Below are 230,686 nucleotides of genomic sequence, written 5' to 3'. Positions count from 1 at the left end.
GCCGTTCTTCTCCAGGATCACCTCGGTCGCACGGGCCAGCCGCACGTTGTCCTCCGCAAGCAGTACACGCATGACAATCCCTTCGTCGCGCGGGTGGCCCCGCCGCATCGCGGAGGGCAGGGCGTCCGCGTGGACGCCACCCGCATGGCTATGGTACCCATAAGCGCGTGCGGGCCGCCGCGCGCCCGCTCGCCGATGCCCACGTATGAAACGCGGACGCACATAGCTGTACGCCCGCTGAAACAGCCTGCTTGGCATGTCTTGGCGCATCCGGCCCCACGCCACCCCCGCAACGCACCCATGCCGCCGGCCGTCGCGGGCCTACTTGCCGTGCCCCTCGATCACCATGTTCTCGAAGCGGTGAGACATGAACTGGTTCGAGAAGTTCTTGTCCACCCACGCCTCGAACTGGTTCTTCGGCGGAATGCCCTGGTCCCGCTCCGCGCGCCTCGTGAAGCATGCCAGCGTCATGAACACGTCCAGCGACAGGTACGCCGCAAGTATCAGCACGAAGATCACCTGGCGGCGCGTGGTGGGCTCGCCAATGAGCCCCAGAAGCCACGGCGTGATCACGTTTGCCCAGACAAGCCCCAGCGCGCCCCAGAAGAACAGGAACGGCCACGCCACCCACTTCGTGATGCAGCCGGGGACGGTCGTGTAGTCCCACGACACCGCGCCCATGAACGTCTCCATGCCCCAGCCGGTCAGCTGCTCAAGCAGGCCGCCCACGACCATGGACACCAAAAAGATCATCCACCACTTCGCCTTCTTGCGGCGCAGCTTGAGCGATATCAGCGTCAGCAGCACGGCGCCCACGCCGTAGAGCGGCGAGAAGGGCCCCCATACCAGGCCGTAGCGCCCCTCCGTGAGCCCAAGCGTCGCGAACATCCACAGCTGCTCGAGCAAGAGCCCGCCCACGGAGCCGACGACGAACAGGATGACCACTTGGTACCAGCCAATGCGCATGTGGTCCACGCGGTCGTCGCGAACGACCCGCTCGCGCTGCGCAAGCAGGTGCAGCTGGGCCCTGGACAGCTTCAGCGGCTTGCCTATGAGCTCGCGGTAGCCCTTCAGGCGGTAGTAGTAGTCCAGCTCCCGCGCCGCGTCGCGAACCTCCCGGGGCAGCTCGCGGTCCTCCGCCGCGCGCTGGATGGGCTTGCCGCGGCCAAGCCAGGCCACAAACCACCTGACCGCGAACACGATCCCCCTCACCACGAGGGCGAGCGCCAGGAGGCTCACGAGTGACCAGAACATGCTTGCGTCTCCTATCTTCCTGCCGCGGCCGCGCCCCGCCGGGCGCCGGCGCGGGCCAGGCTAGCGAATCTCCACCGTCCGGCGGAAGCCCACCAGCGCAAGGACGATCCCCGCCAGCGCCAGCACGCCCAGCACCGCCCACACGTGCCCCAGGTACGCGGCGGTCGCCGTGTACTCGGGCAGGTTGTGGCTCACGCCAAGCACGCCGGGGTTCAGCGGGAAGTTGGTTATGTAGTCCTGCAGGCGCGCTATGAGCTTGTCGAAGAACGGTATGGGGAGCCCGCCCGCGGGAGAAGAGCTCACCTCGCCGTTCACCTGTCCCGTCACCTGCAGCGACACCTGCCGCATGATCTTCTTGACCGAGGTCTCCGCCTTCCACGGCAGCGCGTCGATGTCGAAGATCGTGCCCAGGCCGGAAAGGCCCCATCGCACGATGGTCGTCTCGCGCAGCGGTCGCACCGCATCGGGCAGGCCAAACAGCGTCTCGGACATGATGAGCTCGTATATCAGGATGAACGGCGCCACGGTCAGGGCCTGCTGCGACGTGCGCACGATGGCCGAGACCCCCAGCCCCAGCATCTGCGCCGCAAACGTGATCAGGAAGAGCGTGACCAGGTACTCCGGCATCGCGGGCGCAAGCAGCGCCTTCGTCTGCGCGGGAAACTCGATTATCGACGTCGTCATCCAATACAGGACGCACGTTTGGAGAAATGCGTGCACGGCCTGCCACACCACGTTCGCGAACACGAAGCTGAACGAGTTGAGGCCCGAGAACTTGTCGCGCTCAAGCACGTCGCGTGCGTCGCAGATGCACAGGATGGAGTCGAACAGGCCCATCCACAGGCAGCAGCACACCACTATGAAGAAGCCCACCTTCGCGTTCTCGTAGTAGTCGAACATGCGGTAGCGTATGACCCACGCCGCAAGCGAGCTGATGATGAGGGCGGACGCGCCCATCATCAGCTCGGACCTCTTGTTGAACGACTCCCTGGCAAGCATGGCGACCTGCCTAAAGAAGCTCAGGCTCATCAGCAGATGCCTCCCAGCTCGTCCGGATGGTCCCGACGCCACTCCTCGAAGCGCCTGATGAACGGGTACGGGTCCTTGTCCATGAGGGTGTATATCTCGCGCGTGGAGCGGGTGTCGAAGTACTCGAACAGCTTGTCCGGCGTGCCATAGAAGCAGACCTTGCCGTGCGCGAGGAAGCAGATCTTGTCGAACAGCTGGATGTTCTCGTAGTCGTGGTTGATCACGAGCGCCGTCATGCGCCGGTTGTGGACCAGGCTGTGCAGCACCGCAACCAGGTTGCCGGAGTCCCCGGGGTCCAGGCCGGACGTCGGCTCGTCCAGCACGAGGCCGTCCGGGAACGAGAGGAGCTCGCACGCCACGGACACGCGGCGCTTCTCGCCGCCCGAGCACTTGCGTATGAGGGTGCGGCGCACCTTCTGCAGGCCAAGCTCGCGCACGACGCGGTCCACCCGCTCGCGCGCCTTCTGCCGGGGAAGGTGCTTCACGGCGCGCGCGTAGAAGTCCAGCTGCTGGGCCACGGTCAGGTTCTCGTGCACGAGGTTGCGCTGCGGCACGAAGCCCAGGCGGCCGCCAAACACCACGCGGCCGCGCGTGGGCTTGAGCGTGCCCAGGATGATGCTGCCCAGCGTGGACTTGCCGCCGCCGGAGCTGCCCACGATGGCCACGAGCTCGCCGCCCTTGATGGTGAGGGTGATGTCGTCCAGCACCACCTTGCGCCCGAAGCTGCGGCTCACGTGGTCGAGCACGATGTTGCCGCCGCGCACGGAGCCGGCGTCCTCCGACTCCGAGCCCTCGGCGAGCGCGCGCTCGCACTCCGCCATCTCCTCGCGGGCGTCCTCGCGGCCAAGCTCCAGCGCGCGGGCGAAGAGCTTCCGGGCAAGGTCGTAGTCCTGCTCCACGAACATGCCCGTGCCGTAGTACAGCGCAAGCTGGAACGCGGCGTCCGCGTTGCCGTTCTCTATCGCGAGGCTGAACCACGCCAGGCCGCGGTCCACGTCCTGGTCCAGATACTTGCCGATGAGGTAGTAGTAGCCAAGGTCCCACATGGCCGTGGTGTTGCCCGCCTGGGCGGCGCGCTCCCACCACTCACGCATGAGGTCGTAGCTCTGCGGCACGCCGTTTCCCGCCTGGTAGCGATTGCCCAAGGAGCGCATCGCCGCGCGGTCCCCCGCCGCGGCACGTGCCTTGAGCTGGACGATCTCTCCCTCCTCAAGCTCGGTGTCGTCCTCGTCGCGTCCCGGCGCGGAAAGCGCGTCGTGGTAGCTCGGCCGCTTAGCACTGCCGGCCGCCACCGCGTCTGCCGCCGGGGCGTCTGCCGCCGGAGCGTGGCCTGCCGGCTCGTCTGCCGCCGCAGAGGCCTCGGCGCCAGACGACCGATCGACGTCGCTTGGCTCCTCGTCGCCGCGCTCGCCCTCGGAGGGCGCGTCTTCCCCCGCGTCGGTTTCGGCCGGCTGCGGCGCGTCCTTCTCGCCCTGGGCGAGAAGGACCTCGTCCCCCGGTTGGGCCTCCACCGTGACCTTTGGCTCGTCCGTGGCCGTGGCGTCCGCCGTCGCACCCGCCGCGTCCGATGCCGCGCGGGCCTTCGGGAGCGCGACCGTCACGTCGCCGGGCTCCGCGGGGACGTCCGCCTCGCGGGGCTTCGCCAGCGTGGAGTAGTCTATGTACACGCGCAGCCTCTTGCCGCGCTTGCCGGCTTTGCCCGCCTTGCCGGACCCATCGCGTCCCGCGGCGCCGCCCTCCGCGCCCTCGGGGCATGCCGCCGCGGCGGCGTCGGCCTCAGGCGTCGCGTCCCCGCCCGGGCGCGCATGCTTCTCGCCCTTGGCGGCCTTGCCCTTCTTGTCCTTCTTCTTGTGCTTCTTCCGCTTTCGCTCCGGCTCTGGCTTGCCCCAGTAGACCTCGGCGTCGCTCTCAAGCTTCTTCTTGCCCATGGCCCACCGCTAGCTTGTGATGATCGACACGATGTCGCTTGCGCCCTTGAGCAGCGTCAGCTCGTCGTGCAGGCTCTCGTACGTGTCGTTCGTGCCGGAAAGTATGCTCAGCAGCCGGTCACGCGTGCGGTTCAGGCTCGATATGTGGGCGTCGCCCGCGGCGCGCACCTGCTTTTCGCAGTCCTTCGTGATCTTCTGCGCCTTGTCCACCTTCTTGAGCAGCTTCGACAGGTCCTTCGCCGATCCTATGCCCGACCCGTCCGCGGGCACCACCTTCTGGAGCCCGTCGCACACGGGCATCAGGGCGTCGTCGCAGGAGCGCTTGCCCACGGCGGCCAGCGTGCGACCCATGCGCACGTCGTCGCCAACCACGGGAAGCCGCGCGGGTATGCCCCACACCCACAGCTGCGTCTGCTCCTGGATCTTGTCCATCGCGGCGGTCAGGCTCTTGGACGCCTTGATGGCGGCCGGGTAGTCCGCCTTGCGCGCGGCGGCCGTCAGGGCGTCGTAGCTCTGGTTCACGTCCATCATGCCGTCCTGTATGGCAAGGTAGCTGCGACCGAGCGCAAACAGGTACGCAACCAGCAGCGCAAGCACCACCAGCAGGATCGCCTGCTTGCGCCGGCGGCGCGTCTGGTCCGCGGCGGGGCGGGGCTCCTGCGGCGGAATCTCGTCGCGCCCCAGGCCCAACTTGGTGAGGTGCTTGGCCATGCTCGCCTCCACGTGACAGATGACTGTGCGGGGCGCCGCGTGCCGGCACCCGCTCGTTAGGCTATCTTATCACCCGCGCCGGACGCGGCGCGCTGCGGGGCGCGGCGGCGCCACGGCAGGCCCTATAGCATGAAGCGGGGCGTGCGGCCCTCGCGCGTGGCGCAGGCGATCTCCTCCAGGGCCGCGGCCACGCTGTCCTCGTCGCAGCGGCCAATGTGGTAGCGGGCCGCCGCGGCTGCGGCAGGCGTCGCGTTCGCCACGGCCGCGGAGTTCTTGAGCGCGCCCATCAGGGCCAGGTCGTTCTCCGCGTCGCCAAAGAACACCACCTCGTCCTGGCGGATCCCCATCGCGTCAAGCAGCATCGGCAGCGCCGTGCCCTTGTTCAGGCCGCGCGGCACCACGTCGCACCATGCGTCCACGGGCTGCACTATGTCGAACTCGGGACACGCCTCCATGCCGCCGGCCTTGATCTTCTCCAGCACGTCCTGACCCAGCGGGCACGCGATGGTCGCCGCGATCAGCTCGTCCTGCGGCACAAAGTCTGCCAGCGTGCACGTAAACTTGAAGCGCTCCGCGTACGGCGCCGCGTCCGCCTCCGTGGTCGCGACGCACCACGCCGGGTTCGTCGCGTCGTTTACCAGCGGGTACGCGGTCACGAAGCAGTGGTCGAAGCCGCGCACGTAGTCGCTCAGGCGCTGCAGCGCGGCGTTGTCTATCAGGCTCTTGCGGCGCAGCTCGCCGTCCACGTAGATCTTCTTGCCGTTCGAGAGTATGCCCGTCTGGAACGCGGAGTCGTCGCCGCCAAAGAAGCGCATCAGCTCCTGCGTGTCGCGGCCGGTCGCGGGGCCAAACTCCACGCCGGCGGAGCGCAGCTCGCGAATGGCGTCCATCGCGCGCGGGCTCACGCGCTCCGCGCCAAACGGGATGAGGGTGTTGTCCATGTCCGTCAGGACCAGCTTGATCATGCCTTGCCTTTCGCTTGGGTTGCGACGACCGCACGGGCGCCGGGCGAGAAGTGCCGCCGCCCAAGAAGATAGCATCGCCCGGGGCGCAAACATCAACACTTCCGAAAGTTTTCGCTTTGCCATGGATGCCGGCGCATAAATGGCTACCCTGTTGTGTGCAGGATTTCGCGTCATGCGACGGCGTGCGCCGCTGCCGCCATGACACCAAGCGCCGGGAGGTTCCACATGCTGATGCCGCAGGAGAGCGCGCGCAGGCTCTTCTTCCCGCAGGCGTACGCGGGCGGCGAGGGTGCGCAGTGGTCGCGCCTCTCGTACTGGTGGCAGGACGTCGAGCTTTCCGGCTGCGGGCTGTGCTCCGCGGCCATGTGCATCGACCTCGTCACAAACCGGGACCTCACGCCCCGCGACGTGCTCGCGCGCTACCGCAAGGACGGTATGGACGACGCGGGCGCGAGCAAGGTGGGCGGACGCAACATGAGCACGCTCCTGAACGAGTACAACGCGCGCACGTTTGGCATACGCTCCTTCCCCATCGAGCGCAGCGTGGGCGCGTTCAGGCAGGCGCTCGCGCAGGGTGACGTCATCTGGGCGTCGAGCTCCGACCGCCAGGGCACGCACCCGTGGCACTACGCGGACGGCTCCATGCAGCCGCTGGACCCGTGTGGCATCCAGCACCCGCACGGTCACATCGTGTGCGTCTGGGCCTACGAGGACGGCGCGTTCCTGGTGAAGGACCCCCTTGGCCCCAGCCAGCTCTGCAACAACGTGCGCTACACGGACGACCAAATGGAGCGCTGGCTCGCAGGAAACGACCACCAGCAGTACCGCGTCTCCGCGGTGCGCTAGCCTCCGCGGCGCGCGAGCGTCCGCGCCTAAAGGTCGCGCTTCGTCAGGATCTCCTGCGGAATGAGCCCGCACGACTCCACCACGGCGCGCGCGTAGTCCGCCTCCTCGGCGCTCATCCCCTCGCACACCAGCGACATGTCCGGCACGTCTATGTTCGCCTGGCCGGTCGACTCGTTGTCCGTCGGGTCCGGGAAGCGCTCCATCGCGCGCCGTACCATGAGCCCATACGCGGGCGAGAAGGACGAGAACTTGTACTTCTCGCCCAGCTCGGCGCGCAGCTTCATCATGAGGTCCACTCCCGCGCGGTCGATGTCGCCCCAGTACAGCACCTCCACGGAGTCCGCGCCCAGCGTGTCCAGCAGAAGCGACAGCCGGTTGTGCTCCAGCACGGGCGTGCCGCCGCCCAGCACCACGGCATGCACGCGCTCGCCCAGGATCTGCGTGCGGCCGTCCTCGTACATGAGGTCGTGCACGTCCAGGTAGGGGTCCAGGTTCTCCGTCACCAGCACGCGCATGTGCTTGCGGCGGCGCGGCGCGTGGTACACCAGGTCCGGCTTCGGCATGGGCCTGTGGCGCACCACGTCCTCCATGCCCATGGCGCGCAGCAGGCGAAATCCGTCGCTGCCGTACTCGAAGAACTTCTCGTCCCCGCCCATCTGGTACGCCAGCTGGCGCCGCGTGATGTCGCCGGGCAGCATGCCGTCCGTCAGCACGTCGTTTATGGCCGTGAGCTCGCGCTCGTACATCGTGAAGGCTCCGGGGTGGCTCAGCAGCCAGCCGTTCATCCAGAAGCGCGGGTCAAGCGCCACGATCCTCTGGCGCGCCTGTGCGTCGGACTCGTTGCCGCGGCGCACGTACGGTACCTTCTTCAGGTCGCGCCGCGACGCCTCGCGACGGCGTGCGCCGCCGCGCCGGGCGGCCCTGCCGGAACGCGCGCCGTCCGCGGGCTCGGGGGAAGGCGCGGCATCGGCCTCGCCTTCGGCCTCGGGCTGGACGGACGCGTCCTTCTCGCCCGCGGCGGCATCTGCCTGCGCGGCTATCGGGGAGGCAGGCTCGGCGCCTGCGTCCGGCGCATCTGGCATGGGCGCGTCCGCGGCGCAGGCGGCCTCCCCCGCGTCGCCTTCCGCCTCGCCTTCCGCGGGCCCGTCCGAAGGCGCGGCATCGGGCGCCCCGTCCTCGCGCGACCCGCTTGCGTCGCCCGCCGCCCCGGGCGCGGGGTCGTCCGCCTGCGCGGCCAAAGCGCCCGCGTCATCCGACGAGGCGTCCGACACCTCCGCGCCGGACTCGCCGGCATCCGTCTCCGCGGGCGCAGGGACGCACACGTCATACGCACCGTCCTCGTCCGCGCATGGCACCAGCACGCCGGCGCGCATCATCTTCTTCAGGGCGTTTGCGCTCACCTTGTACTTGCCCAGGATGCGCTCCACGTCCTTCGCCGTAGCCCTCCCGTCGGGAAGCCGAACGAGCGCGCTCGCGATACCGGGGGCATAGCCCCTGTCCGCAGGCTCAAGCTCCTGCACCAGGACACCGCGCAGCGCCTCCGCGTCGTCTCGTTCCTGTCCCGTCATCTTTCGAGCCATTGCCTCGTCCTTTCGATGCGCCAGGCGCGCGGCCGATGCACCTTGGCACCCTTCGCCCCGCGTGGTCACGCACCATTTTCTCCCAAAGCACACATCCGTGCACGGCGCGGCCCTGCGCATGCCGCCCAAGCAGCGACGTCCTTGCGCGCGGCGCCACCACGGCGGTGCTTCGTCATCAAAAAACATGCGACGCGACCGTCGGGACGGCGAATTAATGTCCACTGCGGTCGCTATACCTCTAATAGTGACATTCGTGCTTGCACGTTTCCAGACGAACGGAGGAAATCATGGGCTCTAACACGGAAAACGACCACACCTCTGGCAGCCGGGACGCCAAGCCAACGACCAGCGCGGGCCACGTCTTCGAGGTGGGTTACGTGCCGCACGCGCGCGACGCCGCGCAGGTAGACGCAGCGCAGGCAGGCTCCGCTGCCGCCCAGGCAGGTGCATCGTCCGGCGACGCGCGAGAAGATCCGAAGGCTTCCGCCGGCGCCCCGCCCTTCCCTGGCAGGGATGCGCCCGCGGCAGCGTCCACGGGGAGAGAGCCACTCCCCGAGGAAGAGCGGAAGCGCCGTCGCCGCACCAGGATCTCATCGCGGCCGTCGCCGTGGCCGTGGTCGCCCTGCTTGGGGCCAGGTACGCCGTCGCATCGCACAACCAGCAGGTCGCTCACGAGGAAGCCGTCGCGCGCAAGGAGGCCGCAAAGAAGAGGAGCCAAGAGGAGCAGGCGAAGGCGATACGCGTGCACGACGAGTACGTCTCGAACCTCAACAAGGTGTACGGGTACATGATGGGCGGTGCCGTGACCTCGGAGACCGCGTGTAACCTCACCTCGGGCGTGTGGCACGACGCCATCTTCGGCGGGTGGGACGACGAGACGAGCCCCTACCAGGCAAGCGACTTCAACGACGCGCTCAAGAAGCTGTACGAGAGCGAGAAGTATCAGGGGTACGTGAGCAGCATCGAGGACAGCAACGACAAGATCGACGACATCATGCGCGAACTCACCGACCCGCCGAGCGACTGCGAGAGCGCCTACGATACGCTGCAGGACCTCTACCCCGAGTACCAGTCGTTTGCCAGCCTCGCGACCGACCCTTCCGGGAGCTACACGACCTACACCCAGAAGTTCGAGGAGGCCGACTCGACCGTAAGCTCGAAGATCCAGCTCCTGAGCACTCAGATACCGGATGCCATAAAGTCCGACGACAGCTCCAGCAGCTAGGTCAGTCCACGCACAGAGCGGTGACCGACATCGCGACAAAGCCTAGAAGTGGCCGTTTCCGTTGTTGAAGACGTCGTCCGCAGAGATCGGCTGAATCACGTCCCAGTGCTCCGCGAGCATCCCGTCCTCCACACGATAGATGTCGCACACCTTCGCCGCGCCGCCGTTTGCGCGGAAGTCGCAGCGGAAGAACACGAAGACCCTGTCGCCGTCCTGTGCCACGGACATGATGGTCATGTGCGGGTCGAGTCGGAAGAAGCCCTCGGCAAACGCACGGAACCCCTCTCGTCCATCGGCGACCTCGGGGCTGTGCTGCCTGTAGTCCTCGCGCATGTAGCGTCCTAGGTCGCTCAGGTCGTGCCCGTTGAACACCTTGTCGTAAAACTCGAGCACAAGCTCCTTGTTGGTCATGGCCCATCCTCCATTCGATCGCGTCGGAGACCGACAACGTCATGTGCGGGCAGCGCCCCGCCTATCGCCCGTCCGTGCCGTCGTCCTCCTCGCCCGCTTCGTCCTTCTCGGCGTCGCCGCCGGCGTCGGCCTCGGCCTTCGCGTACTTTCTAGTCCTCACCGCATCGGGATCGACGCCCGCAGCCTCAAGAATGTGGCGAACGTTCTTCTTTCCGTTCTTTATCCCCTTGTAGAGAACGGCCGAGAAGAGCCCGCCCAGCACCATGAGCGCGACGCCGAGCACGAGCACCCACATCGCCGCGCTCTGCCAGACGTAAGCGTACACCATAAGCGCCCCCACCGCCACGACTGAGTACCCTATGCGCTTGTACACCTCTAGCCTCATGATCGCCTGCGTCTGCCTGTCCGCCTCCTGTATGAGGGCATGACGCTTCTCGTCGCTCATCGGGGGCGCGGCATAGGTTGGCTCAGGCGCGTCCGCCGACGAGGAGGGACGCTGCGTCTTCTTACCGCTCTTGCTCATATATCCTCCCTGAAGACACCGGATATGGGAAGCATAGCCCACACCCGCTTTGTCCGCCCGCGAGGGGCTTCGCCGATCTTTCGCACCACATGACAAGGCCGGCCTCCCGCAACCATGCGAGAGGCCGGCCGCCTGTGGGGGATTTCGCCCTAGGCCGCGCGCTCCATCCCAAGGCGCGCGTCCCCAGGACGGCAGGTCCTGGTTTCTAGTACTTCAGCTTCGGGTCGAAGAAGCCCACGAGCACGCCCACGAACGCGATGCCAACGAGGATGAGCATGACGACGGTCGGGCTGATCTTCTTCTTGGTCATGAGCCACCAGCACAGCCACACGAAGAAGAAGTTCAGTGCCTTCGGGAAGATGCCGTCGAGCGTGTCCTGCAGGACAAACGCGCTGTCCTTCGTGAACGTGACCTGGAGCGCGGTCGTGATGTTGATCCACGTCGCCGCGACGGCGCCGATGACCATGGTGCCGACCATGACGATGGAGCTGCGGAGCGCCGCGGACTGCGGACCGACGAGCGCCTCGACGGCGGCGCCGCCCATGGTGTAGCCCTGGTTGTACGCATACTTCATGCCAAAGTACATCGCGACGTTCCAGGCGACGATGTAGAACAGGGGGCCGAGCACGGAGCCACCGGTGGAGAGACCGAGGGCGATGCCCAGGAGGATGGGGATGAACGTACCGACGATGATGGAGTCGCCAAGGCCGGCAAGCGGTCCCATGAGGCCGGCGCGGATGCCGTTGATGGTCTCGTCGTCCAGGGGCTCGCCGTTGGCGCGCGCCTCCTCGAGGCCTGCGGTCAGACCGACGACCAGCGTGCCGATCTGGGGCTCGGTGTTGAAGAACGTGGTGTAGGTCCTGAGGGAGTTCACCTTGTCCTCGTCATTGTCATACAGCTCGTCGACCACGGGAAGCATTGCGGCGAGGTAGCCGAACGTCTGCATGTGCTCCTGCGAGAAGCAGGTAAGGTTGCCGTATGCCCAGTTGCGGAAGCTCTTCTTGAGCGTCGCTTGGGAAATCTTCTTCTTCTCAGCCATTAGATGTCCTCATCTTCCTCGTCGTCATCGGCAGCGGCAGCAGCGGAGCCCCCAGCGATCGCGGGCCTGGCGGTCTTTGCCTGCTGGATCTCATAGTTGATAAGCGCGAAGAACACCGCGATCAGCGCGGACGCGATCAGGTTGCACTTCATGACGGCAGCGAGCGTGAAGCCGAAGCCGAAGACGACCCAGTCGAGCGGCTTGTTGATGACCTGCTTGCACAGGATCGCGACACCGACGGCGGGAAGGAGCGAGCCGACGGTGAACAGCGTCTTCATCGCGATGCCGTCCATGGGCAGGAACTCCTTCATGGCCTGGACCATGGGGGCGCCGGCGAGGCAGATCACGAACGTCGGGAGGAACGAGAACAGGATGTGACCGATCCAGGGCAGGACGAAGTCGACCATCGGGATGGTCTTCTTGATCTTTTCCCAGTTGCCGGACTCCATGGCCTTCCAGCCAATGCCCTGCCAAACCAGGTTGATGGTCGCGGTGCCATAGAAGAGGACGGTTCCGAGGGTGCCGACTGCGGCACCGAGCGAAGCAGCGAGGCCTGCGGCGGCGGCGGAGTTGGGGTCGAGGCCCTGGGCCTGGATGGCGAGGATGGACAGCGGGATGCCGATGTAGGTGACGGCACGAACGTCCGCGGAGACCGTTCCGCCCGGGGTCACGAGCGCGATGTAGACGAGCTGGATCGCCGCGCCGACGATGATGCCCAGCTGGACGTTGCCGAGGATGATGCCGACGACGAGACCGCCGACGAGGGGGCGTCCGAGGGTGTAGTTACCGATCGTGGTGCCGCCCATGCCGGGAAGCGATGCCAGGCAGGCGAAGATGCCCAGCAAAGCGGCTTGGAACACGTTAATGGTCATGCGTGTCACTCTGCCCTTCGTGTCTAGGATGAACCCTTACTTAAGGTCGAACTGATCGCGGAACTTCGGCCACTCGCCGATGGACTTCTCCTTGATCAGCGCGAACTCCACGGTGTAACCAGCCTTCGTGATGTCCTCCAGGGCCTGTGCCTCCTCCTGGGTGATGGACTGGTTGTTGCCCAGCTTGACGGCGCCGGGACGGTCGTTGCACGGCCCGATGATGACGCGCTTGACGTCGGAGGGCACGAACTTGTTGTCGACGAGGATCTTCTTCATGTCGATGGGGTTCTTGGTGATGAGGAAGTACTTGGAGTCAGAATCGAGAACCTTCTGGGCCTTGGCGAGGAAGTGCTCCATCGTCCAGACGAAGATCTTCTTCTCGGGTGCGGCGCCCCTGTAGGCGGCCTTCAGCACCGGGTTGGTCGCGGCTGCATCGTTGACGGCGATGATGCCGTCGCACGGATACTCCAGGGACCACCTGGTTACCGTCTGGCCATGGATCATACGGTCATCTACGCGCACGAACGAAATCATACCTACTCTCCCCTTTCAAAACTTGCGTACAGTTCCCCCACAGGCCCCCGCAAGGGGGTCTGGTCGTGCCACTTTGGTAAGCGCAATCAGACGGTCAGGCCGTCAGCATGTCTGGCGAGAAGGACCTGCGACTATGGCAGGGGCACTTCTCCCCTAGGAAGTGGAAATTGGATTGAATGGCTAGAGGTCGTCCTCGTCGTCGTCCTCCACGGCGACCTTGAACTCCTGCAGGGCAGCCACGCCCTCGCTCACGACGTCGACGGCAAGGGAGTCGTCGTCGGCCTCGGGGCTGAGCGCCGCCGTGAGGACGGCAGGCAGGTTCACGCCGCCGAAGATGCGGGTCCTGGGCAGGAGCCCCGCCTCGGTGATGGTGTTGATGGCATTGGTGAGGGGCGACCCACCAATGATGTCGCCGAACAGGAACACGGAGTCGCCGTCGCCGATGACCGAGATGGTCTGCTTCAGCTCTGCGACGTACTCGTCCGCACCTTCACCATCCTTGAGGGAGCAGCTGAGCACTTCTTCACGATCGCCAGCGAGCATCTTGAGGACGGAGTGGAGTCCCTGTGCAAACGTACCATGGCTGACGAGAACAAGATACCTCATTGCTATCCCTCTCAACTGGGGCGATGTGCCCTCATGGCACGTTGGTCCGCCCGCTCGACACATTCGATTATCACGGTCGACCCGTTTTGTGTAATACTGTTTTTGCCATAGTTTTGTAATTTTTGGTTCATTCTCAAAATTGCACTAGACGGATAAAATATGAATATTTATGACAACGTTTCTGGTAACGTTTTCGATCCCACCCCGGACAGCCAGCAACCCGTGGCCCAGATCGCACCCTTCCTGTGCCAGCTCTTCTATGGCTCTCACGGAATTCCAATTGCCGGCTGGTACGGAGAGGAGCGCATCTGCTGCGTCGGCCTCCCCAGTGACGTGATGCCCGACGCTCACGTCCTGCCGATCGCGCGGGCACAGTCCAGGCCGTACACGACGTACTCCACCCCGGACGATGCGATGTACGGCTACGTGCACGACATACCGCTGGGAATCGAGTTCATCATCGGCCCGACGTTTCCCCTGGGTCGAAGCGGTCTCGTGCTCGACCACTTCATGAACTTGTCGGACATCCCCACCAGCCGCCGCGAGGAGGTGGCGCCCATCCTGGCCAGGATTCCGCGCTACACGTACCAGCGCTTCTGCGCGCTTTGCGGCTTCCTGTACCTCCAGGCAAACGCGACGGTACCCGGGGCGGAGGCACTCGTGGGTGCAACCGACTACGAAGCCATAAACGAGGTGCACCGCATGGCGTCACAGCAGCGCGACAGCTTCAGCATCGAGCAGAGCATGCTCATCCGCAACGACATCACGCGCCTCGTGCGCGAGGGCGCCGTGGACGAGATCTGGACGGGCCTCGGCAGCCAGTCGTACCTCGACAACCTCGTGAACGAGCTCTCAACCACCATGGGCAGCGGCAACCTGCGCATGGCGAAGGACGAGTTCATCATCGACGCGACGGAGACGTTCCTCCATGGTGCCATACCCGGCGGGATCGGCCTGAAGCTCGGCCTGCAGATGCTGTCCGCCTACGTCGCCAAGTGCGAGGACGCGCAGTCCGAGGCAGAGGTAGCCACCCTCCTGAACGCGATGCTCATGGACGTCGCGACCGTGGTGAACGACGTGCGCACGCCCACGGGCATCGGCCCCGAGGTGCGCGAATGCATCAAGATGATCGCGGACGACCTGGCAAACGTCCCCACGATAGAGCAGATGTGCCACAGGATCGGCTGCAGCACGTCCTACCTCACGAAGCACTTCAAGAGGGAGACCGGCCTCACCATCAACCAGTACGTGCGCTACCGGCGCATGGACGAGGCAAAGCGCCTGCTGCGCTACACCAAGTACTCGCTGAGCGAGATAAGCGACCTTCTGGGGTTCTCGAGCCAGCCCTACTTCGCGACCACGTTCAAGAACGAGACCGGCATCACGCCAAAGCAGTACCGGATCGCCGTAAGCAACCCGGACTACGAGGAGGACATCTAGCTAGAACAGGAGCATCCAGAGCGAGAAGAGCGCGCACACCGCGGTGACGCCCGCCCAGAACATGAGGCGCCTTCGGCAGTCCTCGCGCGCCATCACGAGAGCCTCTGGCGTGACGTACGGCTCGGCATGGCCACACTTGCGGCACTTGGCCAGCTGGTCGTAGCCCACGTTGCCGATGGCGCCGGTGATGTCCCAGAAGCCGGGCTTCGCGGCCGCGGGGTCCGCGCCCTTCTCGCACAGGTGGACGTTCTTGCTGCCGCACTCCGGACACACGCGTTCCGTGGGCTTCGCGGCGCACACCTTGCGATATCCCACGAGCGAGAGCACCGCCAGCGCGGCGGAGGCGGCCAGCCCCAGCAGGACGCCCCACACGAGCTGCGCGGACAGCACGACGAGCGTGACGATGGCAGCGATCACGATGAGGATGACGGGGAGCATGCGGCCTCCTGGGTAGTGTTGGCGATGCCGCCTATTATAGGCGACGCGCCGTGGATCATGGCATCTGTGGAGCGTCCGTGCCCATTCGTGCGGAAATATCTCTCGTATTGAATTGCGCTCGATTTAATTGTACGCTACTCATGACGCGCGGCGCATGGCCGCCGCAACGATCAGATCGAATTGGAGAGACGCATGAAGGCAGCAGTGAGGTACTTCTCGCGCACGGGCAACACGAAGGCGGTCGCGGAGCGGATCGCAAAGACGATGGGAACCCAGGCGGTGTCGGTCGACAACGCAGACGCGGCGCTTGCGGAGCCGGTGGACGTCCTGTTTGTGGGCGGCGCGCTGTACGCATACGGCATCGACTCCCACCTTAGGGAGTACATCGCGTCGCTTGACGACGCAAACGTGGGCAAGGCAGTCGTGTTCTCGACCTCGTGGGTGTCCAAACACGCCATCGAGCTCATAAAGAGGGCGCTGGGCGAGAAGGGCATCGCCGTGGACCAGAGGACCCTCTACTTCCGCGGCCGCCCCGGCGACGAGCAGCTGCAGATGGCGGACGCGTTCTCGCGGCAGTTTCTGTAGCGGAAGCGGTTTGGCAATAAACGACCTGGAACGAGGCATGCAGTGAGACTTGCATGGAAGGAACTGACATACAACTGGAAGAAGTACCTGCTGGTAGAGGTCATCGTGATCCTGATGATGTTCATGGTGCTCTTCCTGTCGGGGCTCGTGAGCGGCCTGGGAAGGGCGGTGTCCTCCGGCATCGAGACCATGGACGCCAGCGCCTTCGTGCTGGGCAAGGACTCCGAGAAGCTCATCACCGTGTCGAGCCTTACGGACGCCCAGCACAAGAAGCTGCAGGACGAGTACGGAAGTCGGCAGACGCCGCTTGACATCCAGCGCGCCTACCTGCAGAAGGCGTCCGGCGAAAAGAAGATCGACGTCACGTACTTCGGCATCGACCCCACGGGGTTCCTCGCACCAAAGACGTACGCGGGCAAGGGCCTCTCCGCGGGCAAGGGCGAGGTCATTCTTGACGACGCCTTCCAGGAGAAGGGCATCAGCCTGGGCGACACCGTCAAGGACTCGTCCTCGGGCGTGAGGCTCAAGGTCGTCGGGTTCACGAAGGACAAGATGTATGGACACGTCTCCGTGGCATACGTCTCGGTGGACACGTTCGACGCCATGGGCGAGAAGGGCAATCCCATGTACCAGAAGGCCGTGCACGCCGTCGCGATAAGCGGCGGGCTCGCGGCCCACGTAAAGGGAACCGAAAGCTACACCAAGGCGCAGATCGTGGAGGCGCTCCCCGGCTACAAGGCCGAGCAGACGACCATCACCATGGTCGAATGGCTGCTCGTGGCCATAACCGCCGTGATCATCGGCGTGTTCTTCTTCGTAATCAACATGCAGAAGGAGCAGGAGTTTGGCGTGATGAAGGCCATCGGCACCAGCACCGCCAAGATATCTGGCACCATCGTGAGCCAGGTGTTCCTGATCGCAGCGCTCGGCGCGGCCATCGCCTGCGGCCTCGCCACCGCCATGAGCGCGGCGCTGCCGGCCTCCATGCCGTTCTACCTGGTGCCCGTCCAAGTGGCCGCGGTGCTGGCGGCGTTCGTGGCGATTTCGATCCTAAGCAGCCTGGCGTCCGTCGTCCGCGTGGCGCGAATCGACCCGGCCAAGGTCATCGGGGGTGATTTCCAGTGAGCGAGACGATACTGGGCATGAGCGGCATCGTGAAGACGTATGCCGACGGAGAAGAGCGGCGCTGCGTGCTGGACCACGTTGACCTGAGCGTGGGCGCGGGCGAGCTCGTGGCCATAGTGGGGCCTTCGGGCAGCGGCAAGTCCACCCTGCTCAACATCGCGGGCATGATGCTTTCCCCGGACGAGGGTGACGTCGCCATCTGCGGACGCGCCGTCTCGCACCTGCCGCAGCGCGCGTGGACGAAGCTGCGCCGCGAGCAGATCGGCTTCATCTTCCAGAACCACCAGCTCCTACCCTACCTCACGGCAGAGGAGCAGCTCACCGTGATGCTAGGGGCAGACCGCAACGCCACACGCGAGCTCTTTGGGGAGCTGGGCATCGCAAACGTCGCCGCCAAGCACCCCGCGCAGCTATCTGGTGGAGAAAGGCAGCGCGTTGCAATCGCCCGCGCCTTCGCCACCAACGCGAGGCTCATTCTGGCAGACGAGCCCACGGCCTCCCTCGACTCCGAAAGGGGCAGGCAGGTGGTGCAGATGATCCGGCAAGAGACGCACCAGCGCAACAAGGCCGCCGTCATGGTGACGCACGACCAGCGCGTGCTCGACCTGGTGGACAGGGTCTTCCGGATGGAGGATGGCAAGCTGATCGCCGCCTAGGAAACGACAGCGGTGCAGGAGCAAAGGTCTCCGCGCACGGCAAACTACAGCTGATGCGGCGTTCGCCTCTGGCGGGTCCCAGTACGGGACCCGCCTTTCTTGCATGCGCGCGAGGGTAATGTCAGGCGGAGTTGGACCCGCCTACAGTTCGCGACGGGCGAACGCGCGACGCGCCACCACAAGCGCCAGCAGGTACGCACCAACGCTCCCCGCAAGCCACGCCAGTACAAACAGCGCCGTGGCAAATGGGCTGGGCATGGCGGGGCCACCGCTCGCATCCATCATGGCGACGCCGGATCCCGTAAGCCCCACTAGCGCGCCCACCACCATAAGCGCAGGCACAAGCCCCATAACACGGCCACGGCGCGCGCCCATGGCGAAGTAGACCGCCATCTGGAAGCCCGTTACCACAAGCATGACCATCGCATCAAGGCACACGCCCACCACAAGGTCCGAGCTCAGGCGCCACGTGCCAAACGCCTGCGGTGCAAGGCGCGTGAGGGCCGTAACCGCCACACCTACGAGTGCACCAGCAAGCGTGGCTGCCGGCACCAGTACCGCAGCCAGCAGAAAGCGCGAACCCACCAGCTGCGCCCGCGTTGCGGGCAGGCACAGCCGGGCCTCTTGCCAGCCGTCGGCCTCATCCGCGTAGAAGAGCCCCGTCATGCCGCCTACCGCCAGACTTCCCGGCGCCATGCACGCGAACGTGTTCACGAGCATGGTGGCGTCAAGGTTACGAACGCCGTCTGCGGATCCCAGGACCACCGGTACCGACACAATCAGCATCACCAGCAACATGGACTTGAGGCTGGCGCGAAGGTTTGACCTCATGTAGCACCAGTCACAGTACAGATACGCCTTGCTCATCACAGGCTCCTTCCCAGGACGACCAGCCGCATCACGTCCTCTATCGCAGCACGGTCGCACACCATGTCGGGGTACGCGCGAACGAACGCAGCACGGTCGGGCACCAGCACCTCGCTCGCACCGGCAAGCCCGTCTTCGCACACGCGCAGTTCCCCGCGCGGCACAATCCCCTCGTCCAGCACGCGCTCCAGTTGGGCGGGCAGCAGCCGCGCCACGCCCATCACGTCGGTAAGCTCGTCCTTCTCGGCCGAAAGGATTACCTGCCCCTCATCCACAATCACGATGTAATCTGCCAGGCGCTCCAAATCGCCCGTGATGTGAGACGACACCAACACGGAGCAATCCGGGTGCGTGGCCATGTGCTCGCGCAGCATCTGCAGCAGCTCGTCGCGAACGATGGGGTCAAGGCCAGCCGTGGGCTCGTCCAGTACCAGCAGGTCCGCACCCGTGGCAAGACATGCCGCAAGCTGCAGCTTCATGCCTTGCCCGCGCGAGAGGTCGCCCACGCGCAACCCCGCCGAGACCGGCCGATGCACGCCCTCGGGTTGGTGCATGATGTCCATGCGGTCGAGAAGCGCCTCGAACGCGGCGTGGTCGAACGTCGGGTACGAAAACGCGTACACGGTCGCGACTTCGCCAATCGTAAGATAGCCGGGATACGGGCATACGGACGCGACCGTTGCCGTGCGCATGCGCGCCCGAGCGTGCGCCTCCTGCCCAGCCGCGGTGACGTCTTGTCCAAACAGCGCAACAGAGCCCCTGTCAGGCCTCGCCGTGCCAAGTGCCAGGCGCATGAGCGTCGTCTTGCCGGCACCGTTTCTTCCCACGAGTCCCACGACAGAGCCGCAGGGAACCGAGAGACAGACGTCCCGCACGGCAAAGTCGTCAAAGCTCTTTGCAACGTGGCGCAGCTCCAACGCCGTGGGTTCGTCGGACGGCTCCATGGTGCGATACGGACGCGCCATGGTCGCCTCGCGTTCCTTCGTTACCGCGCTCATCGTTCCTCCTCCAGCTCGAGGTCGAGCATCTCGTGCAGCTCTTCCCTCCCGATGCCCGCCAGGCGCGCGTCCTCCACGGCCTTCGCGAGCGACGCCTCAACCTGCCGCAGGCGTTCCTCGCGCAGCAGCTCAAGGTTGTCCCCCGCCACGTAACTCCCCTTGCCAGGCACGGTGCAGATGAACCCCTGGGCCTCAAGGTCCGCGTACGCACGCTTTGTGGTGATTGCGCTTATGCGCAGCTCTGCCGCCAGCGCACGGATTGACGGCAGCTGTTGGCCGGCCACAAGCTCACCAGACATGATGAGTGCGCGAACCTGCGACGCCACCTGCTCGTAGATCGGCTTGTCCGAAGAGTTCGATATGACAATCTGCACGCGCGCCTCCCCTCCTTCACGAAGCTTCCGCCCGAGCTCCCACGCGGTCCATCAGGGCAGAGGCCGCTGTGCTCATGCGGGTATACTGTATATATCGTATATATACAGTATTGTCAATAAGGAAGCCATGACCGTAGCACGTCACACCCACCGGGCGCGAACCTTTGTCATGTCTGGAATCAGCTGTCGCCAGAAACAACCTTTGCCATGGGATCCATGCACACGTCTCGAATCCACTCGATGGCAACCACGTGTTTCATCGTGACTAAGGAAGACCGTGTAGTAGATTCCCTTGTGGTCCGCAACCGTGACCAAGGCCTCATGGTCAGGCGCTGCGAAAGGAAACTCCTAATCGAATGGACATCCCAACTCCGGGAATGTCTGCAGGATGCGGAGACGTTTCTCGACCGCCTCCGCATCTAGAAGCACCACGCTTTTGTAGCCCCGACGCGCCTGATGGATTGGCTCTTTCGTTTGCATGGCATGGTTTACAAGCTCGGCTCCATACCGCTCATGGCATGCAAATAGATACCGCTGCTGCACAAGCAAGAGAGCTAGGTGCCGGGACGGTTGCCGAGCGAGGCGAGAAACGCCACCTCCGGCACAAGCACCATGACCGCCGCGCTGCCGCCGTTGAGGTTTCCACCCATGCCAAGCGCCACGAGGGGAACCGCAAGCGTCACGAACAGCACCGCCAGAGATGTTCTTGCGCGGCCGTCGAGTCGCACGTTGTTGCCAAGGAGCGTGCGCGCGGTCATGAGCGGAAGAGCCACCATGACCGCGACGCCGCACGCGCACGCGATTGCCCGGGCAACGGGACCCATGGCTTCGCACACCTGGAACGCCACGCCGAGCACCACGGCCGCTACCAGCACGCGAAGCGCCAGTCCAACGAATACCTCCATCGGGTCTGAACCCTTCGAGCTCATGCTCCCTCCCAGCTCAATCGTCCTAGAACGAGCGCACTTAAGCACATCAAACGTTGCTAGAACTCCACGGTCACGGCGGGCTTTCCCGACATGGAGCAGAAGCGCGCCGTTGCGTTCTTGAAGTACAGGACGATGGTGTTGTCATCGTTTTCGTCATACATCTTGCGGAGCGAAGGGTAGGCGTCAAGCATGTGGCGCTTCGCCTCCATGCGGTCGTCCGGGACGAGCTCGCCCGAGACGCGCCACCAGTCCCCACCGCTCACGCCGCAGATCTCTGCCTTGGGGTTGGCAAGCAGCTGCTGATAGACATCCTTCTTCTTTCCGGTCTGGATGTACAGCCTGCCTTCGAAGAGGTCGACCGTGCCAAACGGGCGAACGCGCGGCTGCCCTCCGTCGTCCGTCGCAAGGAAGTACGTGGGGGACTCGCTCTTGAAGAACCTGAACACGTCGTTGATGTCTGCCATGGTGAACTCCAAACCTTGAGATGTTCGTACTTCTCCTCTTACCCCAAGGTCGGGCGTCGTTTCCCCAGGGGGCACGTCGACCGCGCGAGCGGCCAAGATGGGCCGCCAGCGTGCCACAGACTGCCAACGGTGTGACAAATAGGCATATCTACCTGCGTAAACGCGTTACCAAAAATACCAAATTTGCCAAAAGTTACAAAAGAAATCAAGGGAACCGGATACCATAGAGATAGACCGAAACACTATGAGATTTGCGATTGGGAGGACACATGGCCGCTCTCAATAACCCATTCACGCCCGGATTCGGACAAGTACCGCCCTTTATGGCAGGACGTCGCTACGTAATTGAGAATATCGAAGACGCGTTCGTAAACGGCCCCGGAGACCCGAACCTGACGACCATCTTCACCGGTGCCAGGGGTACGGGTAAGACTACGCTCCTTACCCTTCTTGCAGACGAGGCGGAAGAGCGTGGGTGGATTACCGCGCGCGTCTCATCGGTCCCCGGCATGCTCGAAGATATACTTCAGCAAGCCGCCAGATCAGGTTCGCACCTTCTTGCGCAGGGGCAGAAGGCACGAATCAACTCTATCGGCATCGGTGGCGTTGCGCCCCTGGGATGGGAGTACGACGATAGCAATAAAGCGGGCAAGAACTGGAGGTCTCGCCTAACCTCGCTTTTGGACGAGCTGGAGCCACACGGCGTCGGCCTTCTCATCACAATCGACGAACTTCAGCCCGAATTTGACGAGATGGTGCAGCTCGCCTCCGTCTACCAGCACCTCATTGCAGAGGGCAGAAGAATCTCACTCCTTGCAGCTGGTCTTCCCTACCAGGTGTCACGTGTGCTTAACGACAAGTCGATATCCTTCCTCAGAAGAGCGGCTCGCCATCAGCTTACGCGCATCCCCGACAGCGACATCCGCGTCGCGCTAAAAGAAACTATCGAAGCGGGAGGAAAGCAGATAACCGACGAGGCACTGCTTGCCGCAACAAGCGCAATCGACGGCTTCCCCTTCATGATGCAGCTGGTGGGATACCGCATGTGGACACAGAGCAACGGCAGCCGCATTGACCTCGACGCCGCTAAGAGCGGCATCGAGGCGGCTCAGTTTGAGATGCGGTCCAACATATTGGAGACCACCTACATGGAGCTTTCCGATGGTGACCTCGCCTTTGTGAAAGCCATGCTTCCAGACAAGAATGTAAGCTTGACCGCCGACATCGCCAATCGCATGGGCAAGAGCACGGGCTATGCGGCGCAGTACAGAAGGCGTCTCCTTGAGAAGGGGGTCATTGGGGAACGCGGACGCGGCAAGGTTGGGTTCGAGCTGCCGGGATGGCGCGACTTCGTCCTAGAGAAACTCGAAGAAGAGGACTTCTAGAAAGAAGAGAATATCTCGACACCCCATCCGCCTCGGCATGAGGCAGCATCTCAAAATGCATATAAAGAAAGGGCTTCCCACCGTCACCGCGAACACTCGCAGCAATCGGGGAAGCCCTTCTCGTCCTATGTATACGCTACGATAATCAACTAGCTAGCGACAGAGTCGACACTTCCATCCCAGGAAACCGAAGAACGCACCGACTACACCGAGCACCATGGTGCCAAGGATGAGCCACATCGGGTTGATCTTCTTGGAGAGAAGCCAGTAGTATATCCAGAAGGCGCACATGCCGACGATGCCGGGCATGATTCCGTCCAGAACGCTCTGGATGGTGGTCGGGTCCTTGCCCTTTACTGCCTCGCCGATCTGCACGGGAATGGTTGCCCAGAACATATCTTTGGTCATGCCACCGATGACCATGGCGCCAACGATGCCAATGGCAGCCATCACCTTGGTCATGAGCCCGTTCTCAGATGCTTTCTCGAGGAAGCTCACACCCATCGAATAGCCCTTCTGGACACCCCAAACGCGAAGCCAGAAGGCGGGGATGTTGTAGATGAGCAGGAAGACGATAGGGCCGGCGGCATTGCCCGCTTGACAGAGCGAGATGCCGACAGCAGCGGCGATAACGCGAATCGTGGTGAGGAAGATTGCGTCGCCGATGCCGGAGAGCGGTCCCATGAGAGCAGCCTTGACGTCGTTGACGGACTCGGGCTCAATCTCTCCGCGGGCTACACGCTCCTCCATTGCCATCGCAATGCCACCCACGAACGGCGCAAACTGTACCGTGATGTTGAAGAACGCCGCATGGCGATGCAGGGCCGCCGCATAGTCATCAGGTCTGCCGTGATAGATCTTCTTGAGCATTCCCGCCACCATCAGGCAGAATGCAAGGTTCATCTGCTTGTAGTAGGTCCAGGAGAACTCCATGCCCAGAGCACCTAAGTTAAGGGAAGACCTAATTAGGTCCTTCTTCGTAATCTTGTAGGGATTCTCCTCCTGTGATACGCCCTGTCCCGAAACCATGGCCTCATTAGAAGTCATCGTCATCATCTCCTTCCGCTGCAAGCTGTGGACTATCGGTGTTGGCCCGAGGATTCAAAAGGCCAAACTTCTCGATTCCGATGATGATCGCAATGAGAGCGACGCCGAGCGATGGCACGTTCATGTAAGAGGCAAGCAGGAAGCCGAGGAAGAAGAACGGCATGACCTCACGCTTGAGCACCAGCCGGCCGAGCATTGCGAAGCCCATTGCGGGAAGGATGTTGGCAGCGATTCCGAAGCCGTCCATGATGAAGGAGGGAATCCAGTCCAAGATGCCCTGAACCGCATTGGCGCCCAGGTAGTAGGCAAATCCGACGAGAAGGACGTCCTTTACCACCCCGACGAGTCCGATAGCCCAGTGTGCCGCATACACACCCTTCAGGTCGCCCTTCGCCGCCGCAACGTCTGCCTTGTCGACTATAACGGGCATGAGGCCATTGATGACGTTGCTGATGGCAAGAGAGATGGTTGCGATGGGCATGGCGAGCGCGAGGGCAGCCTCGGTACCCTTGCCCAACGTTATGGCAAAGGCGCACGCAAGGATACTGCCCACCTTCTCGTCAGGCGGAACGTAGGCTCCAATGGAGATGTTTCCCATGAACAGAAGCTCCAAGCTCGCGCCAATGGCGAGACCTGCCGGCAGATTACCCAGGATGAGACCTACGAGCGGGCAGGTCACAATCGGTCTGAACGCGTAGAGCGTGCCGAGCTGATAATCAAACATGGCGAATGCCGCCACGAGCGAAATCAGTATCGCCTTAACAAGCATGCTCTCCTCCTAATCAAATGTTGCTGCGAGATTCTTACGACCGCTAGAGTACGTCTTGGATTTCAACCTTCGGATCGTCCGCAAGAGGACGAATCTCCACCTCCACCCCCTTGTCCAGCAGCTCGCGAATAATCTTCTCCTCCTCTGGCTCAAGGAAGACCTGGCGCGCCACCTCACGCGTCGTAGGACTCCCTTTGGTGTTTCCGAGGTTCAGGCTCTTTATCTGAGGGCATCCGTCGATGAGCTGCTTCGCCTCCGCGATGGTCTGCACGCAGATGAGCATCCGATACTTGTCGGTGACTCCGGAATTGATGGCTTCGATTGCATGGGCCATATCCTTTATCACGAGCTTGCATCCCGCTGGCTTGCCCATCTTGAGGGTCATTTTCCAAACGGGATCGTTCGCCACGTGGTCTCCCACGCAGAAGATGCAATTTGCCTGCAAACCCTGCACCCACGAGACGGCGACCTGGCCATGTAACAGCCTGTGGTCAACCCTGGTCAGCAGAATCATGTTCGAACCCCCTTGTTTCAGTTGTGAGCCTAGAAGTCCTCGTCTTCTTCGATGGCTGAGTCGTCATTCACGAACCTCGGCCTTACCTCGTCATTCGAGACAAGCCGCCTCAGCAAGGATTCCGTGTCCTCATCTTCATCGGAGAGAAAGAGTGTGAGCAGGAGTGGCAGGTTCATGTTCGTGACGAGGTAGACATTCGGCCTCGCCAGCATGAGCTTTGTGAACTCGTTGTTCACGCTCCCTCCCATGAGATCGGTGAGCACAACGACATCCACGTCGTCGGGCATGGACTCGACAAGACTCCTCGACGCCGCCTCCACGTCGTCGTTCCCGTCGACGAACGCATTCAGCACCCTCACGTCATCCCGGTCGCCCGCCAGGAGCTTCACACTCTCAAAGATGCCCTCCGCAAAGTGCGCATGAGAAGCGATGATGTACTGCCTGCTCATGTATCAAATTCCTCCAGATTCCTCTTTAGTGCCGCCAGCGACTGTCGGTCCGCAGCGGCTGGATCCACAAAATAGCGTGGGTCAACACTTTCAAACGTCAGGCATCCCGAATAACCGGCTTCCGCAAGGGCGAGAAGATCGCCCCTCATATCCCGTACTCCGTCGCCCCACGCGAGGTGAGACGTCTCTCTCGCATCGGTAAAATGACAATGCACGACATCCTTACCGAATGCGTCCATGTAGTCTCGCACGCTCTCCCCCGCACGCCACATCGCACCCGTGTCGAGTAGCACCTTGAGGTGCGCACTCCCCACATCCTCGAGCATCGCCCGAAGGTCCCGCACGCAATTGCAAAGGTTTGACTCCTCCGGCTGAAGCGCCTCAAGCGCAAGCGTCACGCCCCTCTCGCCGGCATAAGACCCCAGTGTCGACAGCATTCGCACGCTTCGATCCCATGCCATCTCTCGAGGCTCGTCCAGGAATCCCCAGCCAGACGTAATGGAGACCATTCCAGCACCCAAGTCCGCCGCCACGTCTATTGCCCGCTTGAAATACTTCCGACTTCTCCGAATCGCATCATCTCCACGTGCGGCAACGTTCGAGGGTTTGGGGTTGTTTTGCTCGGGGCAGACGGCGCAGATGGGAAAACCGCTCTCTTTTGACAATGCGGCAATGCGACTCACGGAATCGTTTGCAGCATAGTCCATAAAGAAGTGCATGGGGCCGCACCAGAGCTCGACGGCATCGAAGCCCTCCCTTTGGGAGGAGGAGAAGAAGTACTCAAGCGAGTAGAACCTGTAGGCACAGTTCGTAGCAGCCACCCGGAACCTCTGATGCGACGCCATGCGATCAGGACCCGTCTTAGTAATCGAACTGGTGGTAGTAGCGACGGTAGTTGAGGTTGTGCTTCGTGACGAGCTCGTAGTGCCTTGACATGCGATCAGTAGTAAGCACAGAGATGATGTAGGTAGAGAGAATCATGCGGAAGTCGCTGTCGAGCCCGGGAATTGCATACTCTTTCGTGTCAATGACGGTCACGTCCGTATCCCCGGTGCGCCCGCTCTTGAGGAATGCGTCGACACGGTCGTCGAGCGCACGACACTCATCCTCGCCCTTGAAGAGGACAACGGGAATGCCGGGCTCCACGAGTTCGAGCGTTCCGTGGAAGAAGTCCGCAGAGCTGATGTAGCGGGTGTGCTTCCACTGCATTTCCTCGAGTAGGCACATGGCAAACAGGATGGTCTCTCCCCAGAGTGCGCCAGACCCGATGAACATCGTATAAGGCGCAAGTGCGTACTTCTTCGCAAACTCCTCCGCCTCGGGCTCGAACTGCTTGCGAATATCAAGAAGCGCCGGCCAGAAACCCTTGCTCTGCTCAATGAACTCGTCATACTTCGGGAAGAAGCCCTGGCGGTTGAGAATCCTCAGGCCGAAGCAATCCGCGAGATAGTAGCCCTTCTCACATCCGCCGCTACCATGATCGTTCTTCATGGCAACACAGTGATTGGCTCCCACCGCCTGTCCGATGGGACCGTCTGCCTTTGTCATCGCATAGACCCTCACGCCCATCTGCTTGAGCGTCTTTACCGCCTGCAGGACCTCTGGGGTGGTTCCCGACTCGGACGAGGTGAGCACCACGGAATTACTCGTCATGGACTTGCTGCCCATCACGTTGAACTCTGCAGCATGGAGGAGCGTTACCTGATGGTCTGCGTCGGCATACTTGTTCATGACATACTGCATGCGCAGAAACTCATCCCAAGTGCCGCCGACGCCCAACAGGAAGAGGTGGTCAAACCCCTCGTCGCAAACGTCATCCGCGAACTGCTTCGTCTGCTTTCCGATTTCGTAGAGCTCCTTGCCGTCCTCGAGATAACCCTCCTGGTCGAAGTAAACAATCTCGACCTTCTCGGTCTCCTTCATAAGCTGTCCTCCGCCCTCACTCATTCACCTTTGGTATCGATTGATTACATGTGCGCACTTTTTGTAACCATTTGATTGATAACTTAGCGAAATTTAGAACCATTTATGGGCTAACTACGCTCATTTAGGGTGAATGGTATTTAATTATTGTTAAGTGGTATAGCTAACGTGTTAATACGTTACTGAGTACCCGCCAAGGTCTCCGCGACGATACGAGGACGCGAACTCCAACGCGATGCCGTCTTCGTCATAGCTCACGCACTCGTAGGAAATGACGGCAGAGCCCTCCTCGATTCCCAGCAGGTGTGCATCACGCGTACCCAGCTCGACCATATCGAGGTGTTCAACGGCCGATGCAACAGTATGGCCGAACATGCCATAGACCTGGTAAAGAGAGAAAACGCCAACGTCGACGGACTCGATTTTCGGAAAGAGGGAAATTGGAATAAACGTCCGCTCAATCATCAGGGGCACGTCATCCACGTAATTCACGCGCTTGATCGCGAGAATGTCATCATTCTCGCCAATCTTAAAGAGATGCGAGAAGAAGCCCCCCGCAGGACGCCGAGCCTTAGAGAGAATTTTGACGGATGGCACCGCGTTCTTCTCCCTGACGCTTTCACGAAAGCCCACAAGCTCTAGCGCATCGGCCTCACCAAGTCGCTCCGACATGACGTAGACGCCCTTGCCCTGGACGCGGCGCAACAGTCCGCCGGCAACGAGTGCATCTATGGCATTTCTTACCGTCAGTCGCGTCGTCCCAAACCGCTCCGCGAGATTGTTCTCCGAGGGAATGGCGCTACCGGGCTCGTAGTGGCCATCTTCTATCTCATCACGTATGATTTCGCGAATCTGCATGTACTTTGGCTTATCCGTGTCCAAGTTTTCCATCATGTCACCAAAGTGCCTTCTGAGAGTCAACGGGCCATCCGCAGAGACTGACGAACGTATACCTATCTGGCCGAATGACGGACTTGTAATACTCGATGCATCTACCGTCACTATCTCTGCTCACACCCTGTTGAAAAAACACAGATGCACCAGGTTTTCCCCCTAGCAAGTCCGCCTCCCACTCGTCTAGCCTAGAAATCGAGAGGCTGTCCCAGCCATGGGCGATATCCAGACAATAGCCATCCCGAATCACGTCAAAGAGAGATTCCCTTGAGAAGTCATGCGAGGCAATACCAGGACAGACGTCAGTGTTAACCATCGAGGTTTCTAGCATGCATGGAAGACCATCCACACGGCGCAGACGGACGAGCTTGAAGACGGCATGGTCGACGTCGATGCCCATCTTCTTCGCAACGTGGGCGTCCGCATCGCACGTCCCCTGGCTCACCACCAGAGAGCTTGGCGTATGTCCACTGCTACGGACGTTGTCACTAAAGCCCATGACCTTCCCGACGCCCGAGTATGAAATGGGGCGCGCGGGCGCGACGTAGGTACCCGATCCCTGACGGCTCTCGAGAACGTGCATCGTCGTCAGGTGTCGTATAGCACTCCGCAACGCAGAGCGCGATATCCCCCACATCTCGCACATGTCTCGTTCCGAGGGCAGCTTTTCTCCCTCAGAGAGGCCGTTTACATTAATGTAGTTTCGAATGTTCTCGACCGCAGCATCTGCCGGCGGAATCTTCCCGCGGACCAACGTACTCTCCTACGACGAAACCTTGCTCGCATCCCTCATGCGCAGCACGTCCTCACACAGTTTATCCGCCCCTTGACGAAGAAGCACATAGGTCTTCGAACTACGCAGGACCTCTCTGCCGATAAGGGGTATGCCGATGGTGGACTCCTGTCCAGGCGTTCCCCTTACCGTCAGTGCGACGTCCATGCGCGTGCAGTACTTGCCTCCTCTGCTTGCGTTCGCCCGCGCCACCGCGGCAGGGTTTTCGAGCACGCTCTCAAAGAGGTCGCGACGGCTCATGTCCTTTCGGACGTCGACTTCCTCGTTTTCTATCACCTTGCAGTCGAGAATATCCTCGTAGTCGTGAATGGCGGGCTCCATGCCATGCAGCACTATGGCCCATTTGCGGTGATTCTCGTCCATGTACAGAGACGGCACCATGGAAAGCCGCGGTGCCTCGAAGAGAGTCTTCGTAATCGTAAAGCCTGACTGTTCCAGGCGTTGCTTGGCAGACTTCCCAAAGAGCGACATGTGTCCCTCCCATCAACCGAGACTGACATTGTAAGTCGATACATACAAGATAACTCTAATTGATACCATTTTGCCAACTTGAATATCTTCGCATGCACGGCGGCGACCACAAACGGCAAGCGATAAGGGGATGGGCGTGATGGGCCACAGCTGGTGCGTGCGATACAATCTTGCGCATGGACACGCTTACCGCATGGGGCTCGGACACCCTTCTGGCATACCTCGCCGCAATCAACGCCATCACCTTTGCGCTTTTCTGCCTGGACAAGGCAAGAGCCGTCAGAGGTGCGTGGCGCATCCCCGAGAAGGTTTTGCTTGGCTGCTCCGCAGTTGGCGGCGCTGCGGGAGGTCTTCTGGGTATGAGGGTTGCGCACCACAAGACACGCAAGCCCCTGTTCTACCTTGGGGTTCCCGCCATGCTCATTGTTCAGGCCGCGCTTCTGGCTTGGCTGACGCAGGGATAGGTCAGCACGTCACACGTACAAGAGCTTCTGGATGAGAAGGACCATCGACCACGACGTGTCGCTCTTCTCGTCTTGATATGGCCTGCCGCGCCTACACTGTAACCACGCTTGGGTTTGAGGGTTGGAGGCCGCATGGTCAGGCTCATGGTCTGCTCTGACATACACACGAAGGTCGGGCACTTTCAGGACGCGGTGGTCGCCGCGCGGGCCGGTGGCCCCGTTGACGCCATCCTGATTGCCGGCGACCTCCAGATGCCGATGGCCGCCATTGACGAGCTGAACCTTCCCGAGCCCATCTATCTTGTGCACGGCAACAACGATGCCGCGCTTGAACCCACGCATCCGGCGGACGAGCTCGTGATTGACGTTGCTGCGGACGGTATCGCAGGCGTGCGGGCGCTTGGCTACCACCAGGGAGCACCGGCGCGCGGAGGTGACGTGACGCACCGCATCATGGTGACGCACGGGCACACGTACCGCGCCCCTCGCCTGGTACGGCTGCGGCAGCGCGCGGCGGCACTCGATGCGGACGTGGTGATCTACGGGCACTCGCACCGCTGGCAGGTTGATGCGGGAGGACCCGCGGACGCGCTCGTGGTGAACTCCGGCACGCTCATGCCGAAGCCGGGATCGGGGCGCTGCACGTTCATGACGATGGTGATAGACGGTAAGGACGTGCGCGTCGAGAGGCACGAGCTGTAACCTTTCTGCAGGCAGCAGGCTTGGTCTAAGGACGCGCCCTAATACCGAACGCGAAAGTCCTTCTCGCCCTGCGCCAGCGGCACCGTGGTTTGCGACGCAAGGCGGCAGGAGATCCAGGTGTCGGGGCTGTCAGAGAGGTCCTGGATGCCGCGCCGGAACGCCTTGAGCTGGGAGGGCGTGCCCTGGACCTCGACGAGCACGTCGCCGTCGTCGAGGTTCTGGACCCAGCCGACGCAGCCCGCGCTCTTGGCAAGCATCTGCGCCTGGAAGCGGAAGCCCACGGCCTGGACCTTGCCCGCGTAGCGCAGGCGAAGCCGTTGGGGGGCACCGCCTCCCGCGCGGGCGATGTCCTGGGCGAGCGCGCCGGCATGCTTTGCGGCGGCCATCTCGTCCGGCACGGACGCTGTTGCCTTGCGCCTCCACGGCCAGCGAAAACCCATGCCTCCCCTTCCCCTTCCGGATTGCTTTGACGTCGCGCCGACGGCGCACGTTGGTCTTGGGGAAAGTATTCCCCGAGGTGTGGCAGTCGGTGCGGTGGGATGTGGGCGAATGGAGAAGCGGAGACGAATGGCAACGCGCGGCCATGCGAAAAGGCGGCGGCCACGATGGACCGCCGCCTCTTGGGGGACGCTACGTTGTGTGGAAGAGCTGGCCTCCTGGCACTAGGCCTCCTGGTACGGCTTCTTCCAGAGCGAGAGGATCAGGCACGCCACGATAGAGCCGATGGCGAGGGCCGCAAGGTAGCCGATGGGGTTGCCGATGACGGCGATTACCCAGGCGCCGCCGTGCGGGGCGGGGCTGGTGCAGCCGAAAGCCGCCGAGAGTGCGCCGGCGAGCGCGGAGCCGATGATGCAGGACGGAAGGACGTGGCCGGGGTCGGCCGCGGCGAAGGGGATGGCGCCCTCGGTGATGAACGACAGGCCCATGATGTAGTTCACGATGCCGGCGTCGCGATCTGCCTTGGACCACTTGCTCTTGAAGAGGGTCGTGGAGAGGGCGATGGCCAGGGGCGGAACCATGCCGCCGACCATGACGGATGCCATGACGAGCTGGCCGGAGGTGGTGCCCGCGGTGAGGGCGCCGGTGCCGAAGACGTAGGCCGCCTTGTTGAACGGGCCGCCCATGTCGATGGACATCATGCCGCCGACGACGGCGCCGAGCAGGATGACGTTGGTGGTGCCCATGCTGTTGAGGCCGTTGTTGAGCGCGGTGTTGATGGCGCCGAACAGCGGGTTGAGCAGGAACATGACGGCTCCGATGGCGAGGGTGCCCAGAAGCGGGTAGATGAGCATGGGCTTGATACCCTCGAGGGAATCGGGCATGTGGTCGCAGAGCTTCTCGATCCCGAGGACCATGTAGCCCGCCGCGAAGCCCGCGAACAGCGCCGCGATGAAGCCGCCCGAGACGCAGGACGCGGCTGCCGCCTTGGGGTCTGAGTTCATGAGCGTGAGGTAGGTGAGGCTGTAGCCGGTCTTGGCGAACAGGCCGCCTACGAAGCCGGGTGCGAGGCCGGGCCTGTCCGCGATGGACATGGCGATGAAGCCCGCCAGGATCGGGAGCATCATGCCAAAGGCCTCGCCGCCGATGGTCTTGAAGAAGGCCGCCGCGGGAATCGAGGAGCCGTAGGCCGCCGTGCCGAGGCCCGGCTGGTCGACGAGAAACGCGATTGCCGTGAGGATGCCGCCGCCGATCACGAAGGGCAGCATGTGGCTGACGCCGTTCATGAGGTGCTTGTATATCACGTGCCAGGCGGAGTCCTTCTCGCCCGCGGTCTCTGCTGCCGTGACCGTGGCGCCCTCCTGGACAGGCGCCTTGCCGTCGAGGATGGTCTGGATGAGCTTCTGGGGCTCGTTGATGCCCGCGGAGACGTTGGTGGAGAGCACCTGCTTGCCGCCGAAGCGCGCGCGGTCGACGTTCTTGTCGGCCGCGATGATGATGCCCTTGGCATGGGCGATCTCGTCCGCGGTCAGGACGTTCTTCGCTCCCGCGGAGCCCTGGGTCTCGGCCTTGAGCGTGACGCCCATCTCCTTGGCCTTCTTCTCCAGGTTCTCGGCCGCCATGTAGGTGTGCGCGATGCCGGTGGGGCAGGCCGTGATCGCGAGGACCTCGGGGTAGCCGGCGGCCGCGACCGCCTCGGGCGCCGCCTTCGCGGCGTCGGCGGCCTCGCGCTCCGCCTCGGCGCGGTCGATGACGGAGCAGAACTCCTCCGGCGTCTTGGCGGCGCGCAGGGCGTCCGCGAACTCCTGGTGCATGAGGAGCTTCGACAGCTGGGCGAGCATCTCGAGGTGGGTGTTGTTCTGGCCCTCAGGCGCAGCGATCATGAACATGAGGTCCGCGGGCGCGTCGTCGGGGGCGTTCCACTCCACGCCGCCCGGCACGGTCATGGCCGCGAGTCCCGGCCGCTTGACGGCCGAGGTCTTGGCGTGCGGAATCGCGATGCCGTCGCCGACGGCGGTGGAGAACTCCGTCTCTCGGGCCAGGATCGCCTTCTTGTACGCAACGGTGTCGCCGATGTTACCCGAGGCGTCCTGGAGGGCGATCAGCTGGTCGATGGCGTCGTCCTGGCTCTTGGCCGTGGCGCCCACCTTGATTCCCTCGGGTTTGAGCAGGTCCGTGATCTTCACGTCTGGCTCTCCTCTCTTACGTGCGGGCGCACCCGGTGCGCCCAACGGAGCCGGCCCCCGTGTGGAACCGGCGTGCCATGCCAATGAAAGCGGTCGAGAAACGCTAGAGGGTCTTGAGCAGCGCCTCCACCTCGGGACGCGTCGCAAGCTTTGCCGAGAAGGCGCTCGCGGAGCCAGTCGCGACGCCCATCTTGAACGCGGTGGCGCAATCGCCGTCGCTCTCCTGGTAGCCTGCCAGGAAGCCGGCGACCATGGAGTCGCCCGCGCCCACGGAGTTGACGACCGTGCCCTTGGGGGCCTCGCTCATGATGACGTCCCCGGACTCGGGCACGAGGACCGCCCCCTCCCCCGCCATGGACACGAGCACGTTGCGCGCGCCCTTCTCCTGTAGTTTGCGCGCGTAGGGCACGACCTCGTCGCGCATGGACAACTCCACGCCAAAGATGGCGCCCAGCTCGTGGTTGTTGGGCTTGATGAGGAACGGGTGGTAGCGCAGGACCTTCGCGAGCAGGTCGCGCTCCGCGTCGACCACGATGTCGATGCCGCGCCCGTCGAGCCTGTCCATGATGCGCTCGTACATGTCTGACGGGAGCATCGAGGGGACGGAGCCCGCGATCACGAGGGTGTCGCCCCGCTGCAGGGCGTCGAGCCTGGCATAGAGCGCGTCGATGTCGGACTCGAGGATCTTGGGGCCGATGCCGTTGATCTCGGTCTCCTCGGCGGCCTTGATCTTCATGTTGATGCGGGACATGCCCTCTGCGACGTGGATGAAGTCGCTCTTGGCGCCGGACGTCTGCATGAGGCGGACGATCTCTGCGCCGGTGAAGCCCGCGACGAAGCCGAGGGCGCACGACTCGTGCCCGAGGTTCGAGAGCACGATGCTCACATTGATGCCCTTGCCACCCGGCAGGATGTCCTCGTACGTCACGCGATTGATGGCGCCGGGCTCAAGCCGGGGTATCCTCACGATGTAGTCGATCGAGGGGTTGAAGGTGACGGTGTAGATCATTGGTGCTCCTCCTCTAGGTCCACGATGTTGGGGGCTTTGCCGTAGGTGCCATCTGCGTCGACGTGGTCCGTGATGACGGTCGCCTGGTCGAACTGCGCAAACGTCACGAGCGAGACCTGGCCGAACTTGCTTGCGTCTGCCAGCACGTACGCGCTTTGCGCCTGGCGCAGGCTGGCCTCCTTCACCCTTGCCTCCTCGAGCTCCGGCGTGGTGAAGCCCGCGTCGGGCGAGATGCCGTTCGTTCCCCAGAACCCCACGGTAAAGTGCATGCGCCCCAGGGTCGCGATGGCGTCCGGACCCACGACGGCCTCCGTGACCGGCTTCACCGTCCCGCCAAGCAGGTAGGTCTTCGCACCCTTTGCGAGCAGCGCCTGGGCATGCGGAAGCGAGTTGGTGACGAACGTCGCGCGCGTCTCGGTCAGGTGCTCAACAAGAAGCATCGTGGACGAGCCGGCGTCGACGTACACGAAGTCGTCCGGGCCCACGAGGGCGGCCGCGTACGCGGCGATGCGCTCCTTCGCGGGCAGGTTCTGGGCGCGCTTCTGGGCGACGGGCGAATCCTGCACCACGAGGCGCCGCTTTGGCGCGCAGGCGCCGCCGTGCACGCGGACGATCTTGCGCTGGCCGCTGAGCGCGTCCAGGTCGCGGCGGACGGTCGACTCCGACGCGTCGAGCGCCGCCATGAGCTCGGGCGTGGTGACGCTCCCCCGCTCCGCAACGAGGCGCAGTATGAGGTCGTGGCGTTCCGTGGCAAGCATCGACTGGCACCTCCCTTTCACTACCAAGCAGTATGCACCAGGTTTCCGTCATTTGCAATCATTTTCCGTCATTTACGATGATTGTTTTTGACTGAACGGTTGTCAGGCGCTCGCGAGCGGTCAGGGCGCGCATGCGAGAGGCCCGATGCCTGCGTGCAGACACCGGGCCTCGGGAGAAGCCTACCTGTTGTTGAGGCGCCTGGGGCGAACGTAGTAGAGGGCACCCGCGGCGCATGGAGGTCCTTCTTGCCCGGCGAAGCGGCGGACGCCGGACGTGCGGCGACGAAGGCGGGCGCGGCACGCCGGACGCAGCGAATGCGGCACGCCGGACGCGGCGGACGAGGGACGCGCGGCCTACCTTGCGCGAAGCCTGAGGTTGAGCACCGCAGCCACGATGCCAAACAGCGCAAGCGCGAAGAACGTTCCCCAGGTAACGAGCAGCATGAGGGCGTTTCCCGCGAAGGCAAGCGTCGTCGTGGCCATGACGGCCTGGCCGGCACCCATGACCAAGATCTTGAACGAGTACCCGCCGATTGCCGCAAGGACGTCCGTGACGCCAAACAGCGTGAGCACGCCTCCGAGCGACTGCCCCACCAGCAGCACGTTTGGCACCTGGAAGCCGCCGGCGTCGGTCACGGCCTGAAACGCGATGCAGACGAGGCCCGCCACGACAAAGCCCGCAAGCAGCGCCAGGGGCATGGCGGGCGCCTGCGGCACGGGCAGCTTCGGCAGCGTGACGAACGCGGCAAAGGCACCCGCGAGCATGTTCACCACGGAGCTGAGGACGATTACGTGAAGAAAGAGGCCGCCAACGCTCCTGATGCCACCGGCAAAGCCGCCACCGTTTGCATGGCCGGCCTGGAAGGCGTCTGCGATTCCGCAGGCAAAGCCGTTGAACGGAAGGATGGAGCCGAATCCGCTGACGGCCGCGACCCTCTGGTGGATCCCGGGGACGTACAGGATGACCGCGAGGACCCCCAGGCAGAGCAGGGTGCACGGGGCGGCGAACGCCGGGCCCACCACGGGTTCCAGCGCAATGCCTATAAGCTGGCCGATGATTCCGTACGCCCCTCCCACCAGAAAGCAGAGCGCGTACAGCCTCGCCCTCGACTGGCTCTTTTCTGCCATGATCGCCATCCCCTCCACACGCCCGCGCGCCTCACGCGAGCCACATTGATCCCATGTTGATTGACGCATCGATTTTGAGGGGACGAGGTCTCGAGGCATACGGTCATGCGTCCAGATTAAGGCGTCAAGGGAACGCGGCTTTCTGTTCGCAAGAACAAACGCCCAGGCGATAAGTACAAGAAAGGCCGGAGGATCTTCTCCCCCGGCCTTTGAATTCAATGGAGCCAGCTATCAGACTCGAACTGATGACCCCCGCTTTACGAGTGTAGTGCCCTAGCTACTACATAGGGTTGTTTAGAAATACGCAGACGAACTACGAGTAAAACGTATTACCTGTTAATGACGTACTTTTGTGTACAATGATAAACATGGAAGAACGCAGAGTGATGCGCAAGTTCGTAGACCATTCGTAGACTAACGGCGAAGCCGTAGACCGAGGGGGCACGCCATGGGGTACGCGGTTGCAGGGACCGGAAGCCTTGCCAAGAGGCCATACAAGGGTTCGTACCGCTGGATTGGGCAAATCCGCTACAGAGGAAACGGCGGCGTGTGGAAGACAAAGGCAAAGGCCCTCACGGACGCCCACGGGAACGCCATCGTGACGGCGGGCGGCAAGTCAACGAAGAACGTAAAGGCGGCGCGCGAGGCGTTGGCGGCGTGGGTGGCCTCTTGCCGTGGGGCAGTGTACACGGGCAGGGACGGCGTGGCCGAGTACGTGGCACGCGACATAGAGGCACGGCGCGGGGCCATATCCGACACGACGGCGCGCGGATACCTCGACTACATGCCGCTGTTCGAGCCGCTGAGCGGCGTGTGCATGGTTGACCTGAGGGCGAAGGATGTTCGTGCATGGGTTTCCGGGATGGTTGACGCAGGGAAGGCCCCCGCAACGGTTCGCAAGGCGTTCAACATCCTGTTTCAGGCGTGCGAGAGGGCCGTTGAGGTCGGAGACATACACGAAAACCCATGCACCAACCAGATACGGCGGCAGGATCTCCCGAGGCCCGCGCGCGACGTTCCGAACGCGCTCGACGCGGAGGGCGTGCGCAGGGTGAACACCCTCCTCGACGCGGCAAAGAACCCGAGACTGCGCGTTGGCGCGCGCCTCGCCCTGCACGCCGGACTCAGGCGCGGCGAGTGCTGCGGCCTCCGCTGGTGCGACGTTGACACGGAATCGGACGTGCTGCACGTGCGGCAGTCAATCGGAGACAGGGGGACGCTCGCAGGAGACGGCAGCGGGCACACCTACGCCAAGGCCCCCAAGAGCAAGGCGGGGACGCGCGACGTTCCAATGACCCGGGCACTGCGTGCGGACCTCGACAAATGGCGCGAGGAACAGCGCGAACAGTGGATGCGCGGCGACATGGCCGTTCTGTTCAGTCGATGCTACGTTCTGGGCTACGCGGACGGTTCGCATTTCACCCCGCACGCGCTCGGCAGGCTGTGGGCGAAGCTCGCGGCGGGCAGGCACGCCAGGAGCGAAGAGGACGGGCGCAGGAGCGGCGAGGGCTGGGAGCCGGGCAGGGAACCCATAACGGGCGCGGACGGGCGCAGGGTGACGTTCCACGACCTGCGGCACACGTTCGCCACGGTTCAGGTTGCGGCGGGGGCCGACGTTAAGAGCGTTTCGGCCCTCATGGGCCACGCCGACGCGGCAATGACGCTCAACGTGTACGCGGCGCCGGACTCGGACGCGACGCGGCGGGCCATGGCGGCAGCCGCCCCCGTCCTCGACGCAGGAAGCGAGGCCGTGTCACTCAGGGCCGTGTAGCCCAGGGCGCAACGCCCCGATGACGCCCCGATAGAATCGCACACGGACGGCAACACGAGAGACGCCCGACACAACGCCACGAGGGCGGAATTAGGGCACATTCGGGCGCAACCCTACGAGTAGACGCAACCACGCCCCGAGGGCCTTATTCGGGCTTAGAATCGTTCGAAGTTACGACACAATTAGAAGAATTTCATAATGGGGTGGTCGCGCCCCTCAGAATCGCCCGATTCAAAAAACCTCTCTTCTCGTTTGTGTATCAGTTCCACGGCGTGCGGCAGAAGTTTTTGCACAGCCTCATACCATTCAGCGGAGGTCATGTTTTTTACAGCATCCTCACCAACAGACCTTTCAAGAAGGCTGTTCGCAAGGTCGCAGGCCTCCACAGAGTCAGATCCCTCTACATCTACATCCGAATACAGTTCGACGCCCTTGCTACCATCCTCAGTTTCAAGAATGAGCCTGTAGCCGCACGCATGGGCAAGCCGCACGAACGTGTCTAGGCGCGGAACAGATTCATGGTTAAGCAGGCTGTATACATACGTTCTACCTTTACCCATAGCAGAGGCGAGTTCTCCGGGAGCTTTTCCCGACACTCTCACCATACCGTTTGTTGCAGTTTGCGCGTCCATGCCTAAAACCTGTTCTCTAGTCCGTTGTTTTCACAGACATATTATGCGCTAAATGGTATCCTCTGTGTCAGAGGATTCCACAGACAAACGAAGGGAGGGCACGCGATGACAACAGGAGTTCGCACGCGAGTCTCGGAGGTGGAGGGATTACCGGCACTCATGAGCACGGGGGAATTCGCCGCGCTCGTGGGCTATGGCCGCACCTACATTTCTCGCATGTGCGCGAAGGGCACCATACCCGCAACGAAGGTGGGCAAGGAGTGGCGCATACCCACGCGCCGCGCCCTGCAACAACTGGGCATCGAATAGAGGGGGCGGCAATGTTGGCGTTCGACGTTGAGCGCGGAATCAGTTGCGTTCTGCGCCCTATCTCGAGCTACACGGATCTAAAGACCTACGCGGAGGCATACGGGATTAGCTACTCGACGGCCAACCGAATGGCACGCGACGGAGAGATAGACGGCGCGGTAAGGATGCGCCGCACGTGGCGCGTACCCGTGGCCGCGCTCCCCGGGACGCTGGGCAGCGAGTAGCGAGGAGCGGGAAGGGTGGCACGTTCTGGGAAAGAATTTACCAAAACGACCGACGGAATTCTACGTGGTCTTTCGGCTGCCAAGGCCTCAGGTACGCAGTGCTGCGCATACCTATACCTTGCCCGTTGGCATCATACGGTGAACGGCGACCCGTTCATGTGTTGGGTGTCCGCTAAGAGCGGAGCCGACGTAACGGGAACCGATATAGGGACGTTTTCAAGAGCACTGCGTGGGCTGTGCTCAAAGACTTTCAGAACTCAGAGCGGCGAGGACGTTCCGGTTCTCTCGCGCATATCAGGCGGACACAACGGTGCTTCGGCAGTCTACCGGGACAACCTTTACGCATGTTTAGTTGATGGGCAAGTAGGTGGGCAATCCTGCACACCTACAAATATCAGTAGGTCGGCAAAACTGCCCACCTACTCGACAGATGTTGAAAACCGAGTAGGTGAGCAAATCGAACATAGTAGGTGGGCAAATATGCCCGAGTTGGTGGGCAAATCTGCCCACCCTATAGAAGTAGAGATAGAAGAAGACAAAGAGTCTTACGACTCTTTGTCTTCTTATCCCTCCCAATATATGGAGAACGGTTCGCTCGACGGAGAAGGAGCCGCGCCGCGCCCCGATGACGGGGCGGCGCGGCAGAGCGACGAACCAACGCCTGTGGGACAGGAGGCCGAGGCGCGACCCAAGGATCCGGATTTGGAGAGGGAGGCCGAGGCACACGCGGCGGAGATACGGCGCGTTCACCTCAAGTTAATGAAGCGTGCAAGACTCGTTCCACAAGACATGGAGATTCACGCGAAGTACCAAGGCACGGAAACGTTCAAGAGAATCGGCGAGGAACTAAGGAGAAACGGCAATGAAACCGGGACACGTAGGCATTGTTGACGCGGCGAACAACGCGGTAGCGACGGTGAGGGGGGCCGCAAGCACGCTCATAGCGTTCTCTTGCTCGGGGCAGGAGTTAGACGATGACGCAATCGGACTTCTTTACGACGCATTGAATAGGGCGGCGGACTCAATGGAGCGCGTGGCCGAGTCAATCAAGAGCGAGGACGAAGGCGAGGAGAAATGACGGAGCGCGTTCTCGATTTCGAGGAACTATCAACGGAAATGGACGTCCGGGCGGCGGAAGCGTTCGTTTCCGCTCAGGTCGGAAGGCAGCTGGGGACGTTGGCAGACGGCGGCGATGAAGTGGCCGCCGCGCTCGACGCCGAGGGCCTGCACGAGGCGGCGGAGGTGGTTCGCGTTGCGTGCACGAACCCGCTTGACCTCACGCTCAGGGAGCTGACAATCTGCGCGATGACGTGCGGCCGCGTTCCAGTGGTGTCGTTGCCGATGTGTGAGCACCCGGCCACGAACCCCGACATGGCGGCAGCAATGCGCAAGTACGCCCCGGACGGTTGGCGCGAGTAGCCGGGAGACGCGAAACAGGTAACAACCCGCGCGGCAGTCGCGCGGGAACAACTACGGCGGGCGCAGGTACGCCCGAGAGAGGTGGCACGAAATGAGTTTCGACCAGTCGAACGTGAACAATCTCATTGGGACAGTAGAGGGGTTCGCGAAGGACCACGACGAGTTCATGAAGAAGGTCAGGGAGGTGAACGCCCTGCGCGACATGACCGAGGAGTACAAGCGCGCGAGGGTGGAGGCCATGGCGGACGAGTTCCGCGAGGCGCACGCCGGGACCTTGCAGGCCATCACGGACGCCGAGAAGGCGTACCAGGCCGACGTGGACGCATACAGCAACGGCGTGGACCTCGACAGCGACTATATGGCCACGCTCTCGCGCACAGTTGGAACGTTCGGGGCAAAGATGCCAACGGAAGTTGTGCAGAGTCTTGTATCGAAGGCAACGCGACCGTGGGAGGCCCGCTTGGCGGCGGCGGCGTTCGAGAACGCTGGGATTAAGAGCGGCCCCGGCCTGGCAAACGCGAGGGCGCAGGCCCTCACCCCTCCACAGGCCGGGTCTTTCGCCGCACGGGCGTACATAGCCATAAAGAACCCCGTGAGGGACGGGTTTTACAGCGACTTCTACGCATGGCGGAACAACGTGCAGAACACAGCTGACATCATGCAGTGGGGGCCGGGCGGCAACCCCAACGCGGACGTCGGTCAGGGCGGAGATTCTGGCGCTGACGCCGAGTAGAGCATGGAGGCGGCGGGAATATGACGGACGATAAGCTATTCGATGCGTACAAGACGAGGCTTGGAGTAAGGGTTGAGCGTCTACGCTGAGGTCTCGAAGATGGTTCCGAGTACGCCGGATGACGGGTATAACGTCCTCCTCGACATGGAACTCGGCAAGCTTTCGACAGGTGACCGTGAACTGTTCCACCAGGAGGCCCTATACTGCGTGTCCCTCTATCGCACCTACGGAGCCAAGGCCGACGACGACGAATTCTGCGAGCAGAAGATCATGGAGCGCTTCGCCGCCGAGGAGGCCGCGCGCTCCTAGCCGGTTCCAAAACACGACCTGATTCTAGGCCCCCGCCACCACGGCGGGGGCCTTTCTCATGCCGCGTGACCGTCAGGCTACAATGGCCACGAGGTGATGCAGCATGGCGGACAGGGCAACGGGCAAGGTGAACCAGCACGGACTCGACATGGGGATGAAGGCCTACGAGACGCGCGGACTCACAGACGCGGACGTGGACAATCTCGTGGAGGTGAGGCAGGACAACACGGAGGCGGTCATAGCTGCCCTGAACGAGGCCATTGCGCGCGGCCTGGAGGAGATGGGCCTCGTGGCCGAGGGCTACGCCAAGGCGGGCTGCCCCGTGGACACCGGGCGCCTGCGCAACTCCATCACCCACGTTGTGGATCCGGACAATCAGGAAGTTTCGATAGGGACTAACGTCGAGTATGGGCGACACGTGGAGTTCCGCGAGGACGTGAGCCACGAGAACGGCCACGCGCACTTCCTGAGGGACGCGGCGTCCGAACACGCGGCGGAGTACGCGCAGATAATGCGCGCCGCCCTGGGCGGGAAGTGACGCGGGGTTTGCAAGTGACACGGGGAGGTTCCGCCAAGCGGCGGGGCCTCCCCTTTTTTTCATGCGCCCCTCACCTGCGGTTTGTAAGATTTGTAACCCCATAAAGGGCGGCGGTGCGCCAGATTTTGCAGTCCATAAAAGGCGCGGGCAATCGGAGAAACCGGAGGCCCAAAAGGCGCGGTGTGCGAGATTTGCGAGAGCCTAAAAGAGGGTCCGAAGCGCGGGCGAAGCGTAGAGAGGGGCAGGCATTGGGGCCGTTCCCCGAACGCAACGGGAGCCTACGGGGCCGAGTGATTCGGCAGTTCGTAGACCGTTCGTAGACTAAACGCCGAATATGGTAGTTAACATGCAAACAGGCCACGGGCAAACAGTACCCGTGGCCTGCGCTTTTCTATGGAGCCAGCTATCAGACTCGAACTGATGACCCCCGCTTTACGAGAGCGGTGCTCTACCAACTGAGCTAAGCTGGCAACCTCTGGCTGCCTTAGCAGCGAGTATCAATTATACGGACGCGGCCAAATGATGCAAGTGCGAGTTTTGCCAATTCTCAGGGCGCACAAAACCACCAACACCACCAATGCCTGCCTCACTAACTGACAGATCGCGCTTCTGTCAGTTAGTGATGCTTCTTTAGGCCTCACTACCTGACAGGTCCCTCTTCTGTCGGAAAGTGAGGGCTCCCATGGCCTCACTACCTGACAGATCGCACTCGTGTCAGATAGTGAGCGGGTCGGAGGGTCACAAGCACCAATTTTCACGCAAAAGTGCCTCACCACCTGACAGAACGCACTCGTGTCAGATAGTGAGGCACCCGGGCTCAGGCATCCACGCTCAGGCGGCACGGGTCCAGGCGCCTGGCCCGCGGCGCCGCCTGCCTGCGCTACAGAAGGCGCAGCACCCCGCGCACCAGGCTCTCGAAGTCTGCCGCGTGGCGCTCGGCCTCCTCGAGCACGCTCTGGTGCGTGACGGAGGAGTCGCCGCTCTCGTTCGCCGCAAGCGTCAGGCCAAGCACGTTCATGCCCAGCGCGTGTGCCATGATCACCTCGCACACGGTGGACATGCCCACGTAGCTCACGCCAAGACCCTTGAGCATCGCTATCTCGGCCGGGGTCTCGAACGTGGGGCCAAGCATGCCCGCGTAAACGCCCTCCTCCACCGTGATGCCGGCGTCGTCCGCCACGCCGCGCGCAAGCGTGCGCAGGTACGGCGTGTAGGCGTCCGTCATGCCAACGAACGGCGTGTCCAGCTCGCGCACGTGGTCCCACTCCGCAAGCGGGTTCCTGCCCGTCAGGTTGATCTGGTCCGTCAGGATGCCCAGCCCCTTGTGGGCGTTGCCGGGGATGCAGCCCGTCGCGCACGCGAAGATGATGTCGCGGCAGCCCAGGTGGTGGGCATGGCGCACGAGGGACGTGACCTCGGCCGCGCTGTAACCCTGGTACAGGTGGACGCGCCCGGGGTACACGACCACGGGAACCTCGTCGATCGTCCCGATGGTGGCCTCGAACTTGTGGCCGCTAATGGGACGGGCCTCCTGGGGGAACCCGTCGATGTCGTGGTAGTCGATGCGGCGGACGGGCTTTACCAGCTGCGCAAGGTGTCCAAGGCCCGATCCCAGCACGATGGCGACGGGATGCTCGACGGACGGCTTGCAGCTCTCGACAGTGTCTTCCGTAACCACGCAGATACCTTCTTCCTCGAGGAGGCGCGCAAACACGCCGTCGCCCTCGGTCAGACTTCCCGAATACGTACCATCGTAGATGACTCCGACCCCACACGAGGGGCTCTTTGCCTTCAGAACCGCAAGCGGCGCCCGGTTTGACTTTGCCTTCGCGAAGGATATCCGCGCGCCCCGCTCGAAGTCCTCCGTCACGTCCGTGCCGTCCCTCAGCATCACGCGGCCGTCGCGCTGCTCCGCGGGAGGGCGCGGCACCGGCAGCCGACTCGCGGTCTCGGGACAGACGCCCACGACGTCCACCTTGGAGCACAGCTCCCCCACGGCCGAGTTCGGCTTCGCTCCCCCGTCGTACCTGCATGCGGTGCCGCGCAGGCACTCGCTCACGATGACCCTCATGCAGCCTCCTCCACGCGCGTCAGACGTCCGTCACCTGATTATGCCACGCCGGCGGGCGGACGCGGCACAAGTTGGCTCCCCCGGCGCAGTCGCGCTCGAGGGAGCCATTCGTGACGCTACGTTGTCGCGCGTTGCGCGCCCCTGGCGCGGGGCGAGAAGGGCTAGGCGATCAGGCTGGAGATGCTCACCGTGGCGTTGCAGAGCAGTCCGTTCACGTACTCGGTCCACTCCTCGCTCACCTTGGTCTGCTTCTGGCTGTACTCCTGGTAGGCAACGTAGTACGCGGCCTGCGCGGCCTCGTACGTCGCGGAGTCGGCCGTGACCGTGTAGCTCTTCAGCGCGGTCTCGTACGAGCCGTCCTTGCCGCTCCACGTGCCCTTCTGGGCATCCCACTCGTCACCGGCGAGGTTGATGATGTACTTGGCGTAGTCGGCGCTCGCGGTCTGGGTGTTGCCGTCGGAGGGCTCGGTCGGCGCGGTGGGGGCAGTGCCCACCTTCGTCTTCACGACCTTGTCGCGAAGCTTCTGCATCTCGGCGGACTGCTTCACGAGGGCCTTCACGGTGGACTTGCTCATGCCGTAGCTCGAGGCGATGCTCGAGTAGTCGCTCGATCCAAGGGTGGACTGCGCGTAGGACTTCATGTCCTTATCGCTCACCTTAATGCCCTTGGCCTCGGCCTCCTTCTGGATGATGGCGGAGCGCGCGTAAGAGAGCACGCCATCGACCGACGGCAGCTTGTACGTGCCGTCGTCCTGCTTCTGGGAGCTGAGCGAGGACGTGCTGTTGATGACGTCGCGCGCCGTGACCTTGTACGTCTTGCCCTCGTAGGTATACGTGGCGATCGTGGAGTCGAGCTCGGCCTTCTTCACGGTCGTCTTGCCGGAAAGAGACCCGCTCGCGCCGCCCTGCGCGCCGCCGAACGCGAAGTAGCCCGCGCAGAGGCCCACGGCAAGCGCCACCACGGCGCACACCAGCGGCACCACGAACTTCGGGAGCTGCTTCTTGGCCTTGGGTGCCGCGTCCTTGGCGACCTTCTCGGCCTTCGTGTCCTTCTCTTGCGACTTGTCCTTGGAAGTGGACTCCGTCATTTCAACCTCCATGCTCGGCCGGCAGGGCCGGCTCCTTGCGACATACGCATCAGACTGTACCACGACCGGCCGCCCGCACGACCACGCGATGCCCTTGCGGGCACTTTGCCCATACGCCTGCGCGAAAGCTTAACGCAAGCTCCACGCAACGCGCGCCGCGCGTGGCACAAGGCGGGCCTGCCACGCGCGCGAGGCGCCGGGCGAGAAGGGCGCGGCCTCGTGAGCGCTACTCCTTCGCGGCGTCGATGATCTCCTGCGACATGGTCTTCACGTAGTCGCGGCCGTTCTTCGCGTCGAAGCTCACGCGCGCCACGAGGGCCGCCCTCACCTCGTCGGACACGTCGCCGCGCACGAACTCCGCCAGCGCCACCAGCATGTCGCGGTACTCCGGGTCGCCGTGGTAGCACTGCACCGCCTCGTCCAGAAGCGGCCAGACGGACGCGGAAAGCCTCTTGGAGCGCGCGCCGAGCGCCGCCAGGAACTTGAACGCCGCCAGTCGCACGATGGGCGAGTCCTCGTCAAACAGCGACGCCTCGGCGCCGTCGAGCGCGGCCGAGGCCGCCTGCGCGTCCACGGCAGAAAGCGCCGTGAGCGCCTCGAGCACCTGCCAGCGCGTCTGGGCCTCCGGACGGTCAAGCGCGTCCACCAGGTCATCCGCGTACGGCAGCACGGCGTCGGGGCTCGCCTTCGCGATGGCCGCCACGATGCGCGACGCCTCCTGCCTGCCACGGCGATGAGACCCGCCGAGCTGCGCAACCAGCAGCTCCAGGCTCTTCTCGTCCGCCGTCTTTGCTTCTTCTGCCATTTGGGCCGCTTCCTTCCCGTCTACTCGCGAAAACCGTCCACCATGACGGTGCCGCTCTTGCTGTCCTGGTGAATCTCGATGAAGCCCAGCTTGGACGCCTCGCGCAGCAGCGTCGAGAACGAGCGGTAGCCGTAGCTTCGCTCCGAGAACTGCGGGCGCTTGCGCTTCATGGTGTCCTTCAGGCGCGACGCCAGGATCGCGCTGTCGCTTTCCGCCTGCAGCGCGTCGATCGTCTCGAACAGCAGCTGGTAGCAGGGGTGCTTCTCCTTCGACACCTTCGCCTGGAAGTCCGGCACGCCGCTTGCGTGCACGATGTCCTCGTAAAACAGGAACTCGTCGCAGACCTCCGCCAGAAGCGGGCTCGTGGACTGCTTCATGCCCACGCCTATGACCGTCTTGCCAAACTCCTTCAGCTTCGTCACCAGGGGCGAGAAGTCCGAGTCGCCGGACAGGATGGCGAACGTGTCGATGTGGTCCTTCGTGAGGCACATCTCCATCGCGTCGACCGAGAGCCTGATGTCGGCGGAGTTCTTGCCGGTGTACGCCCGGTCCGGGATCTCTATCAGCTCTATGCCCAGCTCGTGCAGGGGCGTGATGGCGTCGTCGAAGCGCTGCCAGTCGCAGTACGCGCGCTTCGCCGTGATGCGGCCCTTGTCGACCAGGCGCTCCAGGATGCGCTTGACGTCGGGCCTTGGTCCGGGCTCCTGGTGCCCGTTCCTCTTGCGCTTGCCAGTCCCCAGCGCGAGGTTCTCGTAGTCGATGAGAACCGCCAGGGAGCTCTGGCTGGATTCGTTCATGTATCACTTGCCTTTCGAACTCTTGTGAGAAGGGTGGGGGCCCTTCGCCCCAGACGTGCCCTTGGGGTCCTTCGCGTCCTTTTGGGACACGCTGATGACCTCTGGCATGGGGGTTCCGTCGCGACGTGCGCGACGCACGGCCTCCGCGTTGCCGCCTTCCGCGCGGCGCAGCTGGTCCTTATTTACCCCAAGCACCCTGTCGTGAAACTTCCACGGGCCCACGCTCTCGCCAAAGTCCATCTTCAGCGTGGCGATGGCGCCCGCCATGGCGCCGATGGGGATGCCCGACAGCAGGATGAGCCGCGTGAACCCGATGAGCGCGGACGCGAGCACGCCCACGAGCACGATCTTGAGGTTCGCCATCCAGTACTCGCGTCTCGTGACGCAGCCGCGCGCGAGCTCGCTGCCGATGCGCGCGCCGATGACGATGCCCAGCAACATGAGCATGATGGCGACTATCGCCAGCGCGAACGCGCCCAAGCTACGCCTCCCCGTTCTGGCTCGCCCGGCGCGTGCGGCTTACCAGGCGGACCTTCGCGTCCCCGGTAACGGCGCCCTTCGCGGACGGCGCGCCCTTCTCGCCCTGCGCGTCCTGCGAGGCCGCCACGGACGCGTCCGCGTACGGGTCCGCGTCCAGAAGCGACCAGTCAAGCCCGGCCGCCGTGCCCGTGGCCTCGTCCTCGTACAGCAGCGTCAGCGCCTGCGTGCCCAGCTTGGAGCCGCCGATCTGGCACAGCACGTCGTACAGGTTGAACGCGGTGTCCGCGCCGGGCAGCGTCACGTCCACGTCCTCGGCCTGGCGCAGCGCCAGCGCGATGTCCTTGCGCATGTGCTCGCTCAGGAAGCCGGGGGCGAAGTCGCCCACCACGGACTTCGGCGCCAGGCGCTCCAGGGCCGCGGAATCCGCCATGCCGCCGCTGAGCACGTCGATCGCCTGGTCGGGGTCGAGCCCGGACTCCCGCGCCAGCGCGAGCGCGTCCGCGTAGCCCACCATGCACGAGGCGAGCGCCACCTGGTTGCACAGCTTGCACGCCTGGCCGTTGCCGGCGCGCCCCAGAAAGTGGATGCCCTTGCCAAACGCCCGCAGCACGGGGAGAAGGACCTTCGCCTCGTCCTCCGTGGCGCCCATCATGAGCGTGAGGGTGCCGTCCTCGGCACCCTGCTGCCCGCCCGTCACCGGGCAGTCCACGGCGTGCTTGTCCATCACGGCCGCCGCGTCGTGCAGCTCGCGCGCGAGCGTAGGCGAGCTCGTGGTGAGGTCGACCATCCACGAGCCCTTGCGCGCCGCGTCCAGGATGCCGTCCTTCCCCAGGTAGACGTCCTCCACGTCGCTGGGGTAGCCCACCATGGTGAACGTCACGTCGGCGTCGCGCGCGGCCGCGGCCGGGCTGTCCGCCCAATGGGCCCCCTTCTGCAGGAGGCCCTCGGCCTTCTCCCTGGTCCTGTTGTGGACCGTCACGTCGAAGCCGGCGTCCATGATCCTGGAGGCGATTGGGGCGCCCATGATTCCGCAGCCCACAAACGCCACCCTGCGTACGCGCACGAGTGCCATGCTGTTCCCTTCTTGCGTACGGTCCCGCCTACTGGGCGGAGCCGCCCCTCTTCACCTTGCGGGCGATGCGGTCCGTAAGCGACATCTTCTCCCTGCGGTCCGTGCCCCAGAACACGAGCGCAACCATGCCGGGGCCCACGTGCGAGCCCAGGATGGGCGACACGCTGCTTTGGATGATCGCTACGTCCTCGCAGCCCTTCTCCTTGCGGACCTCGCGCTCGAGCCAGTCCGCGTCCTTCTGCGCGTCCGTCGACACGATGGCCAGGGGCAGCGTGGCGTCGTGGGCATAGTTGTCGCGGAAGTCCTGCAGGATGGCGCGAAGGGCCTTCTTGCGGCCGCGGCACATGCCGCGTAGCGTGAGGGCGCCGTTCGTGTCGTACGAGAGCTCCGGCTTGATGTCGAGCTTGCCGCCCACGTTCGCCGCGGCGGGCGGGATGCGGCCGCCTGCGGCCAGCGCGTCGAAGCTGTCGAGCGTGAAGTAGCCGTGCACGAAGTAGCGCGCGTCGCTCGCCCACTCGTAGAGCTCCTTAGCGGAAAGGCCGTTGGAGGCCTGGCGCACCACCTCGATGGCCAGAAGTTCGCCGGCCGCGGAGTCGCACTTGTTGTCGAGCACGTAGATCTCGAAGTCCGGGTACTCCTTGCGCACCATCTCCGCTGCCTGGCGGGCGGAGTTGATGGAGGAGGAGAGCCCCTCCGTCAGGCCCATGTACAGCGTGGGCATGCCCTCCTGCGCGGCGCGCTTGAAGACCTCGTAGTACCTGCCGGGCGTGACGGCCGCCGTGGTGTAGTGCACGTCCGGGTGCTTGCGCATGTTCTCGTAGAACTCGTGCGGGTCGCTTTCGGCCCACATGTCGTCCACGTGCTCGCCGTCAGGCCCCACGTACGTGAACGGGATGACCTCCACGCCGAGCTGCTTCACGACGCCGGGCGCGAAGTCCGCTGTGGAGTCCACTATGATCTTGACGTTACGCCTCTGATGATAGGCGCGGCCGGTGCTCTTCACGCCGGCCGGAACATCAGGAGCGTCAGATATGGCTTGTGCCTGCTGACCCATCTGCTGCTTACCTCGCTAAGCCTGGTCGTCCTCTGGTTCGAGGCGCGGTTTGATGATTCCGTATCCACCATTATGACGGTGGTAGATGACGTTCACCAGCCCGGTCGCAGCATTTTCAAACACGTAGAAGTCGTGACCCAGCAGGTCCGTCTGCACAAGCGCCTGCTCCTCGGTCATCGGCTTCAGCTCGACGTACTTCTCGCGCACGAGCACGTCATCGTCGTCGTCCGTCGGCTCGATGAGCTCCGCGAGGTCGTCCACGTGCTCCGGGACCGCGACGGCGGCGCGCTGCTTCCTGTCGATCACGCGGGTCTTGTACTTGCGCAGCTGGCGCGTGACCTTCTCGGCCGCCTCGTCGATGGCAGCGTACATGTCAGAGCTGCTTGCCTCCACGCGCACGACGTAGTCGCGCACGAATACCGTGACCTCGCACATCTTGCGATCGGGGTTGGACGGGTTCTTGTCGACGCGCAGCACGACGTCGCAGCTCATGGGCTTGATATCGAACACCTTGAGCGCTTCGCCGACCTTGCTGTTCACGTGCTCACGCATGGAATCGGACACGGAGACCTTGCGCCCGGAAATCTTGATATCAGCCATCAGTGCCTCCCACTATCGCGTTTTCTGCCCTTTTGGAGCACTTGCGTACCCTATTAATACCCAATGGTGCCGACAAAAGCCCCTTGCATTCGACATTCGGTAGGATTGGCCGCCCCGCGCACCCGGCCCCTACACCGTGGCCGCGTTCGAGCCGGCCTCGTGGCCCGCGGACGCGCCCTCGAGCGACGCCTGGCTCGCGCCGCCGGAGTCGCCGTCCTTCGCGGTTCCCGCGCCCGACGCGGCCGCACCGGACGTGCCCGCCGGAACGTCCTGCACCTGCGACGAGGCCGAAAGCGCGTCCATGCCCGCGACCCAGCGCCTGCGCACCAGCCCCATGAGACCGTTCTTCTCGACCGCGTCGTACGCGGCCTTCACGGCGTCCGCGAGCTCGGCGTTCTGGGAGGACACCGCGATGCCCTGGGCCCTTGGCGCGTCGAGCGTGCCCGCGAGGCACACCTCGTCGTAGCGGGTGGAGAGGTATGCGCCGCTATACGCGTCGCACAGCACGTAGTCCACGCCTCCGGACTCGAGCGCGTCGAACGCGGCGTTCAGGTTGTCGTACGTCTTGACCGACATCACGAGGCCGGTCTTGGAGAGCGCGGTCTGCGACACGGAGCCCATCTGCACGCCGACGGACTTGGACGAGAGGTCGTCCACCTTCGCGACGCCCGTGTCGCCCTTGTGGAAGAACGCCGAGGCCTGCTCCGCGTAGTCGCCCACGACCGTCGCTCCGCCCACCTGGCCGTCCACGGCGCCCATCAGCACGTCGCACGTGGTGCCCAGGCCGGGGTTCGCGTCGTCCACGCTCACGAAGCGCACCTTCAGGCCAAGCTCGTCCGCAAGCGCGCCCGCGAGGTCCACGTCCATGCCGTACGCCCTGCCCGAGCTCGAGCCCACGTACAGCGGCACCATGCTGTCCTGCGTGTCGATTCCCACGGTGAGCACGCCCTTGCTTATGGTCGACGTCACCTTTGGCGAAAGCGCGGCGGTCTTGGCGGCAAGCGCCTCGCCCACGCTGGCCCTTGGCCCCGCGACGGCGGACAGGGGGCTCGAGCAGCCCGACAGCGCGACGCAGGTTGCGAGCGCCGCCGCGGCGGCTACGGTATTGCGGTGGACGGCTTTGCTCATCCCAGGACCTCTCCTCGTGCAACCTCAAACGTGTCCCACCCAGCTGACCTGGTATTTGACCCCACACTCGCGCACCGGGACCGTCGCTTCGGGGCTGCTCGGCCCCCCACTGTTGGCCCTCTCGCCCGGGAGGCCGGATGCCTCGAGGAATTACGGGCGGTGCGACTGACTTCTAGGACGAGCCATGCTCGCTCGGCCGCGCACGCCCGAGCTTACGTGGATCCCTTTGGCCTCGTCTGCCATGGACTAGGGGCTTTGCCCCGCAACCACAGACCTGGATGGAACAATCGCATAGTATACCAGCACTTTCGTCACGCCCTCACCACACGCGCGCGAGCGAGCACGCACTCACGGCCAGCGCGCCGCGCGCCAGCAGGGCACGCGCCGCCTCGCGCACCGTCGCCCCGGTCGTGATCACGTCGTCCACAAGAAGCAGCCGCAAGCCCCGCACGTCCTCCACCACGCCGACCGTCCCCGCGAGGTTCGCGGCGCGCTCGTCGCGGCCCAACTCGCGCTGGTCGCGGGCCGAGCGCCTCGCCAGCACGTCTGCAAGCGGCAGCCCCGTCCCGCGGGCGAGAAGAGCCGCCACCCGCTCCATGTGGTCAAACCCGCGCCTGGCGTATGCCTCGGCCGTCGCGGGCACGAAGCACACGCCGTCGAGGGCGCGCTCGTCGAAGCGAGGGCCTCCGTCCGCCCCCGGCCACGACGACGCCTCTTCGAGCGAGGTCAGCATGGCCGCCGCTATCACCGGCGCCATGTGCTTCTCGCCCTCGTCCTTGTAGCAGGTGATCATGCGCGCCGCGAGCCCCGCAAACGGCAGGCAGCACACGGTGCCGGCCAGCTCCCAGTCACGCGAGCACTCCGTGCACGTGAGCCAGCCAAACGGGGCTCCGCACACCGGGCACGCCCAGCGCTGGTCTATCCACGGCAGCGCGGAGCGACAGTCCGCGCACAGAAGCTCCCCCGGCATGTCGCAGCCCACGCAGCGCGTCGGCCACAAAAGCTCCGCCATGCCGCCCGCAAGGTCCCGCATCGTGCTGCCAGTCACGCCCCACATGCACACGACCCCCCAACGCTTGCGCGCGGGGGGGGTCGTCGGTTTTGTGTCATGCTACCACGCCGGCGCTACAGCGAGAAGAGCGCGCACGCGTTTCTCCAGCAGGCGTCGTACGTGGACTGCCGAGCGTACCCGCCGGCCTCGCGCACCTCCGCCAGCCTCGCGAGCGTGAACGCGACCATCGCCGGCTCGCACTCCTCGCCGCGCAGCGGCACGGGCGCCATGTACGGGGCGTCCGTCTCGCACAGGAGCTGCTCCTCCGGGCACAGCGCCGCCGCCTCGCGGATGTCGTCCGAGCGGTTGAACGTCATCGCGCCGCCAAACGCCACGTCGCAGCCCAGCTCGACGAACGGGGCCATCACGTCGGGGCCCTGCGTGAAGCAGTGCAGGTCGCACCCGCGCCCGGGCACGCCCTCCTCCCTCAGCACCCGCGCGGCAAGCACGTGAGCCTGGGCGTCGGGGTCGTCCGGGTTGTCGCGAATGTGCAGCTCTACGGGCAGGTCCCGCTCGTGCGCAATGCGCAGCTGCGCCCTGAACGCCGCCTCCTGCACGTCCGCGGGAAGCTCGTTGTACGGGCCGAAGTCGAGGCCTATCTCGCCCACGCCCACGCAGCGCGGGCTGTCGAGAAGAGCGTCGAGCCTGGCCAGGGCATCGTCCGTGAGCTCCGCCGCGCCGTAGGGGTGCGCCCCCGCGACGATGCGCACGTTGTCCACGAGGTCGGGAACATCCCACCCGGAAAAATCCGGCGGCACGAGACCGCGCTCGGCGCACTCGTCCAGGCGCTCGGCCGCACGCTCCACCTGCTCGTCCAGCCACGAGAGCAACGCCTGCGCCGTGGAGAACTTCCGCGGCACCTCGTCCACGGGGTCGACGGGCACCACCAGCAGGCGAACGCCCGCCAGCGCGGCTCGGCAGATGGCGATGGAGGCGTCGTGCTTGCGGAAGCTCGTCAGATGGCCGTGGCTGTCCGCGATGGGGGCGAGCGGCGCGGGCAGCGGCTTCGCGCGGCCCTTCCGGTCGTGGAAGAGTTCCCCGTCCTCGAGCGTGAGGGCGTCCATGCCAAGCATCTCCTGCGACACGCCTACTCCTTCCCCACCTGCGACAGCGCGTCCGCAAGACGAATGAAGTCCTCGGTCGCGAGGGTCTCCGCGCGGGCCGTCGGCTCAATGCCGGTTGCGGACAGCGCCTCGTCCAGCGCGTCCTTCGCGTAGCCCGCCGAAGACATGGAGTTTCGTATGGTCTTGCGACGCTGGGCGAACGCGGCCTCGATCACGCCTCTCGTGGCCTCGAGCATCGCCGGAGAGAGAGGCTCTCCCGTTGCGGGGTCGCGCGCGGGGTCGCGGTCGATCCTCACGACGGCGGAGTCAACGTGCGGGGGCGGCATGAAGTTACCTGGTCCCACCTCGAAGCGCCCGGTCACTGTTCCCAGGAGCGAGAGCTTCGCCGTGTAGGCGCCGTATGCCTTGCTGCCGGGCTTTGCGGAGATGCGGTCGGCGACCTCCGCCTGGACCATCACGACGGCGCGCCCGATGGTGGGCATCTGCTCGAACGTCTTCAGGATGATGGTCGCCGCCACCTGATAGGGCAGGTTCGAGACGAGCTTAGTCGGGGCGGGGTCGAGCCCCTCGATGCCAAGGTTGCGAACGGCATCCGTCAGCGCCCCCACGTCGACCCTGAGGGCGTCGCCCTCGAGCAGCGCGAAGCGCTCGGAGTCGCGCGCGCAGGTCTGTGCGAGCACGGGCGGCAGGGTCCTGTCCGCCTCGACGGAGCACACCGCCCCGGCATGCGGCAGCATGGCGACGGTAAGGGTCCCGATGCCGGGCCCGACCTCGAAGACCACGTCCTTCTCGCCCAGCTCCGCCAGGCCGAGGATGCGACCGATGACGGAGTCGTTCACCAGGAAGTTCTGCCCGAGGCGGTGCTTTGTGTAGAGGCTGAACCCGTCCAGGACCTCGCGCGTCCTGGACGGGTTGGCGAGCCATGAGTGCGGCGTCTGGGCCATGGGGCTACTTCTTGGCCAGACGGGGGAAGAGCGCGTCGCCCTTGGTCACGGGAAGGCCGCCCTTGAGCTGGCCCCACTCGCATGCGGCCGCAAGGTCGTCGGTCGCCGCCTCGTCACCGTGGCTCATGCGGCGCAGCGCCTCCGCGGAGGTCTCGGGCATGAACGGCGCGAGCAGGTGCGCGCAGATGCGGATGGTCTCGAGCAGGTTCAGGATGATGTCCTGCAGCTCGCCCGCACGGGCGGGGTCCTTCGCCACGTTCCAGGGCTCGGAGTCCTCGATGTAGTGGTTTGCCGCGTGGACCAGCTCCATCACGACGTCCTTCGCGTCGTCATACTCGATCTTGTCCATGTGCGCGGCATAGCGTCCCTCGATGCCGAGCGCCACGTCCCTGAGCGGGTTCGGGCGCGTCGCCCAGTCCTCCGGGACCTCGGGGCTCTTGCCGTCGAAGTACTTCACGCTCATGTTGAGGGCGCGGCTCACGAGGTTGCCCCAGCTGTTGGCCAGGTCGGCGTTATAGACCTGCTCCATGCGGCTGAAGCTGATGGCGCCGTCCTCGCCGGGCTTGACGTCGGTCATGAAGTAGTAGCGGTAGCCCTCGACGCCCAGAAGGTCGATGACCTCCTGCGGCGCGATGGCGTTGCCACGGGACTTGCTCATCTTCTCGCCCTGGCCGGTCTCCTCGTTCTTGACCATGAGGAAGCCGTGCGCGAAGACGTGCTCGGGCAGGGCCTCGCCGATGGCCATGAGCATGGCGGGCCAGATGACGCAGTGGAAGCGGATGATGTCCTTGCCAACGACGTGGTACTGAGCGGGCCAGCGGTACGCGAGCTCCCTCTTCGCGGCCTCGCTGGGGTCGCCGTAGCCCACGGCCGTCATGTAGTTGAGCAGGGCGTCGAACCACACGTAGGTGACGTGCTTCTCGTCGAACGGGAGCTTGATGCCCCAGTCGAAGCTCGTGCGGGACACGGAGAGGTCCTGCAGGCCGCCCTCGACGAAGGTGCGCACCTCGTTCATGCGGAAGCCGGGCTGCACGAAGTCGGGATGCTCGTCGTAGAGCGCCAGCAGCTTGTCCTGGAAGGCGGAGAGCTTGAAGAACCAGGACTCCTCCTGCACGCGCTCCAGGGGACGGCCGCAGTCGGGGCAGAGGTGCTGGCCCTCGGTGTGACGGTCCTCGTCCGCATGGGCTACCTGCGTCTCGGTGAAGTAGGTCTCCTCGGGCACGCAGTACCAGCCGTCGTAGGAGCCCTTGTAGATGTAGCCGGACTCGCGCATGCGATCCCACAGGTACTGGACGGCGCGGGTCTGGCGCGGCTCGGTCGTGCGGATGAAGTCGTCGTTGGAGATCTCGAGGGTCTTCCAGAGGTCCTTGAAGTACGGCGCCTGGCTGTCGCACCACTCCTGCGGCTCCATGCCGTGCTCGTGGGCGGCCTCCTCGACCTTCTCGCCGTGCTCGTCCATGCCGGTCAGGAACTTGACGTCGTAGCCCTTGGCGCGACGGTAGCGCGCCTGGACGTCGCACAGGACCGTGGAGTACGCGGTTCCCAGGTGCGGCTTCGCGTTGACGTAGTAGATTGGCGTGGTGATGAAGAACGAGGGCTTGTCTGCCATGGTGCTGGTCTCCTAATGACGGAATGGTTGGCTTGCCGACGGCGCATGTCGCCGCGACGTTCGCGATGGACAATTGTAACTCAGGTGCATTCGCGCGGTTCGCGCAGGCTGTGGGCGCACATCTGCTCCACCTGTACGCGGGAGCGCGCGGGCGCGTCCATGGGGACAACCCGGCGCTATCGCCCGCTCTCCCGCAGAATCGCGTCGTAGGCCTCGGCCTTCGTGAGCGAGAAGGACTTCGCAAGGCGCTTCGCGAGCCTGGTCTTGGGTTCGCCCTCCTCGAGGCCGGCGCGTATCGCCTCCTCGAGAGACTGGGTTCCCCCGCTCGCCGCGTCGCGCCTTCCCGAGAGCTCCTCCTCAGTGGGGGCGCCGATGACGACGACGCACTCGCCCCTGACCTCGTCCCTCTCAGCGACGAGCGCGGCGAGTTCGGGAGCGTGGCCCCGGAGGCACTCCTCGTGCACCTTCGTGAGCTCGCGGACGAGGGCGACGTCGCGGTCCGGAAGCACCTCCGCGATGCGTGCCAGAGTCGCCGCGACACGATGCGGCGACTCGTACACCACGAGCGCGCCGGGCACGACGGCAAGCTCCTCGAGCCTGGCCCGCATGGCGCCCGCCTTGCGCGGCAGGAACCCCTCGAAGAAGAAGTGCTCCATGGGTAGGCCGGAGGCGACGAGCGCGCAGATGGCCGCGGACGGGCCCGGTATGACCTCAACGCGCAGCCCCCTGTCGAGCGCCGCGTCCACCAGCCTCTGGCCGGGATCTGAGACGCCCGGCATGCCGGCATCCGAGACGAAGGCGACGCGGTCCCCCGCCTCAATCCGCTCGAGCGTCGGCTCCACCCTCTGGTCGAGCACGTTCTCGTCCGCTCGCTGAAGCGGGACGTGCACGTCGAAGCGTGCGAGTAGCTTGCTCGTCACGCGCGTGTCCTCACAGAGCAGGAGGTCGGCGGACTTCAGGGTCTGAATGACCCTCGGCGATGCGTCGGAGAGGTTTCCTATGGGCGTGCCCACGACGCTGAGCACGCCCGGCGACGCCGCGCTCACGCCAGCATCCTTCGCTCGAAGGATGCGAGGGATATCCTCGCGTCCCAGCTCGAGAGCTTTCCGTCGGTCTTCCACGTCTGGTAGAACCACCCGTCGCAGTCCCTGAAGGCATTGAGCTGCTCGGAGATGTAGACGCGCTCGAGGGCGATGCGCCCCTCCGGGGTGGTCATGGAGTCCGAGAACGGCAGGGCGGCGGACCACTTGCCGACCATGACGGGAAGGCCGCTCCTCCTTGCGGCGCGGAGCGACTTCTGCGACTTGTTGACGAGGCTCCTCACGCCCGACGGACCGGCCGTCTTGACGCTGTCCGTGTAGTGGTAGAGATGGCAGTCGAGCCACACGTTCTTGTAGCGGTCGTGCGCCATGAAGTGACGCCACGAGGCCGGCTCGCCGGCGTCGGGAATGATGACCCTGACGTCGTCCCCCGCCTCGCGACGGATGGCGTCGTAGGCATCGCGATAGTAGTTCCGGAGCCTGTGGATCGGGACGCCATCGGTGAGCGTGAGGCCATGTCTCACCTGCACGGCGGGATCGTCCGCCACCTCGATGCCCGCGAAGGACGCCCGCGTGGCGTAGCGCTTCGCGAGCATGCCGAGGACGGAGACCATATCGTTGCGGTAGTGGGAGAAGTCGTCGTGGTTGCGCACCAGAGACGTCTGGTCGCTCGCGGAGCCTGGCGCGATGTCCAGCACAAGCACGAGGTTGAGACTTATCTCGTCCGCCCAGTCGAACGCCTTGTCCACCTTTTCGATGCAGCCGAGGAACGGACCGGCTTCGGGGCCGTCGTCCCCGAAGACATACCAGGGAACGGGAAGGCGGACGGCGTTGAAGCCACGCGCGGCGATATGGACGAAGTCCGTCTGCTTTATGAAGTCGGCCCTGTGCTCGCTCACGAGGTCGCGATAGTGGCGCTTGCCGAGCGAGCGGACGAGGCTCTCCTCGTCCAGGGCCCCGGAGTCCGCGAACAGGACCGGAGAGACCCACGGCTCGAGCGTAAGCCAACCGGAAAGGTTAACCCCATGTAAAGCCCTGTCAGACATGAATCCCCAATCGTCGCAGCTACGACCTTTGTTTTCGAGTATAACCGCTCCACTGGACGCAAGGTGCGCAATGGCGTCTTTCGTTCGCGCCACCACGACTAGCCAAGATACGACGGCGGCACCTTCGCCTCGACGAACCATCGCGGCCCCTCGTAGTAGAGGAAGGTGTCCCTTCCCGCGACGCGCACGGTGTAGCGCATGCCCGTCCCTCCCGTGCGGAGCGAGTGCGCCTGCCGCCGATCGAGCACGCGGTCGATCTTGTAGCGCGTCCCGTCGTCCCATATGACCTCGAGGGGCTTGGCCCGCCCCTCCACGTCCGTCTCGGAAAGGACCTCAACATAGTGCTTCCTCCTGTCGATTATGCCGTCCACAAGGGCTCACCTCACGCAAAGTACGAGACGGGATGGGTAAAGTGGTCGCGCTCGGGGTCGAGACCGGAGAGCCGTGGGTCGAGCAGCTCCGACGCACGCCTGACCGCATGGTTGCCGAAGCGGTGCCTGAGCTCGTCCATCGACTCGTCGAGCGCGCGCTGTCGCAGGCGCCTCTCCTCCACCCCCTCGATGTCGAGCTGCACGGGACGCATGGCCGGAACGAGGTTCGACGCGCGCACCCCGATTGCGCGGATCTTCTCGTACCTGAAGTCCCAGTCCGATACGAGGAGGCTCGCGGCGAGGGAGCATATCTCGGTCGTGATGTTGCTGGGACGGTCGAGCCGGGCCTGCCGGCTGTGGCAGGCGAGCGTGCGGAAGTCGCGACCCGTTGCCGATACGGTGCGCGCCATGAGGCCAAGCTGCCTGAGCCGCTGGGAGACTGACTCGCCCATGAGCCAGACCACCTGCCTGGCCGTGCGCACGTCCTCCACGTCGAAAGGGCAGGTTATGCCATTGCCCACGCTCTTCACCTCCCGCTCCGTGTCCGTGATGGCAAGGTCGAGCGGTCGCACGGGACTCGCATCCCTGCCTTGGGCGAAGGCCTGGACGACGAGGCCGGGCTTGCCGAGCGTTCGCCTGACGAGCGCGGGGTCTGCGCGGGCGAGCTGGCCTATGGTCCAGATGCCGAAGTGGTTGAGCTTGTGCTCCGTGGCGGGCCCCACGTAGAGGAGGTCTCCCACCGGGGCCTTCCACACGAGGTCGCAGGCGTTGTCTGGGAGCACCTCCATGTAGCCGTCCGGCTTGTCGTGGTCGCTCCCGAACTTGGCGAAGATCTTGTTCCACGAGTACCCGATGGAGCACGTTATGCCGAGCTCGTGCTTTATGCGATTGGAGATGGAGGCCGCGACGGAGCGGACGTCGCCTCCCCACAGGTGGATGGAGCCCGTGAGGTCGAGCCACGCCTCGTCAGGGCCAAAGGGCTCCACGAGGTCCGTGTAGTCGTAGTAGATGCGGCGCGCCGCCATCGAGTAGCGACGGTAGAGCTCGTAGCGCGGTGGGACGATCACCACGTCCGGGCAGGCCTGGCGCGCCTGCCAGAGCGCCATGGCCGTCTTGACGCCGCGACGCTTGGCCTCGTAGCTCGCCGTCAGCACGATGCCGTGCCTGAGCTCCTCGTTTCCGCCCACGACAAGCGGGCGCCCCCTGAGCTCCGGCCGCTCCGCCTGCTCGACGCTCGCATAGAATGCGTTCATGTCACAGTGTAGGATCTTGCGCGACGTGTCCACCGTTCCCCCTCCGACAGCATCCATTTAAGAACATCTGTTCGTAGTTTGGAAGTGCCAGTGGACATTAATTCCGCCATCGCGCGCCGGCGGTCCGCCGGGACGAGTCGCGGGGCGGACCAGGCACAGGTAGGCGCGGCCGCGCGAACGATTAGAACACTTGTGCTGTTTTTGTCGAGAAGGACGTGACGTCCGGAACATGAAGAGCCCCGCGGGCGAAGGGGCCCGCGGGGCTTCGACTCTACTCTGAGGAGGGCTTGGGGCCGTTGCCGGAGGGCCTTGCGGAGGAGTCTCCGCCCGGCTTGCCTCCGCCGCGATGGCGACGGCGGCGCCTGGGCTTGTCAGAGCCCTCGGCCGACGGCGAGGACGCGCCCTTCGCGCGGGGCGGGCGCTGGCTGCCGGCACCGTCGGCGGGCTGCTGGCCGCCGCGGTCGCCGGGGTGGCGGCGGCGCTTGCCTCCCTCTGCCTTTGGCGCCCCTCCCCGCTGCCTCTGGGGACGAGCCTGGCCGTCCGCGCGGGACTGGCCCCTTCCGTCCTGGGACGGGGCGTCGCCCTCGGCCGCGTGGTGGTGACGGCGGCGGTGCATGCCGCCCGAGCGGGTCGGGGCCTGGGAGGCCGCGTCCTTCTCGCCCTGGCGACGCTCGCCCCGTGGAGTGCCATCCTGGGACCGCGCCTCTCCCTCCGCCGCCTTCTTGCGGCGGCGACGGCGCGACGGCTTCTCGGCGGCCGCGTCCGCGGGCGCCTCCGACGCGGGCTTCGCGTGCTTGGGACGCGGGCGCTGGGCGGCATCGGCGGCGGGGCCCTGCGCCTGCCCTCCGGAGCGGCGGCGACGGCGCGGCCGCGCCTCGACGAAGATGTCGGAGTCGTCGTACGTCTCCGCGGGGGCGACGCCGTTCTTGCGGTCGAGCTCCGCCAGGGCCATCTGCACCTCGGGGGACTGCAGCTTCTCGAGCGCGGAGCGGGTCACGGTGTCGGGGCGGCAGGCGCAGCCCAGCTCCTCGCTCTTCTTGTGCGCGGCCGGCGACGCCTCCATGTCCGCGAGGGCGACACGGACCTGCTTGCCGTTCTCGAGGCGCAGGCAGAGCTGCTCCTTCGGGGTGTCGTACTCAACGATCTTCGCCTTGCCCAGGGGCGTGTCGATCACGGCGTTGCGCTTGGGCGCGCGGCTCTTGAAGTCGCGGTACGCCTCGAACTCGTAGCGCAGGCAGCACATGAGGCGACCGCACGCGCCGGAGATCTTGGACGAGTTGAGGGGCAGGTCCTGCTCCTTTGCCATGCGGATCGATACCGGCTCGAAGCGCCTGCCAAAGCGCGTGCAGCACAGCTCCTGGCCGCAGTGGCCGAAGCCGCCCACGATGGCGGCCTCCTCGCGCACGCCGATCTGGCGCATGTCCACGCGCTCGTGCAGCTCGCGCGAGAGGTCGCGCACCAGCTGACGGAAGTCCACGCGGTCCTCCGCCGAGAAGTAGCACACGACCTTGCCGCCGCCAAACAGGTACTCGACGCCCACGGGCTTCATGTCGAGCCCGGACTCGTGCGCGAGCCTGCTGAACGTGGGGAACGCCTCGTCCCCGCGCTGCGCCAGCATGTCCGCGCGCGCGAGGTCCTGGTCGGTCGCGACGCGCACCACGGGCTGGAGCCTGCCGGCCTCGCCTATCACCTCGCGCAGGCGCTCCGGGGTGACCTCCTGCGCGTCCATGGTCGCAAGGCCGATCTCCTGGCCGCGCTCCGTGGTGCAGATGACGTGGTCGCCCTCCTGGGCGCCGGTCCTTCCCGGGTCGAACCACAGGTCGTGGGCCGCATATTTGAACTTCACCGCTAGTACGGTGGGCATGAGAGTGCCTCCTTCACGCCGAGCAGCATGACCTCGATGGCCAGCTGGGGTGTCACGTTATGGGATACGTCGTCCGCGGCACGGCTGGTTGCCGAAAGCGCGCGCACGACCCCCTCGGTGGTGGTGCCGGCGGCAAGCCGGTCCACGATGTCGGCGGCGTCCTCGTTCACGATGGGCTCGCCGACGCCCTCGCAGCGCAGCAGCACGTCCCTCAGGAGGGAGTCCGCCGCGGCGATCGTCTCCATCATACCCGAACGCTCGCGCGCGGTGAGCTCGCGCTTGTTGGAGTCCTCCACCTGGCGCATGGCCGCCTTGCCAAGGTAGTCCGCGCTCTCGCCAAGCGCCGCCTCCTGCTCGCTCTTCACGTCCGCAAGAGGCGCGCGGGCCGCCTCCACGATGCGCCGGGCGGATGTCAGCACGTCCCACGAGTCGTCGCGCGCGAGCTCGCCCAGCGTGCGCACCACCAGGCGCCGCGCCTCGCGCCGGCCCGACGACGCCAAGAACTGCGCCGCCGCCTCCGGCGTGTGGGTCACGGCCAGCGCGATGCGCGCCTCCGCCCCACCGATGCCGCTCATGAGCTCCACGGCGTGCTCCGCCGCCCCCGGGCTCACGATCTGGAACGGGATCTGCTGGCAGCGCGAAACGATGGTTGGAAGCACGGATACCGCCGAGCGCGCGATCAGGATGAACATGACGCCCTCGGGCGGCTCCTCGAGGGTCTTGAGCAGCGCGTTTGCCGCGGCGCCGCGCAGAAGCCCAGCATTGTCCAGAATGTAGACCTTGCCGGCCGCGCGGATGGGCGCCAGCGCCACGTCCGCGATGAGCTCACGGATCTGCCCCACGAGGTAGCCCGTCACGCTCTGCGGGCTCAGGTAGTGCACGTCCGGGTGCGTGCGGTGCGCCACGCGAATGCACTCGTCGCACGTGCCGTCGCCCCCGTTCGGGCAGACGCGCGCCTGGGCCACGGCGTACGCAGCCTCGAGCATGCCCGAGCCCGGCGCGCCCACAAACAGGTACGCGTGGCTCAGCCTGCCCTCGTCTATCGCCGCGGCGAGAAACTCCTGCACCCTCGGCTGCTGGGCAAGTCCCGCCAGCACCTTCGGGACGGCCGGCGCGCCCGGCCTCGCGGAACCGCTACTCATGGGCCGCCCCCGCGTCCCCGCGCCCCAGAGGCGTCGCGACAACACCCCGAAGCGCCGCATCCACGCGCGCCGCCACGTCCTCGACCGTGCCGACGGCGTCCACCACGCGCACGCGCTCGGGCTCCGCCTTCGCAAGCCGCAGGTACGCCGCCCGCACGCGCTCCTGGAAGCGCATGCCCTCCTGCTCCAGGCGGTCCGCCCCGCCGGCCGTCGCGCGCGCCAGGGCGTCCTCGCAGCAGAGGTCCAGCACCAGCGTGCGGTCCGGCACAACGCCGCACGAGCCAAGCTCGTTGCAGCGCGTGACGAGCGCCGCGTCGAGCCCGCGCCCTCCCGCCTGGTAGGCGTACGTGGAGTCCAGGTAGCGGTCGCACACCACGACGGCCCCGCGCGCGAGCGCCGGCGCGATCACCTCGCGCACCAGCTGCGCGCGGCTGGCCTCGTACAGCAGCAGCTCGCACTCGTCCGCCATCGCCCCATTCGCGGGGTCGAGCAGGATCTTTCTGATCTTCTCGCTTATGGCGGTGCCTCCCGGCTCGCGCAGGCGCACCACCTCGTGGCCGGCCGCCTCCAGGCGGTCGGCCAGAAGCGCCACCTGCGTGGACTTTCCGCAGCCGTCGATTCCCTCGAGCGAGACGAACGTGCCGCGCCGGGTCGTGGGCGCGGCGTTGGTCTGGGCGTCAGCCATGCCTTGCACCCCTAGCCCTCAAAGTCCGCGGCGGCCGTCTTCTTCGCAGGCGCCTTCTTCGTGGCAGACTTCTTCGTGGCGGACTTCCTGGCGGTCGTCTTCTTGGTGGTCGTCTTCTTGGCGGAGGACTTCTTCGCGGAGGAGCGCTTCGTGCCGCGCGCGGCCTTCACGTCCTCCTTCTTCTTCCTGCCGGGGCAGTCCATGTTCACGCAGATGCGCCACGGGCCGCGCTGCGTCACCACCTCCACGATGGGCGCGCCGCACTCCGGGCACACCTCGCCCGTCGCGTGCAGCTCGCCGCGCTGGGGCAGCGGGTAGCTCGTGCCGCACTCGTCGTAGTTCGTGCAGCGTATGAAGCGCTTGCCCGTGCGCTCGCTCTTGTGGGCCACCAGGTCGCCGTGGCGGCCGGCCGCGGCGCACGCCGCGCATTCGCCCACCACCACGTCCGGCTCGCGGTTCGTGGGGCACGCCGGGTTCACGCAGATCTCGTACGCGCGCTGGCGGAACGGCTGCACCTTCACGCGCGGGGCGTGGCACACGGGGCACACGCCCTTCTCGCCCTCTATGGCCTGCACGCGGCCCTTGGGCACCGGGTACGTCACGTCGCAGTCCGGCCAGCCCATGCAGCCTATGAAGCTGGAGTGGTTCTTCGCGGAGGTCTTCATGACCAGGTCCTTGCCGCACTTGGGGCAGACGCCCACCTTCGCGTCGGCCGTGACCGCGTCCGCGATCGCCTCGCCCAGGTCGTCCTTGTGCTCGATGAGCGGCCCCACCATGCTCGCCAGAAGCGCGCGCGAGTGGTCCACGACCTCGGTCTGGGTCTCCTCGCCGCGCGCGACCTCCGTCATGTCGCTCTCGAGCTCGGCCGTCATGTCCGGGCTCGTGATGTGCGGCGCGTACTCCGTGAGCGCCTCGATGACGGCGATGCCAAGCTGGCTGGGCTCCACGGGGTCGTTCTTCAGGTACTTCACGTCGTACAGGCGTTGGATGATGCTCGCGCGCGTGGACTTGGTGCCCAGGTTGCACTTCTCCATCTCCTGGATCAGGCGGCCCTGGCTGTAGCGCGCGGGCGGCTCCGTCTGCTTCGCCTCGAGCGCCATGTCGCTCACGTCGCACGAGTCGCCCACGGCAAGCTGCGGCAGCTGCTCGTCCTTGCGCAGGCCAAACGGGTAGGCGCGACGGAAGCCCGGCTTCACCAGCACCGTGCCGGACGCGCAGAACGGCTCGCCGTTCACGTCGAAGCTGAACTTGGTGCTCTCGCTCACGGACGGCTCCATGAGCGTCGCCAGGAAGCGCCGCGCGATGAGGTTGTACAGCTTCCACGCGGCGCCGTCCAGGCGGTCCGGGTCGGCGGCCGCCGTGGGATAGATGGGCGGGTGGTCCGTGGTCTCCTGCTTGCCGCGCGTCGCCGTGAGCTTGGGAAGGGCGAGAAGGTCGTTGCATACCGGGCGGTAGTTTGGCACCTGGGCGAGCGTCCGCACGCAATCGCGCAGGTCGAGCGACTTGGGATACACCGTGTTGTCGACGCGCGGGTACGAGATGAGGCCGTCCATGTACAGCGACTCCGCGAGGCGCATGGCGCGCGCCGGGCTGATGCCCTCCGCCGCCGCGGCGGTCTGGAGCGACGTGGTGTTGAACGGCGCGGGCGGCCTCGTGGTGCGGCTCTTGCGCTCCACGTTTGTGACCGTGGCCGTGGTGGCGTCCCGGACGTGGCTCCAGGCAAGGTCCGCCGCGGCCTTCTCCTTGAAGCGCGCCGTGGCGTGGGTCGCCTTGAACGAGTGGGCGTCGTCCGCGTCGCCCGCGGGCGCCATCCTGCCCGAGATCACCCAGTAGTCCTCCGGCACGAACGCCTGGCGCTCGCGCTCCTTCTGAACCACGAGGGCGAGCGTGGGCGTCTGGACGCGGCCGGCGGAGCGCACGTGTCCCAGCCCGCTGAAGCGCGCCATCGTGAGGTAGCGCGTGAGCACGGCGCCCCAGATGAGGTCGATGTACTGGCGCGACTCGCCGGCGTCCGCGAGGTCCTGGTCGAGGTCGACCAGGTTCGCGAACGCATGGTCGATCTCGGCCTTCGTGAACGCGGAGTAGCGGGCGCGCGACACGGGCGTGTCCGGCGCGACCTCGCGCATCTGGCGCAGCGCGTCGGAGCCTATGAGCTCGCCCTCGCGGTCGAAGTCCGTGCCGATCACGATGGAGTCCGCCTTTGCAGCGAGGTTCTTGAGCGAGCGGATGATGCCCTTCTCGGCGGGGACCTTCTCGATGGGGGCCCACACGAGGTACGGCAGGCTCGGCACCTTCCAGCCCTTGATGTCGATCCCGTCCTTCAGGAACGGCTTGCGCTTAGTATCGTACGGCGGGCGCGGGAGGTCGTCCGGGATGTGAGCGGGGATGACCTCGCCCTCGGCCGTGACGGCCCACCAGCCCTCCTTCTTGCTGTAGTGCAGCTCGTGGGCGAAGTCGGGCGCCATGATGTGGCCGCGCAGGCCTATGGTGACCCACTCCTCCCCGTCGTGCTTGAAGCGGTAGACGGGAGTGTCGTACACCTTGCCGGCCTCCGGCTTGCCAGCCGTGGAGAGGAGGCGGGCTATCTGCTGGGCGGCATCGTTCTTCTCGGTAACAACGAGCTTCAATCTATCCCCCGGTTTCGAGTTCCTTGCTTGCTGCGCGCACGACCGATTTTGCGTGCACGCGTCTTGCCGTTATACCCGAAAGGCGCCTTACGGCGCCCATCGGTCGGTCAGTAGTGGCAAAACACTAGATTATCAGCGTCTGGCTCCCCGTTGCGCGCGACGCGCTAGAGCTTCGACATCTCTTCCTCGTACTTGTGCTCCTGGTACTCCTCGCGCGTCCACTTGAGGGACTCCTTGCCGTCGCGGGCGACGAGCACGTAGCGGGCGATGGCGAGCGCGACCTCGTACAGGCCGATGAGGGCCGCGAACATGAGGATCATGGTGACGGGCGAGGCGTCGGGCGTGACGACGGCCGACAGCACCATGAGGCCGACGTAGATGTAGCGCCACTGGGCGCGGAACGTCTTGTACGCCACGAGGTGCAGCACGGAGAGGTAGAAGATCACGAGCGGCATCTGGAACGCGATGCCGAAGCCGATCTCCAGGAGCATCATGATGTTGATGTAGTCCTCCGCATTCGCGAGGATGTTCGCGAAGTCGCGCGACTGGTCGATCATCCAGCCGACGGCCGCGTTCTGGATGATGAGGTAGCAGAACGCCATGCCCAGGTAGAACAGGATGACCATGGCCGCGACGGTAGGAATGACCCACCTGCGCTCGTTCTTCTTGAGCGCGGGAAGGAAGAACGCCATGACCTCCCAGATGATGATGGGCGAGCAGACGATGGCGCCAAAGAAGAGCGCGACCTTGAAGCGAATCGTGAAGCCGCCGAGCACCGTCATGACCGTGAGCTTTGCACCGTGCGGAAGCGCCGCGCGGATGGGGTTCATGATGAACTCGATGAGGACGGGCGTCGCGTTGTAGAGCACGACCGCCGTAATGGCAAGCGAGACGACGATGATGGTGAGGCGACGCCTCAGCTCGCCGAGGTGATCCATGAGCGGCATGCGCGCTGGTCCGATGGGCATTAGTCCTCCCCTCCCTTCGCGACGGGCGTCGCGTCGGCGTCAGAGTCGACATCGGCATCGCTGTCGGCATCGGAGTCGGCATCCTCGTCCGCCGGTCTTGCGACGGGCCTCGCCTTGCGCGTGCCCTTCATGGCGTACAGCGACGCGACGCTCCTGGCGGGGGCGGCGGACTCGGAGGAAGGCTCCTCGCCCTTCTCGCCCGCGGCTGCCTGGGGTGCGTCGACGTCCGCATCGGAGTCGACGTCGGAATCGGAGTCCGCGTCCTTCTCGCCCGCGGAGTCCGCGTCCGTCGCCGCCTCCTGCTCCGCGGCGGCACGCTCGCGCGCCAGCCTCTCGCGGCGCTCGGCGAACGTCTCGCGCCTGGGGGCCACCCCGTCCGCGCCGGACTCGATGTCCGCGTCCTCGTCCATCGCGGCAGCCCGCGCGGAGCTGCGCTTCTTCTCGTCCTCCGTCTGGGGCTCGTTCATCGCGTTGTTGAGCGGGTCCATGACCTCGGTCTGGACGACCTCGGTAAATCCCTCCTGGGCCTCGCGGAACTGCCTGAGCATGCGACCGATGGTCCTGCCCATGCCAGGGAGCTTGTCGGGCCCAAAGATCAGGAACGCGAAGATCAAGATCAGGGCGAGCTCCGTCTCACCAATACCAAACACGCAAGCACACCTCCAAGTGCGTCGTCGCGGACGAGAAGAACTAGGCCTCTATCCCGAGCTCGCCGCTGACGCCCAGCATGTCGAGCACGCGGGCAACGTTGCGCTGCGGGTTCGAGACGACGAGCGAGAGGCCCGCGTCGTGGGCGCGGTGCACCGCACCCACGAGGACGCCGATGCCGGTCGAGTCGATGTAGCTGACCTGGGAGAGGTCTACGTCGACGGACGGCACCCCCTTGGCGAGGAGCTCGTCGATGGCGTCGCGGAGCTTGGAGGCGTTCGAAACGTCCACCTCGCCCGCAACCTGCACCTTGCGGCCGTTTTCGGCCTTGGTAGTCAAGATTTCCATGTGATTCGTTTCCTTCTCTTAGTTGCCCGAGCCGGAAAGCCCCAGGCCGCCGAGGGCACCGGAGAGTCCCTGGCCCGAGGTGCCGGACGTGGTGTTCGTCGTGGAGCTCGATCCGCTTGCAGAGGAGCTCGCCGCGGACTCGATGGCAGAGAGCCGCTGCTCCGCGAACGACTTGGCACCGTAGCTGTCCTTCGGGTCCGTCTTCTCGGCCTTCTTGTACGCAGCCTGCGCGTTGCCCGTCTGGCCCTTGGACTCGTACACCATGCCAAGGTTCGCCCAGCCGAGCGGGAACTTGGGCGAGTCCTCCGTCACCTTCTGCAGCGCCTGGAGCGCGGCGTCGGTGTCGCCCTGGTAGAACTGGCAGAGCGCGCGGTTCACCTTCACCGTGTCGGAGTCGTTCAGCTGAAGGTACTGGTCGAAGTAGTCGATCGCCTTGCCGAGGATGTCTTTCACATGTGCCTTCTCGGCGTCGGTCGTGGAAAGCGACGCGGCCTGGTAGCCCCAGGACATGTAGCCGTTGCCAAGGTTCAGCAGGGCGGCGAGGTCCTTGGGGTTCTTCTTGAGGCGCTTCTGGAGGGACGCGAGCGACTCCTCGTACGAGGAGTCGAGCTTCTTGAGGGAGTCCGACGTCGAGGTCGCCTTCGTGCTCGAGGAGCTGGAGTCGTCCTTTGCGGAAGAGCTTGAGGAGTCGTCCTTGGCAGATGAGGAGCTCTTCTCCTTGGCGCTCTCGCCCGCCTGGTTGTTGCCGACGATCGCCGAGCAGGACGGCATCATCATGGAGATGGCCATGATGATGGCGAAGACGACGATCGCGATGGTCGTGACACGCTTCTTGCGATCGGCCCTGGCCTGCGCCGGGGTCTTCTTCTTGGAGGAGGGACGGGGGTCCTTCTCGCCCATGGCGGAATCCTCCGTAGGCTTGACCTTTGCGCGTGCGAGACGCTTGCTGTTGTGCTTTCCCGAGCTAGACATCGAACGAACCCTTTCGACAACCACGCCTCGCGGCGCGGGCGAGACAGACCGACGCCCGTGGGCGGACGTAATTGCCCATTCTACAGAAACTAATGGTTGTTCTGTGTGCGAGAGAAGCGAGTTGCGCCGCTAGGCACGCGACTCGCGCGCAAGCCTCGCGGACACGAGCCTCACTGCGACCACGAAGACGTCCAGCGCCTTGCCGAGATCCTCGAGCGAGGGGTAGGTCGGCGCGATGCGGATGTTGGAGTCGTTCGGGTCGTCCCCGTACGGCCAGGTGGCGCCAGCCGGCGTGAGCTTGACGCCGAGCTCGGCCATGAGGGCGACGATCTTGCGCGCCGAGCCCTTGGGGCCGTCGAACGAGACGAAGTAGCCGCCGTGCGGATGGGTCCACGTGGCGACGCCGGTCTGGCCGAGGCCGTCCGTCAGCTTCTGCTCGACGAGAGCGAAGCGGGGGCCGACGATCGCGGCGTGCTTGCGCATGTGCGCCTTGACGCCGTCGAGGTCCTTCAGGAAGAGCACGTGCGCCAGCTGGGAGAACTTCTCGGAGCTCACGCGCTCGACCGCGAACGCCTTGCGGACCTCCGTGATGTCGGCCTTGCTGGCCGTGACGAACGCGATGCCCGAGCTGGGGAAGGTGACCTTCGCGGTCGAGCCGAACTCGTAGACGAGGTCGGTGTTGCCGGCCTCCTCGAGCGCGTCGAAGATGTTGAGGAGGTTGTCGTCCTTCTCGCCAAAGGCGTGCACGCAGTACGCGTTGTCCCAGTAGATGCGGAAGTCCGGCGCGGCGGGCTGGAGCTGCGCGAAGCGGCGGACGACCTCGTCGGAGTACGTGATGCCCGTGGGGTTTGCATACTTCGGGACGCACCAGATGCCCTTGACGGAGGGGTCGCCCTCCACGAGGCGCTGGACCATGTCCATGTCAGGTCCGTCCTCGAGCATGGGGATGGGCACGTTCTTGATGCCGAGGTGCGCGGTGACGCTGAAGTGGCGGTCGTAGCCGGGCGCCGGGCAGAGCCACTTGACCTCGCCCTGCTGGTAGAAGGGCTTGTTGCCCGCGACGCCGTTCGTGAAGCCGTGCGTCACGAGGTCGTGCATGAGGTTCAGGCTCGAGGATCCGTTTACGACGACGTTCTCCGCGTCGACGCCGAGGATCTCTGCGGCAAGGCGGCGGGCGGAGGGCAGGCCCTCCGGCGTGCCGTAGTTGTCCACGATCGCGTTTCCGTCGACGAGCGGCGTGGACGAGTTGAGGACGTCCAGCATCGGGCGAGCGAGCGCCGTCTGCTCCGGCGAGGGCTTGCCGCGGGCCATGTCGAGTGCCAGGTTCTGCGCCTTGAGGTTTGCCGCCTCGCGCTCGAGCTCCTCGATGGCGGCGTCTAGCTCTTCCGATTCCATCTGCTGGTAGATGTTTGCCATGGTGGCTCCTAGGTTCAGGTGTGTAACTAACAGAAGAGTATATCCCCGTGCGCGTGCGCGGTCATATACAGTAATAATATGGCAAGACACATTCACCCTATGGGCGTTGCGAAGGACGCCGACAGCCGGAGGCGCAGACCTTGGACAAGAGCGAACAGACATGGCTCGGCGGCGCCCAATCACCCGAGTTCGGCGACTTGCAGAGACTGGTCGACGAGCTCTTCGAGGACGAGCCCGCTCGCGTGGTGGGCAAGCTCGACGCCATCGAGCGCGCGCAGATAGACGACCTGAGCGGGGACCTGCTCGAGGTGATAGACCTCCTTCCCGGCGGCAGGTATGGCCGCCACGCGCTCTGCAACCAGCTGAACTCCATACTCACCGCGCATGGCTGGGGATACACCCACGGCACCGTGTCGTAAGCTCCGCTAGTGCATTGCGTCGCCCCGGGCGCGTGCGTAGCGGTGCACGCGAACCCAGGGCGACGCAATGGAGCCCCTCTGCTGCAATCGCGATCGCATATGTTAGGGCGCAATCCGAGCACCGAGCCCATCGAGGCGGTTAGTCGATGTCCTCCACCTGGTCCCGCATCTCGCCCTCGACGTCGTCCTCGTCGTCCGAGCCCAGCAGCGACCCGTTGGCGACGGCGTCGTGCACCCTCACGAAGACGATGCCCAGCACGCCGGACGTGACGGAACCGGCAAGAATCGCGCACTTGGCCGCAAGGATCTCATGCGCCTGCGGGAACGCGAGGCCCGCGATGAGGATGGACATGGTGAACCCCATGCCGCCCATGATGCCGACGGCGATTATCTGGTCCCACGTCACGTTGTGCGGAAGCCTCGCGAAGCCGATCTTCACGAGCAGGAGCGTCACCAGGATGATGCCAAGCGGCTTTCCGAGCACGGCGCCCAGGTAGACGCCCTGGGTCACGGGGTCGAGCACGATGCTGCCAAGGTCGACTCCCACGAGCCTCACCTGCGCGTTCGCAAACGCGAACAGCGGCAGGATCAGGAAGTTCACCGTGGTGGAGAGGTTGCGCTCCACGCGCTGCAGGGGTGGGGTGACGTTGTGGATGATGCGCTCGACGCGGTTCGCGGACGCCGTGAAGTCGTGCTGGCCCAGGATGTGCGTGCCGTCGTCGTAGTCGTCGTCCAGCATCGCGGCCTTCTCCTGAAGCCAGTCGCCAAGGTTCGACAGACGGATGTCGGACTTCGCGGGCAGGAAGAACGCCAGTATGACGCCGGCGAGCGTGGCGTGGATGCCGCTGTTGTACATGCACACCCACAGCAGCAGCCCCACCACCATGTACGGCTTGACCGAGTACACGCGGGCGCGGGACAGCGCCGCCAGCAGCAGCACCGCGATGAGCGAGGCGGCGATCCACGCGATGTCCGGCGTCTGCCCGTAGAACAGCGCGAGGACCACGATCGCGAGGATGTCATCCGCGATGGCGAGCGTCTGGAAGAACACCTTCGTCTCCGGGGCGACGCGATCACCCAGAAGCGACATCACGCCCAGCGCGAACGCGATGTCCGTCGCAATGGGGATCGCCCACCCATGCGGGGCGCCGGCATGGTTGAACGCCAGGTAGATGATGGCGGGAAACGCGACGCCACCCACCGCGGCCAGCATGGGAAGCATCGCCTGGCGGGGCCTGCGCAGCTGCCCCACGGTCATCTCGTACTTCAGCTCGATGCCCACGAGCAGGAAGAACAGCGCCATCAGGAAGTCGTTCACGAACCCCTCGAACGATATCCCCGCGACGACGGGGCCGATCCTGAGCTCGAGCGGCGTCTCGAGGAAGTGGTGCACCGCCTCGTACGCCCCGGAGTTCGCGACGATCACGGCAAGCAGCGCCGCGCCGACCATGACGGCGGCGGCGATCGTGCCGTTCGACGTGACCTTCTCGAGCGCGTTCCTCTGGTCGCGCCGTCGCACGACCGCGGGCTCGCGTATGATCACGCTCTTGCGGACCACGTGCCTCCTCCCCTTAGCATCGCTCGTCTTCTTGTCGGGCCTGGATGCTCTGCTCTGCACCATGTTCGCTTTCTCTTCGAGGTCGACGCCAACGGTCGCGACCCGCGCCTCGCGGGCCACATACATAAAGATACGTTACCCGCAACTACCCCCTCGCCGATCGGCCACCGATAACAAAGCTCCTCCAAGGCTTTCCGCAAGCGGCGTGCCCATGAGGCCGGGCGCAAACGCGCACGTGCACGCAGGTGCGCCTGGCGAGAAGAGCGTGGCCACATGGCGGTTCCCGGGACGTTGTTTGCGCGCGGGCGCAAACGGGAACTATAGTAGGTGCATGCACTCCGCACGTCGGAAGGCCGCGGCGCGGTGCGCGCAGAGGGCCCGCGCGAGGGGGCCAAACGGAGGCGCGGCTGCGCCGGATGTCGGAGGATACCATGAACAACCAGCGCATCGCAGTCATCACCGACTCTGGCACGGACACCCCGTCTGAGTTCTGCCGCGAGCACGACGTGAGGGTCATGCCGCTGCACATCAACTACGCGGACGGCACCACGTTCCAGAGCGGCGTGGACATCACGGCAGACGAGGTCACTCGGCGCCTCGCGACGGAGGTCCCCAAGACGTCGCTCCCCTCCCCCCACCAGATCCAGACGACGCTCGAGCAGGCACGCGCCGACGGCTACCAGAAGGCAGTCATCATCACCATCGCGAGTGCCCTCTCCGCCACGAACCAGACCGCCCACATGGTTGCGGGCCAGATGGAGGACTTCCCCATCATCGTGGTGGACACGCGCTCCATCGGCATGGTCGCGGGCATGGTCGTCGAGCGCGCCGTGCAGATGGTCGAGGCGGGCGTGCCGTTCGAACAGCTCCAGAGCAGGCTCGACTCCGTCGCGCAGCAGTCCAACGTGTTCTTCGCGGTCAAGTCGCTCGACTTCCTGTACAAGGGCGGCCGCATCAACGGCCACATCTACCGCATCGGCTCCGTGCTTAACATCAAGCCGATCCTCACCTGCGACGACGAGGGCTACTACACCATCGCCAAGAAGGCCCGCGGCTGGGACCGCGCGCTCGACACCATGGTCTCGCTCGTCGCGGAGAAGGCACGCCAGTACAAGCGGACCCGCCTCGCCGTGTGCTGCTCCTCCACCACGCGCGACCTGTACGACGCTCTCGAGCAGAAGCTGCGCGCGGCCGTCCCCAACGTGGAGAGCGTCCAGAGGCACGACCTCTCCGCAGACCTCCTGGTGCACACCGGCCCAGAGATGGCCGGCATGGGCGTGCAGAACGCCGAGCTCGACTTCTAAGCTGACGCGTGCCGACGCCCCCACACGCCGGCACGCTCGTTTTTCTCGACAGATCCCGGGAGGCTCTATGGGCAAGGACGTGCGTGCAGACATCTGCGAGGTTGGAAGGCTCCTGTACGACCGCGGCTACGTCGCGTCCAACGACGGCAACATCTCCGTGCGCGTCGGCGAGAACGAGGTCATCGTCACGCCATCGGGCGTGAGCAAGGGGCGCATGGAGCCGGGCATGCTCGTGCGCTGCGACCTGGACGGCAACGTGCTTCCGGACGACGCGTCCGGACGCTTCCCCTCGTCCGAGGTCAAGATGCACCTTGCCGTGTACCGCGCCCGCCCGGACGTGCGCGCCGTCGTCCACGCGCACCCGGTCTTCGCCACGGCGTTCGCCATCTGCCGCCACGAGCTCGCGGAGCCCTACCTGCCCGAGCTCGTGCTCAACTTCGGCAAGATACCCGTGACCGACTTCGCGATGCTCTCCACCGACGAGGTGCCGCGCAGCCTCATGCCGTTCGTCCACGATTACAACGGCGTGCTGCTTGCCAACCACGGTGCGGTCGCCTGGGGCGGCGACGTCTGGGCGGCGTTCGACCTCATGGAGACGATCGAGCACAGCGCGAAGATCTACAAGGCCGTGCACGACCTTGGCGGCGGCGTGCCGCTTGCGCCAGAGGACGTCGCGCACCTGGAGCGGCTGCGCGCATTCTATCGCCGCCGCGCGGCACGTCGCGACGACGCGGCAGCGGGCGACGCAGGCGAAGGCGCCACGGACGCGAACGCATAGCAATTCAGACCGGACAGGACGGAACCAGACGAGAAGGGCGTGACAACCATGGCAGGGGAAGATCCAGAGCCGGAGACGCCGGAGGCGGCTGCGACGCAGGCCGCCACGAGCGGCGTCACCAACGTGGACGCGGTGGAGCTGAGGGCGGACGGGGGCGCGGTCGTGATAATCGACCAGACGCTTCTGCCCAACAGGCTGGAGTACCTGGAGCTCGCGGACGCGAAGGACATGTACGACGCCATCTTCCAGCTCAAGGTGCGCGGCGCGCCGGCCATCGGCGTGTGTGCCGGCTACTGCTACTACGTGCTCGCCCGCCAGGAGGCCGCGCGCGGCGTGGGCTACGACGAGTTCGCCTCTGCCATGGAGCGCCAGCGCGCCTACCTCAACTCCTCGCGCCCCACGGCGGTGAACCTCTCGTGGGCGCTGGACCGCATGCACGGCGTGACGCTCGCGCACAGGGGCGAGGACCCAAGCGGCATCGTGGCGCTTCTCCGCAAGGAGGCCGTCGCCATCCACCGCGAGGACCTCGCGATGTCAGAGGAGATCAGCCGCCTTGGCGCGAGCCTGCTCAAGGACGGGGACGGCGTGCTCACGCACTGCAACGCCGGTCCGCTCGCGTGCCTGGGCTACGGCACGGGCCAGGGGCCGCTGTACTACGCACACGACCACGGCAAGCGCGTGCACGTGTTCGCAGACGAGACGCGGCCGCTGCTGCAGGGCGCGCGCCTCACGAGCTACGAGCTTTACCGCGCCGGGATCGACGTCACGCTCATCTGCGACAACATGGCGTCCATCGTGATGAAGAACGGCTGGGTGCAGGCGTGCATGGTCGGCTGCGACCGCGTCGCCATGAACGGCGACGCCGCGAACAAGATCGGCACCTCGGGCGTCGCGATACTGGCAAGGCACTACGGCATCCCGTTCTACGTGCTGGGACCCACGTCCACCATCGACCGCGACTGCCCCACCGGCGACGACATCAAGATAGAGCAGCGCGACCCCGACGAGATCAAGACCATGTTCTACGCGGAGCCGAAGGCGCTGCCCGAGGTCAAGTGCTACAACCCCGCGTTCGACGTGACGGACCACGACCTCATCACGGCCATCGTGACCGAGAAGGGCATCTGCCGTCCCCCGTACACCCAGAGCCTCGCGGCGCTCTTTGAGTAGCGACCGCCCGGCCAGCACGCAACCACCATCCACAAGCGAAGGGAATCCCCATGTTCGAGACCGCATCAGCCTGCATCCGCTGCAACAAGGAAGACGTCGCGAAGGTCGTCCTCATGCCCGGCGACCCGCTGCGCGCCAAGTTCATCGCGGAGCACTACCTCGAGTCGCCCGTCCTGTTCAACGACGTCCGCAACATGCTGGGCTACACCGGCACGTACAAGGGCAAGCGCGTGAGCGTCATGGGCTCCGGCATGGGCATCCCCAGCATGTGCCTGTACGCGCACGAGCTGTACACGCAGGTCGGCGTGGACGCCATCATCCGCGTGGGCACCACGGGCGGCCTGCAGGACGACCTCCACGCCGGCGACATCGTGATCGCGCAGAGCGCGGCCACGAACTCCTCCATCGCGAGCCTGTACGACTCCCCCGTCAAGCTGGCCCCCACCGCGAGCTGGGACATGCTGCGCGACGCCGTCGCGGCGTGCGAGCGCCTGGGCTTCGGCTACCAGGTGGGCCAGGTCGTAAGCTCCGACGTGTTCTACAACCCGCGCGAGGACGCGCCCGTTCGCTACCGCGACCTCGGCCTGCTCTGCGTGGAGATGGAGACGGCCGGCCTCTACATCGAGGCCCAGACCAGCCACAAGAGGGCCGTGTCCATCCTTTCCGTCTCGGACACGTTCTTCACGGGCGAGTCGCTGAGCGCGGACGAGCGCGAGAAGAGCTTCACCAACATGATGGAGGCCTCGCTGGAGACCGCGCTCAACTACGCGTAGCGGCACATAAGCGGGAATGCGGCCGGGCCGTGGCGTCGATGCTGCGGCCCGGCCGTCGCTTCATGGGCGCAGGACGCCCTGCGCCAAGCGCCTACGACAGGTGCGCCACCATGTGGCTCACGATCTTCGCGCAGTGCTCGGCAGCCTGCGCCTCGAACACGGGGTACTCCACCTCGGCAGACCCGTCCGCCTTGTCGCTTATGGCACGCACGATCACGTACGGCACGTCGTTCAGCCACGCGGTCTGCGCGATGCTCGCGCCCTCCATCTCGACGCAGCTCGCGCCAAACGCCCTGCGGATGCGGTCCTTCTCGCCCTGCGTGCGCACGAACTGGTCGCCGGATGCCACGCGCCCCTCCACGCATGCCACGTCCGGCGCCACGGCGCGCACCGCGTCGGCCGCGGCCTTGCGCAGGCGCTCGTCCGCGGGAAAGTACGTGACGCCCAGGCTCGGCACCTCTCCGGGCGCGTAGCCAAAGTTCGTCGCGTCCACGTCGTGGTGCACGGCGTCCGTGGACACCAGCACGTCGCCTATGTTAAGGCGCGCGTCCAGCGAGCCCGCGACGCCGGTGTTGATGATGGCCTGAGCGCCAAAGCGCTCGATGAGCACCTGGGCGCACACCGCGGCGTCCACCTTGCCCACGCCGCACTTCACCACGGTCACCGGCGTCCCGCCTATGGTGCCGTCGTCAAACGCCATGCCGGCAACCTTCACGTGCGTGGGGTCGACCACCTTGCCGCGCAGGTGCTCCACCTCTACGTCCATGGCGCCAATGATTCCAAGCTTCATGTTCTCTCCCCGTCTGCCGCGCGGAAGCATGTCCCGCGGCGTCGTCTCCTATTCCTGTGCGCCGGCCGCGTCCGCCAGCCACGGCCTTCCCTGCAGCACGCGCGTCACGCGGTCCTGCGCCGTGCCAAACGCCACGTCCGGCCTCACGTGCAGCCACACCGTGCCGTGGGTGCCGTACGCGTCGAAGCCCGAAAACGTCACGCCCACCTCAAACGCGTCGTCCGCAAGCTCGCCCAAGGCCTCCGTCGCCAGGCGCGCCACCTCGTCGCTCACGCGCGCGAGGTCCGCGTCGGGGCGCACCAGCACTTCCACGCCGCAGCACCCCAGCGAGGACGCCCCCTTGCGCGTGAACGCGGTCTTGTTCAGCACGCTGTTGGGAATCACCTGGTCGTTTCCCAGCCGGTCGCGCACGATGGTGCTGCGCCAGTTCACGTCCGTCACGAATCCCTCGAAGCCGCCGACGGACACGTAGTCGCCCGGCTGCACCACCTTGCCCAGCATGAGCCCCAGCCCGCTGAACACGTTCGACACCGTGTCCTGCAGGCCAAACGACAGCACGACGGACGTGACGCCCAAGGCGGCCACGAACGCCGTCGCCTTGATGCCAAACACGGGCTCCAGCACGGAGAGCAGCCCAAACGCCCAGATCACGCCGCGGATGATGTTCACGAATATCGACGCGGACGGTATGGACGAGGCGTCCAGCACGCGCCTGGTCACGCGGGTGACGCCGCGGTCCACCACAAGCGTCACCGCGGCGGCCACGGCCAGGTACACGACCTTCCACACGATCGCTGTCCAGTCCATCAAGGCCTCCCGCTAGCCGATCCTCACGATGGGCGCGAAGCCCTTCATGAGCTTCTTCGTCTTGCCGGTCCGCGTGAAGTACACGGTGATCGTGTCGCCGGACGCCTCCTTCACGACGCCGGGCCCAAACGTCTTGTGCGACACCTGGTCGCCGGGCGCAAACGTCTCCTCAGCCTTCTTGCGGTCGCGCACGGGCGCTGACGCCGCCGGGCGAGAAGAGCCCGCCCCCGCGCCCGCGGACGCGCCGCCCATCGGGCGCCCCGGCCAGCTGGGAGCCGCGGTGCCGCTTGGCCTGGCGCCGCCGGTCGAGCGCGTGTGGCTGCCGAACACGTGGCCTCCGTACACCTCGGACCCGCGACCCGATCCGTACGTGCCGTGGCGGTCGCCGCGCTTCTCCCATCCCACGCCGCTGAAGCCGGACGACCCCACGCCGATGGCGTTCACGTCCTCGGGCGGAATCTCGTTCAGGAAGCGGCTGCGCGGGTTCGTCTGCACGGAGCCAAACATGCGGCGCGTCACGGCGTACGTCAGGTACAGCCTCCGCTCCGCGCGCGTGATGGCCACGTACGCAAGGCGGCGCTCCTCCTCGATGGACTCCGCGTCGCCCTCGTGCGCGCGGTGCGGGAAGATACCCTCCTCCATGCCGGCCACGAACACCACGGGAAACTCCAGGCCCTTCGCAGAGTGGATCGTCATCATCGTGATGGCGCTCGACTGCCCCGCGAGCGAGTCGAGGTCGGACCTCAGGGCCAGCCACTCCATGAACGCGGGGAGCTTCTCGGCCGCCACCGGAGGAAGCCCGCCCGCGCCCTGCCCGTCTGTCCCGGCCGCCGGCGCAGCCGCAGCCGCGCCGCCGTCGAGCGCGCCGGCCTCGCGCAGCTGCTCCAGGCTCTCCAGCGTCGCCGCCGCGTCCTCGTGCGTCTCGTCGAACTCCTGCGCGACGCCAAAGAACTCCTTGATGTTCTCGACCCTGCCGTCGGCCTCCATGGTCTGCTCCGCCTCGAGCGCCTGGATCAGGCCGGTGCGGTCGATGATCATCTGCACCACGTCTGCCAGGTCGCCGTCGAAGTGGCGCGCCGCCTCGATCGCGTTCGTGAAGCCGGCAAGCGAGTTCCTGGCCTTCGCGCTCAGGACGCCCGGCTCCGTGACGCACGCCTCCGCGGCCGAGAAGAACGATATCCCACGCTCGGCGGCGTAGGCGCGGATGCGGTTGACGGACGTGGTCCCCAGCCCGCGGCGCGGCGTGTTGATGACGCGCAGCGCGCTGACGTCGTCGTCCGGGTTCACGACGAGCTTGAGGTAGGCCATCACGTCGCGGATCTCGGCGCGGTCGAAGAAGCGCGTGCCGCCCACGATCTTGTACGGGACGCCCGCGCGCAGGAACATGTCCTCGAGCGTGCGCGACTGCGCGTTCGTGCGATAGAACACGGCGACGTCGTCGTAGCTCGTGCCGCGGTCGTGCAGCTTCTCTATCTCGCTGCCGATCCAGCGTCCCTCGTCGCGCTCGTCCGCGGCCTGGAACACCTCGATCTTCTCGCCGTCGCCACGGTCCGTGAACAGGCGCTTCTGCTCGCGGCGCGAGTTGTTGCGCACCACGGCGTTCGCGGCGTTCAGGATGTGGCCGGTAGACCGGTAGTTCTGCTCCAGCTTCACCACCTCGGCGTCCGGGTAGTCCTTGCGGAAGCTCAGGATGTTCTTGATGTCCGCGCCGCGCCAGCTATAGATGGACTGGTCGTCGTCGCCCACGACCATGAGGTTGCGGTACTTCTTCGCAAGCAGGTTCGTGATCGCGTACTGCACGGCGTTCGTGTCCTGGTACTCGTCCACGCTGATCTGGCGGAAGCGCTCCTGGTAGCGGTCGAGCACCTCCGGCTCCTTGCTCAGGAGCTCGAACGTCTTTATCAGCAGGTCGTCGAAGTCCATAGCGTTCGCGCGGGCAAGGCGCCGGTCGAGCTCCGCGTACACGCGCGCCGCCGCGCGCTCCACGGGCGACTGCGCCTGCGAGGACATTTCCTCCGCGGAGACGAGCGCGTTCTTCGCCTGGCTGATCTTGGAGCGCACCGCCGGCAGCGGGCACTGCTTCGAGTCGAGGTCGAGGTCGCTCATGATGCTCTTGACCAGGCGCTTCGAGTCGTCGTCGTCGTAGATCGTGAAGTTTGGCTTGTAACCCAGAAGGTCGGCGTCCTCGCGCAGCATGCGCACGCACATGGCGTGGAACGTGCAGATCCACATGCCGCGCGTGCCGCCGGGCAGCACCTTGCCCAGACGCTCGCGCATCTCGGCCGCGGCCTTGTTGGTGAACGTGATGGCCAGCACCTGCCACGGGCGCACGCCCTCGTCCGCGATCATGTGGGCGATGCGGTACGTGAGCACGCGCGTCTTGCCGGAGCCGGCGCCGGCGAGCACCAGGAGCGGGCCGCGCGTGCACTCCGCCGCCTTGCGCTGCGCGGGGTTGAGGCCGTCCAGGTCGACGGTCGGGCGCGCGGGTGCCGTCGGCACGGGCGCGGGGTCGTCCGCGGGAACGTAGTCCGCGGGGGCCCAGGCGTCCGCGGGGGCGCCGTCCTGTGCGCCCACGTCGCCGTACGCGTCGAGCGGCACCTCCTCCGGCGCGAGCGCAGGCGCGGGCACGCCCTGGCCCGCAGGGCCTCCCATCAGCGAAAAGAGCGATTGTTGCACGTCTTGGGGCATGTACTTCTCCTCCAGCGTCTTGTTTGTCCTGAATGAGTCTAGCGCAGCCGGGCGACGCGAATGCCTCCCTGCGGAATACCTCCGCACGATTTGCCGGCGCGCAGCCGCGCCGCCGCGCCGCCCCTTGGGTTGCCGTGGGTTTGGCGAATGCGCGTGCGGCCGCGGCCGCGTCCGCTATCATGTCCCCAACCGCGCGCCGGACGCCACAGGCGGCCCGGCGCGACAGGCACGCGACGGACGGGAGCCCGCATGAGGATGACGAAGAAGTTCTGCAACTGCCGCGACGTGACGTACGCGGACATCATGGCGGCCATGCGCGCCGGCGCCGCCACGGCGGAGGAGGTCTCGGCCGCCACGGGCGCGGGCACGGGCTGCGGGCGGTGCCGCGAGGCGCTGGACTTCGTGGTGCGCGACTTTGCGGAGGAGCTCCGGGCCGAGAGGGACGGCTCCCTGGGGCTGTAGCGCCCGCGTTGCCGCACACCGGCAGGCCGCGCTTCTCGCCTTGCGGCGCTTGACAACCACATGAGCAGATGCAACACTTTCACCAGTAGTTATGAATGTCTGTTCATGTGTTCAAGTCTTGCGCGCACGCGTCGCGCGCAACGCGAGGAGGGATGTGCCGTGTCCTGCAAGTGCTGCTCTTCCACAGAGGACGAGTCCTGCCGCCACCACGAGGGGGACGATGCCGAGCGCGACGCGTCGTGCGGCTGCCGCCCGGCTGGCGCAGACGCGGACGCCGAGGTCGATCGCGACGACGATGACGAGGATGATGATGACGACGAGGACCCTGCCGTCCTGCGGAAGAAGATCGTCGCGTCCGCGGTGCTTCTGGTGGTGGCCGTGGCCATAAACCACGCGGCCGCGCTGCCGCTGTGGGTCCAGCTCGCCACCTACCTGCCCGCCTACCTGGTGGCGGGCCTAGGCGTCCTGCGCGAGGCCGCGGAGTCCGTCGCGGCGCGCCGGCCGTTTGACGAGGACTTCCTCATGTCCGTCGCGACGCTGGGCGCGCTGCTCATAGGCTTTGTGCCGGGCGGCGAGCCGCAGTTTGCCGAGGCCGTGTTCGTGATGCTCTTCTTCCAGGTGGGAGAGCTGTTCGAGGGCATGGCGGAGGAGAGCTCGCGCCGCTCCATCCGCGAGCTGATGCAGATTCGCCCCGACGTGGCGTACGTGGAGCGCGACGGCGAGGTAGTTGCCGCAGACCCCAACGACGTTACGGTGGGCGACGTGATGGTGGTGCGCCCGGGCGAGAAGATCGCGCTGGACGGCGTTGTGATCGAGGGCCAGACGAGCCTTGACACCGTGGCCCTGACCGGCGAGAGCGTGCCGCGCGACGCCGGCGTGGGAGACGACGTGGCGTCCGGCTGCGTGAACCTGACGGGGCTTTTGCGCGTGCGCGTGACGAGGGGCTTTGGCGAGTCCACGGCGAGCAGGATCATCGACCTGGTGCAGAACGCGAGCCGCAGCAAGTCGCACTCCGAGAACTTCATCAAGCGCTTCGCGCGGGTGTACACCCCGGTCGTGGTGTACCTGGCCGTGGCCGTCGCGCTGGTGCCGCCGATCTTCTCGCCCGACTTCGTGGCGGCGCTTCCCACGTGGGTGCTACGCGCGCTCACGTTCTTGGTGGTGAGCTGCCCGTGCGCGCTGGTGCTCTCTGTGCCGCTGACGTTCTTTGGCGGGATCGGCGGGGCGTCGCGCCACGGCATCCTGGTGAAGGGCTCCAACTACCTGGAGGCTCTTGCGAAGGCGCAGACCGTGGTGTTTGACAAGACGGGCACGCTCACGAAGGGCACGTTCAAGGTGACGCAGGTGCACCCGTCCAACATGACGGACGAGGAGCTCCTGCACCTGGCCGCGCACGTGGAGGCGAACTCCACCCACCCGATCGCCGCGGCGCTCAGGCTGGCGTTTCCGCTGGACGATGACGACTGCGTCGTGAGCGACGTGACTGAGGAGGCCGGCCGCGGCGTCTTGGCCACCGTGAACGGGCACCGCGTGGCCGTGGGCAACGCCACCCTGATGCGCGAGGTGGGGGCCGCGCCGGAGACCTGCCACACGCTGGGCGGGTCGGTGGTGCACGTTGCCGTGGACGGCGCATACGCCGGGCACGTGCACGTTTCCGACGAGGTGAAGCCGGATGCGGGGCAGGCCATCCGCGCGCTGAGGGAGCAGGGGGTGCGCCGCACGGTCATGCTAACGGGCGACCGCGAGGTGACGGCAGAGGTGGTGGCACGCGAACTTGGGATCGACGAGTTCCACGCCGAGCTTCTGCCCCAGGACAAGCTCGACCAGGTGGAGGGGCTGATGGACTCCCGCGAGGAGGACGCGACCCTTGCGTTCGTGGGCGACGGCATAAACGACGCGCCCGTGCTCGCCCGCGCGGACGTGGGCATTGCGATGGGCGCCATGGGGTCGGACGCCGCCATCGAGGCCGCGGACGTGGTGCTTATGGACGACAAGCCGTCCGACGTGGCCGTGGCCATGCGCATCGCCCGCCACACGCTGCGGATAGCCCACCAGAACATAGTGTTCGCGGTCGCGGTGAAGGTCGCGATCCTGGCGCTGGCCGCCGTGGGCCTGGCCCCCATGTGGCTTGCGGTCTTTGGCGACGTGGGCGTGATGGTGCTGTGCGTGCTGAACGCTACGCGCGCGCTGAGGTAGCGCCGGCGCGTCGTTTGGGGTCATGCGGACTTCCTTTGGGGCGGGCCGGACGGGGACGGCACTCGCACCCCATGATACCCGCGCGGCCGTCACTCGCGCTAGAATGGCCTAACGCGCACCGCGCGACACCAGCAGCCCTTTGCAACCGCCCGCCCCGAAGGAGCGTCATGCACATTCCGGAGAACTACCTGAGCCCGTCCACCTGCGGCGTGTTTGCCGTTGCCATGGTGCCCCTGTGGATGCGCGCCGCGCGCCACGTGCGCGAGGAGGTGCCGCGGCAGAAGATGCCGCTCGTGGGGGTGGCCGCGGCGTTCTGCTTTCTGGCGATGATGTTCAACATCCCGCTACCCGGCGGCACCACCGGCCACGCCGTTGCGGGGACGCTGGTGGCAATCCTGTTTGGGCCGTGGACGGCGACCTTGGCCATAAGCATGGCGCTGGCGATACAGGCCGTCATGTTTGGCGACGGGGGCATCCTGGCGCTGCCGGCGAACTGCTTCAACATGGCGTTTGTGCTGCCGATGTGCGGGTATGCCGTGTACGTCCTTCTGCGCGGGCGAGAGGAACGGCACAGCGACGCCGCGGGCACGGGCCTTGGGCGCGAGCTCGTCGCGGCCGGCGTGGGCTCCTACGTGGGCATCAACGCCGCCGCCCTGTGCGCGGCCATCGAGTTTGGCGTGCAGCCGCTGCTGTTTTCGGACGCGGCAGGACGCGCCCTGTACTGCCCGTACCCGCTGTGGGTCTCTGTTCCGGCCATGCTCGCGGGGCACCTGACCGTGTGGGGCGCCGCGGAGGTGGTGTTCACCGTCGGCATCCTGGCGTTCGTGCGGAGGGTGGCCCCGGACTTTGGCCTGGGGAGCCTTGCGGGCGACGACGTGCGGGTTGCCCCGGCGCGCGCGACGCGTCCCGTGCTCGCCCTGGTGGCGGCGCTTGCCGTGCTGACGCCGCTTGGGCTTCTGGCGACAGGCGACGCCTGGGGCGAGTGGTCCGTGGGCGACCTTGCCGCGCAGGTGGGGTACACCCCCGCCGGCATGGCGCACGGCTGGGAGTGGGCGTCGCTCATGCCGGACTACTCGCTGGGCGCGCTGCCGGCGTGGCTGGGCTACGTGCTGAGCGCCGCGGTCGGCGTGGCCGCGCTGCTCGTTGCGTTCAGGCTGCTTGGGGCGCAGGCCCCCTCCCGCGTGGACTTTGGGCCGCGCCACGATGGCTAGCGAGGGCGACGGGCGCGGAGCGGAGCGCGCGGGTCTCCCCGCGTGGCTCATGCGCAACGAGGCGTACGAGCCCCCGCGCGAGCGGGGAAGCTTCGTGACGAAGAGCTTGCTGGGCATGACGGGGGTGCTCGCGCGCATGCGCCTGGACGACGGGCGCGAAGGGCCGCTGAGCCCCTCCGCCCCGCTGAAGCTTCTGCTGGGTCTTGCGACGATTCTACTGACCTCTCTCTGCCGCAACTACGCCTTCGTGCTGGTGGTGCTGGCGCTCGCCCTTGCGCGCGCCGCGTTGTTGCCCGCGCGGGCGCTGAGGCGCACGGCCGCCGTCGCCGGGGTCGCGTCCGCGCTCACGTTTGCGGTGATGCTGCCCGCGACGCTTTTGGGGCAGGCGCACTCCGCGGTGCTGCTGGGCACGAAGGTGCTGGTGACGACCACCGTCGCCATGGAGGTGACGCTCACCACGGCCGCGGGCGAGCTTACTCGCGCCCTGCGCACGCTGCGCGTGCCGGCCACGGCCGTGCTGACGCTCGACCTTGCGCTGCACAGCATAGTGGACCTGGGCCGCGTGGCGACCGAGGTGCTGTGCGCGCTTCGCCTGAGGAGCGTGGGGCGCGACCACGACAAGAGGTCTTCCATAGGCGGCGTGGGCGGCGTGCTCCTGCTGAAGGCAGGCAGGTCCGCGGCCGAGACGGCGGACGCGATGGCCTGCCGCGGCTTCGACGGCTCCTATGACGTGACGCCCGAGCGCCCCCGCCCGCACCAGCGCGCGGTTGACTGCGCGTGGCTGCTGGGAGCGGCCGTTCTTCTCGCCCTCTTCTTCTATCTGCAGGGACTGGTCTAGATGCATCCTGACGTTCACCCACAGAGCCTCCACCATCCGCACGCCACGGACGCGCGGCCGGCGCTCATGCACTTTGACGACTTCTGCTTTGCCTACGACGACGTGCCCGTGCTGCGCCACATCGACCTTGAGATCGACACGGGCGACTCCGTGGTGCTGATGGGCGACAACGGGTCGGGGAAGTCCACGCTGCTGCGCGCAATGAGCGGGCTGATCCACCCGCAGGTGGGGACGTACCGCTTTGACGGTCAGCTGGTGGACGCCGCCTCCATGCGCGACCCGGGGTTCAGCCGCCGGCTGCACCAGCGGGTGGGGTTCATCTTCCAGGACAGCGACAGCATGCTCTTCACGGCGAGCGTGGAGGACGAGGTGGCGTTTGGGCCGTCCCAGATGGGGCTCTCTGCGAAGGAGGTCGCCGGGCGCGTGGACGACTGCCTGGGGCTTTTGGGAATCGCCCACCTGCGCGGGCGCGCGCCGTACAACCTCTCTGGCGGAGAGAAGAAGAAGGTGGCCATAGCGAGCGTTCTGGCCATGAACCCCGAGGTGCTGTGCCTGGACGAGCCGATGGCCGCGCTGGACGCCCGCACGCAGGAGTGGCTGCTGGGATTTCTGAAGCAGCTGAAGCGCGCCGGCAAGACGCTGGTGGTGGCGACGCACGACCAGTCGCTTGCGGACGAGCTGGCGGACTACTTTGTGTACATGGGCGACTTCCACGGGTATGCCGACCGGCCCCACGTGCACGTGAACGAGTAGCGGGCGGGGGCGGGGGCGCCGCGGGTACGCACCCGGTCCCAGTTCGCACGATTCCGCAAGGTCGTGGCAGGTGCGTGCGGGGGCGCCGGGAGCGTGGGTACGCACCCGGCCCCAGTTTGCGCGAATCCGCAATCTCGCCCCCGGTGTGTTGCAGAAAGCGAGGCCCCGTGCCACGAAGTCGCGGGTGTGCTTCGCGAGATGCGAGAATCCCCCGGGTGTGCTACGCCCGCGTTTGGTTCGATTCCACATGATCGCAGGTAGGATGCACGAGCCATAACTCGTTTAACCATCACCGCGTCACACACCGCGGGGTTCCCGCCACGGCGGCCCCCGGGGCACAACGCACCCGGCCCGAGCTTGCACGATTCCGCAAGGTCGGCCCGGGTGTGTGCGGGCGGAGCCGGGCCCCGGGTACACACCCGCGCCGAGTTTGCAAGCTTCCGCAATGTCGCCCCCGGTGCGTGCGGGCGCGACCGAGGCCCCGGGTACACACCCGCGCCGAGTTTGCAGGGGGTCCGTAAACTCGGACCTCACGATTACGGACGGTGTTGTACCCCGGTACACTCCTGCCGTGAGTTTGCAGGGCCGGCGTAAACTCGCGCCCCACGAGTACGGGCGGCGCTGCGCCTCGGTACACATCGGCCGCGAGTTTGCACGCCCGCACGAAACTCGGACCCCACGAGTACGGACAATGCTTTGCGCCGATATACACCTGAGCCGAGTTTGCACGGTTGCACGAAACTCGGGGCAGGCGGGTACCGGGAGGCGCCCCCGCGGTACACGCCTGCCCCCAGTTCGCGGGCAGGCCGCAAACTCGCCCCTCATGTGTACGGGAGACGCGCCTCGCCGGTACACGTGTGGCAGAAACGTACGGGATCCCGCAAACTCGCGGCCGACGTGTGCCATAAGAATTCTTACCATGGCAGGAACCCGCCGATGTGTACCGGAAAATGCAAACTCGGGTCAGACGTGTACCATGAGTAATTAGTCTAATTCCACATAGCATGAGGTAGATGAGCTGCGCGATCAAAGTCTTAACGAACGACCCGGTACACATCTCGCAGTTCCTGACATGGTTCAACTTTCGATGGTACTCGTCTGACCCGAGTCTACGGCTTCTTGCCAAGAGCGCGCCCATGTGTACCGGCCCGGTACACATCAGCCGCGAGCTTGCATGCCCCCGCGAAACTCGGCGGCGACGTGTACGGGCACATCAACTCGGGGCTCACGTGTACTGACGACCGCCAGCACCAGCACCGACGCCGCGCCCGCACCGCCGCCCGCGCCAACACCGTCACCAGCGTCGCCCATGTGCCAACGCCGCGCACGCGCCGGGGACCACGTGGCGACGCCACCTAAATCGCGTTGCTCTCAGACGGGCGCATCGCACCCTTTCCTTCCCCGCCCCCCGCAAAATTCGCGCTTGCACCCAACGTAACGTAGGGGTTTACCATCGCATTGTGACGGCGGGACGACATGGGAGCGCAGCGCATGGAAAGCAGGGGCAGGGACGGCAAGCGCGCGGAGGCGCCCGAGCGCACGTACTCCGTGGGAGAGTTCGCCTCGCTCACGGGCGTGACGGTGCGGACGCTCTACCACTACGAGAGCCTCGGTCTCCTGCACCCGCGTCGCCTGCCAAACGGCTACCGACAATACGGCCGCGCCGACGTCGACCGCATGCAGCAGATCCTCATCCTGCGCGAGCTTGGCATGGGGCTTTCGGACATCGAGCGGAACCTGGACGTGCCGCCGGCACAGCGGCGCCAGACGCTCCGGCACCACCTTGAGCAGCTCAGGCGTCAGAGGGAGCGCCTGGACAGAATAATCACGAGCGTCGAGGCGACGCTCGCGGAGCTGGACGGAGGAAACACCATGAGCGCGGACGAGAAGTTCGAGGCATTCAAGCAGGAGCTCGTCGACGCAAACGAGCGAGAGTACGGACAGGAGGTTCGCGGGCGCTGGGGCGACGAGGCCGTGGACACGTCGAACCAACGCCTGATGGGCCTCAGCCGCGCGGACTTCGAGCGCGCCCAGAAGCTGGAGGGCGACGTCCGCAGCGAGGTGCTCGCGGGCCTCGCGGACGGCGATGCCGACGGGTCCCACGGCGCGGCCGCGGCGTCCGCGCACGCGGCATGGCTGCGCCTCTTCTGGCCCGAGGGCACGTTCAGCCCCCAGGCGCACGCCGGCCTTGCCCAGATGTACCTGGCAGACAACCGCTTCCGCGCCTACTACGACGCCTGGGCGCCCGGCGCGACGGAGTTCCTCGTGCGGGCAATAGAGCGCTCGGCCGGTCACTAGTCGCGCGCCGGTGGCGCCTACACGTCACCGGCGCGTCGCGTCACCGACGCGCGTCACCTACACGGCCCCGGCGCGCGGCGGCCCCGCCCGGGCGCCCCTCACGCGCCGTCCTACGCGTCGAGCTTCCCGTAGAACGAGGTCAGCAGCTCTGCGGACTTGTGCAGAGCCTCCAGCTCGTCCTTCTGCAGGTCAATCTCCACGATCTCCTTCACGCCGGTGTGGTCCAGGATCGCCGGGACGGATAGGTACGTGCCGCTAAGCCCGTACATGCCGTCCACGCGCACGGACACCGGCATGATGCTCTTCTCGTCCAGAAGGATGGACTTCGCTATGGCCGTCACGCTCGCGCCGATGCCGTAGCAGGTGTTACCCTTGCGGCTGAACACGTCCCAGCCGGCCTGCACCGTGCGCTTGCGCAGGTCCTCGCGGGTGGTGCCGCGCGTGCGCGGCGCGTTGTCGCGCAGGACGTCGTCCACGCGCTTGCCGCCGATGGTCGCGCTGTTCCAGCTCACGATCTCGGAGTCGCCGTGCTCGCCCAGCACGAACGCCTCCACGCTCGCGGGCGCGAGGTCGTACATCTGCGACAGCGCGCGGCACAGGCGCGCCGTGTCCAGGTTGGTGCCAGAGCCTATCACGCGCTCCGCGGGAAGTCCGCTCACGCGCCACGTGTAGTAGGTCATGATGTCCACCGGGTTCGACACCACGATGAAGATGCCGTTGAAGCCAGAGGCCATCACGCTCTGCACCACCTCGCGCACCACGTGCAGGCTGGGCTTCAGCATCTCAAGGCGGTCGTTCGAGTCCTTCGGCATGGGCGCGGCAGCCGTAATCACCACGATGTCGGCGTCGGAGCACTCCTCGTAGCCGCCCGCGTGAACCCTCATGTTGCGGTTCATGAAGTAGACGGCATCCTGCATGTCCAGCGCCTGGCCTACGGCGACCTCCTTGTTGATGTCGATGAGGCAGACGTCCTCGCAAAGCCCCTGGCTCACGATGCTGAACGCGGTGGTGGATCCCACGTTGCCCGCGCCGACGATTACGACCTTCGAGTTCCTGAAGCTCATATGCACCTCGCTTGTCTTGGTTGGTTCAGGCACCTGTCGATGCGGTCGCGAGCGCAGCCGCACGACGCCTGCCATGCTTGCACAAACGGGTGCGCACGGGTGCCTCGTACGGCAAACGTCTCAGCGACAACACAACCGATCGCACGTCTTCGTGCCGCGAGAAGGACGTTGGTACCGACCGCGGCCCATACCCAACACCAGCCTGCCCGTTCTGCGAACGTTTCGCGCGGTGGCGCAACTTGCCGTATGCTTGTGCACGATTGCAACCTGCGAAGGAAGGCCGGTCGTGGAAGACCAGATCCTGCTCATAAACGACATGTGCGGCTACGGCAAGGTGGCGCTCGCCGCCATGCTGCCCGTGCTCACCCACATGGGGTACCGCATCCACAACCTGCCGACGGCGCTGGTTTCGGACACGCTCAACTACCCCAAGTTCTACATCCAGGACTGCACGGAGTACGTCCGCAACACGCTCCCCATCTGGGACGAGCTCGGCTTCACGTTCGACGCGATCTCGACCGGCTTCATCCAGAGCGAGGAGGAGTCCCGCATCATCGCGGACTTCTGCGAGCGCCACGCCGCCAAGGGCACGAGCATCTTCGTGGACCCCATCATGGCGGACCACGGCCGCCTGTACGCCGGCATCCCCAAGACCACCATCGGCCTCATGCGCAGGCTCGTCTCGCTCGCGGACTACACCGTGCCCAACTACACCGAGGCGTGCCTGCTCACGGACACCCCCATCGACCTGGAGCGCGGCGTTTCTCGCCCAGAGGCGGAGCGCCTCGTGGACGGCATCCGCAAGATTGGCGCGCGCTCCGTCGTGATCACGAGCGCGCTCGTGGAGGGTCGCCCCATGGTCATTGGCTACGACCACCTGCTTGGCGAGCGCTTCGCCCTGCCCATCCAGATGGTGGACGTGTACTTCCCCGGCACGGGCGACATATTCTCGTCCGTCATGATCGGCCACGTGCTGCACGGCATGCCGCTGGCCCAGGCCACGTCGCGCGCGATGGAGGCGGTGCGCAAGCTCATCGTGCGCAACCAGTACCAAGAGGACAAGTCGCGCGGCATCCCCATCGAGACCTGCCTGGACGCGCTGGACTAGCCCCGCCCCGGGCGCTCGCGGGCGAGAAGGACGCGCCCCTTGGACAAGGCCCAACTGCAGATGCACACAAAAGCGGCCCCGGAGCGTGAACTCCGGGGCCGCCGTCTTACCATGTCAGGAGGCCACTCCTCCGTCTGGAGCCGCTACTCGCGGTTGCGCTTGCGCACCACGAGGGCGATTGCAACGATCGCGACGCCGGCGATGGCGATCGCGACGGGAACCATCGCGTTGTTGGTGTCGCCGGTCGAGACGAGCCTGCCGGATGCGGCCTTTGCCGGGCTCTTCTTGCTGGGCGCGGTGCTGCCGTTTGCGTTGTTGTTGCTAGCGTTAGCGTTGCCGTTACCAGCATTGGCGTTGTTGTCCTTGTTGTCCGCGCTCGGCTTGTCGTCGGGCTTCGGCTCCGGCTGCTTCTCCTTCACCTTGATCGTCGCAGCCTCGGACGTGACGGACTCGCCGTTCTGGCTGTTCGTGACGGTGCACTGGTACTCGAACGTTCCCACCTTGGAGGTGTCCACGGAGCACGTGGAGCTCTGGCTTGCAATGCCGGGGGCGGCAGCACGCGCCATCGGCTTCGCAGCCGCGGCCTTCGCGGAGGCGTCGGCGGTGTCGGACTTGACCGTCCACTTGTAGGTCAGGTACTGGTCGGAGCCGGCGACGCCGTCGGGAATGGTGGCCGTCACCTTGAGGTCAGCGGCCTTGTCACCCTTCTCGTACGTGGCGCTCTGCGGCTGCTCAGTAATCTGCGGAGCAACGGCCGCGGTTGCATAGCGAATCGGGGCCTTCAGGTCGCCCTTCGCGGCGTCGAGGTCGCTCGGCACGAAGTCGCCATTCATACCGCCGTTCACATAGGTGCGCATCTCGTCCAGCAGCGCCTTCGCCTTGGCGTAGGTCTCCTTGCTCGCCTGCTCGAAGAGCTTGTTCGCAAGTTCGGTGCGCTTATCGGACGGGGTCTTCTGCATTTCGGCATCCGCGGCATTCTGCTGCGATATGAGTTCCTTCTGCAGGGCGTCCAGGTAGGCGCGGGTGGGGACTGCGAGCTTGTCGCGGTATTTGTATGCAAGGGTGTTGATGTCCATCAGCACGTAGTCGAGCGAGCCGTTGTCGGTCGAAGCGTCGAGGGCTGCATTGACGTTGTCCCTCTCGTAGGCGTCGCCGGTGTGGTCCTCGCTGAAGCTGTGGATGTCGGGATAGATGGTCTTGTCCACCTCGGTCAGCAGCGCGGAGTACACGGGCACGGCCACGCTGAACTCGGCGCGGGACAGCGCCTCCCACTGGACGGTCGCGATGTCAGAGGTGAGGCCGCTCCTGATCTGGAACATGTGGGTCTCGACCGTGCGGTTGTTGCCGATGGCATACAGCTTGGAGTTCGTGTTCGCGTTCAGGTCGCTCGTCTGCTCGCCGCGAGCAGCGTAGGAGCGCAGCGCCTGGAACAGGCCAACCTTACCGGACGGGGCAAAGAGCAGCTCCGGGTCAGAGATCGAGGTCACGCCCTGCCAACCGGAGGCGGTGAAGTCCTTCGTGTACGTGCCGTCCGCGAGGGGGTTGCCAAAGTACGCGCGACCCTGTGCGTAGCGGGTGTTCTGCGCGATGCCCTCGTCCTGGCCGTAGGACGTGGCGACGTCCAGCTGGCCGTCGTCGAAGTACTTGGCGGTACCGGCGTCCTTTGCGACCTTCTCCAGGTTGGCGGAGTGCAGGCAGACGAGGCTGTCCCCAAGGTCCACGTCGAACTTCAGGTTGCTCATGTTCGGGTTCACGGAGACCTTGTCCGGCGCGATGGCCGTCAGGTTTACCGCGCACCACTGGTGTCCGGAAAGCTGCATGAAGACCCAGGTCTCTGCGCTGTCCGCGATGATGATCTGGTTGCAGTCGTAGCTGCCATTCTTGTCGATAATCTCGCCCAGCAGCTTCACGCCGTCACGGGCGGTAGCGGCGCAGCCCAGCACGACGTCGGGAATCGTGTACTCGCCGATGCCGGAGGGGTCGTTGCTGTCCTCGGAGCCGCAGGGGTCGACGGCCTTGACCTTGTCGTTGTAGCCGGTGGTCAGCGTGGCAGAGACGCTCACGCCCTTCGCGTTGGTGCCGGCCTCGGAGTACGCGTCGTCGCGTCCGTCCCAGCCAGAGGGGAGGTCGCGCACGTACGTGTGGCGATACGTCGTGCCGTCAAACGTCCACTCGAAGTTGGACTCGTCCGAGCTGAACTTGGGGTTCGTAACGCTCTCCTGAATGCCGAACGCCTTGGGATGGCGGTTCGCGTAGTCCTCCGAGCGGCCTACGTACGTGTCGCCGGTGTCCGTGACGCCCTTGCCCATGTAGATCTGGGTGCACGCGAGTGCGCCCGTGGGCATCGCCATCACGATGGCGGCGGCCACCGTCATCGTGCGGCCGAAGCGCCTGAAGCGACCGAGCGCCCCTGAGTGGATCTTTCTCATAAAGCCTCCCCGATTCCTTGCGACGCGGCAGAGTCCCGCGCCAAACGTTATAACCAGCAGACGTATCGTCCCACGGCACGAACATCCTGTAAAGCGGCTTAAACGCGTGTGACGCAATGCAGACGGTAAGCGGAAACATACGAAACTAAACGAGAAGGACCTGCCCACTCCGTCGTAGGACAGGTCCAAAACAACAGGTCTATGCAATACCCAGGCAGGCGCCGCCGCCGGCGCCCCCTAGTCGCGCGTCAGCTTGCGGTGCAGGCGGTGCGGCTTGGAGAGGTCCGGACCCAGGCGCTTCACGCGGTCCTTCTGGTAGTCCTCGAAGTTGCCCTCGAACCAGTGCCACGCGCCGGGGTTCTCGTCCGTTCCCTCCCACGCAAGGATGTGCGTGCAGATGCGGTCCATGAACCAGCGGTCGTGGCTCGTGATCACGCAGCAGCCGGGAAACTCCAAGAGCGCCTCCTCCAGGCTCTCCAGGGTCTCGGTGTCGAGGTCGTTCGTCGGCTCGTCCAGAAGCACCAGGTTTCCGCCCTGGCGCAGGGTCAGGGCCAGGTTCAGCCTGTTCCTCTCGCCGCCAGAAAGCACGCCGGCGCGCTTCTGCTGATCGGTTCCCTTGAAGCCGAACGCGCTCACGTACGCGCGGCTCGGGATCTCCTGCTTGCCCACGGTGATGTAGTCGTTGCCGCCGCTCACGACCTCCCACACCGTCTTCTGCGGGTCGAGCCCCTCGCGGTTCTGGTCCACGTAGGAGAGCTTCACCGTCTCGCCCAACTCGAGCGAGCCGGAGCTCACGGGCTCCTGCCCCACGATCATCTTGAACAGGGTCGACTTGCCCACGCCGTTCGGGCCGATGACGCCCACGATGCCGTTGCGCGGCAGGCTGAAGCTCAGGTCGTCAATCAGCACACGGTCGCCAAACGCCTTGTGCAGGTGGCTCGCCTCGAGCACCTTGTTGCCCAGGCGCGGGCCCACGGGAAGGTGGATGTCGGTGTAGTCGACCTTCTCGGCACGCGCCGCCGCGGCCTCCATCTCCTCGTACGCCGCGAGGCGGGCCTTGCTCTTCGCCTGGCGGGCCTTCTGCGAGCTGCGCACCCACGCGAGCTCGTCGCGCATCTTCTTCGCGCGCTTCGCGTTCTGCTTGGACTCCATCTCCAGGCGGGCGGACTTCGTCTCCAGGTACGTGGAGTAGTTGCCCTTGTACGGGTACAGCGTGCCGCGGTCGACCTCGCAGATCCACTCCGCCACGTTGTCCAGGAAGTAGCGGTCGTGCGTGACGGCCAGGACGGCGCCCTGGTAGTTCTTCAGGAACTGCTCGAGCCACAGCACGGACTCCGCGTCCAGGTGGTTGGTGGGCTCGTCCAGAAGCAGCAGGTCCGGCGCCTCCAGTAGCAGCTTGCAGAGCGCGACGCGGCGGCGCTCGCCGCCGGAGAGGTGCTCAACGGGCTCGTCGCCGTCAGGGCACTGCAGCGCGTCCATCGCCTGCGACAGCTGGCTGTCGATGTCCCAGCCGTTCGCGGCGTCGATCTCGTTCTGGAGCTCGCCCATCTCGGCCATGAGCGCGTCGAAGTCCGCGTTGGGGTCGCCCATCTCCTCGCCGATCTTGTTGAAGCGGTCCACCTTCGCGAGGATGTCGCCAAACGCCATCTCGATGTTCTGCTTCACGGTCTTCGAGTTGTCCAGCGGCGGCTCCTGCAGGAGGATGCCCACGGAGTAGCCGGGCGAGAGGCGCGTCTCGCCGTTGCTGATGTCCTCGATACCGGCCATGATCTTGAGCAGCGTGGACTTGCCCATGCCGTTGGGGCCCACGACGCCGATCTTCGCGCCAGGGAAGAAGCCCATGGTCACGTCGTCCAGGATGACCTTGCCGTCGAACGCCTTGCGGACCTTCTCCATCTGGTAGATGAACTCTGCCATCTGTCTTGCTCCTATCTGGCGCGAGAGCGCCTGCGGGGTGAGTCCTGCCAGTATCCCATACGCCCCACGCACAAGAAAGGGGTCGCGCCACGGCACCGCGGCGCGACCACCAATTCTTCTTTCCGTCGCCGCGCGGGCGCTATCCCATGACGAGGCGCAGCACGAGCAGCACGACCATGATGACGAGAAGGACGAGGGCGACGCGCATGAGGTAGCCCTTGGTGCCGAAGCGGCGCATGTTGTCCTGGACGCCGGAGAGGTCCGTCATGCCGTTCGCGACGTCGCCGAGGCCCTCCGCCACGGACTTCGGGTCCTCTTCCTCCTCCATAGGCACGTACCCTATCCGCGGGTTGCCGGTGAAGATGCGCCCGCCGCTCGTGACCACGTACTCGGTACCGTCGTCGTCCAGGCGCGTGACCTCGCCCATCAGACGCTTGCCCTGCCACACGAAGCTCCTGCCACCAGGCATGCCGACCGCCTTTCCCAGATTGCATGTTCCTAAGGAATGCTACAGCAATCCGCGGCCGGCGCGCACGGGACGCTCCGACCGCGGATGCGCGGGGCCTATGGGAGGGCGGCTACTCGCGGCGCCGGGCCTTCTCGCCCAGGACGCCGCGCGCCATGCCGTACGTGAGGAGGAAGTAGCCTCCATACAGCACGAGGACGATGGCCATGGTGATGCCAAGGGGGCGCAAAAAGTCGAGCACGCCCAGGGTCTTGATGACGCTGCCGAGGACGCCGAGCGCCACGTAGGAGTGCGCGAGCGCCACGACGAGCGGGAACAGGAAGTACGTGGCGATCTGCATGAGGATGGCGTGGTTGACCATGCCGCGCTCGGCACCGAGGTCGAAGAGCACCCGGTAGCGCGGTGCGCTTTCCGCCACGTCGCTGAGCTGCTGGATGGCGAGGATCGCCGCGCAGCTGACGAACAGGACGAAGCCGATGTAGAGCGCAAGGTAGCCGATGATGGCGGTGAGGCCGACGGCCTCCTCCTTTGCGGAGGACTTGGACTGCGCCTCGAACAGCAGCCCCGGCTGGTGCGCCCTCGCGACCTCCTTGTACAGGCGGGCCTCTGCGCGGGAGTCCCTGGCCTTCACGTTGAGGTAATTGGAGAAAGACTCGAGCTGGGCACGCTTGGACTCGAGGACGCCGTCTGGCACAACGATCGTACCGACGCTGGTGTTGACGGCGTTCGAGTACTCCATCGTGGTGCGGCGCGCACGCAGGCGCATGGTGGTGCCGAGGAAGTCGAAGCCGTCACTCTTGACGGCGACGCGCTGCCAGAAGCCGACCATGTTGGTCATGTCCGTGGTCACGAGGGCCTCGTTGGCCTTGAGGACGACCGGCTTCTCTCCGCGCAGGGCGAGGATCGCGTTGTACTGCGAGAGCGAGGTGACGTGGATGGGGACCTTGCCGAGGGAGTTTGTATACTTGGTAAAGCTGTCAGGAACCTCGACGTCGGTGTCCCCGCGCAGCGCGGCCAGGCTCAGGCGCATGCTGGAGTCCGTGTAGAGGTCGATGCGGGCGGAGTCCGCGACGAGGGAGTCCCAGTCTGGCACGGATGCTTTGAGGAGCTTTTCCATCTCGCTGCCACTGGCGCCTTGGGTTGTCTCGACCGAGGCGGAGGCGTCATCGGTGGCCTGGGGATACATGGCGACGCTCACGTCGTAGTGGGTGATGGCGCTCACGCTCTGGTTGATGGAGCTGACGAGGGCAAAGCCGCCGCACGTGGACGTGATGGCAAGGAAGAGCGCCGCGCACACGATGGAGATGGAGACCCAGACGCTATTGACGCGGCTGGAGAGCTGTCGCAGCGTGAACATGTTGAGACCGTGCAGGTAGAAGCCGCGTGCGGACTGCCCCAGGCGCAGCAGGAAGCCCGAGACACTAAAGAACAGCAGAAACGTACCCACGGTGACGAGGGCGGTCGCGAGGTTGAAACGCCAGTCGATCACGTACATTCCGTTCACGCGCAGCTCGTGGTACGCGACGCCGATGAGCACGAGCGAGACGACGAACAGCGCGACGGAAAGCGGCAGGTTGCGGACGAGGCTCTTCTCGCCCTTGCGGTCCGCGTTCATGAGGTCGATGAGCTTGAAACGCGAGACCTCGAGCACGTTGAGGACGCCGACGACGAGGAAGATGATGGCGAAGCTCACGACGGTGTAGACGCAGGCCTGGCTGCTGAACATGAGGCCGAAGCCCGTGACGTGGGTGTTGAACAGGCGCGCCGTAGCGTAGAGCAGCGCCTGTGACAGCAGCACGCCCACGGCGAGGCCGACGACGAGCGCGCCCGCGCCGACGACGAGCGACTCCATCGCGACGATGCCGGACACGTGGCGGCGGTCCATGCCGAGCGTGAGGTAGATGGCGAACTCGCGCTTGCGGCGACGGATGAGGAAGCGGTTGCCGAACAGGACGAGGAACGTAAGGAGCACGGCCACGAAGACGGAGACGGCCCTGATGATCGCGCCGAGCTCCCGCACGATGGTGCTCATGCTGCCCGAGAGGCTGAGCACCGCGCTCTGCTGCGTGACGGAGTTGAACGCGTAGTACACGGCGACGCCGAGCACGAGCGTGAGGAAGTAGATGCCGAAGTCCTTGATGGAGCGACGGACGTTGCCGAGGGCGATCCTAGCGTACATCTGCCGCCTCCCCACCCATGAAGCTCACGACGTCCATGATCTTCTGGAAGAACTGCTGGCGGGACTCGTCGCCGCGCGAGAGCTCGTTGAAGATGCGGCCGTCCTTTATGAAGAGCACGCGGCCGGACCAGCTGGCGGCGTACGAGTCGTGCGTGACCATGAGGATGGTGGCGCCCTGGCGGTTGAGGTCCGCGAGGCTGCCGAGCAGGAGGCGCGAGTTCTTGGAGTCGAGCGCGCCAGTGGGCTCGTCCGCAAGTACGATGGCCGGCCTGGTGACGATGGCACGCGCGCACGCGATGCGCTGGCGCTGGCCACCGGACATCTGGTACGGGTACTTCTTCAGCACGTCCGCCACGTCCAGCATCGCAGCGACCTGCTCCACGCGGCCGGGGATCTCCTTCGGGCTCACGCGGTTGATCGTGAGCGCGAGGGCGATGTTTTCCTCGCCCGTGAGGGTATCGAGCAGGTTGGAGTCCTGGAACACGAAGCCGAGGCGCTCGCGGCGGAAGCGCGAGAGGTCCTTCTGCCTCATGCCGGTGACGTCGCGGCCGTCGACCACGATCTGGCCGGACGTGGGGCGGTCGATGGTGGAGATGCAGTTGAGCAGCGTGGACTTGCCGGAGCCGGACGTGCCCATGATCGCGATGAACTCGCCGGTGCGCACGTCGAAGCTCACGCCGTCGAGCGCCTTCGTCATGGCGGTCCCCATGCCGCGGCCCTTCGAGCCGTAGTACTTCTGCACGTTGTGTACCTGAAGGACGGTTTCCATGTTCTTCTCCTTTTGCCGGACGGGTCCGGCGTTGCGTCTTTGGGCATGACATGCCGTCGGTTTGCATGCTCATGGTGTCATGCCGCGCGCCGGGCAGCCATAGGCCAAGGTGACGGAAACCTTACGGTCTTGTAAGGTTGGGCGAAGGCCGGGACGAAGGTTGCGGACAGGGCTGTCCGGGGCGTGCGTCACGCCCGCGTGGCGGGGTGTGCGGACGCCACCCGCCGGCGCCACTCGCGCGGGGTGCAGCCAAAGCGTCCGCGGAAGCGCAGGGAGAAGTTCGACGCGGACCGCATGCCCACGCGACCAGCCACCTGCGCAATCGGCTCGTCCGGGCTTTCCGCGAGGATGCGCGCGGCATGCTCGAGGCGCTGCCCCATGAGATATGCGGAGGGCGTGGTGGAGAGCTCCTCCCTGAAGCACCTGAGCGCCTCGCGCTCGCCGATGCTCGCCGCGCGCGCGATATCGGTCACACCGATGTCCTCGCCGAGGTGCCCGTCTATGTAGCGGCACATCTCGCGCACGCGAGCGACGGCAGCCCTCTCGTGGCCGCCGGCGGCGTCCTCCCCCGCAAGCTCCAGCACGTCGAGGACGAGGTGCGAGAGCGCGGAGCGCACGTCTATCTCGAAGCCGATGCCGCCCGCCTCGAACGCGGCGACCGCCTCCTCTATGCGGGCGCACGCACGCTGGCCGACGGGCGTCCCCACGGGAAGGACGACGGCGGGATGGGCGTCGTTTCCCACGAGCGGGGCAAGGTACCTGCGCGTTATGGCGAGCGCCTGGCCACCGCCCACGAGGTCCGCCGCGAAGGTGACCGAGCGTATGCGGCACGTGGGCGCGCCCTCGCAGGAGTGGAGCACGTTGCGGTTGACGAACGCGCCGCTGCCCGCGGGAATCACCACCGACCTGCCGGGGACGAGGAGCCGCATGGAGCCCTCGCTCACGACGATGGCCTCGAGCTCCTCGTGCCAGTGCCACGGGACGTCGCAGCCGGGGTTCTGGCTCAAGAGCTCGTCGTAGCCCTCAGCCGGGAAGTCCGGCGATGCGACCTTCACGTCCTCGTGGTCGTCGCTCCCAAGCACGAGGTTGCACCTTGTATAGATCATGGCGCCCTAAATGTCCGATTTGCGATAGTTCTTGGCGCATCCATTGTACATGGCTGTCCGTATCGCGCCTACCATGGCTATGGAAGAAATCACGTTAGAGAAAGGCCCGCACCCCATGACACCTGCACTGCTGGCCATAATCTACCTTTCGTTCGTGAGCCTTGGGCTTCCCGACGGCCTGCTGGGCGCCGCCTGGCCCGCCATGCACTCCGACCTGGGGGCCGCCGTTTCTCTTGCGGGCGCGATATCGGTCGTCATCTGCCTGGGGACCATAGTGTCGAGCCTCATGACCGACAGGCTCGTGCGGCGCCTGGGGACGGGCAGGCTCACCGCCGCGTCCGTGGCCATGACGGCCGTGGCGCTGTTTGGGTTCTCGACGTGCACGGCGCTGTGGCAGCTGGTGCTGTGGGCCATCCCGTACGGCCTGGGCGCCGGCGCCGTCGACGCGGCGCTGAACGCGTTTGTGGCGACGCACTACGCGGCGCGCCACATGAACTGGCTGCACTGCTGCTGGGGCATCGGCGCGGCCATGGGACCGACGGTGATGTCCTGGCAGATGGCGGGTCCCGCCGGCTGGCCGGGAGGCTACCGCGTGGTGGGCGTGGTGCAGGTGGCGCTTGTGGCCGCGATCGCGCTGAGCCTGCCGCTGTGGCACGACCGCGCGGCCGGCGCCGACGCGTCCGACGAGGGGCATGGCAGAGACGGCGTGCCGGCGACGCGGCGGGAGCTGCTCCGACGCCCGGGCGTGCCCCAGGCGATGGTGGGCTTCCTATGCTACTGCGCGCTCGAGTCGTCGTGCGGGCTCTGGGCCTCGACGCTCCTCGTGCTTGGGCACGGGGTTCCCGCCCAGACCGCTGCCCTTCTCGCCTCGCTCTTCTATGCGGGGATCACGGTGGGCAGGCTTCTTTCTGGCGTGCTCACGCTGAGGCTGGACGGAAGGCAGCTGCTGAGGCTGGGCGAGGTCATCATGGCGCTGGGCCTTGCGACGCTGCTGCTTGCACCAGGCGAGCTTGCGTTGGGCGCGGGGCTCGCGCTGCTGGGGCTGGGCTGCGCTCCGATCTACCCGCAGATGATCCAGCTTACGCCCGTGCGCTTTGGCACGGACGGAACGCAGTCGCTCATGGGCATGCAGATGGCGTGCGCGTACGTGGGCTCGATGGCGTTTCCGCCGCTCATGGGCCTCGTGGTAGAGAGGGTGTCCCCGCTTCTGCTGCCGGTTGTGGCCGCTGCGCTGCTTGCGGCGATGACGGTATGCCTTGAGGTCTGCGACCGCCGCGCGGGAGGTGTTGGCGCGAAGGCGGCGGTCGGCGAGCAGGCGGGCCGCTAGGGGTCTGGGCGGGCCGCTAGGGGCCATGCACTCGCCCCTCGCTTGCGTGGACCAGCAGGGTCAGGCCGGGCGCGTGCAGCGGTGCCCAGGCCAAGATGCGCTCCCGGGCACCTTCCCGCGGCTTGCCAGGATCATCTGACCCGAGTGTTCACACGTGCCTTTGAGCCTGGCGAGCTGCGCCTTCGCGTGCCGTGGGGAGGGAGCTGGCAACGTCGCGAACCTTGTCGAACGCCCCCGGTACACTTCTGCCGCGAGTTTGCAGGGCCGGCGTAAACTCGGGCCAGACGAGTACGGTCGGTGCTGCGTGCCGGTACACGTGGGGCAGAAACGTACGGGATCCCGCAAACTCGCGGCCGACGTGTACCATAAATGTTCTAACCATGGCAGGAACCAGCCGATGTGTACCGGAAAATGCAAACTCGGGTCAGACGTGTACCATGAGGAATTAGTCTAATTCCACATAGCATGAGGTAGATGACCTGCGCGATCAAAGTCTTAACGAACTACCCGGTACACGTCTCGCAGTTCCCGACATGGTTCGACTTTCGATGGTACTCGTCTGGCCCGAGTTTGCGGATTCCTGTCAAAAATGCGCCCATGTGTACCGGTCCGGTACACCTCTGCCGCGAGCTTGCAGGGCCCCTGCAAACTGGGCCGCGAAGTGTACCCGGCCCGGTACACGTCTGCCGCGAGCTTGCACGGACCCGTGAAACTCGGCCTCGACGTGTACGGGCGTGTCAACTCGGGGCTCATGTGTACCGGCGGCCGGCGGCGCCGGCATGCACCGCGGACGTCAGCCCAGCGTCAGCCCGCCGCGCTACCTGCCCGAGTCCGGAAACTCGATGCTCACGGTGGTGCCGCGGCCGACCCGCGACGCAAGCGTCACGCGAAGCCCCATCTTCTGGCACAGGCTCCGCACCAGGTAGAGGCCTATGCCGGTCGACTTTGCAAAGCGGCGGCCGTTCTGGCCGGTAAAGCCCCTGTCAAACACGCGGTCCACGTCCTCCGCGGGGATGCCGATCCCCTCGTCGGCAACGCTCAGCACCGTGACGCGCGCGTCCGCGTCGCTCAGCCTACGCTCCGCCACAATGCGCAGACGCGCCGGCTCGAGCACGCCGTCCGGCCCCGCGGGCTTGCGGTACTTCGCGGCGTTCACAAGGACCTGCCCAAGCACGAACGTCAGCCACTTCGGGTCGCAGCGGACCTCAAAGTCAAGGTCTCCCAGCTCAGGGGCCATGTGCGCGTCAATCAGCGTCCGAGCGTTCGCCCTCAGGGCGCCGCGCACCAGCTCGCCCAGGTCCACTCTGCGGATGGCGAAGTCGCGGTCGACCGAGGTGCTCCGCGCATAATACAGCGCCTGCTCCGCATATCCCTCTATGCGCACAAGCTCGCGGTCCATGGCGGCCGTCGCGTCGTCGGGATGGTTCTGCGCCACAAGGCGCGCCGCCGCTATGGGGGTCTTCACCTCGTGAATCCACGTCTCCACGTAGTCGCGGTACTCGCGCTGCGCCAAGCGCGCGGCCTCCACCTCGTCCGTCATAGCCTTCGACTCGCGTGCGAGCGCGTCATACATAAGCCGCCCCTCCAGGGTGGTCGGCCTTCCCACCAGCTCGCTGGCCAGGTACTTGCTGTCAAGCGCGTCCAGCGCCTCGCGCAGCCGGCAGAAAAACTCCCGGCGCCGCAGCCAGTCAAGCAGCAGCCCCACGAGGGCGCACGCGCCCACTATGCACGCTACCTCGCCAAACGCCCGCACGTCCACGCCGTGGGCGAGAAGGGCCAGCCCCGATAGCAGCACCCCGGCCGCCAGGCACAGCACTATCGCGAACCTGTCGACAAGATACGACCAGAAGCCCATGCGTCTTGCGCCCCCTCCTTGCCACGTCCACCGCCCACGCCAAACGTCCCGCGCCCGCAGCTCGCGGTCGCACCTCGCGCCGGCGCTACAAGACGAGGTAGCCCAGCCCGCGGCGCGTCTGCACAAAGTCGCGCGCGCCTATGGAGCCAAGCGTCTGGCGCAGGTGGCTCACGTTCACGGTCAGCGTGTTGTCATCCACGAACTCGTCCGTCTGCCACAGCTCCTCCTGGATCCGCTGGCGGCTCACCACCTTGCCGGCGTTGCGCATCAAGAGCGAGAGGATCCTGAGCTCGTTCTTCGTGAGCTCCACGGAGCGCCCGTCCCTCTCCGCCACGCAGCGGTCGCAGTCAAGGCGCACGCCGTCGCGCTCCAGCACGGCAGAGCGGTCGGCGCTCCCGTACGTGCGCTGCAGCAGCCGCGCTATGCGCGCAAGCAGCACGGGCGCGTTGTACGGCTTCGCCACGAAGTCGTCCGCGCCAAAGCTCATGCTCAGCAGCTCGTCCATCTGCCCGTCGCGGCTCGTGACCACGATGATGGGCACGTCGGACTCGCGGCGCACCTCGCGGCACACGTACTGCCCGTCCACGCCCGGCAGGTTCAGGTCCAGAAGCACCAGGTCGGCCCCGGCGGCAAGCACCTGCCCCACCACGTCGTCGAACGCCTCGACGGCGCGTGGCTGGTAGCCGTTGTTGCCCAAAAGCGCCACGAGCTCCTCCCTCAGCTTGGGGTCGTCCTCCACCACAAGCAGCCTGTTGTGCACCTGCACTGCCAGACACCCCCTCCAAGAGCGTCGCCAACGGGTCGAATCAGTGTACCATCATGGGTTGTCGCACGGCCTCGCACGGCCAACGGACGAAAGGCGGGACGCCCTTGAAGAACATACTTGTCATGGCCACGGGAGGCACCATCGCGTCGCTGCCCCAGGAAGACGGCCTCGCTCCCGGCCTCACGGGCGAGGAGCTGGTGGAGCGCGTGCCGCTCATAGACCAGCTCTGTCACATCGACGTGGTGCAACCCATGAACATAGACAGCACCAACATGCGCCCGCGCGACTGGATGCGCATCGCGGACGGCCTTGCCGAAAGCTACGACGACTACGACGGCTTCGTGGTGCTCCACGGCACGGACACCATGGCGTACACGGCGGCCGCCCTCAGCTACCTGCTGCAGGGAGGCTCCAAGCCCATCGTGCTCACGGGCTCCCAGCAGCCCATGGCCGCGCCGTTCACGGACGCGAGGCTCAACCTGTACCAGAGCCTGCTCGTCGCCACCGACGATGCCGCGTGCGACGTGTGCGTCGTGTTCGGCGGCAAGGTCATCGCGGGCACGCGCGCCCACAAGCAGCGCACCATGAGCTACAACGCGTTCGTGAGCATGAACTTCCCCACCCTGGCCTACGTCAGGGGCGACCGCGTGCTCTGGAGCGGCGGGCGCCCGCCAAGGGAAAAGAACGTCCCATGGCGTCGCTTCCGGGCCATGGACGACCGCGTCATCGTGCTGAGGCTGACCCCGGAGTTCAGGCCGCAGATCTTCTCTCTTCTGAAAGACGACTACGACGCCATCATCCTGGAGACCTTCGGCATCGGCGGCATCCCGGACTACGACGACGGGGCGTTCAGGCGCGCGATCTTCGACTGGGTGGACTCCGGCCGCACGCTGGTGCTGACGACGCAGGTGCCGGAAGAGGGGCTCGACCTGGGCGTGTACGAGGTGGGCCGCGCGTACTCCAACCACCCCGGCATCCTGAAGGGGGCGGACATGTCCACGGAGGCGCTCGTCGCCAAGACCATGTGGGCGCTGGGGCAGTCCAAGGACCCGGACCGGGTGCGCGAGCTCTTCGTGCGGCCCGTGAACCACGACCGCGCGGAGCCGTAGCTTCCCGCCCGCGCTCCGCCCGCACCGGCGGCGCCGCCCGCGCCGCCGGCCCCGCGCACGGCGCCGTCTATATGCAGTTGGTGTCCCGTGGCCGATCTTCCCGCCCACGCAGGGAACTTGTGCCATCATGATGAGTCACGCAGTAGGAAATGAACACGGTTTGATGTTCATTTGACGTTAAGGAGTCAAACAATGCCCGAGGCCATCCGCAAGGTCAACGTCATCGGTCACCTGCATCCCGACACAGACAGCATCTGCTCTGCCATCGCGTATGCGTACCTCAAGAACCAGATCAGCGACATCGAGTACGAGCCCCGTCGCGCCGGTGCCATCAACCGCGAGACCGCGTTCGCGCTCAAGACCTTCGGCTTCGAGGAGCCCGAGCTCATCACGAGCGTCGCCCCGCAGATCAAGGACACGCAGATCTCCAAGCAGCGCAGCATCGAGGCGGACACCTCGCTCTTCTCGGCATGGAACCTCATGCGCGACCTCAAGACCAGCACCCTGTGCATCACGGACGAGAAGAACGACCTCCTTGGCCTGATCGCGGTGAAGGACATCGCGAGCGCCAACATGGACATCTTCGACACCGCCATGCTGTCCAACGCCAAGACGCTGTACTCCAACGTGCTCGACACGCTGAAGGGCACCATGGTGCTGGGCGACCCCGCAGACCGCATCTGCCAGGGCAACATCCGCATCGGCACCACGCCCGAGATGATGGAGGGCAACATCGAGAAGGGCGACATCGTCCTGGTGACCAACCGCTACGAGACCCAGCGCTACGCGGTCGAGGCCGGCGCGAGCTGCCTGGTGGTCTGCAACGGCGCCTCCGTGTCCGAAGTGGTGATCGAGGCCGCGAAGGCAAACGGCTGCACCGTGCTCACCACCCCGTACGACACATACTCCGCCGCGCGCCTCATCCCGATGGCGACGCCGGTCTCCGCCGAGATGCTTCCCGAGGACAAGGTCCTGCGCTTCTCGGTCAACACCTCCGTGGATGACGCCCTGAAGGTCATGGCGAACTCGCAGCACCGCTTCTTCCCCGTGATGGACGAGGACGGCCAGTACGTGGGCGTCGTGAGCTCGCCCAACATGATCAACGTGAACAAGAAGCACGTGATCCTGGTGGACCACAACGAGCGCAGCCAGGCGGTGAGCGGCCTGGAGCGCGCCGAGATCATGGAGATCATCGACCACCACCGCATCGGCACGATCGAGACGAGCTCCCCCGCGTACTTCCGCAACGAGCCCGTTGGCTGCACCAACACCATCCTCTTCAGCATCTTCCAGGAGAAGGGCGTCGAGATCCCGCAGAACATCGCGGGCCTCATGCTTTCCGCCATCCTGTCTGACACGCTGGCGTTCCGCTCCCCCACCTGCACGGAGCGCGACAAGTACGCCGGTCGCGAGCTCGCGAAGATCGCGGGGGTCGACATCGACGAGTACGCGGACGCCATGTTCGACGCCGGCGCGGACCTGACGGGCCGCACCGCCGAGGAGGTCTTCAACTCTGACTTCAAGGTCTTCTCGCGCGGGCACGCACGCTTTGGCGTGGGCCAGGGCAGCTTCATGACGGAGTCCAGCCGCAAGGCGGCCGAGGCGCTCGTGGGCCCGTACCTGAAGGAGGGCGCAGCGGCGAACGACATCCCGATGGTGTTCTACATGTTCACGGACGTGAAGACCCAGACGACCGAGATGCTGTACTGGGGCGCCAACACCGACCAGATTGTTGCGCGCACGTTTGGCGTGACCCCGGTCGACGGCATCGCGACGCTGCCCGGCGTCGTGAGCCGCAAGAAGCAGGTCATCCCGCCCCTGATGACGACGCTCCAGGACATGGACGAGGAAGACGAGTAGCGCCCGCCAGCCCAGGCCAGACAAAGGCAGCGCGGCCCTGTAAGGTAGGCGCGACGCATCGCATGGCCACGCACCCAGCCGGCCGGATAGGTCTGATCGACCGTCCGGTCGGCTCTTTGTGTCCATGACCCGCGCTAGACTTGTGCAAGTTCGTCGGACACGACTCGCGGGAGGTCACATGGAGGCAGGCGACGCCACGCTCGAGGAGTCGAGCTTCTTCGCACTCGTATCGAGGATGAAGTACATAGAGCGCTGGGCACTCATGAGGAGCACCCGCCCGGAGAACCTCTCGGAGCACTCGCTCGAGGTCGCGGTGATCGCCCACGCGCTCGCGACCATCGCGAACGTGCGCTACGGGCGTTCGCTCGACGCGGGTAGGGCGGCTCTCATGGGGATGTTCCACGACGCGTCGGAGATCATCACCGGCGACATGCCCACACCCGTCAAGTACGCGAACGGGCAGATCCGCGACGCGTACAAGGACGTGGAGGCCAACGCGGAGCAACGCCTTCTGGACGAGCTGCCACAGGACCTCGCCCCCGCGTACCGTCAGATCCTCTGCCCCGCGGCCAGCGACGCCGCAGACGGGGACGAGGCGTACCTGCGCGGTCTCGTGAAGGCGGCAGACAAGCTGTCCGCCCTGATAAAGTGCCTGGACGAGACCCATGCGGGCAACGCCGAGTTCAGGAGCGCGCAGGCGACGACGCAGGCGTCGGTAGACGCCATGGCTGCGGACCATCCCGAGGTGGCGGACTTCGTGGAGCAGTTCCTTCCGCCTTTTGGCAAGACCCTCGACGAGCTGCTATAGGCGCCTCGGGCGAGAAGGGCCACCAAGCGGGTGCGAGCCAATTCGTGCGTTATTGTACAGATTTGCTCTAATCTGTCTTGTTTTGAACGAATGTGGCCGCGTCAGTTCAATTTTGACCCCGTTTTAAAAAAGAATGGGACTACCTTCCCCAAAAGGCTAGAATCCCACCAATGGGAAGATTGGGGCGCATACGCGCCCCGCTCGAGGCAGCCGCGGCGCCAGGACGACGTACATGCAATCTCGCCCGCGCCACGGCCAGAGAGGTTGGTGGATTCTCATGCAGAACAAGCTGGCGCACGCGGCGGAGCGCAAGGCGTTCTCCGTCGTGCTGGACAAGGCGATCGACGCCGTCCGCGGCGACCATCCCGAGGAGGCGATCGAGAAGTTCCTGGACATGGGACAGAAGATGCTCTCTGGCACCGCGCCCGACATGGCGAAGTCGCTGCGCGAGGCGTTCTACCCCGGCTCCAAGTGGGAGAACATGGTCATCGACATGGCGCGCAGGATCGACCCCAACATCCTGCACACGGCGCTTCTGAACGGCGCGTACGAGGCGGCGTTCCGCGGCCTGCGCGAGACCACGATCTCTGCCCAGAAGAACCAGTGCAACGTGCCCTGGATCATCATCTTCGACCCCACGAGCGCGTGCAACATGCACTGCGTGGGCTGCTGGGCCGCCGACTACTCGAAGTCGCTCAACCTCACGTACGACGAGATGGACTCCCTCGTGAAGCAGGCCAACGACCTTGGCTGCCACTGGTTCTTCATGACCGGCGGCGAGCCCATGGTGCGCTGGAAGGACATCGTGAAGCTGGCCGAGAAGCACAACGACTCGCTCTTCAGCCTCTACACCAACGGCACCCTCATCAACCAGCAGGTCTGCGACGACTGCAAGCGCCTGGGCAACGTGCTGTTCTCCGTGTCGCTCGAGGGCTCGAAGGAGGCGAACGACGGCCGCCGCGGCGAGGGCGACTACGACAAGGTCATGGCCGCGTTCGACCTCATGAAGGCCAACGGCATCCCGTTTGGCGTCTCCACGGCGTACACCCGCGCCAACGTCGAGGCCGTCACCTCTGACGAGTACTACGACATGCTCATCGAGAAGGGCGCGCTCTGGGCCTGGTACTTCCACTACATGCCCGTGGGCGAGGGCGCGAACGCCGACCTCATGCCCACGCTGGAGCAGCGCCAGTACATGATCAAGCGCATCCGCGACGTGCGCGCCTACGACGGCGGCAAGCCCATCATGGTGATGGACTTCCAGAACGACGGCGAGTTCGTGGGCGGCTGCATCGCCGGCGGCCGCGTGTTCTGCCACATCACGGCCCGCGGCGACGTGGAGCCGTGCGTCTTCATCCACTACTCCAACGCGAACATCAAGGAGCAGAGCCTGCTGGAGTGCCTGAAGCAGCCGCTGTTCCAGCAGTACCGCGCCAACTGGCCGTGGAACGACAACATGCTGCGCCCGTGCCCCATGCTCGAGAACCCCGAAGTGCTGCCGAAGATGGTCCACGCCGCGAACGCGAAGTCCACGGAGTACGTCACGCCGGAGAGCGTCGACCACCTGTGCGCCCGCACCGCGGAGTACGCGAAGGCCTGGGCGCCCGTGGGTGACAGGATCTGGCTGGAGGAGCACCCCACCGGCAAGAAGGTCTACGAGGACGACATCTCCATGATGCCCGTCGACCAGAAGGGCAAGATCCTCGAGGAGGAAGACGAGAAGGGCTTCACCGTCACGCTCGACGACTAAGGTCCGCGCGTCCTTCTCGCCCGCGGGCGAGGCTGGCGGCGTTGGCCGCACCGCCCCCTCCACCATGCACCAATTTCACGCACCCGGCGCCCGCAGATGCTGCGGACGCCGGGTCCCTTTTGCGCCGCGCCCTCCCGTGCGCCGCGCCCTTGTGCCCTGATGGGTTATTCGTATGCGTACCTGCGACTCCGCGGGCGTGGGCTATGATGGTTCACCGGCCGCCGCCTGGCGGCCCCACACCCGTCACACCTAGGCGGCCACGCACCGTGGCTTGGAGGAAGCATGCAGGACACCCGCACGGCCAGACAAGACGCACAAGAGCGGAAGGGCGCGGCCAGGCTCTCCACCGCCGCCCTCATGAGGCGCTTTTTGGGCTACTACCAGGGGCAGATGCACCTGTTCGTGGGCGACATCGCGTGCGCCGTCGTGGTCGCGGGCATCGACCTCGCGTTCCCGCAGATCCTGCGCACGCTCACGGGCGGCCTGTTCACCCAGGGGGCGAGCGCCATCCTCGGCGCGCTGGGGTACCTGGCGGCCGGCCTCGTGGCGCTGTACGCCGTGCGCTTTGCGTGCCGCTACTTCGTGGCGTACTGGGGACACGTGATGGGCGCCCGCATGGAGAGCCGCATGCGCGAGGACCTGTTTGACGCCTACCAGCGCATGAGCTTCTCGTTCTTCGACCGCAACAAGTCCGGCGACCTCATGAGCCGCCTGGTGAGCGACCTGTTTGACATCAGCGAGACCGCCCACCACGGCCCGGAGTTCCTGCTCATCGGCGCGGTTGAGATCGTGGGCTCGTTCGTGATCCTGGGGTTCGTGAACGTGCCGCTCACGCTGGTGCTCGCGGCGGTGCTCGCGGTGCTGACCGCGTACAACCTCCGCGCGAACCTGCGCATGAAGGCGATCTTCCGCGAGAACCGCGTGCGCATATCCGGCGTGAACTCGCGCGTGGAGGACAGCCTCGCCGGCATCCGCGTGGTGAAGGGCTTTGCCGCGGAGGACGTTGAGAAGGACAAGTTCCGCACCAGCAACGACGCGTACCTGGACTCCAAGGTGCGGATGTACCGCGCCATGGGCACGTACCAGGCCGGCATCGCCGCGCTCATGGGCGCGCTGTACACCGTGATCGTGTGCCTGGGCGGCTGGCTCATCGCAAGGGGCCAGATGCAGCCGCAGGACCTTGCGACGTTTGCGCTGTACATCACGCTGTTCACCACCCCGATCGACAACATCCTTAACTTCACGGAGACGTTCCAGAAGGCCATCGCGGGATTCCGCCGCTTCGAGGAGATGCTGGTGGCGGAGCCGGACGTCAAGGACGCGCCGGGGGCACGGCCGCTTGCCGTCACCCGTGGCGCCATCAGCTACCGGGGCGTGCACTTCTCGTACGACGAGGGCCCCGAGGTCCTGCACGGGCTCGACCTCACCGTAAGGCCCGGGAGCACGGTGGCGCTCGTGGGCCCGTCCGGCGGCGGCAAGTCCACCATCTGCGCCCTTCTCCCCCGCTTCTATGACGTGCAGGCGGGGTCCGTCTTGATCGACGGGCAGGACGTGCGCGACGTCACCGTGCGCAGCCTGCGCCAGGCCATAGGCATCGTGCAGCAGGACGTGTACCTGTTTGACGGCACGATCGCGGAGAACATCGCGTACGGCCGGCCGGACGCCACCGCGGGCGAGATCCGCGAGGCGGCGCGCAAGGCGAACATCGAGGAGTTCGTGGAGTCGCTTCCCGACGGGTTCGAGACCATGGTGGGCGAGCGCGGCGCGCGCCTTTCCGGCGGGCAGAAGCAGCGCATCGCCATCGCGCGCGTGTTCCTGAAGGACCCGCAGGTGCTCATTCTGGACGAGGCGACCTCCGCGCTTGACAACGAGAGCGAGCGGGCGGTGCAGCGCTCGCTGGCGCGGCTCTCGCACGGACGCACGACCATCGTGATCGCGCACAGGCTCTCGACCATCAAGGGCGCGGACGAGATCGTGACCATCGACCACGGTCGCGTGGCCGAGAAGGGCACGCACGACGAGCTGCTGGCACGCGGCGGGACGTACGCCCGCTACTATCGCATGCAGTTTGGCGACGGGCACGCGCAGGACTGACGGAACGACAGGAAGGCAACCCCATGCACGCCCTTCACGCAAGGCTACCGAAGAACTTCGTCCTCGAGGAGCGGCTCGAGCGCTACGCGGACTCCATAGAGGCGAGCCCCGCCTCCTACGCGGGACGCTGGGCGGAGGCCTGCCACCCGCTTGACGCGGCGACGCCGCACGCGCGCTACGACCGCGTGGTGCTGGACATGGGCTGCGGCAAGGGAGCCTCGACCGTGGAGACGGCCAAGCGCGAGCCGGGCACGCTGTTTGTGGGCGTGGACCTGGAGCCGATCTGCATTGCGTACGCGGCTCAGCGGGCGCAGGAGGCCGGGGCGGCGAACGCGGTGTTTGCGCCCGGCGTGGCCAGCAAGCTGGAGCAGTACTTCTCGCCCGGCGAGCTGAGCCAGGTGATCCTGAACTTCCCCACGCCGTTCCCGCGCAAGAAGGAGGCGTGGCAGCGCCTGACGCACGCGGACAACCTGGTGCGCTACCGGCGCCTGCTGGCCCCGGGCGGCGTGGTGACGCTGAAGACGGACAGCTCCCCGCTGTGGGAGTTCACGCGCGGGCAGCTGGCGCTTGCCGGCTTCCGCACGCTGTGGGAATCCACGGACGCGCGCTCGGAGCGGCCCGACGACCCCATGAGCTGGTACGAGCGCCGGCTGTGCGCGCAGGGGGCGAAGGTCCTGGCCATTGAGGCGACGCCGGACCCCGCGCGCGAGCCCGACCTGGACGCGGACGGCCACGTGCGCCAGACCATGCCGCTGAGCCTTGTGGACTACCTTCCGGACGACCTGGAGCACATGGACTACATTCCCCATGGCATGCAGGGCACCGTCATCAACCTGAGAAACCTTGCCCGCAAGGGGCACTTCGACCGGCATCTGTAGCGCAGGCGCCGCGGGGTTGACCGGGGCGGACGCGCGCTAGGAGCGGGCGATCACCTCCAGGAACGCATCGCCGTAGCGCTCGAGCTTCGTGGTGCCGACGCCCGGCACCTGGAGCAGCGCCTCCCGGTCGCGGGGCTTCCGCCGGACCATGGCCCTCAACGTCGCGTCGTTGAATATCAGGTACGGGGGCACGCCCCTCTCGCCCGCAAGGCGCTTGCGCAGGGCGCGCAGACGCTGGAACAGCTCCTCGTCGCCGTCCGCGGCAACGTAGTCGAGCGCCTCCTCGCGCGCGGAGGCGCGGTGGCGGGAGCGGGTGCGCGCGCCGTCGAGGGCGCCGCCCTCGCCGTCGTAGGCGGCGTGGCCAAACGCGTGCGACGTCGCGGCGGGCGCGAGGTAGCGATCTGGCGAGGCGCCCGTGCAGACGGAGCACGAGCCGCAGCTTTGCGGCAGCGCGGACACGTCCTGCCCAAAGTACGAGAGGATGCGCCGGCGCAGGCACGTGGTACTCTGGGCGTAGTCGATCATGTGGTTGAGAAGGGCGCGGCGCGAGCGCTCGAGGCGCTGCCGCTCTGCGGCGGGCGTGGAATCCGGGAGGTCGTCGCGGTCGATGAGGAATCGGCACGTGCGGATGTCGCCACGGCTCCACAGCAGGTAGCACTCCGCGGGCTCGCCGTCGCGGCCGGCGCGACCCGCCTCCTGGTAGTACTCCTCCAGCGAGAGCGGCAAGCCGCAGTTCACGACGAAGCGCACGTTGGACTTGTCGATCCCCATGCCGAAGGCGTTCGTGGCGACCATCACGCGCGCGTCGTCCATCACGAAGCGGCGCTGGGCCTCCTCGCGGGCGTCCGCCTCGTAGCCGGCGTGGTAGGACACGGCGGCCACGCCGGATTCGCGCAGCGCCTGGGCGAGCTCGTCCACCCTCTTGCGCGTGGTGGCATACACGATGCCGGACTCGTCCGGATGCGCGGCGGCGTAGGCGCACACCCAGCGCACGCGCTCCTTTGGCTTGAGCTCGAAGCTTGCAAAGCTGAGGTTGGGTCGGTCGAAGCCGGTGACCGTGACCTGCGGGTCTTCGAGGCCGATAAGCGACACCACGTCGCGACGCACGCGCTCCGTCGCCGTTGCGGTGAGCGCCACGACGGGCGGGCGCGCGGGGAGGCCCGCCACGAAGTCCGCGATGCCGGTGTATGCGAGGCGGAAGTCCTGTCCCCACTGGCTGACGCAGTGGGCCTCGTCCACGGCGAGGAGCGGCACGCGCACGCGTGCGGCAAACGCGCGGAACGAAGGGTCTGCCAGGCGCTCCGGCGCAACGTACATGAGGTCGTACCAGCCGTCGAGCGCGCGGGCCATGACGATGACCTGCTGGCGCGGCGTGAGGCTTGAGTTGAGGTAGCTGCCGCGGATGCCCGCCTCGCGCAGGCCGCGGACCTGGTCTCCCATGAGCGAGATGAGCGGGGACACCACGATGGTGAGCCCGCGCATGAGTGCGGCCGGCACCTGGTAGCAGACGCTCTTGCCCGCGCCCGTGGGCATGACGGCGAGCGCGTCCCTCCCCGCGAGCACGGCGCGGATGACCTCGGCCTGGCCCGGCCTGAAGCTGGCGTAGCCAAAGTGGCGCGCGAGCGCCGCCTCCGCGTCCGCCATGGTGGGCGCGTCGAACTTGGGAGGCGGATCCTGACGTGATGCCATGTGCTTCTCCCCCCGACCGCTTGCGGAATTTGCCGACACACCACGTTAGCACGGCAGACGCAAGGGCGTGTTGGCAATGCGCAGCTAGGCGCACGCGCGCTGGCGCGCTGGCCGCCGGATGCGCCGACTGCGGCCGCGGCGCGTGGGGTAGACTAGAGAGCATGTATAGAAGATTGGAGCCCGCATGAAGAAGACCACCAAGACCATACTCTCCGTCACCGGGGCCATCGCGGGTGCCGCTGCCGCAGCGGGCGGCTTCGAGCTGTGGTCCCGCTCGAAGTTTGGGCGCTCGGGCGTCGCGACCGCGATGGAGGGCGCGCTGCGCGCCACGGGCTTTCGCAACGTCGTGCTTGGCCAGGACCTTGGACGCTACGACGACTTCATCGAGAAGAGCCGCATTGCCAACGAGCAGGAGTACCACATTCCGTCGTGGCTGCGCCTGAGGTCGCTGGTGTTTGACGAGACGTCCCACGGCATGAAGGTCTACCACGTGGGGACGACCGGCAAGAACGAGCACGCCGTCCTGTACCTGCACGGCGGCGGGTACGTGAGCCAGATCACGCCCGCGCACTGGCGCTTTGTGGACAAGCTGTGCCAGGAGACGGGCGCGGAGATCGTGGTGCCGATCTATCCGCTGGCGCCGGAGCACGACTACGACGAGTCGTACACCCAGCTCACCACCGTGTACAAGAACCTGTGCAAGCGCTACGGCACGGACGCCATCACGCTGATGGGCGACTCCGCCGGCGGCGGCCTTGCGCTGGGCCTGGCGGAGAGCCTGCCGCAGTACAACCTTGAGCAGCCCGCGAACCTGGTGCTCATTAGCCCGGAGCTCGACCTGTCGATGCGCAATCCCAAGATCCGCGACTACTTTGACGCGGACCCGGTGCTTGCCCCGTGGGGCATGGCCCAGATGGGCGACCTGTGGGCCGACGGGGACGAGATAGAGAACTTCCGCCTGAGCCCCATAAACGGCGACGTGAGCGCCCTGCGCAACGTGCTGCTGCTTGCCGGCACGCGCGAGATCTACTATCCCGACTGCGCGGAGCTCGCCCAGAAGCTGATCACCGCGGGCGTGCGGTCCGACATGGTGATCGGCCAGGGCATGAACCACGACTGGCCGCTGCTGCCCATACCGGAGGCACGCAAGGCCCGCAGGCGCATTGCGGAGTGCGTCCTGCGCAAGGTGAACTAGGCACCGGGGCCGGCACGCGACGTGCCGGCCCGCACAATGCCGCACGCTGCCGTCGCTCGCACCGGCGGCGCGGTTTCGTGCGGCACGGGATGGCGCGCACGGCGCCGTGGCCGCCCGCCGGCCGCACGCGCCCGCATGCGACGCCCCAGCACAAACGAACCACCGCACCGCTCAAACACACCAACCGCGCCGGGACCCGCTCCCCCCGCGAAAACCATAGGAAGGTCCGCCACCATGTCCAGAATCACCGCAGGCAACCGCCTGTACCTGTACCGCCTCTTCAAGAACCAGATCGGGACCGGAAGGCAGGAGCGCATACAGCGCTTCGAGGAGGTGCTGGCAGCAGACGACATAGCCCCGGACGACCTTGACTGCAAGGACGTGACGGAGCTGCTGGGCGCCCTGGACGACATGGTGAAGCTGACCGTGTTCAAGAAGGGCCGCACGTACGCGACGCTGCTGGCGAGCCCGGAGCTGGACGCCGCGCTTGCCGCGGCCGAGGCCCCCTCCGCGCAGAAGAAGGCCGTGCAGAACGGCAAGTCCTGGAAGCGCAAGAAGTCGGCAAAGGTGGCAAAGCCCGCAAAGCCCCGCCACAAGAAGCCGAGGCAGGCGCCAAAGGCAGAGCCGGAGCCCGTGGCGAAGGCTGCCGCGCAGCACGCGGAGGAGCCGGCAAGCCCGACGGGCGAGAAGGACGAGGCGCCGCTGCCGCAGCACGCACCCGCTGCCAAGGGCGAGGCGACGCCCGCGGAGGCCTCTCCGACGGAGGCGACGCCCTCCAAGGCGACGCCCGCGACCGCCGCGCCGGACCACGAGGGCATCAGGCTCACGATCACGTACGACCCCACGACCGAGGCGGACGCAGCCGCTGCAACGCCGCAGGCGGAGCCCATGCCAGAGCCCAAGCCGGAAGCCGCGCCGCAGGCGGAGCCCGAGCCGCAGCCCGCCCCCGCCGCGCAGCCGCCCGCGGGCGAGAAGAGCCCGGACGCCGCGGCCGAGGCCGCGCCTGAGCCCAAGGCCGCGCCCGTGGTCGAGGACGCCCCGTCCATCTCGCTCACCATCACCTACGACCCGACGCAGGACGAGGAGCCCGTGCCCGAGGGGTCGCTGCCCGCGGAGGGAAGCTTCTCGTTCGAGGACCAGCGTCCCGCCGTGCCCGCGCGCCCCGTACCGCAGGCGCGCGACGTCGCGACGCAGCCGGAGGGCCCCGCCCTCAGCGCCCAGTCAGACCTGCCGCAGACCATATCGCTCGACGTCCACTGCAAGGACGAGTTCCTGCGCGCGCTGTACCAGATGCTGCCACTTGACGTGGACGTCATGGGCGTGCTGGACGAGGACTGGAGCGTCGCCCGCTCGACGGCGCTTCTGACCGGCACGCGCAGCCGCGTGACCTTCCCCCTGCGCTACCTGCACGAGGACGACGGCACGCCCGTCACCATCACGCTGAAGCGCTCCGCCAAGGCCAGCGCCGGCAAGCGCTGGAGCATCAGCTGCATCGACGGCGACGACGGCACGGGCGCCATGCACGAGCCCGTGGGAATCGAGGGCCTGCCCACGGTGGACGAGGGCGCGTGGAGCGAGCTTTCCGGCCCGGCGCGCGGCACCACCGCCACGAGCCCCATCCGCGAGCTCGCGCGCTTTGCGATGGTGGGCTCGTGGGAGTCCTACCTCGGCGCACTCGCTACCATGGCGGCGCCGGAGCACTGGGACTTCCCCGGCGAGGGCGTCGGCAGGCCCAGCCGCTACGGCATCCTGCGCGAGTACCTGTGCGTCACGTTCCACCGCGCCATGGCGCAGGGCCTGGTGGCACAGGCGGCCGACGGCTCGCTCGCCGCGTTCGACACCGGGCTCTTCACCCCGTTCGGCCAGGACATCTACGCGTGCTTCACGCCCAACAGGGGCGACATCCGCTGGAAGTCCGCCGGGTTCTGCGTCGCGGGCTCCGGCGAGCTGGGCGGCGAGCTCGTGGCGAAGCTCGACCCCCTGCCCCGACCCGTAAGCTACCTGCGCGACCTGGGCGACGTTACGCCGGATACCAGCCGCCTGGCCGTGCTGGACACGGACGCCATCCTCACGCACCGCCTGGGCGTGCTGCCCCGCGCGTTCCTGGAGGACGAGCTGCAGGCGTCGCCAACGGCGCGCGACCTGCTGGCAAAGGCCGTGGCGCAGGAGGGCACCCCCGCGGGCGAGAAGGACCTGGCCCTACTTGCGCGCGCCATCAAGTCCGATCCCGGCCTGTATCGCAGGCTTGGCCGCGCGCTGGACGAGGCGCTCGCCCTCACGCTGTGCCGCGTTCGCGCGAGCTATCGGATCGCGGCGCCCGCGTTCGACCCCACGACGGACTCCGTCAGGCTGCTGCTGCCGCTGTGCCTGGTAAGCGACTCGCAGGCGGACTGCGCGCTCGTGCTTGCGCCGCAGCCCTCTGGCAACTACCAGGGCGTCACCATCATGAGCCTGGACCGCGCCCGCGTGTGCGCCCGCATCATCAGCGCGGAGCAGCCGGCGTGGCTTGGACGCGCTGCCGCGCAACAGTAGCACGCGACGCCCGCAAGAGGCGTCGGGCAAGACAGACGCAGGGGGCCGCCCGCGATGGACGGCCCCCTGCCTTTTGGCTTTGTGATGCCCGACTACTCCGTGCAGATCGCGACGGACGCGCTCGCGCCAATGCGGTCCGCGCCGGCGGCGATCATGGCAAGGGCGTCCTCGCGCGTGTGGATGCCGCCCGCGGCCTTGATCTTCAGGCGGTCTCCCACCGTGCGCTTCATGAGCTCCACGTCGTGCACGGTAGCACCACCGGTGCTGAAGCCGGTCGAGGTCTTCACGAACGCTGCCCCGGCGGCCTCGGCGCACTTGCACGCGCGCACGATCTGGTCGTCGTCCAGCAGGCAGCACTCCAGGATCACCTTCACGGGGTGTCCCTGCGCCGCCTCCACCACGGCGGCGATGTCCTTCGTGCAGTACTCGTCGTCGCCGCTCAGCAGCCTGCCCACGTTCAGCACCATGTCAATCTCCGTGGTGCCGTCCTCCACAGCCTGCCTGGCTTCCGCCACCTTTCCGGCGGTGCTGCATGCGCCCAGCGGAAAGCTGATGCACGTGGTGATGCCCACGCCGGAGCCCTTCAGTCGCTCCGCCGCAAATGCCGTCCACGTGCCGTTGATGGACACGGTCTTGAAGTGGTACTCGCGTGCCTCGTCGCACAGCTTCCCCAGCTGCTCCTGCGTGGCGTTCTGCTTCAGCAGCGTGTGGTCCATGTACTGGTTGAGCTCCATCCTGCGCTTCCCTTCCGTCGCGTTCGCTCCTGTGGGTAATCGTTTACTCACATTTGTCGCCTGTCAGCGTAAACGTTTACTCATCCCGTGTCAACATGCCTGGCCCAAAGGCCGCGCACTTCTCGCCTAGCGCACTTCTCGCCCAGCGCGCTCCCGGTCAGCGGCCTCCCGTCCTTCCGGCACGCGCCCCGCACCATCACACGTTTCGCCCGCGCATGGTGGACTCGCGTCGCACCAGGCGCACGGGCACCAGCTCGTGGCGGCCCTGCCCAAGCTCCCCCGCTATCATCTGCAGCATGATCTGCGCGGCCAGGCTGCCTATGCGCTCCGGGTCCTGCGCGATGGTCGTCAGCGGCGGGCGGCCAAACCGCGCCAGCAGGATGTCGTCGTGACCCACCACGGCAACGTCCTGCGGCACGCGCACGCCGCGCTCGCGCAGCGCCTCCAGCGCACCCATGGCCAGACGGTCCGTCTGGGCAAACACGCCGTCGAACTCGAGCCCCGCGTCCAGGGCCGCCGCCACGGCGTCGTGGCCAGAGGGAAAGTCCGTCGCGGGCGGGTGGATCACGCGCCTTCCGTCCAGGGGCACGCCCAGGCGCGCAAGCTCCTGCGCAAAGCTGCGCGTGCGCACCTCCGTCACGGGAAAGCCGGCCGTCGCCGTAAGCACCATCGGGCGCGTACAGCCGCAGCGCGCAAGCTCCTGCGCGGCAAGCCGCCCGCTGGCCACGTTGTCGCTCATCACGGAGCTGACGTTGGGGCCAAGGTCGCCCTCGGGCACCTCGCGGTCGATGTAAAGCGTGGGCACGTCGCGGCGCACGGCCGCGCGCACGTCCTCCAGGCTGTTTGCGCTCACGATGCCCGACACGCGCTGCGCCGCAAGCGACGCGTGGCATTGGCGCTCCATGTCAGGGTCGTGGTTGGTGTTGTAGATCACGATTGAGAGCCCGGCCGCAAACAGCCCCGCCTGCAGCGTCACGATCATGCGTGAGAAGAACTCGTTGCTGATGTTGGGCACGATCACGCCCACGGCGTCCGCGCGCTGCTGGCGAAGGCCGCGCGCCAGCTGGTTGGGCTGGTAGTGCAGGCGCTCGATCGCCTCGCGCACGCGCGCCTCCGTCTGGGCGGAGAACCGGCCGTTGTGGTTGATCACGCGCGACACCGTCGCAACGGATACGCCCGCGGCACGGGCCACCTCCCTCACCGTCACGCGCGAGCCTGCCATGCGTCCTCCCCTCCCGCGCGGCACCGCGCCGCGCCCCCCTCATGGTAGGGCAAGCGCCGCGCTTCGACCCCGCGGCGCGCCCCAGCGGAAGGCAAACGTTTAATCTGCGCTACAAAACGACGTGGCGCGGCACTTCTCGCCCAGACGGGCGCAGGAAAGCCGCTAGACTAGGGGCGCATGCGGCATGTGGGCGAGAAGTACGTGCGCCCGCGGCTGCCGCGCGCACGGATGTGAGGCTCAACGCTGGTTGGCGCCCGCGGCCGCCGGCCCGGGGCGCCCGGACGCTCGTTCGGAGGTTTTGATGGCCAAGATTTTGATGAAGACCCCCCTCGTCGAGATGGACGGGGACGAGATGACGCGCATCATGTGGAAGATGATCAAGGACGACCTCATCGTCCCGTTCGTCGACCTGAGGACCGAGTACTTCGACCTGGGGCTCGAGAACCGCAACGCCACCGACGACCAGGTCACGATCGACTCCGCCAACGCCACGAAGCGCCTGGGCGTGGCCGTGAAGTGCGCCACCATCACGCCGAACGCGGCCCGCATGGAGGAATACGACCTCAAGAAGATGTGGAAGAGCCCCAACGGCACCATCCGCGCCATGCTGGACGGCACCGTGTTTCGCGCGCCCATCCTGGTGAAGGGCATCGAGCCGTACGTGCGCACGTGGAAGGCGCCCATCACCATCGCGCGTCACGCGTACGGCGACGTGTACCGCGACGTGGAGATGCGCGTTCCCGGCCCCGGAAGGGTCGACCTGACGTACACGCCGGCCGACGGCGGCGATCCGCAGTCCGTCTGCGTGCACGAGTTCGCGGGCCCCGGCGTGGTGGAGGGCATGCACAACCTGGACGAGTCCATAACCGGCTTTGCGCACGCGTGCTTTAGCTATGCGCTCGAGACCAGGCAAGACCTGTGGTTTGCCACGAAGGACACCATCAGCAAGACGTACGACCACCGCTTCAAGGACGTGTTCGCGGACCTGTACGAGACGGAGTACAGGGAGAAGTTCGAGGCTGCGGACATCGAGTACTTCTATACCCTGATAGACGACGCCGTGGCCCGCGTGATGCGCTCAGAGGGCGGCTTCATCTGGGCGTGCAAGAACTACGACGGCGACGTGATGAGCGACATGGTATCGACCGCATTCGGCAGCCTGGCCATGATGACGTCCGTGCTGGTGAGCCCCCACGGCTACTGGGAGTACGAAGCGGCGCACGGCACGGTGCAGCGCCACTACTACAAGCACCTGAGGGGCGAGAGGACCTCGACGAACTCCGTCGCGACCATCTTCGCGTGGTCCGGCGCCCTGCGCAAGCGCGGCGAGCTGGACGGCACGCCCGACCTGGTGCGCTTTGCCGACGCGCTCGAGAGGGCGACCATCGGCACCATCGAGGACGGCAAGATGACGGGCGACCTGGCGCGCATCACCACGCTGCCGAACCCGCGGCAGCTTGACACGGAGGAGTTCATCCTCGCGATCGCGGACCGCCTTCAGAAGGAGCTTGCGTAGGTGGCCGGCACATACCGCCTGATAGCGCTTGACATGGACGGCACCCTCCTGACCACGGGCAAGAGGGTGTCGCCCGCTACGTCTGCGGCGCTGCGTCGGCTTGCCGACTCCGGCGCGTTCGCGACCATCGCCACGGGCCGCGCGTACCGCGAGCTCGAGCCGCTGAGGCACGACCTCGCGCCCGTGCGCTACGCCGTGTGCGCAAACGGCGCCGTGGTGATGGACCTGTGGGAGCGCCGCAGCGTGAGCGTGACCACCATCCCCAACCACGGCGCGATCCAGGCGGTGCGCGCGGGTCTTTCGAACGGCTGCCTGGTGAACGTGCTGACGCAGACCGGCGCATACCTGAACCTTGCGGACGTCGAGCGCGCGGACGAGCTGGGGCTTGGCCAGTACAAGGGCCTGTGGGCGCAGGTGAACGAGCAGATGGACGACCCCATCGAGTTCCTGCGCACTCACCCCAACAAGGCCGTCAAGATCAACCTGTACCACTTTACGCAGGAGGCGCGCGAGCGCACGCGCGCTCAGCTTGCGGGCGCGGACGTACAGGTCGCGTTTGCGGAGGGCGCATCGGTGGAGATAACGGCGCCCGGCGTGCGCAAGGACAGCGGCATCGCCCACCTGTGCGACGAGCTAGGCATCACGATGTCGCAGGTCGTGGCCGTGGGCGACGGCGACAACGACCTGGACATGCTGCGCAGCGCCGGCCTGGGCGTCGCGATGGCAAACGCCACGCCGCAGGCGCTCGCGGCCGCGGACGTCTGCACCACGGCCGACTGCGACCACGACGGCGTGGCCGAGACGATCGAGCGCTACTTCCTGTAGGCGGGTGCTGGGTGCGGGCCGGCTGCTGGGGGCGGGCCCTACACCTGGGCGTGGGTGGAATCCGGCACGAAGCCCTCGAATATGGCGACGCCACCCTCAGTCTCGGCGGCGGCAAGGTCCTGCGGGTTCTTTATGGTCCAGAACACGGGCTTCGCGCCCAGGGCCTGAACCAGCCTGAACGCGGGTGTCGCGCGGTCCGCGAACTTGTACGCAACGAAATCCGGCCGCGCAAGGGAGTTTGCGACCATGGACGTCGCAGCCGCGTCGCGCGCGGCGGTGCAGACGGAGGCCAGGGCCTGCCGGTGCGCGGGCGCGCTCTTCTCGCCCGTGCGGGCGGACGCCGCGGACTTTGCGGACGTTGCTGCGAGGTAGTCCTTGCTCAGCTGGCCGCGGACGACCTCTGGGCGGTGGCGGCGCAGCCACACCAGCACGCGCGGGTCGAAACTCTCCACGCAGTAGCTGACGCAGTGGCAATCGAGCTCGTCCATGGTCTTGTGGCAGAGCTCCGCCACGCGCGGCCACGCGGCGCCCTCGGTCTTCACCTCCACGATGAGCGGCAGCGGGTCCGCGTCGCCCTCGCAGTCCGCATCGAACACGGAAAGCGCCTCGTCGAAGGTGGGGATGCGCTCGTCCGTGCCGTCCAGGCAAAGCTCGCGCAGGTCCTGCAGGGTGCTCTTCTCGACCGTGAGGGCGCGTCCGCACATGCGCCGCGTGCTGGCGTCGTGAATGACCGCAAGCTGGCCGTCCGCGGTGAGGTGGACGTCGAGCTCCACGCCAAAGCCCAGGTCGCGGGCGCGCCGGAACGCCGAGAGCGAGTTTTCTGGGATGCCTAGGTCGCGGTCGTGCAGGCCGCGGTGGGCAAAGCGGTGCTGGCGGATCTTGCCCCAGCGGGCGTCCACGTACGAGTCGTTCTTGCGCGGCGACACCAGGGCGGCGGTCGCGACGGCGCCTGCGCATGCGACCGCGGTGGTCCTCGCGAGCGCGGTGGTTGCTCTTCTCATATGGATGGTCCCTTCTGGCGTCGGCCGCGTGCGCGGGTGCGGCACGGGTGTCTTGTCTTGTGGCACGTCCGCGGCGCGCGGGCGCGGCATGCCTCCTACCATGTTCCGCCTTTGTGGCGGTCGTGGGGCCGACGGAGCGGCAGACGGTTGTGTCAGAATGGAGCGGACGGAGGTGGCGCATGAAGCTGCAGCAACTGCGATACGTGATCCAGGTGGCGGAGTCGGGCTCGCTCACGGCGGCGGCCGAGCGGCTGTTCGTTGCGCAGCCCAGCCTGTCGAAGGCCGTCGCGGAGCTGGAGCGCGAGATGGGCGTCACGATCTTCACGCGGTCGCGCACGGGCGTTGAGCTGACAGAGGAGGGCACGCGCTTCCTCTCGTACGCGCGACAGGTGGTTGAGCAGGCGGACCTCCTGGAGGCGGAGTACAAGGGCGGCACCCGCGTGCGCCGCGTGTTTGGCGTGTCCGCGCAGCACTACGCGTTCGTGGTGAACGCGTTCGTGCGGCTGGTGCGCGAGCACGGCGCCAGCAGCTACGAGTTCTCGCTGCGCGAGTCCACGACGGCCGGCATCCTGGACGACGTGCGCGTGCAGCGCAGCGAGCTGGGGATCCTGTACCGCAGCCACTTCAACCGCGACGTGATATCTAACGCGGTGCGCGCGGCCGGGCTCGCGTTCGAGCCGCTGTTCACGGCGACGCCGCACGTCTTCGTGAGCCGCGACAACCCCCTGGCGGACCGCGCGTCCGTCACGCTCGCCGACCTGCGCCCCTACCCGCGCCTGAGCTACGACCAGGGCATCCACAACTCGCCGTACTTCGCGGAGGAGCTCCACATCACGGAGCCTGCCGAGAAGAGCATCGTCGTGACCGACCGTGCCACGCTGTTCAACCTGCTCATAGGGCTGGGTGGCTACACCATATCCTCCGGCATCCTCTCCGAGGCGCTGAACGGCAGCCAGATCGTGGCCGTGCCGCTCGAGAGCGACGAGCGCATGGAGCTGGGCTACGTGCGGCGGCACGACCGGCCGCCCTCGCCCATCGCAAGCCGCTACCTGGAGCTTCTGCGCGGCTACGTCGACGCGTACCGACAGGGCGACCACAGCTAGCGGCCGGGCGCGGACCGGGCCCGACGCCGACGCGCGCGACCGCCCTCGCCCGGCCGCGCGCGGTACGTGACGCCTAGATGTCGAGCGCCGCGTGGTAGCCCCAGTACACGGCGTTCGTGATGGTCGACACGCGCGCCGCGTCGCCAATCACGCGAACGAAGGGAGCGCTGTCCCGCAGGGCATCGGCCACGCCCGTCCTGGAGCGCTGGCCAAGCGCGCAGATGACCGTCGTGCCCGGCACCAGGTGCTCGGCGCCGCTCGCGTCCGCGCACACGACGCCGTCGGCGGTCACGCGCAGACCCTTGTAGCCGGTGTGGACGGTCACGTACTTCTCGACCTCGCGAAGCAGCAGCGGGCGGTGCCGCACGTTCGCGTCCGGCGCCAGCTCGTCGCGCATCTCGACAAGGTGGACCCGCTTGCCCTCCTGCCCCAGGTGAATGGCGCACTCGCATCCCGCGAGGCCGCCGCCAAACACCACGACGTCGTCGCTCACGCGGTCGACGTTCTTGTAGTAGTCGTTCACCACGACAACGTTGTCGCCGTCGAGCCCGGGGATGGGCGGCACGAGCGGCGAGGAGCCAACCGCGACGATGAGCGCGTCCGCGCCCTCCGCCTCGACCAGCTCGGGCGTAACCTCGCAGTTCAGGCGGATCTGCACGCCGGCCCTGCGCGCCAGCCGCTCGTAGGTGCCCGTGAGCTCGTACATCTCGTACTTGAACGGCAGGGCGCGCTCGCTCTTGAGGATTCCCCCAAGCTCGCCCTCCTTCTCGCACAGCAGCACGTCGTGGCCGCGGCGCGCCGCGGTGTACGCCGCGTACAGGCCGCCGGGGCCGCCGCCCGCCACAAGCACCCTCTTGCGGCGGGACTCCGGCACGGGCACGACCTCGTCGCTCTCGGACTCGCGCCCGATGAGCGGGTTCACGGTGCAGCGGCGCGTGGACGTCGCCGCGCGCTCCGCCATGCACGTGAAGCAGCGCAGGCAGCGCACGATCTCGTCGTCGCGCCCCTCGGTCACCTTGCGCGGAAGGAAGGGGTCGGCGAGAAGGGCGCGCGCCATGTACACGACGTCCGCCTGCCCCGAGGCCACGATCTTCTCCATCTGCTCCGGGTCGTTCAGGCCGCCAATGGTCGCGACGGGCTTGCTCACGTGGCGCTTGACCTCTGCGGCAAGGTAGACGTTGCGACCGTGCGCCTCGAACATGGAGGGGTGGGTGATGCCGAACGTCTTCTGGTACGTGCCGGCCGAGACGTGGATGAGGTCGACGTAGGGCTCGATGGCCTGGGCTATGCGCACGCCCTCCTCCAGGTCGTAGCCTCCCTCGCAGAACTCCGCGCCGCTCATGCGGAACTCGATCGGGAAGAAGGGTCCCACGGCCTCGCGCACGGACTTGAGCACCTCGACGGCAAGGCGGCAGCGGTTCTGGAGCGAGCCGCCGTACTCGTCCGTCCTGTGGTTGAACAGGGGCGAGAGGAACTGGTTGATGAGCCATCCGTGGCCACCGTGGATCATGAGCATCTCGAAGCCCGCGCGCTTTGCGAGCCCCGCCACGTAGCCGTAGGCGCGGACGATGTCCGCGATCTGCTCCTGCGACAGGGCGCGCACGGCAACGCCGTCGGCGCGGACGGTATCCGAGGGGCCCCACTGGTTGAGCCCGTGCTGGCGGGTCTTGTCCGTCATGTACGTGCCGGCGAACATTCCGGAGTGCGAAAGCTCCAGCGACGGGATGGCGCCGTGGCGGCGGATGGCGTCCGCGGTGTACGTGGCGCACGCCAGGGAGTTGAGGATGGACTCGTCCAGGTGGTAGGCGTGGCTGCCGTCCGTCTGCGGGTGCACCATGCACTCGGACACGGTGACCGCGCCGGCGCCGCCCTTGCCCCTCAGCTCGTAGAACGCCGTCGACTTGGGACCGATGCAGCCATCGTTAGTGATGTCCGTGCCACCCATGGGCGCGCTGAACATGCGGTTCCTGAACGTGGTCCTCCCAAGGGTGATGGGCTTGCAGAGGTTGGGGTACTTGCGCTGCATTTGCTCTCCCGTCCATTCGGGCCGCGTCTCGCGGCAAGAAGTCACGCGCATATGATACGTGAGCGCAAAGCAATCCACACCATACCGACACACGTGTGATGCCAGGGAGTTGGACAGATTGCTCAGTTAGCCCGCATTTATATGTACATCTGTCCCAACGCTATATCGGCGCACGACAAGCAAATCATCCTTGTCGACCTGGATTGCTGTAATATACTACGTATTATTTTACGTATGATTGGACTCAACTCATGCCAACGATTAAACCCATTTCCAATCTGAGGAATTACAGCGAGGTGCTTGATGGGGTCTGCCCTGGCTCACCTGTGTTTCTTACGAAAAATGGCCATGGTCGTTACGCGATTCTCGATATGGCAGACTACGACCGTCTTATAGCCGCGCAATCACTCTTCTCTGAACTTGAACATGGCAGGATGTCGGGTGAGAACCATGGCTGGATAACATCTGAAGATGTTCGATCTCACTTCGAGAATAGACACGGCAATGGGGCATGAGGTCGTTTACTCCCCTGACGCGCTAGCCGACCTCGACAAGATATGGGAATGGATTGCCGTCGAGAACGAGGAACCTGCCTCAGCCTCAAGTACGATTGACGCAATACTTGACCGTATCGACGACGTCGCAACCTTCCCGAACTCTGCCCCTCCACTGGACACGGTTTGCCAGATACACTCGAGCTGGCGATTCGTCAGCGCCCGTGGCTATATGGCGTTTTTTAGGGTTGGTCGAACTCGTCTGTATGTGGATCGCATCCTCAGCAGCAAGAGCGACTTCCTTAGGGTTTTGCTAGACTCGTCGGATGGAATCGATTTATATAATTGAGTCACGACATCTCCAGCCATGGGCGGCTGCACGAACGTAGAACATTGATTCCAAGGTTGACGTTTGGGTCGCGTTTTCCCAGTTGGGCGAAATGTGTAGGAAAAATGTTCTACGTTCGCACCCGCCACGCAAGCGCACGACCCAAAATGGGCGCCTCGCGGCAAACGTCGCGGGGCGCCCCAGGCCTGTGCGTTCAGGATCTTGCTACCTGCGGACCACGGAGATGCGCTGCCCCACGTGGTTTCCGCTCTCGACCTCGTCCACCATGGCAATCGCAAAGTCGGCGTAGCTGATGACGGACTCGCCACGCTCGTTCAGGGTGAGCTCCTCCCCCGCGAGAATGTAAGAGCCGGTGCGCTCGCCGTCCGCCTGGAAGTCGCCCGCAGGAGAGACGAACGTCCACTTCACGTCGTCGCGCTTGCGAAGCTCGGCGAGCTCGTCTGCCTGGGCGGAAGCCGTCGGGACATACTCCTTGGGGAAGTCCGGCGTCTTGTACAGCTGCGTCTTGTGCTCGGGGTCTACGTAGAGCGAACCCGCACCGCCAACGATGAGTAGGCGGGTCTGAGTGCCAGAGAGCACGTCCGCAAGGTGCTGAGAGGTGGTGGTGTGCAGGGGCAGGGTCTCGGGCGTCCATGCACCAAAGGCGTCGACTACCGCCTCGAAGCCCGCGAGGTCGTCGGCCGTGATGTCCATGATGCCCTTCTGCACGAAGTGTTGTGCCTCGGACTTGTTCTCGCTGCGGGCGAAGCCGGTCACGTCAAAGCCGCGGGCGACGGCCTCCCTAACGATGAGCCGGCCGTTGCGGCCGTTGGATGCGACGACGGCGATCTTCCTGGTGTCGGTCATGTCTCTCTCCTTCTAGCTCAGCCGCGGCAAGGAGCCGCGCCAACGTCTTTCGTCTGACAGCAAGAACTATACGGAGGTAGGACTACTAATGGTAGTAGGCACTTTATAGTACTGTAGGTTCCTACTAGTAACTATTGGCAATCAACACTTGTTTTATACTCATGCGGTTCTGTCATAGCTCACCAAGTACAAAGAGACCCGCCACGGAAAGCACTCCGAGGCGGGTCCATAGTTTTCAGCGTCGTTCGCGGAGCCCAGGTCCTGGCTACTTGGCCTCTCCCGTGACCTTCGCCCAGTCGGCCGCGAACTTCGCGAGGCCCTCGGTCGTCAGCGGATGGTGCACGCACTTCTTCAGCGCGCCAAACGGCACGGTCGCGATGTCCGCGCCCAGAAGCGCCGCCTGCGTCACGTGGTTGGGTGTGCGGACGGAGGCAGTGATGATCTCCGGGCCGCCCTCCTCGTCCCAGTAGCCGTAGTCGTAGTTCTTCACGCACTCGACTACCGTGGAGAGCTGCTCGATGCCGTCATCACCAATGTCGTCGAAGCGACCGACGAACGGGCTGATGTAGCGTGCGCCGGCACGGGCGGCGAGAAGAGCCTGCGGTGCGGAGAAGACGAGCGTCATGTTGACACGAATCCCCTCGGCCGCGAGCTTGTGGGTCGCGGGCAGCGACTCCTCGCAGATCGGCAGCTTGACCACGATGTTTGGCGCGAGCGACGCGAGGTGCTCGCCCTCGGCGATCATGCCCTCGGTCGTCTCGGCCGTGGACTCGGCAGACACCGGCACGCCCTCGCCCACGATCTTGCAGATCTTGACCATGTGGTCCTCGAAGTCGGCAAGCTTTCCGCCTGTCTTCGCGTAGAGCGACGGGTTGGTGGTGACGCCGGCGAGGATGCCCCAGTCGGAGGCCTGCTTGATCTCGTCGAGGTCCGCGGTATCGATGAAGAACTTCATGGCTAGCCCTTTCTGTCCGAAACCTGCTTTCCAGTTTGTTATTGTTGCGGCTCTATCGTAACGCTCTTCTCCACAAAGTGGACCAACAATCGGTAGTCAACCAAAATCGACAGACCGCCATCGCACACGCCACGTCAGACGGCGGCCACCCGGCGTGAGCCTACTCGCGACCGTCCCAGCAGTACGTGCAGACCTTGTCGCGGTCGAGGCCGATCGCCTCGAGCAGGCCGTCGAGCGACTGGTAGCGCAGCGAGTCGAAGCCCATCTCCTCGCAGATGGATTTCAGCAGGCAGCGGCCGCGCTCCGTGGCGTCGTCCGCGTACTCCGCGATGTGTTCCTCGCCGCCGTCGGGCTCGAGCTCCCTTATCTTGCGGCGCGCGATGAGCTCGTAGTCGGAGTTCGAGCGCGAGAACGAAAGGTACTTGCAACCGTACATGATGGGCGGGCACGCGGAGCGCATGTGCACCTCGCGGGCGCCCGTGTCGTACAGGAAGTCGACGGTCTCGCGCAGTTGCGTGCCGCGTACGATGGAGTCGTCCACCAGAAGCAGGCGCTTGCCGGCTATCAGCTCTGGCACGGGAATCTGCTTCATCTTCGCGACGCGGTTGCGAATGGCCTGGTTGGTGGGCATGAACGAGCGCGGCCACGTTGGTGTGTACTTCACGAACGGGCGCGCGAACGTCTGGCCCGTCTGCATGGCGAAGCCCAGGGCGTGCGGCAGGCCGGAGTCCGGCACGCCCGCCACGTAGTCCACCTCGGGCAGCGTGCCCTCAACCTCCTCGCGACGCGCCATGATGCGGCCGTTGCGATAGCGCATGACCTCGACGTTCACGCCCTCGTAGTTTGAGTTGGGGTATCCGTAGTACACCCACAGGAACGCGCAGATCCGCATGCGGTCGCACGGCCTGGCCAGCACCTCGTAGCCGTCCGGGCCAATGCGCACGATCTCGCCGGGACCAAGCTCGTGCTCGTCCGCATAGCCCAGCTTGCCGTACGCGAAGCTCTCGAACGAGACGCAGTAGCCGTCGTCGTCCCTTCCCACCAGCACGGGCAGGCGCCCCATGCGGTCGCGCGCCGCAACAAGGTGGCCGTCCTCGGTCATGACGAGCAGCGTGAGCGAGCCCTCGATCTTCTCTTGCGCATAGCGGATACCATCGACCAGGTTGTCCTGCGAGTTCACTAGCGCGGCCACAAGCTCGCACATGTTGACGTTTCCAGAGCTCATAGCCATGAACTGCGCACCGGCGCCCGTGAGCTCATCTACCAGCGCGTCGAAGTTCGTGATGTTACCCACCACGGATATTGCATACACGCCCAGGTGCGAGCGCACAAGCAGCGGCTGCGGGTCCATGTCGCTGATGCAGCCCATGGCGCAGGTGCCGCGAAATCCCGGCAGGTCGTGGTCGAAGCGCGTGCGGAACGGCGTGTTCTCGATGGAGTGGATCTCCTTCTTGAAGCCGCCCTCCGGCAGGCACGACACCATGCCCGCGCGACGCGTGCCCAGGTGGGAGTGGTAGTCGACGCCAAAGAACACGTCCAGGATGACGTCGCGGCGCGAAACCGCACCAAAGAATGCGCCCATGTGACCTCCAGGTCAGTCGTCGGGCCGAAAGCGCGTCCGCGCGACGCCGCCCCGCCGGCCCGCCTTGCCAAGCCGTCAAGAAACCGCACCTAGAAGTATACGGCGGGCGAGAAGAACAAGACCCTTTCCCCGCGGGCGCATGCGTGGACGGTAGCTCCCCGTGCCCCTGCGGCGCGCCATCGTGCCCGCACCCGCGGGCCGATATCATGCGCGCATGCGCCCCCACCGTTCGCGACGCAGCACGTTTTCGACCTCCGGAAGCGTGTAGCCCAGGCGCGTGTCGCCGTGGGGATCAGTCCGCACAAACTCAAACCCCAGCTTATGCTGCACGCGGGCCGAGCGCGCGTTGCCATCGTAGTGGCAGCACCACACGGCGTCGCAGCCAAGGTCCGCAAACGCGCGGGCGACCAGGCACGAAGCCGCCTCCGTGACGTAGCCGCAACCCCAGTACGGACGTCCCACCCAAAAGCCAAGCTCGGGCTCCGCGTCCAGACCAGAGCACGAGTCCTCGCCAAACCTGAGCGCGACGCACCCCACGAGCGCACCGTCGCACGACCGCACGACGGCATACGTCTCTGGCGCCGAAAGCACGTCCTCGATGGTGCGAAGGCTTTCCGCCACGTCCGCGTGCGGCGGCCAACCGGCGGCCGGCCCCACCTCAGAATCGCGTGCAAGCTGGTAGAGCGCCTCCGCGTCCGAAGACGCCCATGGGCGCAGCAGGAGCCTCTTGGTCCTCAGTTCCATGCTCTTCTCCCTTCGCAAGGCACTCGTAACATCGGCAAGACTATAGCGTCGCACGACGGGCGGCACTCCACCCCACACCGCGATGTGGCGATTTTTCTTGCGCGCAATCGGGTACCATCGATATTAATCGTACGCTATATAATATTGCGCTTGTCTATAGCGCATCAAGCTGACCCGCCACAGATTCACCAGTCGCTGGGTCGCAAGGAGGCTACATGCAACAGAACACCTTGCCCGCACGTCAGGCGATGCCCTCGCAGTCGCCCGCGAACCCGGACCCGCTTGCGCTGGAAAACCAGCTCTGCTTCCCGCTATATGCGGCCTCCAAGGAGCTTACCCGCAGGTACAAGCCATTTCTTGACCCGCTGGGCCTGACGTACACGCAGTACGTGACCATGATGGTCCTGTGGGAGAAGGACGGCATAACCGTGACGGAGCTGGGAAGCCGACTGTACCTCAACTCAGCCACGCTGACGCCGCTGCTGAAACGCCTCGAGGTGCACGGCTACATCACGCGCACGCGGTCCGCCAAGGACGAGCGCGCCGTGATCGTGACGCTGACCCCCGCCGGACGCGAGCTACACGAACGCGCGCACGACGTGCCGCACTGCATGGGCAGCTGCGTGAACATGCCCCTGGAAGAGGCCATGGAGCTCAAGCGACTGCTGCTCAAGCTGCTCGACTCGCTCTCGAGCGACGGTGAGCGCTAGGGCCCACCCGCTGCCGCGACCGCTGGAGTCGCCAAAGGCCGTAACCCAAGCGCATGCAACGGTGTAAGAGAGTGTAAAAGAGTGCAAGAACGTGTAGAAGCGTGTAGAAAGGTATAAAAGAGTATATGTTCGTGTAAAAGGGTATAAGACCAACACGTACGGATGAGACGCAGTGCCAACATGGCGAGCAGGAGTGATATGCATGGGACCAAACCCCTTCAAACCTACGGCGGGAAAGATGCCTCCCATCCTCATCGGACGCGAAAGCGTGATTGACGCCTTCGACAGGGGGCTTGCCAATGGGGCAGGTGCGCCAGAGAGGCTCATGCTCATCACGGGTCAGCGCGGATCTGGTAAGACGGTTCTCCTCACCGAGCTTGGGCGCATGGCCAAAAAGGATGGTTGGGACGTAATCTCCGAGACCGCCTCGGGCGGAATGGTGCAAAGGATTGTCGAGAGTCTTCGTGGCACCTCACCAAGAGTCACGAGGGCAAGCATCGGGCCAAGTGCGTCCTTGGGGGGTACCTCCCTCTCGCTCGGATCGGTCGAGCTGTCTCGCCCGGAGGCACCCCTCACGATCCGCGCGGCAATCGAGGACAGGCTGGCCAGGCTTCCCAAGGGCAAGGGCGTGCTAATCACGATCGATGAGGTGCAATCTGCCTCGAGGGACGACCTCGTGGCCATTTCGACTGCGGTGCAACACGTCATTCGCGACGAGGACATGACCGACTTACCCGATACGCAGAAGCATGGCATTGCGCTGGCGTTCGCAGGCCTGCCCATAGCCATTGATAACCTCGTGAACGACGACGTCCTCACCTTCCTACGGCGATGCGTCCGCTACGACCTCGGCGAGGTAAGAATCCCCGATGTAAAGAACGCCTACATAAGCACGGTGAACGACTCTGGCAAGATGATTTCCGAGAAGGACGCGCAGACCGCAGCAGAGGCCTCTTCGGGCTTCCCCTTCATGATCCAGCTTGTGGGGTATTACATGTGGCAGTCCGCCGACGTCAACGGATCGGATGCCATCACGGCAGAGCATGTTTCCATCGGCGCCACCGATGCGGCGAACGCATTCCAAGACTCCGTGTGCGCTCCGGCAGTTCGCTCCCTTACTGTCGCCCAACGCGAGTTCATACTTGCGATGGTGCCGGATCTGCCCGAGCCCTCCCAGGTGGCGCACATCGCAGAACGGTGCCGCAAGTCCATGAGCTGGGCAGGCAAGTATCGCGCCAGCCTCATCGCCTCGAACCTCATCGAGCCCGCAGGGAGGGGTTACGTGCGCATCTCCATGCCCCACCTTGCAGAGTACCTGCAGACGCGTCGAGAAGCCTAGCGCACCGAGTCATGCCCCCATAATCAAACGCGTTTCTCGCCACCCCCCGCCTCATGCGGCGGAGTCAGGGAAGAATGCGCAACAAACGGAAAGGAACCACCTTGTCTCAACGAAACACCGCCCGCCTCGAGCGCTCGACGATGCGCCGGACCCTCTCTAGGTTCTGGGCCGTCACGCGCATGCAGCCCGGGATCGCGGCGCTCTCCGTCATAGCGAGCGCCGGCTACGTGCTCCTGCTCACCTTCGCGAACACCTACGTGATGGGCCTCGTGGTCGACCGCGTGCAGGCCTCCCCCGTGCCCGCCGACCGCGTGTTTTCCGTGTTCGGCCCGTACGTGCTCGCGCTGGTGCTCGTGAACCTCGTGGGCCAGGTGCTGTCGAAGCTGCAGGACTACACCGTGTACAAGCTCGAGATCAACGGCAACTACCACCTGTCGCGCCTGTGCTTCGACACGCTGGCCAACCAGTCGATGACGTTCCACACCAGCAACTTCGGCGGCGCGCTCGTGAGCCAGACCAGCCGCTTCACGAGCGGGTACAGCCAGCTTGTGGACGTGGTGGTCTTCTCGCTCATTCCCATGGTCACCTCCATCGCGGCCACCATCCTGTCGCTGGCGTGGCAGGTGCCCACGTTCGTGCTCATCCTCGTCGCGATGATGGTGGTGTACATCGCGTTCGTGTGGGTGATGTACAAGAGGATCCTGCCGCTTTCCGAGCGGACGTCGCAGGCGCAGAACCGCCTTTCCGGCGTGCTTTCAGATGCGGTCACCAACATCCTGGCCGTGAAGACGTGCGGGCGCGAGGACTTCGAGCGCGAGCTGTTTGACGCGGCGGACCGCGACGCCCGCAGCGCCGAGACCGTGAGCATGCGCGCCACCATGCGGCGCAACTTCGCGAGCTCCGGCATCATCGTGCTCATCATGGCCGTGGTGTCCGTGTTCATGGTGGGCGGGCACGCGTGGTTTGGCATCAGCGCAAGCACGCTCATCATGATGTTCACCTACACGTACAACCTGACGATGCGCCTTAACTACACCAGCTCGATGATGCAGCGCATCAACCGCGCCCTGGGCGACGCGGCCCAGATGACGCAGATCCTGGACGAGCCGCGCCTGGTGGAGGACGCACCGGACGCGCGCGAGCTTTCCGTGACGGACGGCGCCATCGACTTCGAGCACCTGGGGTTCCGCTACCACGACGCCGCGGCGGACGACCGCGTGTTTGACGACCTGACGCTGCACATTCCCGCCGGGCAGCGCGTTGGCCTGGTAGGCCGCTCCGGATCGGGCAAGACCACGCTGACGAAGCTCCTGCTGCGCCTGGACGACGTGCAGGACGGCCGCGTGCTGGTGGACGGGCAGGACATAAGCCGCTGCACCCAGCAGAGCCTGCGCCGTCAGATCGCGTACGTGCCGCAGGAGGCGCTGCTGTTCCACCGCAGCATCCGCGAGAACATCGCCTACGGGCGCCCGGACGCCACGGAGGGGCAGATTCGCGAGGCCGCGCGCCAGGCAAACGCGCTGGAGTTCATCGACCGGCTGCCGCAGGGCATGGACACCATGGTGGGCGAGCGCGGCGTGAAGCTCTCTGGCGGGCAGCGCCAGCGCATCGCGATCGCGCGCGCCATCCTGACGGACGCGCCGATCCTGGTGCTGGACGAGGCGACGTCCGCGCTGGACTCCGAGTCCGAGGCGCTGGTGCAGCAGGCCCTGGAGCGCCTGATGCACGGGCGCACGTCCATCGTCGTGGCGCACAGGCTCTCGACCGTGGCGTCGCTCGACCGCATCGTGGTGCTGTCCAACGGCAGGATCGTGGAGGACGGCACGCACGCGGAGCTCAGCCGCGCCGGCGGCGAGTACGAGCGCCTGTGGGACCGCCAGACCGGCGGCTTCCTGGAGGGCGAGTAGCGCCCGCGGCCCGCAGGCGCCCGGCGGGCACGCCCGCGCCGGCGCCGCGACAATGAGTTGCCTAAAGGAGAAGAGCCGGCATCCGGTTGGATGTCGGCTCTTCTCGTCTTACGTATATATATGTGCGCGCGGGGATGGGCGCACGATGCGTGGCATGTAGGCTACGCCTGGGCCTGGGCGACCTTCGCGTCGGAGGCAGCGGACTCGGACTCGGCAGCCACGACGTTCTTGCGGCCGAGCTCGGACCACTCGGGCTCCTCGTCTGCCATGGAGCCGGCCTTGACGGTGAAGAACTCCTTCAGGCAGTTGTAGGCGACGATGACGCCGAGGACCACGAGCAGGACTGCGACGACGAGCTGCAGGCCCTTGGTGAGGAGCACCGGGGCGGCAGCGGTGGTCGCGGTCGCGGGGATGGTGCCGAACAGGCCGTAGGTGGCCACGGCGGTCCAGCAGCTGGCGATGCTCATGACAAGGGAGGTGAAGGTGCAGCAGAGCAGGAAGGCGACGGGGACGTACAGCATCCAGCCCTTGCGGCCAGTGACCTTGCAGAACACGGCGAGGGTGATCATGGTCATGCCGCCGAGCAGCTGGTTGGACGCGCCGAAGAGCGGCCAGATGTTGAGGTAGCCGCCGAAGCAGAGGACAAGACCGACGAGCAGGGAGACGGCGGTGGAGAACCAGACGTTCGTCATGACCTTGCGGACGCCGGTGACCTTCTCGGTGGTCTGGGCGGCGGCGTCGTTGGAGTTGAAGAAGAACTCCTGGAAGCTGCTGCGGGCGATGCGGGCGACCGCGTCGAGCGAGGTGAGGGCGAGGGCGGAGACGTTCATGGTCATGAAGACGGTCGCGACGGTGTTGTTGACGCCGATGGTCTCCATGCCGCGGGCGATGCCGGCCGCGAAGATCTGGAACGGGGTGGAGGCGACGCCTGCGTTGAGGGCACCGGTGCCGGCGGTGTTCATGTCACCGAACATGATGCCGGCGGTGACGATGGCGATGACGCCGACGAAGGACTCGAGCACCATGGCGCCGAAGCCGACGGGAAGCATATCGGTCTCGTTGGAGACCTGCTTGGAGGAGGTGCCGGAGGAGACGAGGCTGTGGAAGCCGGAGAGGGCGCCACAGGCGACGGAGACGAACATGAGCGGGAACAGGTAGCTGCCGCCGGCGGCGAGCTTTGCCATGGTGGCGCTGCTCGCGACCATGGGGGCGGTCATGGTTGCCTTGCCCTGGACGGCCAGCGCGAAGATGCCGAACACGGCGCAGACGATCATGGTGACCATCATGATGGTAGTGAGGTAGTCACGCGGCTGCTTGAGGGTCTGGATGGGCATGGCGCTCGCAAAGACGAGGTAGACCATCACGATGGCGATCCAGCCGTTGATGTCGAGGTACAGGGGGAACTGCATGCCGACGGCGAACATGATGACGATGGACGCGACGGCAACGGCGAACTCCTGCCAGCCCTTGAGGTCGAAGCGCTTGCGCAGCCAGCCGAAGGCGATGGCGACGAAGGTGAACAGGATGGAGATGGTGCCGGCGCAGCCGGAGGCGTAGGACTTGGTGAAGTCGACGGCGCCGGAGGCGGCGGGGGTGAACTTGAAGGTGCCTGCGACCATGGAGGTGAACGCGGCGATCACGATGGTGCAGAACAGCCAGCTGAACAGCAGGAAGAGGCGGCGGCCCGTCTTGCCAATGTACTTCTCGATGAGCTGGCCCAGCGACTTGCCGTTGTTCTTGACGGAGGCGTACAGCGCCCCGAAGTCATGCACGGCGCCGAAGAAGATGCCGCCGACGAGGACCCACAGCAGGACCGGCAGCCAGCCGAACATCATCGCGACGATGGTGCCGGTGACGGGGCCCGCGCCGCAGATCGAGCTGAACTGGTGCGCGAACACGGAGAAGCGCGTGGCAGGAGAGAAGTCCCGGCCATCCTCCATGCGGCGGGCGGGCGTAATGGCCTGGGGATCGACGCCCCAGCTCTTGGCCAGCCATCGACCGTAGACGACGTAGCCGCAGACGAGCGCCACGGCTGCAACCAGTATTACCAGCATTCCGTTCATGTGAAGCTCCCTCCGAGGTTCAAACAAAAAGCGGGGCCACTTGGTGGTTTCCAAGCGGCCCCGCAGAAAGACGCCAGCCGCCCGCATGACCGCGGGTCGGCTACACCGACTCGCGGCTAGATAATAATGATTGCCTCTGCTAGCGTGCTGACGCCCATGTTCGAATCTCCTATACCGGGTGCGCCGTATGCGCACCTCCCTTGCGGTACGGCGCCCATGATGGCCCTCTGGAAGCCGGTAGGTGGCCAGATATTTCAAGCGGTAACATGCGGTTAACGAAATGTATGCAATGCAGAAACGGGCAAACGGTTGGTTTTTGTCGCCAAACGATAAATTGAACACCTAGTTTAAAGCGATACCTGCGTAAACCCGTAAAGGCTTGCCGCGTTCTGCCACGCCGCACCCTCGATGGACCTTGCGTGCGGACCACAGAACAGTGCCTCCGCCTTGCGCAGCGCTAGTGACGCCGGAGTGTACGGCCAGTCGCTCCCGTACAGCAGGTGGGTGGGGTCCGCCACCTTGAGCAGCGCGTCGAGCATGACGGGCTCCGCGTCTCCCGCAAGGTCGAAGTACAGGCTGCGCACGGCGCCAAGGACATCCACGTTGGACATCATGGCCGCCGGCACGAGCACGCGCGAGATGCCGTCCATGCGATGCGCCACCTCTGGCACAAACGCGCCACAGTGCGGAACGACCCACCGCACGTTGGGATAGCGGTCGAGCGTGCCCTCGGTCACCAGGTTGAGCACGGCGCGCGTGGTGTCCGCCAGAAACTCGAACAGGGGCGCATGGCGCGCCGCGAACTGCCCCGCCGGCACGGCCGCGGGCTTGGTGGGATGGATCGTCACGACGGCATGTCGCGCGTCCAGGTACGCCATGAGCGGGTCGAGGGCGGGATCCCCAAGGTAGGTGCCGCACGCGTTTGTGGGAACCTTCACGCCAAGCGCACCAGGCAGCACAAGCGCGCGGCGCGCCTCCCGGATGGACGCCGCGACATCGGGCAGTGGCAGCACCGCCGCAAAGCCGCGGCATGCGGCGTGGTCCGCGCACAGACCGGACATGTAGTCGTTCAGGGCTCGGCAAAGCTCTGCGGAAGCGGCGTCGTCACCCCAGTTGACGTGGGGCGATGATATCGAGAAGAGCGAGAAGCCAATGTTTGTGCCCGCAGCGAAGGCGCGCGCGTCCTTCTCGTCCCACGAAGGCGTGGGAAAGCCGTCCTCGCGCGCGGGATCGATGCCCGCGCGGGCGAGCGCGGCCAGGTACGCCGGGGGCAGCACGTGCTGGTGAACGTCGAACAGCCGCGGGAGCTCGTGCGCGGCCGCGCACGCATGGCCGCTATCGCAGGTTGGCATCGGGGTATTCCTCCGCGATGTAGCGGAGCACCTCGTCCCACTGCTCGCGGGCGACCTTGTCGCGCACCTTCGCGCGGCTGGCCTTTGCCCACAGATACACGCTCCGGGGGCTCTCCCCCGCGTCGAGTCGGTCGCTTGCCAGGAAGAACGGGTCCTGGTCGTCGAAGAAGTCGTCTGCCATGTAACCACCCTGCCGTCGCGGTTGTGCCTGCATGCGACCACTATAGCAAGGCGCCGCGACGCGAATGTCGCACAGCCATCCATACATTTGTTGTATGACTCGCAAGAATACCTGTATTTTTACTTATGGTTCCGGGCGCCTACAGTGGAGTTCGCACAACAGTTACCCAAACATGGGAGGCACATCATGATCCTTGGAATGGCCGCACCCGAGCTTCTTGTCATCCTGCTTGTAACGCTCGTCATCTTTGGGCCCAAGAACCTGCCGAAGCTCGGCTCCGCCCTTGGCCAGACGGTCAAGAGCGTGCGCGAGGGCATGGAGGAGGGCGACGCGGCGGCGGCCGAGAAGGTCAGGAGCGAGGTCTCGGAGGCCTCCTCGGAAAACCAGGCCACTTCCGCGCATACCAAGGCCTGCCCGAGCTGCGGCGCCGAGGTCGACGCCGACGCGGCATTCTGCTCGCACTGCGGCGCCAAGTTAGACTAGCTCCCCCCAACATCAGGCACCACCCGCTCGACCCCCTACGACTCCGGGTTGGGCGGTCCCCTCTTACCGGGCCCGGCTCTCGCATCCGCGAGGCCGGGCCCCATGCGTTACCCATCCACGGCGCTGCCGTCGGCCGCTGCGCCCGCGTCGGCCTCGGCGGCATCGCCCGCGGCGTCGCCCGCGTACGCCGCCTCGAACATGCCCACGAAGCGCTCCGCCAAGGGCGACAGGTCCCTTCCCTTAGGCCACACCACGGCCATCCGCGTCACCAAAGAGTCCTCGTCCACGCGCTTCACCGTGGCGCCCTCAAGGTTCATCAGCTCCAGAAACGACTCCGGCACCAGGCCCACGCCCAGCCCCTTGCACGCCCACGCGCACGTGGTGCGGGCGTCGTCGTTCACGCACGCCACGAACTCCGGCAGCCCCGCCTGCGCAAACAGGCGCTCCAGGATCTTCTCGAACCTGCGATAGATCACGAGCGGCGCGGCCGAGAGCTCCTCCAGGTCCACCACGTCCGCGCGCTCGCCGCACGACATCCCGCGCGGGATCACGGCCACCATCGGCTCGGGGTCGGCGTAGCGGCACTCCAGCCCCTGCTCCGCAAACGGCGTACGCACCACGCCCAGCTCAACCACGCGACGGCGCAGCATCTCGAGCACCTCATACGTGTTGCCCTCGTTCAGCACCAGGCTCACGCGCGGGTAGTCCTCCGCCAGGGCCCGCATCCGTGCGTTCGGCACCTGCCCGCCCGAAGAGCTGATGATCCCTATGGCGAGCGTTCCCTCGCGCCCCAGGCCCACGTCCGCCACCTCGCGCGCCGCGGATTCCGTCAGCCCCAGGATCGTGGTCGCGCGGGCGTACAGCACGCGCCCCGCGTCCGTCAGGTCCACACCGCGCGGCCTGCGCACAAACAGCTTGACGCCCAGCTCCTTCTCCAGCGCGGACACCTCGTAGCTCAGCGGGGGCTGCGTGATGTTCAGGCGCTTCGCCGCCGTGGTGATCTTGCGCTCCTCCGCCACGGCCACAAAGTACTCCAGCTGCCTCAGGTTCACCGCATGCCTCCCGTCCGCGATATCCAATCTCTGTATAGCATACGCATGGGCGAGAAGAACGTACCGCCTTGGCAGCAAACCCCCACGTCAACGGCACAGCCGCGCGCCCCGGCTAGAACATGAGCGTCATGCCCGCGGGGGCTTCCTTGTCCACGGCGTCCGCCACGCCGTTCACGTCCGCGCGCAGCCACGCCGCCTCCCGCGCAGACGTCGCGGCGTCCGTGGCACGCGCCTGTGCCAGGCCCACGGCCTCCCTGCGCACCGCATCCGGAAACGCAAGGTAGCGCCTATAGCAGCTCAGCGCACGCACCACGTCACAGCTGCAGTACGCGGGGTCAAAGCTCGCACGCTCCTCAAGGCCGCGCAGCCCGCACACCTCCACACGCCCAAAGAACAGCGTGTCCAAGTACGTCCAGCCGTCGCGCATGCCAATGTCCGCAAAGCGCAGCAGTGCGCACACGTAGCCCAGCGTCTGCCTCATGTCCGGGTCGCGGTTCACGGCAAGGTAGCCGCTCACCGCCTCAAGCAGCAGCTCCGCCGCGTCCACGGACCTTGCGTCGCGCACGCGCCAGCGCTGGTAGTGCGCCAGGCGCCTGGCCAGAAGCTCGCGCCCCTCCGCCGTTGCGGCCGCGTCCGCCCAGCGCGCGCCGGCCATCGCGCCGTCCACGGCCGCAATCAGCCGCTCGTTCGGCTCGAACCTGCTTGCGCCGGCCTCCACGGCCACGTCGCCGGCCACGGGGTTGTCCTTCTCGCCCGCACCCGCCGTGCCGGCGGCATCGCCCGCGCCCAGCGCGCCGTCCGCGCCCTCCGCCACGTCCTCGTCAAAGCCAAACGCAAGGCACAGGCCGCCGTCCGCGTCCACGTCCAGCGTCGCCACGTTCACGGAGTCGTCCGCGTGCAGGCGCACGGTCGCCTCCGCCTCAAAGTGGTTTGCCACCTGGTCGATCCTGCGCGCGCCCAAGCCGCTCTCGTGCGCCTCGCGGGCGATCGCGTCCGCGGCCGCGTCAGAGATCCTGAACGCGCGGCCGGCGCCCAGCAGGTTGCTCACGCGACGCTCCAGGCTCCGCTCGGAACCCTTCACGATCTGCCGAAGGTTTGCGCACGTCAGCGCCGGCACGCACACCACCGCGCCAAAGCGCCCCACAAACTCCGGCATGAACCCCCAGCTCACCAGGTCCTGCAGGTTCATGCGCGCCCGCAGCTGGTCCGTGGTCAGAAGCCCCGGCGCCACAGAGCCCGCGCCCGCAAGCTCGAGCCCGCCGCTCAGCAGGCGCTTCCGCACGATGCCCTCGATCCCCATGAACGCGCCGGCAAACACGTTCAGCACGCGCCCCGCGTCCAGGGTCACCTCGCGCTGGCCCTGGGCCTCCGGCGCCAGCTCCAGCGTCCCGCCGTCCAAAAGCTTCAGGAAGTTCCCCTGGCTGTCAAAGCTCCGGCCGCCCTCGCGCGTCTTGCGAACCAGCTTGTCGGCCTCGTCCCAGAACGCGAGCACCGGGCGGCCGTCGTCCTTCTCCATCACGCCGGCCACGCGCCTCAGCTCGCTGCTCACGGAGTCGCCAACCCATCCGGCGCCCGTGATGCCAGAGCAGTCTATGCTCACCAGCTCAAGCCCCATGACCTTCGCGACCACCTTCATCACGAAGCTCTTGCCGCTCGCCGTGCTGCCCGAAAGCATGAACGCGCACGCGCGGGGCAGGTCCAGGTCGTCCACGCCGCGGGCGCGCATCTCCATGCGCTGCAGGCACGAGTACGTCAGTCCCACCACCTCGCGGAGCACGTCCTCCTGCCCCACCACATAGCGCCGGCACTGCGCGAGCACCTCGTCGCGAGGCCTCGCCAGTATCGCCTCGATTGCGTCAACCGCCCTGGCAGGGCCGTCCGCCCCGCCAAGGTCGCCTGCCCCGCCAAAGCCGCCCGCAGCCTCAGTCCCAAATCGCACGTCCGACATAGCACAAGCCTCCCAGCCCGGCGCACCCGCGCCGTCCAGGAAAGATTATGCCCTCATCACCGCATCCCAAGCGCCTCGCCCGGGCGAGAAGAGCCCGCCCCCTTGGTCGCAGGTGTAGTACTCTGTTCGCATGATAGATGAGCCCCTCATATATGACTGCGACGTGAACGCCCTTTCGCTCGAACGTGCAAGAGGTCTCGTCCCTCCAGAGTTCCTTCCGGCTTACCGGAGGTTAATCGATTACGAGGGGCGCCAGATCCCTCGTCTTCCGCGCGGAAGCGAGGAAATGGCACGTGGCCTCGATATAAAACTTGCATCACAGCGAGGCATTCACTCTCCCAACTACGACTCCCTGCCATCTGGCGGGGCAGGTAAGCGTAAGTACGCGCTGTCGGTCCACTCAGAAGGTCAAGCGTATTACGACGATAAAAATGTCATTACCCGCCCTGATGGGACATGGATTCTGGACTACAAAGCCCACCGCGCCGCTCCTGGCAAAAGGGAGACGGACCAGTCGACGAAATTCCTCATGAACAATTTGGAAGACGGCGTACCCGTTGGCGTCATGGTCCGCAGTGACTCTGGATACAACGTGCTGGGGCTCGCCTTCGTCGAGCAGTTCAATGCCGAGACCGACTCGTTTACGATACATGGACCCGTGAATGCCCAGACGGAAGCCGCCCATACGTTCTATCTCATCACGGAAGCCGATCTGAGCCCCAAGGAGAAGGAGGAGCTTAAGGACCTCAAGGCGCAGATATCCGCCGAGAGAGACGAGCGCGTTCGGAAGATTGTCAACACGGTGGCGAGACAACAGCAAGAGAGGTTCCGCAAGCAGCTGTTCGAGGCCTATCGCGGAGTCTGCCCTGTCACGCACGTAGATGTGCCAGAGGCACTGCAGGCGGCACATATCGATCGATACCGAGGCCCGCGTTCACAGGTCGTGAACAATGGCATTCTTCTACGTGCCGACATACACCGCCTCTACGACGACAACCTCCTATCCATCGAACCAGAGACCCATATCCTCCGAATCTCCGATCGCCTGCGCCGTTCCCCGTACCAAGACCTTGCAGACATGCGGCTTATAATGCCCACTGGCAAAGCAGCACCGGATGACGAGCTCCTCGACATGCACTTCAGACACTTCAAAGTCGCCGAACGCCTGGTCTCCTAGCAAATACGCCTAACTTGCGAGCCTGTTCGTCTTCCTCAGGAACTTCGTTGGCATGGGCCTCTCGAGATGCCAGACGATGTTCATCGGCTTCGAGCCTTCGTGCGAGACGTAGTCAACCATCCCCAGAAACGTGAACGGTGCCGTACCCGCAGCGTCCTTCTTATACTCCCTCACGAAGAGAAGGACCTTCGATCCATACTCCTCATGATGTATATAGCGCTGTCCCGTCTTGCTTGAATCACTCGTCGTGCTTTGGCTCTGCCAGTGGAAGAGACTCTCGCTGATCGAATAGTCCTCGTACATGGTCGACGGAGAGTAATCCCTCTCCGCTTTGTTCAACGTATTTATAAGGACGTCGCAGCGTTTTTCGGGCAACCATTTGACACCCTGCCTCACGACGCCCGGGTTCAGATAATCAAGGCCGACGAATATCTGGTCGCGTGAGTATTGGCAGTGGAGATCAAGGGGACAGTCAAAGCCAGGGTTCACCGGCTCGTCGATGAAATCGATGTGATCGAGGTTGAAGCGCAGGAGCTCGGTGATCTCCGCAAACATGGTCTCGTTTCTCAGAAGTCCCCTCAGATGCCCAATCGTCTCATCTCGGAGCTCGGACTCGGTCGCATTCGGCAGAAGCGTGATCTGGAGCATTCTCAGCCAGCTCATCTCCAGATCGTTAAAGTTGCTCTTTCCATCGGCAATCAGCGGCAGCGCTCGCAGCAGGAATGCAATCCAACGACGAGAGTCGATGGAGCAGATGTGCGCCAAGGCCTTTGTTAACAGCTCCTCGTCCGGATCGCGAAAGTCGTCTCTCACGCCCGCCTCCACACACAGGCGTGAGAAGCAGTACTTGCCGAATAGCATCTTGGGGTCGACGCCCGTTGACGCAAGAAAGTTGGAAAGCGTGAGATCGAGCCCCGTATCCTCAGTGAAGGTAGAGATTCGGCTCACAAGGCCAGACTTCACACCATAGGATTGGCTTACGTGCTTCAGGACGTACTCCGCCGCAACCTTCTCAAGATGTATGTAGCATCCCTTTGGCACAGACGAGAAGCCCTCTTTGATCTCCCTACTCATCGGCTTGTGCGTATTCGAAAGCAGGGCGGAGAACTTGGACTCGAAATCGTAGTGCTTGTTCTGCTGTCCAATGAAGTCCAAGACCGTAAGGCAATCCTTGCCCTCAGAGAGTCTGAGGCCTCGCCCGAGTTGCTGCAGGAAAACCGTGAGAGATTCCGTCGGGCGGAGGAACAGCACCGTATTGACCTCGGGGATATCAACTCCCTCGTTGTAGACGTCCACCGTGAAGACAAACTTGATATCACCTGCCGCGAGTTGCCGCTTCGCCGCGTTACGCCTGTCCTCTGGCGTCTGCCCCGTTACAGAGACGGACTTTATCCCATGGTCGTTGAACTGACTTGCCATGAAGTCGGCGTGCTTGACCGAGACGCAGAATCCGATGCCTCGCACGGACTCGATGCCTGTCACATACCTATCCAGCGACCGAATTATATGCTCAGCACGTCGCTTCGCCTGATGCTCCTGGTACACATACACGTCCTCGAGCTGAGAGGTCTCGTAGCCGCCGCGCGACCACTTCAGTCGACTCAGGTCGACCTCGTCCGTAACGCCAAAGTACTGGAACGGGCAGAGCAACTTCCGATCGATGGCCTCTGGCAGCCTAATCTCGGCGGCAATCCTGTTATCAAACCACGGCAGAACGCTCTTGCCGTCCATTCGCTCTGGGGTGCCCGTGAGGCCCAGCAGCACCATTGGCGAGAAGTGCTCCATTAGACGCTGGTACGATGGCGCGGGAGCATGATGAAACTCGTCCACCACAATGTAGTCGTAGTAGGACGGATCAAGCGACCCCGTTAGCCCCCTTGAGTTAATAGACTGCACCGATGCGAAAAGATGGTCTAGGCTCCCCGGTACGTAGGATCCAACAAGGAGGTCCCCGAAGTTCGCGTCACGAAGAACACTTCGGTAGGTCGCGAGAGCCTGCTTGAGGATCTCCTCGCGATGAGCCACGAACAGCATGCGCGCCCGTCTGCCGTCGTTGTAGCGAGCGCAGAACTCCCTATAGTCAAACGCCGATATTACCGTCTTTCCCGTGCCAGTCGCGGCAATAACAAGGTTTCGCCAGTGGTCACCAACCTCGCGCTCTGCACGAAGCCGATCGAGGATCTCGCGCTGGAACGGATACGGCCTCAGATCGAAGAAGTACACAAGGTCACTAGAGGTTTTCTCCCCACGCTCTCGCTTTACGGCCTCTACGAAGCGATCGTGCTGACTCCTATCGTAAGACTCGAAATCGTTTGACTCCCAATATGACTCGAACGTCGCACGTATCTTCGCCATCGTGTCAGGCAGCTCTCGCTGTGCGACCTTCACGTTCCACTCGAGCCCGCTCGTAATGGCTGGGTTAGAAAGATTGGACGAACCCACGTAAGCAGTCGTAAAGCCCGTCTTGCGATAGAACACATATGCCTTCGCGTGTAGGCGAGTGCCCCTAGTATCGTATGAGACCTTCACCTCAGCGTTGGGCAGCTCGCTAAGCTCGTCGATAGCCTTCACATCGGTCGCACCTATATATGACGTCGTGATGACCCTGAGCTTGCCGCCTTTTTCGGAGAACAGCCTCAGCTCTGGCAGAATGATGCGAAGTCCCGGCCACTTGATGAACGAGACCAGCATATCGATCCGATCCGCAGAGACGATCTCCTTCTTGAGCTCGGATCCCATCGATGGCTCGTGCCTAGCCCCGGTGAAGAGGGAGCTCTGCGCCATTGGAGTCTCCGGCCGAAGAATGTCGCGTTCGCTCCTCCCGCGAATCTCATGCACCGCCTTTGGGACAAGGGAGAGCAGCTGATGGGAATCGCCCACGAGATCGCCTGACGAATCCAGGGCGCCGATCATCTTATTTGCAAGTTGAATCTGGTTCTCGAGAGAATCCTTACCAGACTCGCTGATCCTTGCAAGGGCAGCCTCGGCGACCTCGGCCACGTACTCGGCAAGAATTTTTGGCGCTTCCGCCTCGTCGATCTTGCGAAGGTCGGAGACGAGCGCGTCCTTCTCTGACTCGAGCTCCTCTTTCAGTTCCCTGCTGATAGTTTGCTCGTAAAGACCCGGCTCTAGCATTCTGCCCCCATCCCTTGCGCCAATCTGCACCAGGATCGCGCACGAGCCTCCAGCGTGCAAATAAAAACTGAGAGCGGATGGCAAACGGCCAAGGCATGCGCGCTCTTCTCGCCGTGCGCGCGGTGGCGTATTCGGCGATGCGGGGCGCGTGGCGTCTAGCGAAGCCAGTCCTGGATCGCGGCGGCGACCTCGCCGGGGTAGTCGCGCACTCCGTTGTGGCCACCGGGCATGACGACGGGCGTCGCGCCAAGACCCTGGCACAGGAAGTCCAGGTTGCGCGCGTGGTAGGTGCCATCGCTCTGGCGGCCGATGCACAAGAGGACGGGCACGCCGGAGCCGCGGATGGCATCGCAATCCGGCACGTAGTCGAACGCCCAGGTCTCGCGTGAGAAGCTCGTCTGCAGGTTGCGCTCGCGATGCTCGAGCTCGCGCGCGGAGTACGGCACGACGGCCTCGCCGATGGACTCCCGCTGGGTGGTGAGGTAGAGCGCCGTGCTGGAGCGATGCCTTGCAAGTGCCTTGCGGGCGCGACCGATGTTGCCGAAGACCTCGTCGTCTGGGTCCAGGCCGCTGAAGATGGGAGGCTCCAGGGCCACCAGTCTGCGGAAGAGCCGCGGCTCGCGCTCGAGGAGCCGGAGCGCCACAACGGCGCCGAGGCTGTGCGCGACGACGTCTGCCCTGCCGCCCACCGCGCGGATCACGGATGCCAGGTCGCGCGCCTGCGCGTCGAGCGACCAGTCGCCGTCCAGCGCGTCCGTGCTTTTGCCACAGCCGCGGCGGTCATAGCGGACGGTGCGCCGCGCCGGCATGCACGTGGCGAGGCCGTCGTAAAAGCTGGAATCGACGCCCGCGCCGTGCACCAGCACCAGGGGAAGGCCTTCCGGCCGTGCCGGTACCTCGTCGCGCACGAACAGTCGGGCGGAGGGCCCATGCTCCCCCGTCACCCCAAGCAGCGTGTGCGCGTGTTCCGAACCCCGGGCCATGGCGAACCTCCCTCTTGCGCGGGTGCGTCTGCGCAGGACATGGTAGCACCGCGGTGCCGACCGCGGTGCAATGGCGAGGTGTCGCAACGGTTACGCGCGCGTGCGGGCGCGCGGCGAAGCCATCATACTGGCGGGAAAGGACGCAAGGCGCGTCGGGCCGGCGCACAAAGGCGCGACCGGACGCCACAAGCAAGGAGGACGCATGCTCACGGGAGAGGCAATAGCCAAGATGGTGGACTTCTCGGCGGGAAACCTGCACGACGTTGACCACCTGCTGCACGTGTTTGGCCTGGCAAAGGCCATTGCGGAGGGCGAGGGGCTCGACGCGGGGACCTTGCACGTGATAGAGCTGACAGCTGTGGTGCACGACATTGCGTGCCCACTGTGCCGCAAGAAGTACGGTTCTGCGCCCGGCAAGCTGCAAGAGAAGGAATCCGCGCCGCTCGTGAGGGAGTTCTTCGCGGGAACGGACGAGCCCCAGGAGACCGTGGAGCGCATTGCGTGGGTCGTGTCGCACCACCACACGTACGAGCCGGTGGACGGCGCGGTGCACCAGGTGATCCTGGAGGCGGACTGGCTGGTGAACACGTCCGAGGCCGTGCGCGACGGCAGGCCCGCGCCCACGGGACCGGCTCCGTTCTTTGGCACGAAGACCGGGCTTGCGCTGTTTGCGGCCATGTTTGCGCCTGCGGCGTAGCGACGCACGGCGGCGCCCCGGAGCGCCGATGCGTGAAGCTCGTGTTTGTTTGACATATCAACCTTGACACGTCAACCGATGAGAGTAGGCTAGCTGCCGACTAAAGGTTGACATGTCAAGGAGAGGCACTATGCAGCAACAGACCGACGTGCCGTCAGAGGGACGCTCCCTCAGCGACACGCACATGATGCTCTACCGCGCGCTACATGCGCAGACAAACTACCTGCGGCCGCGAATGGCCAAGATCGGCCTGGGGCCGGGCCAGCCCAAGATCCTGGGATACCTGCGCGTAAACGGCCCGTGCAGCCAGCGGGCGCTCGCGGAGTACTTCGAGCTTGACCCCGCGGCCGTCAGCCGCATGCTCGCCTCGCTCAGCCAGAGCGGCTTCGTGCGCATGACACGGGGAGAAGACCGTCGCACCAGGCTTGCGGAGGTCACCGGGGAGGGCAGGGCTGCCCTGGCCGAGTGGGACCGGTGCTGCGACGAGGAGGGCGCGACCATGCTCGCGGGCTTCTCGCCCGAGGAGGTGGCCCGGCTGCAGGACTACCTAGGCCGCATCCACGCGAACCTGCGGCGCGCGAACCGCGGCACCGCCCCCGACAAGGAGGCGCTGTGATGGAGGACCTTCGCTATGTGGCGCGCTACCTGCGCGGATACCGGCTTAGCATGCTGGCGGCGACGCTCCTGATCGTGGGCGAGACCATCGCGGAGCTCGCGATCCCCTTCCTGATGGCGCGCATCGTGGACGTGGGGATCGCGTCGGGCAGCCTGGCGCTCGTGCTTGCGACGGGCCGTCGGATGGTGGCGGTGGCGCTTCTGGCAGGCGTCTGCGGCCTTGGGTACTCGCACTTCTCGGCCAAGGCCGCCATGGGCTTTGGCGCCAACCTGCGCGAGGCGGAGTACGCCCACCTGCAGGGATACGCGTTCTCTAACCTGGACGAGTTCGAGTCTTCCTCGCTGGTAACGCGCCTGACCACCGACATCACCGTCATCCAGAACGCGTTCGTGATGGGCGTGAGGCCGCTTCTGCGCAGCCCCGTCATGCTGGTGGCCGGCCTGGCGCTGGCGTGCACCATGAGCGCGCGGCTCGCGGTGGTGTTCTTCGTGATACTGCCGTTTCTTGCGGTTGCGCTGGGGCTCATCGTGCACCACGTGGCGCCGCAGTACGCGGTGCTGCAGGGCGTGATGGACCGCCTGAACGAGACGCTGCAGGAGGACCTGGTGGCCATACGCGCCATCAAGGCGTACGTGCGCGAGGGCCACGTGGCGGAGCGCTTCGAGGACGTGAACGCATCGCTTGCAGACACCGCGACGCACACGTTTGGCGGCGCCGTCCTGAACATGCCCGTGTTCCAGGCGGCCATGGCCGTGGCGAACGTGGGGCTGCTGTGGTTTGGCGGACAGATGGTCGCCTCCGGCGAGATCGGCGTGGGCACGCTGACCGGCTTCATGAGCTACGTGCTGCTGATCATGAACTCGCTCAACATGATATCGAGCGTGTTCCTGCTGCTTGCGCGCGCGATAACGAGCGTGGGACGCGTGTGCGAGGTTCTGCGGGAAGAGCCGGCCATGGACCCAAACCCCACGGGCGCGAAGGAGGTGTCGGACGGCTCCGTGGAGCTGCGCGACGTCTCGTTCAAGTACAGCGCCTCCGCGCGCAGGAACGTGCTGGAGCACGTGTCGCTTCGCTTTGAGCCAGGCTCCACCGTCGGCATCCTCGGCGGCACGGGGTCGGGAAAGTCGTCGCTGGTACAGCTGCTGCCGCGCCTGTACGACGCGACGGAGGGCGCCGTTTACGTGGGCGGGCGCGACGTGCGCGACTACGACGTGCACGCCCTGCGCGCGGGCGTGGGGATGGTGCTCCAGAAGAACGTGCTCTTCTCGGGCACCGTACGCGACAACCTGCGCTGGGGCAACCCTAAGGCGTCTGACCAGGAGATACTTCAGGCATGCCACGTCGCGTGCGTGGACGAGTTCCTGGACCGCATAGGCGGGCTCGACGCCGACCTTGGCCACGGCGGCGGCAACGTATCTGGCGGGCAGAAGCAGCGCCTGTGCATCGCGCGCACGCTGCTGGCGCACCCCAAGGTGATGGTGTTCGACGACTCCACCAGCGCCGTGGACACCGCGACGGACGCCCGCATACGCGCGGGGCTCGCACGCCTGCACGGCGTGACGAAGGTGATCATCGCGCAACGCGTGAGCTCCGTCATGGACGCGGACCAGATCGTGATCCTGGACGACGGCCGCGTGCACGCAACGGGGACGCATGCGCAGCTGCTTGCGAGCGACCCCATCTACCAGGAACTCTATTACTCGCAGAACACCACGGGGGATGATGGCGATGGCGCAGAGTAAGGCATCGGGCGGCGCGCGGCCCAAGGACATGCGCCGCACCATGAGGACGTTCGTGGGCTACATGGGACATGCGAAGTTCCACATGCTCGCCGTGGCCGTGCTGGTGACGGTCGCGGGCGCGGGCAACCTCGCGGGAACGTACATGATCAAGCCGGTCGTGAACCGCATCGCCGCCGGCGACGCGGCGGGCTTCACGGCGGACGTCGCGGCGACGGCGGCCATCTACGCGGTGGCCGTGGCGGCGGCGCTCGCGTACACGCAGGTCATGGTGCACGCGGCGCAGCACATCGTGTTCGACATCCGCCGCGACCTGTTTGGCCACATCATGCGCCTGCCGGTGTCGTTCTTCGACCGCACGCGCAACGGCGACGTGATGAGCTACTTCACCAACGACGTCGACACCATAAGCGAGGCGCTCAACAACAGCTTCGCCAACATGATGCAGGCGGCGGTGCAGACGGTGGGCACCCTGGTGCTGCTGCTGGTGCTCAACTGGCGGCTCACCCTCGTGACGCTCGCGTGCGACGCGGTCGTGGTGCTGTACACGCGCTTCTCGGGCAGGCGCTCCAAGCGCTACTTCGCCGCGCAGCAGACCACGCTCGGCGCGCTGGACGGCTACGTGGAAGAGATGATGTCCGGCCAGAAGGTCGTGAAGGTCTTCAACCACGAGGGCGCGAACCTCGCCGGCTTCCGCCGCCTCAACCAGGACCTGCGCCGCACGGGGACCAGCGCGCAGGCCTACGCCCTCACCATGGTGCCCAGCACCGTCGTGATCGGCTACGTCAACTACGCCGCCGTCGCCGTGCTCGGCGCGATGATGGCAATCGCCGGCCAGACCGACGTGGGCAGCCTCGCCTCGTACCTGGTGTTCGTGCGCCAGGCCACCATGCCCCTCAACCAGCTCACGCAGCTTGGCAACTTCGTGCTCACGGCGCTTGCCGGCGCGGAGCGCGTGTTTTCCGTGATGGAGCTTCCGCCCGAGGTGGACGAGGGCAAGGTCGTGGTGCAGCACGCACACGACGCGGAACTCGCTGGAGGCGAGGGCGCGCCGGGCGAGAAGGACCTCCCCCGTCGCATGGCGGCCGGCGCGGCCGGATGGCGCTGGGTGCTCCCGGGCGGCGGGGCCGTGCCCCTTGCGGGCGATGTGCGCCTGGACGACGTCACCTTTGGCTACGAGGACGGGCAGACGGTGCTCTCGCACCTTTCGCTCTACGCGAAGCCCGGCCAGAAGATCGCGTTCGTGGGGTCCACAGGCGCGGGCAAGACCACGATCACCAACCTCATAAACCGCTTCTACGACGTGCGCTCCGGCTCCATCACCTACGACGGCATCGACGTGAGGGACATCCGCAAGGACGACCTGCGCTCCACCCTGGGCATCGTGCTGCAGGACACGCACCTGTTCAGCGGCACCGTCGCGGACAACATCCGCTTCGGCAAGCTCGACGCCACGGATGACGAGGTGCGCCACGCCGCGCGCATCGCAAACGCGGACTCGTTCATACAGAGGCTCCCCAACGGCTACGACACCAGGATCACGTCCGACGGCGCCAACCTCTCGCAGGGACAGCGCCAGCTCATAGCCATCGCGCGCGCCGCGGTGTCAGACCCGCCCGTCCTCATTCTGGACGAGGCGACGTCCTCCATCGACACGCGCACCGAGGCCCTCATCGAGCGCGGCATGGACGCCCTCATGCGCGGGCGCACCGTGTTCGTGATCGCGCACCGGCTCTCCACCGTGCGCAACGCGAACGCCATCATGGTGCTGGAGCACGGCCGCATCGTGGAGCGCGGCACGCACGAGGAGCTGCTGGCCCAGCGCGGCGAGTACTGGCAGCTCTGCACCGGCAAGCGCGAGCTAGACTAAGCCCCCGGCGGCTACGCCCCCGCCTCGGCGAGAAGGACCACCAGCCTGTCCCGGACCTCCTTCGCAACCGCGAGCTTGTACATGAGCCGCGACGGCTGCGGAGCGAGATGCACGTGGTAGCTGTGGTTCTTCTCGCCCTGGGCGTCCTTGCCCGTGCCCAGGCAGATGGCGAAGTAGACCTCGCCGGGAGTCGAGGCCGCGGGGTTCGCGGGGTCGACGTTTCCCATGGTGCCCGTCACGCCGATGCCGATGTTCGCGGCGTACGACCTGCGGCACGCCTGCGCCATGGCCTCGGCCGTCTGGGTGGAGTAGACGGTGTGCTCGCGGATGACCTCGGCCGGCACGCCGCACTTGACCTTCGCGTCGTTGCAGTACGTAACGTACGCGCCCCTCAGCACGGCCGACGCGCCCTCCGTGTCCGTTATGAGCGACGCTATCTGGCCGCTCGTGGCGCTCTCCATCGTGCTCACCTCAAGCCCGCGCGCAATGAGCTCGCGCGTGAGATCCGCGTACTCCGCGCGAACCAGCGCCTCATCGTAGGTGCCCTCCGCCTGTGCCATAGCGTTCACGTCCTCTCGCATGCGACGCCCGGGCGCGGCGCCCGGGTAGGATACGGCCAGCCTAGCACGCGTCAGGCACGCGCGTCTTGCACGCGCCGAAACGTCTGCAACACATCATCTATTACCTTGTGGAAATCACTACACCATATATAGTGGTATTGTGATGACAATTGCCCCAAATGGGCCCCGCCGACGGCCGGAAATCCGTGTCAAGTGGAGATTGTCCGCGTTCCGCAAAATGAATCAAACAAATTTCTTTTAAGCAGTTTCGCAATGCGTATTGAATCGCGCAATTTTTTGACCTGCAGCGACTTGGGTTTTCATCATGACTTTCGGCATGATTGACACAATAGGAAACCATATCTGGTGTTTTCAACACAAACGCACCACCACCAATTGTGGCATAGTAGTTCTGCACACCAAACGCAGCAGCAACGGCCAGTGGACGGCGCGTCGTGTGGCGCGCATTTTTTGGCTCCAAGCTGCCCGTTTACAACAATAAGGTGCGCATGGGCGCACCGTTGAACACACAAGATCGAGAGGCGACGGCATGAAGATCATCAAGAGGAACGGTTCCGAGGTCGAGTTTGACGTTCAGAAGATCGTGAACGCCATCAAGGCCGCGAACGCCGAGGCCCCCGCCGACGAGCAGCTCTCGGACCGCGAGGTCAAGTTCGCGTCCTACAACGTGCAGGACGAGTGCGCGGACGCAGGCCACACCGTGACCGTCGAGGAGGTCCAGGACCTCGTCGAGGACCAGCTCATGGCCCTCGACCGCTTCACCGTCGCCCGCAAGTACATCATCTACCGCTACGTGCAGAACCAGAAGCGCCAGAAGAACACGACGGACGACAAGATCCTCAGCCTCATCGAGGCGAACAACGAGGAGGTCAAGCAGGAGAACTCCAACAAGAACCCCACCGTCGTGTCCGTCCAGCGCGACTACATGGCCGGCGAGGTCTCCAAGGACCTCGCGATGCGCGAGCTGCTCCCCGAGGACGTGGTGAAGGCCCACGAGGAGGGCATCATCCACTTCCACGACGCGGACTACTTCGCGCAGCACATGCACAACTGCGACCTCGTGAACCTCGACGACATGCTGCAGAACGGCACCGTCATCTCCGGCACCATGATCGAGAAGCCCCACAGCTTCAGCACCGCATGCAACATCGCGACGCAGATCATCGCCCAGGTGGCGTCCTGCCAGTACGGTGGCCAGTCCATCTCGCTCTACCACCTCGCCAAGTTCGTCGACGTGTCGCGCAAGAAGATCCGTCGCCAGGTCTACGCCGAGATGGAGGCCATCGACGCGCACCCCGGCACCGACAAGATCGACCAGATCGTCGAGAAGCGCCTGCACGACGAGATCGCACGCGGCGTCCAGACCATCCAGTACCAGGTCGTCACCCTCATGACCACCAACGGCCAGGCGCCGTTCATCACCGTGTTCATGTACCTCAACGAGGCCCAGAACCCGCAGGAGAAGCACGACCTCGCCCTCTGCATCGAGGAGATGCTGAAGCAGCGCTACCAGGGCGTGAAGAACGAGGCCGGCGTCTGGATCACCCCTGCGTTCCCCAAGCTCATCTACGTGCTGGAGGAGGACAACGTCCACGAGGGCGACGAGTACTTCTACCTCACGAAGCTTGCGGCGAAGTGCACGGCAAAGCGCATGGTGCCCGACTACATCTCCGAGAAGAAGATGCGCGAGTACAAGCTGTCCAAGGGCGAGACCGAGGGCAACGGCGACGTGTACACCTGCATGGGCTGCCGCTCCTTCCTCACCCCGGACCGCTCTGGCAACGGCTACGACAACGTGGCCCGCGCCAAGAACTACGAGCCGGGCAAGCCGAAGTACTACGGTCGCTTCAACCAGGGCGTCGTCACCATCAACCTGCCGGACGTCGCGCTGTCCGCCGACCGTGACGTCGACAAGTTCTGGAAGATCTTCGACGAGCGGCTCGACCTGTGCCACAAGGCCCTGCGCTGCCGCCACGACCGCCTGTGCGGCACGCTTTCCGACGCCGCGCCGATCCTGTGGCAGTACGGCGCGCTCGCACGCCTCGACAAGGGCGAGAAGATCGACTCCCTGCTCTACGGCGGCTACTCCACCATCAGCCTTGGCTACGCCGGGCTGTACGAGTGCGTGAAGGCGCTCACGGGCCACAGCCACACCGACCCCGAGGGCGAGGAGCTCGGCCTTGCCATCATGCAGCACATGAACGACAGGTGCGCGGAGTGGAAGGCCGCCGAGAACATCGACTACTCCCTGTACGGCACGCCCCTCGAGTCCACCACCTACAAGTTCGCGAAGTGCCTCCAGCGCCGCTTCGGCGTCATCCCCGGCATCACGGACAAGGGCTACATCACGAACTCCTACCACGTGCACGTGACCGAGCACATCGACGCCTTCAGCAAGCTCGCCTTCGAGTCCAAGTTCCAGCGTCTCTCCCCCGGCGGCGCCATCAGCTACGTCGAGGTCCCGAACATGCAGGACAACCTCGAGGCGGTCGTGAAGGTCATGCAGTTCATCTACGACAACATCATGTACGCCGAGCTCAACACCAAGAGCGACTACTGCCAGGTCTGCGGCTACGACGGCGAGATCAGAATCGTGGAGGACGATGGCAAGCTCGTATGGGAGTGCCCCAACTGCGGCAACCGCGACCAGTCCAAGATGAACGTCGCACGTCGCACCTGCGGCTACATCGGCACCCAGTACTGGAACCAGGGCCGCACGCAGGAGATCAGGGACCGCGTGCTTCACCTGTAAGCGATGAAATGGGGTCCACCCCCTCGTGGACATGTTCGGCGCTCGCGCGTTGCGCTCGCTCGCTTCGCGAACCGCCGTCCACGAGGGGGTGGCCCCTTCTTGATATGCCAGATACAAGCGGACGAATCCTCGTGCAGAGAGATTCGTGCTTAATATTATGTACTTAATTAGGTACTATATATAGTACCTAATTTTTCTGGCAAAGGAGTCTCCATGGCTGCAATTTACTCGTCTGCCGCCCTCAAAACACGCCAGCGCGAAATAAAGGATATCGCCCGCAAAAACGTCGTCCACATCACGGAAAACGGAAACGCCGCCTTCGTGTTCATGAGCGAAGACCTCTTTGAGGAACGCCTGCGCGAGGCCGCCGAAGAGGCCGCTCTTTCGGAGCGTATGCGAGCCTGCATAAGGGCTTCGGATGATTGTTTCGACCGGGGAGATTACATCGAGGGTACCGACGCCTTCCTCAAAACCCTCGACGAACGGATGGCTGCCCATGGCTAGGGTGCTGTTCTCCCTCGCGTTCCTCGATGACGCCGAGACGGTCTATTCCCACCGCCTCAAAAAGCGCCTGGGGTCAGTTCTATCCATGATAGAATCCTTTCCCGATAGCGGCACACGCATAAAATCCAAATTTCTTGCAAGCAAATATGGCGATGAAACGCGTGTCTGCAATATCGAGCCATTCCATTTGGTCTACTCCTATGACCGGGAAGCCGATACGGTGTATATTCACGGTCTCATTCCACAACGCTCAGTTCACTAAAACCACTTCCAAAGGATCCACCCGATGAACTACGCCAACATCAAGTACTGCGACATCGCCAACGGCATCGGGGTGCGCACCACGGTCTTCGTGTCCGGCTGCCGCCTACACTGCAAGGGCTGCTTCAACGCGGAGGCCTGGTCCTTCTCGGCGGGAAAGCCCTTCGACCGCGCGGTGGAGGACAAGGTGCTGGAGAGCCTGCGTCCCTCGTACGTGAATGGCCTCTCCGTGCTGGGCGGCGAGCCCACGGAGCCGGAGAACGTCGCCGCGCTCGCGCCCTTCCTCGAGCGCGTGCGGAAGGAGCTGCCCGAGAAGGACATCTGGATGTACTCCGGGCGGACCTGGGAGCAGCTGACGGGAGACGGGGACCACGCCTCGCCGGACATGGACCGCGTGCTTGCGTGCCTGGACGTGCTGGTGGACGGTCCGTTCGTGCAGGATCTGTACGACATCTCCCTGCGCTTCCGCGGCTCGTCCAACCAGCGCCTGATCGACGTGCCCGCAACGCTGAGGGCACACGCGGACGGAACGCTCTGTGGTGCGAACGACGTGGTGGATTGGGTGGACGACCCCGTGTTCTCGACGCACGTCATGTAGCATTCTGGCCGTTGCCTGCACCTGTCTTGCGCTACATTTGAACCCAGGCCAAGACGAGGAGGCAAGATGTTCTGCACTAACTGCGGCGCCAAAATCAAGCCGGGAACGCGCTTCTGCCCGCAGTGCGGAGCAGACCTCTGTGCCATGGCGGACCCGAAGAGGCCGGTCGCCGGCGAGGCCCCGGACAAGGCGCAGGACCTGACGCAGCCCATGCCTCCCGCGCACGCCTCCTGGGAGCCAAGGCAGGCTGCGAGCGCTGATCCCACCCAGGCCGCCCAGGGCGAGCGACGGGCGGAGCCTGGGCAGGCAATGGCCGGCGGAGCCGTCGCGCCCAGAGAGGTGCCGCAGACGCCGGCTCGCCCGAAGGCGGGCTCGCTTCGCCCGGACCCGGAGCGCGGCGGACGCAAGGTCGCCCTCATCGCGCTTGGCGTGCTCGCGCTCTGCGCGGCGGCCGTGACGGGCGTGATCCTGGTCGTGATGCCGATGCTCAGCGCAAACCACAGGGAGCCCTCCATCGTGAGGACCGACGACTCGTCGAGCTCCGGCGGCACAAAGAAGATCACGCTGGGCGGCTCCGACGAGGACGACGCGGACTCCAGCTCCAGCGAGGAGCACGCGGGCTTCAAGGGCATCACCCGTGTCAGCGCGTCCTCGACGCTGCCGACGGACCAGTACGCGGACTACGGTGCCCAGAACCTGATCGACGGCAACGTCACGACCGGCTGGGCGGAGGGTGCGAGCGGCCTTGGCATCGGGGAGTCCGTAACGCTTTCCGGCAACGGGCGCCAGACCTTCTCGGCGTTCTCCATCGCGAACGGCTACCAGAAGTCCGAGAGCCTGTACTACAAGAACCCGCGCGCCACTAAGCTGGGCGTCTCCGTGGATGGCAAGAAGGTCATGGACGCCGACCTCCCCGACAACGAGTTTGGCTCGATCACCCGCTTCGAGCTGCCCGAGCCCGTCGACGGCAACTCCATCACGTTCACGATAGAGGCGGCGACGCCGGGATCGAAGTACAAGGACACCACCATCTCTGAGATCACGGTGTCATAGCGGCGCGACCACGCCGCCAGAAGAGGGATAGGGAACACATGGACCAGGCACGGGACAACATCTGGGCAATCGAGCACCGCCACTCCGTCAGGCGCTTCACGGGCGAGGCGGTGCCTACGGACGCCCGAGCCACGCTCGAGCAGGCCGTCGCCTCGGCAAACGCTGCCTCCGGCCTGCACATGCAGCTGGCCTGGGACGAGCCCGAGGCCTTTGCGACCATGCTCGCCCACTACGGCAAGTTCCAGAACGCCTGCAACTACCTTGCGCTGGTGGGGCCAAAAGGTCCGGACCTGGACGAGCTGTGCGGCTACTTTGGCGAGAAGATCGTGCTCCTTGCGCGGCGACTTGGCCTTGGCAGCTGCTGGGTGGGCGGCACGTTCAGCCGCAAGAGGACCCGCTGCAACGTTGGCGCGGGAGAGCGGCTCGTGCTGGTGGTCGCGCTGGGCATTGGCGTGGACGACGGACGTCCCCGCAGGTCGAAGGGCATAGGCGAGCTCAGCAATACCCACGGCCTCGTGATGCCGGACTGGTTCCAGCATGGCATGCAGGCGGCGGCGCTCGCACCCACGGCCCTGAACCAGCAGCACTTCATCTTCACGCTGGACCGCGACCGCACCCGCGTGAGTGCGCAGTCGACGGGCGGCTTCTTCAGCAAGGTCGACCTGGGCATCGCGGAGTGCCACTTCGAGCTTGCGAGCGGGCACGCCGTGGAGGGCTCTGCCGCGAGCCGTCTGGCTAGCAGCCGATAAGGCCCAGCCGCACGCACGCGTTGTAGATGCCGTCGCGGTCGACGTCGTCGGTAACGAAGTCCGCTTGCTCCCTCACCTCGGGGTTGCCGTTGCCCATGGCGACGGAGGTGCCGCACACGCCGAACATGCCGAGGTCGTTTCCGCCGTCGCCAAAGGCGATGGCCTCCTCCGGAGCGATGCCGTAGAGCTCGAGCACCTTGCGCACGGCACGGTCCTTTCCGCCGCCGCGCGGGAACACGTCCACGAACTCGCGGGTCCACCGGGTCATCTTGATGGAGTTGCACGCCCGCTTCACCACGTCGGTCTTGCCGGGCTCAAGAAAGACGTTCAGCTGGTAGATGTCCGCGTCCAGCGCAAGGGCGGGGTCGTCCTCCTCGTAGGTGAGGCCCACCTTCGCCTCGATGCTGCGCACCAGGTCGTCGTGGCCGCTCACGAACATGCGCTCTGCCGTCATGAACAGGCACTGGTACATGCCGTCCTGCACCTGCCCCACGATCGTGGCGATGTCCGCCTTGTCCATCGTCTCCTGGTACAGGATGCCGTCGCGGTTGAGGATGAACTGCCCGTTGAACAGGATGAACGCCTCGAGGCTGTCAAGCGGCACCTCCTCGACGGTGTACGGGGCGCGCCCGGTGCACAGGAAGCACTTCACGCCGTTCTGGCGCAGCTCCCGCAGCGCCACGAGGGTGGACTCCGGCACGCGATGCGTCGCGAACGAGATCATGGTCCCGTCCGCGTCGAAGAACGCAGCCTTGATGTTCTGGTCGATCTTCCACTCTGACATGTGGCTCTTCTCCCCTAGCGTCGTGTCTTGGTGGCCCTGGGGCCCGTCTTCTGCTGGCGCGCGTTTGCGAGGTAGAGCAGGTGCAGGCCCCGCAGCGTGAGCGTGGGATCCACGGTCGCGGGATGCTGGAGCAGTCCCACGATCACCTGCGCGCCGTCGCCGCACATCACGACGGGCGCCTCGCTGCCGAGCTCGCGCTCGATGCCGCGGACGAGCCCGTCTATGCGGATGGCCTCGCCCAGCACCACGCCGGAAAGCATTGCCTCGCGCGTGGACTTGCCGATCACGCGGGTGGGGACCTTCAGCTCTATCTGGGGCAGTCGCGCCGCCGCGCCCGCAAGCGCACGCATGCCAAGCGCCAGTCCCGGCGCGATGACGCCGCCGACAAACGCGCCGCTGGCGTCCACCACCTCCAGGTTGACCGTGGTCCCCAGGTCGACCGCGATGGCGGGGCTGCCCAGCGACTCGCGCGCCGCGATGGCGTCCGCGATGCGGTCCGGCCCCACCTCGGACGGGTCGTGGTAGTCCATGCGGATGCCCGTCTTGAGTCCCGGCCCGACCACGAGCGGCCGTGCGCCGCACGCGACGGCAAGGCCGCGCGTCCACGGCTCCGTGAGCGAGGGCACCACGCACGAGAGTATGGCGCCCACGCGCCCCGTGGCCGCGGCGGCCGCGCCGGCGTCGCGCCCCAGCACCTCGAGCGCGCGCTCCGCCAGCAGGCGCGCCTCGTCCGCGGTCAGGCGCTCCGGGGTCGTGACCTCGAACGTGCCCACGGGCTCCGCGTCGCGCGCGGCGTCGGGCGCAAACAGCCCCAACCGCGTACTGGTGTTGCCCACGTCCACCGCAAGCGACCCGCACGGCCCGTCCTTCTCGCCCACCTGCATCGCCCCGCCTTCCGCATGCTCGCACCTGTCTTGCGCGGACGCAGCGAGCCGACCGCGCGGGAGCGGCATGCGTCCCCGAGGGTTTCGCATCACGCCCGCCACCTGTATACTCTAACCGTTTGCCCTGCATGTCCGGCACGGCAGACGGTCCGGTAACCCGACTTCCCGACGCATTCCACGTCAAGGGGAAGCGGATATACGCAAAGGAGCTCACATATGGACAACGGTAACGGCCGCGCCCCGTGGCGCGGGCAGCTCACGCTGCGCGGAGCGATCATTGGCACCATAGGCTGCGTCATCATCACGGCGTCGTCCGCGTACACGGCCCTCAAGCTGGGGGCACTGCCCTGGCCCATCGTGTTCGCAGCGGTCATCTCGCTCTTCTTCCTCAGGCTTCTGGGCAACGCCAGCCTGAACGAGGCCAACGTCACCCACACCATCATGTCCGCCGGCGCCATGGTCGCGGGCGGCCTCGCGTTCACGCTGCCCGGTGCATGGATGCTGGGCCTTGCCAACCAGATGGGCTGGGTGCAGATGTTTCTGGTGGCGCTGTGCGGCACCGTGCTGGGACTCGTGTGCACCGCGCTCATACACCGTCACTTCATCGTGGAGGACGAGCTCGAGTTCCCCACTGGCACCGCCGCGGCCGAGACGCTGCGCGCGACGGAGGCCGGCGGCAGCACCGGCGCCAGGCTGTTCTGGTCCATGGGGCTCGCCGGCGCGTACAGCGTGCTGCGCGACGCCCTGGGCGTGGTCCCCACCATGCTGGCCCAGCTGCCCATCCCCGGCGTCAGCTTTGGCATCTACAACTCGCCCATGATGCTATCCGTGGGCTTCCTCGTGGGCTTCGTGCCGCTGGCATTCTGGTTCGGCGGCGCCGTGTTCGCCAACTTCGGACTGATAGGCGCGGGCAGCGCCCTTGGCCTGTGGAACGTGACGAGCGCCCAGGGCATCGTGAGCAGCCTCGGCATGGGCCTCATGATGGGCTCGGGCATCGCCACCGTCGTCAAGGACATCCTGCCGCAGGTGGGCACGTTCGTGCGCCAGGCCCGCCAAGACGCGCCGGGCGAGAAGAACGACCCCCAGTCGCTGGTGTCGGGCAACCTCCGCACGGACGCCGGGATCTTCGGCGTGGCCACCGCGGCCGTGGCCGTCCTCGCGTGCCTGGGGCTTGGCCTTTCTCCCCTGGCTTCCGTCGTCGTGGTGGTGCTCACCTTCGTCACCACCATCATGAGCGCTCAGTCGTGCGGCCAGACCGGCATCGACCCCATGGAGATCTTCGGCCTCATCGTACTTCTGGCCGTGGCGGCTCTTGGCGAGCACAGCCAGGTCAGGCTGTTCTTCGTCGCGGGCATGGTCGCCGTGGCATGCGGACTCGCCGGGGACGTGATGAACGACTTCCGCGCCGGTCATCTGCTGGGAACCGACCCGCGTGCGCAGTGGCTTGGCCAGGCCCTCGGCGGCATCGTCGGCGCCGTCGTGGCGGCGGCCGTCATGTGCGCGCTCGTGGCGGCGTACGGTCCGGGCGCGTTCGGTCCGGGCAAGGCGTTCGTCGCGGCGCAGGCGTCCGTCGTCGCAACCATGATATCTGGCATCCCCAGCGTGCCCGCCTTCGTGATAGGGCTTGCGGCCGGCATCGCGCTCTATTGGGCAAAGCTCCCTGCCATGATGGTGGGCCTTGGCGTCTACCTGCCGTTCTACATGTCCCTTACCGCGTTTCTGGGCGCGCTCGCGAAGCTCGCCTACGATGCCGTCTGGCACCGCAGGAACGCCTCGGCCACCGCGGGCGCAGACGATGCGGAGCTCGAGCGACTCTCTGCGGAGCATGAGCAGAACGGCCTCGTCGTCGCGTCCGGCGTGCTTGGCGGCGAGTCCATCGTGGGCGTGGTCATCGCGTTCGCGTCCGTCATCATGGGGCTCGCAGCCTAGGCGCGGCGCCAAGTCGGTCCTGCGCCTCGCCCGCTCGTCGCGCTAGGCAGACGCGCCCGCACCCTGCCGGTCGGCTTGGGTGCGGGCGCGTCCTTCTGTATGTGAGCGTCTGCTACGTCGCGCTATGCCCTTGCCTGGGCCCGTGCCTGGAACGCCGCGATGATCTTGTCGCCCATCTGCGAGGTGTTCAGGCGCTTGTCCTCAGGAGTGTCGTCGTCCGCAAGGTCGGCCGTGCGCCAGCCGGCGTTCAGCACGTCCTCCACCGCACCGGCGACGTCGTCCGCCGCGCCGTCCATCTGGAAGCTGTAGCGCAGCATCAGCTCGACGGAGAGAATCTGCGCGATGGGGTTCGCGATGCCCTTGCCCGCGATGTCGGGCGCGGAGCCGTGGCTCGGCTCGTACAGGGCGGTGCCCGTGCCGAGCGAGGCGGACGCGAGCATGCCGAGCGAGCCCGTCAGCATGGACGCCTCGTCCGAGAGGATGTCGCCAAACGTGTTCTCCGTCACGAGGACGTCGAACTGGGACGGGTTCGCGACCAGCTGCATGGCGCAGTTGTCCACGAGCATGTCCTCGCCCTCGACGTCCGGGTACTCCTCGTTCAGGCGGTGGTTCACCTCGCGCCACAGGCGGGAGGTCTCGAGCACGTTCGCCTTGTCCACGGAGGTCACGATGCCGTCGCGGCGGCCGGCCGCCTCGTACGCCCAGCGGATGACGCGCTCTATCTCGTACTCGGAGTACTCCATGGTGTCGACGGCCTTGTCGCCGGCCGCACCGGCGACGCCCGCGCCCTCGACGCCGTGCTCGCGGCGGTGCTCTCCAAAGTACAGGCCGCCCGTCAGCTCGCGCACGATGAGCAGGTCGACGCCGTCGAGCCTGTCCTCGCGCAGCGGCGACGCGTCACGCAGCGCCTCGTACACGCGAACGGGGCGCAGGTTGAGGAACAGGCCCAGGTTCTTGCGGATGGCAAGCAGGCCCTGCTCCGGACGGACGGCACCGGGGCGGGTGTCGTTCCACTTCGGGCCGCCGACGGCCGCAAGCAGCACCGCGTCCGCGGCCTGTGCCGCGGCGAGCGTCGCGGGCGGAAGCGCGCTCACGTCCTCGCCGGCCTCGCGGGTCGCATCGATCGCGGCGCCACCTATGAGCTGGTCCTCGCACGCAAACTCCACGTCGTAGGCGGTGCCGACCGCCTCGAGCAGCCGCTTCGCCTCCGCGATGATCTCCGGGCCGATCCCGTCACCCGGAAGCGTGCATATCCTGTACGTCTTCGACGCCATTACAACCTCCTTCGGCGCACCCGTGCGGCGCGCCGTCGATTACTTCCCGAGGGGCCAACCCACCCCGTCTACGCGTTCTTCTCGGCCATCTGGCGCTTCGTGCGCGCCACCAGGCCGCCCTCGTTGATGATTTCCTGGATGAACGGCGGGAACGGCTGCGCCTGGAACGTGGCGCCCGTGGTCTCGTCCCTCACGACACCGGTGTCCGCGTCCACGTACACCACGTCGCCGTCAGAGATCGCGTCCGCGGCCTCCGGGCACTCCATGATGGGCAGGCCGATGTTGATGGCGTTGCGATAGAAGATGCGCGCGAAGCTCTTCGCGATGACCACGCTCACGCTGGCCGCTTTGATGGCCACGGGCGCGTGCTCGCGAGAAGAGCCACAGCCAAAGTTCTCGTCCGCGACTATGATGTCGCCCTTCTTGACCCTGTTCACGAACGTTGGGTCGAGGTCCTCCAGGCAGTGCTTCGCAAGCTCCGCCGGATCGGAGGTGTTGAGGTAGCGGGCGGGGATGATCACGTCCGTGTCGACGTCGCGCCCGTAGCGAAATGCGGTTCCCTTGAACTTCATGATGCTATCTCCCTTAGGCTTGGTCGAGGTCGGACGGCAGCGCGATGTGCCCGGCGACGGCGGACGCGGCGCACACGGCGGGGCTTGCCAGGTACACCTCGGACGTGGGGTCGCCCATGCGGCCGACGAAGTTGCGGTTCGTCGAGCTCACGCAGCGCTCGCCCGCGGCGAGGATGCCCATGTAGCCGCCAAGGCACGGGCCGCACGTGGGGGTGGACACGACGCAGTGCGCGTCGATGAACACGTCCATGAGACCCTCATGCACGCACTGCAGCCAGACGCCCTGCGTCGCGGGAATCACGATGCAGCGCACGTTCGGGTCCACGGTGCGCCCGCGCAGGACGTCGGCGGCGGCGCGCATGTCCTCGATGCGGCCGTTGGTGCAGCTGCCAATGACGGCCTGGTCGATCTTGATGTCGCGGCTCTCCGCGACCGGGTGCGTGTTGCTGGGCAGGTGCGGCCAGGAGACCTGGGGAACAACGTCTGCGGCGTCGATCTTCACGACCTGCTTGTACGTGCAGTCGGGGTCAGAGTGGTACTCCTTGTACGGGCGCTCGCAGCGGCCATCCAGCCAGGCGCGCGCGACGTCGTCCACCTCAAAGAGACCCGCCTTGCCGCCGGCCTCGATCGCCATGTTCGCGATGGTGAGGCGACCCTCGACGGAGAGGTTACTGATGGTGGATCCGGCAAACTCCATGGCGCAGTACAGAGCGCCGTCCACTCCGATCTTTCCGATCACGTACAGGATGATGTCCTTCGCGGAGGCACCGGCTGGCAGCTCGCCGTCCACCTGGATGCGGATGGTCTCGGGCACCTTGAACCACGCGCGGCCGGTTGCCATGCCGACGCCGGCGTCCGTGGAGCCCACGCCCGTGCTGAACGCACCGATGCCACCGTACGTGCAGGTGTGGGAGTCCGCGCCGATGATGAGGTCGCCGGGTCCGACGATGCCCTTCTCGGGGAGAAGGGCGTGCTCTATGCCCATGCAGCCCTGCTCGAAGTAGTGGGTGATGCCCATCTCGTGGGCGAAGTCGCGAGTAACCTTCGTCTGCTCCGCGCTCTTGATGTCCTTGTTCGGGCTGTAGTGGTCGGGTACGAGGAAGATCTTCGTCGGGTCGAAGACGCCCGCGCCAATCTCGCGCACCGTCTTGATGGCGATCGGAGCCGTGATGTCGTTCGCGAGCACGCCGTCGAGGTCGCACTCGATAAGCTGGCCGGGGACGACCTCGTCGAGGCCTGCGTGGTCGGCGAGGATCTTCTCTGCCATCGTCATGGGACGTGCCATGGTTGCTCCTTCCTAGTTGAGCGTGTCGGGCGTCGCCAGAAGCGAGTCCACGAACTGCCGCGCGCCGCGGGCGGAGCGGCCGCCGCGCCTGGTGGCGAAGCGCTCCGCGGCGAGGTCGAGCTTGCCCTCGTCCATGGAGATGCCCCTGTCCGCGGCGAGCTTGTGGACGATGTCGAGGTAGACGCCCTTGTCGGGCTTGTAGAACGTAAGGTGGATGCCAAAGCGGTCGGATAGCGAGACGATCTCCTGGATCGTGTCGCGCTGGTGCACGTCGTCGCCGTCGCGGTCGCTGAAGCGCTCACGCACCAGGTGACGTCGGTTGCTCGTCGCATAGATCACGACGTTGTCGGACTTCGCGGACACGGAGCCCTCAAGAATCGCCTTAAGGGCCGCGAAGTTGTCGTCGTCCGCCGAGAACGACAGGTCGTCGATGAAGATCACGAACTTCAGCGGGTTCTGCGTGAGCTGGTCCAGGATCGCGGGGATGTCGCGCAGCTGCTCCTTGCGGACCTCCAGGATGCGCAGCCCCTCCGGCGCGAGCGCGTTCGCCACGGCCTTGACCGTGGAGCTCTTGCCCGTGCCGGCATCCCCCGTGAGCAGGATGTTAGCGGCGGGAAGCCCGCGCAGCAGCGCGCGGGTGTTCTCCAGGATGGCGTTGCGCTGGCGCTCGTAGTCCACGAGGTCCTCCAGGCACTGCGGGTCTGGGTAGCGCACGGGAACGATCTGGCCCCCGTCCACGCGAAACACGTGGTAGCGGGCGTACATGCCCCAGCCCGTGCGACCGATGCTCGCCGCCCTCTCCGCATAGGCCGCGGGAAGGTCGATCCTGGAGTTGGCAAAGCGCGGCAGCAGCGCACGAAGGTCCTTCTCGCCCACCGGGGCGAGAAGGTCGTCCGCCGTGAGGTTCGCCATCATGCCAAGCGTCTTGAGCTCGCTCGCGGCGGCGTCCTCGAGCTCAGGCGCGACGCCTCCGCCAGCGCCAAGGCGCCTGAGGTAGGCGTTCTCGTCGTCGAGGACCACGGTGCGCACGTGCGTGGCGAGGTCGGCGTCGCCCGCCTCGAGCAGCGCCGCCACGAGCCGTGCGTACGCGTCGGCGTACTCGTGCTCCAGACCCGGGCGCGCGGGGTCCTCCTCGAGCCGGTCGCCCAGCTCGATGCAGCGCGCGAGCGCGGCCATCACGTCATCCTCGAGCACGCCCCGGAAGACCGCAAGCGAGAGCAGGCCAAGGCGGAGCCTCCTGAACGTCGCCTCCGCGTCCCAAGCGGCCATGCTACTCCCCCGCCGAGAGGACGGCGCCGTTCGCACCGGAGCCCACGAGCGCGGCATAGCGCTTGAGGTAGCCGTGGAGCTCCTTCGACTTGGGCACGAACGCCGCCATGCGACGCTCGTACTCCGCGTCGTCGATCTTCAGCTCGATGCGGTTGTTCGGGATGTCGATGAGGATCGTGTCACCCTCCTCGACGATGCCGATCGGGCCGCCGCTTGCCGCCTCCGGGGAGACATGGCCCACGCAGGCGCCTCGCGTCGCGCCGGAGAAGCGGCCGTCCGTGATGAGCGCGACGGACTCGCCGAGGCCGCGTCCCATGATCGCGGAGGTGGGGTTCAGCATCTCGCGCATGCCGGGACCGCCCTTCGGGCCCTCGTAGCGGATGACCACGACGTCGCCCGCGACGATCTTGCCCTCGTCGATGGCCTGCTGCGCCGCCTCCTCACTCTCGAACACGCGGGCCGGGCCCTCATGGACGAGCATGTTCGGCGCGACGGCCGCACGCTTGACGACCGATCCGTCCGGCGCGAGGTTGCCGCGCAGCACCGCGATGCCGCCGGTGGCGGAGTACGGGTCGTCCACCGGACGAATGACGTCGTGGTCGAGCACGGGGTGGTTAGCGATGTTCTCGCCCACGGTCTTGCCAGTGACTGTCATGCAGTCGAGGTTGAGCAGGTCCTTCTTGGAGAGCTCGTTCATGACGGCGTAGATGCCACCCGCCTCGTTCAGGTCCTCCATGTACGTGCGACCTGCGGGTGCGAGGTGGCAGATGTTCGGCGTGCGGGCCGACATCTCGTTCGCGTTGTCGAGGTTGAGCTCGATGCCGCACTCGTGCGCGATGGCGGGCAGGTGGAGCATCGTGTTGGTGGAGCAGCCGAGCGCCATGTCGACGGTGAGTGCGTTCGCGAACGCCTCCCTCGTCATGATGTCGCGCGGGCGGATGTCGCGACGCAGCATCTCCATGACGGCCATGCCCGCGTGCTTCGCGAGCTCCAGACGCGCGGAGTACACGGCGGGGATGGTGCCGTTGCCGGAGAGACCCATGCCGATGACCTCCGTCAGGCAGTTCATGGAGTTCGCGGTGTACATGCCGGAGCACGAGCCGCACGTCGGACACACCTTGCGCGCGTAGTCCTCCAGGTCCTCCTCGCTCATCTTGCCGGCGGAGTAGCTGCCCTGCGCCTCGAACATGGACGAGAGGCTCGTCTTGCAGCCATGGACGTGACCGGCGAGCATGGGGCCACCAGACACGAACACGGTGGGCACGTTCACGCGAGCCGCGGCCATCAGCAGGCCAGGGACGTTCTTGTCGCAGTTCGGGACCATCACGAGCGCGTCGAAGCCGTGCGCGAGCGCCATGCACTCCGTGGAGTCCGCGATGAGGTCGCGCGTGACGAGGCTGTACTTCATGCCGGTGTGGCCCATGGCGATGCCATCGCACACGGCGATCGCGGGGAACACGACGGGCATGCCGCCGGCCATGGCGACGCCCATCTTGACGGCCTCGACGATCTTGTCGATGTTCATGTGGCCGGGGACGATCTCGTTCTGGGAGCTCACGATGCCCACGATGGGACGGTGCATCTCCTCCTCGGTCCAGCCAAGCGCGTGGAACAGCGAGCGATGTGCCGCGTTACGCGCGCCAAACTTTATCTCGTCGCTCGCAAAGTGCTTGCGATCCGGGGTTCCCTCCATTGGTTCCTCCTCGTTCTTCTCGCCCACCGAGGGCGCGTGTCATTTCTATTTGAACTAGTTCGCAAGCGAGAAGCCCGCGTCCTGCAGATGCTGACGGATCTCCTCTATCTGGTCGTTGTCACGGGTCTCCATGCCCACGCGCAGGATGCAGCTCGAGATGGGCAGGTCGGGGTCGGTCAGGTCGTAGTCGACGGAGACGACGTTCGCGCCGAGCTCCGCGATGATGTGGCTGACCTGCTCAAGCTGGCCCGGCTTGTCCGTGAGCTTCAGCGAGAGCGTGACCTTGCGGCCGCTCATGGCAAGGCCGCGGTTGATGACGCGGGACAGGATGTTCACGTCGATGTTGCCGCCGCTTATAACGCAGACGACGCGCTTGCCCTCGACGGGCAGGTGGCCGAACATGCAGGCCGCGACCGGCGTGGCCCCCGCGCCCTCCGCGACGAGCTTCTGGCGCTCCATGAGCGCAAGGATCGCGGCGGCGATCTCGTCGTCCGAGACGGTCACGATGTCGTCGACGTACTTCTCGACCATCTCGAAGTTCAGGGTGCCGGGAACCTTGACCTGGATGCCATCCGCGAACGTGACGGCGGAGTCGGAGGCGGCCCACTTGTCCTGGTGGAACGCATCCGCGAACGCGGAGGCACCCTCTGCCTGGACGCCGTAGACCTTGCACTGCGGGCGCAGGCTCTTGATGGCGAGCGCGACGCCGGAGATGAGTCCGCCGCCACCGACGGGAACGACGACGGCGTCCACGCCATCGAGCTGGTCAAGGATCTCGAGTCCGATGGTGCCCTGGCCCGCGATCACGTCCTCGTCGTCGTACGGGTGGATGAACGTGGCTCCCGTCTCCTCCTGCAGGCGGACGGCCTCGTCGTGGGCGTCGTCGTACGTGCCCTTGACCAGGCGCACCTCCGCGCCAAGCCTGCGCGTGTTCTCCACCTTCATGATGGGGGCGCCGTCCGGCATGCACACGACGCTCTTGACACCCAGGCGCGTCGCCGCAAGCGCGACGCCTTGCGCATGGTTGCCCGCGCTGCACGCGATGATGCCGCGGGACAGCTCGTCCTTGCTGAGGCGATTGATCTTGTAGTACGCACCGCGAATCTTGAACGAACCGGTGACCTGCAGGTTCTCCGTCTTCAGGTGCAGGTCCATCCCTTCGACCAGGTTGGGTGCCGCGATGAGGTCGGTCTTTCGCGCGACCCCGCGTAGCGCGTATGCGGCGTTGTACACCTTGTCCAGTGAGAGCATCCTGAGGTTCCTTTCTTGGGTTTGGGCTTGGGCTTTCCTGCGCGTCGCAGCCTGCTAGACCGCGAGGAAGTTCGTGATGTGCTGTCCGCCGGGGACCATGGGGCGCACCATCTCGTCGCGGTCGAGCACCACGTCGATCACGTAGCCGTGACCGCAGTCGAGCGCCTCGCGCAGCGCCGCCTCGAAGTCCGCGACGGTCGAGACGCGCCTGCCGTCCAGGCCGTAGGCGCGTGCCAGGTCCGGCCACGAGGGCGGCCTGTCAAGGTTCGTCTGGGAGTAGTGGCCGTTGTAGATGAGCGTCTGCCACTGATGCACCATGCCCAGGACCTCGTTGTCGTAGATGATGGTGATGATGGGCAGCTTGTAGTGCTCCTCGGTCGCGAGCTCGATGCAGTTCATGCGGAACGAGCCGTCGCCCGTGACGTGGATGACGCGCTTCGTGGGGTTGCCCACCTGCGCGCCGATGGCAGCGCCCAGACCGAAGCCCATGGTGCCGAAGCCGCCGGACGTGAGCAGCTGGCCCGGATAGTCGTAGTGGAAGTGCTGAATCGCCCACATCTGGTGCTGGCCGACATCCGTCGTGACGATGGTGTCCTGCGGGCACAGACGCGCGACTACGTCGTCCACCTGCTTCGGAGTGAGGTGGCCCTCCTCCTCGTCGTACACCGTCTCGGTGGGATACGAGAACACGAACTCCTTCCACTCGGAGTGGTCGAGCTGCCCCGCGGACTCGAGTCGCTTGAGCAGCAGCTGGAGCACCTGGCGCACGTCGCCCTGGATGCCCTTCTCGCAGTGGACGTTCTTGCCGATCTCGGACGGGTCGATGTCGATCTGGACGATCTTCGCCTTCGAGGCAAACGTGTCAGGCTTGAGGGCGATGCGATCCGAGAACCTGCAGCCAAGCGCCAGCAGCAGGTCGCAGTTGTCGACGGCCATGTTCGAGGCCTGGGAGCCATGCATGCCGATCATGCCCGTGGTCAGGGAATCGCGTCCCCTGAAGCCGCCACCGCCCATGACCGTGATGGCAACGGGCGCATCGATCTGGTTCGCAAAGCGGTTGAGTTCGCCGTTGGCCCTGCTGCGCACCACACCGCCGCCGCAGATGATCATCGGGCGCTTCGACTCCAGCACCATCTGAACGACCTCGTCTACGTCCGCCGCGTCGACCGCGGGTGGCTCAAGCGAGGCGCGAAGCTCGTCGGGCAGAAGACCGGGGGCAAGGTGCGAGAGGTGCTCGGAGAGGTGGACGGGCGCGTACGAGGTAAACGTCTGGGTGACGTCCTTCGTGATGTCCAGGAAAACGGGACCCGGCCTGCCGGAACGCGCCACCAAGAACGCCGCGCGCACGACGGAGGCGAGCTCGCTCACGTCGGACACCTGGTGCGTCCATTTCGTGATCGGCTTCATGACCGCGGTGCTGTCGACCTCCTGGAACGAGTTCTTGCCCAGAAGCTGGGAGGTGACGTTGCAGCTGATGGCAACCACAGGAGAGCTGTCCGCCATTGCGGTCGCGATGCCGGTCGTCAGGTTCGTGGCGCCAGGGCCGGACGTCGCAAAGCACACGCCAACGCGCCCCGTGGAGCGCGCGTAGCCGTCCGCGGCGTGAGCGGCGCCCTGCTCGTGGCTCACAAGATAGTGGTTGATGCCGCTCGTCTGGTACAGAGCGTCGTACACGTCCAGGATCGTGCCGCCAGGATACCCAAAGACGGTGTCCACTCCCTGCTCCTTGAGGCATTCCAGCAGAATCTGAGCCCCTGTCAGCTGCAGTTCCATCGGTCCCCTTCCCTTTTTGCCCTGTCGCGTCGCTTCCTCGAGCCTTGTCTGACGTCTAAAAAAAGAGTCCCCGCCCCTGGCGAAGACCCATATGCGTTGCAACCCCCTTTGTAAAAAGAGGCTGCAACTAAATAATAGCTAGGATTTCAGCGGAGAAGTTCATGCGTCCGCGAGCGTTAGATCTTGCCTCTGTCATCGGACATCCTCCTCCAAACGTCTGAATCGTTACGAACCGTGAGTCCCTATATTTGCACACCACGGCACGCTTCTCCAGAGATGCCGTGCGCTCGTAACAAAGTGGTTGCATTGCAATCAAGCAAGTAGCATTTCAGCAGGTTGATGCCTAAAAAGACGCGGCCCAGGACAGATGCCCAAGCCGTGTCCCCACGCTTTTCTCGCAGTCGATCCGACCGTCGGGAAATCCCTAGTTGTTCAGGAGCTTGTCCTCGTCGTTCCACGCATACAGTGCGCGAATCTTCTTGCCGGTCTCCTCCATCAGGGTCTCGGCCTGCTGGCGACGCATCGCCTTGAAGTGGACCTGGTGGCTCTCCTCGGACATGTCAAGCAGGAACTCCTTGGCGAACTCGCCGTTCTGGATGCGCTTCAGGTTGTAGCGCATGCCCTCCTTGGCGGCCTCGGTGATCACGTGCGGGCCGGCGGTGTAGTCGCCGTACTCAGCGGTGTTGGAGATGGAGGAGCGCATGCCGGCGAAGCCGCTCTCGTAGATGAGGTCGACGATCAGCTTCATCTCGTGGATGCACTCGAAGTAGGCGTTGCGAGGATCGTAGCCCGCCTCGACCAGCGTGTTGAAGCCAGCCTCCATCAGGTCGGTCACGCCGCCGCAGAGGACGTTCTGCTCGCCAAAGAGGTCAGTCTCGGTCTCGGTCCTGAAATCGGTCTCGAGAAGCGCAGCGCGGGCTCCGCCGATGGCGGCACCGTAGGCCAGGGCGAGGTCGAACGCGTCGCCGGTGGCGTCCTGGTGGGCGCAGACCAGGCACGGGGTGCCCTTGCCCTCGAGATAGGTGGAGCGGACGGTGTGACCGGGAGCCTTGGGAGCGACCATGATCACGTTGCAGTCCGGGCGGACGGTGATGCAGCCGTAGTGGATGTTGAAGCCGTGCGCGAAGGCGATGGTCTTGCCCGGTGCGAGGTTCGGCTCGATGTCCTCCTTGTACATCTTGGCCTGATACTCGTCGTTGATCAGGATCATGATGATGTCGGCCCACTTGGCGGCCTCGGCGTTGGAGACGACCTCGATGCCCTGCTTCTCGGCCTTCGCCTTGGACTTGGAACCGGGGCGCAGACCAACCTTCACGTCCACGCCGGAATCCTTCAGGTTCAGCGCGTGCGCGTGACCCTGAGAGCCGTAGCCAATGATTGCGACCTTCTTGCCGTCGAGCTTGCTGACGTCGCAGTCCTGCTCGTGGAACATCCTGAATGCCATCTGTTCTTTCCTTTCGCTTGATGGACGGTACGGAAACTCTATGTGACAGAGGCTCCCATGGGGAGTCTGGGTCTCCCTTTGTTAACACGCTTGCGATGTGTGGCACATTTCCTTCAAATCGCGCCTAGACGCTCGCCACGTCCCTCATCACGCTCGGGCCGCGCTCCAGGCTCACGACCCCCGTGCGACACACCTCGAGAATCTCGAAGTCGCGCATCAGGTCAATGAAGTTGTCGATGCGCCTGCTTCCCCCGGCAATCCTGAAGACGATGGAGTCGCGGGTGTAGTCCACGATCTTCGCCCTGAACGCATCCGCAGCGTCAAGCACCTGCGATCTCGTCTCGTTGCGGTTCGCCATCTTGATGAGCAGCAGCTCGCAGCTGATGGAGTCCTCCGGGTCGAACTCCTTCCACGAGATGACGTCGGGCAGCTTGGCAAGCTGTGCCACCAGTTGGCGCTTCGAGCGCTCCTCGCCCTCGTACTGCACCGTAATGCGGCTCAGCCGCTCCGTCTCGGTCTCGGAGACCGTCAGGCTCAGGATGTTGAACTGCCTGCGCCTGAACATGCTGGTAACGCGATTGAGGACGCCGTACTCGTTCCTGACCATGATGGCGATGTTGTACGTGGTCATCCGCCTACCTCCCCATCCTGGCGCGAACGTCGTCCATGTTCACGATCAGCTCGTCCATGGACGCCCCAATCCGCAAAACGGGCGTAACGAACTCGTCCTTGTCTATCGGCACCTCAATGAGCTTCGGCCCTGCCGTCGTCGGGTCGCCCTGGGCGAGAAGTGCCCGATCCAGGGCCTCGGAGAGCTCCTCGATCGTCTGGACCCTCGTCGCCTCGGCCCCCATCCCACGCGCAATGGCGCAGAAGTCGGCGCCGCCATGCCTCAAGGTGGTCATGGAATAGCGCTGCTCCTTGAAGAGCGACTGCATCTGACGGACCATGCCGAGCACACCGTTATTCAATAGCACGATGCACACGGGTATGTGGTTGTCCGCCGCTGTGATCATCTCCGCCATGTCCATGGCGAAGGACCCGTCGCCAGTCACCAGGATGGAGGGCCTACCAGTCGCAAGCGCAACCCCGTTCGCCGCCCCGAGGCCAAAGCCCATGGTGCCCAGACCGCCAGAGGTGATGAACGTCCTCGGCTTCGCGAAGCGCAGATACTGCGCCGCCCACATCTGGTGCTGACCAACGTCGGTCACGACCGCCATGTCCTCGGAACGCGCCGCATCTATGGCCTCCATCACGTTCTTTGGGGTCAGCCCTTCTCGGTAGTCCGCGTAGCCGCGCTCCTGTGCACGAAGCTCTCGCACGTGACGCACCCACTCCTCGTGGGTATTGGGCTCTATGAGCTCGGCCACGTCCTCCAGGAAGGCACGCACGTCGCTCTTGACCTCTACCTGGTCCTCCAGGCTCTTCGAGAACTCGGACGAGTCGACGTCCACGTGCACGACCTTGCCACTCGGAGCGAACTTCGTACGGTCGCCCGTAGACCTGTCGTTGAAGCGGGCCCCCAGAGCGATCAGGCAGTCGCACTCGTACATCGCCCTCGTACTGGCAAAGTGCCCGTGCATGCCCTCCATGCCCAGGAAGCCGGGTGCGTCCGTCGGGACACCCGAGACGCCCATGAGCGAGCACCCTATGGGAGCTCCGATCTTCTTTGCGAAGTCGACGATCTCTTGCGACGCGCCGCTCCAGACGGCTCCGCCGCCAAAGTACACGAACGGTCTGCGAGACCTGTTTATAGCTGTGGCAGCAGCCTCAAGCTCATCTCTGGACGCACGGGGAGGCTCTACGGCGGGAAGCGGCTCCGCATCCTGCCAGTCAATCATCGTGCGCTGGACGTCGGCGGGAATGTCCACGAGGACGGGTCCCCGCCTGCCGGAGTTCGCAAGCCGGAACGCCTCGCGCAGCACCTCCTGCAGGCGGCTCGCATCGCGCACGAAGTAGTTGTGCTTCGTGATAGGCAGCGTGACGCCCGTGATGTCGAGCTCCTGGAACGCGTCCGTCCCGATCATCTGGTTCGAGACATTGCCCGTGATGGCCACCAGCGGTACGGAGTCCAGGTACGCCGTGGCGATGCCCGTCACGAGGTTTGTTGCACCCGGACCAGAGGTTGCGATCACGACGCCCGTCTTTCCGGTCGCGCGAGCGTAGCCGTCCGCCGAATGACAGCCATGCTGCTCGTGCGTCGGCTCGATGACCCTGATCTTGTCCGTGGCGTCGTAGAGAGCGTCGAAGAGCTCGAGCACGGTCCCGCCCGGATAGCCAAACACGGTGTCGACGCCCTCGGAGACGAGGGTCTCGACAATGCCCTGTGCGCCAGAGATTCGCCTCATACTACTTTCCTTCGTTCGAGCGCTGCGTCTGAATCATGCGGTTGATTGCGTTAACGTATGCCTTCGCGGAAGATACGACGATGTCGTTGTCAGAGCCTCGCCCGGTGAATACTCGACCGTCTTCGGCCTGGATGCGTACGGTCACCTCCCCCAGCGCGTCGATGCCGCGCGTGACGGCCTTGACAGAGAACTCCTGCAGGTCACCGTGGACGCTGACAACCTGGTCGACCGCCTTGTATGCGGCATCCACGGGACCGGTGCCGGTCGCGCACACCACGTGCTTCTCGCCCGACTCGTCGCTGATGGTCGCCGTTGCCGTCGGGACCAGCGGGTCACCGCAGGAGACCTGGAGCGCATCGAGGGTGTAGATGGCGGATGCGTCACGCTGACGCTCCTGCACCATGGACTCGAGGTCCTCGTCGTACACTTCCTTCTTCTGGTCCGCAATCTCCAGGAAGCGCTGATAGATCTCGTCGAACTCGTCGTCCGGGAACGTGTAGCCCAGCTCCGCCAGACGGTGCTTCAATGCCGCGTGACCGCTGCGCGCGCTCAGGATGATTTCCGAACCGGCCGCGCCAACGTCCGCGGGGTCGAGAATCTCGTAGGTGTCGCGCGCCTTCAGCACGCCATCCTGATGGATCCCGGAGGAGTGCGCGAAGGCGTTGGAGCCGACGATGGCCTTGTTTGCCTGCACGTTCATGCCGGTGATGCGGCTTACGAGGTGGCTCGCCCTCGTGAGCTCCTGCGTGACGATGCCGGTGTGCGCGTCGAGCTCGTCGCCGTGCATCTTTATGGCCATGACGACCTCTTCGAGGGCGGTGTTGCCTGCGCGCTCGCCAAGACCGTTAATCGTGCACTCGATCTGCGTCGCACCGTTCTTCACGCCGGCGAGCGCCAGCGCCGTCGCCATGCCGAGGTCGTTGTGGGTGTGCACGCTGATGGTCACGTTCTCGATGCCGCGAACGTTGTCCGCGAGGCCCTTGATTCGCGCACCGAAGTCGTCAGGCAGCTGGTATCCCGTCGTGTCGGGAATGTTCACGACGGTGGCGCCGGCGTCTACGGCCGCCTGTATCACGCGCTCCAGGAACTTCTGGTCCGCGCGGCCCGCGTCCTCGGCGTAGAACTCGACATCGTCCACGTACTTCTTCGCATACTTGACGCAGTGAATCGCACGCTCGACGCACTCGTCCTCGCTAATGCGCAGCTTCTCGCGCAAATGCTGGGGAGAAACGCCCAGACCGGTGTGAATGCGGGGGCGCTTAGCGGTCTTCAGGGCTTCGGCAGCGCGGTCAATGTCCTTGTCCACCGCTCGCGTGAGTCCGACGACCACGGCATCGTCACCCGCCAGGCGCCCAATCTCCTGAACAGAGCGGAAGTCGCCGGGAGACGAAATGGGGAACCCGGCCTCGATTACGTCCACGTGCATCCTGAGCAGCTGTTGGGCAATAACGAGCTTCTCCTCGGTGTTCATCGATGCGCCAGGCGACTGCTCGCCGTCTCGCAATGTGGTGTCGAAGATGTTGATCTTGCGGGTCATGAAAGACTCCTCTCGGACGGTGTGGCACGTCAATAGATACGCAAACAACCATCCACCGGATAGAGCCGACGCCGCGCTATGTGAAAAAAGGGATGCGAGCGCCAAACCCACGTTCCGGCGGGTCAAACATTACGCGCTAGCAGCAACCTGTGTGCAGTCTAGCGCGCGCTCGCTAGTAGGAGCGAGGAAACGACACCAAGTACCACGCGGCTGGCCGCGAGGTCGGTGAAGTCCTTGTATGCGACGAAGTCGTTGGTCATCGCTTTCGCTCCTTAGACATTCGCATCCACACGGATGCGTTGATGGACAATATGCCACAGCGTAGGACGCAGGTCGAGAAAAACTCCCCCCGCTTCTCCAAGCGGAAACATTTGGCCGGAAAACGTCCCCACTGCAATGACCGAGCCTTGACTATCTTGCATTTATCTGCAGCAAATTCCCTGTTGCAAAGGGGTATACGGCATGGTATAGTTCAACTATAGAACGTTTGTTCGATTCATGGAGAGGAGCGCGCACATGGAGCAGGACGTCAGAAATCTGGTTCAGGAGCTCGAGGTCCGTTGGAAATCTCTCACCATCGCGAACGACTTCGTCTTCGGAAAGGTGATGCTTGATGAGGACCTCTGCAAGGAGGTGCTCGAGGCAATTCTCTCCACTGACATCGAGAAGATCGAGTACGTTGGACGTCAGGATGCCATCGACGTAACCGAAGACGGACACGGCGTACGCCTTGACGTCTACGTCCGTGACGCCAGGGGAACGGTCTACAGCGTCGAGATGCAGGCAACTGACACGCACGAGCTTCCGCAGCGCTCGCGCTACTATCACGCAATGCTTGCCCTTTCCCAGATTAGCCGGGGTGCCCCCTATCGCTCCCTCAGGGATTCCTACGTCATATTCATCTGCGGGTTCGATTTATTTGGGCTGGGACGCAGGGTATACTCTTTCCAAAGCCGTTGCGAGGACGACCCAGACCTCTGCCTAGACGACGGGGTGCACACCATCTTTCTCGCAGCCACTTCACCCACGGAACCGCAGGAGGGCCCACGGGTTAACGAGCTCCTTGACTACATTTCCTCTCGAAAGGTCACGGGAGAGCTCTCCTCAAGGCTCAACGAGGCCGTGGAGCACGTCCTCGACAACCGCAAATGGAGGCTTGAGTTCATGGTGCAGGCAATCAAGGATCAGCTCAATGTCGACAAGGGTCGCGAGCTCGGTCTCGCAGAGGGCCGCAAGCTTGGCCTTGAGGAAGGTCGCCAGCTGGGACTCGACGAGGGACACAAGCTGGGCTTGGACGAGGGTCGCAAGATCGGACTCGAAGAAGGCCAGACAGTCGGCGAGGAGCGGCTTGCGAAGCTTGTCGCACGTCTTAACGAGGATGGGCGACAAGACGATATCGTTCGCGCGGCTACAGATCCTACGTTTAGGGCAAACCTGTATAGCGAGTACTCCATCGGCTCGGAATAACGCGAAGTATCCATAGGCCGCCGTGTCGCATATGGGCACGCACGTAGCAACTAGCTGGGAGGCGGCATGCCGCCCCCCCAGCTTGCTAATCGATTGGCCTGAACTTCTCCGCCTTTACTGGCATACACACGAGTTCGAATTCGCCATCCGTCGCCACGATGGTCGCAATGCCTGCATTTGGCACGCGCATGGTAGTGCTGACCAACCTCCGGGAGAAACCGGACATCTTGGCAAACTCGAGCACCACATACCGCAGGTAGGCGCCATGTCCCACTACCAGGACGTCATCTCCGTCGGCACTCTCTTTGTACATCTTCTTGAATGCACGCTTCACACGTTCGCGCACCTCTTTCCCGCTCTCGCCACCCACGGACGAGAAGTCCTGGCGCAGGAAGCAGCGAGCAAATGCCCCCCTGTTGCCCTTATAGGGCTTACCGTCGATGTCACCAAAGTCGAACTCACGGAGATTCGCGTTCACCTTTGTCTCGACATCCCTCCCCGCAAGCAGCACCTCCGCCGTCTGATGCGTGCGATTTAGGGGTGAGACATAGCACCTCGCGAACTCTATTTGCGAAAGAGCTTCTGCACTTCTCTCGATCGTGGGGACGCTCTCGGGCACAAGGGGCGAATCGACCCTCCCGCCTTGGATTACCTTGTCGCGGTTGAACTCGGTCCTTCCGTGCCGAACATAGTAGAAGGTGACTTTTTTCATGCACGCACATCCTTATCGAAATCGTTAGGTCGGCAGTCGCTACTGAACACCATTCGCGACCGTCGAGGGATCCCCTCCCTGGTTGACCACCTGCATCATGGTCGCCGTGGCTTGCTCGTCCGCCACGACGTATGAAACGCCGCCAATCGTCTGCGGACTCGAGGGAATGGAGGCACTGTATATAGTTGGGCTACCAATTGCAAAGCGCGTAAGGAGCGGAATGATGTTGTAGCAGCGCATGGTTGTGGATAGGAGCCCACCCATGGCCTTCCCGACGGCAGGCAGCGACAGCGGATTCGACAAGGCCTTCTTCATTATCGCCGAGATGAGTATCCGCTGATCCTCCTGCCGCTGGTAGTCGCCGTTCGCAAACCCATGTCGAACGCGCGAGAAGAGCATTGCCGTATGCCCGTCCATCTCATGCGTGCCCGCAGAAAGCACGAGCCCCGTATACCCAGGGTCGTTCACGTCCACGGGCACGTCGACCGTAACGCCGCCGAGCGCGTTCACCAGCGTCTCGATGCCGTCGAAGTTGACAAGCGCCACATGGTTGACGCTCGCTCCCGTGAGGTTCTTCACCGCCTTCACGGCACCCGCTGCGCCACCAAACGCGTATGCCGCGTTGATCTTCTGTGTGCCATGGCCGTCTATCTGCACCATCGTGTCTCGTGGTATGGAAACCATGGTCACCTTGGCAGCCAGAGGGTCTATGCGGCACAGGATCATCGTGTCCGTCCTGCTTACCGTGTCGCCTTCCCGCGCGTCCGAGCCAAGGGCGAGCACGTAGTAGGGAGTGAGCGGGACGTGCATGGACAGCTCGCCCGAAAGGCTCGTCGCAACGTCGTCGGAAAACGCAATGCTTCTGTCTATGGGAACGCATATAAGGAGGTAGAGCCCAACCAGTATTGCCAGAATCACGAGAAGGACGTTCCGGGCGCGGTGCGGGCGCCTCTTGGGCCCCTCCTGATAGACCAGCTGCTCGGAGTAGCCATACTGCTGTGGATATCCCTGCTGGCCGTACGTCTGCTGCCGTGGGTAGTACGACTGCTGCGATGCCGCCTGACCCTGATCTTGGGAGCGACGTCCTTCTTCCCGGCCGATGCCGCGGAGGGCGTCTCCCAGGCGAGAGCGGCGACTCACCACGGCGCCGCCGTTCCTGGCTTCAGGCTGCCCTTGGCGTCGCCGCTGACGCGAGGTGTAACGGCGCGGGTCATCGTAGTCGTAGGCGTCCACGCCATCGTCGCGGCCTCCGTCCGGCCTGTACTGCGCCATCGCATCCCCCTATCGGTTGGGCATCGGCTCCTCGCCACGGGCGAAGAGCTCGATCATCTCGTTCGTAAGGCTTGACGTGTCCTCGTGCTCGCGCGGAAGGTCGCGCCTCGCCACCCACCGCGCGACGGAGAGCTCGACGTGGTCGGGGCGTGCCGTCGGGTCGCCGTCCACGTCCGCGAAGAACCCCATGAGCAGGGAGTCTGAAAACGACCACGGCTGGCTCTTGTAGTAGCGGATGTTGCGGACGCGCAGGCCCACCTCCTCCATGACCTCGCGCTCGATGGTCTGCTCCAGCGTCTCGCCCACCTCGCAGAAGCCCGACACGAGGGCATAGTTCTTGTAGCGCCCCTGGGCGAACTTAGTAAGCAGCAGGCTGTCGCCTCGCGTGATTCCCACGATGATGCAAGGATTGATGCGCGGGTACACGACGTTCCCGCACGAGGGGCACGCAAGCTCGCGGCTGGTGGCAACGTGCCCCAACTCGCAGCCGCAGCGGCCGCAGTAGCGGTTGTTGAGGTACCACCTCGAGAGCTGCAGCCCGGTGACAGCAGCAAACGCGAGCCATCGAGGCTGGTAGAAGCGCATGGTCTGCACGGAAGCGAACACGAAGCCGCGCGGCATGCCCACACTGCCCGTCTGAAGCGCCGCCTCGTCCACCAGGAAGAAGTCGTTCCCGTCGACGCGGAAGAGGTAGCGCGGCGCCAGCGCGTCCACCCCGCAGGCTTCCGGGCCAAGGACCGCCTGCCAGTCGCGGATGCGCGGCAGCACGAGGTTGCCGTCCTTCTCGGCCAGAAGGACGTTGTCGCCCTGGTATGCGAGGGCATACGCCTCAGGCGTCGGCTCCTTCGGAGCGTACGCGTTGTCGAAGCCATGGTCGCCAATGTCCTGAATCACGTTATGGGTCCCTCCCCGGGCGCGTCGACCGCCCGGCGGGCGGCACAGGTGAGAAGAGCATATACCCTGGCCGCCGCCCACGCGGCAAATACGCCTTCCGCCCACAAGGAACGCGTGACACCGGGCGGGGCGCCTACGAGAGAAGGGCCCCGGCCGAAGCCGGAGCCCTTCTGGCCTTGCGGCCTAGGAAGCAGATGGACGCGCGGTGCGACGGGCCCGCGATCCAAGGAGAAAGCTAGGTGCGACTACTCGTCGTTGTCGCCGCCGGTGGAGGACATGGCGGCAGCGGAGTTGTCCTGGCCCACGACGTCACGCCAGCTCCACTCGGTAAAGCGCGGGTGGTCGTAGCCGTTGTCCACGGCGAACTGGAAGGCCTCCTCGCGGAAGTCGCGGTACTCCTTGATCTTCTCGGCGTACTTGTCCGCGTCGAGGATCTCGAGGGCGTGGGCGGCAAGGGCGAAGCGGTCCATCTCGTTCAGGCGCAGCATGTCGAACGGGGTGGTGGTGGAACCCTCCTCCATGTAGCCGTGCACGTGGAACTTGTCGTGGTTCGGGCGGCCGTGGATGAGGCCGTAGATGGTGTGCGCGTAGGCGTGGAACGCGAAGAGCACGGGCACGTTCTCGCCGAAGAGCTTGGTGAACTCCTCGTCGGTGAGGGAGGCGTCGTTCTCATCGTGGTCCTGGATGGCCAGGAGCTTGACGACGTTCACGAAGCGCACCTTGATGCCAAGGTCCTGCAGGGCGTCGGACGTCGCGAGCATCTCGAGCGTGGGGACGTCGCCGCAGCAGGCCAGAACGATGTCCGGCTGCTCGCCGTCCTTGACGTTGCCGGCCCAATCCCAGGTCGCAGCGCCCTTCTTGAGCTCGAGCTGAGCCTCGTCGATGCTCTGGAACGTGGGCGCGGGCTGCTTGCCGGCGAAGATCGCGTTGATCTTGTTGGTGGACTTGTAGGCCTCCTCGCCCACGCACAGCAGCATGTTCGCGTCTGCCGGGTAGTAGATCTGGACGACGTGGTCGTTATGGAAGTTCTTGTTGAGCAGCAGGTCGACGAAGCCGGGGTCCTGGTGGCTGAAGCCGTTATGGTCCTGGCGCCAGACGTGGCTGGACAGCAGGATGTTGAGGCTCGCGATGGGCTTACGCCAGGGGATGTGGCGCACGGTGGCCTCGAGCCACTTCGCGTGCTGGTTGATCATGGAGTCGACCACGTGGATGAACGACTCGTACGAGCTCCAGACGCCATGGCGGCCGGTGAGCAGGAATCCCTCGAGCAGGCCCTCGCACTGGTGCTCGGACAGCTGCTCGATCACGCCGCCCGTGCTGCTGAGGTAGGAGTCGTTCTCGGGGTCGGCGTTGAAGCCGGCGTCCCACTGCTTGTCCGTGAGCTTGTACGCGGCCTGCAGGCGGTTGGACGCGGTCTCGTCCGGGCCGAAGACGCGGAACTTCGTGAGGTTCAGCTTAAGCACGTCGGCCGTGTAGTTGCCGAACACGCGAGACGCCTCGGTCGTGCCGTAGCCGTGGCCCTTCTCGGCAACCGGAATCTCGTAGTCGTGGATGTCGGGGAGCTCGAGGTCCTCGCGGATCAGGCCGCCGTTGGCGTTGGGGTTGGCGCCCAGGCGCAGCTCGCCCTGGGGCATGAACTCCGTGACCTCGGGCTTGAGGGAGCCGTCCTCGTTCCAGAGCTCGGCCGGCTTGTAGGAGCGCAGCCAGCCGCGCAGCACGCGGAAGTGCTCGTGGGTGTCCTTGGCGGAGGTCAGGGGCACCTGGTGCGCACGCCAGCTGCCCTCGGTCTTCTTGCCGTCGATGTACTTGGGGCAGGTCCAGCCCTTCGGGGTCCTGAAGATGATCATGGGGTACGCGGGACGGGCGGTCTCACCGGCGAGCGCTCGCCACTTGATGTCGCAGATCTCGTTGAAGACCTGCTCAAGCAGGGCGGCGAAGCGACGGTGGATCGAGATGTGGGACTCGTCGTCGAAGCCGGCCTCGAACGTGTAGGGGTGGTAGCCCATGCCGCGGAAGAACTCGTTGCGCTCCTCGTCGGAGATGCGGGCAAGGATCGTGGGGTTGGCGATCTTGTAGCCGTTGAGGTGCAGGACCGGCAGGACGATGCCGTCCGTGAGCGGATTCACGAGCTTGTTGGTCTGCCAGGACGTGGCGAGCGGGCCGGTCTCGGCCTCGCCGTCGCCCACGACGGCGAACGCGAGCAGGCTGGGGTTGTTGAGCACGGCGCCGTACGCGTGGGACAGCGTGTAGCCAAGCTCGCCGCCCTCGTGGATGGAGCCGGGGGTCTCGGGCGCGAAGTGGCTGGGGATGCCGCCGGGGTAGCTGAACTGGCGGAAGAACTTCTGGAGGCCGGCCTCGTCGTCGGTGATGTCCGGACGGATCTCGCGGTAGGTGCCGTCAAGCAGGGACTGCGAGGTGCCGGCGGGTCCGCCGTGGCCCGGCCCCATGAAGAACACGACGCTCTGGTCGTGGTCGTGGATGAGGCGGTTGACGTGGCCCATCAGGAAGTTGATGCCCGGCGTCGTGCCCCAGTGGCCAACGAGGCGGTGCTTCACGTCCGCGCGGCCAAAATCGCGGGTCTCACCGGTCTTCTCGTCCACCCAGTCAGAGCGCATGAGGGGGTTGCTGCGCAGGTAGATCTGGCCGACGGACATGTAGTTGGCGGCGCGCCAGTACTTGTCGACCCACGCGAGCTCCTCCTCGGACACGGGGGCGTCGAGCTTCTTCCAGGGGGTTCCAAGGTCCATGTGGACTTCCTTTCGGTCTGTCACGTTCTTCTCGCCCTCTTGCGGGCGTATCTTGCGTTTGCCTTGCAGGCGGCTCCGCGCCGCATTGCGGCCGGCGCCACGGTGCGGGCCCTACAGTGCGCCCTTCTCCTTGAGGAAGCCCTCGAGGCCGGCCTTGATCTCTGCGGCGTCGACGATGTTGCGGACGCTCACAACGTAGGGAAGGTCCTTCTTGCCCTCGTCCTCGAGGATGAGGCCGAGGTCGGACATGGTGATGATGAGGTCGCCGTCGAAGCCGGCGATCTGGTCGACGGAGCCGTGCGTGGTCTCGATGGGCCACCCCTCGTCCGCGACGACCTGCTTGACCCTGGTCTCGAGGATCGCGCTCGAGCCGACTCCGGCACGGCAGCACACGAGTGCCTTGTAGGTTGCCATTGCCTTCTCCCTTCCGGCGCGGCAGTCCGCGCCGCCCTCGGGATGCCTGAAGTGCCGGTTCGCGCGCCAAAGACGCATGCGCGCGGTGGCCTGCCCGCCTGGCATCCCGTCTGCCTGACGTGCTTCACAGCTGCAATGTGACACACGCAAGAAACAAAGTCAATCCAAACTCATACTTTTTGTCGTTTACTCTTGAAATTTCGATACTGCGCACAGGGGCAACTCTGTTGGCATCACAATCAAGCGCTCGCGAGAAGAGCTTTCATACCATGCTTTAACTGGTGATTTATCAACATGATTCACTTTTATGAACGTTGTGAGCGCCTAGTTGAACACAATGGACCTATAAGTCGACAAATGTATAATTTTAACTTCTAATGCATCACGAAATACGTTGTGCGAGAAAAGCCAAGCATCCAAACGTTCAATTTGTTCCTAAAATGGCATCAATACAAATGCAAGGCACGCACAAACGCGAAGCGGTGCGGTGCGGTGCCGGCGGAATGCGAGGAGAAGGGCTCACATGAGGCGCAGTGAGACGTTCGTCACCAGAAGGCGCGAAGCCATCATGAGGCTCCTGGAGGGTCGCGAGAGCGCCGGCGTGGGCGAGCTCGCGGAGCACTTCGACGTGTCGCCGCTCACGATCCGCCGCGACCTGGACTACCTGGAGGGACGCGGCATGGTGACCCGCCAGTACGGCCGCGTCACCATAGCGGACGCGCTGGGACGCCCCTCGGGCTCGCGTCGCGTGCTCGCGAAGAAGGCCATCGCCGCGGAGGCCGCCCGCCACGTGGAGGACGGCGACGCGATCTTCGTGAACGCAAGCTCGACCGCGCTCGAGATGATAGAGCAGATAGAGGCGGACGACGTGTCCGTCATCACCAACAACAGCAAGGTCATGCTCCTGAAGGGGCCGCTGCGCCAGACCATACTGCTCACGGGCGGCACCGCCGTGCCGCCGCGCGCCTCGCTCACCGGCGAGCTCGCCATGGACGTGATCCGCCGCTACCAGGCCGCGAAGTGCTTCATAGGCTGCAGCGGCATCAGCGCGGAGCACGGACTCACGTCGAACACCGTGCCGGAGACCGCGGTTGACTCGCTCATGCTGAAGCAGTCGCGCGAGCACTTCCTGCTGCTAGACTCGTTCAAGATCGGCAAGAGCTACACCTACCCCATCGCGCCGGCGCACATGGCGGACACGGTCATAACGGACGACGGCGCCACGGACGAGCAGGTGGACCACCTGTACATGGCGGGCGTGAAGGATGTAATCGTAGTCGCGACCTCGATTCCCGAGGGAGCCTAGCCACTCGTCCACTCACCAAGAGGGGGCGCGCCCTTCTCGCCTACCATGGTTCTTGCCAGCAGGAAGGCCGTTGCGCCGCGGCGCGACGGCCCGGCGCAACCGCCAGAGGAGGAGCCATGAGCCTGGAGTCATACGCGTTTGGAAGCATGCCGGACGGGCGAGAAGTGCACCTGCACACGCTGAGGAACTCCCGTGGGATGAAGGTCTCCGTGACCGACCTCGGGGCGTGCCTGGTGAGCGTGCGCGTGCCGGACGGCCGCGGCGGCAGGCCGGACGTCTGCCTTGGCTTCGACGGGGCGACCGGCTACCTGGGCAACACGTTCTGCATGGGCGCCATCGTGGGCAGGAACGCCAACCGCATCGCGGGGGCGCGCTTCGACCTCATGGGCACCACACACCACCTGGCCGCGAACATGGGGCCGGACAACATCCACTCCGGACCGCACTTCTACTTCGAGCGCCTGTGGACGCTTGCGAGGGCGCGCGAGGACTCCATCACGCTCAACCTGCGCAGCCGCCGCGGCGATCAGGGGTTCCCCGGCGCCGTGGACGTGAACGTGACGTACACGCTCACGGACGAGAACGAGCTGCGGATAGACTACGATGCCATGCCTGACGACGCCACCGTCATCAATCTCACGTGCCACGCCATGTGGAACCTGAACGGGCACGCGGCCGGAAGCGTGCTCGGCCACACGCTGCAGCTGGAGGCGGACGCGTACACGCCCGTGGACGAGCGCATGCTCCCCACCGGAGAGATAGCCCCCGTGGACGGCACGCCGTACGACCTGCGCACGCCGACGACCCTCGCGGATGGCGCGAAGGAGCTGGGCGGGTATGACATAAACTACGTGCTTCACAACGACGAGCACCTGGAGCGCGCGTGCACGCTCACCGGCGACCGCACGGGAATCTCCATGGACGTGTACACGGACTCGCCGGGGCTGCAGCTCTACACCGCGCCGACGCTGGACCAGGACGGAAAGGACGGCGTCCACTACGGGCCGTCCGCCGGCGTCGCGCTCGAGACGCAGTTCTACCCCGACTTCGTGCACCACAAGAACTTTCCGCAGGGCGTGTACGCCGCCGGGCACGCGTTCCGCTTCACCACGGCGTTCGCCTTCCGCGCGGGAGCATAGGGCAAAAGCCGGATGCCGGCACGCACCGGACACGAAGCATTGGTAAACATTCTGCAGCGCGCCGTCCGCACGCATGGCCGGCGCGCTAAGCTTGCATAATGAAAGCAGCACACGACGGTGCCGCACCCACCCGGGACGCGGCCGGCACAGGCAAGGAGCAGTAATGGCAATCACCCCAGAAGAGGTCGCAGAGACCCTGAGCATGGTCTCGCAGCAGAACCTCGACCTGCGTACCATCACCATGGGCGTCTCGCTCTTCGGCTGCGCCGACGAGGACATGGGCCGCATGTGCACCAAGGTGTACGACCGCATCACGAAGACGGCGGAGCGCCTGGTCCCCACGGCCGAGCAGCTGGAGCGCGAGTACGGCATCCCCATCGCGAACAAGCGCGTGTCCGTCACGCCCATAGCGCAGATCGCCGCCGCGTGCGACGACGAGGACCTCACCCCCATCGCCCAGGCCATGAACCGCGCGGCCGAGACGCTGGGGGTCGACTTCATGGGCGGCTTCTCCGCACTGGTGCAGAAGGGCATGGGGTCCGCCGACCGCCGGCTCATCGCATCGATCCCCTCCGCCGTCGCGAGCACGGAGCGCATCTGCTCCTCCCTGAACATCGCCTCGACCCGAGCGGGCATCAACATGGACGCCGTGCTCCTCTCGGCGCAGACCATGATCGACTGCGCGAAGGCGACCACGGACATAGACTGCTACGGCGCCGCCAAGTTCGTGGTGTTCGCGAACATGGTGGAGGACTCGCCGTTCATGGCGGGCGCCACGCACGGCTCCGGCGAGGCGGACGCCGTCATCAACGTGGGCGTTTCCGGCCCCGGCGTCATGGCGGCCGCGCTTGAGCAGCTGCCGGAGGACGCGAGCCTCATGGAGGTGGCCGAGAAGATCAAGCAGACGGCGTTCAAGATCACCCGCGCCGGCGAGCTCATGAGTCGCGAGGCGTCCAGGCGCCTGGGCGTGGAGAAGGGCATCGTGGACCTGTCGCTGGCGCCCACGCCCGCCGCGGGCGACTCCGTCGCGAAGATCCTGGAGATCATCGGCGTCGGCGAGTGCGGCGGCCCCGGCACGACGGCGGCGCTCGCGCTCCTGAACGACTGCGTGAAGAAGGGCGGCGTCATGGCGAGCTCCAGCGTGGGCGGCCTCTCCGGCGCGTTCATCCCGGTGTCCGAGGACGCGGGCATGATCCGCGCGGCGGCGGACGGCGCGCTCTCGATCGAGAAGCTCGAGGCCATGACCTGCGTCTGCTCCGTCGGGCTCGACATGATCGCCATCCCGGGCGACACCCCGGTCGAGGCGATCGCCGGCATCATCGCGGACGAGATGGCCATCGGCGTCATCAACACCAAGACGACGGCCGTCCGCCTGATCCCGGCCATCGGCCACAAGGAGGGTGACGTGCTGGAGTTTGGCGGCCTGTTTGGCACCGCGCCCGTGCAGCACGTGAACCCGTTCGCGGGCCACGTGTTCGCGCACCGCGGCGGCCGCTTCCCCGCGCCGATCAACTCGCTCAAGAACTAGGGAACCAGGTGCCGACGGCGTGACCCACAGGCAGGTGCCAGACGCAAACGGTCGAGGGCGCCACGGCCTCCCCTACGGCTTTGCCGAGGTGGCCGTGGCGTCGCTTCTTGTTGCCGCGGCGTACTGCGGGGCGTGGGCGAACTCCATCGAGCCCGCGCTGCGCGCCGCCGCACGGGTCGACGCGGGCAAGGCCACGGTCGCGCGCCACGTCCGCCACGCGCACGGCCGGCAGGTGGGAGCCCCCCAGGCCCAGGGGCAGGACGCACCCGCGCCCAAGGGCGAGCTCGCGATCGACGGCGACGTGTCCCTCTCGGCCGCGCCGTCCGTGGCGTCGCTTCGCCAGACGATATCCGCGCTCGAGGCGCGGGGCTACGTCGTGGGAGTCTGCGCGCGCGACCTGCGCACGGGCGTGACCGTGACCTACGACGCGGACGCGGACTTCTATACCGCGAGCGCCATAAAGGGGCCGTACGTCATATCCGTCTACCAGGAGCTGGTGGATGCGGGCTCGCTGGACGCCGCGGACGCGTACCGCTACGCGGCGCCGATCATCCTGAACTCGGACAACGACGCCTACGTGGCGCTTTCCGACCGGCTGGGCCGCTCGTGCTTTGCCGCGTGGCTGCGCCGGGGCAACGTGGGATCCGGCGCCTACCCCAGCGTGGACGCGTACGCCGCGCCGCACTACCCGCACAGCACGGCGCGCCAGCTTGCGCAGGAGTGGGCGCACGCCTACGCCTACCTGGCCTCCGGCAAGGGCCACAGCGCCACGCTGCTCGAGCTTCTCTCGAACCGCGCCGTGTCGCCCATTAAGGACGCGCTGGGCGAGAAGCGCCAGACGCTTTCGAAGGCGGGATGGTACCCGGTGGACGAGGGCATCGCGGACCCCGTCACGAACGACGCCGGCATCGTGATGGGCCCGCGCGGCCCGTACGTGGTCTCGATACTCTCGAACGCGCCCGAGGACTTCGGCGCGGTCGAGGGCATCGCCGCGGCCGTCGACCAGGCGATGCCCCAGGCCGTGGACGCAGCCGTCTGCTATCCCAGGAAGCGCACCTCAGGCTCCAGCCGAACGCCAAACTGCCTGTCGACCTCGTCCTGAACGTGCTCGATCACGGCGTGCACGTCCGCCGCGGAGGCGTTGCCCAGGTTCACCACGAAACCGGCGTGCTTCTTCGACACGGCGGCGTCCCCCACCTGGTAGCCCTTCAGCCCGGCGTCGGTTATGAGCTTTCCCGCGAAGAAGCCCTCCGGCCGCTTGAACGTCGAGCCGGCGCTCGCAAGCTCCAGCGGCTGCTTATCCTCGCGGCGCTGCGTGAAGTCGTCCATGCGCGCGCGGATGTCCTCCGGGTCGTCCTCGCGCAGGGAGAACGTGGCGGAAAGCACCACCAGCCCGTCGTCCTTCACGCGGCTCTGACGGTAGCCCAGGTTCAGCTCGTCCGCGGGGATGGTCTGCACGGAGCCGTCCGGCATGAGGGCGCGCACGCTCTGGAGCACGTCCGCCGTGCAGCCGCCGTACGCGCCGGCGTTCATGAAGCAGGCGCCGCCAACGGAACCCGGGATGCCGCAGGCAAACTCAAGTCCAGAAAGCCCCAGCTCGCAGGCCATCTCGGACGCTTCCTTGAGCGTGACGCCCGCCTGGCACGTCATCTCCTCGCCGTCGACGCTCACGTTGGTGAGGCCGTCGGCCAGGGCGACGATCACGCCGCGGTAGCCGTCGTCGCTCACCAGAAGGTCGCTGCCGCACCCCAGCACAAAGTAGGGAACGTGCTCCTCCCTGCACGCCGCGATGACGTCCGCCACCTCCTCAACGTCGTCTGGAACCACGTAGAGGTCCGCCGGACCCCCAATGCGGAAGGTCGTGTGCTCGCTCATGGGCTCCATCTGGCTCACGTTCTCCTCGCCCACGATGGCGCGAAGTCGCCAGTTCAGCGTATCCAAGTGGTAGTCACCGTCGGACATGCCGCAATCACTCTCCTCAAAAGTCGCCGCACGCGTAAGGTCGCCGCACGTGCGGCGTCGCATGTCAAAGCGCTGCTCTTCTCTGCTGTGTAAGCATCCTCAAAAGTATAGCAGCCTGTCAGATGCCCACAAATCGCCCGCTTTTCACCGATCACACGCCACGCACACGTAAAAAGATTTCTCGCCACGCGCCAGCGTCACGTGCTATGGTCAACGTGTCAGTTTCAGGGCGGGGTGAGATTCCCCACTGGCGGTAGGGGCAAGGCCCAAGTCCGCGCGCCGCAACAAAAAGAGCGGCTGACCTGGTCAAAGTCCAGGACCAACGGTTATAGTCCGGATGAAAGAAACGGAGGCCACCATGGCACAGAGTTCTTCCGTCGCACGTCACGACTCTCACTCCACCACCGAGCAGGGCTCGGGCTGGAGCACCAAGCGCATCGCCGTAACGGCGCTGTTCTGCGCGCTTGCGGCAATCTGCACGCTGTTTGTGGAGTTCCCGATCCTGCCGGCCGTCCCCTGGCTCAAGTACGACCCGTCCGCCATCGTCTGCCTCATCGCGGGCTTCGCGTTTGGCCCGGCCACGGGCGCCGTCGTGAGCGTCATCAGCTACCTGCCCCACATCGCCACCGCGTCTGGCTTCTGGGGCATGGTCATGGCGATCGTCGCCACCATCTCCATGGTGCTGCCCGCCTCCCTCGTCTACAAGCGCGACACCACCCTGCGCGGCGCCATCGTCGGCATGGTGCTGGGCGCCGTCGCGAGCGTCTGCGCGTGCATCCTGGCTAACATCGTGGTGACGCCGTTGTACGCGCACATGGCCACCGCAGACGTCATCGCGCTCATCGTGCCGGCACTCCTGCCGTTCAACGTGCTGAAGGTCGTCATCAACGCCGTCGTGTGCGCCCTCATCTACAAGCCGGTCACCAAGGCGCTGGGAAACTAGCAGTTGTCTGCCACGCAGGACACCACCACGCCCACGGGGCGTAGCGTCGCGGGCGAGAAGGACGTTCGGCCTCGGGCCGCCGCGCCCCTCTCGCCCGCGCGGCGCCTCTCCCCCGCGCCGGCGCTCTCGCTCTCGCACGTGAGCCTTCACTTCGACGGCGGCGTGCAGGCGCTCCGCGACGTGAGCCTTTCCGTGGCGCCCGGCGAGCGCGTGTGCGTGCTCGGGCCAAACGGCTCGGGCAAGTCCACGCTCGCGTCCGTGCTGTGCGGGCTGCTCGCGCCGGACGAGGGCACCGTCGACCTCGTGGGCGAGCGCGTCATGGCGGACGGCCGGCCGGACTTCGCGGCATACCGACGCGCGCGCCGCAGCCTGGGGCTGGTGTTCCAGAACCCGGACGACCAGATCGTGACGACCGTCGTGGAGGAGGACGTCGCCTTCGGCCCAGAGAACCTGGGCGTCCCGGCGGGCCAGATCGGCGAGCGCGTGCGGCGCGAGCTGTCGCGCGTCGCGATGCAGGACTTTGCGAAGGCGGACCCCACCAGGCTCTCCGGCGGGCAGAAGCAGCGCGTCGCGCTGGCAGGCGCGCTCGCGCTGGAGCCGGCGGTGCTCGTGCTGGACGAGCCCGGCGCCCTTCTGGACGTGCGCGGGCGGCGCGGCGTCATGCACGTCATGGCGCGGCTGCAGAAGGCCGGCTGCACGCAGGTCCACGTCACGCACTTCATGGAGGAGGCCCTCGCCGCGGACCGCGTCATCGTGATGCTCAAGGGAAAAGTCGCGCTTTCCGGCACGCCGGAGGAGGTCTTCTCGCACGCAGAGGAGCTGCGCCGCATGGGGCTGGAGGCGCCGTTTGCCGCGCGCCTGGCAGAGCGCCTGCGGGCCCGCGGCGTGAGCGTCCCCTGGACATGCGACGCACGCGTGCTCAGGGGCGCCATCCTGCGCACGTGCGCACCGGCCGCCCCAGGCGCCACGGACGCCGCGGGCGAGAAGAGCGCGTCCCCCTCGGCGGCACGGACGTCCGCCGCGCCCGAGGGCGCCGTCATCGTCGCGAACGTCAGCTACAGCTACGCCGGCGACGTCACGGCACGGGGCGTGCGCCGCCAGGCGCTCGACGGCGTCAGCCTCTCCATCCCGCGCGGGCTGGTCACGGCCATCGTGGGCCAGACGGGCTCCGGCAAGTCCACGCTCGTCAGGCTCATGTGCGCACTCGAGGTGCCGGACGCCGGGCACATTGTGGTCGACGGCGTCGACACCGCCCGCAAGCGCGACCGCCGCCTCGTGCACCAGAGGATCGGCTACGTCATGCAGCACCCGGAGCGGCAGCTCTTCGCCCAAACCGTCGCGCAGGACGTCGCGTACGGCCCGCGCAACATGGGCCTGTCCTCCCCCGATGTCGACCGCCGCGTCGCACGCGCGCTCGAGCTCGTGGGCCTGTCAGACCTGCGCGAGGCCTCCCCGTTCGACCTCTCCGGTGGCCAGCAGCGCCTGTGCGCCATCGCCGGGATCCTCGCCATGCGCCCGCAGACCCTGGTGCTGGACGAGCCCACCGCCAGCCTCGACCCCCGCGGGCGAGAGGATCTCCGTGCCATACTCGGCGCGCTCTCGGCACGCGGCGTCACCATCGTCCAGGTCACGCACTCCATGGACGACGCCGCCCGCTGTGACCACGTGATCGTGCTCGACAACGCGCACGTGCTCGCCCAGGGCGCGCCCCGCGACGTCTTCGCCGTCGCGCACGAGCAGAGGCTCCGCACGTGCGGCCTGGGGCTGCCGCGCCCGCTCTCGTGGGCGCGCGACCTCACGGAGGCGGGCCTTGCGCTCGACCTTGCGCCCCACGCGGCGCCACTCACGACGGACGCGCTGGCAGACGCCCTCGCGGCGCTCGCCACGCACGCCGCGGCGGGCGCCTCGGCCGCAGCTCCCGCGCCAGGCGACCTGGGCAATCACCGGGAGGCGCGCTGATGGCACTTCGCATTCGCATGGGACAGTACCTGCCCCGCGACTCCCGCATCCACCGGCTCGACCCGCGCGCGAAGCTGGCCTGCGCCCTCGCGGTCATGGTGACTGTGTTCTTCATCCAGACGCCCCTCCAGCTGGCGCTCGGCCTCGCGTTCGCGCTCGAGGTCGTCGCGCTCTCGAAGGTGCCGCTTCGCCAGGTGGCGCAGTCCATCCGCCCACTCGTGGTGCTGCTGTGCGTGCTCGGCCTCTTCAACCTCTTCTACGTGGGCGAAGGCGCCACGCTCTTCTCGCTTGGCCCCGCGCGCGTCACGAGCATGGGCCTGTGGTGGGCCGTGTGCTACCCGCTGCGCTTCACCATCGCCATCCTCATGGGCGCGCTCATCCTGCTCACCACCACCCCCACCCAGCTGACGGACGCGTTCGAGGCGTGCCTGTCGCCGCTTTCGCGCGTGGGCCTGCCCGGGCACGAGCTCGCCATGGTCTTCTCGCTCATGCTGCGCTTCATCCCCACCATCGCCGACGAGGCCTCCGCGATCCTGGACGCCCAGACCGCGCGCGGCGGCGCCGTGTCGGAAGGCTCGTTCGCGCACCGCGTGCGCGCGATCGGCCCCGTGCTCGTGGCGCTGCTCGCAAGCTCCGCCCACCACGCGGAGGGGCTCTCGCGCGCGCTCGACGCCCGCGGCTACGAGGGCGGCTCCGGCCGCACGCACTGGCACCCGCTGCGCATGCGCCGCGCCGACTGGCTCGCCTGCGCCGTCTGCGCCGCCTACGTCGCGGCGCTGCTCGCGCTCGGCGCCGCATAGCGGAGCGCCGGGCAAGAGGCGCTAGGCAAACTGGCTGCGATAGAGGTCCGCGTACACCCCGTCTTGCTCCAGCAGCTCGCGATGCGAGCCCTTCTCGACGATGTCGCCGTGGTCCATCACCAGGATGAGGTCCGCGTCCACGATGGTCGAGAGCCGGTGCGCGATCACGAAGCTCGTGCGGTCCGCCATGATCGCCTCCATCGCGCGGGTGATGTACTGCTCCGTGCGCGTGTCCACGCTCGAGGTCGCCTCGTCCAGAATGAGGATCGCCGGGTCCGTGAGCATCGCGCGCGCGATGGTGAGCAGCTGGCGCTGGCCCTGGCTCACGTTCTCCGCGTCGTTCGCGAGCATGGTGTCGTAGCCCTCCGGCAGCGTGCGCACGAAGTAGTCCACGTGCGCGGCGCGGGCGGCGGCCTCCACCTCCTCGCGCGTGGCGCCGGGGTGGCCGTACGCGATGTTCTGCGCAACGGTGCCCTCGAACAGCCACGAGTCCTGCAGCACCATGCCAAACTGGCGGCGCAGGTCCGCGCGGGCAAGGCTCCTCGTGTCCGTCCCGTCCAGCGTGATGCGGCCCCCGTCCACCTCGTAGAAGCGCATGAGGAGGTTGATGAGGGTCGTCTTGCCGGCGCCGGTCTGGCCCACGATGGCCACCTTCTGGCCGGGCCTCGCCACGAAGCTCACGTCGCGCATGAGCGGCTTGTCCGGCGCGTAGCCAAAGCGCACGTGCTCGAACGCGACGCGGCCGCGGACGGGCTCCGCAAGCGTCGCCGGCTCCTTGGGATCCGGCACGACCTCCTCCTCGTCAAGCAGGACGAACACGCGCTCCGCCGCCGCGAGGGCGCCCTGCAGCATGTTCAGGGTAAGAGACAGCTGCGTCAGCGGCTCGGACGCCTTGAGGACGTACTGGAAGAACGCCTGGAACGTGCCGACGGTGATCCGGCCCGCCACGAGCATGCCGCCCGCGAGCACGCCGCAGATGACCTGCGCCAGCCTCATGAGGAAGCGGATGGCCGGCGAGATGGCGTTCGTGAGGAAGTCCGCGTGGGCGCTCACCTGCGCAAGCTCCTCGGCGTCCTCGCGCACCCGGGCGAGGGACTCCTCCTCGCGGCCGAACGCCTTGATGACGGCGCGGCCGCTGTACGCCTCCTCCACCCGACCCGTCAGGCGGCCGAGCACGTCCTGGCGCCTTGCCGCCACGGCGAGCGTCCGCGCGGCCACGACCTTCGTGAGGACGGCCGACAGCACCGCGAACGCCAGGAACACGCCCGTGAGCAGCAGGCTCATGCGTGCCATGAGGACGAGCGCGCCCACGAGGGTGATTGCCGAGATGATGATCTGCAGCAGGCCGCGCTGCAGGACCTCTGACACCTTGTCCAGGTCGTTCGTGGCGCGGCTGATGGTGTCACCCGGCTTGTGCGAGTCGAAGTAGCGGAGCGGCAGGCGCTCGACCTTGCGCGATATCTCCTCGCGCAGCTTCAGGTTCAGCCGCTCCGCGAAGCTTGCCATCACCAGGGACTGCACGCTGTAGAACGCCCACGCAAGCATCCAGATGCCCAGGTAGACCAGGATGTCAACGCCACCGTTCTCCATGGTGACGCGAAACGTCCGCCCGCTCGCGAACGCCCTCTGGATGCCAGCCCACAGGTGGTCGATGAGGCTTGCGGCGTACACGGGTGTCGCGAGGTCGGTCGCGACGTACAGCACAGCCGCGACGGCGGCGACCACAAGGCGCCAGCGTATGCCGGCCGCGGACCTCCAGAGCCTCAGCGCGGTGGCCCGACCGTTGGTCGGCACGTCCTTCTCCTCTTCCTCACTCATCGTCGTCACCTCCCCTTTCCTGGGACTCTGCGATTGCCAGGTACGTGGGGCACGTGGCAAGCAGCTCGTCGTGCGTGCCTAGGCCCACGACCTCTCCGTCGCGCAGCACCACGATCTGCGCCGCGTCGCGTATGGTGCTCACGCGCTGCGCGATGATGAGCACCGCCGCGTCGGCAAGCTCCGCGCGGATGGCGTGGCGCAGCCGGGCGTCCGTCTTGTAGTCGAGCGCGCTGAACGAGTCGTCGAACACGTACAGGTCGGCCTTGCGCGCGAGCGCGCGTGCGATGGCCAGGCGCTGTCGCTGGCCGCCGCTGAAGTTCGAGCCGCCCTGGGACACGCGCGCGTCCAGGCCGTCGGGAAGCTCGTGCACGAACGCGCCCTGCGCCACGTCCACGGCGTGCCACAGCTCCTCGTCCGTCGCGTCGGGGTTGCCGTCCCTCAGGTTCTGGGCGATGGTGCCCGAGAAGAGCCACGCCTTCTGGGGGACGTACGCTATGTGGTCCCTCAGCTCGTGCTGGCCCACGCCCCTCACGTCCCGGCCGAGGAACTCGACGCGGCCGTCCGTCACGTCGTGGAAGCGCAGGAGCATCTTCGCGATGGTCGACTTGCCGGAGCCCGTCGACCCTATGACGGCCGTAACCTCCCCGCGACTCAGGCTGAAGCTGAGGTCGCGCAGGGTGTCCTCGTCCGCGTCCGCAAAGCGGAAGCTCACGTGGTCGAAGCGCGCGACGGGGACGGTCGGGTCCGCCGCGACAAGCGCCGCCGGAGCCTCCCGGTCCCTCACGCGGGGCTCGACGGCAAGCACCTCGGAGGCGCGGGTGAGACACGCCATGGCACGGGGCAGCTGCAGGATGGCGAACTGCCCCATCATCATGAAGAACATGATGAGCATCGCGTACTCCACCAGCGCGGATATCGATCCTATCTGCATGGCGTGCACGCCGACGCGGTCTGCGCCGAGCCACACCACCAGGACCTCGACCACGTTCATCAGGAAGAACGTCATGCAGTCGGCCGTGGCGAACACGAGGTTCACGTGGATGGCGTTTCTCGCGTAGTCCTCGAACGTGGCGTCGAGGTTCCTGCGCTCCGCGTCCTCGCGGCCGAACGCACGGATGACGCGGATGCCCGTTATCGTCTCGCGCAGGCGCGTGTTCATGTTGTCGATGAACCCCTGGAGCACCAGGAAGATCGGGGCGCTCACCTTGACCGCCACGACCATGACCGCGCCCATGACCAGGGTGATGGCCAGAAGGAGCCATCCCATCACGTAGTCGATCCCGAACGCGAGCACGATGGCGACCACGCAGATGACGGGAACGGGCGCGAGCATGATAAACGTCATGAGAAACGTCTGTTGCACGACGTTCGCGTCCGAAAGCGTGCGGGTGATCATGGAGCCCGTCCCAAGCTGGTCGAAGTCGTATCCGCCGAGCTCGAGCGACTTCTCGTACACCGCGACGCGCATGTCCCTGCCCACGCGCGCGGCCAGGCGGCTTGCCAGCCAGTACGACACGAGGCAGCCGCCCGACCCCACAACGGCCGCGACGAGCATCGAGATGCCGTGGGCGAGCATGCCGCCGGCGTCCGTGGAGGACACGGCGGTGTTGATGAGGGCAGAGAGCTCCGTCGGGATGTAGAGCATGCCCGTTATGTCGCAGAGAAGCGCGAGGACGGTGAGAAGCGCGAGCCGCCTGTACGGGGCGACGAGCCTGAGCAGCAGCCGGAACGAGGCCGACTTGCTGTAGTCTTTCTCCACGCCCTTCTCGCCCGATGCGTCCTTGCTCATCTGCCACCCCCTTCCCTGTGCTTAGACCTTGATTCCATGACGTGCCCGAGCTCGACGTCGATCGCGTCCACGTAGATGCGGACGAGGCGGGCGAACTCCCTGCGGTCGCGCAGCGACAGCGAGGCGAACGCGCGCTCCTCCGCGTCCATGGCGGGGCGGACGTTGCGCGCGCAGAACGCCGTGCCCTCCGCGGTGAGGGACACCATCTTGTTGCGACGGCTTCCCTCCTCGAAGGCGATGGCGACGAGCCCGCGTGACTCGAGCGACTTGACGGCGGAGTTCACCGTCTGGCGCGAGTACGCCGTGTCCTCCGCGATCTGGCCCTGGGTGGCCCCGCCGCGGATGACGATGGTGACGAGCGACCAGAACGCGGCGTTGGAGAGGCCGCAGCCGCGCGCCACCTCGTAGTACAGGCGGTCAGACTCTCGAAAGATGGAGTCTATCGTCCTGACGCTGGGGACGTCGCCCTGGGGCGGCTCCCCCTCTTGGTGTGATGACACCTTTCCTCCCGCGTAACGTATATCCGAATTCGTACAGCTTTTGACATGCTAATCCGAAATCGGACAAGGCGCAAGCCGAAGGCGCCGCTTGGGCGGGCGGCGCGCGCGAGACCTGGCGCGGGCCCGGCGCGGGCGCTACGCCCAGACGGCCATGGCGACGGTCGCAACCGTGATGAGCGCGAGGCCCGTGAGCGAGCGAGCCGTGTAGCGCTCGTGGAACACCGCGGCCGCAAACGCCATGGACACGAGGATGGACAGCTTGTCCACGGGCACGACGACGCTCACGGGGCCGTTCTGGATGGCGAAGTAGTAGCACAGCCAGCTTGCGCCCGTGGCGATGCCGGACAGGCAGATGAAGGCGAACTCGCGGGCGTCGAGCGCGTCCAGGCGCGCCTGCGGGAGCTTTCCGCGCATGCCGACCACGACCCACGCCATCGCGAGGACGAAGCAGGTGCGCACCGCCGTCGCCAGGTTCGACGGCACCCCCTCGATGCCGACCTTCGCCAAGATCGAGGTAAGCGCCGCGAAGACGGCGGAGGCCACGGCATAGGCGAGGTAGGCGTTCCCGGAACGTCCCGCGGCCGAGGCGTCCGCGCCCTTCTCGCCCGCGCGCTGGACCATGAGGAGCGTGCCCGCGAGGATGGCCACGGAGCCCAGAAGCTTGACCGCAAGGTTGTTCACCTCGCCAAACAGGACGATGGCCAGAAGTATCGTGAGGACGGAGGACGTCTTGTCGATGGGGACGACCTTGTTGACGTCGCCCATGGAGAGCGCCTTGAAGTAGCAGATCCAGCTCGCTCCCGTCGCGACGCCCGACAGGGCGAGAAACGCCCACGCCCTTGCCGTGAGCGTGCCGATGGCGCCGACCTGCCCCGTCACGAGGGCCATGAGCCACGAGAACGCCAGCACGACGATGGTCCTGACGGCCGTGGCAACGTCAGAGTCCGTCTTCCTGATGCCGAGCTTGGCGAGTATGGACGTCACGCCCGCGAAGAGCGCGGAGCCTACCGCCGCCATGAGCCACATGTGAACCGTCCCTTCCCGGCGCGACCGGCGCCGTCAGAGGTCGTACGACCACCCGGCGCCCAGGATGCCCTCCTCCTGGGCGGTGAGCTCGTCGCTCACCTTGAGCGTATGTCTGTTGATGACCGACTGCTTCCAACCATACGACAACTTGGGCACGCGGACCTCGAACGTGACGTGCCCGAACGCGTTGAGCGAGCGCGTGCCGCCCGCCAGCGCGCGCTCGCGCACGAACTGCGCGGAGTAGCCCTTGTGGACGTGCCCGTGCACCAGGTACTGGGGCTGCCAGCGCTCGCACATCTGGCCGAGCGACTCGAAGCCGCGGTGCGGGATGTCGTCCAAGTCGCCGACGCCGAGCACCGGCGCGTGGGCGAGCAGGAGGTCGAACCCGCCGAGCATCCTCACCTGCCGGGAGACCCTGCGGACGCGACGGCGCATCTGCCGCTCCGTGTACATGTACGTCCCCTCGCGGTAGCGCCGGGAGCCTCCCAGCCCCACGATCCTGAGGCCGCGGTACACGTACGCGGCGTCGTCCACGCAGATGCAGCCGCGGGGCGGGTTGCGAACGTAGCCCTCGTCATGGTTGCCGTGAACGTACAGCAGCGGCTTGTTGATGACGGTGACCAGGTACTCAAGGTAGTCCGCGTCGAGGTCTCCGGCCGCGAGCACGAGGTCGACGTCCTTGTAGCGCTGGTCGACGCCAGTGCTCCACAGCGAGCGCTCCTCCACGTCCGCGATGGCGAGTATCTTGAGCGTTGCGTCAGGCATCGGCATCTGCCCCCAGCCCGGACGCCGCGACGCGCGCGGGGCGCAGCCTCGCGGGGAAGTCGCCCTCGATGTTCTGGGCAAGCCAGTCCATCCCCACGATCTGGTTGCTTGTGAGGCGGTCGGCCGCCCCCGACCGCACGATGCCGTCGCGGTCGACGAGCTCGCCGTCGAACGGGCCGACGGCGCCGGAGGACACGGCGCGGCGAAGGACGCTCGCGAGCTTGCGGGAGCCGTACGGCAGCTCCGGGGACAGCATGAGGTCGATGACCCCCGACGACATGCCGTACAGGTACGTCACCGCGCGCGGACCCGCGGGAAGGCCGTCGCCGTCCTGGGTGAGGATGCCGGGAAGCTCCCCTTTGAGGAGGCTGTCCACGATGATCTGGTAGTAGCGGCCCCAGTTCCACGTGGGTACGGCGATGTTTCTGACCTTGCCGTCGACCACCTTGAAGAGGCCGTGGGCCAGCGGGTCGTCGAACGGTGCGGTGACGTCCGCGCCAGAGATCATGGTGATGCCCTTCTCCACCAGCTTCCCTATGCCGCTGACGCCGTGGTCGGTCCACTCCAGCACCACCCTTGCCCTTGGGTCGACCATGGCCGCACCCTCGGCGAAGGCGTTCGCCTCTGCGACGGCGCCGCACGGGGGCAGGCTCACCCGATAGGCGATGACGTGGTTGTCCGCCAGGCTCGCCGCGAGGGCGCCGGCGATGAACTTTGCCTCGTACATGCGGCCGTAGTAGGAGCGGACCAGACCGTGAGAGAGGTTGACCGAGCAGTTGAGGAAGCTTGTGTGGGGGTACTCCGCCGCGGCCCGCACCGTCACGTCCATGAGCTTCGGTGAGCACGAGAAGAACACCTCCGCGCCCTGGGAGGCGGCGTCGCTCACGGCGGCCGCGAACGTCGCCTCGTCCTCGCAGCCCTCGTACGAGAGCGTGCGCACGATGCCGCCGTAGTGCCTCTCGAGCTCTTGCCGGCCCCTGTCGTGCGCACGCGCCCAGTAGTCGTCCTCGAGCGTGCCGGCGTAGGCGAAGGCCGCGACGAGCGGCCGCTGGCCGGTGTAGCCTCCCCCTCCCGAGAGGAAGGACATCGCGCCGCCGGACTCCCTTACGGGCTCCCCCACGAGAACGGGGGCGCTGGACGGCCCGCGGGACGCGAACTCCGCCCAGATGCGGGCGAGTCTGGCCCTGAGCAGGGGCGAGGGGGTCTCGAGCATGTGGCTCGACCCGTACACGTCCATGTAGGTGAGCATCGCGTCCGCAGGCGTGATGTCGAGGTGCGCGCCACCCGCCTTCAGGTACACGGACCTGAAGAAGAGGTAGACGGAGCGAAGCTGCCTGACGGCCTCCTCCGGCCAAGGCGAGTCGAGGTCGCGACCGAGGTGGGACGCGAGCCTACGGTAGGCCCCGGGCCTCGTGAACTCGATGTCGTAGGTTGGGACCGCGTTCCAGAACTCGAGGAACTCCCGATAGAGGTCGACGCCGGGCGCGACGTCCTCGCCCTCGTCCGCGGAGGCCGCGCCATTCTCGGCCGGGGCGTCGCCCGACGCGCGCTCGGGCGCGGGGCGGTCATCGGGCAGGATCCTGATCACGTCGGCCTCGATGGAGGGGGACTCGAGGTACTTGAGGACGGACGTCCTCTTGTTGCCCTCCTCCACGTAGAAGCGATGCAGGTACTCGTACACCTTCACGGGGTCGCGGAAGCCCTCGCTCATCTGCGCGTCATAGAGGTGCGACCACTTCGTCGCGAACTCCGTGCGCACGCCGAGCATGGGCATGAACGTGCGCGAGAACGCGTCCTGCCGGCCCGCGGTGCGCGTGCCCACCACCATGGACAGCGGAATCTGCATGATGCCGAGGCTCTTCTGGCCGAGCGAGCGATTGTTGGGCACGAGCTCGTCGAGCACGGGCGGATGCGGGTAGCGGCCGGCGGCGACGTCGGCCTTGCTGTCGCGCTCGCCCTGGCGCAGAGCCTTCTTGTAGTCCTCGATCATGCTGGTACCATCCCTCGTCTTGCGGACGCGTCGCGCCACTGGGTAAGGTGAGCCGGGCCGCCCCGCCACGGGACGGGCGCATGGACAAACGATAGCGCAAGAGCGGGACGCGGTGTCGCGGCGTCCTACTCCAGCTCCACGTGCACGCTCGACCCGTCGCGGCCGGCCTCGACCACGACCCTGCGGCCGATGGACTCCTGCAGCTCCTCGACGTGACTGATGATGCCGACGAGCTTGTTCGACCCCGTGAGGTCCGAGAGCGTCCTGACCGCGAGCCCGAGCGACTCCTGGTCGAGCGTGCCGAAGCCCTCGTCCACGAACATCGCGTCCAGCTGGACCCCGCCGGCACTGGCCTGCACCACGTCCGAGAGGCCGAGCGCGAGCGAGAGCGACGCCTTGAACGACTCGCCGCCCGAAAGCGTCGAGGCCGGTCGCGGCTTGCCCGTGAACGTGTCGCGCACGTCCAGCTCGAGACCGGACTGCGAGCCGCCCGTGCCCGTCTGCTGGCCGCGGTGGCGCTCGAGCTCGAACCTCCCGTTCGTCATGACGGAGAGCCTGCGGTTCGCGGCGTGGATCACGCGGTCGAACCACCGTGCCTGTAGGTAGGTCTCGAAGCTCAGGCGCTCCTTGCCGGAAAGCTGCCCCGCCGCGGTCTGGGCGAGCGCCTTCACCTCCCCGTAGCTCTTCTCCACCTCGAGGGCCTGCTTGCCCAGGCGCCGGAGCCTCTTCCTCATTCCCGCGTTCGAGCTCCTGCGCGACGTCAGGGCGGCCTGCCTCCCCACGAGCCGGTCGAGCTCCTCGCGTACCTGGGCGAGCTCCGCGTCGGTGGCGTCCCTGTCCACCCTGCCCCGCCGCAGCAGCGCATCCAGTCGCTCCTGCGCCGACTTCCGGCCCGCCTTCGCGGCGGCCTCGCCGCGGCGAGCCTCCTCGTAGGCGTCGCGGGCGGAGGCCAGGCCCTCCTCCAGGGCGCGGCATGCGGCCTCCACGCGATCGAGCTGCCGCTTGGCCTCCGCCCTGCTCCCGAAGCTCAGCCCCGTCGCTATCTGACGTGCGCGCGCGGTCGCGGAGGCCACGTCGCGTCCCAGGCCGACCAGCGCCTCGCGCCGCGCGTCGCGCCGGGAGCGAAGGTCCTCCACGTCACCCGCGAGTCGCTCCGCTGCCGCCGACGCGGCGGCGCCGGCGTCCACGCGGGCGCGGGCGTCACGCTCTGCCTCGAGCGCCGCCTCCAGCGCGCCGTCGCACGCGCGTTTCCGTGCGCGAGCCGCCTCGACGTCCTTCTCGTCCAGCGCGGAGGAGAACTCCTCGAGGCCGGATTTCGCCGCCGCAAGCTCCCTGTCCGCGGCGACCCTGCGGGACCTCGCCTCCTCGACGTCCCGGCCGGCGTCCTCGAGCCTCTTGCGGGCGGCGTCCCGCCTCTTCCGCACGTCCGCCAAGGCGACTACCTCCGCCTTCGCGGCGGCCTCCTCGCCGCCGGCCGCGTCGCGCTTTGCCGCAAGCGCGGCGCGCTCCTTCGCGAGCGCGCCCTCGCCCCCGGTCTCAGCGACCAGGCGCGACAGCTCCGCCTGCGACGCGTCGAGCCGCGCGTGGGAGTCGGCCGCCTGCGCGGCCGCGTCCTGGAACCTCTCCCTCGCGGCGTCGGCCGCCCGCTCCGCGGCCTTGACCTGCCCCTCCGTGGGTACCTCCGCGGATGACGCCGCAAGGTGAGGGTGTTCCGTCGACCCGCAGACCGGGCACGCCGCCCCAGGCGCAAGGGCGCTTGCCATGATTCCGGCCTGGCCGTCGAGAAACGCGCGCTCCGCAGCCGCGTAGCGCGCCTGGGCCTCGTCGAACGCCTTCCTCGCGTCCAGGTGGAGCGACCTCTTGCTCTCCCACGCCGCGCGGGCCTCGTCAGCCTCCCGGGTACGCTCTTCCAGCTCCCCGCAAGATCTCTCCAGCTCCGCGAGGCGCCGCTCCACGTCCTTGGAAGCCGCGGTCGCACGTGCGAGGCGCTCTGGAGCCCCCGCGTGAAGCGCCTCCGCGGACTCCAGGTCGGCGACCTCCTCGCGAGCCGCCGCCTGCCTCTCCTCCGCCTGCTCGAGCGCAGACGACGCGGCCGTCGCCTTCGCGGAAAGGCCCTCCACCGTCGCCGTGCGGCGCCGCAGCTCCTCGCAGTCGCGCACCGCCTTCGCGGCGGCCTCCTGCGCGCGCCCCGCCTCGGCGCGGGACGCCTTCGCGCGCTCCAGCTCCGCGGGGGCGCCGGCAAGCTCGCGCGCCGCGTCGCGCGCCCGGGCGAGGGAGGCGTCCTTCTCGCCCAGGGCGTCCTCCGTCTTCCCAAGCTCCGCCCGCGCCTCCCGGGCCTTGCCCTCCGCGGTCGCCACCTCCGCGTTCGCGCGCTCGAGCTCGTCGTAGGCGGGCAGCTCCGCGGCAAGGGCCGCGGCCTTCCGCGCAAGCTCAGGCGCGCCCTTCGCCGCATCCTCCGCGCTCGCGAGCTCCGCCTTGCGCGTCGACATCCGGGCCGTCGCCGCCCCGACCCCTGCCGTGGCGTCCGCGAGGGCGCCTTCCGCCTCGTCGGTCTGGGCCGCAAGGTCGAGCCGCGCCTTCAGGTCGTCTTCCCGCTCGCGAAGGCGCGAGGCCTCCCCGTCCAGGGAGCCGGCCTCCGCGGCGTCGTCCTTCTCCTGCGCGTCCAGCAGCGCCACGAGGGCGTCCGCGTCCGGCGCCGCAAGCGACTGCAGACGCCCGAGCTCCGCCGCGCGGGCCTCGCCCTCCACGCTCGCAAGCGACATGATGCCGCGAAGCTGGTCCGTGACGGACTGGCTGCCCTTCTCGAGCTCGCGCTGGCGCCTTGCGAGCGCGCGCTCGAAGGCGAGGTACGGCTCCGTGCCAAACAGCTTGCGCAGGATGGCGGCGCGCTCCTTGGTGTCCGCGGAGAGCAGCTTGCGGAAGTCGCCCTGCGCGATCATCACGATCTGCGAGAACTGGTCGCGGTCGATGCCCAGAAGCTCCAGCACGCGCGCGTTCACCGCGGCGGTCCGCGTGACGGGCGGCCGCTCCGGACTGTCGAGCTCCCACAGCGTCGCGTCCGGGCCCTCCGTCGTGGTGCCCTCGCCGCGGAGCTTCGGCCGCTCGTACGCGGGGTTGCGCAGCAAGCGGTAGCGGCGGCCGCGGTGCTCGAACTCCAGCTCCACGTACGTCTTCACGTCGGGTGCCGCGAAGTCGCTCCTGAGCGTGCGCGCCTTGCGGAAGCTGCCGCTCGGCTCGCCATACAGGGCGAACGATATCGCGTCGAATATGGTGGTCTTTCCGGCGCCGGTGTCGCCGCAGATCAGGTAGATGCCAGACGTCCCCAGAAGCGAGAAGTCGATGCTTGCCTGGCCCGCGTACGGGCCGAAGGCGCTCATGGTGAGCTTGGTCGGCCTCATCTACATCACCCCTATCCCCTCGAGCTCCTCCCGCGCGATGGCAAGCTGGCGCTCCGTGGGCGCGACGCCGTTCTGAGCCTCGTAGAACTGCGAGAAGAGCTCGAGCGGGCTTTCCCGCGGCTCCTCCGTGGGCGCATCCGCCTGCGCGCCGGCGGCACGCGTGCGCGCGTTGTCGTACTCGATGCTCATGACGTTTGGGTAGGCGTCGCGCAGGCGTGCCATGGCGTTGACCTGCGGGTCTTGGTCCGTCAGGACCACGTGCAGGTAGTCCTGCGCATCCGCCGCGGAAACGACGTCCGCGCTCACGAGCTCCGCGAGCGGGCCGCGAATGCGCCTGAGGTCGTGCAGCGGCGTGAGGGGCACAAGCTCGATGCCGGGCTCTTCTCCCTTGGGACCCAGCGTCACGAGGGGCGCGGACTTGTCGTAGTCCGCCTCTGACAGCGAGTACTTCAGAAGCGAGCCGGCATAGCGCACGCAGTCGCGCCCGACGCGCTGCGCGCGGTGGATGTGGCCGAGCGCGACGTAGTCGAACGGGTCGAACACGCCGGCGTCCACGTTGTCGAGCCCGCCGACCGAGACCTCTGAGTCGCTGCGCTCGGGCGCCACGCCCGCCGCCGTCACGAACTGGTGCGCCACGGCGACGTTCCTTGCGGACGCATCGAGCGGAAGCGACGCCACGAGCGCGCGGAACGCGTCCGTGTACGTGTCCGCCTTCGCGTCTGGCAGGAAGTGGCGAATCTGCGCCGGGTGCAGAAACGGGATGGGCCACACCGCGACGGGACCGTGCTCGTCCGCGAGCATGACGGGCTCTATGCGGCCGTCGAACGCCGGCGCCATGTGGATGCCCTGGCGCGACAGCAGCCCGCCCGCGTAGGCCACGCGCTCCGCGGAGTCGTGGTTGCCGGGAATCACGATCGCCGGGACGCCGGAGTCTGCCACCCCCTGGAGGAACCAGTCCACAAGCGCCACGGCCTCCGAGCTGGGCTGCGACTTGTCATACACGTCACCCGCGACCAGGAGCGCATCCACCGCGCCCGTGCGGAGCAGGTCCAGCACCTGCCCCAGGACGTGCCGCTGGTCGCCGATCATGGGAAAGTCGCACACGCGCTTGCCAATGTGAAGGTCCGCCAGGTGAAGTAGCCTCAATCGCACCGCCCCCAAAGCTCCCGGGCCCGCGCCGGCGCGCGGGCCGAATGTGAGAATCGATTCTAGCAATGCGAGTGGACATTAATTCCCCCGGAGTGGCGATCGCGCCGCACGCGCTGGCGCACTTTGCGCGTAACGAGGGATTTACGGGGGCCGCGACGCATTGCGCACGGTCGCGGGCTATGATTGAGGGGCCAACCCCACACGTTCCCGAGGAAAGGGCAGTAAATGGTCTCACGTGTGTACGTAGAGAAGAAGCCGGGATTCGACGTAGAGGCAAAGCAGCTTGGGCACGAGCTGCGCCACACCCTGGGCGTGGGCGCCCTCGAGGGCCTGCGCATCGTCAACCGCTACGACGTGGAGGGAATCTCGAAGTCACTGTTCGAGAAGTGCATCCCCACGGTCTTCAGCGAGCCGCAGTCCGACGTCGCCACCACGCGCCGCCCCGCGGCGAGGGGCGCGAAGGTGTTCGCCGTCGAGTTCCTGCCCGGCCAGTTCGACCAGCGCGCGAACTCCGCGAGCGAGTGCATCCAGCTCATCAGCCAGGGCGAGCGCCCCACGGTTGCCTCCGCGAAGCTGTACTACCTCGAGGGCAAGCTGACCGACGCGGACGTTGAGGCCATCAAGCACTACGTGATCAACCCCGTCGAGGCGCGCGAGGCGTCGCTGTCCACCCGCAAGACCCTGAAGGTCGACTACCCGAAGCCGCCGATGGTCGAGACCCTGACCGGGTTCGGCAAGCTCACGAAGAAGCAGCTGCAGGACTTCATCGACGAGCGCGGACTCGCCATGGACCTCGCGGACATCCAGTTCTGCCAGAAGTACTTCAAGGGCGAGAAGCGCGACCCCACGATCACCGAGATCAAGATGATCGACACGTACTGGTCGGACCACTGCCGCCACACCACGTTTGGCACGCGGCTTGAGAACGTCGCGATCGACGACGCCGTGGTGAAGGCCGCGTTCGAGCGCTACCTCGAGGTCCGCCACGAGCTTGGCCGCGACGAGAAGCCCGTCTGCCTGATGGACATGGGCACCATCGGCGCGAAGTACCTCAAGAGCAAGGGCATCCTGAAGAACCTGGACGAGTCCGAGGAGATCAACGCCTGCACCGTGAAGGTGAAGGTGGACGTGAACGGCAAGGACGAGGACTGGCTGTTCCTGTTCAAGAACGAGACGCACAACCACCCGACCGAGATCGAGCCGTTTGGCGGCGCGGCCACCTGCATCGGCGGCGCCATCCGCGACCCGCTGTCCGGCCGCAGCTACGTGTACCAGGCCATGCGCGTGACCGGCGCCGGCGACCCCACCGTCCCTGTGAGCGAGACGCTCAAGGGCAAGCTCCCGCAGCGCAAGATCGTGCGCACGGCGGCCGCCGGCTACTCCTCGTACGGCAACCAGATCGGACTTGCGACCGGCCAGGTGGACGAGCTGTACCACCCCGGCTACGTCGCGAAGCGCATGGAGATCGGCGCCGTCGTGGGCGCGACGCCCGCGAGCCACGTGCGCCGCGAGTGCCCCGCGCCCGGCGACAAGATCGTGCTTCTGGGCGGCCGCACCGGCCGCGACGGCATCGGCGGCGCGACGGGCAGCTCCAAGGCGCACAACGTCGAGTCCCTCGAGAAGGACGGCGCGGAGGTGCAGAAGGGCAACGCCCCGACCGAGCGCAAGCTCCAGCGCCTGTTCCGCCGCGAGGACGCGTGCCGCCTCATCAAGCGCTGCAACGACTTTGGCGCGGGCGGCGTCTCCGTCGCGATCGGCGAGCTGGCGGACGGCCTGTACATCGACCTGAACAAGGTGCCGAAGAAGTACGAGGGCCTCGACGGCACCGAGCTCGCCATCAGCGAGTCGCAGGAGCGCATGGCCGTGGCGCTTGCGCCCGAGGACGTGGACGAGTTCATGCGCTACGCACGCGAGGAGAACCTCGAGGCCACCGTCGTGGCGAAGGTGACCAAGGAGCCGCGGCTGCGTATGGTGTGGGACGGCGAGACGATCTGCGACGTGAGCCGCGAGTTCCTCTCGTCCAACGGCGCCCCGAAGCACCAGGACGTGCACGTGGAGAGGCAGGGCTCCTACCAGCCCGACTTTGCGGGCGACACCCTCGAGGCCCGCATGCGCTCCCTCGTGGGCGACCTGAACGTCGCGTCCAACAAGGGCCTTTCCGAGCGCTTCGACTCCACCATCGGCGCGGCGACGGTGCTCATGCCGTTTGGCGGCAGGTACCAGCTGACGCCGTCGATGGCCATGGTCGCGAAGCTGCCGGTGTTTGGCGAGACCACGACGGTCAGCGGCATGGCGTGGGGCTTCAACCCCTACCTCATGAGCGAGAACCAGTTCACGGGCGCGTACCTATCGGTCGTGGAGTCCGTGGCGAAGCTCGCCGCGGCCGGCATCGACCGCAAGGCCATGTACCTCACGTTCCAGGAGTACTTCGAGAAGCTGCGCGACGTCCCGGAGCGCTGGGGCAAGCCGACGGCCGCCGTGCTGGGCGCGCTCATGGCCCAGCTCGACCTGGGCATCGGCTCCATCGGCGGCAAGGACTCCATGTCCGGCTCGTTCGAGGACCTGGACGTGCCACCGACGCTCGTCTCGTTCGCAACCGGCCTGGGCAGCGTAGACGACATCGTGTCGCCGGAGTTCAAGCGCCCGGACAGCCAGCTGTGGCTCGTGAGCCCCACGTACAAGGCCGACGGCGTGACGCCGGACGCGCAGAGCTTCCTGAAGGTGCTCGACTTCGTGCACGAGCACATTGGCTACGGCGTGGTGCTGTCCGCGTCGACCCCCGGCTACGGCTGCCTGGCCGAGCAGCTGTTCAAGAGCGCCGTGGGCAACCACATCGGCTTCGGCCTCGTGAACGAGTTCGCGGCCGACAGGCTGTTCAGGCTCGCGTACGGCAGCTTCGTGATCGAGGTGGCCGACGGCACGTTCATCCCGACGGACCGCGAGGGCTTTAACGTGGAGTACCTGGGCGGCACGTCCGCGGAGTACAAGATGTGGGTCGAGGGCCAGGAGCTCGACCTCGCCGGGCTGCAGGAGGCCTGGGAGGAGGGCATCGAGTCCGTCTTCCCGTATCGCCAGAAGGGCGAGGCCGTCAAGACCGTGACGTTTGACGCGGCGGAGCACGGCGTTTCTCGCCCGGCGCCCTTGGTGAAGGTCCCCAGGCCGCGCGTGGTGATTCCCGTGTTCCCGGGCAACAACTGCGAGTACGACTCCGCGGCCGCGTTCGAGCGCGTCGGCGCGGAGGCCGAGACGTTCATCATCAACAACCTCACGCCCGAGGCGGTCGCCGAGAGCACGAACGCCTTCGTGGAGGAGGTGCGCAAGAGCCAGATCATCATGATCCCCGGCGGCTTCAGCGGCGGCGACGAGCCGGACGGCTCCGCGAAGTTCATCACGGCGTTCTTCCGCGCGCCGCAGGTGACGGAGGCCGTGCGCGACCTGCTGCAGGCCCGCGACGGCCTGATGCTGGGCATCTGCAACGGCTTCCAGGCGCTGGTGAAGCTGGGGCTGGTGCCGTACGGCGACATCCGTCCCATGGACGAGAAGTGCCCCACCCTCACCTTCAACACCATCGGCCGGCACCAGAGCAGGCTCGTTCGCACCCGCGTGGCCTCGAACCTCTCGCCCTGGCTGTCGCAGGTTCCCGTGGGCGAGGTGGACACCATCGCCATCAGCCACGGCGAGGGCCGCTTCGTGGCATCCGACGAGCTGCTTGCCCAGATGGAGGCCGCGGGCCAGATCGCCACGCAGTACGTGGACGAGGACGGGGTGCCCTCCATGGACCTGGACGTGAACCCCAACGGATCGGTGCTCTCCATCGAGGGCATCACGAGCCCGGACGGCCGCGTGCTGGGCAAGATGGGCCACACGGAGCGCTCCGGCAACGGCCTGTACAAGAACGTGCCGGGCAACAAGTACCAGAAGCTCTTCGAGGGCGGCGTCGCGTACTTCAAGTAGAGGCGGTCGGCGCAAGGTAGCAGCAGGCGGGGTCGGATGCGCACATGGCGTCCGGCCCCGCCTTTGCGTTGCGGACACGTCGCCGCAGGCCCCGCCTAGCGAGCGAGCATCCTGCGCATGGCCGGGCGCGACGTCATCTGCTCCAGCACGTCAAGCAGCTCGTCCGCCTGGTAGAACACCCCGCGACGGCGGTTTCCCATGGGCGTGAGCATACCGTACTCGCACGCCCGCGCGATAACGTCACGGGCAGCCCTAGGGGTGATCTGCAGATGGTCCGCCACATGGGCGACGCTCACGACGGGCTGCGCCACTAGCACGGCCGGAAGCCTCCGTATGGCAGAGCCCCTGCGCTCGCCCATCTGCTCCTGCCAGCGCTCGATTATGTCGTCTATCTGCCGCGTCGCGGATTGCGCCAACGCAAGCGCAACCTCAAGGGCATCCACAAGCTCTCCCACGATCGGCCGCACGTCGCCGTCGTGATAGCTCTGGAGCGCGCCCATGTACGAATCCACATCGTGCAGCAAGCCGGAAGATATGGGCAGGGTTGCATGCCTCAGCACGTCGTGGTAGCAAAGCCAGCGGTGTAGCAGCGCACGTCCCGTTCGCCCGTTGCCATCCACAAACGGATGGATGGTCTCGAACTGCGCGTGTGCCACGGCCGTCTGGACCACGGGATCGAGGTCGTCGCGCCGGACGAACGCCATGAGGTCGTCGAGAAGGGCGGGCACCCGCTCCTGTGACGGCGGCACGAACGCAGCCCCCTGCGGCCCAAAGGCGCTGCCCCCTATCCACACCTGCTCGTCCCTCAGCTCGCCGCCAAAGGACTCGCCCGTCACGCTCATGAGGCTCGCATGCACGCGGAGCACGTCCTCCACACTCGGCTCCCCCTTAAGCTCGATAGCCTCACGCATGGCGCGGACGTTGCCCGCAATCTCGCGCGAGTTTCTGGGCGTCGTTGCGTCGAGCTCCGCCAGGGCGACGTTTCGCACGCTTGCAGTCAGGTTCTCGATGCGCGAGCTCGCGGAGGACTCGCTCCTGAGCAGCAGGGCTGGCAGGTCGTAGCCGCGCACCGAAAGCAGCGCGTCAAAGCGGATGAGCTCCGATTCCACCTCCATCGCATGGCGAAGCAGGTCGGCAGGAGCCTCGGGCGTAAGCTGCGCAATCATGGGTGGCACCGCGGCGCAGTAGGTCTCCCCTATTTTCCTACGCGCACTTTTTGACATGAGCGCGCGGTCATCATCGTCCACATGCCATCCAAGCTCCTCGTACCCAACGAAAGGCCAAGTGCTCTTCTCGTCCATCCACGCCCCCCATCGCTTCCTCTAGAAACTCCCTATCGGAAGTTAATGATACTTCACTTCCGTTAGGAGCACCTTAGCGGAAGTGAATCACAGTTCACTTCCGCTAGTACACGCAAAAGGGAAGTAAAGCTCCGCACAAAGCTAGTCGATGGCGTCGCCAATGGCGAAGCGTCGTTCAGCCACAAGCGCGTACCAACTCGTTGCCATAGCTTTTCTCTATAGATATCGGTAGATAACCGATAGTTTTCTATTACCCCGCGAAGCCCGATACTCTAGGACGCCGGGCGAGAAGAGCCGCCCGCGCGCCAGAAGACGGCAACCCAGACGAAAGGTCTTGACATGTCCTACAAGCACAACTCCCCCTTCCGCTTCGACGTGGTCGGCAGCTTCCTCAGGCCGGACGTCCTCAAGCAGGCCCGCGCGGACCACGCGGCCGGCCTCATCACGGACGAGCAGCTCACCTGCGTCGAGGACGTGGCGATTCGCGACCTCGTGGCAAAGCAGAAGGAGGCCGGTCTGCACGTGATCACGGACGGCGAGTTCCGCCGCAGCTACTGGCACCTTGACTTTATGTGGGGGCTCGGCGGCGTCGAGCGCCGCACCGCCCGCGAGGGCTACCAGTTCCACGACGAGGAGACCACCGCAGACACGGCGGTCGTCGTGGGCAAGATCGACGGCGCCAACCATCCGTTCGTGCGGCACTTCGAGTTTGTGAAGGCGCTCGAGGGCGACGGCCAGGTGGCGAAGCAGACCATCCCCGCGCCGATCCAGACGTACAGCGAGGTCATCCTGGACCGCACGGACGGCCAGGTGGAGAGCCTGCGCAGCGTCTACGCCACCAACGAGGAGCTCGCGGCGGACATCGCGGCCGCATACCGCACCGTGATCGCAGACCTGTACGCCGCAGGCTGCCGCAACATCCAGCTTGATGACTGCACGTGGGGCATCTACTGCGACCACGACTTCGTCGCGAAGACCGGCCTCGCGCCCGTCGACATCCAGAAGGTGTGCGAGCTGGGCGTGCGGCTCAACAACGCCGCGCTGGAGGGCAAGCCGGACGACCTCACCGTCACGACGCACGTGTGCCGCGGCAACTACCACTCCACCTACGCGTTCGAGGGCGGCTACGACCCCGTGGCGCCGTACCTGTTTGCGAAGGAGGACGTGGACGCGTTCTACCTGGAGTTCGACACGCCGCGCGCCGGCGGCTTCGAGCCCCTGGCCCACGTGGCGCCCGGCAAGAAGGTCGTGCTGGGGCTCGTCACGTCCAAGCAGCCGGGGCTCGAGGACGAGGACCTGCTGGAGCGTCGCATCCGCGAGGCCGCGCAGTACGTGCCGCTCCAGAACCTCTACCTGTCCCCGCAGTGCGGCTTCGCCTCGTGCGAGATCGGCAACAAGCTGACGGAGGACGAGCAGTGGGCGAAGGTCGCGCTCATCAAGCGCGTCGCGCGCAAGGTCTGGGGCGGCGAGGACTAGACTCGGCCTCGCCGTTCGCCCGCGCCATGCGTTGCGGTTAGAATCTACGGTATCGATCGCATCGGGCCGCGCCCTCGTGGGTGCGGCCCCTTGCCCACCGTCGGGCCAGCGCGGGAGGGAGGCACCGTGGACCAGGACCCCATGAGGGACGAGCGCGTGCGGGATGGCCGTGACGGCACCCCCGACGAGGGCGACAGCCGTGCGCGCCAGGTGCTGGACCGCATTATGCGGGGCGCCTCCGAGCGGGAGCGCGCGATTTTCTCGCAGAGGACCTTCGGCGACGAGCCGATCCTGCGCACCGGCGCCGACCTGCGCCGCGAGCGCAAGGCCGCGGCGAGCGCGGCATCCGAGACGACCTCCGCCGCAACCCATGTGCACGCCACCCACGCCGACGCCGCAGACGCACGCCCCGCCCCGCTGCCCGGCGCCCCCGGGCGAGAAGAGCGCGCCGCCCTTCGCCGCGCGGCGCGTGCGGAGCTTCCGCCCCGTCCGCGGCCCACGCATGACGACGCCCTCCGCCAGCGCAGCTGGCTGGACGAGCTCGACGCGCCACTCGATGCGGACGGACCCTCCTCCGGCTGGCCGTACGACGGCTGGACGTGGCCCCACCCGGACGTCGCGCCGTCCCACCCGCGGCAAGACGCCCGCAAGGCGGCCGCGCGCGCCGGCAGAAACCTGCCCCAGACCCTGCGCGAGCTGCGCCGGCTCGAGACCGAGCCGCAGCCCAACGGCACCAGGCTCACCGGCGTCAGCCTGTTCGTGGCACAGGCGCGCCTTGCCGCCGACTACGAGGACGACTCCGCCCCGTCGCCTTTTGGCGTTAGGTACCGCTACAGCGTGTCGTACCGCGACCTCTCGAACGAGGAGCTCCGCGGCTACTTTGCGTGGCGCACCGCGTGGCGCGCACACCGCGAGGACCGCATCCCCTACACGTACGGCCACATCCTCGCGGCGGAGCTCGTGAACGGCGTCGGCGCAAAGCCCGGCATGCCCTGCCTGAAGGAGCTGATCCGCCTGCGAGACCGCGCGGCGGAGCTCGACGCGGACGGCATGGCCTCTGGCCTCGCATTCGACGCGCGCCGCTGGATTCGCGACTACGCGGTGCTCCACAACCTCCCGGCAGAGTTCGCCACCTCGGCGGACGAGCGCGCCTTCGCCCAAGCGGTCGCCACGCTTCGCACGGCGGAACGGGCGGTCCTCTGCGAGGCCGGCGCCCGCGACCTCACGCCGCAGGACATGCCCGCGCACGTTCCCTCCGACGCAGACGTCTGGAAGGCGATGGCCGTGCTGTCCTCGTACAACGTGGAGCGCTCACCGTTCCTGCGAAACAACCCCCAGTCCGCCGCCGCGGTCGGCGCGGCCGTGTTCCGCGCGCTTGCCAGGCACTGCGGCAAGCGCCGCAAGACCAACCTGGTGGACGGCCTCGTGGGATGGGAGTCCAACGTCGGCTGGTTCCCGTTCCCGGACCTCCCGTGCACGCTGCCCAAGGAGCTGCCCTCCCCCACGTACCGCATCGACGCGTGCACGCGCGTGACCACGCTCGCCGGGCGCTGGTTCATCCGCCGCGGCTACGAGCACGCGGGTAAGAGCCGCGACCTCGGCCGCATCCTGCGCGCCATGGACCGCCAGATGCGCGAGGACTGGGACGACCCACGCGCCCTCAAGCCGCGCCCCCTCGCAAAGTACCTCGAGAAGATCATCGTCCAGGCGTCCGCAGAGCAGCGGCAGCGCGAGCTCGAGGCAGAGAGCCGCAAGATAGTGATCGACCTCTCCAAGCTCGGTGGCATACGCGCCGCGGCGGCAACCACGCGCGAGGCCCTCCTCGTGGACGAGGAGATCGAGGACGAGCCAACAACTACGGCCGAGGGCTTCCCCATCGCCCCGCCCGCCGGCTCAGGCGAGAAGAGCGCGGCCCCCGTCGCCGCGGCTTCGCTCGCCACAAGCAACATGCCCGCGGCGGCAACGCTGGCCACGCAACCAGACCCGACCACGGCGGTGGACGACGACATACCGTGCGGGCTGGACGACCTCGAGCTCCAGGTCGTTGCACGCGTGTCCGAGGGTAAGCCCTTCTCGGACCTTCTTGGCCCCGGTAAGCCCATGGCATCCGTGCTGATAGACTCCATTAACGAGAAGCTGTTTGACGAGCTTGGCGACACAGCCATCGAGTACGTCGACGGTGAGCCGCGCCTCGTTGCGGACTACGTCGAGGACGTTCGCGACATCTGCGGGCTCTAAAATTGACAAAAGAACATCTGTTCTAGTTCTCCTCCATGGTCTACAATGGTTGGTCACACCATAAGGAGGGGGTCCCATGGCAGCTCAACAGCAGAGGCGCGTGCCCAAGCGCATCGCGGCGGTGATCGTCAACTCACTCAAGGGCGGCGTCGTCCCGCGCATCGGCCTTCCCTACATCACGGTCGGGCGCGAAAGAGAGATCGCGGCCCTGCTGCATGACCTAGACCTTGTGTCAGAGGGCGGGGCAAGCTTCCGCTTCGTCGTGGGTCGCTACGGCGCCGGCAAGAGCTTCCTGCTTCAGACCATCCGCAACCACGCCATGGGCAAGGGCTTCGTCGTGTGCGACGCGGACCTCTCGCCGGAGCGTCGCCTGCAGGGCGGCAACGGCCAGGGCCTCGCCACGTACCGCGAGCTCATACGCAACCTCTCCACCAAGACGCAGCCGGAGGGCGGGGCCCTGAACCTCATACTCGACCGTTGGGTGTCCAACGTGGAGTCCCAGGTCACGCTCGAGGACGGCATAGGCCCGGACGCGCCCGGCTTCTCGGACGCCGTCGAGCGCCGCATCCTCACCACCATCCGCGACCTGCAGGAGCTTGTGCACGGCTACGACTTCGCGCGCCTGCTCACCATGTACTGGCGCGCCCACCTCGAGGGAGACGACGACACAAAGGCAAGCGTCACGAAGTGGTTCCGTGGCGAGTTCCGCAACAAGACGGAGGCGCGCCAGGAGCTTGGCGTCAACATCGCCATAGGGGACGATGACTGGTATGACTACCTCAAGCTGTTCGCCACCTTCCTGCGCGGTGCCGGCTACCAGGGTCTCATCGTGCTTGTGGATGAGCTCGTGAACCTCTACAAGATCCCGAACGCGATCAGTCGCCAGTACAACTACGAGAAGATCCTCACCATGTACAACGACACCCTCCAGGGCAAGGCACACTACCTCGGCATCATCATGAGCGGCACGCCCCAGTCCATAGAGGACCGCCGTCGCGGCATCTACTCGTACGAGGCGCTGCGCAGCCGCCTCACGCAGGGGCGCTTCGCCCAGGGCGGCCTCGTGGACATGCTCGCGCCTGTCATCAGGCTGCAGCCGCTCACGCACGAGGAGCTCCTCGTCCTCATCGAGAAGCTCGCGGACATCCACGCCGGCCTCTTCGGCTACGAGCGCAGCGTCACGCAGGAGGACCTCGTACGCTTCCTGCAAGTCGAGTATGGGCGCGTCGGCGCGGACACCCACCTGACTCCCCGCGAGGTCATTCGCGACTTCGTGGAGATGCTCGACATCCTGAGCCAGAACCCCACGCTCACCGTCGACGCAATGCTCCAGAGCGAGGAGATGAACGCCCCCGTGCAGACTCCCGTCGAGCAGCGCGAGGAGGCGGCCGCCTCGCCCCGTGCGAAGAGCGTTCCCGCGTCTAGGGAGGAACGCACCGACGACTTTGCGGAGTTCAGCATCTAGCAGACGGGGAAGACATGTCCACCTTCGATCGCTACGCGCCCTTCATACAGGACTTCATCTACGAGCACGACTGGCAAAGCCTGAGGTCGGTGCAGGTTGCGGCGGCTCAGGCGATATTCGACACGGACGAGAACGTCCTTCTCACCGCATCCACGGCGTCCGGCAAGACGGAGGCCGCGTTCTTCCCCATACTGACCGAGTTTTGGGAGGATCCGCCCGCGTCCGTCGGCGCCATCTACATAGGCCCCCTGAAGGCGCTCATCAACGACCAGTTCATCCGTCTCGAGGACCTGTGCGCCGAGGCAGACATACCGGTCTGGCACTGGCACGGCGACGTTTCCCAGTCTCACAAGAGAAAGATGATGAAGCACCCCTCGGGCATACTCCAGATTACGCCGGAGTCCCTGGAGGCGATGCTCCTGCACCGCCACTCAGCCATAGGGCGCATATTCGGCGACCTTCGGTACGTCGTGATAGACGAGGTTCACTCGCTGCTGCGCGGGGACCGCGGGGACCAGTGCCTCTGCTGCATCGAACGACTCAGTAGGCTCGCCGGGGTAAACCCCAGGCGCATAGGCCTCTCCGCAACCATCGGCGACCCCGTCGCGACCGGACGGTACCTGAGCGCCGGCACGGGGCGCGGCTGCGTCATCCCAAAGCTCGAGGGCCCGAAGGAGCGCTGGCGCATATCCATGGAGCACTTCTACACGTCCGGCCCCCAGGCGCCCGAACGTGGGTCCGACGGCCTCGGGCACGACGCGAGGGACGCGGGGGCGCCCACGTACGAGATGCCGACGGGACTTGCCAGGGAGGAGCGCGTTCCCTCCCCCGAGCAGCGGGCGGAGGACGTCGCGGAACGCCCGCTCCCCGACCCGGAGCAACCCGCGGCGGAGGCCCCCACCGACGCCGCCCCCGTATATGCGGACCCGGGGCTCGCATACGTCTTCGAGCACACGCGCGGCCACAAGTGCCTTGTGTTCGCGAACTCCAGGGAGGAGGCGGAGTCGGTCTGCACCACGCTCAGGCAGTACTGCGAGGCCACGGGCGAGTCGGACCGCTTCCTGATTCACCACGGCAACCTCTCCGCGAGCCTGCGCGAGTCGACCGAGGAGATAATGCGGGAGGAGGACGCGAACCTCACGACCGTCACGACTGCCACCCTCGAGCTCGGCATTGACATCGGCCGGCTCGAGAGGGCGTTCCAGATCGACGCGCCGTTCACGGTGAGCTCGTTCCTGCAGCGCATGGGCAGGACGGGCAGGCGCGGACAGCCGAGCGAGATGTGGTTCCTCATGCGCGAGGACGAGCCGGAGTCTCGCGCCCTCCTGCCCGAGACCATACCGTGGAAGCTCCTCCAAGGAATCGCCCTCGTCCAGCTCTACGTCGAGGACCGCTGGGTCGAGCCGCCACGGTTGGACGGCCTTCCCTACAGCCTGCTGTACCACCAGACGATGGCCACGCTCGCAAGCTCCGGCGAGCTCTCCCCCGCCGAGCTCGCACGCCGCGTGCTCACGCTGACGCCGTTCCACAGGGTCTCGGCGGACGACTACCGAGTGCTCCTGCGTCACCTCATATCAATCGACCACGTCCAGCAGACCGAGGAGGGCGGGCTCATCGTCGGCATCGCCGGCGAGCGCGTGACGAACAACTTCAAGTTCTACGCCGTCTTCAGCGAGGACGAGGAGTTCACGGTACGGAGCGAGTCGCAGGAGCTGGGCACCATCGTCCAGCCGCCACCCGTCGGGGAGCGCATCGCCATCGCCGGGGCGACGTGGGTGATCGAGGAGATCGACTACAAGCGCCACCTCATCGAGTGCTCTCCCATCAAGGGCAAGGTGCCCGCCTACTTCGGCATGGTGGCCGGCGACGTGAACACCCGCATCCTCGAGCGCATGCGCCTCGTGCTGCGGGAGGACAGGTTGTACCCATACCTCCGTCGGAATGCCCGCGCACGGCTTGAGCAGGCGCGCCACGTCGCAAGGAACGCCCACGTCACGGCGGAGCCGCTCATCTGCGTTGGCGGTACCGCGTGGTGCCTCTTCCCCTGGCTCGGAAGCTATGCGTTTCTCGCCCTCGAGCGCCTCATCAAGATCAAGTGCGCGACAGAGCTTGGACTGAAGGGACTCGACTCCTCGCGCCCCTACTTCATGCAGTTCACCATGAGGGCGGATGCCAAGACGTTCTACCGGGTCGTGAAGCGCGCGGCGGCGTCGCTCTCGGACCCGCTCGAGCTCGTCTACCCCGGCGAGGTGCCCTACTTCGACAAGTACGACGAGTTCGTCCCGGAGGAGCTCATCCGCAAGGGGTTCGCATACGGGGTGCTCGACGTCGAGGGGATGGTCGATCGCGTGCTGGGATGGCCGGACGCGCCCGAGAGCGACCAGGAGGGGCTCCTTCCCGGCATGGCCCGCCGGCTTTCGAGCTAGCCGTGCGCCGACGCGCACCCCCGCATCACCGAGGGGATGCGCGGCCGGCGGCAAACCGCTAAGGTAGTGCAGGCAGGAATCGGATGGGAGGTTCTCATGGCGCAGGACGAGAAGAGCAAGGCGAGCGGCAAGGGCGGCGGCCCCAAAGGCGCCCAGATGACAGCCTCGAGCCAGAGGGGGATCGTGATCGCCGCCCTCGTCGCGACGCTCGTGGTCGTCTACCTCCTTCAGAACGTCGCGAGGCTCGACACGACGACCACGTTCCTCATCGGTCTCGCGATCCTCGTGGTCATCGTTCTCGCGGGGCTCTTCGTGATGACGACCATACGCAAGACGCGCATGAAGCTCGACGTGAAGGACACGTGCAACCCCATCCTCGAGCGGTACAACCGCACGGGCGACGTGGCGAGGCTGCTCTCAGACTACGAGTCCTGGGCGAGGGGCGAGCACGACCCCAGCCTCGTCGCGCAGTTCACGCAGGCGACGGTCGACGCCCTCGTCAACACCGGCCACGAGAAGCAGGCGAGGCGACAGCTCAAGGTGCTTGGCGAGGTCGTGGGGAGGGACCAGCGCTCCCAGCAGGAGTATGCGAAGTACCGGGAGCAGTGCGAGTCAAGGCTCAGGAACGTGAAGAGGGAGATGCGCAAGGCGCGCAGGTAGGGTTTGGTGCAAAAGGTGTCAGAGAACGCTTCGCAGGCAACCATAGGCGCGCGCGAGTCGCGCAGGAACTCCTTCCTTTCCAGCACGGGAGGCGTGCTGGCGCTTGCCATGGCGAGCTGCCTATTGTGGGGCTCCGCCTTCCCATGCACGAAGATAGGAAACGTCCTGTTTGGCATAGCGTCAAGCGCGACGTCCTCCCAGCTTCTGTTCGCGGGCGTGCGCTTCTTCGTCGCCGGGTGCATGGTGGTCGTCGCCATGAGCGTCATGAGGGGTCGCCCGCTGCTGCCGAGGGCGACTGACTGGAAGGCGATCCTCTGTCTGTCGCTCTTTCAGACGGTGCTCCAGTATGGGCTGTTCTACCCTGGCCTGTCGCGTGCGTCGGGCGTCGCAAGCTCCATCATCGAGGCGAGCGCCTCCTTCATCGTTATCCTGCTCGCCGCGCTCGCCTTCAGGCAGGAGCGGCTCGACGCACGCAAGGTCATCGGGTGCGTCGTCGGCTTCGCGGGCGTCCTCCTCGTGAACCTGCAGTCGGGCGGGACCCTAGAGTTCAGCCTCGCGGGCGAGGGGCTCGTGTTTCTCTCCACCATCGCCGCGGCGATGTCGAGCTGCCTCATCAGGGAGTTCTCGAAGCGCCACGACCCCGTGCTGCTGAGCGGGTGGCAGTTCCTCGTCGGCGGCGTCGTGCTGACGGCGATCGGCCTTGCCACGGGAGGCAGGCTCCAGCCGTCCCGGCCGGCCGCGCTCGCGCTGCTTGCGTACATGGGCTTCATCTCCGCGGCCGCCTACACGATGTGGTCCATGCTGCTCTCGGCAAACCCCGTGTCGCGCGTTGCCGTGTTCGGCTTCATGAACCCCGTGTTTGGCGTGGTGCTCTCGGCGCTGCTGCTGGGGGAGGCGTCCGCGATCGACCCGCTTCGCGCCACGGTCGCGCTCGCGCTCGTCTCCGTGGGCATCGTGATCGTGAACCGCGACCCGCGTGCGCGCCAGGCCGCGCGGAAGGGAGAGCGCCCCTAGCCGAGGGCGAACTTCCTGGCCACGACGCCCGCGATGCGGTAGTGCAGGGGCCTGAGGTCACGGTCCGCCTGGGGAAGCGCGTCGCGGATGGGCAGATGCTGCGGGCAGTGCGACTCGCACTTTCCGCAGCGCACGCACTGCGTGGCGAACGCGGGCTCCTTCCGCAGGCTCACGACCTGCCAGTACTCCTTGCGGCCGGCGGACTTGCCCTCCGTGTACATCTGGTTCCAGCAGCGGAAGGCGGAGGAGATGTCCACACCCTTCGGGCAGGGCATGCAGTAGCCGCAGCCCGTGCACCCGATGCGTATGCTTCTTCCCACGATCTCCTTCACGCGTGCGATGAGGTCCCGGTCGGCCTGGCCAAGGCAGCCGACGTCGGCCTCGCTCGCGACGCGGCAGTTCTCCTCCACCATGGACTCGCTGTTCATGCCGGACAGGACGCACGTGACCTGCGGCTGGTCGTAGAGCCAGCGCAGCGCCAGCTCCGCGGGGCTCCACCCGTGGGCCTCCTCCGCTATGAGCGACTTCGCCTCACGGGGAAGCAGGTCGACGAGCTTGCCGCCCCGAAGCGGCTCCATGATGATGACCGGGATGTGCCGCTCGGCCGCGGCAAGAAGCCCCTCTCGCCCGGCCTGGGCGTGCTCGTCCATGTAGTTGTACTGGATCTGGCAGAAGTCCCAGTCAAAGGCGGCGAGCACCTTGAGGAACATGTCCGTGTTGCCGTGGAAGGAGAAGCCGATGTTGCGGATCTGGCCGGAGGCCTTCTTGCGCGCAATCCAGTCGCGGATGCCGAGCTCCTCGAGCTTGTGCCACGCGGCGACGTCCGTGAGCATGTGCATGAGGTAGTAGTCCACGTGGTCCGTCCTGAGGCGACGGAGCTCCTCGTCGAAGTAGCGGTCGATGGCCGACGCGCTGCGGATGAGGTACTGCGGGAGCTTCGTGGCGATGTTCACGCGGTCGCGAACGCCGTTGCCGTCAAGGACGCGGCCGAGGAGCTCCTCGCTCCCCGGGTAGATGTAGGCGGTGTCGAAGTAGTTGACGCCCAACTCGATGGCGCGCATGATCTGGCGCTCCGCCGCGGGGTAGTCGATGGCGCCGCCTGGGCCAGACGTGCGCCTGAAGCGCATGCAGCCGAAGCCAAGGAGCGAGAGCGGCTCGCCGTGCCTGTCGTTTCTGTACTGCATGCGGGGTCTCCCATCGACGCGTTGCGTTGCGCGGACCGCCGGCGGCGGCGCGCTATGGGAAGTATAGCGGGCGATGTGAGAAGTGCGCGACGGGCCGGCCGCGGCGCGCCCGGAGGGGTACACTCCTCCACATGAGACCAACGACAGGGAGGCACGCCATGCCGAAGAGCATTCTGATTAAGGACACCACGCGCGAGGAGCGCATCGAGATCGTGAGGCGGGGGCTGGACTGGTGCGGCGACGGGTCGTGCGAGCAGTGCTCCGGCTGCAGCATGGGCGTGGGGTCGATCGACGCCATGTACCTGCCCTACATCGAGGGTGAGCTCGAGCTGGCAGAGGTGAACATGCGCCACGCCGCCGACCACTACACGCTGGCGTAGCGCACGACGCGGCGGCCGCGCGCGGCTACTGCTTGAGGCAGAGTATGTCGAGCGGCTCGAGGGCGAACGGCAGCACCGTGCGGTAGCGCTCCATCGCGCGCGAGAGGTCCGGCGCCGGCACCCAGGTCTGGAGCTCGGCGTCGAAGCGCTCGAGCGCGCCGAGCCGGCACTCGCGGATGGGCTCGCGCGGGGAGAGCACCTGCAGGACGGAGCCGGCCGCGGCCTTGTTGCGGCAGAGCACCTCCGTCATGTAGCGCGGCCCCGAGGCGGCGTCCGCCGGCAGGGCCACGCTCTTCTCGACCGTGGCCACCATCAGGCGGTCGCGCTGGTACTCCACGCGGCCGGGGTTCTGCGTGGGATTGCCATAGAAGAAGCCCGTGGAGTACGGGCGATGGCTCACGGCGTCCAGCTCGCCCATCCAGGCGGAGGCCGGCTCGCCGTCGAGCACGTGGCGGTAGGCGTTCGTGACGCACGCCGTGTAGTAGGCGCCCTTCGCGCGGCCCTCGACCTTGACGGCGGCGACGCCCGCGGCTGCAAGGTCGTCCAGGTGGTCGAGCATGGCGAGGTCGTTGGAGCTTAGGATGTAGCTCCAGGAGTCGTCCTGCTCCACGGGCATGCGGCGCACGTCCGGGCGCGACTCCTCTACCAGCGTCCAGCCCCAGCGGCACGGCTGCGTGCACGCGCCGAAGCTCGCGCCGCGCTCGCGGCCGACGAGCTCGCTCGACAGCAGGCAGCGGCCGCTCACGGCCATGCACATGGAGCCGTGGGCGAAGACCTCGAGCTCCAGCGACCCAAACCCGTCCGCGTCCAGGCGGCGGCGCACCTCCGCGACCTCGCCCACGCTCATCTCGCGCGCAAGGACGACGCGGCGCGCGCCCAGGCGGGCGTACTCCTCTGCCGCGAGCGCGTTCATGACGGAGGCCTGCGTGGACACGTGAAGCTCCACGTGCGGCGCGTACCTGCGCAGGAGCGCCATGGCGCCCGGGTCCGCCACGATGGCGGCGTCCACCCCCACCTGGTCCACGAAGCGCAGGTAGTCTGGCAGGGCGTCCACGTCCGCGTCGCGCATGAGCGTGTTGAGCGTGAGGTGGACGGCGACGCCGGAGGCGTGCGCCAGGCGGACGGCCTGGGCAAGCTGGTCGCGGTCGAAGTTCTTGCTGCGGGCGCGCATGCCCCAGCTGCGCCCGGCCAGATAGACCTCGTCCGCGCCAAAGTGGATGGCCTGGCGCAGCTGCTCTGGGCCGCCGGCGGGCGAAAGCAGGCGCATGGGGCGGCGTCCGGCGGGGGCGGTGGGCTTGGACGTGTTGTGGGCGCTGGTCATGATGGGCGGACTCCCGGGCTTGCGATGGATTGCGCGCGACGCACGCCGCGCGCGACGTATGCGGCCTGCACAGTCTAGCGCATGGCGGCAACGGACGGCGCGGCGCCGGGCGCAGCCACACGGACTATACTCGTGCCCATGGGCGGGCGCGCCGCACGTGGCGCGCAGACGGACGCAAGGGAGCGAAGGTGGCTGCACGGCACGCGGCACGGGACCGCAGCAACGCAAAGGCAGGCGCAAGCGAGGGGCATGCCCGTCACGCGGGGCACCTGGCACAGGGCGTGCCGGGCGAGAAGGACGGCCGCCGTCCCCGCGGCGCCCACCATGGGCGAACGGCCGCCGTGGCCGCGGCGATCGCCGTGGTCGTGGCCGCGGGTGCCGCCATGGCATCGCCGCAGCTGAGGGGCCGGCTCTTCTCGGCCGCAGGCGGCGCGAACGCAGGCGCCTCTGACGCGGCCTCGCGGCGCGACGACGCAAGCGCGAGCACGTCCGGCGCGAAGGCGAAGGCCGGCGCGGACGCCGGCGGCTCGGACGCGGACGCGTCTGGTTCCGGCGCCCCGGACGCGAGCGCGCCCACCAAGGCGGAGGCCGCGCCCCAGGAGGACGAGACGCCGCTCGACACCGGCGCCGGCGCGAAGGTGACCACGTTTTCCGCGGGCGGCATCAGCGTGACGGCGCCCGAGGGCTTCGCGTCCACGCCCACGTGCAGGCATCTGCAAGACGCGGTGGCCGCGTTCACCGCAAAGGGCTACCACCTGGGGTTTGCCATGGTGGACCTGAAGACGGGGCGCGGCGCCTCGTACAACGCAGACCAGAAGTTCTATCCCGCAAGCAGCATCAAGGCCGTGTACGTGACCGCGATCCTGGAGTCCACGCACGGCGGCGCCGCGGCGAGCGCGGACGCCATCACCAAGTGCCTGGTTGACTCCGACAACGACGCGTTCCGCACGCTGCTGAAGACGTACGGCTACAACGTGTATGGCAGCTGGCTGCAGAGCCGCGCGCCCGAGGCGGCGCAGGAGGCCTACGGCTACAACTACCCGCACATATCTGCCGCGGGCATGCTGAACTGCTGGCGCGAGGTGTACCGCTTTGGAAAATCCGGCGAGGCGGGCGCCAGCCTCCTGACCGGCTGCCTTGCGCGCACCAACCACTCCGCGTGGGGCGCGCTCTTGCGCGACCGCTTTACGGTGTGGTCCAAGCCGGGCTGGTACCCCGTAAACGAGGGTCTGGCCTCCACGGCCACGGCCGACAACGGCATCGTGTTTTCCGACTGCGGCGACTACGCGGTAGCGGTGCTTTCCGACGCGCCCTCGGACTTCGACTCCCTGCTGCCGGTGCTGGACGCGCTGAACGCCGCGCACGGCAAGATGTGCGGCGGCAGCTCCGCCCTGCGGCAGACGTCTGCGACCACGGTGGGCTAGCGCGCGCCGCCCGCTCCGCCCGCGCCGGGCGAGAAGGACCGCCCCCCTGCCCGGCGCCGCGCCGGCACCTAGCCGTCCAGCGCCTCGCCGCGCAGGATGCCCAGCCCGTGCGCGATGGGCCCGATCACGGCGGAGACGTTCTCTACCGCGGCCTTGGGGCTGCCGGGAAGGTTCACCACCAGCGTGCGCCCCACGATGCCCGCGACCTCGCGCGAGAGGCACGCCTTGGGCGTGATCGCAAGCGACGCCGCCCGCATGGCCTCCGGGATGCCCGGCGCCATGCGCTCGCACACGGCGGCCGTGGCCTCCGGCGTCACGTCGCGCGGCGAGAACCCCGTGCCCCCGGTGGTCAGCACCAGCGCCACCCCGCGCGCGGCCGCGTCGCGCAGCTCCGCCTCTATCCGCTCGCGCTCGTCCGGCACCAGGCGCGTCGCCACCACGCGATACCCGTGGCGCTCCGCAAGCTCCACGAGCGCCGGTCCGCTCGCATCCGGCCGCTCGCCCCTAAACGAGCGGTCGCTCACGGTGATGACCTCCACCGAGAAGGGCTCGCCGCCGTGGCCCGCGCCCTTGCGGCACGCGGCGTCCGCCTTGGCCGCGCCACCGGCGCCTGCGGCCCCGGCCACGCCGTCGGAGTCGTCCGCGGCGCCCCCGTCCAGCGCGAGCTCGAACAGCACGGTGCTCGCGTCGCCAATGTCCTCGTAGTGCACGGGCATCACGCATGCCACGGAAAGCCCGCACCCCTTGTACAGCGCGATGGCGCCGACGTTGGTTTCCAGCGTGTCCAGGTGGAGCGCCCGCATGCCCGCCTGCCGGGCCACGCGGGCGGCTGCGGCCACCATCCGGCCGCCCACGCCGCGCCCGCGAGCCGCGGGGTCCACCACCAGAAGGTGCAGCACCGCCACCTCGTCCGGCGCGGCCGGCACCCGCCACGGCACCCTTGCGTAGATCGGGTCCTCGCCCTTGGCCACCACCATGCCGGCAACGAGGGCGCCGTCCTGCTCGCCCACGTACAACTCGCCCGCGGCAAGGCGCCCCTCCATGTCCGACCTCGCGGGATACACCCCCATGTGCCAGTCCGGCCCCATGTCGCCCGGAACCTGCCGCGCGCACGACGCAGCGTACAGCCCCCACAGCGGCTCCAGGTCCCCCGCAGTCGCCCTCCTGACCTCAAGCGCCATCCCGGCCTCCCCTCGCTCGCGGGCCGCACGGCGGCGGCCGGCGTCATGCTTGCCCACACGGCCGTCGCGCACCCCGCGCCGCCGCCCTTCTCGCCCACCATGCTACCCCGCCGCCCGGCGAACAACTTATTCAATTTCTGGTTCGAGGCATGCCGTATGCTATCCGCGGGATGCCCATTCTCGTGAGGACTTCGACCGGCACGCAGTCCATCGACGATATGCCGCGACATGTGTCATGCGAGAGGTGCTGACGAACGCACTCGTTCTCGCTAACTACTTTGGACGATTCGGTGTGATGTTCGTACAGAAATCAGGCCGGGAGCACCATATCCTTGAATTTGGAGCAATCGAACCAACCGTCTTCCACCCATCAGATATAGACGGCAAGACCTTCCCGCTAGTAATGGATGTTAAGTCGCTCGGGAGTAACAAAATCTATGGCGGAAATGTAGGTAGAAACGCCATTAATGTCAAGCTCAGCGGGCAAGTGACCCAACCGAGAGATTCTGCCGGCAACGATACCAACTAGTTTAATATCCAAGCGTTGCCACCTCCTCGAGGCGATTGCCTACGTCTCCGCATCTTCATCTTCGAGGTCTTTTAGCCGGGAAATCGTCTACATGCCCGAAATCAACTCAGGTGCTATCGAACCCGTACAAGCGCGACCACGTTGTCATCCTCGCCCGCTCCACAAGGCGTCCCGCGGCAAAGCATGCCCCCCAGCCGCGCCTTTCGCCCGTTTCGCATATCCTCGCTAATGTTCCGACAGCACTACTCGAGCAACAACTCGAGATCGCCGTTGAAATCGCTTCAGGTACGCAGTCAAGCCACCGAAGCTCTAATACAGCATCCACAATTCCGCTATTTAAAGGCTAGTAAATGAGGTCGATTTTCTTGTCGGCACACAGGGATACCCAAGAATTCGACGGTTTTTGGTCGGTAATAATGTAGGAGATTCCATCCAAGTCCATCAACTTCAGGAGGGCGACCTTGTCGAACTTGGTGTGATCGGCCAGAATAGCCACCTCATTTGCCTGAGCCTCCATCACGCGCTTCACAACTGCCTCGCTCTCATAGGAGTCCATGACGCCACGGGAGATATCCAAGGCCTTGCAGCTTAGTATGGCTAGGTCAACGTGATACTTCCGTATTGTTTGTATGGCCGACTCCCCCTGAAACGAGAGGGACTTCCAATTGTAGGTACCCCCAGTGCAAATGAGGTTGTACGAGGGCTCGAAGCTGCCGTCGCAAATCTTAGACGAATTGGTTACCACAGTGAGACGACTGTCGTCGCCGACGGCCTTTAATGCTTCCAAAACAGTGGAACTGGCGTCCGCGATGATTGTCTCTCGCGACCGAATAACTTCCGCAGCCTTAAGCGCTATGCGGCCTTTTTCTTTTGCGTTGCTTAGCTGTCGACGCAGAAAATGCACACCGCCCATATCGATGCTGCCGTTCCAAATGGCTCCACCGTGAACACGCGTAATGCTGCCCTGGGATTCAAGCTTATCCAAATCTCGTCGCACAGTTTCTTCGGTAATTCCCCACTGTTCGCTGAGTTCCGCAACACTCACGCGATTCGCAGAATGGATTAGCTGTTTCATCTGCTCTTGGCGCTCTGATGCCTTCATCTTTCCAACCCCATATTGTTACAGGACTCTGTAAGGCTGAACCGACGCAATTTAAGACGTGACTGCTAGGGGCTTGGAATTATCCTGAAAATTAAAAGAGACGCTAGCGAAAACAAAGGTGATTCGCCGCACCCGCAAAGAACAACTCCATGATTCGCAACCCCTTGGCAGAGAATCGCATCTGGTAGCAATAGCTGTCATACATATCCCATGGTTCTGTTCCCATATTATTCCATAGTAAACAATCCATACGGTATACGGCATCCTGTTTGAGTCGGGTGGAGCCGGAGACAACTCCGACTCCACCCTCAGTAATTGGCAACCTGGCATAGCTATAAGACTATATTCAGGCTTTCAACGAGAGTAGCTTCTACTGACACCGCTCATGTATTTTTTCTTGTCCAACATGTCTTCCCCAAAGCTCACAATCACGTTCGTGGCGGCATCGCCAACTACGTTCATGGGCATAACAGCCATTCCGGGAAGGTAGTTCATGGCAAGAACGAGCGAGTAGCACGTCATGCACAGGGGAGTGTTTAATCCAACGCCAAGCATTACCACGTATACCAGGGTTGTACCCGCAGCTGGAATAGGAGGCGTTCCGAACGCGCACGACACCGAGATCAACGCCGCAACCACGAGCATGCTCGGAGTCATATCGATGCCGGCGGCAGTTGCGATGAAGGTCACCGCGATTATTTGCATGGCGGTGGTTCCGTTCATGTGAACGGTCATTCCGGTAGGCATAACAAAGCTTGTTATTTCTTCGGGACAGCCGAGCTCTTCCATGCACGTTTTCATGTTCAGAGGCAGCGTCGCTGCGGACGACTGGGTAGCCGCGCCAAACAATGCGATCTTGGCAGTCTTGCGAATGAACGGAATCGGGTTGAGTCGCGTAGTGAGGAGAATTCCAAGCGGATAGATGATGAAGAGAAGACCTATGCAACCCACGATGGTGGTCGCCATCCACACGAGAGTCGGGCGAATGTACTCGATTCCGTACAACGCGAGACCGCGAGTAATCATGCAGAAGATCGAAACGGGCGCGCAGCGGTTGATCACGAAGGTGAGGCACATGTTGATTATGTCGTTGAGGTTCTCCAGAACGTCCTTCAATGGCTTCACCTTATCGCCCATGCGTGACATGCAAATTCCAAGAACTATGGCCACGAAGCACACGGCCAAAATGGAGTTGTTCGAGGAAAACGCGGACAGCAGGTTGCTGGGCACAACGTCGATAATCGTAGAGAGCGGGTTATAGGAGTCAATGGTTGCAAGCTCGGTTGCCCGGCCATTCGGAAGCGTTACCGTAAACCCGCCCGCTGCCTTAACTGAGTACGCAATGGTCGCGGCGAGGGCGGCCGTTACCGCATAGAAGCACAGGAAGGTAATGATCGTCTTAATTGCAATGCTGCTGAGCTTCTTTGGATCGGTAAGGCTACAGAGAGCGAGCGACAAAGAAGTGAGCACCAGCGGAACGATGGCAACCTGCAGGGCATGCATGAACAGCTGGCCCACAATGTAGAAGAGTCCGATGCCATTGACCCCCGCCTCCGAGGTAATGTCGACGAACAATAGACTGTTCAGGCTCTCCCACACTGGATTCGTATTGCCCAGCTGCATGCGCAGCGCCAAGCATCCTGCACCCGCAAGAAAGCCAAGTATTACCGCGATGAAAATCCTTCGAACTATGGAGTGCCCAGCCTTTTTATTCGAAGATTGTATCGATTTCTCCCGCGCATCCTCAGCCATTTTGTCGCTCATAGTTGCCTCCCCTCAGCCTTACCATCCGCACGATCGCACGCCCCCACCGCTAGAGCCGTGCCTACTTGTCCAGGTCCTCGGCCATCTCTCTCATAACCTGCTTGTCCTCTTCGGAAAGAACGATGTCCGCGGCAGGAGCGTTCTGGCGCACCTGCTCGGGCGAGGTTGCGCCGGTGAGGAGGTTAACGGTGTCGCCCTGGTTCATAATCCAGGCCAGGCAAAGAGTGGGAATGCTGCAGTTGTACTTCCGCGCAAGCGGCTTCCAGGCATCGAGCATGTCGATGACGCGCTCCATGTTGCCGGGCTGCCACCACTTCTTGTTGGCGCGCGCGTTACCGGGCTCGGGGCGGTAGTCCTTCGTAATGGTTCCGGTAAGAAGGCCCTGCTCAAGCGGCGAGTACGCCTGCATTGTGATCTTGTTCTCTTTGCACAGCGGAATAAGCTCGTCCTCCACGGCACGGTCGAGCACGCTGTACTTGCCCTGCACCAGGTCCAGCTCGCAGCAAGCCAGGTACTCCTTAATTTGGGGGATGCTTACGTTGGCGGCACCGATGGCGCGAATCTTGCCCTCGCTCTTGAGCTTGTTAAGCTCGGCAACCGTTTCGCTAATGGGCGTGTAGTACGGCTCGACGGAGGGCCAGTGCGTCATGTACAGGTCGATGTAGTCGGTACCAAGGCGCTCGAGCGACTCCTCGACCTCAAGGCGGACCGATTCGGGCGTGAGGTTCTTGTACAGCTGGCGGTCGCCCACCTTGTTCCAAACCGTGCCCTTGCGGTTCCACACCACGCCGCACTTGGTGACCAGGATCACCTTGGAGCGATCCAGCTTCTTCAGGGCCTTGCCAACGATGCGCTCGCTGTTGCCAAAGTTGTAGCCAGGAGCGGTGTCGATCATGTTGATGCCGGCGTCAACTGCGGCAACAATGGTGTCGACAGCCTTGTCCTCGTCGGGGCCTCCGCTCCAGGCGGGGCCGCCGCCAATCGCCCACGTTCCCAAACCCATCTTCGAGACCTGAATGCCCGAGCTTCCAAGTTCCATGTAGCGCATGGTATCCATCCTTACTTAGTTTACTGATTGATATAGATGCTATAGAGAAGCCCCCTGGGCCAGGACATTTGCACTCTTGTGCATATGAAAACGCTTGG

Annotated in this window: 200 protein-coding genes, 1 tRNA gene, 1 pseudogene and 1 riboswitch (1 of these 203 only partly in view); of the genes and pseudogenes, 77 read left to right on the top strand and 125 right to left on the bottom strand. The window is 65.9% G+C overall.

All coding sequences use genetic code 11. The annotated features are described in order from the left end of the window. The 6 genes from HF885_RS01525 to HF885_RS01500 all read right to left on the bottom strand — a co-directional run. On the bottom strand, positions 1 to 72 hold the beginning of the coding sequence (locus tag HF885_RS01525; RefSeq protein ID WP_170103207.1) for a response regulator transcription factor. The gene continues 600 nt to the left of window position 1, outside the view; 72 of the gene's 672 nt are visible here — the first part of the coding sequence; it begins with the start codon at positions 70 to 72; the stop codon falls past the left edge of the window. A 249-nt stretch (positions 73 to 321) separates the two neighbouring features. Beyond that, complete coding sequence (locus tag HF885_RS01520; RefSeq protein WP_170103206.1) at positions 322 to 1,254, bottom strand: putative ABC transporter permease; 933 nt, start codon at positions 1,252 to 1,254, stop codon at positions 322 to 324. A 60-nt stretch (positions 1,255 to 1,314) separates the two neighbouring features. Then, positions 1,315 to 2,283, bottom strand: a complete 969-nt coding sequence (locus tag HF885_RS01515) for an ABC transporter permease (protein WP_170103205.1) — start codon at positions 2,281 to 2,283, stop codon at positions 1,315 to 1,317. Then, on the bottom strand, positions 2,283 to 4,211 hold the full coding sequence (locus tag HF885_RS01510) for an ATP-binding cassette domain-containing protein (protein WP_170103204.1): 1,929 nt from the start codon (positions 4,209 to 4,211) through the stop codon (positions 2,283 to 2,285). The genes HF885_RS01515 and HF885_RS01510 overlap by 1 nt, the downstream gene beginning before the upstream one ends. 9 nt (positions 4,212 to 4,220) lie before the next feature. Continuing rightward, positions 4,221 to 4,922 (bottom strand): hypothetical protein, encoded by a 702-nt coding sequence (locus HF885_RS01505; RefSeq protein ID WP_170103203.1) that lies wholly within the window; start codon positions 4,920 to 4,922, stop codon positions 4,221 to 4,223. Positions 4,923 to 5,044: 122 nt separating this feature from the next. Then, positions 5,045 to 5,887: an HAD family hydrolase gene (locus tag HF885_RS01500; protein WP_170103202.1), complete on the bottom strand. Its 843-nt coding sequence runs from the start codon at positions 5,885 to 5,887 to the stop codon at positions 5,045 to 5,047. A 225-nt stretch (positions 5,888 to 6,112) separates the two neighbouring features. On the opposite strand from HF885_RS01500, the gene HF885_RS01495 reads away from it, so the two are divergent. Next, complete coding sequence (locus HF885_RS01495; protein ID WP_170103201.1) at positions 6,113 to 6,733, top strand: C39 family peptidase; 621 nt, start codon at positions 6,113 to 6,115, stop codon at positions 6,731 to 6,733. A gap of 26 nt (positions 6,734 to 6,759) precedes the next feature. Here the strand turns inward: HF885_RS01495 and HF885_RS01490 are convergent, their stop codons facing one another. Beyond that, entirely contained in the window at positions 6,760 to 8,313 is a 1,554-nt protein-coding gene (locus HF885_RS01490; protein WP_170103200.1) for a Wadjet anti-phage system protein JetD domain-containing protein, read from the bottom strand. Between the two features lie 607 nt (positions 8,314 to 8,920). Here HF885_RS01490 and HF885_RS01485 point away from each other — a divergent pair. Next, positions 8,921 to 9,538 carry a hypothetical protein gene (locus HF885_RS01485; protein WP_170103199.1) on the top strand — a complete coding sequence of 206 codons (618 nt, stop codon included), beginning with the start codon at positions 8,921 to 8,923 and terminating at the stop codon, positions 9,536 to 9,538. 42 nt (positions 9,539 to 9,580) lie between these two features. Here the strand turns inward: HF885_RS01485 and HF885_RS01480 are convergent, their stop codons facing one another. The 6 genes from HF885_RS01480 to HF885_RS01455 form a co-directional block, all read right to left on the bottom strand. Beyond that, positions 9,581 to 9,949, bottom strand: coding sequence for a nuclear transport factor 2 family protein (locus HF885_RS01480; RefSeq protein WP_170103198.1), 369 nt, complete (start codon positions 9,947 to 9,949; stop codon positions 9,581 to 9,583). 61 nt (positions 9,950 to 10,010) lie between these two features. Next, a complete protein-coding gene (locus HF885_RS01475; protein WP_170103197.1) occupies positions 10,011 to 10,472 on the bottom strand; it encodes a hypothetical protein in 462 nt (153 codons plus the stop codon). Positions 10,473 to 10,677: 205 nt separating this feature from the next. Beyond that, positions 10,678 to 11,511: a PTS system mannose/fructose/sorbose family transporter subunit IID gene (locus HF885_RS01470; protein WP_090845895.1), complete on the bottom strand. Its 834-nt coding sequence runs from the start codon at positions 11,509 to 11,511 to the stop codon at positions 10,678 to 10,680. Then, positions 11,511 to 12,383: a PTS mannose/fructose/sorbose/N-acetylgalactosamine transporter subunit IIC gene (locus HF885_RS01465; RefSeq protein WP_170103196.1), complete on the bottom strand. Its 873-nt coding sequence runs from the start codon at positions 12,381 to 12,383 to the stop codon at positions 11,511 to 11,513. The genes HF885_RS01470 and HF885_RS01465 overlap by 1 nt, the downstream gene beginning before the upstream one ends. Positions 12,384 to 12,419: 36 nt before the next feature. Continuing rightward, complete coding sequence (locus tag HF885_RS01460; RefSeq protein ID WP_170103195.1) at positions 12,420 to 12,917, bottom strand: PTS system mannose/fructose/N-acetylgalactosamine-transporter subunit IIB; 498 nt, start codon at positions 12,915 to 12,917, stop codon at positions 12,420 to 12,422. Positions 12,918 to 13,097: 180 nt separating this feature from the next. Further along, a complete protein-coding gene (locus HF885_RS01455) occupies positions 13,098 to 13,523 on the bottom strand; it encodes a PTS sugar transporter subunit IIA (protein ID WP_170103194.1) in 426 nt (141 codons plus the stop codon). Between the two features lie 222 nt (positions 13,524 to 13,745). On the opposite strand from HF885_RS01455, the gene HF885_RS10610 reads away from it, so the two are divergent. Next, positions 13,746 to 14,963 carry a helix-turn-helix domain-containing protein gene (locus HF885_RS10610; protein ID WP_170103193.1) on the top strand — a complete coding sequence of 406 codons (1,218 nt, stop codon included), beginning with the start codon at positions 13,746 to 13,748 and terminating at the stop codon, positions 14,961 to 14,963. Here HF885_RS10610 and HF885_RS01445 read toward each other — a convergent pair whose 3' ends face one another. Further along, entirely contained in the window at positions 14,964 to 15,401 is a 438-nt protein-coding gene (locus tag HF885_RS01445; RefSeq protein WP_170103192.1) for a hypothetical protein, read from the bottom strand. A gap of 192 nt (positions 15,402 to 15,593) precedes the next feature. Between HF885_RS01445 and HF885_RS01440 the strand changes: the two genes are divergently transcribed. Genes HF885_RS01440 through HF885_RS01430 form a run of 3 tightly spaced genes read left to right on the top strand, consistent with a single transcriptional unit; the run spans position 15,594 to position 17,767 of the window. Then, the gene (locus HF885_RS01440; protein ID WP_170103191.1) at positions 15,594 to 15,986 is read left to right on the top strand and encodes a flavodoxin family protein; all 393 of its coding nucleotides are present in this window, start codon (positions 15,594 to 15,596) and stop codon (positions 15,984 to 15,986) included. Between the two features lie 42 nt (positions 15,987 to 16,028). Then, positions 16,029 to 17,111: an ABC transporter permease gene (locus HF885_RS10605; RefSeq protein WP_170103190.1), complete on the top strand. Its 1,083-nt coding sequence runs from the start codon at positions 16,029 to 16,031 to the stop codon at positions 17,109 to 17,111. After that, complete coding sequence (locus HF885_RS01430; RefSeq protein WP_328804303.1) at positions 17,108 to 17,767, top strand: ABC transporter ATP-binding protein; 660 nt, start codon at positions 17,108 to 17,110, stop codon at positions 17,765 to 17,767. Before HF885_RS10605 ends, HF885_RS01430 begins: the two co-directional genes overlap by 4 nt. Positions 17,768 to 17,908: 141 nt before the next feature. On the opposite strand, the gene HF885_RS01425 is transcribed toward HF885_RS01430, so the two are convergent. The 5 genes from HF885_RS01425 to HF885_RS01405 form a co-directional block, all read right to left on the bottom strand. Beyond that, complete coding sequence (locus HF885_RS01425) at positions 17,909 to 18,634, bottom strand: ABC-2 transporter permease (protein ID WP_170103189.1); 726 nt, start codon at positions 18,632 to 18,634, stop codon at positions 17,909 to 17,911. Continuing rightward, positions 18,634 to 19,632 (bottom strand): ABC transporter ATP-binding protein, encoded by a 999-nt coding sequence (locus HF885_RS01420; protein ID WP_170103188.1) that lies wholly within the window; start codon positions 19,630 to 19,632, stop codon positions 18,634 to 18,636. The genes HF885_RS01425 and HF885_RS01420 overlap by 1 nt, the downstream gene beginning before the upstream one ends. Further along, positions 19,629 to 20,006: a GntR family transcriptional regulator gene (locus HF885_RS01415; RefSeq protein ID WP_170103187.1), complete on the bottom strand. Its 378-nt coding sequence runs from the start codon at positions 20,004 to 20,006 to the stop codon at positions 19,629 to 19,631. The genes HF885_RS01420 and HF885_RS01415 overlap by 4 nt, the downstream gene beginning before the upstream one ends. A 554-nt stretch (positions 20,007 to 20,560) precedes the next feature. Beyond that, positions 20,561 to 20,935, bottom strand: a complete 375-nt coding sequence (locus HF885_RS01410; RefSeq protein ID WP_170103186.1) for a hypothetical protein — start codon at positions 20,933 to 20,935, stop codon at positions 20,561 to 20,563. A gap of 56 nt (positions 20,936 to 20,991) precedes the next feature. Next, positions 20,992 to 21,399 (bottom strand): pyridoxamine 5'-phosphate oxidase family protein, encoded by a 408-nt coding sequence (locus HF885_RS01405; protein ID WP_206109718.1) that lies wholly within the window; start codon positions 21,397 to 21,399, stop codon positions 20,992 to 20,994. Positions 21,400 to 21,668: 269 nt separating this feature from the next. Between HF885_RS01405 and HF885_RS01400 the strand changes: the two genes are divergently transcribed. Next, the gene (locus HF885_RS01400) at positions 21,669 to 22,784 is read left to right on the top strand and encodes an AAA family ATPase (protein WP_170103185.1); all 1,116 of its coding nucleotides are present in this window, start codon (positions 21,669 to 21,671) and stop codon (positions 22,782 to 22,784) included. A 153-nt stretch (positions 22,785 to 22,937) separates the two neighbouring features. Here the strand turns inward: HF885_RS01400 and HF885_RS01395 are convergent, their stop codons facing one another. The 9 genes from HF885_RS01395 to HF885_RS01355 all read right to left on the bottom strand — a co-directional run bounded on the left by HF885_RS01395 (position 22,938) and on the right by HF885_RS01355 (position 29,644). Further along, on the bottom strand, positions 22,938 to 23,831 hold the full coding sequence (locus HF885_RS01395; protein WP_170103184.1) for a PTS system mannose/fructose/sorbose family transporter subunit IID: 894 nt from the start codon (positions 23,829 to 23,831) through the stop codon (positions 22,938 to 22,940). After that, positions 23,821 to 24,600: a PTS mannose/fructose/sorbose/N-acetylgalactosamine transporter subunit IIC gene (locus HF885_RS01390; RefSeq protein WP_170103183.1), complete on the bottom strand. Its 780-nt coding sequence runs from the start codon at positions 24,598 to 24,600 to the stop codon at positions 23,821 to 23,823. Before HF885_RS01390 ends, HF885_RS01395 begins: the two co-directional genes overlap by 11 nt. Before the next feature lie 43 nt (positions 24,601 to 24,643). Beyond that, entirely contained in the window at positions 24,644 to 25,114 is a 471-nt protein-coding gene (locus HF885_RS01385; RefSeq protein WP_090845831.1) for a PTS sugar transporter subunit IIB, read from the bottom strand. Positions 25,115 to 25,143: 29 nt separating this feature from the next. Continuing rightward, positions 25,144 to 25,563 carry a pts system, mannose/fructose/sorbose family, iiab component gene (locus HF885_RS01380; protein WP_170103182.1) on the bottom strand — a complete coding sequence of 140 codons (420 nt, stop codon included), beginning with the start codon at positions 25,561 to 25,563 and terminating at the stop codon, positions 25,144 to 25,146. Further along, entirely contained in the window at positions 25,560 to 26,384 is an 825-nt protein-coding gene (locus HF885_RS01375; protein ID WP_328804302.1) for a sugar phosphate isomerase/epimerase family protein, read from the bottom strand. Before HF885_RS01375 ends, HF885_RS01380 begins: the two co-directional genes overlap by 4 nt. Positions 26,385 to 26,424: 40 nt before the next feature. After that, positions 26,425 to 27,486 carry an SIS domain-containing protein gene (locus HF885_RS01370; RefSeq protein ID WP_170103180.1) on the bottom strand — a complete coding sequence of 354 codons (1,062 nt, stop codon included), beginning with the start codon at positions 27,484 to 27,486 and terminating at the stop codon, positions 26,425 to 26,427. 171 nt (positions 27,487 to 27,657) lie between these two features. Then, complete coding sequence (locus tag HF885_RS01365) at positions 27,658 to 28,380, bottom strand: GntR family transcriptional regulator (protein ID WP_170103179.1); 723 nt, start codon at positions 28,378 to 28,380, stop codon at positions 27,658 to 27,660. 1 nt (position 28,381) lies between these two features. Continuing rightward, the gene (locus HF885_RS01360) at positions 28,382 to 29,134 is read right to left on the bottom strand and encodes a GntR family transcriptional regulator (RefSeq protein WP_170103178.1); all 753 of its coding nucleotides are present in this window, start codon (positions 29,132 to 29,134) and stop codon (positions 28,382 to 28,384) included. Between the two features lie 9 nt (positions 29,135 to 29,143). Continuing rightward, entirely contained in the window at positions 29,144 to 29,644 is a 501-nt protein-coding gene (locus HF885_RS01355; protein WP_090845814.1) for a hypothetical protein, read from the bottom strand. A gap of 176 nt (positions 29,645 to 29,820) precedes the next feature. Here HF885_RS01355 and HF885_RS01350 point away from each other — a divergent pair, with 176 nt between their 5' ends. Together HF885_RS01350 and HF885_RS01345 are read left to right on the top strand one after the other, a co-directional pair. Next, positions 29,821 to 30,108, top strand: coding sequence for a DUF1294 domain-containing protein (locus HF885_RS01350; RefSeq protein WP_090845968.1), 288 nt, complete (start codon positions 29,821 to 29,823; stop codon positions 30,106 to 30,108). Between the two features lie 132 nt (positions 30,109 to 30,240). Then, positions 30,241 to 30,810 (top strand): metallophosphoesterase family protein, encoded by a 570-nt coding sequence (locus tag HF885_RS01345; protein WP_170103177.1) that lies wholly within the window; start codon positions 30,241 to 30,243, stop codon positions 30,808 to 30,810. 38 nt (positions 30,811 to 30,848) lie between these two features. On the opposite strand, the gene HF885_RS01340 is transcribed toward HF885_RS01345, so the two are convergent. From HF885_RS01340 to HF885_RS01320, 5 genes are all read right to left on the bottom strand, one after another. Beyond that, positions 30,849 to 31,250 carry an acylphosphatase gene (locus HF885_RS01340; protein ID WP_090845810.1) on the bottom strand — a complete coding sequence of 134 codons (402 nt, stop codon included), beginning with the start codon at positions 31,248 to 31,250 and terminating at the stop codon, positions 30,849 to 30,851. A 222-nt stretch (positions 31,251 to 31,472) separates the two neighbouring features. Next, positions 31,473 to 33,434: a PTS fructose transporter subunit IIABC gene (locus HF885_RS01335; protein WP_170103176.1), complete on the bottom strand. Its 1,962-nt coding sequence runs from the start codon at positions 33,432 to 33,434 to the stop codon at positions 31,473 to 31,475. Positions 33,435 to 33,537: 103 nt separating this feature from the next. Beyond that, a complete protein-coding gene (gene pfkB, locus HF885_RS01330; protein ID WP_170103175.1) occupies positions 33,538 to 34,443 on the bottom strand; it encodes a 1-phosphofructokinase in 906 nt (301 codons plus the stop codon). Then, complete coding sequence (locus HF885_RS01325) at positions 34,440 to 35,201, bottom strand: DeoR/GlpR family DNA-binding transcription regulator (protein ID WP_170103174.1); 762 nt, start codon at positions 35,199 to 35,201, stop codon at positions 34,440 to 34,442. Before HF885_RS01325 ends, pfkB begins: the two co-directional genes overlap by 4 nt. 354 nt (positions 35,202 to 35,555) lie before the next feature. Continuing rightward, on the bottom strand, positions 35,556 to 36,329 hold the full coding sequence (locus HF885_RS01320) for a hypothetical protein (protein ID WP_170103173.1): 774 nt from the start codon (positions 36,327 to 36,329) through the stop codon (positions 35,556 to 35,558). Between the two features lie 448 nt (positions 36,330 to 36,777). Here HF885_RS01320 and HF885_RS01315 point away from each other — a divergent pair, with 448 nt between their 5' ends. Further along, entirely contained in the window at positions 36,778 to 38,100 is a 1,323-nt protein-coding gene (locus tag HF885_RS01315; protein WP_170103172.1) for a tyrosine-type recombinase/integrase, read from the top strand. A 182-nt stretch (positions 38,101 to 38,282) separates the two neighbouring features. On the opposite strand, the gene HF885_RS01310 is transcribed toward HF885_RS01315, so the two are convergent. Next, a complete protein-coding gene (locus HF885_RS01310; protein WP_170103171.1) occupies positions 38,283 to 38,732 on the bottom strand; it encodes a helix-turn-helix domain-containing protein in 450 nt (149 codons plus the stop codon). Positions 38,733 to 38,837: 105 nt separating this feature from the next. Here HF885_RS01310 and HF885_RS01305 point away from each other — a divergent pair, with 105 nt between their 5' ends. The 8 genes from HF885_RS01305 to HF885_RS01270 all read left to right on the top strand — a co-directional run bounded on the left by HF885_RS01305 (position 38,838) and on the right by HF885_RS01270 (position 42,264). Then, complete coding sequence (locus tag HF885_RS01305; RefSeq protein ID WP_170103170.1) at positions 38,838 to 39,041, top strand: helix-turn-helix domain-containing protein; 204 nt, start codon at positions 38,838 to 38,840, stop codon at positions 39,039 to 39,041. Positions 39,042 to 39,052: 11 nt separating this feature from the next. Then, a complete protein-coding gene (locus tag HF885_RS01300; RefSeq protein WP_170103169.1) occupies positions 39,053 to 39,265 on the top strand; it encodes a hypothetical protein in 213 nt (70 codons plus the stop codon). 480 nt (positions 39,266 to 39,745) lie between these two features. Beyond that, positions 39,746 to 40,156 (top strand): hypothetical protein, encoded by a 411-nt coding sequence (locus HF885_RS10280; RefSeq protein WP_206109716.1) that lies wholly within the window; start codon positions 39,746 to 39,748, stop codon positions 40,154 to 40,156. Beyond that, on the top strand, positions 40,128 to 40,343 hold the full coding sequence (locus HF885_RS01290; protein ID WP_170103167.1) for a hypothetical protein: 216 nt from the start codon (positions 40,128 to 40,130) through the stop codon (positions 40,341 to 40,343). The genes HF885_RS10280 and HF885_RS01290 overlap by 29 nt, the downstream gene beginning before the upstream one ends. Then, on the top strand, positions 40,340 to 40,684 hold the full coding sequence (locus tag HF885_RS01285; protein ID WP_170103166.1) for a hypothetical protein: 345 nt from the start codon (positions 40,340 to 40,342) through the stop codon (positions 40,682 to 40,684). Before HF885_RS01290 ends, HF885_RS01285 begins: the two co-directional genes overlap by 4 nt. Positions 40,685 to 40,775: 91 nt before the next feature. Then, positions 40,776 to 41,417, top strand: a complete 642-nt coding sequence (locus HF885_RS01280) for a hypothetical protein (RefSeq protein WP_170103165.1) — start codon at positions 40,776 to 40,778, stop codon at positions 41,415 to 41,417. Between the two features lie 72 nt (positions 41,418 to 41,489). Then, a complete protein-coding gene (locus HF885_RS01275) occupies positions 41,490 to 41,726 on the top strand; it encodes a hypothetical protein (protein ID WP_206109715.1) in 237 nt (78 codons plus the stop codon). A 103-nt stretch (positions 41,727 to 41,829) separates the two neighbouring features. Further along, positions 41,830 to 42,264 (top strand): HK97 gp10 family phage protein, encoded by a 435-nt coding sequence (locus tag HF885_RS01270; RefSeq protein ID WP_170103163.1) that lies wholly within the window; start codon positions 41,830 to 41,832, stop codon positions 42,262 to 42,264. 394 nt (positions 42,265 to 42,658) lie between these two features. On the opposite strand, the gene HF885_RS01265 is transcribed toward HF885_RS01270, so the two are convergent. From HF885_RS01265 to HF885_RS01135, 27 genes are all read right to left on the bottom strand, one after another. Then, a tRNA-Thr gene (locus tag HF885_RS01265) sits at positions 42,659 to 42,734 on the bottom strand. Positions 42,735 to 43,144: 410 nt separating this feature from the next. Continuing rightward, on the bottom strand, positions 43,145 to 44,335 hold the full coding sequence (locus tag HF885_RS01260) for a purine-nucleoside phosphorylase (protein ID WP_170103162.1): 1,191 nt from the start codon (positions 44,333 to 44,335) through the stop codon (positions 43,145 to 43,147). 161 nt (positions 44,336 to 44,496) lie between these two features. Continuing rightward, positions 44,497 to 45,423 (bottom strand): hypothetical protein, encoded by a 927-nt coding sequence (locus HF885_RS01255; protein ID WP_170103161.1) that lies wholly within the window; start codon positions 45,421 to 45,423, stop codon positions 44,497 to 44,499. A gap of 226 nt (positions 45,424 to 45,649) precedes the next feature. After that, entirely contained in the window at positions 45,650 to 46,228 is a 579-nt protein-coding gene (locus tag HF885_RS01250) for a hypothetical protein (RefSeq protein ID WP_170103160.1), read from the bottom strand. A 20-nt stretch (positions 46,229 to 46,248) separates the two neighbouring features. Continuing rightward, positions 46,249 to 47,025: an NYN domain-containing protein gene (locus HF885_RS01245; protein WP_170103159.1), complete on the bottom strand. Its 777-nt coding sequence runs from the start codon at positions 47,023 to 47,025 to the stop codon at positions 46,249 to 46,251. A 3-nt stretch (positions 47,026 to 47,028) separates the two neighbouring features. After that, complete coding sequence (locus HF885_RS01240; protein WP_206109714.1) at positions 47,029 to 47,505, bottom strand: hypothetical protein; 477 nt, start codon at positions 47,503 to 47,505, stop codon at positions 47,029 to 47,031. A gap of 1 nt (position 47,506) precedes the next feature. Next, positions 47,507 to 48,577, bottom strand: coding sequence for an NAD(P)-dependent oxidoreductase (locus HF885_RS01235; protein ID WP_170103158.1), 1,071 nt, complete (start codon positions 48,575 to 48,577; stop codon positions 47,507 to 47,509). A 28-nt stretch (positions 48,578 to 48,605) separates the two neighbouring features. After that, positions 48,606 to 49,631 carry a DegV family protein gene (locus HF885_RS01230; RefSeq protein WP_170103157.1) on the bottom strand — a complete coding sequence of 342 codons (1,026 nt, stop codon included), beginning with the start codon at positions 49,629 to 49,631 and terminating at the stop codon, positions 48,606 to 48,608. A 15-nt stretch (positions 49,632 to 49,646) separates the two neighbouring features. Then, a complete protein-coding gene (hpf, locus tag HF885_RS01225) occupies positions 49,647 to 50,231 on the bottom strand; it encodes a ribosome hibernation-promoting factor, HPF/YfiA family (RefSeq protein WP_170103156.1) in 585 nt (194 codons plus the stop codon). Positions 50,232 to 50,360: 129 nt separating this feature from the next. Then, entirely contained in the window at positions 50,361 to 51,359 is a 999-nt protein-coding gene (locus HF885_RS01220) for a substrate-binding periplasmic protein (protein WP_170103155.1), read from the bottom strand. Positions 51,360 to 51,678: 319 nt separating this feature from the next. Next, positions 51,679 to 52,416 carry a ComF family protein gene (locus HF885_RS01215; protein ID WP_170103154.1) on the bottom strand — a complete coding sequence of 246 codons (738 nt, stop codon included), beginning with the start codon at positions 52,414 to 52,416 and terminating at the stop codon, positions 51,679 to 51,681. A gap of 68 nt (positions 52,417 to 52,484) precedes the next feature. Beyond that, complete coding sequence (locus HF885_RS01210) at positions 52,485 to 53,495, bottom strand: TatD family hydrolase (protein ID WP_328804300.1); 1,011 nt, start codon at positions 53,493 to 53,495, stop codon at positions 52,485 to 52,487. 2 nt (positions 53,496 to 53,497) lie between these two features. After that, positions 53,498 to 54,418, bottom strand: a complete 921-nt coding sequence (gene rsmA, locus HF885_RS01205; protein ID WP_170103153.1) for a 16S rRNA (adenine(1518)-N(6)/adenine(1519)-N(6))-dimethyltransferase RsmA — start codon at positions 54,416 to 54,418, stop codon at positions 53,498 to 53,500. Between the two features lie 4 nt (positions 54,419 to 54,422). Next, the gene (metG, locus tag HF885_RS01200; RefSeq protein ID WP_170103152.1) at positions 54,423 to 56,027 is read right to left on the bottom strand and encodes a methionine--tRNA ligase; all 1,605 of its coding nucleotides are present in this window, start codon (positions 56,025 to 56,027) and stop codon (positions 54,423 to 54,425) included. A gap of 176 nt (positions 56,028 to 56,203) precedes the next feature. Continuing rightward, entirely contained in the window at positions 56,204 to 57,073 is an 870-nt protein-coding gene (rsmI, locus tag HF885_RS01195) for a 16S rRNA (cytidine(1402)-2'-O)-methyltransferase (RefSeq protein ID WP_170103151.1), read from the bottom strand. Next, positions 57,070 to 58,113, bottom strand: a complete 1,044-nt coding sequence (locus HF885_RS01190) for a glycoside hydrolase family 5 protein (RefSeq protein ID WP_170103150.1) — start codon at positions 58,111 to 58,113, stop codon at positions 57,070 to 57,072. The genes rsmI and HF885_RS01190 overlap by 4 nt, the downstream gene beginning before the upstream one ends. Positions 58,114 to 58,211: 98 nt before the next feature. Further along, positions 58,212 to 58,484: a hypothetical protein gene (locus HF885_RS01185; RefSeq protein WP_206109713.1), complete on the bottom strand. Its 273-nt coding sequence runs from the start codon at positions 58,482 to 58,484 to the stop codon at positions 58,212 to 58,214. A gap of 11 nt (positions 58,485 to 58,495) precedes the next feature. Beyond that, on the bottom strand, positions 58,496 to 59,770 hold the full coding sequence (locus tag HF885_RS01180) for a hypothetical protein (protein ID WP_206109712.1): 1,275 nt from the start codon (positions 59,768 to 59,770) through the stop codon (positions 58,496 to 58,498). Positions 59,771 to 60,008: 238 nt separating this feature from the next. Continuing rightward, positions 60,009 to 61,601: a regulatory iron-sulfur-containing complex subunit RicT gene (gene ricT, locus HF885_RS01175; protein WP_170103148.1), complete on the bottom strand. Its 1,593-nt coding sequence runs from the start codon at positions 61,599 to 61,601 to the stop codon at positions 60,009 to 60,011. Continuing rightward, positions 61,586 to 62,743, bottom strand: a complete 1,158-nt coding sequence (locus tag HF885_RS01170) for an ATP-binding protein (protein WP_170103147.1) — start codon at positions 62,741 to 62,743, stop codon at positions 61,586 to 61,588. The genes ricT and HF885_RS01170 overlap by 16 nt, the downstream gene beginning before the upstream one ends. Further along, positions 62,736 to 63,428, bottom strand: coding sequence for a dTMP kinase (gene tmk / locus HF885_RS01165; RefSeq protein ID WP_170103146.1), 693 nt, complete (start codon positions 63,426 to 63,428; stop codon positions 62,736 to 62,738). Before tmk ends, HF885_RS01170 begins: the two co-directional genes overlap by 8 nt. Before the next feature lie 11 nt (positions 63,429 to 63,439). Beyond that, positions 63,440 to 66,055, bottom strand: a complete 2,616-nt coding sequence (locus HF885_RS01160) for a DNA topoisomerase I (RefSeq protein ID WP_170103145.1) — start codon at positions 66,053 to 66,055, stop codon at positions 63,440 to 63,442. Between the two features lie 164 nt (positions 66,056 to 66,219). Beyond that, the gene (tatC, locus tag HF885_RS01155; protein WP_170103144.1) at positions 66,220 to 67,023 is read right to left on the bottom strand and encodes a twin-arginine translocase subunit TatC; all 804 of its coding nucleotides are present in this window, start codon (positions 67,021 to 67,023) and stop codon (positions 66,220 to 66,222) included. Beyond that, positions 67,023 to 67,673, bottom strand: coding sequence for a Sec-independent protein translocase subunit TatA/TatB (locus HF885_RS10525; protein ID WP_170103143.1), 651 nt, complete (start codon positions 67,671 to 67,673; stop codon positions 67,023 to 67,025). The genes tatC and HF885_RS10525 overlap by 1 nt, the downstream gene beginning before the upstream one ends. Positions 67,674 to 67,713: 40 nt before the next feature. Further along, complete coding sequence (locus HF885_RS01145; protein WP_170103142.1) at positions 67,714 to 68,019, bottom strand: STAS domain-containing protein; 306 nt, start codon at positions 68,017 to 68,019, stop codon at positions 67,714 to 67,716. An 18-nt stretch (positions 68,020 to 68,037) separates the two neighbouring features. After that, entirely contained in the window at positions 68,038 to 68,991 is a 954-nt protein-coding gene (locus tag HF885_RS01140; protein WP_170103141.1) for a tetratricopeptide repeat protein, read from the bottom strand. A 129-nt stretch (positions 68,992 to 69,120) separates the two neighbouring features. Beyond that, entirely contained in the window at positions 69,121 to 70,407 is a 1,287-nt protein-coding gene (locus HF885_RS01135; RefSeq protein ID WP_170103140.1) for an aminotransferase, read from the bottom strand. A 140-nt stretch (positions 70,408 to 70,547) separates the two neighbouring features. Here HF885_RS01135 and HF885_RS01130 point away from each other — a divergent pair, with 140 nt between their 5' ends. Beyond that, entirely contained in the window at positions 70,548 to 70,826 is a 279-nt protein-coding gene (locus tag HF885_RS01130; RefSeq protein WP_170103139.1) for a hypothetical protein, read from the top strand. A gap of 139 nt (positions 70,827 to 70,965) precedes the next feature. On the opposite strand, the gene nhaA is transcribed toward HF885_RS01130, so the two are convergent. After that, on the bottom strand, positions 70,966 to 72,447 hold the full coding sequence (gene nhaA / locus HF885_RS01125) for a Na+/H+ antiporter NhaA (RefSeq protein WP_170103138.1): 1,482 nt from the start codon (positions 72,445 to 72,447) through the stop codon (positions 70,966 to 70,968). Between the two features lie 368 nt (positions 72,448 to 72,815). Here nhaA and HF885_RS01120 point away from each other — a divergent pair, with 368 nt between their 5' ends. The 4 genes from HF885_RS01120 (at position 72,816) to deoD (ending at position 76,409) form a co-directional block, all read left to right on the top strand. Continuing rightward, entirely contained in the window at positions 72,816 to 73,688 is an 873-nt protein-coding gene (locus tag HF885_RS01120; RefSeq protein ID WP_170103137.1) for a DegV family protein, read from the top strand. A 67-nt stretch (positions 73,689 to 73,755) separates the two neighbouring features. Continuing rightward, entirely contained in the window at positions 73,756 to 74,466 is a 711-nt protein-coding gene (locus HF885_RS01115; RefSeq protein ID WP_170103136.1) for a class II aldolase/adducin family protein, read from the top strand. Positions 74,467 to 74,514: 48 nt separating this feature from the next. Continuing rightward, the gene (gene mtnA / locus HF885_RS01110) at positions 74,515 to 75,636 is read left to right on the top strand and encodes an S-methyl-5-thioribose-1-phosphate isomerase (protein WP_170103135.1); all 1,122 of its coding nucleotides are present in this window, start codon (positions 74,515 to 74,517) and stop codon (positions 75,634 to 75,636) included. A gap of 50 nt (positions 75,637 to 75,686) precedes the next feature. Further along, positions 75,687 to 76,409, top strand: coding sequence for a purine-nucleoside phosphorylase (gene deoD / locus HF885_RS01105; RefSeq protein ID WP_170103134.1), 723 nt, complete (start codon positions 75,687 to 75,689; stop codon positions 76,407 to 76,409). A gap of 91 nt (positions 76,410 to 76,500) precedes the next feature. Here deoD and HF885_RS01100 read toward each other — a convergent pair whose 3' ends face one another. Genes HF885_RS01100 through HF885_RS01090 form a run of 3 tightly spaced genes read right to left on the bottom strand, consistent with a single transcriptional unit; the run spans position 76,501 to position 80,694 of the window. Next, entirely contained in the window at positions 76,501 to 77,199 is a 699-nt protein-coding gene (locus HF885_RS01100; RefSeq protein ID WP_170103133.1) for a 5'-methylthioadenosine/adenosylhomocysteine nucleosidase, read from the bottom strand. A 48-nt stretch (positions 77,200 to 77,247) separates the two neighbouring features. After that, positions 77,248 to 78,006 carry a mechanosensitive ion channel family protein gene (locus HF885_RS01095; protein WP_170103132.1) on the bottom strand — a complete coding sequence of 253 codons (759 nt, stop codon included), beginning with the start codon at positions 78,004 to 78,006 and terminating at the stop codon, positions 77,248 to 77,250. A gap of 12 nt (positions 78,007 to 78,018) precedes the next feature. After that, on the bottom strand, positions 78,019 to 80,694 hold the full coding sequence (locus tag HF885_RS01090; protein ID WP_235927225.1) for an ATP-dependent helicase: 2,676 nt from the start codon (positions 80,692 to 80,694) through the stop codon (positions 78,019 to 78,021). A 249-nt stretch (positions 80,695 to 80,943) separates the two neighbouring features. Between HF885_RS01090 and HF885_RS01085 the strand changes: the two genes are divergently transcribed. From HF885_RS01085 to HF885_RS01060, 6 genes are all read left to right on the top strand, one after another. Beyond that, entirely contained in the window at positions 80,944 to 81,156 is a 213-nt protein-coding gene (locus tag HF885_RS01085) for a (2Fe-2S)-binding protein (RefSeq protein ID WP_170103131.1), read from the top strand. A 159-nt stretch (positions 81,157 to 81,315) separates the two neighbouring features. Beyond that, the gene (locus HF885_RS01080; protein WP_328804299.1) at positions 81,316 to 83,352 is read left to right on the top strand and encodes a heavy metal translocating P-type ATPase; all 2,037 of its coding nucleotides are present in this window, start codon (positions 81,316 to 81,318) and stop codon (positions 83,350 to 83,352) included. Between the two features lie 167 nt (positions 83,353 to 83,519). Next, positions 83,520 to 84,563 (top strand): cobalt transporter CbiM, encoded by a 1,044-nt coding sequence (gene cbiM / locus HF885_RS01075; protein ID WP_170103129.1) that lies wholly within the window; start codon positions 83,520 to 83,522, stop codon positions 84,561 to 84,563. Further along, positions 84,556 to 85,401 (top strand): energy-coupling factor transporter transmembrane component T, encoded by an 846-nt coding sequence (locus HF885_RS01070; RefSeq protein WP_170103128.1) that lies wholly within the window; start codon positions 84,556 to 84,558, stop codon positions 85,399 to 85,401. Before cbiM ends, HF885_RS01070 begins: the two co-directional genes overlap by 8 nt. Further along, on the top strand, positions 85,402 to 86,154 hold the full coding sequence (locus HF885_RS01065; RefSeq protein ID WP_206109711.1) for an energy-coupling factor ABC transporter ATP-binding protein: 753 nt from the start codon (positions 85,402 to 85,404) through the stop codon (positions 86,152 to 86,154). Positions 86,155 to 87,645: 1,491 nt separating this feature from the next. Then, on the top strand, positions 87,646 to 88,452 hold the full coding sequence (locus tag HF885_RS01060) for a MerR family transcriptional regulator (RefSeq protein ID WP_170103127.1): 807 nt from the start codon (positions 87,646 to 87,648) through the stop codon (positions 88,450 to 88,452). A 110-nt stretch (positions 88,453 to 88,562) separates the two neighbouring features. Here the strand turns inward: HF885_RS01060 and HF885_RS01055 are convergent, their stop codons facing one another. Continuing rightward, positions 88,563 to 89,516, bottom strand: coding sequence for an L-lactate dehydrogenase (locus HF885_RS01055; RefSeq protein WP_170103126.1), 954 nt, complete (start codon positions 89,514 to 89,516; stop codon positions 88,563 to 88,565). 286 nt (positions 89,517 to 89,802) lie between these two features. Between HF885_RS01055 and HF885_RS01050 the strand changes: the two genes are divergently transcribed. Further along, positions 89,803 to 90,624, top strand: a complete 822-nt coding sequence (locus HF885_RS01050) for a bifunctional hydroxymethylpyrimidine kinase/phosphomethylpyrimidine kinase (RefSeq protein WP_328804298.1) — start codon at positions 89,803 to 89,805, stop codon at positions 90,622 to 90,624. A gap of 143 nt (positions 90,625 to 90,767) precedes the next feature. Here the strand turns inward: HF885_RS01050 and HF885_RS01045 are convergent, their stop codons facing one another. From HF885_RS01045 to HF885_RS01020, 6 genes are all read right to left on the bottom strand, one after another. Next, positions 90,768 to 93,053, bottom strand: coding sequence for a dipeptidase (locus HF885_RS01045; protein WP_170103125.1), 2,286 nt, complete (start codon positions 93,051 to 93,053; stop codon positions 90,768 to 90,770). Positions 93,054 to 93,290: 237 nt separating this feature from the next. Next, complete coding sequence (gene ettA / locus HF885_RS01040) at positions 93,291 to 94,970, bottom strand: energy-dependent translational throttle protein EttA (protein WP_170103124.1); 1,680 nt, start codon at positions 94,968 to 94,970, stop codon at positions 93,291 to 93,293. Between the two features lie 139 nt (positions 94,971 to 95,109). Further along, a complete protein-coding gene (locus tag HF885_RS01035; protein WP_170103123.1) occupies positions 95,110 to 95,439 on the bottom strand; it encodes a hypothetical protein in 330 nt (109 codons plus the stop codon). Between the two features lie 109 nt (positions 95,440 to 95,548). Beyond that, complete coding sequence (locus tag HF885_RS01030) at positions 95,549 to 97,615, bottom strand: FtsX-like permease family protein (protein ID WP_170103122.1); 2,067 nt, start codon at positions 97,613 to 97,615, stop codon at positions 95,549 to 95,551. Then, a complete protein-coding gene (locus HF885_RS01025) occupies positions 97,605 to 98,384 on the bottom strand; it encodes an ABC transporter ATP-binding protein (RefSeq protein WP_170103121.1) in 780 nt (259 codons plus the stop codon). Before HF885_RS01025 ends, HF885_RS01030 begins: the two co-directional genes overlap by 11 nt. Before the next feature lie 188 nt (positions 98,385 to 98,572). Next, positions 98,573 to 99,490 carry an AraC family transcriptional regulator gene (locus tag HF885_RS01020; protein ID WP_170103120.1) on the bottom strand — a complete coding sequence of 306 codons (918 nt, stop codon included), beginning with the start codon at positions 99,488 to 99,490 and terminating at the stop codon, positions 98,573 to 98,575. Positions 99,491 to 99,605: 115 nt separating this feature from the next. Here HF885_RS01020 and HF885_RS01015 point away from each other — a divergent pair, with 115 nt between their 5' ends. Continuing rightward, a complete protein-coding gene (locus HF885_RS01015; protein ID WP_170103119.1) occupies positions 99,606 to 100,817 on the top strand; it encodes an MFS transporter in 1,212 nt (403 codons plus the stop codon). A gap of 817 nt (positions 100,818 to 101,634) precedes the next feature. Here HF885_RS01015 and HF885_RS01010 read toward each other — a convergent pair. Then, a complete protein-coding gene (locus tag HF885_RS01010; protein ID WP_170103118.1) occupies positions 101,635 to 102,672 on the bottom strand; it encodes a sensor histidine kinase in 1,038 nt (345 codons plus the stop codon). 85 nt (positions 102,673 to 102,757) lie between these two features. Then, positions 102,758 to 103,438 (bottom strand): response regulator transcription factor, encoded by a 681-nt coding sequence (locus HF885_RS01005; protein ID WP_328804297.1) that lies wholly within the window; start codon positions 103,436 to 103,438, stop codon positions 102,758 to 102,760. A 104-nt stretch (positions 103,439 to 103,542) separates the two neighbouring features. Between HF885_RS01005 and HF885_RS01000 the strand changes: the two genes are divergently transcribed. From HF885_RS01000 to trmB, 6 genes are all read left to right on the top strand, one after another. Further along, positions 103,543 to 104,547 (top strand): asparaginase, encoded by a 1,005-nt coding sequence (locus HF885_RS01000; protein WP_170103117.1) that lies wholly within the window; start codon positions 103,543 to 103,545, stop codon positions 104,545 to 104,547. A gap of 192 nt (positions 104,548 to 104,739) precedes the next feature. Next, a complete protein-coding gene (locus HF885_RS00995) occupies positions 104,740 to 106,407 on the top strand; it encodes a putative manganese-dependent inorganic diphosphatase (RefSeq protein ID WP_170103116.1) in 1,668 nt (555 codons plus the stop codon). A gap of 178 nt (positions 106,408 to 106,585) precedes the next feature. Then, the gene (gene yfbR, locus HF885_RS00990) at positions 106,586 to 107,215 is read left to right on the top strand and encodes a 5'-deoxynucleotidase (protein WP_170103115.1); all 630 of its coding nucleotides are present in this window, start codon (positions 106,586 to 106,588) and stop codon (positions 107,213 to 107,215) included. A gap of 277 nt (positions 107,216 to 107,492) precedes the next feature. Beyond that, a complete protein-coding gene (locus HF885_RS00985) occupies positions 107,493 to 108,965 on the top strand; it encodes a radical SAM protein (protein WP_170103114.1) in 1,473 nt (490 codons plus the stop codon). 282 nt (positions 108,966 to 109,247) lie between these two features. Then, positions 109,248 to 111,059, top strand: coding sequence for an ABC transporter ATP-binding protein (locus HF885_RS00980; RefSeq protein WP_170103113.1), 1,812 nt, complete (start codon positions 109,248 to 109,250; stop codon positions 111,057 to 111,059). A 23-nt stretch (positions 111,060 to 111,082) separates the two neighbouring features. Continuing rightward, positions 111,083 to 111,937, top strand: a complete 855-nt coding sequence (gene trmB, locus HF885_RS00975) for a tRNA (guanine(46)-N(7))-methyltransferase TrmB (protein ID WP_170103112.1) — start codon at positions 111,083 to 111,085, stop codon at positions 111,935 to 111,937. A 36-nt stretch (positions 111,938 to 111,973) separates the two neighbouring features. On the opposite strand, the gene HF885_RS00970 is transcribed toward trmB, so the two are convergent. Beyond that, positions 111,974 to 113,626, bottom strand: a complete 1,653-nt coding sequence (locus HF885_RS00970; protein ID WP_235927224.1) for a RecQ family ATP-dependent DNA helicase — start codon at positions 113,624 to 113,626, stop codon at positions 111,974 to 111,976. Positions 113,627 to 113,810: 184 nt separating this feature from the next. Between HF885_RS00970 and HF885_RS00965 the strand changes: the two genes are divergently transcribed. Together HF885_RS00965 and HF885_RS00960 are read left to right on the top strand one after the other, a co-directional pair. After that, positions 113,811 to 114,821: an alpha/beta hydrolase fold domain-containing protein gene (locus tag HF885_RS00965; protein WP_170103111.1), complete on the top strand. Its 1,011-nt coding sequence runs from the start codon at positions 113,811 to 113,813 to the stop codon at positions 114,819 to 114,821. 234 nt (positions 114,822 to 115,055) lie between these two features. Beyond that, positions 115,056 to 117,353 carry a DUF3825 domain-containing protein gene (locus HF885_RS00960; protein ID WP_170103110.1) on the top strand — a complete coding sequence of 766 codons (2,298 nt, stop codon included), beginning with the start codon at positions 115,056 to 115,058 and terminating at the stop codon, positions 117,351 to 117,353. A 92-nt stretch (positions 117,354 to 117,445) separates the two neighbouring features. Here HF885_RS00960 and deoC read toward each other — a convergent pair whose 3' ends face one another. After that, entirely contained in the window at positions 117,446 to 118,087 is a 642-nt protein-coding gene (gene deoC, locus HF885_RS00955) for a deoxyribose-phosphate aldolase (RefSeq protein ID WP_170103109.1), read from the bottom strand. A gap of 196 nt (positions 118,088 to 118,283) precedes the next feature. Further along, positions 118,284 to 119,309: a LacI family DNA-binding transcriptional regulator gene (locus tag HF885_RS00950; RefSeq protein WP_170103108.1), complete on the bottom strand. Its 1,026-nt coding sequence runs from the start codon at positions 119,307 to 119,309 to the stop codon at positions 118,284 to 118,286. A 301-nt stretch (positions 119,310 to 119,610) separates the two neighbouring features. On the opposite strand from HF885_RS00950, the gene HF885_RS00945 reads away from it, so the two are divergent. Together HF885_RS00945 and HF885_RS00940 are read left to right on the top strand one after the other, a co-directional pair. Next, the gene (locus HF885_RS00945) at positions 119,611 to 120,825 is read left to right on the top strand and encodes an NADP-dependent isocitrate dehydrogenase (protein WP_170103107.1); all 1,215 of its coding nucleotides are present in this window, start codon (positions 119,611 to 119,613) and stop codon (positions 120,823 to 120,825) included. Then, positions 120,826 to 121,650, top strand: coding sequence for a Cof-type HAD-IIB family hydrolase (locus HF885_RS00940; RefSeq protein WP_170103106.1), 825 nt, complete (start codon positions 120,826 to 120,828; stop codon positions 121,648 to 121,650). 38 nt (positions 121,651 to 121,688) lie between these two features. Here HF885_RS00940 and HF885_RS00935 read toward each other — a convergent pair whose 3' ends face one another. Then, complete coding sequence (locus tag HF885_RS00935; protein WP_170103105.1) at positions 121,689 to 122,651, bottom strand: glycerophosphodiester phosphodiesterase family protein; 963 nt, start codon at positions 122,649 to 122,651, stop codon at positions 121,689 to 121,691. A gap of 179 nt (positions 122,652 to 122,830) precedes the next feature. On the opposite strand from HF885_RS00935, the gene HF885_RS00930 reads away from it, so the two are divergent. Beyond that, positions 122,831 to 123,754 (top strand): LysR family transcriptional regulator, encoded by a 924-nt coding sequence (locus tag HF885_RS00930; protein WP_170103104.1) that lies wholly within the window; start codon positions 122,831 to 122,833, stop codon positions 123,752 to 123,754. 73 nt (positions 123,755 to 123,827) lie between these two features. Here the strand turns inward: HF885_RS00930 and HF885_RS00925 are convergent, their stop codons facing one another. Next, a complete protein-coding gene (locus HF885_RS00925; protein WP_170103103.1) occupies positions 123,828 to 125,780 on the bottom strand; it encodes an FAD-dependent oxidoreductase in 1,953 nt (650 codons plus the stop codon). A gap of 471 nt (positions 125,781 to 126,251) precedes the next feature. Here HF885_RS00925 and HF885_RS10695 point away from each other — a divergent pair, with 471 nt between their 5' ends. After that, entirely contained in the window at positions 126,252 to 126,623 is a 372-nt protein-coding gene (locus HF885_RS10695) for a type II toxin-antitoxin system RelE/ParE family toxin (RefSeq protein ID WP_170103101.1), read from the top strand. A 204-nt stretch (positions 126,624 to 126,827) separates the two neighbouring features. Here the strand turns inward: HF885_RS10695 and HF885_RS00910 are convergent, their stop codons facing one another. The 4 genes from HF885_RS00910 to HF885_RS00895 all read right to left on the bottom strand — a co-directional run bounded on the left by HF885_RS00910 (position 126,828) and on the right by HF885_RS00895 (position 130,750). Further along, positions 126,828 to 127,469 (bottom strand): NAD(P)-dependent oxidoreductase, encoded by a 642-nt coding sequence (locus HF885_RS00910; protein ID WP_170103100.1) that lies wholly within the window; start codon positions 127,467 to 127,469, stop codon positions 126,828 to 126,830. Between the two features lie 265 nt (positions 127,470 to 127,734). Continuing rightward, positions 127,735 to 128,424 (bottom strand): transaldolase family protein, encoded by a 690-nt coding sequence (locus tag HF885_RS00905; protein WP_170103099.1) that lies wholly within the window; start codon positions 128,422 to 128,424, stop codon positions 127,735 to 127,737. 160 nt (positions 128,425 to 128,584) lie between these two features. Beyond that, positions 128,585 to 130,006 (bottom strand): amidophosphoribosyltransferase, encoded by a 1,422-nt coding sequence (locus HF885_RS00900; RefSeq protein WP_170103098.1) that lies wholly within the window; start codon positions 130,004 to 130,006, stop codon positions 128,585 to 128,587. A 204-nt stretch (positions 130,007 to 130,210) separates the two neighbouring features. Then, a complete protein-coding gene (locus tag HF885_RS00895) occupies positions 130,211 to 130,750 on the bottom strand; it encodes a GNAT family N-acetyltransferase (RefSeq protein WP_170103097.1) in 540 nt (179 codons plus the stop codon). A 215-nt stretch (positions 130,751 to 130,965) separates the two neighbouring features. On the opposite strand from HF885_RS00895, the gene HF885_RS00890 reads away from it, so the two are divergent. From HF885_RS00890 to HF885_RS00880, 3 genes are all read left to right on the top strand, one after another. Beyond that, a complete protein-coding gene (locus HF885_RS00890) occupies positions 130,966 to 131,460 on the top strand; it encodes a MarR family winged helix-turn-helix transcriptional regulator (protein WP_235927223.1) in 495 nt (164 codons plus the stop codon). A gap of 202 nt (positions 131,461 to 131,662) precedes the next feature. Beyond that, positions 131,663 to 132,799, top strand: a complete 1,137-nt coding sequence (locus HF885_RS00885; protein ID WP_170103096.1) for an ATP-binding protein — start codon at positions 131,663 to 131,665, stop codon at positions 132,797 to 132,799. A gap of 101 nt (positions 132,800 to 132,900) precedes the next feature. Further along, entirely contained in the window at positions 132,901 to 134,706 is a 1,806-nt protein-coding gene (locus tag HF885_RS00880) for an ABC transporter ATP-binding protein (RefSeq protein WP_170103095.1), read from the top strand. Positions 134,707 to 134,867: 161 nt separating this feature from the next. Here the strand turns inward: HF885_RS00880 and HF885_RS00875 are convergent, their stop codons facing one another. The 3 genes from HF885_RS00875 to HF885_RS00865 form a co-directional block, all read right to left on the bottom strand. Next, a complete protein-coding gene (locus tag HF885_RS00875; RefSeq protein ID WP_170103094.1) occupies positions 134,868 to 136,769 on the bottom strand; it encodes a carbon starvation protein A in 1,902 nt (633 codons plus the stop codon). A 347-nt stretch (positions 136,770 to 137,116) separates the two neighbouring features. Beyond that, the gene (locus tag HF885_RS00870; RefSeq protein WP_170103093.1) at positions 137,117 to 138,121 is read right to left on the bottom strand and encodes an amidohydrolase family protein; all 1,005 of its coding nucleotides are present in this window, start codon (positions 138,119 to 138,121) and stop codon (positions 137,117 to 137,119) included. Beyond that, on the bottom strand, positions 138,105 to 138,302 hold the full coding sequence (locus HF885_RS00865) for a hypothetical protein (RefSeq protein WP_170103092.1): 198 nt from the start codon (positions 138,300 to 138,302) through the stop codon (positions 138,105 to 138,107). Before HF885_RS00865 ends, HF885_RS00870 begins: the two co-directional genes overlap by 17 nt. Before the next feature lie 186 nt (positions 138,303 to 138,488). On the opposite strand from HF885_RS00865, the gene HF885_RS00860 reads away from it, so the two are divergent. Further along, complete coding sequence (locus tag HF885_RS00860; protein WP_206109710.1) at positions 138,489 to 138,785, top strand: twin-arginine translocase TatA/TatE family subunit; 297 nt, start codon at positions 138,489 to 138,491, stop codon at positions 138,783 to 138,785. Positions 138,786 to 138,892: 107 nt separating this feature from the next. Here the strand turns inward: HF885_RS00860 and HF885_RS00855 are convergent, their stop codons facing one another. Next, positions 138,893 to 139,837, bottom strand: a complete 945-nt coding sequence (locus HF885_RS00855; RefSeq protein ID WP_170103091.1) for a LysR family transcriptional regulator — start codon at positions 139,835 to 139,837, stop codon at positions 138,893 to 138,895. 112 nt (positions 139,838 to 139,949) lie between these two features. After that, on the bottom strand, positions 139,950 to 141,785 hold the full coding sequence (locus HF885_RS00850; protein ID WP_170103090.1) for an AAA family ATPase: 1,836 nt from the start codon (positions 141,783 to 141,785) through the stop codon (positions 139,950 to 139,952). Between the two features lie 130 nt (positions 141,786 to 141,915). Here HF885_RS00850 and HF885_RS00845 point away from each other — a divergent pair, with 130 nt between their 5' ends. Next, complete coding sequence (locus HF885_RS00845; RefSeq protein WP_170103089.1) at positions 141,916 to 142,962, top strand: HNH endonuclease; 1,047 nt, start codon at positions 141,916 to 141,918, stop codon at positions 142,960 to 142,962. Positions 142,963 to 142,971: 9 nt separating this feature from the next. Here HF885_RS00845 and HF885_RS00840 read toward each other — a convergent pair whose 3' ends face one another. Next, entirely contained in the window at positions 142,972 to 146,097 is a 3,126-nt protein-coding gene (locus tag HF885_RS00840; protein WP_170103088.1) for a DUF3427 domain-containing protein, read from the bottom strand. A 155-nt stretch (positions 146,098 to 146,252) separates the two neighbouring features. Further along, entirely contained in the window at positions 146,253 to 147,080 is an 828-nt protein-coding gene (locus tag HF885_RS00835; RefSeq protein WP_170103087.1) for an alpha/beta fold hydrolase, read from the bottom strand. A 202-nt stretch (positions 147,081 to 147,282) separates the two neighbouring features. On the opposite strand from HF885_RS00835, the gene HF885_RS00830 reads away from it, so the two are divergent. From HF885_RS00830 to HF885_RS00815, 4 genes are all read left to right on the top strand, one after another. After that, entirely contained in the window at positions 147,283 to 147,777 is a 495-nt protein-coding gene (locus HF885_RS00830) for an HD domain-containing protein (protein WP_170103086.1), read from the top strand. Between the two features lie 130 nt (positions 147,778 to 147,907). Continuing rightward, positions 147,908 to 148,393, top strand: coding sequence for a MarR family winged helix-turn-helix transcriptional regulator (locus HF885_RS00825; protein ID WP_206109709.1), 486 nt, complete (start codon positions 147,908 to 147,910; stop codon positions 148,391 to 148,393). Then, positions 148,393 to 150,135 (top strand): ABC transporter ATP-binding protein, encoded by a 1,743-nt coding sequence (locus tag HF885_RS00820; protein WP_170103085.1) that lies wholly within the window; start codon positions 148,393 to 148,395, stop codon positions 150,133 to 150,135. Before HF885_RS00825 ends, HF885_RS00820 begins: the two co-directional genes overlap by 1 nt. Continuing rightward, on the top strand, positions 150,122 to 152,002 hold the full coding sequence (locus tag HF885_RS00815) for an ABC transporter ATP-binding protein (protein WP_170103084.1): 1,881 nt from the start codon (positions 150,122 to 150,124) through the stop codon (positions 152,000 to 152,002). The genes HF885_RS00820 and HF885_RS00815 overlap by 14 nt, the downstream gene beginning before the upstream one ends. An 11-nt stretch (positions 152,003 to 152,013) precedes the next feature. Here the strand turns inward: HF885_RS00815 and HF885_RS00810 are convergent, their stop codons facing one another. Then, positions 152,014 to 152,562 (bottom strand): CinA family protein, encoded by a 549-nt coding sequence (locus HF885_RS00810; protein WP_170103083.1) that lies wholly within the window; start codon positions 152,560 to 152,562, stop codon positions 152,014 to 152,016. A gap of 550 nt (positions 152,563 to 153,112) precedes the next feature. Here HF885_RS00810 and nrdD point away from each other — a divergent pair. From nrdD to HF885_RS00780, 6 genes are all read left to right on the top strand, one after another. After that, positions 153,113 to 155,335, top strand: a complete 2,223-nt coding sequence (gene nrdD / locus HF885_RS00805) for an anaerobic ribonucleoside-triphosphate reductase (protein WP_170103082.1) — start codon at positions 153,113 to 153,115, stop codon at positions 155,333 to 155,335. Between the two features lie 213 nt (positions 155,336 to 155,548). Next, positions 155,549 to 155,839, top strand: a complete 291-nt coding sequence (locus tag HF885_RS00800; protein WP_170103081.1) for a hypothetical protein — start codon at positions 155,549 to 155,551, stop codon at positions 155,837 to 155,839. Beyond that, positions 155,832 to 156,101 carry a type II toxin-antitoxin system RelE/ParE family toxin gene (locus HF885_RS00795; protein ID WP_170103080.1) on the top strand — a complete coding sequence of 90 codons (270 nt, stop codon included), beginning with the start codon at positions 155,832 to 155,834 and terminating at the stop codon, positions 156,099 to 156,101. Before HF885_RS00800 ends, HF885_RS00795 begins: the two co-directional genes overlap by 8 nt. Positions 156,102 to 156,125: 24 nt before the next feature. Beyond that, complete coding sequence (nrdG, locus tag HF885_RS00790; RefSeq protein WP_170103079.1) at positions 156,126 to 156,698, top strand: anaerobic ribonucleoside-triphosphate reductase activating protein; 573 nt, start codon at positions 156,126 to 156,128, stop codon at positions 156,696 to 156,698. Positions 156,699 to 156,764: 66 nt separating this feature from the next. Next, positions 156,765 to 157,751, top strand: coding sequence for an NADase-type glycan-binding domain-containing protein (locus HF885_RS00785; RefSeq protein WP_170103274.1), 987 nt, complete (start codon positions 156,765 to 156,767; stop codon positions 157,749 to 157,751). Positions 157,752 to 157,789: 38 nt separating this feature from the next. Further along, a complete protein-coding gene (locus HF885_RS00780; RefSeq protein ID WP_170103078.1) occupies positions 157,790 to 158,500 on the top strand; it encodes a nitroreductase family protein in 711 nt (236 codons plus the stop codon). Here HF885_RS00780 and HF885_RS00775 read toward each other — a convergent pair. Both HF885_RS00775 and HF885_RS00770 read right to left on the bottom strand, forming a co-directional pair. Further along, positions 158,487 to 159,284 carry a Cof-type HAD-IIB family hydrolase gene (locus tag HF885_RS00775; protein ID WP_170103077.1) on the bottom strand — a complete coding sequence of 266 codons (798 nt, stop codon included), beginning with the start codon at positions 159,282 to 159,284 and terminating at the stop codon, positions 158,487 to 158,489. The two genes, HF885_RS00780 and HF885_RS00775, sit on opposite strands and share 14 nt — an antisense overlap. A 14-nt stretch (positions 159,285 to 159,298) precedes the next feature. Further along, positions 159,299 to 160,168 (bottom strand): type III pantothenate kinase, encoded by an 870-nt coding sequence (locus HF885_RS00770; RefSeq protein WP_170103076.1) that lies wholly within the window; start codon positions 160,166 to 160,168, stop codon positions 159,299 to 159,301. A 216-nt stretch (positions 160,169 to 160,384) separates the two neighbouring features. On the opposite strand from HF885_RS00770, the gene HF885_RS00765 reads away from it, so the two are divergent. Further along, on the top strand, positions 160,385 to 162,097 hold the full coding sequence (locus HF885_RS00765) for an OPT/YSL family transporter (RefSeq protein WP_170103075.1): 1,713 nt from the start codon (positions 160,385 to 160,387) through the stop codon (positions 162,095 to 162,097). Between the two features lie 122 nt (positions 162,098 to 162,219). On the opposite strand, the gene leuB is transcribed toward HF885_RS00765, so the two are convergent. The 11 genes from leuB to HF885_RS00710 form a co-directional block, all read right to left on the bottom strand. Then, positions 162,220 to 163,371: a 3-isopropylmalate dehydrogenase gene (gene leuB / locus HF885_RS00760; RefSeq protein ID WP_170103074.1), complete on the bottom strand. Its 1,152-nt coding sequence runs from the start codon at positions 163,369 to 163,371 to the stop codon at positions 162,220 to 162,222. Positions 163,372 to 163,439: 68 nt separating this feature from the next. Next, positions 163,440 to 163,943, bottom strand: coding sequence for a 3-isopropylmalate dehydratase small subunit (leuD, locus tag HF885_RS00755; protein WP_170103073.1), 504 nt, complete (start codon positions 163,941 to 163,943; stop codon positions 163,440 to 163,442). Between the two features lie 13 nt (positions 163,944 to 163,956). Beyond that, complete coding sequence (gene leuC, locus HF885_RS00750; RefSeq protein WP_170103072.1) at positions 163,957 to 165,228, bottom strand: 3-isopropylmalate dehydratase large subunit; 1,272 nt, start codon at positions 165,226 to 165,228, stop codon at positions 163,957 to 163,959. A gap of 12 nt (positions 165,229 to 165,240) precedes the next feature. Continuing rightward, positions 165,241 to 166,497, bottom strand: a complete 1,257-nt coding sequence (locus tag HF885_RS00745; protein ID WP_170103071.1) for an ATP-binding protein — start codon at positions 166,495 to 166,497, stop codon at positions 165,241 to 165,243. A 1-nt stretch (position 166,498) separates the two neighbouring features. Further along, complete coding sequence (gene ilvD, locus HF885_RS00740; protein WP_170103070.1) at positions 166,499 to 168,190, bottom strand: dihydroxy-acid dehydratase; 1,692 nt, start codon at positions 168,188 to 168,190, stop codon at positions 166,499 to 166,501. A gap of 54 nt (positions 168,191 to 168,244) precedes the next feature. Further along, a complete protein-coding gene (gene ilvA / locus HF885_RS00735; RefSeq protein WP_170103069.1) occupies positions 168,245 to 169,441 on the bottom strand; it encodes a threonine ammonia-lyase in 1,197 nt (398 codons plus the stop codon). Between the two features lie 54 nt (positions 169,442 to 169,495). Continuing rightward, entirely contained in the window at positions 169,496 to 171,214 is a 1,719-nt protein-coding gene (ilvB, locus tag HF885_RS00730; RefSeq protein WP_206109708.1) for a biosynthetic-type acetolactate synthase large subunit, read from the bottom strand. Positions 171,215 to 171,638: 424 nt separating this feature from the next. Continuing rightward, a complete protein-coding gene (ilvC, locus tag HF885_RS00725) occupies positions 171,639 to 172,658 on the bottom strand; it encodes a ketol-acid reductoisomerase (RefSeq protein ID WP_170103068.1) in 1,020 nt (339 codons plus the stop codon). 124 nt (positions 172,659 to 172,782) lie between these two features. Continuing rightward, complete coding sequence (gene ilvN, locus HF885_RS00720; RefSeq protein WP_090845130.1) at positions 172,783 to 173,289, bottom strand: acetolactate synthase small subunit; 507 nt, start codon at positions 173,287 to 173,289, stop codon at positions 172,783 to 172,785. 4 nt (positions 173,290 to 173,293) lie between these two features. Next, positions 173,294 to 175,006: a biosynthetic-type acetolactate synthase large subunit gene (gene ilvB, locus HF885_RS00715; protein WP_170103067.1), complete on the bottom strand. Its 1,713-nt coding sequence runs from the start codon at positions 175,004 to 175,006 to the stop codon at positions 173,294 to 173,296. Position 175,007: 1 nt separating this feature from the next. Continuing rightward, positions 175,008 to 176,543, bottom strand: a complete 1,536-nt coding sequence (locus tag HF885_RS00710; RefSeq protein ID WP_170103066.1) for a 2-isopropylmalate synthase — start codon at positions 176,541 to 176,543, stop codon at positions 175,008 to 175,010. Positions 176,544 to 177,059: 516 nt separating this feature from the next. Here HF885_RS00710 and HF885_RS00705 point away from each other — a divergent pair. Then, a complete protein-coding gene (locus tag HF885_RS00705; RefSeq protein WP_170103065.1) occupies positions 177,060 to 178,010 on the top strand; it encodes an Rpn family recombination-promoting nuclease/putative transposase in 951 nt (316 codons plus the stop codon). 85 nt (positions 178,011 to 178,095) lie between these two features. Here the strand turns inward: HF885_RS00705 and HF885_RS00700 are convergent, their stop codons facing one another. The 5 genes from HF885_RS00700 to HF885_RS00680 form a co-directional block, all read right to left on the bottom strand. Continuing rightward, positions 178,096 to 178,722 (bottom strand): histidine phosphatase family protein, encoded by a 627-nt coding sequence (locus HF885_RS00700; RefSeq protein WP_170103064.1) that lies wholly within the window; start codon positions 178,720 to 178,722, stop codon positions 178,096 to 178,098. A gap of 39 nt (positions 178,723 to 178,761) precedes the next feature. After that, positions 178,762 to 179,994: an LCP family protein gene (locus HF885_RS00695; protein WP_170103063.1), complete on the bottom strand. Its 1,233-nt coding sequence runs from the start codon at positions 179,992 to 179,994 to the stop codon at positions 178,762 to 178,764. A gap of 9 nt (positions 179,995 to 180,003) precedes the next feature. Further along, entirely contained in the window at positions 180,004 to 180,888 is an 885-nt protein-coding gene (nudC, locus tag HF885_RS00690) for an NAD(+) diphosphatase (RefSeq protein WP_170103062.1), read from the bottom strand. Positions 180,889 to 181,133: 245 nt separating this feature from the next. Next, positions 181,134 to 183,635 carry a phosphoketolase gene (locus tag HF885_RS00685; RefSeq protein WP_170103061.1) on the bottom strand — a complete coding sequence of 834 codons (2,502 nt, stop codon included), beginning with the start codon at positions 183,633 to 183,635 and terminating at the stop codon, positions 181,134 to 181,136. A 111-nt stretch (positions 183,636 to 183,746) separates the two neighbouring features. Beyond that, positions 183,747 to 184,049, bottom strand: coding sequence for a PTS sugar transporter subunit IIB (locus HF885_RS00680; protein ID WP_170103060.1), 303 nt, complete (start codon positions 184,047 to 184,049; stop codon positions 183,747 to 183,749). 523 nt (positions 184,050 to 184,572) lie between these two features. Here HF885_RS00680 and HF885_RS00675 point away from each other — a divergent pair. From HF885_RS00675 to HF885_RS10600, 4 genes are all read left to right on the top strand, one after another. Continuing rightward, the gene (locus HF885_RS00675; protein WP_170103059.1) at positions 184,573 to 185,355 is read left to right on the top strand and encodes a DeoR/GlpR family DNA-binding transcription regulator; all 783 of its coding nucleotides are present in this window, start codon (positions 184,573 to 184,575) and stop codon (positions 185,353 to 185,355) included. A 116-nt stretch (positions 185,356 to 185,471) separates the two neighbouring features. After that, positions 185,472 to 186,494 carry an aldose epimerase family protein gene (locus HF885_RS00670; protein WP_170103058.1) on the top strand — a complete coding sequence of 341 codons (1,023 nt, stop codon included), beginning with the start codon at positions 185,472 to 185,474 and terminating at the stop codon, positions 186,492 to 186,494. A 163-nt stretch (positions 186,495 to 186,657) separates the two neighbouring features. After that, complete coding sequence (locus HF885_RS00665) at positions 186,658 to 188,022, top strand: PFL family protein (RefSeq protein WP_170103057.1); 1,365 nt, start codon at positions 186,658 to 186,660, stop codon at positions 188,020 to 188,022. A 19-nt stretch (positions 188,023 to 188,041) separates the two neighbouring features. Next, on the top strand, positions 188,042 to 189,124 hold the full coding sequence (locus HF885_RS10600; RefSeq protein WP_170103056.1) for a serine hydrolase: 1,083 nt from the start codon (positions 188,042 to 188,044) through the stop codon (positions 189,122 to 189,124). Here HF885_RS10600 and murB read toward each other — a convergent pair. Then, complete coding sequence (murB, locus tag HF885_RS00655; RefSeq protein ID WP_090863331.1) at positions 189,061 to 189,984, bottom strand: UDP-N-acetylmuramate dehydrogenase; 924 nt, start codon at positions 189,982 to 189,984, stop codon at positions 189,061 to 189,063. The genes HF885_RS10600 and murB overlap by 64 nt on opposite strands. Positions 189,985 to 190,200: 216 nt before the next feature. Further along, a riboswitch (FMN riboswitch) is annotated at positions 190,201 to 190,337 on the top strand. A 5-nt stretch (positions 190,338 to 190,342) separates the two neighbouring features. On the opposite strand from murB, the gene HF885_RS00650 reads away from it, so the two are divergent. From HF885_RS00650 to HF885_RS00640, 4 genes and pseudogenes are all read left to right on the top strand, one after another. After that, complete coding sequence (locus HF885_RS00650; protein ID WP_206109707.1) at positions 190,343 to 190,927, top strand: ECF transporter S component; 585 nt, start codon at positions 190,343 to 190,345, stop codon at positions 190,925 to 190,927. A 3-nt stretch (positions 190,928 to 190,930) separates the two neighbouring features. Further along, positions 190,931 to 191,791 (top strand): annotated as a pseudogene (locus HF885_RS10690) (ATP-binding cassette domain-containing protein); the annotation flags it as partial. Between the two features lie 21 nt (positions 191,792 to 191,812). Beyond that, entirely contained in the window at positions 191,813 to 192,886 is a 1,074-nt protein-coding gene (locus tag HF885_RS10685; RefSeq protein ID WP_419197817.1) for an ATP-binding cassette domain-containing protein, read from the top strand. Beyond that, positions 192,886 to 193,686 carry an energy-coupling factor transporter transmembrane component T family protein gene (locus tag HF885_RS00640; protein WP_170103053.1) on the top strand — a complete coding sequence of 267 codons (801 nt, stop codon included), beginning with the start codon at positions 192,886 to 192,888 and terminating at the stop codon, positions 193,684 to 193,686. Before HF885_RS10685 ends, HF885_RS00640 begins: the two co-directional genes overlap by 1 nt. 21 nt (positions 193,687 to 193,707) lie before the next feature. Here the strand turns inward: HF885_RS00640 and HF885_RS00635 are convergent, their stop codons facing one another. From HF885_RS00635 to HF885_RS00600, 8 genes are all read right to left on the bottom strand, one after another. Continuing rightward, the gene (locus HF885_RS00635) at positions 193,708 to 195,504 is read right to left on the bottom strand and encodes an ABC transporter ATP-binding protein (protein WP_170103052.1); all 1,797 of its coding nucleotides are present in this window, start codon (positions 195,502 to 195,504) and stop codon (positions 193,708 to 193,710) included. Then, entirely contained in the window at positions 195,497 to 197,293 is a 1,797-nt protein-coding gene (locus HF885_RS00630) for an ABC transporter ATP-binding protein (RefSeq protein WP_170103051.1), read from the bottom strand. Before HF885_RS00630 ends, HF885_RS00635 begins: the two co-directional genes overlap by 8 nt. Continuing rightward, positions 197,290 to 197,793: a MarR family winged helix-turn-helix transcriptional regulator gene (locus HF885_RS00625; protein WP_170103050.1), complete on the bottom strand. Its 504-nt coding sequence runs from the start codon at positions 197,791 to 197,793 to the stop codon at positions 197,290 to 197,292. Before HF885_RS00625 ends, HF885_RS00630 begins: the two co-directional genes overlap by 4 nt. Before the next feature lie 135 nt (positions 197,794 to 197,928). After that, positions 197,929 to 198,819, bottom strand: coding sequence for an EamA family transporter (locus tag HF885_RS00620; protein ID WP_170103049.1), 891 nt, complete (start codon positions 198,817 to 198,819; stop codon positions 197,929 to 197,931). 33 nt (positions 198,820 to 198,852) lie between these two features. Further along, the gene (locus tag HF885_RS00615; RefSeq protein WP_170103048.1) at positions 198,853 to 199,584 is read right to left on the bottom strand and encodes a metallophosphoesterase family protein; all 732 of its coding nucleotides are present in this window, start codon (positions 199,582 to 199,584) and stop codon (positions 198,853 to 198,855) included. After that, the gene (locus HF885_RS00610; RefSeq protein WP_170103047.1) at positions 199,577 to 201,574 is read right to left on the bottom strand and encodes a BMP family ABC transporter substrate-binding protein; all 1,998 of its coding nucleotides are present in this window, start codon (positions 201,572 to 201,574) and stop codon (positions 199,577 to 199,579) included. The genes HF885_RS00615 and HF885_RS00610 overlap by 8 nt, the downstream gene beginning before the upstream one ends. A 125-nt stretch (positions 201,575 to 201,699) precedes the next feature. Continuing rightward, positions 201,700 to 204,972 (bottom strand): AAA family ATPase, encoded by a 3,273-nt coding sequence (locus HF885_RS00605; protein WP_170103046.1) that lies wholly within the window; start codon positions 204,970 to 204,972, stop codon positions 201,700 to 201,702. Then, on the bottom strand, positions 204,973 to 206,118 hold the full coding sequence (locus HF885_RS00600) for an exonuclease SbcCD subunit D (protein ID WP_170103045.1): 1,146 nt from the start codon (positions 206,116 to 206,118) through the stop codon (positions 204,973 to 204,975). It lies immediately after the preceding gene. Positions 206,119 to 206,346: 228 nt separating this feature from the next. Here HF885_RS00600 and HF885_RS00595 point away from each other — a divergent pair, with 228 nt between their 5' ends. Then, positions 206,347 to 210,075, top strand: coding sequence for a phosphoribosylformylglycinamidine synthase (locus HF885_RS00595; protein ID WP_170103044.1), 3,729 nt, complete (start codon positions 206,347 to 206,349; stop codon positions 210,073 to 210,075). Positions 210,076 to 210,170: 95 nt separating this feature from the next. Here the strand turns inward: HF885_RS00595 and HF885_RS00590 are convergent, their stop codons facing one another. Continuing rightward, positions 210,171 to 211,376, bottom strand: a complete 1,206-nt coding sequence (locus HF885_RS00590) for a Fic family protein (protein WP_206109706.1) — start codon at positions 211,374 to 211,376, stop codon at positions 210,171 to 210,173. A gap of 339 nt (positions 211,377 to 211,715) precedes the next feature. Between HF885_RS00590 and HF885_RS00585 the strand changes: the two genes are divergently transcribed. From HF885_RS00585 to HF885_RS00560, 6 genes are all read left to right on the top strand, one after another. Continuing rightward, a complete protein-coding gene (locus HF885_RS00585) occupies positions 211,716 to 212,852 on the top strand; it encodes a 5-methyltetrahydropteroyltriglutamate--homocysteine S-methyltransferase (RefSeq protein WP_170103042.1) in 1,137 nt (378 codons plus the stop codon). A gap of 126 nt (positions 212,853 to 212,978) precedes the next feature. Further along, positions 212,979 to 215,090, top strand: coding sequence for a TerB N-terminal domain-containing protein (locus tag HF885_RS00580; RefSeq protein ID WP_170103041.1), 2,112 nt, complete (start codon positions 212,979 to 212,981; stop codon positions 215,088 to 215,090). A 76-nt stretch (positions 215,091 to 215,166) separates the two neighbouring features. Next, positions 215,167 to 216,555, top strand: coding sequence for an ATP-binding protein (locus HF885_RS00575; protein WP_170103040.1), 1,389 nt, complete (start codon positions 215,167 to 215,169; stop codon positions 216,553 to 216,555). 14 nt (positions 216,556 to 216,569) lie between these two features. Next, positions 216,570 to 218,981 carry a DEAD/DEAH box helicase gene (locus HF885_RS00570; protein ID WP_170103039.1) on the top strand — a complete coding sequence of 804 codons (2,412 nt, stop codon included), beginning with the start codon at positions 216,570 to 216,572 and terminating at the stop codon, positions 218,979 to 218,981. A 96-nt stretch (positions 218,982 to 219,077) separates the two neighbouring features. Beyond that, positions 219,078 to 219,641, top strand: coding sequence for a hypothetical protein (locus HF885_RS00565; RefSeq protein ID WP_170103038.1), 564 nt, complete (start codon positions 219,078 to 219,080; stop codon positions 219,639 to 219,641). Between the two features lie 15 nt (positions 219,642 to 219,656). Continuing rightward, the gene (locus tag HF885_RS00560; protein WP_328804295.1) at positions 219,657 to 220,655 is read left to right on the top strand and encodes a DMT family transporter; all 999 of its coding nucleotides are present in this window, start codon (positions 219,657 to 219,659) and stop codon (positions 220,653 to 220,655) included. Here the strand turns inward: HF885_RS00560 and HF885_RS00555 are convergent. Next, positions 220,652 to 221,839: an aldo/keto reductase gene (locus HF885_RS00555; protein WP_170103037.1), complete on the bottom strand. Its 1,188-nt coding sequence runs from the start codon at positions 221,837 to 221,839 to the stop codon at positions 220,652 to 220,654. The two genes, HF885_RS00560 and HF885_RS00555, sit on opposite strands and share 4 nt — an antisense overlap. 158 nt (positions 221,840 to 221,997) lie before the next feature. On the opposite strand from HF885_RS00555, the gene HF885_RS00550 reads away from it, so the two are divergent. Then, positions 221,998 to 222,219: a hypothetical protein gene (locus tag HF885_RS00550; RefSeq protein WP_090845196.1), complete on the top strand. Its 222-nt coding sequence runs from the start codon at positions 221,998 to 222,000 to the stop codon at positions 222,217 to 222,219. 25 nt (positions 222,220 to 222,244) lie between these two features. Here HF885_RS00550 and HF885_RS00545 read toward each other — a convergent pair whose 3' ends face one another. Continuing rightward, positions 222,245 to 223,540: a peptidase U32 family protein gene (locus HF885_RS00545; RefSeq protein WP_170103036.1), complete on the bottom strand. Its 1,296-nt coding sequence runs from the start codon at positions 223,538 to 223,540 to the stop codon at positions 222,245 to 222,247. A 188-nt stretch (positions 223,541 to 223,728) separates the two neighbouring features. Here HF885_RS00545 and HF885_RS10595 point away from each other — a divergent pair, with 188 nt between their 5' ends. Beyond that, a complete protein-coding gene (locus HF885_RS10595; RefSeq protein WP_170103035.1) occupies positions 223,729 to 224,964 on the top strand; it encodes a serine hydrolase in 1,236 nt (411 codons plus the stop codon). Positions 224,965 to 225,032: 68 nt separating this feature from the next. Here HF885_RS10595 and HF885_RS00535 read toward each other — a convergent pair whose 3' ends face one another. From HF885_RS00535 to HF885_RS00515, 4 genes are all read right to left on the bottom strand, one after another. Continuing rightward, complete coding sequence (locus HF885_RS00535) at positions 225,033 to 226,145, bottom strand: GNAT family N-acetyltransferase (RefSeq protein ID WP_170103034.1); 1,113 nt, start codon at positions 226,143 to 226,145, stop codon at positions 225,033 to 225,035. Positions 226,146 to 227,017: 872 nt separating this feature from the next. Further along, positions 227,018 to 227,776 (bottom strand): DeoR/GlpR family DNA-binding transcription regulator, encoded by a 759-nt coding sequence (locus HF885_RS00525; RefSeq protein WP_170103032.1) that lies wholly within the window; start codon positions 227,774 to 227,776, stop codon positions 227,018 to 227,020. Between the two features lie 354 nt (positions 227,777 to 228,130). Then, entirely contained in the window at positions 228,131 to 229,540 is a 1,410-nt protein-coding gene (locus HF885_RS00520) for a dicarboxylate/amino acid:cation symporter (RefSeq protein ID WP_235927222.1), read from the bottom strand. A gap of 61 nt (positions 229,541 to 229,601) precedes the next feature. Beyond that, positions 229,602 to 230,588 carry an aldo/keto reductase gene (locus HF885_RS00515; protein ID WP_170103031.1) on the bottom strand — a complete coding sequence of 329 codons (987 nt, stop codon included), beginning with the start codon at positions 230,586 to 230,588 and terminating at the stop codon, positions 229,602 to 229,604. Positions 230,589 to 230,686: the final 98 nt, after the last annotated feature.

The organism is Parafannyhessea umbonata (assembly GCF_012844235.1).
Lineage (GTDB): Bacteria > Actinomycetota > Coriobacteriia > Coriobacteriales > Atopobiaceae > Parafannyhessea.
Note: the sequence above shows the minus strand (reverse complement) of the source record. Positions and strands in the feature narration are given on the sequence as shown.

Bases quoted from the DNA above. Each gene is read 5' to 3' on its own strand.
- HF885_RS00565 (WP_170103038.1), top strand. From the start codon at position 219,078: ATGGCGCAGGACGAGAAGAGCAAGGCGAGCGGCAAGGGCGGCGGCCCC.
- ilvD (WP_170103070.1), bottom strand. From the start codon at position 168,190: ATGGAGGGAACCCCGGATCGCAAGCACTTTGCGAGCGACGAGATAAAG.
- tmk (WP_170103146.1), bottom strand. From the start codon at position 63,428: ATGGCTGACGCCCAGACCAACGCCGCGCCCACGACCCGGCGCGGCACG.
- HF885_RS00870 (WP_170103093.1), bottom strand. From the start codon at position 138,121: ATGCCAACCTGCGATAGCGGCCATGCGTGCGCGGCCGCGCACGAGCTC.
- HF885_RS00640 (WP_170103053.1), top strand. From the start codon at position 192,886: ATGGCACTTCGCATTCGCATGGGACAGTACCTGCCCCGCGACTCCCGC.
- HF885_RS01390 (WP_170103183.1), bottom strand. From the start codon at position 24,600: ATGCTTGTTAAGGCGATACTGATTTCGCTCGTGGCGGCATTCGCCATG.
- ilvC (WP_170103068.1), bottom strand. From the start codon at position 172,658: ATGGCATTCAGGATGTTCCACGAGCAGGACTGCGACGTCAGCAAGCTC.
- HF885_RS01290 (WP_170103167.1), top strand. From the start codon at position 40,128: ATGAAACCGGGACACGTAGGCATTGTTGACGCGGCGAACAACGCGGTA.
- HF885_RS00630 (WP_170103051.1), bottom strand. From the start codon at position 197,293: ATGAGCAAGGACGCATCGGGCGAGAAGGGCGTGGAGAAAGACTACAGC.
- HF885_RS00825 (WP_206109709.1), top strand. From the start codon at position 147,908: ATGCAGCAACAGACCGACGTGCCGTCAGAGGGACGCTCCCTCAGCGAC.
- HF885_RS01385 (WP_090845831.1), bottom strand. From the start codon at position 25,114: ATGATTCTGCTGACCAGGGTTGACCACAGGCTGTTACATGGCCAGGTC.
- HF885_RS00895 (WP_170103097.1), bottom strand. From the start codon at position 130,750: ATGGAACTGAGGACCAAGAGGCTCCTGCTGCGCCCATGGGCGTCTTCG.
- HF885_RS01025 (WP_170103121.1), bottom strand. From the start codon at position 98,384: ATGGAAACCGTCCTTCAGGTACACAACGTGCAGAAGTACTACGGCTCG.
- HF885_RS00925 (WP_170103103.1), bottom strand. From the start codon at position 125,780: ATGCAGCGCAAGTACCCCAACCTCTGCAAGCCCATCACCCTTGGGAGG.
- leuD (WP_170103073.1), bottom strand. From the start codon at position 163,943: ATGAAGTTCAAGGGAACCGCATTTCGCTACGGGCGCGACGTCGACACG.
- HF885_RS01095 (WP_170103132.1), bottom strand. From the start codon at position 78,006: ATGGACTGGACAGCGATCGTGTGGAAGGTCGTGTACCTGGCCGTGGCC.
- HF885_RS01505 (WP_170103203.1), bottom strand. From the start codon at position 4,922: ATGGCCAAGCACCTCACCAAGTTGGGCCTGGGGCGCGACGAGATTCCG.
- HF885_RS01120 (WP_170103137.1), top strand. From the start codon at position 72,816: ATGAACAACCAGCGCATCGCAGTCATCACCGACTCTGGCACGGACACC.
- HF885_RS00845 (WP_170103089.1), top strand. From the start codon at position 141,916: ATGATAGATGAGCCCCTCATATATGACTGCGACGTGAACGCCCTTTCG.
- HF885_RS01260 (WP_170103162.1), bottom strand. From the start codon at position 44,335: ATGAGGGTCATCGTGAGCGAGTGCCTGCGCGGCACCGCATGCAGGTAC.
- HF885_RS01455 (WP_170103194.1), bottom strand. From the start codon at position 13,523: ATGAGGTATCTTGTTCTCGTCAGCCATGGTACGTTTGCACAGGGACTC.
- ilvN (WP_090845130.1), bottom strand. From the start codon at position 173,289: ATGACCACGTACAACATCGCCATCATGGTCAGGAACGAGTACGGCGTC.
- HF885_RS01325 (WP_170103174.1), bottom strand. From the start codon at position 35,201: ATGCTTGCCACGGAACGCCACGACCTCATACTGCGCCTCGTTGCGGAG.
- HF885_RS01380 (WP_170103182.1), bottom strand. From the start codon at position 25,563: ATGAGCAGGCAGTACATCATCGCTTCTCATGCGCACTTTGCGGAGGGC.
- HF885_RS00875 (WP_170103094.1), bottom strand. From the start codon at position 136,769: ATGAACGGAATGCTGGTAATACTGGTTGCAGCCGTGGCGCTCGTCTGC.
- HF885_RS00910 (WP_170103100.1), bottom strand. From the start codon at position 127,469: ATGACCGACACCAGGAAGATCGCCGTCGTCGCATCCAACGGCCGCAAC.
- HF885_RS00770 (WP_170103076.1), bottom strand. From the start codon at position 160,168: ATGCAGGTGGGCGAGAAGGACGGGCCGTGCGGGTCGCTTGCGGTGGAC.
- HF885_RS01230 (WP_170103157.1), bottom strand. From the start codon at position 49,631: ATGGGTCAGCAGGCACAAGCCATATCTGACGCTCCTGATGTTCCGGCC.
- HF885_RS01090 (WP_235927225.1), bottom strand. From the start codon at position 80,694: ATGCCCCAAGACGTGCAACAATCGCTCTTTTCGCTGATGGGAGGCCCT.
- HF885_RS00545 (WP_170103036.1), bottom strand. From the start codon at position 223,540: ATGACCAGCGCCCACAACACGTCCAAGCCCACCGCCCCCGCCGGACGC.
- HF885_RS01035 (WP_170103123.1), bottom strand. From the start codon at position 95,439: ATGCCTGGTGGCAGGAGCTTCGTGTGGCAGGGCAAGCGTCTGATGGGC.
- HF885_RS01370 (WP_170103180.1), bottom strand. From the start codon at position 27,486: ATGAAGGAGACCGAGAAGGTCGAGATTGTTTACTTCGACCAGGAGGGT.
- HF885_RS00905 (WP_170103099.1), bottom strand. From the start codon at position 128,424: ATGAAGTTCTTCATCGATACCGCGGACCTCGACGAGATCAAGCAGGCC.
- HF885_RS01100 (WP_170103133.1), bottom strand. From the start codon at position 77,199: ATGAAGCTTGGAATCATTGGCGCCATGGACGTAGAGGTGGAGCACCTG.
- HF885_RS01070 (WP_170103128.1), top strand. From the start codon at position 84,556: ATGGCTAGCGAGGGCGACGGGCGCGGAGCGGAGCGCGCGGGTCTCCCC.
- HF885_RS01400 (WP_170103185.1), top strand. From the start codon at position 21,669: ATGGCCGCTCTCAATAACCCATTCACGCCCGGATTCGGACAAGTACCG.
- HF885_RS00515 (WP_170103031.1), bottom strand. From the start codon at position 230,588: ATGCGCTACATGGAACTTGGAAGCTCGGGCATTCAGGTCTCGAAGATG.
- HF885_RS00675 (WP_170103059.1), top strand. From the start codon at position 184,573: ATGAGGCGCAGTGAGACGTTCGTCACCAGAAGGCGCGAAGCCATCATG.
- HF885_RS01510 (WP_170103204.1), bottom strand. From the start codon at position 4,211: ATGGGCAAGAAGAAGCTTGAGAGCGACGCCGAGGTCTACTGGGGCAAG.
- HF885_RS00900 (WP_170103098.1), bottom strand. From the start codon at position 130,006: ATGGGCGCATTCTTTGGTGCGGTTTCGCGCCGCGACGTCATCCTGGAC.
- yfbR (WP_170103115.1), top strand. From the start codon at position 106,586: ATGGAGGCAGGCGACGCCACGCTCGAGGAGTCGAGCTTCTTCGCACTC.
- HF885_RS01060 (WP_170103127.1), top strand. From the start codon at position 87,646: ATGGAAAGCAGGGGCAGGGACGGCAAGCGCGCGGAGGCGCCCGAGCGC.
- HF885_RS01145 (WP_170103142.1), bottom strand. From the start codon at position 68,019: ATGGAAATCTTGACTACCAAGGCCGAAAACGGCCGCAAGGTGCAGGTT.
- HF885_RS01320 (WP_170103173.1), bottom strand. From the start codon at position 36,329: ATGGCAGAAAAGAGCCAGTCGAGGGCGAGGCTGTACGCGCTCTGCTTT.
- HF885_RS01425 (WP_170103189.1), bottom strand. From the start codon at position 18,634: ATGAGCAAGGCGTATCTGTACTGTGACTGGTGCTACATGAGGTCAAAC.
- HF885_RS00885 (WP_170103096.1), top strand. From the start codon at position 131,663: ATGGGACCAAACCCCTTCAAACCTACGGCGGGAAAGATGCCTCCCATC.
- deoD (WP_170103134.1), top strand. From the start codon at position 75,687: ATGTTCGAGACCGCATCAGCCTGCATCCGCTGCAACAAGGAAGACGTC.
- pfkB (WP_170103175.1), bottom strand. From the start codon at position 34,443: ATGATCTACACCGTCACCTTCAACCCCTCGATCGACTACATCGTGAGG.
- HF885_RS00525 (WP_170103032.1), bottom strand. From the start codon at position 227,776: ATGAAGGCATCAGAGCGCCAAGAGCAGATGAAACAGCTAATCCATTCT.
- HF885_RS00995 (WP_170103116.1), top strand. From the start codon at position 104,740: ATGCCCGAGGCCATCCGCAAGGTCAACGTCATCGGTCACCTGCATCCC.
- murB (WP_090863331.1), bottom strand. From the start codon at position 189,984: ATGTCCGACGGTGACTACCACTTGGATACGCTGAACTGGCGACTTCGC.
- HF885_RS01055 (WP_170103126.1), bottom strand. From the start codon at position 89,516: ATGAGCTTCAGGAACTCGAAGGTCGTAATCGTCGGCGCGGGCAACGTG.
- HF885_RS00535 (WP_170103034.1), bottom strand. From the start codon at position 226,145: ATGGCGCTTGAGGTCAGGAGGGCGACTGCGGGGGACCTGGAGCCGCTG.
- HF885_RS01235 (WP_170103158.1), bottom strand. From the start codon at position 48,577: ATGGCACTCGTGCGCGTACGCAGGGTGGCGTTTGTGGGCTGCGGAATC.
- HF885_RS01445 (WP_170103192.1), bottom strand. From the start codon at position 15,401: ATGCTCCCCGTCATCCTCATCGTGATCGCTGCCATCGTCACGCTCGTC.
- HF885_RS01255 (WP_170103161.1), bottom strand. From the start codon at position 45,423: ATGACGGAGTCCACTTCCAAGGACAAGTCGCAAGAGAAGGACACGAAG.
- HF885_RS00930 (WP_170103104.1), top strand. From the start codon at position 122,831: ATGAAGCTGCAGCAACTGCGATACGTGATCCAGGTGGCGGAGTCGGGC.
- HF885_RS01480 (WP_170103198.1), bottom strand. From the start codon at position 9,949: ATGACCAACAAGGAGCTTGTGCTCGAGTTTTACGACAAGGTGTTCAAC.
- HF885_RS01495 (WP_170103201.1), top strand. From the start codon at position 6,113: ATGCTGATGCCGCAGGAGAGCGCGCGCAGGCTCTTCTTCCCGCAGGCG.
- HF885_RS00860 (WP_206109710.1), top strand. From the start codon at position 138,489: ATGATCCTTGGAATGGCCGCACCCGAGCTTCTTGTCATCCTGCTTGTA.
- deoC (WP_170103109.1), bottom strand. From the start codon at position 118,087: ATGGAGCTCAACCAGTACATGGACCACACGCTGCTGAAGCAGAACGCC.
- HF885_RS01020 (WP_170103120.1), bottom strand. From the start codon at position 99,490: ATGATCTATACAAGGTGCAACCTCGTGCTTGGGAGCGACGACCACGAG.
- HF885_RS01300 (WP_170103169.1), top strand. From the start codon at position 39,053: ATGTTGGCGTTCGACGTTGAGCGCGGAATCAGTTGCGTTCTGCGCCCT.
- ilvB (WP_206109708.1), bottom strand. From the start codon at position 171,214: ATGGAACTGCAGCTGACAGGGGCTCAGATTCTGCTGGAATGCCTCAAG.
- HF885_RS00795 (WP_170103080.1), top strand. From the start codon at position 155,832: ATGGCTAGGGTGCTGTTCTCCCTCGCGTTCCTCGATGACGCCGAGACG.
- HF885_RS00590 (WP_206109706.1), bottom strand. From the start codon at position 211,376: ATGGACGAGAAGAGCACTTGGCCTTTCGTTGGGTACGAGGAGCTTGGA.
- HF885_RS01470 (WP_090845895.1), bottom strand. From the start codon at position 11,511: ATGGCTGAGAAGAAGAAGATTTCCCAAGCGACGCTCAAGAAGAGCTTC.
- HF885_RS01410 (WP_170103186.1), bottom strand. From the start codon at position 20,935: ATGAGCTCGAAGGGTTCAGACCCGATGGAGGTATTCGTTGGACTGGCG.
- HF885_RS01355 (WP_090845814.1), bottom strand. From the start codon at position 29,644: ATGTCGCTCTTTGGGAAGTCTGCCAAGCAACGCCTGGAACAGTCAGGC.
- HF885_RS01170 (WP_170103147.1), bottom strand. From the start codon at position 62,743: ATGAGTAGCGGTTCCGCGAGGCCGGGCGCGCCGGCCGTCCCGAAGGTG.
- HF885_RS01190 (WP_170103150.1), bottom strand. From the start codon at position 58,113: ATGTCTGACAGGGCTTTACATGGGGTTAACCTTTCCGGTTGGCTTACG.
- HF885_RS01045 (WP_170103125.1), bottom strand. From the start codon at position 93,053: ATGAGAAAGATCCACTCAGGGGCGCTCGGTCGCTTCAGGCGCTTCGGC.
- HF885_RS01305 (WP_170103170.1), top strand. From the start codon at position 38,838: ATGACAACAGGAGTTCGCACGCGAGTCTCGGAGGTGGAGGGATTACCG.
- HF885_RS01405 (WP_206109718.1), bottom strand. From the start codon at position 21,399: ATGGCAGACATCAACGACGTGTTCAGGTTCTTCAAGAGCGAGTCCCCC.
- HF885_RS00950 (WP_170103108.1), bottom strand. From the start codon at position 119,309: ATGGCAGGCTCGCGCGTGACGGTGAGGGAGGTGGCCCGTGCCGCGGGC.
- HF885_RS01520 (WP_170103206.1), bottom strand. From the start codon at position 1,254: ATGTTCTGGTCACTCGTGAGCCTCCTGGCGCTCGCCCTCGTGGTGAGG.
- HF885_RS00695 (WP_170103063.1), bottom strand. From the start codon at position 179,994: ATGGCGCAGTACAGGCCGGACGGAGGCCGCGACGATGGCGTGGACGCC.
- HF885_RS01490 (WP_170103200.1), bottom strand. From the start codon at position 8,313: ATGGCTCGAAAGATGACGGGACAGGAACGAGACGACGCGGAGGCGCTG.
- HF885_RS00945 (WP_170103107.1), top strand. From the start codon at position 119,611: ATGGCCAAGATTTTGATGAAGACCCCCCTCGTCGAGATGGACGGGGAC.
- HF885_RS01270 (WP_170103163.1), top strand. From the start codon at position 41,830: ATGGCGGACAGGGCAACGGGCAAGGTGAACCAGCACGGACTCGACATG.
- HF885_RS01465 (WP_170103196.1), bottom strand. From the start codon at position 12,383: ATGACCATTAACGTGTTCCAAGCCGCTTTGCTGGGCATCTTCGCCTGC.
- HF885_RS01245 (WP_170103159.1), bottom strand. From the start codon at position 47,025: ATGAACGAATCCAGCCAGAGCTCCCTGGCGGTTCTCATCGACTACGAG.
- HF885_RS00570 (WP_170103039.1), top strand. From the start codon at position 216,570: ATGTCCACCTTCGATCGCTACGCGCCCTTCATACAGGACTTCATCTAC.
- HF885_RS00830 (WP_170103086.1), top strand. From the start codon at position 147,283: ATGCTCACGGGAGAGGCAATAGCCAAGATGGTGGACTTCTCGGCGGGA.
- HF885_RS00780 (WP_170103078.1), top strand. From the start codon at position 157,790: ATGGACCAGGCACGGGACAACATCTGGGCAATCGAGCACCGCCACTCC.
- HF885_RS00960 (WP_170103110.1), top strand. From the start codon at position 115,056: ATGTCCAGAATCACCGCAGGCAACCGCCTGTACCTGTACCGCCTCTTC.
- HF885_RS01315 (WP_170103172.1), top strand. From the start codon at position 36,778: ATGGGGTACGCGGTTGCAGGGACCGGAAGCCTTGCCAAGAGGCCATAC.
- HF885_RS01440 (WP_170103191.1), top strand. From the start codon at position 15,594: ATGAAGGCAGCAGTGAGGTACTTCTCGCGCACGGGCAACACGAAGGCG.
- HF885_RS10280 (WP_206109716.1), top strand. From the start codon at position 39,746: ATGCCCGAGTTGGTGGGCAAATCTGCCCACCCTATAGAAGTAGAGATA.
- HF885_RS00665 (WP_170103057.1), top strand. From the start codon at position 186,658: ATGGCAATCACCCCAGAAGAGGTCGCAGAGACCCTGAGCATGGTCTCG.
- ricT (WP_170103148.1), bottom strand. From the start codon at position 61,601: ATGCCCACCGTACTAGCGGTGAAGTTCAAATATGCGGCCCACGACCTG.
- HF885_RS01030 (WP_170103122.1), bottom strand. From the start codon at position 97,615: ATGTACGCTAGGATCGCCCTCGGCAACGTCCGTCGCTCCATCAAGGAC.
- HF885_RS01115 (WP_170103136.1), top strand. From the start codon at position 73,756: ATGGGCAAGGACGTGCGTGCAGACATCTGCGAGGTTGGAAGGCTCCTG.
- HF885_RS00840 (WP_170103088.1), bottom strand. From the start codon at position 146,097: ATGCTAGAGCCGGGTCTTTACGAGCAAACTATCAGCAGGGAACTGAAA.
- ilvB (WP_170103067.1), bottom strand. From the start codon at position 175,006: ATGAGGCGAATCTCTGGCGCACAGGGCATTGTCGAGACCCTCGTCTCC.
- HF885_RS01215 (WP_170103154.1), bottom strand. From the start codon at position 52,416: ATGTGGGGCGTGACTGGCAGCACGATGCGGGACCTTGCGGGCGGCATG.
- HF885_RS00605 (WP_170103046.1), bottom strand. From the start codon at position 204,972: ATGAGGCCGACCAAGCTCACCATGAGCGCCTTCGGCCCGTACGCGGGC.
- HF885_RS00815 (WP_170103084.1), top strand. From the start codon at position 150,122: ATGGCGCAGAGTAAGGCATCGGGCGGCGCGCGGCCCAAGGACATGCGC.
- HF885_RS01500 (WP_170103202.1), bottom strand. From the start codon at position 5,887: ATGATCAAGCTGGTCCTGACGGACATGGACAACACCCTCATCCCGTTT.
- HF885_RS00775 (WP_170103077.1), bottom strand. From the start codon at position 159,284: ATGTCAGAGTGGAAGATCGACCAGAACATCAAGGCTGCGTTCTTCGAC.
- HF885_RS01475 (WP_170103197.1), bottom strand. From the start codon at position 10,472: ATGAGCAAGAGCGGTAAGAAGACGCAGCGTCCCTCCTCGTCGGCGGAC.
- HF885_RS01085 (WP_170103131.1), top strand. From the start codon at position 80,944: ATGAGGATGACGAAGAAGTTCTGCAACTGCCGCGACGTGACGTACGCG.
- HF885_RS00865 (WP_170103092.1), bottom strand. From the start codon at position 138,302: ATGGCAGACGACTTCTTCGACGACCAGGACCCGTTCTTCCTGGCAAGC.
- HF885_RS00705 (WP_170103065.1), top strand. From the start codon at position 177,060: ATGGAGCAGGACGTCAGAAATCTGGTTCAGGAGCTCGAGGTCCGTTGG.
- HF885_RS00620 (WP_170103049.1), bottom strand. From the start codon at position 198,819: ATGTGGCTCATGGCGGCGGTAGGCTCCGCGCTCTTCGCGGGCGTGACG.
- rsmA (WP_170103153.1), bottom strand. From the start codon at position 54,418: ATGGCCCAGACGCCGCACTCATGGCTCGCCAACCCGTCCAGGACGCGC.
- cbiM (WP_170103129.1), top strand. From the start codon at position 83,520: ATGCACATTCCGGAGAACTACCTGAGCCCGTCCACCTGCGGCGTGTTT.
- nhaA (WP_170103138.1), bottom strand. From the start codon at position 72,447: ATGGTGCAGAGCAGAGCATCCAGGCCCGACAAGAAGACGAGCGATGCT.
- HF885_RS01135 (WP_170103140.1), bottom strand. From the start codon at position 70,407: ATGGCAAACATCTACCAGCAGATGGAATCGGAAGAGCTAGACGCCGCC.
- leuC (WP_170103072.1), bottom strand. From the start codon at position 165,228: ATGGCACGTCCCATGACGATGGCAGAGAAGATCCTCGCCGACCACGCA.
- HF885_RS00575 (WP_170103040.1), top strand. From the start codon at position 215,167: ATGGCAGCTCAACAGCAGAGGCGCGTGCCCAAGCGCATCGCGGCGGTG.
- leuB (WP_170103074.1), bottom strand. From the start codon at position 163,371: ATGGCGTCGAAGACGTACAGGATATGCACGCTTCCGGGTGACGGGATC.
- HF885_RS01065 (WP_206109711.1), top strand. From the start codon at position 85,402: ATGCATCCTGACGTTCACCCACAGAGCCTCCACCATCCGCACGCCACG.
- HF885_RS01285 (WP_170103166.1), top strand. From the start codon at position 40,340: ATGACGGAGCGCGTTCTCGATTTCGAGGAACTATCAACGGAAATGGAC.
- HF885_RS00745 (WP_170103071.1), bottom strand. From the start codon at position 166,497: ATGGCCGCTTGGGACGCGGAGGCGACGTTCAGGAGGCTCCGCCTTGGC.
- HF885_RS00820 (WP_170103085.1), top strand. From the start codon at position 148,393: ATGGAGGACCTTCGCTATGTGGCGCGCTACCTGCGCGGATACCGGCTT.
- HF885_RS00980 (WP_170103113.1), top strand. From the start codon at position 109,248: ATGCAGGACACCCGCACGGCCAGACAAGACGCACAAGAGCGGAAGGGC.
- HF885_RS01280 (WP_170103165.1), top strand. From the start codon at position 40,776: ATGAGTTTCGACCAGTCGAACGTGAACAATCTCATTGGGACAGTAGAG.
- HF885_RS00550 (WP_090845196.1), top strand. From the start codon at position 221,998: ATGCCGAAGAGCATTCTGATTAAGGACACCACGCGCGAGGAGCGCATC.
- HF885_RS01140 (WP_170103141.1), bottom strand. From the start codon at position 68,991: ATGTCTAGCTCGGGAAAGCACAACAGCAAGCGTCTCGCACGCGCAAAG.
- nrdG (WP_170103079.1), top strand. From the start codon at position 156,126: ATGAACTACGCCAACATCAAGTACTGCGACATCGCCAACGGCATCGGG.
- HF885_RS00635 (WP_170103052.1), bottom strand. From the start codon at position 195,504: ATGAGTGAGGAAGAGGAGAAGGACGTGCCGACCAACGGTCGGGCCACC.
- HF885_RS01345 (WP_170103177.1), top strand. From the start codon at position 30,241: ATGGTCAGGCTCATGGTCTGCTCTGACATACACACGAAGGTCGGGCAC.
- HF885_RS00850 (WP_170103090.1), bottom strand. From the start codon at position 141,785: ATGTCGGACGTGCGATTTGGGACTGAGGCTGCGGGCGGCTTTGGCGGG.
- trmB (WP_170103112.1), top strand. From the start codon at position 111,083: ATGCACGCCCTTCACGCAAGGCTACCGAAGAACTTCGTCCTCGAGGAG.
- HF885_RS00965 (WP_170103111.1), top strand. From the start codon at position 113,811: ATGAAGAAGACCACCAAGACCATACTCTCCGTCACCGGGGCCATCGCG.
- HF885_RS00610 (WP_170103047.1), bottom strand. From the start codon at position 201,574: ATGATCGAGGACTACAAGAAGGCTCTGCGCCAGGGCGAGCGCGACAGC.
- HF885_RS00785 (WP_170103274.1), top strand. From the start codon at position 156,765: ATGTTCTGCACTAACTGCGGCGCCAAAATCAAGCCGGGAACGCGCTTC.
- HF885_RS01350 (WP_090845968.1), top strand. From the start codon at position 29,821: ATGGACACGCTTACCGCATGGGGCTCGGACACCCTTCTGGCATACCTC.
- HF885_RS00985 (WP_170103114.1), top strand. From the start codon at position 107,493: ATGCAGAACAAGCTGGCGCACGCGGCGGAGCGCAAGGCGTTCTCCGTC.
- HF885_RS00835 (WP_170103087.1), bottom strand. From the start codon at position 147,080: ATGGCCCGGGGTTCGGAACACGCGCACACGCTGCTTGGGGTGACGGGG.
- HF885_RS00935 (WP_170103105.1), bottom strand. From the start codon at position 122,651: ATGAGAAGAGCAACCACCGCGCTCGCGAGGACCACCGCGGTCGCATGC.
- HF885_RS00800 (WP_170103081.1), top strand. From the start codon at position 155,549: ATGGCTGCAATTTACTCGTCTGCCGCCCTCAAAACACGCCAGCGCGAA.
- tatC (WP_170103144.1), bottom strand. From the start codon at position 67,023: ATGCCCATCGGACCAGCGCGCATGCCGCTCATGGATCACCTCGGCGAG.
- nrdD (WP_170103082.1), top strand. From the start codon at position 153,113: ATGAAGATCATCAAGAGGAACGGTTCCGAGGTCGAGTTTGACGTTCAG.
- HF885_RS00890 (WP_235927223.1), top strand. From the start codon at position 130,966: ATGCAACAGAACACCTTGCCCGCACGTCAGGCGATGCCCTCGCAGTCG.
- HF885_RS00520 (WP_235927222.1), bottom strand. From the start codon at position 229,540: ATGAGCGACAAAATGGCTGAGGATGCGCGGGAGAAATCGATACAATCT.
- ettA (WP_170103124.1), bottom strand. From the start codon at position 94,970: ATGGCAGAGTTCATCTACCAGATGGAGAAGGTCCGCAAGGCGTTCGAC.
- HF885_RS01310 (WP_170103171.1), bottom strand. From the start codon at position 38,732: ATGGACGCGCAAACTGCAACAAACGGTATGGTGAGAGTGTCGGGAAAA.
- HF885_RS00585 (WP_170103042.1), top strand. From the start codon at position 211,716: ATGTCCTACAAGCACAACTCCCCCTTCCGCTTCGACGTGGTCGGCAGC.
- HF885_RS01365 (WP_170103179.1), bottom strand. From the start codon at position 28,380: ATGATGGAAAACTTGGACACGGATAAGCCAAAGTACATGCAGATTCGC.
- HF885_RS00810 (WP_170103083.1), bottom strand. From the start codon at position 152,562: ATGGCACAGGCGGAGGGCACCTACGATGAGGCGCTGGTTCGCGCGGAG.
- HF885_RS00555 (WP_170103037.1), bottom strand. From the start codon at position 221,839: ATGCAGTACAGAAACGACAGGCACGGCGAGCCGCTCTCGCTCCTTGGC.
- HF885_RS01250 (WP_170103160.1), bottom strand. From the start codon at position 46,228: ATGGCAGAAGAAGCAAAGACGGCGGACGAGAAGAGCCTGGAGCTGCTG.
- HF885_RS00680 (WP_170103060.1), bottom strand. From the start codon at position 184,049: ATGGCAACCTACAAGGCACTCGTGTGCTGCCGTGCCGGAGTCGGCTCG.
- HF885_RS01340 (WP_090845810.1), bottom strand. From the start codon at position 31,250: ATGGGTTTTCGCTGGCCGTGGAGGCGCAAGGCAACAGCGTCCGTGCCG.
- HF885_RS00670 (WP_170103058.1), top strand. From the start codon at position 185,472: ATGAGCCTGGAGTCATACGCGTTTGGAAGCATGCCGGACGGGCGAGAA.
- HF885_RS01420 (WP_170103188.1), bottom strand. From the start codon at position 19,632: ATGAGCGCGGTAACGAAGGAACGCGAGGCGACCATGGCGCGTCCGTAT.
- HF885_RS00710 (WP_170103066.1), bottom strand. From the start codon at position 176,543: ATGACCCGCAAGATCAACATCTTCGACACCACATTGCGAGACGGCGAG.
- HF885_RS00700 (WP_170103064.1), bottom strand. From the start codon at position 178,722: ATGAAAAAAGTCACCTTCTACTATGTTCGGCACGGAAGGACCGAGTTC.
- HF885_RS01015 (WP_170103119.1), top strand. From the start codon at position 99,606: ATGACACCTGCACTGCTGGCCATAATCTACCTTTCGTTCGTGAGCCTT.
- HF885_RS01220 (WP_170103155.1), bottom strand. From the start codon at position 51,359: ATGAGCAAAGCCGTCCACCGCAATACCGTAGCCGCCGCGGCGGCGCTC.
- HF885_RS00595 (WP_170103044.1), top strand. From the start codon at position 206,347: ATGGTCTCACGTGTGTACGTAGAGAAGAAGCCGGGATTCGACGTAGAG.
- hpf (WP_170103156.1), bottom strand. From the start codon at position 50,231: ATGGCTGATATCAAGATTTCCGGGCGCAAGGTCTCCGTGTCCGATTCC.
- ilvA (WP_170103069.1), bottom strand. From the start codon at position 169,441: ATGCTCTCACTGGACAAGGTGTACAACGCCGCATACGCGCTACGCGGG.
- HF885_RS00685 (WP_170103061.1), bottom strand. From the start codon at position 183,635: ATGGACCTTGGAACCCCCTGGAAGAAGCTCGACGCCCCCGTGTCCGAG.
- HF885_RS01515 (WP_170103205.1), bottom strand. From the start codon at position 2,283: ATGAGCCTGAGCTTCTTTAGGCAGGTCGCCATGCTTGCCAGGGAGTCG.
- HF885_RS00615 (WP_170103048.1), bottom strand. From the start codon at position 199,584: ATGCCTGACGCAACGCTCAAGATACTCGCCATCGCGGACGTGGAGGAG.
- HF885_RS01010 (WP_170103118.1), bottom strand. From the start codon at position 102,672: ATGGGCTTCTGGTCGTATCTTGTCGACAGGTTCGCGATAGTGCTGTGC.
- HF885_RS00970 (WP_235927224.1), bottom strand. From the start codon at position 113,626: ATGGCATCACGTCAGGATCCGCCTCCCAAGTTCGACGCGCCCACCATG.
- HF885_RS01460 (WP_170103195.1), bottom strand. From the start codon at position 12,917: ATGATTTCGTTCGTGCGCGTAGATGACCGTATGATCCATGGCCAGACG.
- HF885_RS01395 (WP_170103184.1), bottom strand. From the start codon at position 23,831: ATGACTTCTAATGAGGCCATGGTTTCGGGACAGGGCGTATCACAGGAG.
- mtnA (WP_170103135.1), top strand. From the start codon at position 74,515: ATGGCAGGGGAAGATCCAGAGCCGGAGACGCCGGAGGCGGCTGCGACG.
- metG (WP_170103152.1), bottom strand. From the start codon at position 56,027: ATGGCAGACAAGCCCTCGTTCTTCATCACCACGCCAATCTACTACGTC.
- HF885_RS10695 (WP_170103101.1), top strand. From the start codon at position 126,252: ATGTTCGATCTCACTTCGAGAATAGACACGGCAATGGGGCATGAGGTC.
- HF885_RS00650 (WP_206109707.1), top strand. From the start codon at position 190,343: ATGGCACAGAGTTCTTCCGTCGCACGTCACGACTCTCACTCCACCACC.
- HF885_RS00765 (WP_170103075.1), top strand. From the start codon at position 160,385: ATGGACAACGGTAACGGCCGCGCCCCGTGGCGCGGGCAGCTCACGCTG.